Raw genomic sequence first — 230,145 nt, forward strand, 5'->3', positions numbered from 1 at the left:
CATGGCGGGCCTCGAGGGGTACGAAGTAAAAATCAAACTCCTGTAGGCGTTTCTTCCTGAAATGGTTGCTCAATTCTTGCCGCAATACAAAACCGGGCGTGATGCCCGGTTGTATTATGGATAATCATCGTCTTTATGAGCGAATAAATGTCAGTATATCGGCGTTTATGGTATCTGCATGTGTGGTATGCATCCCATGCGGGAAGCCTGGATAAATTTTGAGTTCGCTGTTTGCGAGCAGCTTATCCTGTAGAAGGGCGGCATATTTATAGGGGACGACCTGATCGTCATCACCCTGCAACACAAGGACGGGAACCGTAATGGCTTTAAGATCGTCCGTCTGGTCGGTCTCTGAAAACGCCTTAATGCCTTCATAGTGGGCTTTGGCGCTACCGATCATTCCCTGACGCCACCAGTTCTGAATTGTGCCCTGCGAAACCTCTGCTCCGTCTCGGTTAAATCCATAGAAAGGACCGCTGGCGACGTCGAGGTAAAACTGGGCGCGGTTAGCGGCCAGCGCCTGGCGGAAGCCGTCAAACACCTCAATGGGCGTTCCGCCGGGGTTAGCGTCTGATTTTACCATCAGCGGAGGAACGGCGCTGACCAGTACCGCTTTGGCCACTCGCCCCTGAGGTTGGCCGTACTTCGCAACGTACCTGGCGACCTGGCCCCCGCCGGTGGAGTGGCCGACGTGCACTGCATTACGCAAATCAAGGCTTTCGACCACGGCCGATGCGTCGGAGGCATAATGATCCATATCATGACCTTCACTTACCTGATCGGAACGACCATGACCACGACGGTCGAGGGCGATGACGCGGAAGCCTTCTGCAAGGAAAAAGAGCATCTGGTTATCCCAGTCATCGGCGCTCAGCGGCCAGCCGTGATGGAAAACGATCGGCTGCGCATCCTTCGGACCCCAGTCTTTGTAATAAATACTGACACCATCTTTCGTTGTTACGAATGCCATATTTCAGACTCCTCTGCTAATGGCAAAAACGTGTGAAGGCTAAGTAAATAGCCCAGCATTTAGGGACGTAATAAAACTGACTTATATTAATCTTATTACTGATATATCCGCTTAAAGTGTAGAAGGGTTCCTGAAAACCGTTATAGATTAAATTTGTATGGTCATTATTTATTTTTAAACGAAATATCCCCTAAACCAGCCGGGGCACTGTGTTATTTTTCTCGCGTGGTGAATCCCCCTGTGCGGAGGGGCTAAACAGCACGTGTAGCTTAGGCAATCAGTAGCGGGTCAAGGTGGCTGACCAACGACTCACCGGGAGGCACCCGGCACCACACATACGTTAAAGCTTGTATCTCGCTGAATTTATTAGGGAAGGTGTATGAAGTTGGGCTTTTTGGCTGGAGCAGTGCTGGCAACCTGGTTGTCTTTAACCTACCCGACGCAAATGAGAGCTGTTTTTGAACAACTGGTTACGATAGTGCAGCAAATCACGCAGCCTTCATCAGAGTCTCATTCTGATATGGTCACACCGGAACAGTCATATCCTTGATTGTTATATTTACGATGAACGTTACCCGTCTTAATAGTTAACCTGTGCTTATTTTTCTGATGGGCTTATTATTGGCCGGGCAGAGGTTACCGCCGCCCGGCCTGACGGTCTTAAACGATCGCGTTAGGGCACGCTTCGCCCTTATCAAGCTGCTGTAAATTCCCCAGCGTGGTTTCCGAAATACTGATCAGCGCTTCGGCGGTCAGAAACGCCTGGTGGCCGGTGAACAACACGTTGTGGCAGGCCGACAGGCGACGGAACACGTCATCCTGAATCACGTCGTTAGATTTATCCTCAAAGAACAGGTCGCGTTCGTTCTCATACACATCCATACCCAACGCGCCAATTTTTTGCGTTTTCAGCGCTTCGATAGCGGCCTGAGAGTCGATCAGTCCACCGCGGCTGGTATTGATGATCATCACGCCGTCTTTCATCTGGTCGAACGCCGACTGGTTAAGCAGGTGATAGTTTTCCGGGGTCAACGGACAGTGCAGGGAGATAACATCAGACTGCGAGAAGAGCGTTTTCAGATCGACATACTCCACGCCCAGTTCCAGCGCAGCGGCGCTAGGGTACGGATCAAACGCCAGCAGGCGCATGCCAAATCCTTTCAGGATGCGAAGGGCGGCCACACCAATTTTGCCGGTACCGATCACGCCTGCGGTTTTACCATACATGGTAAAGCCGGTCAGCCCTTCCAGAGAGAAGTTGGCATCACGGGTACGCTGATAGGCACGGTGAATACGACGGTTGAGCGACATCATCATCCCGACGGCATGTTCAGCCACGGCTTCCGGAGAATAGGCTGGGACGCGAACGACCTTCAGACCCAGCTCTTTGGCGGCATCGAGATCGACGTTGTTAAAGCCCGCGCAGCGCAGGGCAATGTATTTCACGCCCTGTTTTTTCAACTCTTCCAGCACCGGTCGGCTACCGTCGTCGTTAACGAAGATACACACGCCTTCGCAGCCGTGAGCGGTTTTAGCCGTCTTTTCAGTCAGCAGAAAGTCGAAAAATTCAAGATCGAAACCGTACGTCTCGTTAACATGTTGCAGATACTTTTTGTCGTACTGCTTTGTGCTATATACCGCGAGTTTCATAAGACTTTCTCCAGTGATTTTGGAACCACGTTAGCATGTTTAAAATTATCTTACAATTTTTCAAAATTCATTGAAATCAATAAGTTCTATGAATTATTGTAGAGCATCTACTCTTAAAAATGGCATTACCTTCAACTGACTGGCTAAACATGCGACAATGAGCGGCAAGAACGGCTTATTTTTTTCGCAAAATCAGGATATTAACTGCCCATGAAGGGTAAATACAAAGCCGCAATCGCGCTATTACTGCTGCTATTACTCGTGCCGCTGACGCTGCTGATGACGCTCGCCCAGTGGGTACCCACGCTCGCCGGGATCTGGCTCCCTGTTGGAACGCGCATCGCGTTTGAAGAAAGCCCACGGCTCACGCGCCACGCCCTGATCATCCCCGATCTCCGCTATCTGGTAGAAGAGTGCGAAATTGCCCGCGTGGAAAACGTGACCCTGTCACACCCCAGCCGTTGGGATCTGGATATTGGCGCACTTGAACTTAACTCTGTCTGCCTGAGCAAATTACCGCAGTCAGCGTCCTCAACGGTGGCGCCGAAAACGCTGGCGCAGTGGCAGGCCATCCTGCCCAACACCTGGCTGACCATCCACCGCTTTACCCTTTCTCCCTGGCAGCAGTGGGAGGGTGAGCTGCATGCTTCACTCACGCCAGCCCGCCAGGACATCACTTATAACGGCGAGCAGGTGAGCATTCAGGGGCAGTTGCGCGGCCAGACGCTCTCCATCAGCCAGTTCGATGTGCAACTGCCGGATCAGCCGCAGCCCGTGAAGCTGATCGGTGAATTTACCCTGCCGTTGGTACCGGACGGCGTGCCGGTGAAAGGGCATACGGTCGCGACCTTTAACGTGCCACAGTTATCCTCGCTGGTCGATGCCGATCTGGACTGGGAGGACAATCAGGGCCAGCTGGTGGTCATGGCGCGGGACAACCCCGATCCACTGCTCGATTTACCGTGGCAGATCACCGCTCAGCAGTTAACCGTCAGCGACGGACGCTGGAACTGGTCAGCCTCCGGTATGCCGATGAGCGGTCGCGTCGGGCTGAAAGTGGATAACTGGCAGCAGGGGCTAGAGAAAGCCACCTTCACAGGGCGGCTCAATGTGCTGACCCAGGGGGATGCGGGGAAGGGCAACGCGGTGCTGAATATCGGTCCCGGCTCGCTCAGTATGGAAAACAGCGCTATGCCGCTGCACCTGAGCGGGGAAGCCAAGCAAAACGATCTGATCCTGTATGCCAGACTCCCGGCGAAGCTGACCGGCAGCCTTTACGATCCGCAGCTTACGTTTGAACCCGGCGCATTATTGCGCTCGCGCGGGCGCATCATCGACTCGCTGGATATCGATGAGATCCGCTGGCCGCTGGCAGGCGTGAAGCTCACGCAGAAGGGCGTGGACGGCCGCCTGCAAGCCATTCTGCGGGCGCATGAAAACGAGATGGGCGATTTTGAGCTGCATCTGGACGGCCAGGCTAACGACTTTTTACCGGACAACGGTTTGTGGCAGTGGCGCTACTGGGGTAAAGGGAATTTCACGCCGATGAATGCGCGCTGGGATGTCCGGGGAACCGGGGAGTGGCGCGACAACGTTATCGAACTGACCGATCTTTCCACGGGGTTCGACAAATTGCAGTACGGTACGATGCTGGTCAGCAAGCCGCGCCTGGTGCTGGATCACCCGGTGCGCTGGTCGCGGGACCCGGATAACCCCACCTTTAGCGGCGCGCTCGCGCTCAATGCCGGGCAAACAAGCTTCTCGGGCGGAAGCGTGCTGCCGCCGTCCGTTTTGACCTTCAGCGTTGACGGGACAGACCCGACGGTGTTCCAGTTTAAAGGGAACCTGCATGCGGACGACATCGGCCCGGTCCAGGTGAATGGACGCTGGGATGGCGAACGCCTTCGCGGTCAGGCCTGGTGGCCAAAACAGTCTCTTACGGTGTTCCAGCCGCTGATCCCGCCAGACTGGAAACTGACCCTGCGCGGCGGCGAAATGTACGCACAGGTGGCTTTCTCAGCGGCCTCCGATCAGGGGTTTGAGGCCGGGGGGCACGGGGTGCTGAAAGCGGGCAGCGCGTGGATGCCGGATAACGAAATCAACGGCGTTGATTTTGTTCTGCCGTTCCGCTTAAGCCAGGGTACCTGGTCGCTGGGCACGCGCGGGCCGGTAACGTTACGAATCGACGAGGTAAAAAACCTGGTCACAGCCCGAAATATCACCGCGGATCTCCAGGGCGATTATCCCTGGACCGAAGCGAACCCGCTCCTGCTCACTAACGTGAAGGTGGAAGCGCTCGGCGGGAAAATCACCATGCAGCAGTTGAGAATGCCGCAGCACGATCCGGCTTTACTACGCGTGGATAATATTTCCTCCAGCGAACTGATAAGCGCGGTGAATCCGAAGCAGTTTGCCATGTCCGGCCCGGTGAGCGGCGCGCTGCCGTTCTGGCTGGACAATGAAAAATGGATCATTAAAGATGGCTGGCTGACCAACCCGGGGCCGATGACGCTGCGCATCGACCAGGACACGGCGGATGCCATTGTGAAAGACAACGTGGTTGCCGGGGCGGCGATCAACTGGCTCCGCTATATGGAAATTTCGCAGTCGTGGACAAAACTCAATGTGGATAATCTGGGTGTGTTAACCATGCAGGCGGCCATTAAAGGCACCAGCCGCGTCGAGGGCAAAAGCAGTTTCGTAAACCTGAATTACACCCATGAAGAGAACATTTTTACCCTCTGGCGCAGCCTGCGCTTTGGGGACAATCTGCAAACATGGTTTGAGCAACATGCGGCGATACCCCTTCTCCGCGGTTCGACAGGCAAGGAAAGTGAGGAACAACAATGAAAAAGAGGGCTGGTGTACTCACCGTGGCCGTCGTCGCGCTGCTGTCAGGCTGCACGCCGCGCATTGAAGTGGCGGCGCCCAAAGAGCCGATCACTATCAACATGAACGTGAAAATTGAGCATGAAATCCATATCAAGGTGGATAAAGACGTTGAAGCCCTGCTGAAATCCCGCAGCGATCTGTTCTGAGGATGCCATGAAACGATTAGCTCTGATGTTACTGGCGCTGGGGATGAACGTTCACGCCGCCACGCTTACGCTCAACGATGCACGTGCCCAGGGGCGCGTAGGGGAAACCCTGAGCGGCTATCTTGCGCCCGTTCAGCACGACGCTGAAACCCTGGCGCTGGTGAGCCGTATCAACGCCGCACGCACGGAAAGTTACCAGCAGTTAGCTGACAGCAATAATTTGCCCGTCGACGAGGTGGCGAAAATGGCGGGACAAAAGCTGGTGGCGCGCGCCCAGCCGGGTGAATACGTGAAGGGGATTAACGGCAAGTGGCTAAAAAAGTAACTAGCGGTAACGCTTACGGTATTCGCCCGGCGAAACCCCGAAACGCTGCTTAAAGGCGGTGGAAAAATGGCTATGGTCGGTAAAGCCCCAGCTGTAGCCAATGCCCGCGAGCTTTTCGTCATCGCTGATGGAACGCAGCGCCTGAGCGCATAAATCGAGGCGACGGTTCTTAATATACTGCGCCACCACCAGCCCTTTCCCGGCAAACATGCGGTACAAGCTCCGCACGGACATGCCGCTCTCTGAGGCTATCCACTCCGGTCTTAACGCCTCCGACTGAATATGATCATCAATCAGGGACAGAACGTGGCGGAACTGACGCTCCTTGCGCGGCAGCACCTCGTGTTGCTGCTGGAAGGCCGGACGCAGCAGACACACCATCGCCTCCAGCGCCGCTTCGCTTTCGCTGGCGCTGAGATCGGCATTGCCCATGCTCTCCTGTAGCAGTCGGTAGCTCAGCTGTACGGTAGGCAGACTGCGGGAGAGGGGCAGCGCGCACCTCACTTCCTGAAAACGCGCGTGTTGCTCAATGATTTGTCGCGGGAGCAGCAGCGAAATCTGGCGGGAACGCTCCTGCCAGTAAATGGAGCACGGGCGGGAGGCGTCAATCAGCGTGATATCCCCGGCTTTCAGCATCGCGCGCTGGTTGTCCTGTTCGATTCCGGCGCTGCCTTCCAGCTGAAACACGGTGTAGAACCAGGCGTCGTTGCCGTTTTTGATCTCCTGACGGGTGCGAAAAAGGTTAACGCCTGCGGCGGTCACCGTGCTCAGCTTCAGACTTTGGGTATAGCTGGTTTCCAGTTCGCCGAGAAACGCCCCCTCTAACGGACGTGCCGCAAAGCGCCCACAAACCTGGTTAATTTGCGCCAGCCACTGCTGAAAATTGTCCTGTTCGCTTGCACACGCCATTGATGTTCTCGCTGCACCGTCACTGTTTTCGCATTGTTGCATTTATGTTGCATTTTGTCAGGGCTACGAGGCTGACTATAGGAAAGAACACTCAACGGTTACAGCGATATAAGTGGGAATTATCACGATTTGCGGAGCCTGTCACAGCTGACAAAGCGAATGTCACACAGACAAAAGCAGGAATGCGATTCCCCTCTTAGACTGCATACACACCCTGCGAAGCATAACGAAGGAGTATCCTATGTCCGAATCACACGTCGCCATCCTGCCAGGCGTGCAGCAGTTTTTAGATCGCCAGCACGGCCTGTGGATTGAAGGGCGTCAGGCGGCATCCGACAGCGAAAAGCGTCTGAACGTCTACAACCCGGCGACCGGAGAGGTTATTGCCTCCACCGCCGATGCCAGCGTCGATGATGTCGATCGTGCGGTGATGTCTGGCTGGCGCGCCTTTGTCGCCCGAAGCTGGGCAGGGCGTCTGCCGGCAGAGCGGGAACGCATCCTGCTGCGGTTTGCCGATTTGGTGGAACAGCATGGCGAAGAGCTGGCACAGCTCGAAACCCTGGAGCAGGGGAAATCCATTAACATCTCCCGCGCCTTCGAGGTGGGATGCACCCTGAACTGGATGCGCTACACGGCAGGGCTGACCACCAAAATTGCCGGTAAAACCCTCGATCTCTCGATTCCACTGCCGCAGGGCGCGCGTTATCAGGCGTGGACGCGTAAAGAGCCGGTGGGAGTCGTGGCGGGGATTGTGCCGTGGAACTTCCCGCTGATGATTGGCATGTGGAAAGTAATGCCCGCGCTGGCGGCAGGTTGCTCCATCGTGATCAAACCCTCGGAAACCACGCCGCTCACCCTGTTACGGGTGGCGGAACTGGCGAGCGAGGCGGGGATCCCGGATGGCGTGTTCAACGTGGTGACCGGTAGTGGCGCCGTCTGTGGCGCGGCGCTAACCTCGCACCCGCGCATTGCCAAAGTAAGCTTTACCGGTTCGACGGCGACGGGCAAGCAGATTGCCCGCGTGGCTGCGGATACGCTAACGGGCGTGACGCTGGAGCTGGGCGGCAAAAACCCGGCCATCGTGCTGAAAGACGCCGATCCGGCGTGGGTAATTGAAGGGCTGATGACCGGCAGCTTCCTGAATCAGGGGCAGGTCTGCGCGGCCAGCTCGCGTATTTATATTGAGGCTCCGCTGTTCGACACGCTGGTCAGCGGCTTTGAACAGGCCGTGAAATCTCTGAGCGTCGGGCCGGGCATGTCGCCGGATGCGTTTATCAACCCGCTGGTGTCGCGCGCCCATTGCGATAAGGTTCAGGCGTTCCTGGATGAGGCGAAGGCGCACAATGCGGAGCTAATCGCCGGGAACCGGGGGCCAGACGGCAAAGGCTATTACGTTTCGCCAACGCTGGTGGTCAACCCGGATAATCATCTGCGACTGACGCGTGAAGAGGTCTTCGGGCCGGTGGTGAACCTGGTTCGTGTGGACGACGGGGAAGAGGCGCTTCAGCTGGCGAACGACACTGAATACGGCTTAACGGCCAGCGTCTGGACGCAGAATATCAGTAAAGCGCTAGCGTATACCGACAGGTTACAGGCAGGAACCGTGTGGGTGAACAGCCACACGCTGATAGACGCCAACCTGCCGTTCGGCGGCATGAAGCAGTCTGGCACCGGGCGCGATTTCGGCCCCGACTGGCTGGATGGCTGGTGTGAAACCAAGTCGGTGTGTGTGCGGTATTAATAAAACGCCGGGTAAGGCGAAGCCGGCACCCGGCATTATTTAACGCGACCACCTATCCCGCCCGGACTCCTTCGCCCGATACAACGCTGCATCGGCGCGGGCGATGATTTCCGGGCCGGCCAGTCCTGGGGTATAGCCGGCAATGCCCATACTCACCGTCACACATTCACTCACCTTCGACGCGCTGTGCGCAATGGCTGCGGTGCGCAGGCCAGCCTGGATCCGCGCGGCGACTTTCTCAGCAACGCTTTCTTCACAGTCAAAGAGGATCACGACGAACTCCTCACCACCGTAGCGCGAAACCACATCCTCTGGCGTGCGCACCGAGGTGTTCAGCACCTCTGCCACCCTCGCGAGACACGCGTCTCCTGCCTGGTGACCATAGGTGTCGTTATACAGTTTGAAGTAATCGACATCCAGCATCAGCACCGCGAAGCGTTTGCCTTGCTCCACGGCGTTTTCCAGCACCAGCTCCATCGCCCGCCGGTTGGCCGTTTTCGTCAGCGGATCCTGATGGGCCAGCGCATCCAGCCGCGAAATTAAACGCTGATTCTGCTGGTTGCGACGCCACGCCTCTTCAAACCAGCTCAACAGGATATAGCGCCCGCACACGAGAATGAAGGTGAACACCACCCACAGCCCGGCGAAGCGATAATTAATTTCCTGATTCAGCAGCATGCTGGCAACGGGCAGGCTTATCCATAGCGGAACGGTGAAGCAGAGCAGTGCCACCGGGTGAAAATAGAGCGCGGTCATACCGGCCATCAGCAGGGTAACGAATATCGGCCAGGGATGCGGAAGATGTAACACGTTGATAAACCAGTAACAACTTATCGACCACAGCAGACTGCACATAAACAAAACGGCGCTGACGCCGCGGATGTGGCGCCAGGCCATGATCACCAGCGCCACGGAAAGGATCACCACGCCCAGCATGGAGGCATCTATCATCTGCCGCAGAGGCGGGCTGATGTGCAGGAGGGCATCGATATGGCCGAACAGCGAATTGCGCAGCAGGACCATAAGGGCAAAGCTGGCATTCACAAAGGCGAGCCACGGCAGGTTCACGGCCAGCCCGTGAACAACCATTGATTTACGGGTAGGCCATGTCGCGGGTTCTGGCGTTGCGTTGTGTCTTTTTTCCATTATGGTTTTCTTCCCGTCCGGTGGATAGCTCGCTAAAGCCAGGTAGTATTAACTATAAGCAGGCTCGATTATTCCTCAAATGTTTGCACAAAAAAACCGGGCATTGCGCCCGGCGTTTGCTTATTTTTGCTCGGCTTTTTTCTTGCCGAGCGTTGGCGTCTCGTCAAAGAAATTCCACGGCTTGAGCAACGTGTGCACCCATTCCGTCGGCATTATTGGCCACTCCTCGGCACGGGCGACATGGGTGGTGCCGGTGGTCATCCAGATGACGTTATCCTGGTCGTTCAGCGACTCGTTATCTTTGCTGTACTGGCCGAGGCCGGTATCGTGCGTGGAACGGTTCGGGTATTTTCCCTCCGGGTACATCTCGTCGGGATGGTAACGCGTTACCCACAGTTGTTTATCCATAAAGCTCAGGCGGTGATAAATCCACTCGTCCGGGGCAAACTTCGCGCCGGACGCTACCGGGTGTGTACCGCCCGCGTAAGGGATGATCTGATATGAGACCGGGTTGCCCATGCGGTTCTCTTTGCTGGTATTGCTCAGCAGGCGGATGGTGCCCGGGTCAAACTTCTGCGCCGCCTGCTGTTCGGTATCAATATCATACTGATTAACCTGCATGGTGCTGGTGCGCGGTCCGCCAGCGGTGTTCGGTTTGACGTCGGGATCCATGGCCACCAGCTTGTTGTTGATGCCGTCCACGTCCATATCCAGACGGAAGTTGTAGATGTGCTGGTGGGTGGTACCGACAATATTATGGTCGATCAGCGTTCCGTATCGGGTGTCATCCTTCGCGGTGACATCATGCATGGTTTTCGTCTGCACGCCTTTCACCGCTTCAATGCCCGTAGCCCCTGCATCAATGCCGATAGTGCCGTTTTCGTGGAATACCCAGTCGAAGATGTAATCGTAGTTACCCACGGTGCTGACCCAGCGCACCACCAGCTCGCGGCGTTCGGTGCTGACGTTGGGTTTTCCTAATTCCTGATGCTTATATTCCGGCCCGGCGTAACGCTCGAAAATGGCGATCGCCCGGGGGATCTCCATTGGCGCGCCGGTGTAATCCGGGATGGTTTCGTTGAGCATCACGGCGTTAGACGGAACATCCTTGCCGCGCACGAGCGGGGAGGTCAGGGTACCCATGCCGTAATCGCCGGAGTCCAGGTAGGCTTTAAAGTACCAGCCGATATCCGGGTCGCCGTACGGCACAATCATGCCGCCGAGCGACCCCTGATACATCACCTGTCGCTTTTTGCCGTTGTCGTTATAGGTCACGGTGGAGATTATCGGGCCGACGCGTGAGTCCAGGCTCAGATGAAAATCCCAGTTCTGCCAGTGCACCCTATCCCCGGTGATGGTGTAGTTCTTGCCTTCCGGCTCGATAATCTCCAGCGGTTTTTTCACCGTTTCAACGCGGTCACGGCCATCATAAGGGCGCGGCGTGAGCGGCACCGGCACGACCGGGCCTTCCTCAATCTTCTGGATTTTCTTCTGCTCGAGATCCACCACCGCAACCAGGTTTTCGATCGGGTGCGCCCAGTAGTTACCGTCGCCCACGTCGAGATAGCTGATCACTTTCAGCAGGCGGTCTTCCTGTTTCAGCCCATCCTTGCCGTCAAAAAAGCCGACGGTAAGCGGGGTGGTGATCACTTTCTTCGGGTCGGTAATGCCGCGCTTTTTCAGCACGGCGGCAAATTCCGGGCTTTCATTGATGATCTGCTGCACGGTATTGAAGTCATCCAGCAGCACCATGCCGTGCGCGTCTTTTATCGGCTCCCAGCGGAGGATCTTTTTCTCCTTCAGATCCACCCGGCTTTCGATGATGTGTTTACCATCAAGCATGATGATATTGGCCTGACGGGGCGCATCCACCGCCGTGCCGTTAAGCACAAAGTCCCAGACTTTGGCCTTTTCTGGCTCCGCCAGCGCAATCTGGGTAAAGCGGGTATTGGGTTTAAAATCCGCTGAGGCTTTCACGATTGCTACGGCCTGGTTGATTTCATCAGCCGTCAGCGCGTTTAACGGGTGGGGGCTTTTTTCAACCTGGAATGTCTGATCAAGACCGGACTGAAAGACATCGTTGATAAAGGTCTCCGGGATAAACGCCTTATTGTTCTTCATCACCACGGGCACCTGGAGCGTCAGCGGTTTGCCGTTAACGATGGCGGTATTTGCGCCGGGTTTGACCTTCACAAAGGCACCGTCTTTGACGATGGTGAACATCTGGGCGTAATCATCCCACTGCACGTCCGCGCCAAACGCCTGAAGCGTTTTGTCCATCGGGACCATATGCGCCTCGCTGCCGTGAGCGTAAACAGGGGATTGCCAGGCGCAACAGAGCGCAACGGCCATGGCCAGTGCCGTTCTACGGGCAGAAAAAGAAGAATTGCTTCCCATCGCAGACCTCATCTTGTTGTGTTTATTGTGTTGTGTCAGCGTTATCCTGACAGGCGCGCACGAAAAGCGTTTGCCTGCATCTGCCAGGTTGTTTGTCAGTCTTGCCAGGTTAAAAAAAGAGCGGGGGTGCATCACACCCCCATGGCAGATAAATTGCGCTTCAGTAAGGCGAGCTATCGAGATGCGTGCGGACATCAAAACCTACCGTCGTGAACGAATAAACCGTACCGCGAACGCGAAGATAAATGTCTCCATTTTTAATTGCCACTGAAGCTTTATCATCATCGGTGATCATGACGGGATTGATATTCTTAATGTTAGACATGAATTCTTCCGGACTTTTTTTCGCATCAAAGAGATAAATATGATACCTGTTTTTAGACAGTGAGCCCGTCTCAACCTGGGTGATGTAAAGAGTTAAACGATCGTTAACCTTGATTTTTTCCTGCAAATTTTCATACACGGTAAAAAGATCGCGGAGAGGGTATGCAATGAATATGAGAAAAATAAAGATAATAATTCCAGCTCGCCAGTTAAAAACCCGAACGTCGCGCATAATCTATTCCTGCCCTTATCCATAACTGATCGACTGGATCATCACCGTAATTATTATTGTTCTGGAATTTTGCAAATTCGGCAGGATCAATTAGGAGGCGAAGATTGTGTGTAAAGCCGGTGACTTCAATGCTTCCCTCACGGTAACGAACATCCACCGAGCCTGTAATTTTTGACCCACCATCTTCAGTTAAGAAAAGGTAAACAGGAATTGCCATAGTTTGTTCATCATCCATGTAATTTAATGCGGGAATATTCCCGGCGCCAAACAATAACCATGCTAACTACATGGTCAATTTGCTTAGTGTTTCCGGTTGTAACTTATCCAAACCAGGCAGACTGGATGGTTCGATTAATCAAAGCCATCCAGTCCCTGTTTTACCTTCCGCTTATTTTGATGCGCTCAAACACTCGAGGCAGCAAGGTTAATGCCATTGCATTGATTAAAAGTCACCCTGCTGGCGCGCCACCAGCGTCAGGATGGAGTAGAGCGCCACGGCCTGCTGGTGCTGGTTGAAGATCTCCACAGCCCATTCCACCATGCCGGTGGGTTTTTCCTCGGCAGTGCGCTGTTTCTTCAGCGTTTTACGTTTACAGGTCAGGCGCACCTGAATGGTATCACCCGGCTTGACCGGCTCGATAAAGCGCAGGTTTTCCATGCCGTAGTTGGCAATAACCGGCCCAACTCCGGCATCGACAAACAGCCCCGCCGCGGCGGAAATCAGGAAATAACCGTGTACCACGCGCTCACCAAAAATCGACTCCGCCGCGCCAATTTTGTCCATATGGGCGTAGAAATGATCCCCGCTCAGGCAGGCAAAATTCACGATATCCGCTTCCGTCAGGGTACGACGCGGGGTCAGCAGGCTGTCGCCCGGCTGTAACTCCTCGAAGTATTTACGGAACGGATGAACGCGATCTTCCTGCACCTCCGCGCCACGGACCCACTGTTTACCGATCGCGGCGAGCATGGACGGGCTGCCCTGAATGGCTGTGCGCTGAAGATAGTGCTTCACAGCGCGCAGGCCGCCCAGCTCTTCGCCGCCGCCCGCACGTCCCGGACCACCGTGCACCAGCTGCGGCAACGGTGAACCGTGGCCGGTAGATTCTTTCGAGGATTCCTGGTTGAGGATCTGAATGCGTCCGTGGGCGCGCGCGGCACCAGCAATAAACTGCCGCGCCACGCGGGTATCTGCCGTAACCAGCGTTCCCGCCAGGCTGCCGCCGCCCGCCCGCGCCAGCTGCATGGCGTGCTCGGTGTTACGGCAGGGCATCAGGGTTGCGACGGGGCCAAAGGCTTCGGTGGCGTGAACGGCCGGGGTTTCGTCCGGCTGCGGGCAGAACAGCAGGGTGGGTGGGAAGAATGCGCCAGGCGCCTGCAAATCAGCTTTACCACCCAGACGGATCTGGCAGCCCGAGGCCAGCAGATGGTCGACTTTGTCCTGCACGTCAGCACGTTGCTCACTGTTGACGAGAGCCCCCATCTTCACCCCTTCCTGGGCCGGATCGCCGACGACCACGTTCTCCAGCCGCGCAATCAGCGCCTGGCTGACGGCTTCAACCTGCGCTTCCGGCACGATGATGCGGCGGATGGCGGTACATTTTTGCCCGGCTTTGGCGGTCATCTCGCGCACCACTTCGCGGATAAACAGCGTAAACTCCGGCTGTTCCGGCGTCACGTCCTCACCCAGCACGCAGCAGTTAAGAGAATCTGCTTCCATGGTAAACGGAATGGAATGTGCGACGATATTCGGGTGGACGCGCAGGCTCTGCCCGGTGCTGGCCGACCCGGTAAACGTCACCACGTCCTGGCTGTCGAGGTGGTTCAGCAGATCGCCCGCGCCACCGCAGATCAGGCTGATGGCGCCGTCCGGCACCAGTCCGCTCTCCACAATCGCTTTCACCATCGCCTGAGTCACCTGCGCGGTGGCGGTGGCGGGCTTGATGATGGCGGGCATCCCGGCAAGCCAGGTGGGCGCGAGCTTTTCCAGCATCCCCCAGCACGGGAAGTTGAACGCGTTGATATGCACCGCCACGCCGGATTTCGACGTTAACACGTGACGTGCCGCAAAGCCGCCTTCCTTCGACAGTGGGATCAGCTCATCCTCCGGCCACAGGGTATCGTCCGGCAGCTCACGGCTGCCGAGGCTTGCGTAGGTGAAGAGGGTGCCGATACCGCCTTCAATATCCACCCAGCTGTCAGCCTTCGTCGCGCCGGTCTGGGCTGACAGGGCATAAAACCGATCCTTCTGGCTCAGCAGATGTTTGGCCACCGCCTTCAGCATGGCGGCGCGCTCGATAAAGCTCATTGCGCGGAGCGCTTCTCCGCCGTGTTCAATGGCGTAACGGCGCGCGGCCGCCATATCCAGCCCTTCGCTGGTGACTTGATATAGCGTTTCCCCGCTGATGGCGTGGGTGATGGTGCGCTCGCGGCCCCGGCCTGATTGCCAGATGCCGGACAAGAAGCTGGCTAACTGCTGCATTTCTTCTCTCCAGATGTTTCGTGATTTCACTATAAATAGTTTGATCTCGAATCATAAAAATCAAGCTGAGTTTTAATGAATTGTTAACGTTGTGATCTGTATTGCTTGGCCTGACCAACAGAAAGCCTTGCGCCATCGGCCTTTCATGAAAAGGCTTGCGAGCGTCGTCACAAAATAAACAAACGCTTCTTGGGGTTATATTGAACCTTTGTGTAACTTTTAAGAAACAAAATGATTCACCATTTTGCTATTTGTGGTGATTTAACGAATCACAAAGGTGGTTATGTGACGCAAGAACAACGCTTTGAGCAACGCATCGCACAGGAGACGGCCATCGAGCCGCAGGACTGGATGCCGGAAGCCTACCGCAAGACGCTGATCCGCCAGATTGGACAGCACGCCCACTCTGAGATTGTCGGCATGCTGCCGGAAGGGAACTGGATCACCCGCGCACCGACGCTGCGCCGGAAAGCCATTCTGCTGGCGAAGGTGCAGGATGAAGCCGGACACGGCCTGTACCTTTACAGCGCGGCGGAAACGCTGGGCTGCGCCCGGGAGGACATCTATCAAAAGATGCTCGACGGCAAGATGAAATACTCCTCCATCTTCAACTATCCGACCCTGAGCTGGGCCGATATCGGGGTCATTGGCTGGCTGGTGGACGGGGCGGCCATTGTGAACCAGGTGGCACTGTGCCGTACGTCTTACGGCCCGTATGCCCGGGCGATGGTGAAAATCTGTAAAGAAGAGAGCTTTCACCAGCGTCAGGGTTTTGAGGCCTGCATGGCGCTGGCGCAGGGTAGCGAAGCCCAGCGGCAGATGTTGCAGGACGCCATCAACCGCTTCTGGTGGCCCGCGCTGATGATGTTCGGACCCAACGACGACAACTCCCCAAACAGCGCCCGCAGTCTGGCCTGGAAGATCAAACGCTTTGGCAACGATGAGCTTCGCCAGCGCTTCGTGGACAACACGGTGCCTCAGGTGGAGATGCTCGGCATGACCGTGCCGGATCCCGACCTGCGTTTCGATGAAGAGAGCGGCCACTACTGCTTCGGCGAAATCGACTGGCAGGAATTTGACGAGGTGATCAACGGGCGCGGGATCTGCAACCACGAACGTCTGGCCGCAAAACGTAAAGCCTGGGACGACGGCGCATGGGTGCGTGAAGCCGCTCTGGCCCACGCGGAAAAACAACGCGCCCGCCAGGCCGCATAAGAGGAATCAACCATGAGCAACGTTTACTGGCCGTTATACGAAGTTTTTGTCCGTTCGAAGCAGGGGCTGTCGCACCGGCATGTAGGCAGCCTTCACGCTGCCGACGACCGCATGGCGCTGGAAAACGCGCGCGATGCCTATACCCGCCGCAGCGAAGGCTGTTCTATCTGGGTGGTGAAGGCGAGTGAAATCGTCGCTTCCCAGCCGGAAGAGAGCGGGGAGTTTTTCGATCCGGCGGAAAGCAAGGTCTACCGCCATCCGACGTTTTACACCATCCCTGATGGTATCGAGCATATGTGAGGTTGGGGATGAACAACGTATCTGCTTATGCCCTGCGTCTGGGCGACAACGGTCTGGTGCTCTCGCAGCGTCTGGGCGCCTGGTGCGGCCACGCGCCGGAGCTGGAAATTGACCTGGCGCTCGCCAATATCGGCCTTGATCTGCTCGGGCAAGCGCGCAATTTCCTGACCTACGCCGCTGAACGGGAAGGTAAGGGTGATGAAGATACCCTGGCCTATGGCCGCGATGAGCGTCAGTTCCGCAATTTGCTGCTGGTGGAACAGCCAAACGGCAGCTTCGCCGACACCATTGCCCGTCAGTATCTGATGGATGCGTGGAACGTGGCGCTCTACGAGCGGCTGATCCACAGCAGCGACAGTCAGCTTGCCGCCATCGCGGCAAAAGCCATTAAGGAGGCGCGCTATCACCTGCGCTTTAGCCGCGGCTGGCTGGTGCGGCTGGGGGACGGAACAGAAACCTCCGCACAAAAAATGCAGCAGGCGGTGGATAGCCTGTGGCGCTTTACGGCTGAACTGTTCGACGCTGACGAGGTCGAGCTGGCGCTAATTGATGACGGCGTGGCGGTTGATCCGCGCGACCTGCGGGACCCGTGGGAGCGCGAAGTGTTTGCTGGCCTGGCGGAAGCCACCCTCCGCGTGCCCGAAGAGGTGGCGTATCGCACGGGCGGTAAGAAGGGGCTACATACCGAACACCTCGGGCCGATGCTGGCAGAGATGCAGTATCTCCAGCGCGTTTACCCCGGCCAGCAGTGGTAAAGGAGGACGCCATGCAACGCCTCGTCGACATCGCGCCTGCACAAATCCCGCAGATTTGGGCGCTGTTAAGCCAGATCCCCGACCCGGAAGTGCCGGTGCTGACCATCACCGACCTGGGCATGGTGCGCAGCGTGAAGGCACAGGGGGAAGGCTGGGTTATCGGCTTCACGCCAACCTATTCGGGCTGTCCGGCAACGGAGCATCTGCTGGGGGCGATCCGCGAAACCCTGACCGGAAACGGCTTTAGCCCGGTACATATTGTGCTGCAACTGGAGCCCGCCTGGACCACCGACTGGATGACCGACGATGCCCGCAGGCGCCTGCGTGAATATGGCATCAGCCCGCCTGTTGGTCATAGCTGCCATGCCCACGTTCCCGCGGAGGTGAGCTGCCCGCGCTGTGCGAGCACCGATACCTCGCTTATCAGTGAATTTGGATCCACGGCCTGCAAAGCGCTCTACCGCTGCAATACCTGCCGTGAGCCCTTCGACTATTTCAAATGTATTTGAGGCTGCCATGACAACGTTTCATTCATTAATAGTGGCAAAAGTGGAGCCCGAAACCCGCGACGCGGTGACCATTACCTTCGCGGTGCCGCAGGCGTTACAGGAGGCGTACCGCTTCCGTCCCGGTCAGCATCTGACCCTGAAAGCCAGTCCTGGCGGGGATGAACTGCGCCGCTGCTACTCCATCTGCCGAAGCACCGCGTGCGGTGAGATCAGCGTGGCGGTCAAAGCCATCGAGGGCGGACGTTTTTCCCGCTATGCCCGGGACGAGATCAAACCGGGCATGGCGCTGGAGGTGATGGTGCCCCAGGGGCATTTTGGCTACCAGCCGCAGGCCGAACGCGAAGGCCATTATCTGGCGATTGCCGCCGGGTCCGGGATCACCCCGATGCTGGCGATTATGTCCGCTACGCTGGCCACTGAAGCCCACAGCCACTTCACCCTGATTTACGGCAACCGCAGCAGCCAGAGCATGATGTTCCGCCGGGCGCTGGCGGACCTGAAAGATAAATACCCGCAGCGTTTGCAGCTGATCGCCATCTTCAGCCAGGAGACGCTCGACAGCGATCTGCTCCATGGCCGCATTGACGGGGAAAAGCTCCAGGCGCTGGCAAAAACGCTGGTGAATTTCCGTCAGTACGATGAAGCCTTCATCTGCGGCCCGTCGGCGATGATGGATGAGGCCGAAGCGGCGCTGCAAGCGCTGGGTATGCCGGAAAAAGCGATCCATCTTGAGCGCTTTAACACGCCGGGTACCGCCGTTAAACGGACTGCCAGCGTGCAGGCCGATGGCCAGAAGGTCACCGTCCGTCAGGACGGGCGCGACAGGGAGATCACCCTGACGGCGGACGACGAGAGCATTCTTGACGCGGCCCTGCGTCAGGGGGCGGATCTGCCTTACGCCTGCAAGGGCGGCGTATGCGCCACCTGCAAATGCAAAGTGCTGCGTGGGAAAGTCGATATGGCGACCAACTACAGCCTGGAGCCGGACGAGCTGGCCGCAGGCTATGTGCTGAGCTGTCAGGCGCTGCCGTTAACCGCCGACGTTATCGTCGATTTTGATGCGAAGGGGATGGCATGAGCGAACTGATTGTTACCCGTCATGGCCGCGTGTTGCAGCTAACGCTTAACCGTCCGGCGGCGCGCAACGCGCTCAACAATGCGCTGCTCCTGCAAATCGCGGAGCAGCTTGAGGCCGCCGCCGCGGATGCTGAGATCGCCGTCTGCGTGATGTACGGCAACGAACGCTGCTTTGCCGCCGGGGCCGATCTCAACGAAATGGCGGAGAAAGACCTGCCCGCCACCCTGAACGATATCCGTCCGCAGCTGTGGGCGCGGATCAATGCCTTCACCAAACCGCTGATTGCCGCCGTAAACGGCTTCGCGCTGGGGGCAGGCTGTGAGCTGGCGCTGCTCTGCGATGTCGTGATTGCTGGCGATAACGCCCGTTTTGGCCTGCCGGAAATCACCCTCGGGATCATGCCGGGCGCAGGCGGCACCCAGCGGCTGATCCGCAGCGTAGGCAAATCGCTGGCCAGCAAAATGGTGCTGACGGGCGAAAGCATCACGGCGGTGCAGGCGCACAGCGCCGGGCTGGTCAGCGACGTCTACCCGGCCTCGCTGACGCTGGAGTACGCCCTGAAGCAGGCGGCGCTGATGGCGCGCCATTCGCCGCTGGCGCTACAGGCGGCGAAGCAGGCGCTTCGCCAGTCGCAGGAAGTTCCGCTTCAGGCCGGGCTGGCGCAGGAGCGTCAGCTGTTTGCGCTGCTCGCGGCCACCGACGATCGCCGGGAAGGGATCAACGCCTTTTTACAAAAACGCACCCCAGACTTTAAAGGACGCTAATTGTGGAATCTATTCTGAGCCATGTTGAGCAGGGCGTAATGACCATTACGCTGAACCGCCCGGAGCGCCTGAACAGCTTTAACGACGTCATGCACCAGCAGCTTTCCGAATGCCTGAAGCAGGCCGAGCGCGATGACGCCATCCGCTGCCTGCTGATCACCGGGGCAGGACGCGGTTTCTGCGCCGGGCAGGATCTTAACGACCGTAACGTCGACCCGAACGGCCCGGCGCCCGATCTGGGCATGTCCGTTGAGACTTTTTACAACCCGCTGGTGCGCCGCCTGGCAAAACTGCCGAAGCCGGTGATTTGCGCGGTTAACGGCGTGGCGGCGGGCGCGGGGGCGACGCTGGCCCTCGGCTGCGACATGGTGATTGCGGCGCGCTCCGCCAGTTTTGTGATGGCCTTCAGCAAGCTCGGCCTCGTCCCGGACTGCGGCGGCACCTGGCTGCTGCCGCGCGTGGCCGGACGCGCCCGCGCCATGGGGCTGGCATTGCTGGGCGATAAGCTCAGCGCCGAGCAGGCACAGGCCTGGGGAATGATCTGGCAGGTGGTGGACGACGAGCAGCTCTCCGCCACCGCACAGCAGATGGCGCTGCATTTTGCCTCGCAGCCGACCTTTAGCCTGGGCTTGATCAAGCAGGCGATCAACGCCGCCGAAACCAACACCCTCGACGCCCAGCTTGATCTGGAGCGCGACTATCAACGCCTGGCCGGACGCAGCGACGACTACCGGGAAGGCGTCAGCGCGTTCCTGGCAAAACGCGCGCCGAACTTTACGGGGAAATAAGATGGTGAATATCCATACGGTCGCCGTCATTGGCAGCGGCACCATGGGCGCCGGGATTGCCGAAGTGGCAGCCAGTCACGGTCATCCGGTTCTGGTGTACGACATTGACGCAGCGGCGATTTCCCGCGCCGTCGACGGCATTCGCCAGCGGCTGTCCTCACGCGTTGCGCGTGGAAAACTCTCTGCCGACGCCGGGGAGCAGATCCTCGCCCGCCTGACGCCGGTGACGAATATCAGTGCTCTGGCGAAAGCCGATCTGGTGATCGAGGCGGCCTCCGAGCGGCTTGAAGTGAAAAAGGCGCTGTTTACCCAGCTGGCAGAGGTTTGCCCGCCGCAGACGCTGCTCGCCAGCAATACCTCGTCCATTTCCGTTACCGCGATTGCGGCGGAGATAAACCACCCTGAACGCGTCGCCGGGCTGCACTTCTTCAATCCTGCCCCGGTGATGAAGCTGGTGGAGGTGGTCAGCGGGCTGGCGACCTCACCAGAAGTGGCCGATGCGCTGTGCGAGCTGGCGCTGAGCTGGGGAAAGCAGCCGGTACGCTGCCAGTCCACGCCGGGGTTTATCGTCAACCGCGTGGCGCGCCCGTTCTACTCGGAAGCCTGGCGCGCGCTGGAAGAGCAGGTGGCAACGCCCGAGGTGATTGACGCCGCCCTGCGAGACGGCGGAGGCTTCCCGATGGGGCCGCTTGAGCTGACGGACATGATTGGTCAGGACGTCAACTTTGCCGTGACCTGCTCCGTGTTTAATGCCTTCTGGCAGGAGCGTCGTTTTCTGCCGTCGCTGGTGCAGCAGGAGCTGGTGCTGGCGGGGCGTCTGGGTAAGAAAAGCGGGCAGGGCGTTTACCGCTGGCTGGAGGACAAACCCGCCGTCAGATGGCTCGCCCCGGTCAGCGACAGCTTCAACCCCATGCGCGTACAGCGAAGAAGTGACGGTGTCACGGAAATTGACGATCTGTTGCTGATCGAAACGCAGGGTGAGACCGCGCAGTCGCTGGCGCTGCGCCATGGCTGCCCGGTGGTGGTGGTCGACCGCATCGAGCGGGATGTGGCCGTGATAGCCGCCGCACCCGGCAACCCGCACGCCGCCACGCAGAAAGCCATTTACTGGTTGCAGCACCAGGAGAAACGGGTGGTACAGATTGCCGATTACCCCGGCCTGCTGGTCTGGCGCACGGTAGCGATGATTGCCAACGAAGCGCTGGACGCCCTGCAAAAAGGGGTCGCCAGCGAGCAAGACATCGATACCGCCATGCGCTTAGGGGTCAACTATCCCTGCGGGCCCATCGCCTGGGGCGAGCGCCTTGGCTGGCAGCGTCTGTTAACGCTGCTGGAGAACCTGCAACGTCACTACGGCGAGGAACGCTATCGCCCCTGTTCACTGCTGCGCCAGCGTGCGCTTCTGGAGAGTAGCTATGAGTCATAACGCCTGGCATAACGCCCGCGCGATGTACGAACGGGACGCCTGCGCGCAGGCGATGGGGATGGACATTATCGACATGGGCGAGGGCTACGCGGTGGTGACCATGACCATCACCCCGCAGATGCTCAACGGGCATAAAACCTGCCACGGCGGACAGCTGTTCTCGCTGGCCGATACCGCCTTTGCCTACGCCTGCAACAGTCAGGGGCTGGCGGCGGTGGCCTCAGGCTGCGCCATCGATTTTCTGCGTCCGGGCTTTGCCGGCGATAAGCTGACCGCTACCGCGCGGGTGAAGCATCAGGGCAAACTGACCGGCGTATACGACATTGAAATTCAGAACCAACACCAGAAAACCGTCGCTCTTTTTCGCGGGAAATCGCACCGCACCGGCGGCAGTGTGACAGGAGAAGCCTGATGCGTGACGCATTTATTTGTGAGGGTGTGCGTACCCCGGTCGGTCGCTACGGTGGAGGATTATCCAGCGTGCGTGCCGATGACTTAGGGGCCGTGCCGCTGCGTGCGCTGCTGGCGCGTTACCCGCAGCTCGATCTGGAGCGCATAGATGATGTGATCTTCGGCTGCGCAAATCAGGCGGGAGAGGATAACCGCAACGTAGCGCGCATGTCGTCGCTGCTGGCCGGGCTGCCGCAGACCGTTTCCGGTACCACCATTAACCGCCTGTGCGGCTCCGGTCTGGATGCCCTTGGCTTCGCGGCGCGCGCCATCAGGGCCGGGGATGGCGATCTGCTGATCGCCGGTGGCGTCGAATCCATGTCCCGTGCGCCGTTCGTGATGGGCAAAGCCACCGCGGCGTTTCAGCGTCAGGCGGAGATCTTCGACACCACCATCGGCTGGCGATTTGTGAATCCGCTCATGCATCAGCAATACGGAACTGACAGCATGCCGGAAACGGCAGAGAATGTAGCGGAATTGTTAAATATAAGCCGTGCCGATCAGGATGCATTTGCCCTGCGCAGCCAGCAGCGCACCGCGCGGGCGCAGCAGAATGGCGTTCTGGCGCAGGAGATTATCCCGGTACAGGTGGCGGGGAAAAAAGGTGCCGTAACGGAAGTGAGCGTGGACGAGCATCCGCGCGCCGAAACCACCCTTGAACAGCTTGCCGCGCTGAAAGCTCCGTTCCGCAAGAACGGTGTGGTGACGGCGGGGAACGCCTCTGGCGTGAACGACGGGGCGGCGGCGCTGATTATCGCCAGCGAGCCGATGGCGCTTGCCCAGGGGTTAACCCCGCGCACCCGCATTGTGGCCATGGCGACCGCGGGCGTCGAGCCGCGTCTGATGGGATTAGGCCCGGTTCCCGCCACCCGTAAGGTGCTGGAACGTGCCGGACTCAGTATCACCGATATGGACGTCATTGAGCTTAACGAAGCCTTCGCCGCACAGGCGCTGGGCGTGCTGCGTCAGCTGGGTTTGCCGGATGACGCGGAGCATGTGAACCCGAATGGCGGGGCGATCGCGTTAGGTCATCCGCTGGGAATGAGCGGTGCCAGACTGGCGCTGGCCGCGAGCAATGAATTGCACCGACGCGGCGGGCGCTACGCGCTGTGTACGATGTGCATCGGTGTGGGTCAGGGCATTGCCATGATCCTTGAGCGTGTTTGAGCGAACAATAATGTGAGTACCCTGCGATGATAAATACAACAAAGCTTGATCCGATCGAAACCGCGTCCATTGATGAATTGCAGGCGTTGCAGACCGCGCGCCTGAAGTGGACGCTGAACCACGCCTACAACAACGTTCCGATGTACAAACGCAAGTTTGACGCCGCGGGCGTTCACCCTGACGATTTTAACGAGCTGGCGGACCTGCAAAAATTCCCGTGCACCACCAAGCAGGATCTGCGCGACAACTACCCGTTCGATACCTTTGCGGTGCCGATGGAGCAGGTGGTGCGCATCCACGCCTCGTCGGGCACCACCGGAAAGCCGACCGTGGTGGGATATACCCAGAATGATATCGACAACTGGGCCAATATCGTTGCCCGTTCCCTGCGCGCCGCCGGGGGCAGCGCGAAGGATAAAATTCACGTGGCCTACGGCTACGGGCTTTTCACGGGCGGGCTGGGGGCGCACTACGGTGCCGAGCGTCTGGGTGCGACGGTGATCCCGATGTCCGGCGGCCAGACGGAGAAGCAGGCGCAGCTGATCCGCGATTTTCAGCCGGATATGATCATGGTGACGCCCTCATACTGCCTGAATTTAATTGAAGAGCTGGAGCGTCAGATGGGCGGTGACGCCAGCGCCTGTTCCCTGCGCGTCGGCGTGTTTGGCGCCGAGCCGTGGACGCAGGCGATGCGCCGCGAAATTGAAAAACGGCTGGGCATTACCGCGCTGGATATCTATGGTCTCTCCGAAGTGATGGGGCCGGGCGTGGCGATGGAGTGTCTTGAAACCGCTGACGGCCCGACCATCTGGGAAGATCACTTCTACCCGGAGATCGTCAACCCGAATGACGGCACGCCGCTGGCCGACGGCGAGCAGGGCGAACTGCTGTTCACCACCCTGACCAAAGAGGCGCTGCCGGTGATCCGCTACCGCACCCGCGACCTGACGCGCCTGCTGCCGGGCACTGCACGCACCATGCGCCGGATGGATCGCATCAGCGGGCGCAGCGACGACATGCTCATCATTCGCGGCGTGAACGTCTTCCCGTCACAGCTGGAAGAGGAGATCGTTAAGTTCGAACATCTTTCGCCACACTATCAGCTGGAGGTGAACCGCCGCGGGCATCTTGATTCACTTTCGGTGAAGGTCGAGCTGAAACAGAGCAGCTTAACGCTGACCCATGAGCAGCGCTGTCAGGTCTGCCATCAGCTGCGTCATCGGATTAAATCGATGGTGGGGATCTCGACCGACGTGATGATCGTTAACTGTGGCAGCATACCGCGCTCCGAGGGTAAAGCTTGCCGGGTGTTTGATTTGCGTAAAGTGGCAGCCAACGGTTGAATTCTCCTCACCCCAGCCCTCTCCCAAAGGGAGAGGGTGTATTAAGTTCCCTCTCCCTTTGGGAGAGGGTACACCCCAGATTCGTATGCTATGATTCATCCAGGAAAAAAATAACAACAGAATGAATCACATGAATAAACTTGATGCCTTTATCCAGCATGCAGTCAGCTCTGTTCCCGTCAGCGGAACGTCGCTTATCTCCTCACTGTATGGCGACGCGCTTTCGCACCGCGGCGGAGAGATCTGGCTCGGCAGCCTGGCGGCCCTGCTGGAAGGGATGGGATTTGGCGAGCGCTTTGTGCGCACCGCGCTGTTTCGCCTCAACAAAGAGGGCTGGCTGGACGTGTCCCGCATTGGCCGCCGCAGCTTTTACCGTCTCAGCGACAAGGGGCTGCGTTTGACCCGCCGCGCGGAAAATAAAATCTACCTTGCGGAACTGCCGGCGTGGGATGGTAAATGGCTGCTGCTGCTCTCCGAGGGGCTGGATAAAACCACCCTCGCGGACGTGAAAAAACAGCTCATCTGGCAAGGGTTCGGCACGCTGGCGCCGAGCCTGATGGCCTCGCCGTCGCAGAACCTGGCGGACGTGCAGTCTCTGCTGCATGACGCGGGCGTGGCGGAAAACGTCATTTTCTTTGAGGCCCATTCACCGCTGGCCTTATCACGTGCGGCGTTACGAGCCCGCGTGGAAGAGTGCTGGCAGTTGACCGAACAAAACGCGATGTACGAAACGTTTATCAACTCGTTCCGTCCGCTGTTGCCGCTGCTGAAAGAAACGCCGCCTGAGGATTTGACCCCGGAACGCTGCTTCCAGATCCAGCTGTTACTCATTCATTTTTATCGTCGCGTGGTGCTGAAAGATCCGCTGTTGCCGGAGGAGTTACTTCCTGCGCACTGGGCGGGACAGAGCGCGCGACAGCTGTGCATTAATATCTACCAGCGCGTGGCGGCGGGAGCCCTGGCGTTTGTCAGTGAGAAGGGGGAAACCTCTGTGGGCGAGCTGCCCGCTCCCGGCACGCTTTATCACCAGCGTTTTGGTGGTCTGAATATCACATAAGGAGAGGGTATGCCTGTTTATCAAATTGATGGTCTGACGCCGGTCGTGCCTGAAGAGAGCTATGTTCACCCGACCGCGGTGCTGATTGGCGACGTGATCCTCGGCAAAGGCGTTTACGTGGGGCCCAACGCCAGCCTGCGCGGCGATTTTGGCCGGATCGTGGTGAAAGACGGCGCGAACATCCAGGATAACTGCGTGATGCACGGTTTTCCGGAGCAGGACACGGTGGTGGAAGAGGACGGGCATATCGGCCACAGCGCGATCCTGCACGGCTGCATTATCCGCCGTAATGCGCTGGTGGGGATGAATGCGGTCGTGATGGACGGGGCGACGATCGGCGAAAACAGCATCGTTGGGGCGGCGGCGTTTGTGAAGGCCAAAGCGGAAATGCCTGCGAATCACTTAATTCTTGGCAGTCCGGCGAAAGCGATTCGTGAGCTAAGTGCGCAGGAAATAGAGTGGAAAAAGCAGGGCACGCGGGAGTATCAGGTGCTGGTGGACCGTTGTAAGCAGACGCTGCACCAGGTGGAGCCGCTGCGTGAAGAAGAGCCAGGACGCAAACGGCTGGTCTTCGATGAGAATTTACGGCCTAAGTCGGCTGGCCGGGATAAATAAGGCTGTTCGCTCCCGCACGTTGATCAAGGCGTGAAAATGAGCTCAATACGCATCCGGCAGGGGCCGGTCAATCGACACCAGCTTTCCGCGCTTCATGGTGATATATCCCCCGGCTTTAAGATCTGCCAGCACGCGAAAGACATGCGTTCGTGACAGGTTAGTGCGCTTGATGATAAACAGCGCCAGGCCCTCATTCTCTCCCGTGTGGGTCTCCTGCCGATAGAGATAGCGGTACAGCATTGGTTTGATGGTCTGGTAGCTGGTGACCTGCCTGCGTTCATTGTGCAGGTCGATGGTAAATATGGACATGTAGGTCAGTATGGTGGCCAGCGCCTGCATGCGTTCAGGCCCGCCCTGGAAAAATATCTGGTCGAAGTCGACCCAGGATATTCTCACCAGCTTCACCTTCGCACTGCTGCGATATTCATACTTCGCCAGTGGACAATACCTTTCCATTAACCCTATCGGCATATACTCGATAGTATTGCCAATATTAAGGCCATCATCAGGCATTAATATCGTCAGCGACCCTTCAGTGCAAAAATAGATATAGCCAGGCTCGACGGTGAGTTTTTTATTTGCGGCAACGGTTAAGGCCTCGCCTTTACAAAGCATGTGCGGAAAAAATTGCCCAATATTGAGTTGCTGATAATAGGTATGGATATCCTGAAAATTCACGCTAAGCCTCTCCCCGCAACGTTTGCCGTGGTAGCGAGTATAGCAGCAATAGGCCCCGAATTACGAACCCATAAATAACCAGTCCCATATGGGACTATGATGGAAAGGTATTCTGTTTAGAATGGTCGTCAATGAGTTCGCATTAAAATTATCCGCCAACAGTAAATATCCAGGCGGCGCAATTAATCTATGAGGCCATTCAATGAAATTAACCCTAATTGCTAAACATCTGGCGCTTGCCGGTGTGTTGACGTCGCTGTCGCTTTCCGCGTTTGCGGAAGTGCAGCCGCAGGATGCCACTGCCACGACCCGGCAGGTAAATAACGCCCTGTATAACAAATTACCGTTTGCCGATAAAACCGACTTTGAGAACGCCCATAAAGGTTTTATCGCCCCGCTGCCACAAAACATGATTAAAGGCGAGCAGGGGAACGTTATCTGGAACCCGGCGAAATATGATTTCGTGAAAGAGGGTGAGAAAGCCCCGGATACGGTAAACCCGAGCCTGTGGCGTCAGTCACAGTTGATCAACATTGGCGGGCTGTTTAAGGTCACCGACGGCGTGTATCAGATCCGTAATCTCGATCTCTCCAACATGACCATCATTGAGGGCGAGAAGGGCATTACCGTTATCGACCCGCTGTTAAGCGCTGAACCGGCGAAAGAAGCGCTGGATCTCTACTATGCAAACCGCGGCAAGAAACCGGTCGTCGCTGTGGTGATCACCCACAGCCACGTTGACCACTATGGCGGCCTGCGCGGCGTGGTTGACGAAGCTGACGTCAAGTCTGGCAAAGTGAAAATCTACGCGCCGGATGGCTTTATGAAAGAGGCTGTTTCCGAAAACATTATGGCCGGAAACGCGATGAGCCGCCGTGCGAGCTATATGTACGGCAACCTGCTGAAGCCGAATGCAAAAGGCCAGGTGGGTGCAGGCCTTGGCACCACCACCTCTGCGGGTACTGTCACCCTCATCCCGCCGACCGACTACATTACCCATACCGGTCAGGAAGAAGTGATCGACGGTTTGACCTACGACTTTATGATGGCACCGGGTTCAGAAGCTCCGTCGGAGATGCTGTGGTATGTCAAAGAGAAGAAAATGATCGAGGCCGCAGAGGACGTGACCCATACTCTGCACAACACCTACTCCCTGCGCGGCGCGAAAATCCGCGACCCGCTGGCCTGGTCTAAGTACATCAACGCTGCCATTGAGCGCTGGGGGGCGGACGCGGAAGTGATTATTGCGCAGCACCACTGGCCGACCTGGGGCAACGAGAATATCGTCAAGCTGATGAAAGGCCAGCGCGATATGTATCGCTACATCAACGACCAGACCCTGCGTATGGCAAACAAGGGGCTCACCCGCGACGAGATCGCCGCCGAGTTTAAACTGCCGGAATCGCTGGAAAAACAGTGGGCGAGCCGCGGTTACTACGGCTCCGTTAGCCACGACGTCAAAGCCACCTACGTGTTTTATCTCGGATGGTTCGACGGCAACCCGGCAACCCTCGACGAGCTGCCGCCTGAACTGGCTGCGAAGAAGTTCGTGCAGTACATGGGCGGCGCTGATGCCATCATGCAGAAAGCCAAAGCGGATTATCAGCAGGGTAATTACCGTTGGGTTGCTCAGGTGGTCAGCAAAGTGGTCTTTGCCGATCCTAACAACCAGGCTGCCCGTAATCTGGAAGCCGACGCGCTGGAGCAGTTAGGTTACCAGGCGGAAGCGGGCACCTGGCGTAACTTCTACCTGACCGGCGCGCAAGAACTGCGTAATGGCGTGAAGAAGCTGCCGACGCCGAACACCGCCAGCCCGGATACCGTGCGGGCGATGACCCCGGAAATGTTCTTCGACTACCTGGGTGTGCACATCAACGGGGTACGGGCCGGTAACGCGAAGGCGATCTTCAATGTCGATCTCGGTAAGGATGGCGGCAAATACAAGCTGGAGCTGGAAAACGGCGTGCTGAACCATACCGCCAACGCGCAGGCGAAGGATGCTGACGCAACCATCACGCTGGACCGTACCACGCTGAACAACATCATCCTTAAGAAAGAGACGCTGAAGCAGGCGATGGATAAGGGTGACGTGAAGGTGAGCGGAAACGGGGCGAAGCTGGAAGAGATGCTGAGCTACATGGACACATTTGACTTCTGGTTCAATATTGTGACGCCATAAGTTTAGCGTTCATCCTGGTTAATCCTGGCGCCTTGTTGCGATAAGGCGCCATTTTTTTATTCACGCATTGCCAGCGCGCTGGCGCTTGCCGGATCGAACAGCGAAATACTCTCGATCTGATCCAGCATGATCACTTTGCGAAAATCCATGGCGCTTTTGGGCTCTGAATCGAGCGTAATGTCATGCTCGGCATACCATTTGCTGTAGTTATGTTCGATACAGAGCTGCATGTTTTTCCCGTCACGGTAGCCGCTCAGCATCGGAATAAGCACGATATTGGCCGTTTTTTCATACTCCAGCGTGGCGGTATGGATCATCCCAATATAGATCCGCCGCGATTTCAGCGTGACGTGCGCCAGTTCACCTTCCTCCATGCACTGATAGAGCAGCTGTTCAATCCCGCTCGATTGCGCCAGCCGCTTGTAGAGCTTTTTTCGGCCTTCGCCGTCCAGCCGCGCGCTCCCGGCCCAGTTCGAGCGGTAGAGACAGAACAGGATCGCGAAGGTCAGCATTACCACCACCGGGGCCTGAATCCCCAGGAAGCTCCAGTTCATAAAATCAATTTGCCAGTCGGCATATTTTGCAGACGTGAAATGGAACGTGTTATCGGCGGCGGAGAGGGCGAACAACAGCAGCCACAACAGGCCGGTGGCGATCACTCCCTGAAGAACAAAAATACAGCCATACAGCGCCACAAGAAAATAGACGTCCCAGCCAAAGGAGCGCTTGATTTTAAACCGTGTTGAGAGGTCGCGGCTGGTGTACCAGTACCCGCATACCATCAATACCATGAATATTGCCGTTCCCATTTCAGGCCCTCTTCAGCGCGTTGACATGGCGCAGAAAGTCCTGCCGCACCTCGTGGCTTTTGTAGTTAACCGAGGCGTTTCCATCCTGATCGATGATGATGTGGTCGCCATCCTCTACGGCTTCGATAATTTCCTGGTGACTCATGACCTGCAACAAGGATTCCGGGCTGGAAAAGAGCGTCATCAGTAAATGTTTCATCGCGTGACATCCTTATGAATTAAAAGGATAAGTCTGGAAGATAAATGGCACCTTTGCCTTAAGGTTATCCCTAAAAAAACGGCAGCCTGGCGGCGAAATTAAACTTTATGCACAAAATGGTTGCGCGAGGTAACATTTCAGGTCTTTGAAAAATAATAAGAATAAAAAATATATCTGCGCAAACTTGGACAAATAACGTTAATTGTGTAAGTTTAAATTATGCGATTTCGCTACGTTGTTTACACCCAGGATGTGACCCATGAGCACGTTGCCGTCCGTCATCAGTCGGTTCGTTGATTACTACGCCACGCTGGATACCCAGCCACCTTCGGCGCTGGCGGGGATTTATCGCGCCGATGCCACGCTTATCGATCCCTTTGGCGAACATAGCGGGGTGTTCGCGATCCAGCGCTATTTCACCCACTTGCTGGCTAACGTCCAGCACTGTCGCTTTACCGTTGATGCGCCGTTGCAGCAGGGCGATCGCTTTGTGGTCACCTGGATGATGCACTGGTCGCACCCGCGTATTACCCGGGGTGCAGTGCGACAGCTGCCGGGCTGCTCCGTGGTAGACATGCGCGACGATCGCATTGTTCGCCAGCGGGATTACTACGATGCCGGAGAGATGATTTACGAACATCTCCCGATACTCGGCTGGGCCGTACGCGGCGTGAAGCGGAGAGTGAAATCATGAAAACGGTTCTGATCACCGGCGCAAGCTCGGGCATCGGGGCGGGGCTGGCGAAATCTTTTGCCGACGATGGTTACCGGGTGATTGCCTGCGGGCGCGATGCGCAACGTCTGGCCGCTGTGCATCAGCACAGCCCCAACATCACGGTGCGCCTGTTCGATATGACAGACAGGGACGCCTGTCGCCAGGCGCTGGCGGACTGTGCTGCCGACACGGTGATTCTCTGCGCCGGAACCTGCGAGTATCTCGACCGCGGCGAGGTGGATGCCGAGCTGGTGGCGCGGGTCATGACCACCAATTTCATGGGGCCGGTAAACTGCCTTGCGGCGTTGCAGCCGCAACTGGTATCCGGCAACCGCGTGGTGCTGGTCAGTTCGATGGCGCACTGGCTTCACTTCCAGCGAGCCGAAGCCTATGGGGCCTCTAAAGCGGCGTTAACCTGGTTTGCCGACACGCTGCGCCTCGACTGGGAACCGAAAGGGATTGCCGTCACGGTCGTTTCACCCGGTTTTGTCGACACGCCGCTGACCCGCAAAAACGATTTCCCGATGCCGGGCCGGGTCAGCGTGGGGGACGCCGTCCACGCCATTCGTCGCGGTCTGGCAAAAGGGAAGGATCACATCGCGTTTCCCGCCGGGTTCAGCCTGGCGCTGCGCCTGCTTTCCGGCCTGCCCGATGTACTTCAGCGCGCACTGCTGCGCAGGATGGTGCGACCATGAAAATCGCAATTATCGGCAGCGGCATCGCCGGGTTAACCTGTGCCTGGCGGCTCGCCGGACATCATCAGATCACGGTGTTTGAGGCGCAGGCCACCCCGGGCGGCCATACTGCAACGGTAGATGTCGACACGCCCCAGGGTACCTTTGCCATCGATACCGGTTTTATCGTCTACAACGACCGCACCTATCCGCGCTTCATGGGGCTGCTCAGCGAACTGGGCATCAGCGGGCAAAAAACGCAGATGAGTTTTTCGGTACATAACCCGCAGAGCGGGCTGGAGTACAACGGCCACACGCTGACGTCGCTGTTCGCCCAGCGTCGTAATCTGCTGAACCCTGCCTTCTGGACGCTACTGAAGGAGATCGTGCGCTTTAACCGGCTGGCGAAACAGACGCTCCGGGGCGAAGTCGATGGATCCGCCACGCTGGAAACGTTCCTGCGCCAGCACCGCTTTACGCCCTTTTTTGCGCGCCACTACATCCTGCCAATGGGAGCGGCTATCTGGTCGTCGTCGCTACAGGAGATGAAACGCTTTCCGCTGCCGCTCTTTTTACGCTTTTTTGAAAACCACGGTCTGCTGGACATTACCCATCGTCCGCAGTGGTACGTCGTGCCAGGCGGCTCCCGGGAGTATATCCGCGCGATGATGGACAAGCTTGGCGATCGCCTGACGCTGCACCTCAACGCGCCGGTTCAGAAGGTTGTTCGCCACGATCGTGGCGTCGATATTGAGCGGGAAGGCGTCACTCATACCTTCGATCAGGTGATCTTCGCCTGTCACTCTGCTCAGGCGCTGGCGATGCTCGCCAGCCCAACGCAGGCTGAACGTGAGGTGCTGGGTGATATCGGCTGGCAGCGTAACGAGGTGGTGCTTCACCGCGATCCGCGCTGGCTGCCGGTGCGCGAACGCGCGTGGGCCAGCTGGAACTACCGCCTCAGCGAGCAGGATCGGGCCAGCGCCTGTGTCACCTACAACATGAATATCTTGCAGGGACTGCCGCCAGGTAGCCCGCTGTTTTGCGTCACCCTCAACCCGGAAACGCCGGTGGAAGAACGCTATGTGCTGCGCCGCTTTGTCTATGAGCATCCGCTTTTTAACCCGCAAAGCTGGCAAGCTCAGGCCCGGCGCGGAGAAATAAATGGTCGCCAGCGGAGCTGGTTCTGCGGCGCGTACTGGTACAACGGCTTCCACGAAGATGGCGTGCGCAGTGCGCTGGACGTGGTCAACGCTATCGCGGCCGGGGAGGGCAACTGAGATGAAGAGCTGCCTTTACCACGGTACATTACGCCATCGTCGGCTTGCGCCGAAAGCGCACCACTTTACCTACAGCGTCTTTATGGCGTGGCTCGATCTGGATGAGCTGGACGCGCTGCCCTCTGTCGGCGTGCGTCGTAACCGCGTTGCGCCCGCGGCATTTTATGATGCGGATTACCCGCTGGGCACGCCGCTCAAAGCGCGTGTCCTTGAGCGTCTGGAAAATCTGACCGGCGAACGTCCGGCGGGGCGGGTCATGCTTCTGACTCAGCTGCGCTATTTCGGTTTTCATTTTAACCCGGTCAATTTTTACTACTGCTATGACGGCGAAGACACTCTGCGCTGGGTTCTCGCCGAAGTGCGTAACACGCCGTGGAATGAACGACATTACTACGCGGTAGCGGGGCGGGACGCCCCGCCGACGCAGAAAGCGTTTCACGTCTCGCCCTTTAATCCGATTGATATGGTTTACCACTGGCGCTTCAACAGCCCGGACAGCACGCTGCGCATGCATATCGAAAACCATCAGGAGACGAAGGTGTTTGATGCCACCCTGACGCTGCGCCGGGCGCCGCTGACGCGCGCAGCGCTGCGTTCGCTGCTGGCGCGGATCCCGTTGATGACCCTCAAAACCGTTTTCGCCATTTACTGGCAGGCGCTCAGGCTGTGGCTGAAGCGCGTGCCGCTGCATAACCATCCCCTCAGCAGGAGTGAACGCTCATGACCGATCCCGTCTTTGCGCTTGAACCCGATATCCCGCGCAACGTCCGCGTCGCGCGATGGTTGCTCTTCCGCCTGCTGAACGGTCTGCGCGGTGGCTCGCTGACGCTGCGTGAAGGCGCGCAGACGTTCCAGTTCGGCGACGCCTCCGCCGCGCTTCATGCTGAGGTGCAGGTACTTGCTCCGGGCGTCTACTGGCGCATTTTAACCGGGGGCAGCCTCGCCGCGGCACAAGCGTGGATGGATGGCGACTGGGAGACGCCCCACCTGACGCCGCTGCTGGAGCTGATTGCACGTAATAGCCAAATCCTCGGGCAACTGGAAAAAGGGTTTCGCCTGCTCGGGAAACCGGTGGAGCGGCTACGGCACTGGATGCGGCGCAACTCCCGCGCTCAGGCGCGTGAAAATATTGCCGCCCATTACGATCTGGGCAACGCCTTCTACGCCCATTTCCTTGATGAAGACCTGCTGTACTCCAGCGCGCTGTTTAACGGGGACGAGCAGGATTTGAACGCGGCTCAGCAGGCGAAAATGGCCAGGCTGTGCGACCAGCTGGCGCTCACGGCAAACGATCATCTGCTGGAGATTGGCACCGGCTGGGGGGCGATGGCGGAATACGCCGCCCGTCACTACGGCTGTCGGGTGACCACCACCACGCTGTCGCAGGAGCAGTACCACTGGGCCACCGCGCGGATCGCCCGGGCAGGGTTGCAGGATCGCGTTGAGGTGCTGCTTTGCGACTACCGCGATCTGACCGGGGTTTACGACAAACTGGTCTCGGTTGAGATGATCGAAGCCGTCGGCCAACGCTACCTGCCAACGTTTTTCCGTACCTGTCAGGCGCGTCTGCGTCCAGGCGGGCGGATGGCGATTCAGGCCATCACCATTCAGGATCAGCGCTATCGCGACTACAGCAAAAGCGTCGATTTTATTCAGCGCTACATCTTCCCCGGCGGCTTTTTGCCCAGCATCACCGCCATGAATGAACTGATGACCCGCCATACCGATTTTGTGGTGCGTAATCTCTTCGATATGGGGCCGGACTACGCCCGCACGTTGGCGCACTGGCGTCAGCGTTTCGTTCACGCCTGGCAGGAGATTGAAAAGCTCGGGTTTGATGACCGTTTCCGGCGGATGTGGCTGTACTACCTCGGCTACTGTGAAGCCGGGTTTAATGCCCGCACCATCAGCGTGGTGCAGCTGACTGCGGAACGCGTATGAAGCGTTACGGGCAGGTATTTCTGTTGGCCATCGGTTTTGATCTCTACTGGACGCTGGTGGTGCTGTTTCGCGAGCAGGGGCTGGTCATCTGGATCGCGCTGGCGGTGCTTGCCTGGCTGTTATTACCGCCATCACACCGGGTATACGCCCTTGTGCTGGCGGCGTCGGGTGCGCTGCTGGACGCCCTCTGGGCGCTGACGGGGCTGATTGCGTTCACAGGCGCGTCCCTGATGCCGCTATGGATGGTGGCGCTGTGGCTAATGTTTGCCACCGTCTGGACGCACCTGACCCGCACGACCACCTTGCCAGGATGGTTGCTGACGGTGCTGGCGACTCTGGGCGGACCGGTAGCCTACCTGATCGGCGAGCATCTTGGGGCCATTACGTTTCAGGAGCCGACCTTTATCGTCGTCAGCTGGATGTTCCCCGGCTGGCTGGTGCTGATGCTGTTTTTCCACCTGTTGATGGGGAGACAACAATGAGAAATCTGGTACTGATGCTCGCGTTATCCGTCTTCACCTGTACCGTGCAGGCGGCAGACTGGCTGAGCTGGCGCAAGGTGGGTGACGCCACCCTCACCTGGGGGCCGTTTACCGTCTATACCTCTCAGCTTCTGACGCCCGACGGCAGCTATACAGGATTAGACGGCGATAATGCGCTGATTATCACCTATGCCCGGGACATCGATGGTGACGACCTGGTCGAGGCGACCCGCGACCAGTGGCAGGCGCAGGGCATTTTGCAGCAGGAGCCGCAGAGTGAAGCCTGGCTACGCATGCTGTCCACGCTCTGGCCCGACGTCACGCCCGGCACGCAGCTCGCGTTTGTGGTTAATAACGGCCAGGGACAATTCTGGTATCGCCCCACGGCGTCGCAGAAAAAATTTACGCCACTCGGGCCACGCCAGACGGCAGCGTTTAGCTCACGCTTTCTGGCGATATGGCTCGATCCCCGCACCGAATATCCTGAACTGCGTCAGCAGTTAACTGGAGGAGCACAATGAAACGTTTCCTGCTAGTGGCGCTTGCCCTGACGATGCTGGTGGCCGGATGTAGCACCGAGGTGACAGAGTATCGTCAGCAGCAGCCACGGCTTGATATTTTTACTTACTTCCAGGGGAAAACCGAGGCGTGGGGGATGGTGCAGGATCGCAGCGGTAAGCAGATCCGCCGTTTTCACGTCGAGATCGCCGGGGATGTTATCGGCGATACGCTGACCCTGAACGAGCATTTTGTCTACGATGACGGCGAAAAGCAGCAGCGCGTCTGGCATATCCGCCGCGTTGGGCAGAATCGCTATGAAGGCACGGCGGGTGACATAGAAGGTGTCGCGACAGGCCAGGCGGCGGGCAATGCCCTTAACTGGCGCTACAGCATGAACGTGAAGGCGGACGGCAAAACCTGGCTGCTGCACTTTGATGACTGGATGTATTTGCAGGACAGTACCCGTCTGTTCAATAAAACGGAGATGAAGAAATTTGGCGTCACCGTCGCCACGGTGACGCTGTTCTTTACCCGCAAAGAGGGCGGTTAATTCTCTTCGGGCTGAAGTTTACTGCTTGAGTAAATGAAGAAGAGCGCAATACTCAGGCAGACGACGGCCCCGAAACGGCTCACTGAAAACGGAATGGCTTCATTGTTCAGCCAGCCAAAGTTATCAATCAGCATGCTCATGGCCAGCTGGCCCAGGATAACCGCTACCGTGGCAACAGCGGTCCCGATGCGCTGCACCGCGAGCACCATAATCACGATATAGGGCACGCCGCACAGGGCGCCCAGAAGCTGCCATTTGGGTACATCCATCAGGCTGACCGCCTGTTTCGGCTCAAAAAAGAAGATCAGCAGGGCGGTCACCAGCGCGCCGACGGAAAACGTCAGAAACGCGCTTTTGAATACCCCCACGCTGCTGCCTAATTGCCCGTTAATGGCAGCCTGAATGCTCAGCGTTGCGCCGCCAATCACCGCCAGAATAATCATAATCACTGTCATAACGTTACCCCTGCGCCACGAGAATGAGCGCGGCGATGATAAATCCCAGCGCAATAATGCGTTTTGTATCGATCCTGCGGTGCGGCGTACCCAGCAGGCCATAGTGGTCGATAATCAGTCTTTTGAAAACCTGGCCTGCCAGAATGCCGATCATCGTCATGGCAATGCCGATCGCAGGCGTGGCAATGGTGAGAATGATGACGTAAACCGGGCCGAGCACGCCGCCCAACAGGTGCCATGAAGGCTGCGCAAAAAATGAGGGACTGTTGCGGGGGCTGAAAAACAGCATCAGCAGAAACGTTAGCCCCGTTCCCACGCTAAATATGCTGAACGCCGCCCACAGGTCGCCCACCTCTGCGCCCAGCGGCCCCAGCAGCCCGGCTTCCACGGACAGCCCCATGCCACCGGCAATCACCAGTAAAATTAAAATAATGTGCATAACGCTTTTTCTCCTTTTTCCAGGCGGAGAAGATTACGTCTGAACATCATTGAGAAAAATGCCATAATGCAGGAAACACCTGTGCAGGAAATGCATTTATAATGGATGCCGGACATATCAGCATTCGCGCGCTGCTGATCTTCATCGACGTTTATGAAACGCAGAATTTCTCCGTGGTGGCGAGGCGGGAAGGGATTTCTGCGTCGCAGGTCTCACGCGTGATCCACCAGCTTGAGGACGCCCTCGGGCAACAGCTTTTCTACCGCAACACGCGGGCGATTATGCCCACAGAGAGCGGGCATCTTTTTGTGCGCTATGCCAGGGCGATGGCCGGGAATATGGAGGACGCGCGACGCGAGTTGGATGAACGCGCCCGCGAGCCGTCGGGCACGCTGCGTATCAATGGCCCGGTCTTTTTCGGACAGAGGCACATCGCGCCTGGCCTGCCGGGGCTTCTGGCGCGTTACCCTCGTCTCTCCATTGAACTGACCCTCACCGACGATTTTATCGATCCGCACCGTGACGCCGCGGACGTTATCTTCCGCATCGGCGCGCTGACGGACTCCTCGTTTCACGCCCGGGTGTTCGGGCAGCAGTTCTACCATCTGGCGGCCTCGCCGGACTATCTGCAAAAACATGGCGCGCCCGAGGGGCCGGACGATCTCAGCCTTCACCACTGTCTGGTTTACCGCGGCTCGTCCGGGCCTAACCGCTGGCTGATCCGACAGCCGGGCGAGGCGTGGGTTCACTATCCCATCGTACCGCTGATGACTTCCAATAACGCGGAAACGCTCCTGATTGCGGCGCTGGGCGGTATGGGCGTTGTGCTTTTCCCGGACTGGATGGTGAGCGAACGACTCAAAAGCGGTGAGCTGGTGGCACTGCTGCCGGAAATGGAGTGTTCAATTAATACGGAGCCATTGACGATTGCGGCGATTTACCCGAACGCGCGTCATCCGCCCCTGAACGTCAGGGCGGTGATTGATTACTATATTGAGCGATTCGGTACGCCGCTGTACTGGCAAACCTGAAGGTTAGCGGGCAAGCTCGCGACGGATAATGTCAGCCCCGGCGCTTAACGCCTTCAGCTTACCGTTGGCGACCTGGCGGGAAAGGGGAGCCATACCGCAGTTGGTGGACGGATAGAGCTTATCTGCATCAACAAACTGCAACGCCTTGCGCAGCGTATCGGCGACCTCTTCAGGCGTTTCGATGGTCTGGGTGGCGACGTCAATTGCCCCGACCATCACTTTTTTACCACGGATAAGCTCCAGCAGATCCATTGGTACGCGCGAGTTGTGGCACTCCAGCGAGATAATATCGATCTTTGAGGTCTGCAACTTAGGAAACGCCTCTTCATACTGGCGCCACTCGGAGCCGAGCGTCTTTTTCCAGTCCGTATTGGCTTTGATGCCGTACCCGTAACAGATATGTACCGCGGTTTCGCATTTCAGTCCTTCAATGGCGCGCTCCAGCGCGGCAATGCCCCAGTCATTCACCTCGTCGAAAAAGACGTTAAAGGCAGGTTCATCGAACTGAATAATGTCGACACCGGCCGCATCCAGCTCGCGGGCTTCCTGATTAAGGATTTTTGCGAACTCCCAGGCCAGCTTTTCACGGCTTTTATAGTGAGCATCGTATAGCGTGTCGATCATGGTCATCGGGCCGGGCAGCGCCCACTTGATCGGCTTGTCCGTCAGCTGGCGCAGGTATTTCGCGTCGTCAACAAACACCGGTTTCTGACGCGCCACCGCGTCTACCACGGTCGGCACGCTCGCATCGTAACGGTTACGGATGCGTACCGTCTGACGGTTCTCAAAATCCACGCCGCTGAGATGTTCAATAAAGGTTGTGACGAAATGCTGGCGAGTTTGTTCCCCGTCGCTGACGATATCAATCCCGGCGCGAATCTGTTCATCCAGAGACAAACGTAGCGCATCCTGTTTCCCTGCAAGTAATTCCTCGTCCTGGAGTTTCCACGGCGACCAGAGCGTTTCCGGCTGCGCAAGCCAGGTGGGTTTCGGCAGGCTGCCAGCCGTCGATGTCGGGAGCAATGTTTTCATGAGAAGAACCTTTTATCCGTATTAAATGAAAGCGTGAAGTGATGAGACCACTGCTCAAGAAGGGTTTTGTAGGGTTTGATAAACCGCTCTTCGGTATATTTCCCCTGTTCAATGGCCAGCCGGCTGCGCTCTTCACGGTCATAGACGATTTTTGTTAATGAGTGATCCTGCTGATTCAGGTCGGGCTGATAGCACTGTCCCGCAGCGGAATTGGCATTGTAAATTTCCGGTCGATAGATCTTCTGGAACGTCTCCATGGTGCTGATGGTGCCGATCAGCTCCAGATTGGTGTAATCACGCAGTAAATCGCCGGTGAAGAAGAAGGCGAAAGGCGCGACGCTGTTTTCCGGCATGAAATAGCGAACCTTCAGGCCCATCTTCGCGAAGTACTGTTCCGTTAGCGACTCGCCGTCCGGCTGGTACTCATACCCCAGCACCGGGTGGTGGTTACCGGTACGACGATAGGTGTCTTTGCTGGAGACGCTCAGGCAGATCACCGGCGCTTTTTTGAAGTTCGCCTGATATTCCTCAGAATGAACGAAGCTTTTAAAGATATTGCCGTGCAGCTCGCCAAAATTCTCGGGGAGGGTAAAACGGGGTTGATCTTTATTATGCTCCAGCAGCAGGACGCTGAAATCATAGTCACGAACATACGATGAGAAGTTATTTCCGACGATGCCTTCGATGCGCTCGTGGGTTTTTTTATCCACGATTGTCGTTTGCAGAATTTCGATGGCCGGGAAGGTAAAATCGCCGCCGATATTCATATCGACTGAAATAATCTCCAGCTCGACGGCATAGCGGTCAGCTTTCGGGTTATCCCAGCTCGCCAGCGCGTTAAAGCGGTTGTTGATCATCACCAGCGTGTTGCGCAGGTTCTCCTGACGCTTCTCGCCACGCGCCAGGTTGGCGAAGTTGGTGGTGGTACGCGTGTTTTCTGACGGGTTATAATTTTCATCAAAGCAACTGCGCTTAAGGGTAAATGTGAAAGCCTGACTCATTTGGTTATGCATCCTAAGTTCATGTTGCCGGAACGTTATCAATGCATAATTTATGCCTGAGCCCCTGGCGCAGGGGAAGTGACTTAATTTCACTGCAACATGAGGGTTCTTCATGAACTGCGCGATTCAGGTATAATCCCCCGACATTTCCAACCGGTTTAAACGAACATGACAAAACTCACCCTACAAGAGCAGATGCTGAAAGCGGGCTTAGTCAGCAGTAAAAAGATGGCCAAGGTCCAGCGCACGGCGAAAAAATCCCGCGTCCAGGCTCGCGAGGCGAGAGAGGCTGTTGAAGAGAACAAGAAAGCCCAGCTGGAACGTGATAAGCAGCTGAGCGAACAGCAAAAACAGGCGGTGCTGGCAAAAGAGTTCAGGGCGCAGGTGAAGCAGCTGATTGAGATGAACCGCATCACCGTGGCGAAGGGCAACATTACCTTTAACTTTACCGACGGCAACCTGATCAAAAAAATCGAGGTCGATAAGCAGACGCAAACCCAGCTGATCAACGGCCGTCTGGCGATTGCCCGACTGGTGATTAATGCGAAGGGCGACTGTGATTACGCGATTATCCCGGCGGTGGTGGCGGATAAAATTGCCCAACGCGATGCGGACAGCATTGTGCTTAACAGCGCGCTGAGTCAGGAAGAGCAGGACGAAGACGATCCGTACGCAGACTTTAAAATCCCTGACGATTTAATGTGGTAATCCCCGCTCAGAATGGCGCGGCGTGACAGGCGTTTATCGTCTCGCCGCTCAGCGGATGAATAAAATTCAGAACGCTGGCATGCAGCATCAGCCGGGGCGTTTCTTCCGCGCCCGGCCATTCCAGACCACCATACAGATCGCACCCCAGAATCGGGTGGCCTAACTGCTGGCAGTGAATGCGCAGGTGGGGGGTGCGCCCGGTCTCCGGGGTAAGCTCTACCCGCGTCAATGGCATTGTCGTATCCTGATAAATACGTTCCATCACCCGATAGCGGGAGCGAGCGGGCTTACCTGTGCGGGCACAGATCGTCATCAGCGGAAACAGCGCCGGATCTTTGGCAATCGGGGCATCCACGGTCCCTTCGTCCTGTTCCACATGTCCGCACAACAGGGCGGTGTAAACCTTGCTCACGGCGCGCTGGCTGAACTGGTGGCAAAGCGCGGCGTTAATCGCCTTGTTACGCGCAATGACCATCAGGCCCGAGGTGCCAAAATCAAGGCGATGCACCAGCGTGCAGCCAGGAAAGGTTTGCACCAGACGATGGTGAACGGAATCACGGTTTTGCGGATTTTTTCCCGAGAGGCTAAGCAGGCCGGAAGGTTTGTTGATCAGCAGCAGATGCTCGTCCTGCCAGAGGATCTCAATGTCGTCGTGACAGGGTGGTGCAATAAACGTATCGATAATGACAGACATCAGGCCGCCGGGCTGGAGAGTGGGTGCGGATGATAACGAAATATGCAGGAAAAGAAAAACCCTCCCACCGGGCGGTGAGAGGGGGAGATCTTAGGCAGCGACCAGGCTGTCGATAGCGGCTTTCGCGTCGGACTGCGCTTTGGTAGCCACTTCCGGGCCGTAAGCGATACCTTCAGCGAACACAAAGTTCACGTCGGTAATGCCGATGAAGCCGAGGAACAGCGTCATGTACGGCGCCACCAGGTCGGTTGGGGTATCTTTGTGAATACCGCCGCGGCTGGTCAGTACAACCGCACGCTTGCCTTTTACCAGACCTTCCGGACCGTTCTCGGTGTAACGGAAGGTTACGCCAGCGCGCGCCACCAGGTCGAAGTAGTTCTTCAGCTGGGTAGGAATGTTGAAGTTGTACATTGGGGCGTTGATCACGATAACGTCGTGCGCCTGCAATTCAGCAATCAGCTCGTCGGAAAGCGCCAGGGCTTCCTGCTGACGCGGGGTAAGAGGCGCATCGCTCGGACGCAGCGCGCCAACCAGCTCGCCGTCCAGCACAGGAATTGGGTTTGCTGCCAGGTCACGCACGGTGATTTCATCCGCGCTGTGCTGTTCACGCCACTGTTCAACGAAATAGTCAGACAGCTGACCAGACTGTGAATACCCTGCCAGAATACTGGATTTCAACACTAATACTTTGCTCATGGGAAATTCCTGTTTTGTATTTGATTGAGGGGGTTGCCCCGTTGCTTGTTGACACTTTATTCACAATCCTGCCACAGGGATAGCGCAATATATCGAAGCCTATGTTCGAATTTTTTGAATAAGGCGCGCAAAGCGCTGATGTGGTACTCTATAGCAATCATTAAAAAGAGATTTTATCCGGCAGTGCACTGCCCGTTAACGCTATGACAGAACACCAAAAATTGACCTTCCCGATGCTGATGCAAAAGCTTGATTCGCTGATGCTGCGCGATAAACAGCGGTTTGCGCGCCGTCTGCACGGCGTTAAGAAGGTTAAAAATCCTGATGCACAACAGGCCATTTACCAGGAAATGGCCAAAGAGATTGAACAGGCGGCAGGGAAAGTTGTGCTGCGTGAAGCCGCACGCCCGGAGATTACCTATCCGGAAAACCTGCCCGTCAGCCAGAAGAAACAGGACATTCTTGAGGCCGTACGCGACCACCAGGTGGTGATCGTCGCGGGGGAAACCGGTTCAGGTAAAACCACTCAGCTGCCGAAAATCTGCATGGAGCTGGGCCGCGGGTTGAAAGGGCTGATCGGTCACACCCAGCCGCGTCGTCTGGCGGCGCGCACCGTGGCGAACCGTATTGCGGAAGAGCTGCAAACGGAGCCGGGCGGCTGCATCGGCTACAAGGTGCGATTCAGCGACCACGTCAGCGATAACACCATGGTTAAGCTGATGACAGACGGTATCCTGCTGGCGGAAATCCAGCAGGATCGTCTGCTGATGCAGTACGACACCATCATCATCGATGAAGCGCACGAGCGCAGCCTGAACATCGACTTCCTGCTCGGCTACCTGAAAGAGCTGCTGCCCCGGCGTCCGGATCTGAAAATCATCATCACCTCTGCGACCATTGACCCGGAGCGTTTCTCAAAACATTTCAACAATGCGCCGATCATTGAAGTCTCAGGCCGAACCTACCCGGTTGAAGTGCGCTATCGCCCGATTGTGGAAGAGGCGGACGATACCGAGCGCGACCAGCTTCAGGCCATCTTCGATGCCGTCGACGAGCTGGGCAACGAGAGTTCTGGCGACATTCTGATCTTCATGAGCGGCGAGCGCGAGATCCGCGATACCGCCGATGCGCTCAGCAAACGCGATCTGCGCCATACCGAGATCCTGCCGCTGTACGCGCGCCTGTCCAACAGTGAGCAGAACCGCGTGTTCCAGCCGCACAGCGGACGCCGCATCGTGCTGGCGACCAACGTGGCCGAAACCTCGCTCACCGTGCCGGGCATTAAATACGTGATCGACCCGGGTACGGCGCGCATCAGCCGCTACAGCTACCGAACCAAAGTTCAGCGCCTGCCGATTGAGCCGGTTTCCCAGGCGTCGGCTAATCAGCGTAAGGGCCGCTGCGGCCGCGTGTCGGAAGGGATCTGTATTCGTCTTTATTCGGAAGACGATTTCCTGTCGCGCCCGGAGTTTACCGATCCGGAAATTCTGCGGACCAACCTGGCATCCGTTATCCTGCAAATGACCGCGCTGGGGCTGGGCGATATCGCCGCCTTCCCGTTTGTGGAAGCGCCGGATAAACGCAATATTCAGGACGGGGTGCGCCTGCTGGAAGAGCTGGGGGCCATCACCACCGACGAGCAGGCGACGGCCTACAAGCTAACGCCATTGGGCCGCCAGCTTAGCCAGTTGCCGGTCGACCCGCGTCTGGCGCGCATGGTGCTGGAGGCGCAAAAACACGGCTGCGTGCGCGAGGCGATGATCATCACCTCGGCGCTCTCCATTCAGGATCCGCGCGAGCGCCCAATGGACAAGCAGCAGGCGTCGGATGAAAAACACCGTCGCTTCCACGATAAAGAGTCTGATTTCCTGGCCTTTGTGAATCTGTGGAACTACCTGGGCGAGCAGCAAAAAACGCTCTCTTCAAATCAGTTCCGCCGTCAGTGCCGGGTGGATTTCCTCAACTACCTGCGCGTGCGCGAGTGGCAGGATATCTACACCCAACTGCGCCAGGTGGTAAAAGAGCTGGGCATTCCGGTCAACAGTGAACCGGCGGAGTACCGCGAAATTCATATCGCCTTGCTGACCGGCCTGCTGTCCCATATCGGGATGAAGGATGCGGATAAACAGGAATTTACCGGCGCACGCAACGCGCGTTTCTCCATCTTCCCGGGCTCCGGGTTGTTTAAAAAGCCGCCGAAGTGGACCATGGTCGCCGAGCTGGTGGAAACCAGCCGTCTGTGGGGGCGTATCGCCGCGCGTATCGATCCGGAGTGGGTTGAGCCGGTGGCGCAGCACCTGCTGAAACGCTCATACAGCGAGCCGCACTGGGAGCGCGGGCAGGGCGCGGTGATGGCGACGGAAAAAGTCACCGTCTACGGCCTGCCGGTGGTGGCCGCGCGTAAGGTTAACTACAGCCAGATCGATCCGGCGCTGAGTCGCGAGCTGTTTATCCGCCATGCGCTGGTGGAGGGCGACTGGCAGACGCGTCATGCGTTCTTCCGCGAAAACCTGAAGCTGCGCGCCGAGGTGGAAGAGCTTGAGCACAAGTCCCGCCGCCGCGACATTCTGGTGGACGACGAGACGCTGTTTGAGTTTTACGACCAGCGCATCAGCCACGATGTGATCTCGGCGCGCCATTTCGACAGCTGGTGGAAGAAAGCCAGCAAAGAGACCCCGGACCTTCTCAACTTTGAAAAGAGCATGCTGATCAAAGAGGGCGCGGAGTCGGTCAGCAAGCTCGACTACCCGAACTTCTGGCATCAGGGCAACCTCAAGCTGCGTCTGACCTATCAGTTTGAGCCAGGGGCCGACGCGGACGGCGTGACCGTTCATATTCCGCTGCCGCTGTTAAACCAGGTCGACGAGAGCGGGTTTGAGTGGCAAATTCCCGGCCTGCGCCGCGAGCTGGTCATTGCGTTAATCAAATCCCTGCCTAAACCGGTGCGGCGTAACTTTGTGCCGGCGCCGAACTACGCCGAAGCGTTTTTGGGCCGCGTCACGCCGCTGGAGCTGCCGCTGCTGGACGCGCTGGAGCGTGAGTTCCGACGCATGACCGGGACCACCATCGACCGCGACGACTGGAACTGGGATCAGGTGCCCGATCACCTGAAAATCACCTTCCGCGTGGTGGACGATAAAAACAAAAAGCTGCTGGAAGGCCGCTCGCTTTCGGAACTGAAGGACGCCCTGAAGGGCAAAGTGCAGGAAACCCTGTCTGCCGTGGCGGACGACGGTATCGAGCAGAGCGGGCTGCACATCTGGAGCTTTGGTCAGCTTCCGGAAAGCTATGAGCAGAAGCGCGGGAACTATAAGGTCAAAGCCTGGCCCGCGCTGGTTGATGAGCGCGACAGCGTGGCGATTAAGCTCTTTGACAATCCGCAAGAACAACAGCAGATGATGTGGCGCGGGCTGCGTCGACTGCTTCTGCTTAACATCCCGTCGCCGATTAAGTATCTGCACGAGAAGCTGCCGAACAAAGCCAAGCTGGGGCTCTACTTTAACCCGTACGGTAAGGTGCTGGATCTGATCGACGACTGCATCTCCTGCGGTGTGGATAAGCTGATCCACGAGGCGGGCGGTCCGGTCTGGACGGAAGAGGGCTTTGCTCAGCTTCATGAAAAGGTGCGCGCGGAGCTGAAAGACACCGTGGTGGAGATTGCCAAACAGGTCGAGCAGATCCTTACCGCCGTGTTCAATATCAACAAGCGCCTGAAGGGTCGGGTGGATATGACCATGGCCCTGGGGCTGTCGGACGTGAAGGCGCAGATGGCGGGGCTGGTGTATCGCGGCTTTGTAACCGGCAACGGCTTTAAGCGTCTGGGCGATACGCTGCGTTATTTGCAGGCGATTGAGAAGCGTCTGGAGAAAATGGCGGTCGATCCGCATCGCGATCGCGCGCAGATGCTGAAAGTCGAAAACGTGCAGCAGGCGTGGCAGCAGTGGCTCAACAAACTGCCGCCAGCGCGTCGCGATGACGACGACGTGCGGGAGATCCGCTGGATGATCGAGGAGCTGCGCGTCAGCTTCTTCGCCCAGCAACTCGGTACGCCGTATCCGATTTCGGATAAGCGTATCTTGCAGGCGATGGAGCAGATCTCCGGCTAAAACCGTTGCCCGGTGGCGCTGCGCTTACCGGGCCTACGGGAGAGCATGTGGGCCGGGTAAGGCGCAGCGCCACCCGGCATGTTTTCACGCACTGCTCCAACCGCCGCCCAGCGCTTTATACAAATCAATTTGCGCCAGCAACAGGTTGTTTTTCACCTGTACCACGCTGGTCTGCACCGAGAACAGCGTGCGCTGCGCATCGAGCATATCCAGATAAGAAGAGTACCCGTTGCGGTAGCGGTTTTGCGCAATCCGCAGCGTTTCCTGCGCGACCGCCTGCTGTGCCAGCAGCTCGGTAAGCTGTTCCTGATAGCGGGTGATGGCATCAAGGCTGTCATTCACCTCAGCAAACGCGTTACGCACGGTTTTTTCGTAGCTATACAGAGCCTGATTCCGCTGGGACTGGGAGATATCCACCTGCGCATTCAGCGCCTGACGGTTCAGCAGCGGCGCAAGAATACTGCCGCCCACGCTCCAGAGCTGTAGGGGGTTATCCAGCAATCCCGACAGCGTGCGATCCTGCACCGATCCCGTGGCCGTGAGGTTGATCGACGGCAGCAGGCTGGCGCGCGATGCCGCCAGCGTCGCGTCTGCCGCAATCAGCTGACGTTCCGCCTGAACGATATCCGGGCGCCGGTTCAGTAGTGTCGACGGCAGCTGGGAGGGCAGTTTCAGCGGCGTCAGGGCATCAAAGCTTTCACCGCGCGCAACGTCACCCGGGTTGCTGCCCAGCAGCAGGCTAAGCGCATTTTCCTGCTGTGCAATCTGGTGCTGAAGCAGTGGAACCTGGGCGCGGGTGGCGCGCAGCTCAGAATCCGATTGCATCAGCTCAAGGCGAGAGCTGTATCCCGTCTCAAATTGTCGTTTGGCGAGATTGAACGCCTCTTCACGCGACTTCAGCGTGGATTGGGTAACGCGAAGCTGTTCATCCAGCGACAGCAGGGTGACATACCCGGAGGCCACCGATGATGCGACGGTAAGATCAGCCGCCGCTGCCGCCGCCTTTTGTGCCTCCAGCGATGCTTCAGCGGCACGGGAGGTGCTACGGTTTACGCCCCAGATATCCACGTCGTAGCTGGCGGTCAGGCTGCCTTTGTACAGCGTACCGTATACCGGAAGCCCCGTGGCGGCGGACTGCGAGCGTGCGCGCGTCCCGGTCACGCCCGCGTCAATCGACGGGAACAGACTGCCGTCGGCGGCGAACACCCGGGCCTGGTACTCGTTAATCCGCTCGCGTGCAATCAGCACGTCGCTGTTGTTCTTCAGCGCCTGATCCACATAGCGGTTCAGATTGCTGTCGTGAAAATTTCGCCACCAGAGCTGCTCTGTCGGGCTGGCTGGCCCCGACGTCGCGCGCCACTGGGCCGGTATGTGCAGGGACGATTTGGCGGGCTCAACGTCAACCGACTGGCATCCCGCCAGGATAGCCATCATCAGCAGGCAGGCTATCGGGCGAAGCGTCATTGTTTCGCCTCCCGCGTGTCGATGGTCACCTGCACCGACATGCCAGGGCGCAGCAGCCGGTACGCCTCCGGCTCACCGAGTACTTCAATGCGTACCGGGATGCGCTGGGCGATTTTAACAAAGTTGCCCGTGGCGTTATCCGGGGTGATAGCGCTGAACTCGACGCCTGTGGCCGGGGATATGCTCTCCACGCGGCCCTGATAGGCTTTATCGTTTAAGGCATCGACGGTGAATTTCACCGGCTGTCCGACGCGTAAATTCGCCAGCTGCGTCTCTTTGATATTGGCGATCACCCAGTGCTGCGGCGGGACCAGCGTGGTAAGGTGCGTCCCGGCGGCGACGTACGCCCCCAGACGCACTGCAATCTGCCCGAGCTGACCATCACGCGGCGCGACAATCCGGGTGTTTTGCAGATCGATCTGCGCCAGCTCCAGCGCGGCTTTCGCATTCTCAACGTCGGCCTCCAGCGAACCGCGATTGACGATAACCGTTTGTAAATCCTGACGCGACATCTCAAGCGTTGCTTTCGCCTGGTCGATATCGGCGCTCCCCTGGGCGGCACTGGCCAGTGCAGAATCGCGCTCGCGAATGGAAAGGGAGCCGTCCGCGGTCAGCTCTTTCACGCGTTTCAAATCCGCCTGGGTTTTCAGACTTTGGGCACGGGCGTTTTTCAGCGCCGCCTCGTTTTTGGCAATCACCGCTTCCGCGCTTCTGCGCTGTTGCAGGTTGTTATTAAGAGCTGCAATTTTCATTGCCAGCTGCGCCTCGGCCTGATGGACGCGCTGGCGATAGATACGGTCATCTATCTGCAACAGCAGCTCGCCTTTTTTAACCTGCGCGAAATCCTGAACATGGACCTCGGTAATGTAGCCGTTTACCTGAGGACTGATGAACGTGGTCTGGCCGCGCACGTAGGCGTTATCGGTAAACTGGGCATGACGCGTGAACGGGGGCAGCTGCCAGGCATAAAGGATCACCAGTACCCCGACAATGCCGATAGCCGCGGCGGTGAAAATGGACACGACGCGCACGTTTTTTCGGGTGTTGGCCTGCTCTTTGGCGGCATCCTGCTGACTCATAACCTCTCCTGAAAAATAGTCATTACTTGTTGCCAGTGGCGTTCTTAAGGGCCATACGGGCGGTGATGCGCAGGCGCAGCAAGCGCCATAAAATCCAGACCAGCGTGGCAGTGGCAATGCTCGCCGTCAGGAGATAAGTATCGTTGTAAGCCAGAATGTTTGCCTCAAGCGCCGTCACCGTCTGGAGCTGGGTAATGGCCTGGGTTCCCAGCAGGGAACTGTCGCCAATCAGGCTTTTGTACATCTGGGTGTAAAGCTGAATACGTTCGTTCACCAGCGGGTTAAGGGTGGTGAGCTGGTCAGCCAGCAGGCTGGAATGGTACTTCTCGCGCCAGGTCTGGAAGGTGCCGAGGATCGCGGAACCCAGCAGGCCCCCAAGGTTCTGACTCATGCCAAACATCACGGAAAAGCTGACCAGGTTGCGCGGGTCGGCGATCACCCCGCCAATGGCGGCCAGCATCGCAGGCGCGAGGAAGAAAGCGCTGCCGAAGCCCAGCAGGAACTGGCTGAAAATAAGCTGATCCGGCCGGGTCAGGTTGTTGGACTGGCTGTCCAGCAGCGAGGCGACGATCATCAGCACCAGCGAGGTGATTATCGGCCAGGCCAGTTTAGTGGGCTTAATCGTCAGACAGCTGGTGACGATACCGCAGACGATCCCGGCGAAAATAGCCCACGCCAGATGGGTCATCTGTTCATTCTGTAGGCCCACATATTGCAGCCAGCCGATGACGCCCGTGTTCTGCTCCGCCAGTACGATGCGGATCAGCAGCATAATCAGCCCCAGGCGTACGATGCTGCCGCTGGACAGCCAACGGGTATTAAGCAGCGGGTTGCTGCGGTTATGTTCAAACACGATCGCAGAGACAATCAGCACCAGCGAGAGGGCCAGCGCCCAGCCGATCCACGGCGCTTCAAACCACCAGTCCAGACGCCCTAACGACAGAACCGCGCACAGCAGCGCCATGCCGGGCGCAAGCAAAAAAAAGGTAATGAAATCTTTCTTCTCGAAGACTTTGCGCCGATCGCCCGGCGGCAGCTTTAGCACCATCACGCAGGCCAGGGAGATCAGGGCCAGACCCAGCTCGAAGAAGTACAGCCCGCGCCACTCATCAAGCTGTAACAGCTCGGTGGAGAACAGCCGCGCCAGCGGGATCGCCAGCGACGACCCGGTAATGCCAATGGTCAGCGCCTTCAGTCGATGCTTTGCGGGCCAGGCCTGGATCTGGTAATAAATGCCGAGCGAGCTGAGCGCGGCGGCGACCATCCCGTGTGCCGCCCTTACCATCAGCGCCGAGCTAAGATCGTTCACAAACAGGTGGAAAAAGGTGACCAGCACATACAGCACCAGGAAGCCTTCCGTAAAGGCGCGCAAACCGTACTGCTGGCGAAACTTTACCAGCAGCAGGTTGATGGAAACGTTGGTCATGACATAGACGGCAGGCAACCAGGCGATTTCAGTCGACCAGGCGCCAAAAGTGCCTTGCAGATTTTGCAGATTAGCGGTGACGACCGCGTTACCCAGCGCCCCGGTCAGACATACCAGCAGGCCGACCACGCCATAGGCGATCCGTTTTGGGGTTGGATGTTCCGGGGTGGAAGGGGAACCCAGCAGGGCGGGTTTCTCGTGTGGCTGCCACTCGCGAGGAGCATAAGGGTCGCGTTGGGGCAGGCGCATAACGTGGTTTACCTTTCAAAATGTTGAATTGTGAGCGGGCTAATGATTCTAAGGCTGACGCAAATCATAATTCAAGTGAATACGATTTTCTCAAGTTAATCAAATGTGAGTGCTTTTTGAGAACGTTCCAGCCCGTTTTTTCAGCATTCATGCCATAGCATGACGCGCAGAAAGGGGGATAATCGATGGCTCTGTATGCTGTAAGGAGGTAACGATGACAATGGCACTTTTCCCCTGTCTGCCTGGCCCAACCCTCGACGCCGTGAATACCGTTGGGGCGTGGCTTGCTCAGGACGACTATCAGGACAATCAGCCCGTTGATCTGGTGATTCTGGCGGGTAATGCGGTGGTCCCCGCGATTGATGCTGCCTGTAAAAACGCGGCTGAACAGGGTGTTCCTCTGATCATCAGCGGCGGGATCGGTCACTCGACGACCTTCCTCTACGCCGCGATTGCGAAACACCCCCGCTATAACAGGATACCCACCACCGGGCGGGCTGAGGCAGCTATTCTGGCCGACATCGCCCGTGAATTCTGGAACATTCCGGCTGAGCATCTTCACGTTGAGGATCAGTCGACCAACTGTGGTGAAAACGCCCGCTTCAGCCGGGCGTTGATGAAACAATCCGGACTGAACGCCGCCCGGGTGCTGGTGGTGCAGGACCCGACGATGCAGCGGCGCACAATGGCTACGTTTGCCCGCGTGTGCCGCGACGAGGCCGCAGCGCCCGCATGGGTGAGTCATCCCGGCCTGACGCCCGTGCTGCAAAACAGCGACGACGGTCTGGTGTTTAGCGGCCCGGCCGAGGGGTTATGGCCGGTAGAACGTTACCTGTCGCTGGTGCTGGGTGAATTTCCGCGACTCAGGGACGACATCAACGGCTACGGTCCGGCGGGACGTGATTTCATTGCCCATGTCGATATCCCTGCCGACGTGGACGCCGCGTGGCAGATCCTGCGAAACGACGTCATTCTCACCGACGCGCTGGTGAGCCGTTCTCTGCTGTAATGCTCTTGCCCGTTTGCGCCATCTTTTACGCAAACGGGCAGCCTTTGTTGCCGATTTGTGATTTTGGAAACGGGCTGACCCGTATCTTTTATGAGATATCTCACAAAAACAGATTCATAGAGTAGGCAATTGCCCCGGTAATTATAGTTTTTAACAATAAGTTTACTTGTTAAAAACAGTGTGATTACAGGAGCAGGTTATGACAGTACCCGTACAACATCCTATGTATATTGATGGACAGTTTGTTGCCTGGCAGGGTGATGCATGGATTGACGTGATCAATCCGGCCACGGAAGAGGTCATTTCCCGTATTCCCGACGGCACCGCCGAGGACGCCCGCAAAGCCATTGACGCGGCAGAGCGCGCGCAGGCTGGCTGGGAGGCGCTGCCAGCCATTGAACGCGCCAGCTGGCTACGCAAAATTTCCGCCGGGATCCGCGAGCGCGTCAGTGAAATCAGCGCGTTGATTGTGGCCGAAGGCGGCAAGATCCAGCAGCTGGCGGAAGTGGAAGTGAACTTTACCGCTGACTATATCGACTATATGGCCGAGTGGGCGCGCCGGTATGAAGGGGAAATCATTCAGAGCGACCGTCCGGGCGAGAATATTCTGGTGTTTAAGCGTGCCCTTGGCGTCACCACCGGCATTCTGCCGTGGAACTTTCCATTCTTCCTGATTGCCCGTAAGCTTGCTCCCGCGCTGATCACCGGCAACACCATCGTTATCAAACCGAGCGAATTTACCCCAAACAACGCCATTGCGTTTGCCAAAATCGTCGATGAGATTGGCCTGCCGAAAGGCGTCTTTAACCTGGTGCTGGGCCGGGGTGAAACCGTCGGACAGGAGCTGGCCGGGAATCCGAAAGTGGCGATGGTCAGCATGACCGGCAGCGTCGGGGCAGGTGAAAAGATCATGGCTGCGGCTGCGAAAAACATCACCAAAGTGGGGCTGGAGCTGGGCGGTAAAGCCCCGGCCATCGTGATGGACGATGCCGATTTTGAGCTGGCCGTGAAGGCCATTGTGGATTCACGCGTCATCAATACCGGGCAGGTGTGTAACTGCGCGGAACGTGTCTATGTCCAGAAGGGGATCTACGACCGCTTTGTGAATCGTCTGGGCGAGGCAATGAAAGCCGTCCAGTTTGGCAATCCGGCTGAGCGAACGGATATTGCCATGGGGCCGCTGATCAACGCCGCCGCGCTGGAGCGCGTGGAGCAGAAGGTGGCGCGCGCGGTGCAGGAGGGGGCCAAAGTGGTCCTTGGCGGTAAAGCGGCAGAAGGTAAAGGGTATTTTTATCCCCCAACGCTGCTGCTGGACGTGCGTCAGGATATGGCCATCATGCACGAAGAGACCTTTGGCCCGGTGCTGCCGGTGGTGGCTTTCGACACACTGGAAGAGGCCCTGAACATGGCCAACGACAGCGACTACGGTTTAACCTCGTCTGTTTATACGCAGGACCTGAACGTCGCCATGAAAGCCATTAAGGGGCTTAAGTTCGGCGAGACCTACATTAACCGTGAAAACTTTGAAGCGATGCAGGGCTTCCATGCGGGCTGGCGGAAATCCGGAATCGGCGGGGCAGATGGTAAACACGGTCTGAATGAGTATTTGCAGACGCAGGTGGTCTATTTACAGTCGTAATCAGGAGCCCCCTCCATGCGAGGGGGTTCACATTTTCAGGAAAGGTGGTTATGTTGGCGCGATAATGGTTATTTATCGGGAAACAACATGCGCACAAAATATACGGGTCTGCAAATCAGCATTCACTGGCTGGTTTTTCTGTTAGTTATTATGGCCTATTGCGCCATGGAGTTCAGGGGATGGTTCCCGCGAAGCGATCGTCCGCTCATTAATATGATCCACGTTTCCTGCGGGATCAGCATCCTGGTGCTGATGGTGGCGCGCCTGCTTATCCGCCTCAAATTCCCGGCTCCACCTATTCAACCGAAACCAAAAGCGATGATCACCGGGCTGTCCCATCTGGGGCATCTGGTTATCTACCTGCTGTTCATTGCGCTGCCGCTGATCGGCATGGTGATGATGTATAACCGGGGAAATGACTGGTTTGCGTTTGGCCTGACGATGCCGCATGCGGCGGAGGGGAATTTTGACCTGGTGGATACGCTAAAAGCGTGGCACGTGACGCTGGCGAATCTGGGATATTTCGTGATTGGTTTGCACGCCTTTGCCGCGCTGATGCATCACTATTTCTGGAAAGACAACACGCTGCTGCGGATGATGCCAAAAAAGCGTCAGTAACCGATAATGCCCTGCGAACCCGCAGGGCATTTTTTTGCGGCTTATTGCAGTTGCGCGCGCTCCTGCGCCGTTAAGTCCAGTTCCTGAGTTGTACCCGTTTCTGAAGATTTTACCGCCGCTTCCAGCACCGCCATCACCGCCAGGGCTTCCACCGGCGGGACCGGGTTGTCAATCTTGCCGTTCAGGGCATCGCGCACGTTTATATAGTACTGCCGCTGGTCGCCTTTTGGCGCAGGGATAGCGCTGGCTTCACCCTGGGCATTAAGCAGCACCATAGCGTCGCTGTCTTCACCCCAGCTTTCACTACCCGGAATGACGCCTGCCAGCAGCTGGGCTTCCTGCTGATCGATGCGCGCTTTCACCACGCTAGCCTTGTCACCGTGAATGGTAAAGCGGGATACGCCGCCCGCCACCAGCATGCTGCAATGGAGGACCACTTTGTGTTCCGGATAATTCAGCACCACGTGCGCCCAGTCGTTAATCTCCGCGCCGTCACGCAGGGTGGCGATGTTGCCCTGTACCGACTGCGGCAGACCAAAAAGCTGTAGCGTCTGGTCAATCATGTGCGGGCCTAAGTCGAACCACAGGCCGCTGCCGGGAACGTTTTGCTCTCTCCAGCGCACGCGAACCTCCGGGCGGAAACGATCGATATGCGACTCAAAATGTTTCACCTTGCCGATGCTGCCTTGCGCAATCACCTGCTTAATGCCGAGAAAATCGCTGTCCCAGCGGCGGTTATGGAAGACAGAAAGCAGCAGCTGTTTTTCTTCTGCCAGCGCAATCAGATCCCGCGCTTCCTGCATATCCAGCGTGAACGGCTTATCTACTACCACATGCTTGCCGGCATTGAGCGCCAGGGTGGCCAGCGGCGCATGGGTCGCGTTAGGGGAGGCGATAACCACCAGATCGATATCCGGGTGCTGAATGGCCTCTTCCGGCGTGGCGACAACGAGCACGTCCGGCAGATCGCGTTTCACTTTCTCTTCATCCCGGGATGAGATCACCGCCAGCTTCAGGCCGTCAACGGACTGGATCAGCGGGGCATGGAACGTCTTACCCACAAAACCATACCCGATCAGCGCAATATTCATTGTCTTCACTTTATTCATGACCTTCTCCACGTTAATGTGCGCAAACGGTAACCTGCACGGCGCTATGGTCCCCGAGCTCTGCCCAGGGACGATCTAAAAACAGTTGATGAATCTCGGATAACCCTGACACCAGATACGGTTCGCACTGGTTGAGTTTTAGATGGTCGGCGACTACCCAGTGCGCCTGGCTTGCGGCCAGCATGGCACGCTTCACTTCGGCATCCGCCTCCTGACTGGCGCTCAATCCGAGTTCGGCATGGATGGCGCATGCGCCAAGGATGGCAATATCCGCCCGGTAGCGAGAGAGCAGTGAAAGGGTGGCGCTTCCGGCAAACAGGCGCTGTTTCTGATCCCACTTTCCACCGAGCAGGATCAGGTCGATACCTTCCCGATCGCTCACCTGTTGGGCGATATCAAGAGAAGGGGTGATGATGGTCAGCGGCCCATGAAGGAAAGAGGCAACGGCCAGCAGTGTGCTTCCGGCATCCAGAAACAGCGTCGAGCCCGCAGGCACGCATTGCGCAACCTGTTTACCCAGCCGCTGCTTGATTTCAGGCAGCAAGGTATTCCTGCTAACCCGGTTCATCGTCGAGAGATTCAGCGCGATGGCGCCACCATGGTTTTTTTGTGCCAGTCCCTGTTTTTCCAGGTCGGTCAGATCGCGACGGATAGTGTCCGCTGAAACCTGCAATCGATCTGCCAGCTCGGTAATGCTGGCCTGGCCTTGTTCAGTAATGATATCAAGCACATATTTCTGTCTGGCGGTTTTATGCATGGGCGCAGTATCCTGCAAAATGTCGCAATACTTCGCATTTTACAGCATTTTGCAGAAAAGGGAATCGGGACAGGCGCGGGATGTTATCCAAAAACAGTTTGATGGTGTGATTATTGATATCGCATTAATCAGTCATCAAAAACATGTATGTATCTTTTAGGTATGTTGTTATCGCTATGTTTTACTTATAAATTTGGCTTAAGCTGCCACATTCCAGCGCCTAATTGATATTTATAACTAATTTGTAATTATAAATTAGTGCATATATCTAACAATCTGTGTTTATAAAGTAAAATAATCCAGTTTTATTCGGTGGATTACTTAAGTTGACATTTCTTTGAAAATCTTTGTGTCTGATTCGGGGTGAAATTAACGCAAAAATGTACACCGGGGTATTTTAGAATTTTCTTTATATTACAGGGGGTTTATTTGTTTCATCTGAAAGGTCTTTTATAACGTTTTGTCCAGAAACCCCATCTTTTTTCTTATTTGTAACAACACATTAACATTGCGGGTGTGGTTGCTTATATCACATTTTGTTATGCTGCGAATCAATAAATATTTAAGTAAATTCTTAAAAAAAAAGGATTGAACGGCTCTCGTCTCAATTGAAATGGGTTAGGGGAACTCTTGCCCGGAATTAATGGAGAAGGGGCAATGGATTTCTGGCGAATTATTTGTACCTCTTCCTGGGTATTTATTTGGCTATCACCTGGAGTCGGGGGATATTATGAAGATGAAATACAATAACAGGTTACTCAGATTATCTGCCTCCCTGACCTTAATTTCGTTGGTGGTGACTGCGGCTAATGCAAATAACGGCCAGGCGGGGATATCTCCCGTTGCGGCAATGACGATGAAAGAAAGTATTCTTTTCGCTCTCGATCGCGACCCCTCGGTGAGTCAGCAGGCGGCACAGCTGGGGATCGGCCAGGCACAAATAGACGAAGCGCGCAGTGGCTGGATGCCACAAATAGCCCTGAACGGGAGTACAGGTCACAGCCAGACCACCGATTCAAGCGGCTCGTTGCGAAATTCCGCAGCCTGGGGCCTGAGTCTGACGCAGCTGGTGTACGATTTTGGCAAGACCAACAACAGCATCAGCCAGTCTTCAGCTCAGCGTGACAGCTATCGCTACCAGCTGATGAGCACGATGTCTGCCGTCGCGGAAAAAACGGCCCTCAGCTATGTGGAAGTGAAACGCTACAGCGATCTGTTGCAGGCGGCAAAAGAGAACGTGCAGGCGCTTAAAAACGTTGAGCAGCTGGCAAAACTCCGCGCCGACGCTGGCGTAAGCTCCACCTCTGATGAGCTTCAGACCCGCACCCGTATTGCCGGGATGCAGGCGACGGTAGAGCAGTACAATGCGTCCCTGAACAGCGCCCGCGCGCGGCTGGCGGTATTAACTGGCATACAGGCTGAACGCTATTCACCGGTTCCGGGAGGTCTGGCCGTGGAGCCGGATTCTCTCAATCGGATTGATTATTCACTGATCCCAACGGTGATGGCCGCGCAGAACATGGAGCGTTCAGCCCAGTACGGCGTAGAAACCGCGAAGTCTCAGCACTGGCCGACCTTAAGCCTGAAAGGGGGCCGCACCCGCTATGAGTCGGATAATCGCGCGTACTGGGATGATCAGATCCAGCTCAATATTGACGCACCGCTTTATCAGGGCGGCGCGGTCTCGGCGCGCGTCCGTCAGGCCGAGGGCGCAAGGGCAATGGCATCGTCTCAGGTCGATCAGGCCCGTTTTGATGTCCTGCAAAAAGCCTCCGTCGCACAGGCCGACTGGACCGGGGCGCGTGGACGAATGGAAGCCGGGAAACGTCAGCTGGAAAATGCGTTGCGCGCCCGCGATGTCTACAAAAATGAATATACCCTGAGCAAGCGCAGCATTAACGATCTGCTCAGCGTGGAGCAGGATGTCTGGTCTGCCACCTCCGCGAAAATAATGGCTGAATACGATGGCTGGAGTGCGGCGATTAATTACGCCTCTGCGGTGGATAATCTCATGCCGCTTATCGGAATAGAGAAAAACGCTGCCGCGAAATTACCTGATTTAAGTTAAAAAAGGCGCGCCTTTCTGCGCGAAATAAGTCAGACAATAATGGGTGATTTTTCCCAAGGATAGCTACATCCCTCTGGTGGACATATCCACAGGAATACGCGCACCTGCAAGGAGAAGAATATGAGTACCGCAAAAGTTGTTGATGTCATCATTCGCAAAACGGCAGAGAAGACGAAATTAACCGGTGAAGGGAATCTCTCGGTTTCTATTTCCTCACCGAGCGTGATTGAAATTCAGGGTTCTGCTCAGGACGTGGTGCGTTATGTCCGCCAGGGGAATGACCTCCTCATTTATATGAAAGATGGCAGCGTGATCCGCTGCAATAATTATTTTGTCGAAGACACGGAAACCCATAATCATTCCGAACTGGTATTTAACGATAACCAGGCGTTGACGCATATTTCATTTGCCGATGCCGGCGAAGCATCAGGCGTTGCCGCCACCGAATTAACCGCCCAGGCTGCACCCATTAGCAGCATTGAACCTTTCCTGGAGCAGGGAAGCGTATTAAGCGATGCGCCGTGGGGCTGGATTGCCGGTGCGGCGTTAGGGGGCGGTGCGATCGGCGCACTGCTGGCTCACGGCGGCGATGGCGAAACCAAAACCAGGGTTATTGATAATACAAAAGAAGTCGAAAGCGCTACGCCGACATTTTTGCTGGCGGACAACGCGGGTGACAAGCAGGGCGTGCTGAGTGCAAAAGAGGTCACGGATGATAACACCCCCACCTTCAGCGGTACCGGGCAGCCGGGCGCGACCATTCAGGTTAAAGACGGCAGCGGCAGCACCATCGCCAGCACCATGGTCGCGAAGGACGGCACCTGGACGGTAACACTCCCGACCCAGGCGGACGGGGAACATACCTGGTCCGTCGTACAGATCGACGGCAGTAAAACGACCTCTGCGGGCAGTATTACCGTAACCGTTTCTACAGCGGATACCAGCGTGACGCTCGCCACCACGGCGGGCGATAACGTGATCAACGCCAGCGAACAGTCCGCGGGCTTTACGCTGTCCGGCACCAGCAAAAACCTGGCGCAGGGAACGGAGCTTACCGTCACGCTCAACGGTAAAACCTATACCGCAGAAGTGGGAGCAAACGGCGCATGGAGCGTGAAGGTGCCTGCTGCCGACGCACAGGCGCTGGGCGATGGTACCTGGACGGTCAACGTCAGCGGAAAAGACGCGGCGGGCAACACCGTGTCCGGCAGCCAGACGATTGGCGTGGATACCGCCTCGCCAGTGATCTCTGTCGACACGATCGCCCAGGACAACATCATCAACGCGGCTGAACATAATCAGCCGCTGACGCTGACGGGGAAAACCGATGCGGAAGCGGGCCAGATTGTGTCGGTCACGCTGAACGGCAAAAATCACACGGCGACCGTGGGCAGCGACGGCAGCTGGTTCGTTACGCTTCCGGCCAGTCAAGTACAGACGCTGGCTAACGGCGAGTACACCCTGACGGTAAACGTCAGCGACAAAGCGGGTAATGGGTCCTCCATCACCGCCGATTTCACGGTCGATACCGCAGCGCCAGTGGTCACTATCAACACCGTCGCGGGCGACGACATTCTGAACACCAGCGAGCAGGGGCAGGCGCAGATTATTTCCGGCCAGGCGAACGGCGCGGCGGAGGGCGACGTAGTCACCGTGACCGTTGGCGGCAAGACCTTTACCGGTGTCGTCCAGGCGGACGGCAGCTGGAGCGTCGGCGTGCCTGCCTCCGTCATTGGCGCGCTGGGGGAAGGTAGCCACAGCATTTCGGTCGCCGTGACCGATGCGGCGGGCAACACCGGCAGCGCGACGCACGGCATTACGCTGAGCGGCAACCCGCCGGAATTTACCCTTGATCCCATCAGCCAGGATAACGTCCTGAATGCGCAGGAGGCCATGCAGCCCCTGAGCCTGAGCGGGACCAGTAATCTGCCGAACGGCAGCGCTGTCACCGTGACGCTGAACAACGTTAACTATCAGGCCACCGTTGAGAACGGTCGCTGGTCCGTTCAGGTGCCGGTCTCCGACGTGCTGGATCTGGCGAATACCCTTTACACCGTCAGCGTCAGCGGCACCGACAGCGTGGGTAACAGCGGCTCCGCCGAGGCGAATCTGCTGGTAGACACCGTGCTGCCGCAGGTGATCGTCAACACCTTTGCCGGGGATAACCTGGTCAATAACGCCGAAGCGGCGGTTGACCAAACCCTCAGTGGACGCGTCACCGGCGCGGCGGCGGGCGATACCGTCTCAGTCACCGTGGGCGGCAAGAGCTACACCGCGACGGTTGGCAGCGACCTGAAATGGAGCGTGACGATCCCATCGGCCGACCTCCAGGCGTTTGGCGACGGCGATTTAACCTTCAGCGCCTCTGTCACCAATGCGCACGGCAATACCGGCACCGGCGAACGTGATATCAACATCAACGCCGAACTGCCGGGCCTGCGCGTGAACACGATCTCTGGCGATGACGTGATTAACGCCATCGAGCAGCAGCAGGATCTGGCCGTCACCGGCTCCAGCACTCATCTGGCCGAAGGCACACAGATCACCGTTACCATCAATAATGTCGAATACGTCACCACGGTTAACGCCAGCGGCAGCTGGCAGATTGGCGTGCCGGCGGCGGACCTTCAGGCATGGACGGCGGGAGGCATCACCGTCAGCGTCAGCGCGGAAGATGCCTGGGGCAACACCGTGGCGGCTGAACACCCGATCGAGCTTGACCTGAATGCGGTGGCTGTCACCATCAATACCGTAACCACTGACGATATGCTCAACGCGGCAGAAAAAGGCGCGGATGTCACGCTTTCTGGTCAGACGCAGGGCGTGGAGGCCGGGCAGACCGTGGTGGTGAAATTCGCGGATCAAACCTTTACTGCACAGGTGCAGCAGGACGGCTCCTGGCACCTGACCGTTCCGGCGAGCGCGATGGAAACGCTGATCGACGGGCGTGCGCAGGTGAGCGTCAGCGTGACTAACGTCAACGGCAACAGCGCGGACGCCTCACGCGTGGTGATCGTCGATACGCAGCCGCCAGCCATTACGCTTGATAACCTGACCGACGACAACATCATTAATGCGGCAGAAGCGCAGCAGGATCTGGTGCTCAGCGGCAGCACAACCGCTGAAACGGGCCAGACGGTCACCGTGACGCTGAACGGTAAATCTTACCAGACCACGGTACAGGCGGACGGTCGCTGGCAGCTGAACGTGCCTGCCGCCGACGTGGGCGCGCTGACCGATGGCAATGTCACCGTGACGGCCACCGTCAGTGACGTGGCGGGCAACAGCAGCAGCGCGGACCGCGTTGGGCTGGTGGATGCCACCGTACCGCAGGTGACCATCAACGATTTCGTCACCGACACCAACACCGTTAACCAGCTGGCCCATGCTCAGGCGCAGATCCTGAGCGGCTCCGTCACCGGCGCGGCGGCGGGCGATTTGGTCACCATCACCATCAATAACGTGGACTACACCACCGTGGTGGATGCGGCAGGAAACTGGAGTCTCGGCCTGCCTGCGTCCGTCATTCAGGGGCTGACGGACGGCACCTGGACTATTAACGTCTCCGTGACCGATCGGTCCGGCAACACCGGCAGCAGTTCAGCGGATGTGGTGGTCAATACTGTGACGCCCGTTATCGGTATTAACACGCTGGCAGCGGATGACGTGATCAATGCGGCAGAGAAGGGCGAAGATCTGCTGCTTTCCGGTACCAGCAACCAGCCGGAAGGAACCACCATCACTGTTAATCTGAACGGTATCAACTACACCGCCACCACCGACGTCAGCGGCAACTGGAGCGTTACCGTACCCGCCTCTGCGGTGAGCGCGCTGGGTGAAGCCAATTACACCGTAACGGCGAGCGTCACCGATAATGTGGGCAATAGCGCCGCTGCCACGCACGATGTGCTGGTGGACAGCTCGCTGCCGGTTGTTACCCTCAACAACTTCGCGGGCGACAATATCGTCAACGCGGCGGAAGTGGCCGCAGGGCAAACCCTGACCGGAAAGGTTTCTAACGCGGCATCGGGCGATACCGTCACGATTATCCTCGGCGGGCAGACATACACGGCTACCGTACAGGACGATCTCACCTGGAGCCTGCCGTTAACCCAGAGTCAGTTAACCGCGCTCGGCAACGGCGATCTGACCGTATCGGCCAGCGTGACGAACGCGCACGGCAATACCGGATCGTCTTCCCTGGATGTCACCATTGACGCCGAGCTGCCCGGCCTGCGCATTGATACCGTCGCCGGTGACGACGTCATTAACGTTATTGAACACGTGCAGAACCTGGTTATCTCCGGCACCAGCACCGACCTGGCGGCGGGTAGCACCGTCACCGTGACCATCAACGGCAAGAGTTATTCCGCATCGGTACTGGCGGACGGCACATGGCAGGCTGCGGTTCCGGCCGCAGACGTCTCCCGGTGGGCGGACGGGTCGCTCACCATCAGCGCCAGCGCGCAGGATACCTCCGGCAACCCGGTGAACATCGGTACCGTTGTGGATGTCGATCTCGCCCCGGTGGCGATAAGCATTAACAGCGTGACGGACGACAACGTGCTGAACGCGGCAGAAAAAGGCCAGGATCTGGTGCTGTCCGGCTCCTCCTCGAACGTTGAAGCGGGCCAGACCGTTACCATTATCTTTGCGGGTAAAACCTGGACCACGACGGTCGATGCCAACGGTGACTGGACCTGCACCGTACCGGCTGCCGATCTGAGCGGCCTGAAGGACGGCGAAGCCAGCGTACAGGTCAGCGTAACCAACGTGAACGGCAACGCGGCCTCTTCCTCGCTGGCATTCAGCGTCGCTACCGCCGCGCCAGCGGTCACCATCAACACCATCAGCGGCGACAACATGCTGAATGCGGCAGAGGCGGCGCAGGAGCTGACCCTGAGCGGGAGGTCTACTGCCGAAGCAGGCCAGACGGTCACCGTGACCTTCAACGGCAATCAGTACACCGCCCAGGTGCAGGCAAACGGCAGCTGGACGCTGGACGTACCGGCGGCGGATCTGGCGGGGATCGCCGACGGCAGCGCGGCGGTCACGGTGACCGTGTCCGATAAAGCGGGCAACCCGGCCAGTGCAGGGGCGTCCGTGCTGGTCGACACTACCGTGCCGCAGATTACCTTCGACATTGTGGCGGGCGACGACATTGTTAATATTGCCGAGCACGGCCAGGCGCTGATTGTCACCGGCAAGGTGACGGGCGCGCAGGCGGGCGATGTGATTACCTTGACCCTGAACGGCAAAGACTACACAGCGATGCTGGACGGTGCCGGTAACTGGAGCGTGGGCGTTCCGGCGACGGACGTGGGCGCGCTGGCTAACGGCGATCAGACGATCTCCGCCACGGTCACCGATAAAGCGGGCAACAGCACCAGCGCGACGCATGCGTTTGACGTTTCCCTGACCGCGCCGGTGATTGCCATCAATACCCTGGCGGTTGACGACGTGATCAACGCGACCGAAAAAGGCCAGGACCTGTTGATCTCCGGTACCAGCAACCAGCCGGACGGGACCCGCATCACCGTAACCCTGAACGGTATCAGTTACGCCGCCACCACCGATGCCAGCGGTAACTGGAGCGTCACCGTTCCGGCGGCAAACGTCTCGGCATTGGGCGAAGCGAGCTATAGCGTGACGGCCAGCGTGACCGATACTGCGGGTAATAGTGCGAACACCAGCCATAGCGTGCTGGTCGACAGCGCGCTGCCGCAGGTCACCATTAATGCGGTTGCCACCGACGACGTCATTAACGCGGCGGAAGTGGCTTCCGGACAAACCCTGAGCGGGAAAGTGAGCGGTGCCGCGAGTGGTGACACTGTCACAATTTCGGTGGGTGGCAATACCTACACGACAACCGTGCAGGACGATTTAAGCTGGTCGGTTAACGTCGCGTCTGACGTGTTAACCGCCATCGGCAACGGCGACCTGACCGTATCCGCCAGCGTCACTAACGGCCACGGTAATACCGGCTCCGGCGAGCGCGACATCACGATTGATGCCAACCTGCCTGGCCTGCGGGTCGATAAGGTGGCGGGTGACGACGTGATCAACAGCATCGAACACGGACAAAACCTGATTATCACCGGCTCCAGCGACGGTCTGGCAGCGGGTTCAGCATTGACGGTGACCGTTAACGGTAAAACCTACGCGGCCACCGTACTGGCAGACGGTACCTGGACGGCCGCCGTTCCGGCAGCAGACGTCGGCGCGCTGAGCGAAGGCACCGTCACCGTGACCGTTGAAGGCCAGAGCGCAGCGGGCAACCCGGTTTCTATCAGCCACGACGTGAAGGTCGACCTGGCGACGGTTGCTATCAGCATTGACGCTATCGCTACCGACGACGTAATCAATGCGGCAGAAAAAGGCGCAGATCTGGTGCTGTCGGGTGCCACCACCAACGTGGAAGAAAACCAGACCGTTACCATCACTTTCGGCGGTAAGACCTATAGCGCGACGGTGGATGCCAGCGGCAACTGGACGGCGACCGTACCGTCTGCCGATTTAGGTAGCCTGAAAGACGGCGACGCCAGCGTGCAGGTCAGCGTCACCAACGTGAACGGCAACAGCGCCTCGGCGGGCCGCGAGTACAGCGTGGACGCCACCGCGCCGACGGTGTCCATCGAGATCGTCAGCGACAACAACATCATCAACGCGGCCGAAGCGCAGCAGGATCTGGTCGTTAACGGTGTCTCCAACGCCGAAGCGGGCCAGACCGTCACCGTGACGCTGAACGGCGTGGACTACACCACCACCGTACAGGCGAACGGCAGCTGGAGCGTCACCGTACCGTCTGCGGATATCGGCGCGATTACCGACGGCAGTTACACCATCACGGCAGCCGTCGCGGATAAGGCGGGTAACCCGGCCTTGGCGGACCGCGATGTGCTGGTGGATACCACGGTGCCACAGCTGACCATTAACACCGTTTCCGACGACGACGTGATCAACAGCGCCGAGCATGCGCAGGCGCTGATTGTCACCGGTTCCGTGACCGGTGCGGCGGCGGGCGACGTGGTGACCGTCACCATCAATAACAAAGATTACACGGCGACCCTGGACGCTTCCGGCAGGTGGAGCGTGGGCGTGCCTGCGGCGGACGTGAGTGCCCTGACCGCCGGGGATCACACCATCACCGCGGCACTGACCGATAAAGCCGGAAACAGCAACAGCACAACGCACGAGGTTGAAGTCAACCTCACTGCGCCGGTGCTGACCATTGACACCGTGTCCGGCGACGATGTGATCAACAGCAGTGAGAAAACGCAGGATCTGACCATCACAGGTACGGCTTCCGGGCTGGCCGCGGGCGCGGTGGTCACCGTGATGCTCAACGGCAAAGCGTACAGCGCCACGGTGGATACCAATGGCCAATGGACCACAACCGTTCCGGCGAGCGAGGTGGGGCAACTGGGTGAAGCGCTTTACACCGTGTCGGCCTCCGCAACGGACAGCGTCGGCAACAGCACCAGCACCTCGCACACCGTGAACGTGGAATCCGTGCTGCCTGGCGTCATCATTAACGCCGTGGCGGGCGACGACGTGATCAACGCGGCGGAGCTGGCAACCGGCCAGACCATTAGCGGCACAGTGGTGAATGCCGAAGCGGGCAACACCGTGACTGTGTCTGTTGGCGGCCATAACTACACCGCAACGGTGCAGAGCGATCTGACCTGGTCCGTCAGCGTACCGGAATCTGTGCTCACCGCGCTGGGCAATGGCGATCTGACCGTGACCGCCAGCGTCACGAACGGCGTGGGCAACAGCGGCAGCGGAGAGCGCGATATCACTATCGACGCGAATCTGCCGGGCCTGCGCGTGGACACCGTAGCGGGCGATGACGTGATTAACAGCATCGAACACGGGCAGAATCTGATTATCACGGGTTCAAGCGACGGCCTGACGGCGGGCACAGCGCTGACCGTCACCGTAAACGGTAAAACCTATGCAGCCACGGTGCTGGCAGACGGCACCTGGAGCGCGGCGATCCCTTCTGCGGACGTGAGTGCCCTTGCCGCAGGCGCGGTCACCGTGAACGTTGAAGGCCAGAGCAGCGCGGGCAATCCGGTGACTATCAACCATGATGTGACGGTGGATCTGGCAAACGTCGCGATCAGCATTGACGCCATTGCTTCCGACGACGTTATCAACGCCGCCGAGAGGGGTGCGGATCTGGTGCTCTCCGGCACCACCGCGAATGTAGAGGAAAATCAAACCGTCACCATCACCTTCGGCGGCAAGAGCTACACCGCCACGGTGGACGCTGAGGGTAAATGGACCGCCACGGTGCCGTCTGCGGATCTGACTGGTCTGAAAGACGGTGATGCCAGCGTGCAGGTGAGCGTCACCAACGTGAACGGCAACAGCGCGTCTGCGGGCCGCGAGTACAGCGTGGATGCTACCGCGCCGTCCGTGACCATCAACACGATTGCCACCGACGATATCCTCAACGCCTCAGAAGCACAGTCCGACCTGGCAATCTCCGGCACCAGCACCGCCGAAGCAGGCCAGACGGTGATCGTATCGCTGAACGGCAAAGATTACACCACAACCGTCAGCGCGAACGGCAGCTGGACGCTGAACGTGCCGGCAGCTGACCTTGCAGGATTAACCGACGGCATCGTCACCGTAACCGCGAGCGTGAGCGACAAGGCGGGTAACCCGGCGTCGGTTGACCACGCCCTGACGGTGGACGTCACCGTACCTGCGGTGACCATCCACACCGTGGCAGGCGACGACGTGATTAACGTGGCTGAACACAATCAGGCGCAGATTATCAGCGGCTCCGCCACCGGCGCGGCGGCGGGCGATAAGGTCACCGTCACGATCGGCGGCCAGACTTATACCACCGTGCTGGATGCGGCGGGTAACTGGAGCGTGGGCGTTCCGGCGAATGTGATTTCAGGCCTCAGCGACGGCACCGTGACCGTCTCTGTGTCAGTCACCGACGCGGCGGGCAATACCGGCAGCGGCACGCATAATGTGACCGTCGATACCGGTCTGCCATCGGTCAGCTTCAACGCCATCAGTGATGACAACGTCCTGAACGCCGTTGAAAAAGGCCAGGATCTGAGCGTCAGCGGCACCAGCGCCAACCTGGCGGAAGGCACCCAGGTCACCGTGACCCTGAACGGTAAAAACTACACGGCGACAACTGCGGCAGACGGCACCTGGAGCCTGACGGTTCCGGCTGCGGATCTGACCGGTCTCGGTCAGGCCAGTTACACCCTGAACGCGACGGCCACCAACGGCGTGGGCAATAGCGTGAGCAGTTCTGCGAACCTGCTTGTCGACACCGCGCTGCCAACCGTCACCATCAACACCGTGGCGGGCGACAACGTCATCAACGCGGCGGAAGTGGCCGCGGGTCAGACCCTGAGCGGCACCGTGGCGAATGCCGAAGCGGGCAACACCGTGACCGTGACTATCGGCGGCTACAGCTACACCGCAACGGTGCAGAATAATTTGTCCTGGTCCGTCAACGTGCCGTCTGACGTGCTGACCGCACTCGGCAACGGCAGCCTGAGCGTAACCGCGACCGTCACCAACGGCCACGGCAACACCGGCACCGGCGAGCGCGAGATCGCTATCGACGCTAACCTGCCGGGGCTGCGCGTCGATACCGTGGCGGGTGACGACGTGGTCAACACCATCGAGCACGCGCAGAACCTGATTGTTTCAGGCACCAGCGACGGGCTGGCGCCGGGCACGGCGCTGACGGTTACCGTCAACGGTAAAGATTACGCGGCAACGGTGCTGGCAGACGGCACCTGGCGCGCTGCGATCCCGTCCACCGACGTGAGCGCGTGGCCGGAAGGCACCGTGAAAATCAGCGTTACCGGTGACAGCGCGGCGGGTAATCCGATCACCATCAGCCACGACGTGACCGTTGATCTGGCTACCGTTGCCATCAGCATCAATGCGCTTGCCACCGACGACGTGATTAACGCGGCGGAGAAGGGCGCGGATCTGGTGCTGTCCGGTGTGACCACCAACGTGGAAGCCGGGCAGACCGTGACCATTAGTCTGAACGGCAGGATCTACACCACCACCGTGGACGACAGCGGCAACTGGACTTACACCGTGCCGTCAGCGGATCTGGCTGGCCTGAAGGATGGTGACGCCAGCGTACAGGTGAGCGTCACCAATGTGAACGGCAACAGCGCCTCGGCGGGCCGTGAGTACAGCGTGGATGCTACCGCGCCGTCCGTGACCATCAACACCATTGCCACCGACGATATCCTCAACGCCTCAGAAGCGCAGTCCGACCTGGCAATCTCCGGCACCAGCACCGCCGAAGCGGGCCAGACGGTGACCGTATCGCTGAACGGCAAAGATTACACCACAACCGTCAGCGCGAACGGCAGCTGGACGCTGAACGTTCCGGCGGCGGATCTGGCAGGATTAAGCGACGGCAGCGTCACCGTGACCGCGAGCGTGAGCGACAAGGCGGGTAACCCGGCGTCGGCGGACCACAACCTTACGGTGGACGTCACCGTTCCGGCAGTGACCATCCACACCGTGGCAGGCGACGACGTGATTAACGTGGCTGAACACAATCAGGCGCAGATTATCAGCGGCTCCGCCACCGGCGCGGCGGCGGGCGATAAGGTCACCGTCACGATCGGCGGCCAGACTTATACCACCGTGCTGGACGCGGCGGGTAACTGGAGCGTGGGCGTTCCGGCGAATGTGATTTCAGGCCTCAGCGACGGCACCGCGACCGTCTCTGTGTCAGTCACCGACGCGGCGGGCAATACCGGCAGCGGCACGCATAATGTGACCGTCGATACCGGTCTGCCATCGGTCAGCTTCAACGCCATCAGCGATGACAACGTCCTGAACGCCGTTGAAAAAGGCCAGGATCTGAGCGTCAGCGGCACCAGCGCCAACCTGGCGGAAGGCACCCTGGTCACCGTGACCCTGAACGGTAAAAACTACACGGCGACAACTGCGGCAGACGGCACCTGGAGCCTGACGGTTCCGGCTGCGGATCTGACCGGTCTCGGTCAGGCCAGTTACACCCTGAACGCGACGGCCACCAACGGCGTGGGCAACAGCGTGAGCAACACCGCGAACCTGCTGGTAGATACCGCGTTGCCAACCGTCACCATCAACACCATTGCGGGCGATAACGTCATCAACGCGGCGGAAGTGGCCGCGGGTCAGACCCTCAGCGGCAAGGTAGCGAACGCGGAGGCGGGCAATACCGTCACCGTGACCATTGGCGGCAACACGTACACCGCGACAGTGCAGAGCGATCTGACCTGGTCCGTGAACGTGCCGGAATCCGTCCTGACGGCGCTGGGCAACGGCGACCTGACGGTGTCTGCGACTGTGACCAACGGCCACGGCAACATGGGAACGGGCGAGCGCGATGTCACCATCGACGCCAGCCTGCCGGGGCTGCGCGTGAATACCGTGGCGGGCGATGACGTGATCAACAGCATTGAGCATGGTCAAAACCTGATCGTCTCCGGCACCAGTGACGGGCTGGCGGCAGGCACAACGCTCACCGTGACCGTGAATGGCAAGACCTATGCCGCGTCGGTACTGGCAGACGGCTCCTGGACCGCGGCGATCCCGGCGGCAGACGTGGGCGCTCTGGCCGCAGGCACGATGACCGTCACCGTAGCGGGCCAGAGCACGGCGGGCAACCCGGTCTCCATCAGCCATGACGTGACCGTCGATCTGGCGGCGGTGGCTATCAGCATTGATGCGATTGCCACCGACGACGTTATTAACGCGGCGGAGAAAGGCGTGGATCTGGTGCTCTCCGGCAGCACCTCGAACGTTGAGGAAAACCAGACCGTTACCGTTACCTTCGGCGGCAAGACGTACACCGCGAAGGTGGATGCTGACGGTAACTGGACGGCCACCGTGCCTTCCGCCGATCTCGCGGGCCTGAAGGACGGTGACGCCAGCGTGCAGGTGAGCGTCACCAACGCGCACGGCAACAGCGCCTCGGCGGGCCGCGAATACAGCGTGGACGCGACTGCGCCAACCGTGACCATTGATACGGTAGCCGGCGACAACGTGATCAACGGCAGCGAAGCGGCTGCGGGCGTGGCCATTTCCGGCACCACCACGGCTGAAGTCGGTCAGACGGTCACCGTGACGCTGGGCGGAAACAGCTACACCGCACAGGTTCAGCAGGGCGGCGTCTGGAGCGTGAACGTGCCGGGCACAGACCTTTCCGCACTGGCGGATAACGGTTACACCGTGCAGGCCAGCGTGAGTGACGCCGCGGGTAATCCGGGCAGCGCGGGGAAAGCGATTACGCTTGATACCACGCCGCCGACCGTCAGCTTTAACGTTGTGGCGGGCGATGACGTCATCAACAGCGTGGAGCACGGGCAGGCGCAGATCGTCAGCGGCACCGCAACCGGCGCCAGCGTCGGCGATAAGGTGGTCATCACCATCGGTTCGAACCAGTACACCACCACCGTTGACGCCAGCGGCAAATGGAGCGTGGGTGTTCCGGCCAGCGTGATTTCCGCGCTGACCGACGGCACCGTAACCCTTAGCGCGACTATCACCGACAGCGCAGGCAATAGCAGCACTCAGACTCATGACGTGGTGGTAAATACCGCATCGGTCGCGCTGACCGTCAACACCCTCAGCGGTGATGACGTGATCAATGCGGCAGAAGCGGGCGCGTCGCTGGTCATCAACGGCTCCAGCGCGCAGTTCGCCAGCGGTACGCAGGTCACTATCACCCTGAATGGTAAGAGCTATACGGCCACTATCCAGAGCGATGGCTCCTGGACAACCACCGTACCGGCCGCCGACGTGGGCACCCTGGCCGACGGCGCGAGCTACCAGGTTTCTGTTTCGGCGCAGGACAGCGCCGGGAACAGCGCCTCGGCGACGCACACCATCAGCGTGGATACCACTGCGCCGGTGGTGAGCATTGGGAAGCTGTCGGTTGACGACATGCTGAACGCCGCGGAAGCGCAGCAGCCGCTGACCGTGCACGGATCTTCCAGCGCGGAGGCGGGTCAGACCGTTACCGTGACGCTGGGAGGAAAAACCTACACTGCGCTTGTCGGCAGCGACGGCACCTGGACGCTCGACGTGCCGGCAGCCGACCTGGCCGCCCTGAGCCAGGGCGCGCTGACGGTCACCGCTTCGGTCAACGATAAAGCCGGTAACAGCGGCCAGACGACGCATACCTTAACGGTCGATACCATCGCGCCAGCCGTCACCATTAGCACCGTGGCCGATGACGATATCGTCAACAACGCCGAGCAGCTGGCGGGGCAGACCATCAGCGGGACCACCACCGCGGAACAGGGCCAGACGGTGACCGTCTCCTTCAACGGCCACAGCTATCAGGCGACCGTGGCGGCTAACGGCTCCTGGTCGGTCTTCGTGCCGGGGCGTGATTTCCTTGGCCTGAGCGACGGGGATTACACCATTACGGCTACGGTGAGCGATAAGGCAGGTAACCCGGGCAGCGCAACGCACGACGTGACGCTTAACGGCGACGTGCCGACCATCGCCATTAACACCTTTGCGCAGGACGATATCGTAAATGCCGCCGAACATGGCACGCCACTGGTTATCAGCGGCACCACCGATGCGCCAGCGGGCCAGACGGTGACAATTACGCTTAACGGTAAAACCTACACGGCTACCGTTCAAAATGACGGCACCTGGAGCTATACGGTCGGCAGCGCAGACGTGACCGCGCTGGCGGACGGCGGTTCGTACGTGATTAACGCGCAGGTGAGCAACGCCATCGGCAACAGCGTCAGCGATAACCACACCGTAACCGTGGATCTCACCGCACCGTCGATGGGGATCAGCATTGATTCCCTGCAAAACGATACCGGCCTCAGCGCGAATGACTTCATCACCAACGACAGCCAGGTGGTGGTGAATGGTTCCCTGACCGCGCAGCTCGGCAATAACGAGAAGGCGCAGATCAGCCTTGACGGCGGCGTCACCTGGATCGACCTGACCGTCACCGGCACCACCTGGCGCTACACTGATGGCCGCACCCTGACGGACGGTACGTATCAGTACCAGGTACGCGTGATTGATAACGCGGGCAACGTTGGGGCAACGGACAGCCAGGACGTGGTAATCGATCTGACGAAGCCTGTGGCGGCGACCATTACCGTGGATTCCGTCTCGCAGGATACCGGCCTGTCCGACAGCGACTTCATTACCAGCGACAACCAGATCAGCCTGAAAGGTACGCTCGGCGCGGCCCTGGGCAGCGGCGACCACGCCCAGATCAGCCTGGACGGTGGCGCGACCTGGACTGACGTGAGCGTTAGCGGCCTGAGCTGGACGTATATTGATGGCCGTACGCTGACCGACGGGGATTACAACTACCAGCTGCGCGTGATTGACGACGCGGGGAATATCAGCGCCACCACCAGCCAGGTGGTGACCATTGATACCGTCGCGCCGGACGCCAGCAAAACGATCGCTATCGACAGCATCAGCGATGATACCGGCCTGAGCAGCAGCGACTTTATCACTCGCGACACGTCCCTGACCCTGCACGGCTCACTCGGCGCGACGCTGGCCGACGGCGAATATGCCCAGATCAGCATCGACGGCGGCGTCACCTGGCAGAACGTGATCGTCACCGGCAACAGTTGGTACTACGTGGACGGCCGCACGCTGGGTAACCAGACCTATGACTACTACGTTCGCGTAGTGGATGCGGCGGGCAACGTGGGTGCCAGCGCTCATCAGCAGGTGACGGTCGATACGGTCGCGCCGGATGCGGCGATTACGGTGACCGTGGATAACATCACCGTCGATAGCGGTTTCGATAACAATGACTTCCTGACCAGTTCGACCTCGTACACGCTCAACGGGACGCTCGGGGCCGAACTCGGGGCGGGTGAGTATGTGCAGGTGAGCATGGATGGCGGCACCACCTGGGTTTACGCCACGGTAAGCGGTACCCAGTGGCGCTATACCGACGCGCGCACCCTGGCCGACGGCGACTACCGCTATCAGGTGCGGGTTGTCGATCAGGCGGGCAACGTCGGGGCCACCACCACGCAGGACGGGACGGTGGATACCCAGGCGCCGCAGTACGGCATCACCATTGACAGCATCAGCGAAGATACCGGGCAGTCCGGAAGTGATTTCATCACCATGGACACCTCGCTGACAATCAACGGTTCGTTGGGCAGCGCGCTGGCCAGCGACGAGCGCGTACAGATTAGCCTCGACGGCGGCAATACCTGGATTGACGCTACCGTCACTAACCAGCGCTGGAGCTATACGGACACCCGCGATCTGGCGGACGGGGATTACAACTACCAGGTGCGGATCATCGACCAAGCGGGCAACGTCGGCTCAACCACTTCGCAGGTAGTAACGGTTGATACCACGCCGCCTGATACGGTGGGAACGGTGGTCAGCTATACCGACGGGGAAGGCGAACGTCAGGGCAGCTTCGGCGCTTCGGTGGCAACAGATGACAACTCTCCAGTGATTAACGGGACGCTTAACCGTGCGCCGGACAATGGCGAGATCGTGCAACTGTATCGTGACGGTGTGCTGCTGGGACAGGTGACGATGAACGGCGCCGCCAGCTGGTATTTCCAGGACAGTGGTCTGAATGACGGTAATCACGTCTATATGCTGCGTGTGACCGATCTGGCAGGTAACTTCACCGACTCAGATGATTTCGTGCTGAAAGTGGATACGAGTATCCCGACAACCACCGTGACCATTAACCCTCAGACGACGACAGATAGCACCCCGATTCTGAGTGGACTGGTATCGGCGGGACTGACCAACGGCGAGTACGTGGTTATCACCGTGAACGATAAAACCTACACCTCAGAGACTGGCGGTGCGGTCGTGGTCGATCCGGATAACAACACATGGTATTTGCAGCTCCCTGACGGCGATGCGCTGAGCGTGAAGAATTATGATGTTACGGCACAGGTGAAAAGCAGCGCCGGCAACGGTAATACCGCTGGGTTGACCACCGGTAGCCTGATTGTAGGGAGTGAAGAATCATTGACGCCGGCCTGGTCATTTACCGCCGCGAACTACTCCTATTCTGCCAGCTATATGCTGGATTCGGATGGGCTGTGGACGATTATGGCCAACCAGCAATTCGCATCCGCCAATACCAGTAGCCGTAACGCTTACACCGTTTCAGGCAATTTCTCAATGACGGGAAATTACACAACCGGTACTTACGCGGATATCAACCGCGACGGGCTGGCTGACGTGCTGGCGGAAGGGACAAGTTACTCGTACATGGTGCAGCTGATTAACAATGGAGACGGTACATACACCTCCAGTACGCTGACCAATATGGGGGCTGCGGTGTGGTATGGCGCGGTGGTCGCCATTGACATCAAGGGCGATGGTTACACTGACTTTGTCATCGGCGATGCTGGCGGGCCTGATTCCAGCACCGTCATGCTCAATAACAACGGCACGCTGACGGGCAGTTCGAAGTCCGGTACGTACTCCAGTTTCGTATCGGGATCAACGGTAGGTAACTACAACAGTCTGATTGAAACGTCCGGTGTGGATTTGAACAACGACGGGAAAGTGGATATTGCCCAGCATACGACCAACGGGGGCAACAACTATGCCCTGTCGACCATGTTTAACCAGGGCAATGGCTCATTTACGTGGGGGCAAAACTTCACCAATACCATGTACAGCGGCTATGGTTCCGCCGCAGCGTCCAATGCCGTGAGTATGACCTGGGCCGACTTTAACGGTGATGGTTACATGGACCTGTATATGAGCATGTCCCGTACCTCCAGCGGAACCAGTCAGGGCGGGGTGTTAATGCTGAACGACGGTAGCGGCAACCTTCTGGCCGGCACCGCGGTTGGAACGGCGACCACGGATAAGTTTGTGGGTAACGTCAGCGTGGCGGTGGACTGGAACCTAGACGGTCACATGGACATCATCAAGCTGGCGAATAGCGGGCAGTCTTATCTTTACACCAATGATGGACTGGCAGGTACTGCAAGCTTTACTGCTTCGAAATTCAGTACCGCTACGTCAACTCAGGTATCCGGCGCGGCTCTGCTTGATTACGACTGGGATGGCGCACAGGATCTGCTCATTTTCCGTCAAAACGGTACGGTTTTACTGGAGCGGAATACCAATACGGTCGCACCAGGTACGGCCTTGCATCTGAAGATTGTCGACAGCGAAGGGATTAACGCCTTCTTTGGCAACACTGTCCAGCTGTACAACGCGGCAGGCCAGCTGGTCGCCAGTGAAATCATCAATGCCCAGTCCGGGATTGGCATTAACGATTCCTCGTCGCTCATCAGTTTTTACGGCCTGGATCCCAGCGAGACGTATCACGCGGTGCTGGTTCGTGCCGTTAACGGTGTTTCGAGTAACGTAACCTGGGACGGGCTGACGGCAGGAGACGGTAAAGAAAGTTACGCCCTGACGGCTGAAGCTGCTACGGGCGGTCACCAGGGCACCCTGACAGGAACCGGCTACAACGATACCTTTATCGCTGAAGCAGGGACGTATACCTACAACGGTTCCGGTGGCTGGACGACGACCTCTGAACACGACACGTGGAGCAGTACGGGCGGCATGGATGTCGTGGATTATCGCAACGCCACTTCCGGCGTCACCGTCGATTTAGGACGCTCTACGGCGCAGAGTACCGGATTCGATACCGCGACACTGGTGAATATTGAAGGCATCAACGGCTCCGACTATGACGACGTGATCACCGGCAACAGCGGTGATAACCAGTTCGAAGGCAGGGGCGGGAACGACACCTTCAACATCGGCAGCGGCGGTCACGATACGTTGCTCTATAAGCTGATCAACGCGTCTGACGCGACGGGCGGCAACGGCAGCGATGTGGTAAACGGCTTTACCGTCGGCACCTGGGAAGGGACGGCGGATACGGACCGTATCGACCTGCGCGACCTGCTTTCCGACAGCGGTTATACCGGCACCGGCTCGGCGAGCTACGTCAACGGCGTGGCGACGCTGGACAGCAGCGCGGGCAACATCGCCGACTACATCCGCGTGGTGCAGAACGGCAGCAACACCGAGATCCAGGTTGACCTGGATGGCACCGGCGGTCAGTTCTCGCCCACCACGCTGGTGACGCTGAACGGGGTGCAGACAGATCTGGCGACGCTGCTGGCGAACCACCAGCTGTTAATTGCGTAAAACACTGCCGCGGGGAGCGATCCTCGCGGCTTTTTGCGTTTCTTTACACGAATAGCCATAACCCTATATTTCACAAGATTATTTTGCGGGCTCGTTTAGACAGTGTTCGATTTCTAATCATCCCGGAAAGGTATCATTTCAGTGCGAAATCATCGCCCTGAACAGGACGTAGCATTATGAAGACACATCCACAGTACGAACCCTGGTTGCAGGGCATGCTCATCATCGCGAAATATTATCGGCTGGATTTTTCGGCGGAGCATGTTCGGGTCACGATTAACCATGAAAGCCAGTCGCCACGCCAGCTGGTGCTGGAGGAGATGGCGCGCCAGCTTGGGCTGGGGATGCGGTGGGTGGCGGCGGAAGCCCTATCGCTCGATCCCTGGCGTTTACCGCTGCTGGCGGAGTTTACCGGCGGGCAAATTGCGGTCATCAACCGTATGGACAACGATGGGAACGTCAGCGTGCAGTTTAGCGGCGACGGCGGCCTGGAGACAACGCTGACGCGGGACGATCTCGGTTCGCGGTTAAAGGGGCTGATGGTGCTGCGTCCCCTAGAGTCCACGCCGGATGCGCGCGTGGATGATTACATCAAACCCTATGAGAAAAACTGGTTCTGGCAGCTGGCGCTGAAAGACTGGCGTCGTTACAGCGATATTATGCTGGTGGCGCTGGTCGCCAACGTGCTGGCGCTTTCCGGCATGGTCTTCTCCATGCAGGTCTACGACAGGGTGGTACCGTCGCAGTCAGAAGCCACGCTGTGGGTGCTGTTTGGCGGCGTGATGATTGCCATCGTGTTCGAATTCATCATGCGCATGCTGCGCGTGCACATTTCTGACGTGGTGGGGAAGCGCGCCGATCTGCGCATCTCTGAACGCGTCTTTGCCCACGCGCTGCGGATTAAAAACGGCGCACGCTCGAAATCAACCGGATCGTTTATCGCGCAGATCCGCGAGCTGGAGTCGGTGCGCGAGCTGATCACCTCGACGACCATTGCGGCCCTCTCCGATCTGCCGTTCTTCCTGCTGTTCGTCTTCATTCTGTGGATGATTGGTGGTCCGCTGGTGCTGGTGGTCCTGCTCGCCGTGCCGCTGTTGCTTATTCCTGGCCTGCTGGTGCAGCGCCCGCTGGGGAAACTCTCCAGCGAAGGGATGCGTGAATCGGCGATTCGCAACGCCACGCTGGTGGAAGCGGTGCAGGGGCTTGAGGACATCAAGCTGATGCGCGCTGAGCAGCGGTTCCAGAACCAGTGGAATAACACCAATGACGTTGCCGCCAGCGTCGGCATGAAGCAGCGCTGGCTGACGGGGCTGCTGCTAACCTGGACCCAGGAGGTGCAATCTATCGTCTACGCCGTGGTGCTGCTGGTGGGGTGTTACCTGGTCATCAGCGGTGACATGACCACCGGTGCGCTGGTGGGCACCTCGATTCTGGCGTCCCGGACCATTGCGCCGCTGTCGCAAATTTCTGGCGTGCTTTCCCGCTGGCAGTCAGCAAAGGTGGCCCGCAAGGGACTGGATGACCTGATGCAGCGCCCGATTGACGATCCCCAGCACGGAAAGAAGGTGCATAAAGCCCACCTGCGCGGTGATTATCTGCTGGACGACGTGGGGTTTTATTACGACGAAGAAGAGAAGCTCACCGTGCTGAATATCAGCAAACTACGCATTCGCGCCGGGGAGCGCGTGGCGGTGCTCGGGCGGAATGGTTCGGGGAAAAGCACCTTGCTGCACCTCCTCGCGGGAATGCAGGAGCCGCAGCAGGGCAGCATTTTGCTGGACGATATTGCTCTCAATCATCTTGACCCGGCCGACGTGCGCCGCGATATGCAGTTGCTCAGCCAGCAGGCGCGGCTGTTCTTCGGCTCCGTACGCGACAACATCCTGATGGGTAATCCGCTGGCGACAGACGAGGAAATCCATCAGGCGCTGGTCAACAGCGGCGCGCTGGAGTTTGTGCGCAAGCAGAAAATGGGGCTAAACACCATCATCAACGAGGGCGGAACGGGGCTTTCCGGCGGGCAACGTCAGGCGCTGCTGCTGGCGCGCGCGCTGATCACCTCGCCGAATATTCTGCTGCTGGATGAACCCACCGCCTGGCTGGATGAGGTCAGCGAGAAGCAGTTTATCCAGCATCTGCACCAGTGGCTCGGTAAGCGCCGGACGCTGGTGGTGGCGACGCATCGCCTGCCGATTCTGGACCTGGTTGACCGCATCATCGTCCTGGAAAACGGCAAAGTGGTGATGGATGGCCCTCGTGATGCCATTTTACGCCAGCACGGAATGGCCCCGCAGCAGGCGCCGCAGCGTACGGTTAAACTGAAAACGGAGGGCGTGGCATGAATGATTTCTCCCGCTTTAATAGCCGACTGAAGGAGCCCCGCCTGCCGCGTTCGTCGCTGGTGGCATGGTCGCTGTTTGCCCTGCTGGTGGTGTTTATTACCTGGGCCAGCCTGTTCCAGCTGGATGAGGTCACGACGGGCAGTGGCAAGGTGATCCCGTCCTCCCACGAGCAGGTGATCCAGTCCCTGGAAGGGGGGATTATTCACAGTCTGATGGTGCGCGAAGGCGACATCGTCGAGCGTGGTCAACAGCTTGCCCAACTGGACCGGACGAAAACCGAGTCCAGCGTGCTGGAGAGCGAGTCTCGATTAAACGCTGCAATGGCGACGGCCGCGCGTCTGAATGCTGAGGTGAACGACACCGGGCTGACATTCCCGGCAGAGCTGGATGACGACGTTGAGCTGGTCAAACAGGAAACGGCGCTTTATCAGTCACGTCGCGAAAGCCTTGAAAAAGGGCTGGCGGGTTTACGCCAGGGAGCGGATCTCGTGCAGCGTGAACTGGCATTAACGCGCCCGCTGGTGACGCAGGGGGCGGCCAGTAAGGTCGAAGTCTTACGCCTTGAACGCCAAAAAAATGAGCTGGAGAGCAAAATCACCGAGATGAAAAACCAGTACTACGTTCGCGCCCGCGAAGAACTGGCGAAAGCGAACGCAGAAATAGAGGCGCAGCGTTCGGTCATGAAAGGACGCGAAGATTCACTCACCCGCTTAACGTTTAATGCGCCGGTGCGTGGCATCGTGAAGGATATTGACGTGACGACGGTGGGCGGGGTGATCCCGCCGAACGGCAAACTGATGAGCCTGGTACCGCTTGATGACCAGATGGTGATAGAAGCGAAAATCTCGCCGCGCGATGTCGCGTTTATCCATCCCGGGCAAAAAGCGCTGGTGAAAATCACCGCCTATGATTACTCGATCTACGGCGGGCTGGAAGGGGAGGTGACGATGATTTCCCCGGATACCCTTCAGGACGAGGTGAAACGGGATGTTTATTATTATCGCGTTTATATTCGTACAGACAGTAACCATCTGACCAACAGGCAGGGCAAGGCGTTCCCGGTGTTCCCGGGCATGATAGCCACAGTTGATATCAAAACCGGCAGTAAATCCGTCATTGATTATCTGCTGAAACCGTTGAATAAGGCAAAAGAGGCGCTGCGCGAGCGGTAAGAAAGGCGTTCAGCAAACCGAACGCCCGTCAGATCAGAGTGTAGGCGTCATGTTGACAGCATGGCGTCGTTCTTTTGGTACCACATTGATGTAATGTGTGACATACGCAAAATATAATCCGGCATAATTTTCGACAAGCTCGATAAAGGCCGGATAAATTGACATCCGGCCATCGCCGCGATCTTTAAGATAACCTGCCTCCTGCGCCGATTTGATAATGCGGTTGACGTGAATACGCGAGACGAAAAATTCTTTTGCCAGCGTGCTGGCTGAATACGCTATTATGGCACCGTGTGCTGTTTTGTTTTTAATGGCCTGCAAATAGAGATAGAGCATAATCATTCGTCCACCATCCTTATCAATAAATAAACCCACCTCCGGAAGCACTTTCCTGAATGTTAATCCGCGGAAAAGGTACTCTGCGGCGCGCCGGAAAAAGTTGTGCCTCAGAATGTCATTGTCCAGAAGGTTAACATTAATGTTGAATGCCGGATAAAGAATGCTGACAGGCGTAAACGCCCCGGACATATAGCGTTTAAGCTCATCGAGTCCTTTTTCCGTCGGCGCAATTTTTGTTTTTCGGCGATCTTCACTACAGCGCCAGGTCTTAATTCGCCCGGTAGTTTTAAGTATGGTAATGATCGCGATAACACTGTTAGGGCTGGCGATATTATAACGGGTGCATAGCGCCTTAATCTCTGAAACTGACTCAGCCTGATTGCCAAAAACAAAACAACACATGGACAGTATTATGTTGAAGCGTGATTCCTGAAGCATCGTTTTGTAGAACAAGGGTTGTTTTTTATAAATGGCATCATTAATTCTGTAGTGTTCTGTTATAGCTTCACCAAATCGCGGGTTGTTTTTAATGACATCCCTTCGATGTAGCAAAGCCCTGGATGAGATGTGATTATCCATAGCATTTTCTCTTTTTGTCTGGGCCGATAAGATGAAGTGTCCGGTCTTCTTTTTCGGAATTTTCATTATACCTCGAGAAATGCATATTTACTGTCGTTATATGAAAAGAAAGTAATATTTATGCTGCATATGGATGAGTCGGTTGATTAACGCAAAAATGTTCCTGTGCATAACATTGATAACGGTTTATTAACCAAACAGGGTGCGGTAAAATTATTCAATGCGACAAAGAGTATTGGCTTTAATTACAGATGGGAATACTATTTGCATTCTCAGGAGCAGGTTATGTCTCAAAATTTACCTTTTATACAAGGTACGTGCTACAAGCAACGGTTTGTTATTTCAGCCTGCGGTTTCACCTTCGAGGGGTATAGCCTGCTTCTGAAGTCACGTGGCGTAAACGCCACGCGGCTCCATTTTGAAGAGGATGAGGTTTGCTCAGGTGATGTTCAGAAAATGATGCAAAATCAACCACCTGAAGTTGCTGTTTTTCTTGGTCGCGACGTCGCTGCCTTTCTTGAAAGCCTGAAGCAGTTGGTATCGGTGCTGAATGCGCTGCCGGTTATTTGTAGCGTGACGCTGTATGGCGCAATACCAGAGAGATGGCTTTATGCCACGTTGTGTAGTCTCGTTAATAATACCAAATCGTTATCGATGATCAGGATAGCGAATATTTCAGACGTAATGGACTGTGCAGACAACATTTATGACGTGCATACCGATTCGTCACGCATATTGCGTGATGGACCCGAGAAAGAAGGTAAAGAAAGTCTGAATGGTTTAACAAAGCGCGAATTAACCGTATTGCTGAGTTTTTATCGGGGTATTTCGATAAAAGAGCAGTCTGCGAGGTTAGGGTTGTCAGATAAAACCATTTATACCCATAGAAAAGTGGGGTTGGATAAATTATATCTTATCAGGGTGTGGTTTAGCGATGCACGTGTTTTCAGAGATGAAGTCTGTGCAGTAAAAAATAATCCGCAGGGGTTTTCGGATGCGGAAATTGATATTTTGCAGGCGTTACATAAGCGGGAAATCTTTGCGGCTTATCAAATTATTACCGATGGCGATAAAAAAGGAGTAGGCTTTGAAATTCTGCTGCGCTGGCATAAAAACGGTCAGGTTCTGAAGGCTGCCCAATTTCTGGGTGGGGTGAAAAATGGCGAAATATGGCTCAAGCTGACGGCGTTAGTCATCCACGCGGCCGTGTCAGGTATCAACAGATACAATGGGAAATATTATTTTTCGGTTAATATTCCGCCTCCACTGGCTACCGGGAACGCGCTGCCGGGAATGGCGAAAAAAGCCGTTGAGATGTTACTGAAGCCGCAGTGGGCCGGGAAACTTGTCTTTGAATTAGCTGAAGCGATTGATGTGACAAAGGATCCAAATATTCCTGTCACTCTTCAGCGTTTACGCGCCGAGGGGTGTCGGCTGTTTCTGGATGATTGCTTTTCCAGAGATTACGCTATGTTACCCATCCGACAGATTAATGTTGATGGATTGAAGCTTGACCGCGATATAGTTGAGCACTTTGTTGCTAACGACAATGACTATAGCATTATTAAAGCGATACAGATATATAGCGACATGACGGGAAGGGAATGCGTTGCGGAAGGCGTCGATAGCGAAGAAAAATTTGAAAAACTTGTCGCGTTAGGTGTTAAACGCTTTCAAGGATATTATCTTTCCCGGGCGGTTAAAGAAGAAGAGCTTGATCGAATGGTACGGCTATTTAGTTAATGGGTTCACTATGCTGGTGGTACGACAGAGAAACTTTTCTACCACCAGCAAAAACAGTCACTCACCAGCGCAATAATCTGTTATCAGATATCATCGCGCGTAAAACCGACAACAATTTCAAGCGTATTTCGAATGACATCGCAGGCTTCGGGCTCCTCGGTAATTTCGAGGGCGTGAATCAGTTGCAGGATAATCTCTTTATTAGAGAGATTGTCACCGGTCAGCATAATACAGCGTATTGCCGAGCCCAACACTTCAACCTCACCACTGAGATGTTTTCCTGCATTAAGAAAATGTTCCGCCAGTCCTTTATCGTGCAAGGCTTCAAAATTATACGTCTGCTGCATAATCGCTTTACTCATGGTGGTCACCGTTTCGGTTAAAATTAGTGTTTCTTGTCTGGGGTCAAAAGCGTGTTGTGAGTAAAGAGAGATCGCATGCGACCCATGTCATAATTGCCCATCACTCTTCCCCGGTCGTGCGAGACGCCGGTTACACGCTGGCGCACTTCATCTTCAGCGGCAATCAATGCATTTTTACGTTCATCATTTGATTCAACGTTAGCCATCGCCCGCAGGCGATTAGCAAGAGACACAAAGGTAATAGGTCCGTTCTCTTTCAGTATGGATAATACGGCCTCACCGATAAGGTCATCCTTAAGTCGTTCAAATTTAGTTCTATGCATACCTTCAATCTCACTCTGCTACACGCGGCAGGCTGTAGCATGGGGTTAGTCATCGCATTCAGAAGCTCTATTCTCACTCAGCATGACTAACTTAGTAAGTTAAAAAACAGTGTTCAGGTTAACGCTCGAAGAAGAGGGCTATCAAACCGTTGTAGTGCGCTTTCTCAACGTCAGACGTGGATTCTTCAATTCTGCGCAACAGCTTTGTACAAATTGTCATTCTGCTCAGTTGTACATTTTCTTTGATGATCTCACTGACGATGGCACCAAGGGTTTCCTGCTGTGTTGGGACGTTATCCTTGTTAAAATACAAGGTTATAGCGCTTTCTGCTGTAGAGGGAGCATGGTTGCGACGCATAATTTTCCACCGTTAACAAACAATTTTGTAACATCACTGGGATCGAATTTATACTATATGGTCAAATCTGTACATCAAAATTGTACAACTTTTTCGTATGGATTGAGCTTTTATCAGGAGAACTATCAAGATTAGGGGGGGAAGAGAAGGAAAGAGGGGGAAAAGAAAAGGCCCCGGAGGGCCTGAAATTATTTACGTCCCAGCAGAAGTCCCAGAACGATACCTACCGCACCCGCAGCGATTAAGCCCGTTAACGGGTTATTTCTGACGGCTTCAGTAACATCCGAGACGGCATCACTGGCCTGGGCAGCATATTTTTTCGCTGCACCTTTCACCTGGTGTTTAGGGGAGTCAACGAATTCACCAAACTGCTGCTGCGCAGAGCCGGATAATTCATCAAGTTTGTTTTTGGCTTTATCGCCAGCGTATTGTGCATTTTTATCAGTGTCGAAATCAGACATTCCAGCCTCCTTTTGTTGATAGTCTAAGGATAGACGCTGATTTCAGGCGTGAGCGAGAATTCGCTGAAATCGACGCCTGATTGCCCCTTTTTAGGATATGTCTTTCTTACATGACAACCCTAACGTCCTTAGGATGTTGTTGATCACTATTTCCCTCGCCGTCTCTCTACGCAGTGCGAAGAGATTATTTTTGTCGTGCGCGAGCGGGAAAGGTAACGTAATAACCAAGGGATGCGGCCAGGCACAGCATATAACCGAACGATTCCGAACCTTCCTCCACGGCGTTTTTCACGACACGCATATAGCCATGCTCCAGGATGGCGTGCCACAGCACCTGCATTCCAAAGAGGCGGGAGAAGACCAGTACAGCCAGCAGGCCGCTCAACAGAATACCGTACCAGGGGGATTGGGTATATTTTGCCAGCTGTTCCAGGGTAGCACGAAAATGCATAACGGGGCGAATTAACGCCAGCACAGCGGTAATCAGCGCGAACCACACCCAACTCCCATGAGAAATGAGATCAAAAAGCGCGTCCAGCTCACGAATTAACATTGTCAGGAAAAATCCGCCCACCAGAATATTACAGTAACGCATGGATTCGTACATTTTCGCCAGACGAAAATGGAGAAAGACAATACTCGCTAATACCGTTTCCTGCATAATTTCGGTCAGTGATAATTCCGGAATATCATGGCCGACAAACCGCATATCAACCCAAAGACAAAGTACAATAAGTGCGCAAGCGGCCGCCGCGCCAACGAAGAATAAAAAGCTCTTTAGTACAATCATTAACACCACCATTTTGTTTGTAGCGAGTATGTTAGGTGACGAGAATGTTATTTCTGTTCACAATGTGCCATATAAGTGCGGATTTTTAACATTTTGAGCTAAATAGGGTTGGTCGAGGTGGGGGTAAACCCTAAATATGGTTGCACCATCTCTGAGAGAGACGTTAAGGGTAAACCCCAACCGCTCGTTAAACAGCTGTAGCTGCTCAACATAGAACTCGTTGAAGCAGGTCGAATATTCCAGATACAGCATTTCCGCTTCTCCACACCCGAGCTGGCAGGCGAAGAAAGAGTGGCTAAGTCAGCAGCTGGTGACCAGCATGTGTTTAAGTGCTAAATGCCGCAAGGCCAATAACACCGCGGCCGCAGTTGTACAGACAGGCTATAGTGATCTCCTTTGCCTGCTCAATACGGATCTTAACTTGAGTTTAAAACTGGCCGCAATTTTTAGGTATGGCCATCTGGTTTTGAATTCATTGATAGCTACTTCATACAATGTAGAAATACACTGCGGGTATTATAATTACTATTATTAGCAATAAAATATTTGTTGTTTTTTTACTGACGTTTGATGGCAGGCCATTTTTACTAACATACAATATCGCTTCAAAAAGAAACCAGTACATAGAAATACAAACAATGAAAAATAAAGGCATTATTGTTTTTGATATACCTTCAGAGAAGGATAATATTAAGGTTAACCCTGTCATCATGCCGACCATCGTAGAAGCATACGCTTTCCCTACTTTGATAACAGGGAAAATAATGAGTGTATATATGAGTTTATTATATTTTTTCTTGACATTTATGCTGCCGACAAATCGAAGTGTCAGAGACGTAATAGACGTTGCTATTACAAGCATTGCTGCAAGAGAATGAGGGGCCATATGTTCTTCAATGATAGTTTCTATCTCCTGAGTATATTTATCACTAAGGAAATTGAAAGGTATCAATACAACCAAACTAAGAAGAAAGAAAAATAAACTATCTTTGCATAATGCATATATACTTCGTCTTAAGAAAATGCTCATTAAAAGCCCTTAATAAAAGTTTTCAATCATAAAAAGCATTTGACATTTAAAAATGTTAACTATCGCCTATTAGTCTATTCCTCATTGTATTCTTAAGAAACCTACAGTCTTTGGTGGGGACGGGAATTTGCGTGAATGCAGAAACCTTCAAAAATGCGGATACGACGGTATTTATTACAACTATGTTTTTACAGAATGTGTCATAGCTTAGTTCAGATGTTCGAGTTAAGAAAAGAAACACACTATAAATTACATGATACCTGATACCCTCATAAAACTTAATGTTTACATTAACTTCCCATGAAGGATACAATACCCCCCTATAGTATCAGGAGGGCGTATGCCGCATTCACCCGAAGATAAAAAACGTATTCTGACCCGCGTCCGCCGCATTCGGGGCCAGGTTGATGCCCTTGAACGCGCCCTGGAATCGGGCGATCCCTGTCTCGCCATTTTGCAGCAAATCGCCGCCGTGCGCGGCGCTGCCAATGGCCTGATGGGGGAAATGGTTGAAATTCACCTCAAAGATGAGCTGGTGACGGGGGAGACCACCCCGGATCAGCGGGCTGTGCGGATGGCGGAAGTCGGCCATTTACTGCGCTCTTATCTAAAATAAATCCACACACCTCACAACAAGGGAAAGACATCATGAAATCTCGCGCAGCTGTCGCGTTCGGCCCAGGCCAGCCGCTGAAAATCGTTGAAATTGATGTTGCTCCGCCGAAGAAAGGCGAAGTGCTGATCAAAATTACCCACACCGGCGTTTGCCATACCGATGCGTTTACCCTGTCCGGTGACGATCCGGAAGGCGTATTCCCGGCGGTGCTCGGCCACGAAGGGGGCGGTGTGGTGGTGGAAGTGGGTGAAGGCGTCACCAGCCTGAAGCCCGGCGACCATGTGATCCCGCTCTACACCGCAGAGTGCGGCGAGTGTAAGTTCTGCAAATCCGGCAAAACTAACCTCTGCCAGGCCGTGCGCGCCACGCAGGGTAAAGGTCTTATGCCGGACGGCACCACCCGTTTCTCCTATAACGGCGAGCCCATTTATCACTACATGGGGACCAGCACCTTCAGCGAATACACGGTGTGCGCCGAGATCTCACTGGCGAAAGTGAATCCGCAGGCCCCGCTGGATAAAGTCTGTCTGCTCGGCTGCGGTGTCACCACCGGTATCGGCGCGGTGCATAACACGGCGAAAGTGAAAGAGGGTGACACCGTGGCGGTGTTCGGCCTCGGCGGGATCGGTCTGGCAGTCATCCAGGGCGCGGTACAGGCGAAAGCTGGCCGCATCATTGCTGTGGATACCAACCCGGAAAAATTTAAGCTCGCAGGTGAGATGGGCGCGACCGATTTCATCAACCCGAAAGACTACGACAAACCGGTTCAGGAGGTGATCGTTGAGCTGACCGACGGCGGCGTGGACTTCAGCTTCGAATGTATCGGCAACGTCGATGTGATGCGCTCAGCGCTTGAGTGCTGCCACAAAGGCTGGGGCGAGAGCATCATTATCGGTGTGGCCGGCGCGGGTCAGGAGATCAAAACCCGTCCCTTCCAGCTGGTGACAGGGCGCGTATGGCGCGGGTCGGCATTTGGCGGCGTGAAAGGCCGTACCCAGCTGCCGGGCATGGTTGAAGATGCGATGGTCGGTAAAATTCAGCTCGACCCGTTCATTACGCACCGCCTGCCGCTGGAGCAGATCAACGAAGCCTTCGATCTGATGCACGAAGGAAAATCTATTCGTACCGTTATCCATTTCGGCGACAACTGATTATTCTGCCAGCGGTTTTTTCCGCTGGCATTTCTTCCCTGATCTTTTCTAAAGTGTGACCTGTCTGGCGCTTTTAACCGTAATCTAATTCTACGCCGTGCCGATGACTCTTTTACAGGCGTGTTTTTACGCATCTTACCTATAAGAGAGTCGACGGTCATGGACAACACAACATCGATGCAGGCGCAGCATAAGCTGAGTTTCTTGCACCACATCCGGCTGGTTCCGCTGTTTTCCTCCATTCTCGGTGGCATTATTCTCCTGTTTGCATTGAGCTCGGGTCTGGCAGGCTATTTCCTGCTCCAGGCCGATAACGATCAGCAGGATGTTACGGCAGAAATCCAGGTGCGCACCGGGCTGTCAAACAGTTCCAACCATTTACGCACCGCCCGTATCAACATGATCCACGCGGGGGCGGCGAGCCGTATCGCGGAGATGGAGGCGATGAAACAAAACATCGCTGAGGCTGAGACCCGCATCAGGCAGTCGCAGGATGGATTTGCCGCCTATATGAAGCGCACTATTCGCACACCGGCTGATGAAGCGCTGGACGGCGATCTGAAAGCCCGCTATGACGCCTACATCGCCGGTATGCAGCCGATGCTGAAATATGCCAAAAACGGCATGTTTGAAGCCATTATTAACCACGAAAATGAGACCGCGCGTCCGCTGGACGATGCCTATAACGCGGTGCTGTTGAAGGCGATAAAAATCCGCACCGAACGCGCCAACGCGCTGACGGCGCAGGCTCACACCCGCACCCGGCTGGGGCTGATGTTTATGTTCGGCGCGTTTGGCCTGGCGCTGGCGCTGGCGGTGATCACCTTTGTGGTGCTGCGCCGTACGGTGATAAACCCGCTCCAGCGAGCCGCTACGCGTATCGAAAATATCGCGAAAGGCGATTTGACCATGCCGGACGAACCGACCGGGCGCAGTGAAATTGGCCGCCTTACGCGCGATCTGCAAACGATGCAGCACGCGCTGGTGACCACCGTAGGCACCGTGCGGCAAGGGGCGGAGGAGATCTACCGGGGAACCAGCGAGATCTCCGCGGGTAACACCGATCTCTCTTCCCGTACTGAGCAGCAGGCGGCGGCGATTGAACAGACGGCGGCCAGCATGGAGCAGCTCACCGCGACGGTGAAACAGAACGCCGATAACGCGCATCATGCAAGTAAACTGGCAGAAGATGCCTCCGGGAAGGCCAGCCGCGGGGGGCAGATGGTCTCCGGCGTGGTGAAAACCATGGGTAATATTTCCACTAGCTCGAAGAAGATCTCTGAAATTACCGCCGTGATTAACAGCATCGCGTTCCAGACCAATATTCTGGCGCTCAACGCGGCGGTCGAGGCGGCGCGTGCGGGTGAACAGGGACGCGGCTTTGCGGTCGTGGCGAGTGAAGTTCGCACCCTGGCAAGCCGCAGCGCAAACGCGGCGAAAGAGATTGAAAGCCTGATTAATGAATCGGTGTCGCTTATCGATCAGGGTTCCGGGGAGGTGGTTGCAGCGGGCAATACCATGAATGAAATCGTCGAGGCGGTTAAACGCGTCACCGATATCATGCTGGAGATTGCAGCGGCGTCCGATGAGCAGAGCCGCGGCATCGTTCAGGTGAGCCAGGCGATTTCCGAGATGGATAAGGTGACGCAGCAGAATGCCTCGCTGGTGGAAGAAGCTTCTGCGGCAGCGGCTTCGCTGGAGGAGCAGGGCGCACGTCTGACGGAAGCCGTTGGCGCGTTTCGTCTCAACGGGGCGCGTGCAGGACGGGCTCCAGCCGCTGCAAACGCAGCGAAACCCGCGCCTTTAACCCCGGCGGCGGTCGTCTCAGGTGATAACTGGGAAACGTTCTGAGTAAGACAGACCCGCCCTCGCGGCGGGTTCTGCGTTTATGGTCAGAGAGGCATTGATTTACGAATGGCGCTTAACAGCGTTTGGGCACCTTCAGAGAGCGGGGCATCTACCCGCGTCAGGATCCCAATCGGTTCTCCCGCGCCGGGCGATGTTACCGGCAGCGCCGTAAGCACGCCGCGTCGCAGATCGTCCTTCACCGCGCCGGACGGCACAAACCATACGTAGTCATAATCCACCGTAAGCTGGCGCGACAGCGACGCCGAGAGCGTTTCAATACACCCGGAAGGCAGCGTGCAGCCCTGCATTTGCAGCAACGCTTCCGCATTCTGACGCGGAACGGTTCCTTTTGGTGAGACCACCACCGGCCACTCCATCACACGGCTCAGGGTCACGGTGTCCTGCAACAGGGGATGATTCGGACGCACGACCAGCTTCAGCGATTCCAGGAACAGCAGCTCGTAGTTCAGGCCGCTCATCAGTTCCGGATCGGACATCCGCCCAATGCCCAGATCCAGCTCGCCTGACTTCAGGCCCGCCAGCAGCATGGTGTTATTCATGGTCGCGACCTGAAGCGTGGCGTGCTTTTGCTGACGGTGGAACTGGCCGATCGCCGCAGGCAGTATGCCCAGCGCCGCCGTTGGCAGCGCGCCCACGCGCACGATGTCGCTGGCCGGCTCCTCTTTACGGTTTAACGCCTGACCGGCGGTATTGAGGGCATCGAGAACTTTAACGGCATGCGTCAGGAACTGTTCGCCCACGAGCGTAAGCTGAGCCCCCAGACGGCCGCGATCGAACAGGCGGGTTCCGGTAAGCTGTTCCAGTTCGTTCAGCGTTTTGGAGAGTGCAGGCTGACTGAGGTTAAGGGTTTCAGCCGCTCGCCCCAGCGTTCCCTGTTGAGCGACGGCCACAAAAGTATGCAAATGGCGCAAGCGTATGCGCTGACTGAACAGACCATTTTTTTCCATAGGCGATGTTAAAAACAGAGCGACGCGGGTGACAAGTTAAGATGTTTGAATTTGATAACCTGATAGCAAAATATTTTTAACATTTGATCTGTTTGAGTTACAACCGTTTTTCGAAAATGCCCACGCTTTGACCACTCGTCTGCCTGGATCACAATTCGTAAATTCTTCCCAACGAAAGGAACGGGCTTCTCTACACTCCAGGTAGTATTCACTGGAGGCATGACATCATGGCGAACACCATCACGGCTGATGATATTCGGGAACACTTTTCGCAGGCTATGTCGGCGATGTACCAGCAGGAAGTTCCGCAGTACGGCACCTTGCTGGAACTGGTGGCGGACGTTAACCTGGCGGTTCTGGAAAATAACCCACTTTTACATGAACAACTGGCGAACGCAGACGAACTGGCGCGCCTGAATGTTGAACGTCACGGTGCGATCCGCGTTGGCACCGCGCAGGAGCTTTCCACCCTGCGCCGGATCTTCGCCATTATGGGCATGTACCCGGTCAGCTACTACGATCTCTCCCAGGCGGGCGTGCCCGTCCACTCGACGGCGTTTCGTCCGACAGACGATGCGGCGCTCTGCCGTAATCCGTTTCGCATTTTTACCTCGCTGCTGCGCCTGGAGCTGATTGAAAACGTTGCGCTGCGCGAAAGGGCGGCGGAGATCCTCTCCCGGCGCAACATCTTTACGCCGCGCTGTCTGGAACTGATCGACCTGCATGATGCGCAGGGACACTTTACCGAGGCACAGGCGCGCGAATTTGTGCAGGAAGCCTTAGAAACCTTCCGCTGGCATCGCCATGCGACGGTCGATCAGGAAACCTATCTGGCGCTGAGCAACGAACATCGCCTGATTGCCGACGTGGTCTGTTTCCCGGGGTGCCACATCAACCATCTCACGCCGCGCACGCTGGATATCGACCGGGTGCAGGAGCTAATGCCGAAGTACGGCATCGAGCCGAAAATCCTGATTGAAGGCCCGCCGCGCCGCGAGGTGCCGATCCTCCTGCGTCAGACCAGCTTTAAGGCGCTGGAGGAGCCGGTGCTGTTCGCGGGGGAACACAAGGGCACACATACCGCGCGTTTCGGTGAGATTGAGCAGCGCGGCGTGGCGCTTACGCCGAAAGGGCGCGAGCTGTACGACAGCCTGTTAAACCAGGCCGGGACCGGCAAAGACAACCTGACCCACCAGCTTCACCTGCGCGAAATCTTCAGCGCCTTCCCGGACAGTGAAATGTTCCTGCGCCGTCAGGGGCTGGCTTATTTCCGCTACCGTCTGACCCCGACAGGTGAGGCGCATCGTCATGCATTTCGTCCCGGCGACGATCCGCAGCCGCTGATCGAACGCGGCTGGGTTGTGGCACAGCCCATCACCTACGAGGATTTTCTGCCCGTCAGCGCGGCGGGGATCTTCCAGTCGAATCTTGGCAATGAAACGCAGGCGCGCAGCCACGGCAATGCCAGCCGCAATGCCTTCGAAGCCGCGCTCGGCTGTGCGGTGTATGACGAGTTTTCGCTTTACGAGGAGGCGGAAGTGCGCAGCAAACAGCGTTGCGGTTTGCTCTGAAACCGTTACTCTGCAAGGGTGTGATGGAAAAAGAAGGTTGGTATGGAAAATCCCTCTGCCCCTGTGGTTGAAACGCGCCAGGGCGCACTGATTGGTTTTACTGAAGGCGATACCCATGTGTGGTGTGGCATTCCCTATGCGGCACCCCCTGTTGGCCCGTGGCGCTGGCGCTCCCCGCGTCCCCCTGCACGCTGGGATGGCGTGCGTCCGGCGACGGCGTTCTCCGCCTCCAGCTGGCAGAGCAGCGAAAGCTGCCAGGAGCTGGGCGGCGGCGATCCCGGCCAGTTCTCTGAAGACTGCCTGTACCTTAACGTCTGGTCGCCAGTGGCACGCGCCGATCCGCTTCCGGTGATGGTCTGGCTGCACGGCGGAGGATTTACCCTCGGCGCTGGCGGGCTGCCTCCGTATAACGGCAGGGCGCTGGCGAAGCGTGGCACGGTGGTGGTGACGATCAATTACCGTCTCGGCCACCTCGGCTTTTTTGCTCATCCGGCGCTGGAGGGGGAGGAAGAGCGCGTGGTGCATAACTTCGCACTGCTCGATCAGATCCAGGCCCTGGAATGGGTGCGCGATAACATTGCCGCGTTCGGCGGCGATCCTGAGAACATCACCGTATTTGGCGAGTCGGCCGGTGCGCGCAGCGTGCTGTCGCTGATGGCTTCCCCGCTTGCAGGAGGACTGTTCCATAAAGCCATTGTGCAAAGCGGGTACACGCTGCCCGACACCCCGCGCGAGCAGGCCCTGCATAAAGGCGAAGCGATTGCCGCCCATTTCGGCCTGCACAATGCTACCGCGGAACAGCTTCGCGCGATCCCGCCTGAGGCGTTCTGGCCGCTGACCTCGCCGTTGAATATCGCCCCTGCGCCCATCGTGGGGGATTGCGTTTTGCCTGAGGCCATGCTCGACGTTTTCTTCGCGGCCCGCCAGCATCCTGTACCGGTGATGATTGGGTCGAACAGCGACGAAGCCAGCGTGATGTCGGTATTCGGGGTCGATCTGGCCGGGCAGATCCAGAAGCTCCGCCGTGAGCGGCGCTTTGGCCTGGGGCTGATAAAGCTGCTTTATCCTGGCGTGAAGGGCGATGAGGAACTTGGCAGGCAGGTATGCCGCGACATGGCCTTCACCACCATGGGATACGTGGTAATGCAGGCCCAGCAGCGGGCGGGCGGCCTGTGCTGGCGATACTGGTTTGATTATGTGGCCGAAGCAGAGCACGCGACGTACATCAACGGCGCCTGGCACGGCAACGAAGTGCCCTACGTCTTCGATACCCTTGGACAGGTGGAACCTTCGCGGCAGTATGTGAATGAACGCGATCTGGCCTTCGCCGCTCAGGTGGCGGACTACTGGGTGAGCTTCGCCCGGGATGCGGGGGCACGCGATAGCCTGGCAGGGCCCACGCGCTGGCCCGCCTGCCGGAAAGGGCGGGACGTGCTGTTACGTATTGGTGTGAATAAACATGCAGGTTTTCGGCTTGAAAACCGCTTCATGCGTGCCCGTATGAGCCTCTTCAAACGGGTGATGAAACACCACGTCAGCCTCGACTGAGCAGACAGGCGCGAAACGCATCCAGCCCGTTTTCCGGGCCGGGTGCGTCGCGTAATACCAGCCGGTAGCTCGCCCCCGTTTTTATGCTCGTGTCAAAAGGGCGCATCAGCCGTCCGGCGCGCACGTCCTCCTCCACCAGCGTTTCATCCGCGATGGCGATGCCCAGTCCCTGAATGGCGGCGGTAATGGCGAGATCCATGGTTTCGAAGTGTTGATTTTTGAGCATAGCTGGCGGCGGACCCGGCTGTTTCGCCAGCCACAGCGTCCAGTCCGTTTTGTCCCGCGTGGGGTGAAGGAAGGTGAGTGCTTCCAGCGCAGAGCCGGCCCGTAGCGGGCTCATCACCGGGGTTAAGGCCTCTTCGAACAGCAGATCGCCGGCGCTCATGTGCGTCCCAAACACAATCGCCGCGTCACAGGATTCGGTTTTGAAATTGACGTTGTGATCGGTGGTGGTGGTCAGCGCAATCTGGAGTTCCGGCTGTTCGCGCTCCACCTGTAGCAGACGCGGCACCAGCCAGCGCATCGCGCAGGTAGGCGCTTTCAGACGGATTACGGTCTGGTGCGTTCGCGCCTGTTCAGCAACGTTCAGCAGGTGCTCAAAGGCAGATTGCAGCTCCGGCAGCAGGGCGCTTCCCTGTGAGGAGAGACGCAGGCCGCGGGCATGGCGCTCGAACAGCGGGAAGCCGAACCAGCTTTCCAGCGAGGCGATTTTACGGCTTACCGCCCCCTGCGTCAGACAAAGCTCCTTCGCGGCATGGGTAAGATTCAGGTGACGCGCGGTCACGATGAACGTCTCTACGGCATTAAGCGGAAATGAACGACGCGACATATCTCACCTTAGCTATGCATTTTTGTCATGGCTATTATGACAACAATTCGATTGTCCCGGCAATGAAGTTGTTGTTTGAATAGTTATGCATTCACCACGAGAAGGGACAGAGGATGACTTTGAAAACGCCGGTGCAGACACGATCCAAATTGCCCGATGTAGGAACCACCATTTTTACCGTTATCGGCCAGCTTTCAGCCCGGCATAACGCCATCAACCTTTCTCAGGGTGCGCCGAATTTTTCCTGCGACCCAAAACTTATCTCCGGCGTGACCCGCGCCATGGAGGCAGGGTATAACCAGTACGCCTCCATGACCGGTCTGCAACCGCTCAGAGAGCGCATCGCGGACAAAATTGCCACGCTCTATGGCACACACTATGACCCGGCGAGTGAGGTGCTGGTGACCGCCAGCGCCAGCGAAGGGCTTTACTCAGCCATCAGCGGGCTGGTTCATCCTGGAGACGAGGTGATCTATTTCGAGCCCTCCTTTGACAGCTATGCGCCGATTGTCCGTCTGCAAGGAGCGACGCCGATTGCCATTAAACTGACGGTACCGGATTTTGCCGTGAACTGGGATGAAGTACGGGCGGCTATAACCCCACGCACGCGGATGATCATCGTCAATACGCCGCACAACCCGAGCGGACAGGTGTTTTCAGCCGCCGATCTGCACCAGCTGGCAGCGCTGACGCGCCACACCGACATCATCATTTTGTCTGACGAAGTGTATGAGCACGTCGTTTTTGATGGCGAACCGCACCACGGAATGGCGACGCACCCGCAGCTGGCGGAGCGCAGCGTGATTATTTCTTCTTTCGGAAAAACCTATCACGTCACCGGCTGGCGCGTGGGTTATTGTGTGGCACCCGCGGAACTGATGGATGAGATATGTAAAGTCCATCAATTTTTAATGTTCTCGGCCGATACGCCGATGCAGTACGCGTTTGCCGAACACATGACCGATCCGCAAACCTGGCTGTCGCTGGCGGCGTTTTATCAGCGCAAGCGCGATCTGCTGCAAAGTTTGCTCGCCGACTCACCGTTCAGGCTGCTACCAAGTGCCGGTTCGTTCTTCCTGCTGGCGGATTACAGCGGCTTTAGCGACGAGCGCGACAGCGAGATGGTGAAAAGGCTGATTGTCGAGTACGGGGTTGCCACCATTCCGCTGTCGGCGTTTTATGCCGATGGCACGGACAATAAGTTAATCCGTCTCTCTTTTGCGAAAGATGAGGCGACGTTACGGGCAGGTGCCCAGGCCCTTTGTCGGGTTACACCACGTTAAGGAATTTGAGATGAAATTACACGCGTTAGTTGTCGGCATGGGACTGTTGTGTTCATTCTCGTCGTTTGCCGCCACCGAGTTGCGATACGGGCTGGAAGCGGAATATCCACCGTTTGAAAGCCGCAATGCGTCAGGGGAGCTGGAAGGGTTTGACGTAGAGCTGGGAAATGCCATCTGTAAAGCCGCCGCGCTGAAGTGCAGCTGGGTTGAAACCTCGTTTGATGCGCTGATCCCCGGTCTGGTGGCGAAAAAGTTCGACGCCATAAACTCGGCGATGAACATCACCGAACAGCGTCGCAAAAGCATTGATTTCACCCAGCCCATCTATCGCATTCCCTCCCAGCTGGTGGGCAAAGCCGGTTCTGCGGTAGAGGCTACCCCCGAAGGGCTGAAGGGCAAAACCATCGGCGTTCTTCAGGGTTCAATTCAGGAAACTTACGCCAAAGAGCACTGGGAAAAGCACGGTGTCACCGTGGTGTCTTATAAAGATCAGAATATGGCCTGGGGAGATCTGCTGAATGGCCGCATCGATGCCTCGCTGGTCATGTCAGCGGCCGGGCAGGCAGGTTTCCTCAGTAAGCCGCAGGGTAAAGGGTTTGGCTTTATCGGCAAACCGGTGTCCGACGACACCATCCTCGGCAGTGGGATCGGCTTTGGGCTGCGTAAGGGGGATGAGGCCACCAAAAAGCAGCTTGATGCCGCAATTGATAAAGTACGTGCCGACGGCACGATCGCTAAACTGGCTGATAAGTACTTCCCGGGTATCGATGTCAGCGTAAAATAACCGCCTCGTTGGTCCCGGCTGTCGATGTCCAGCCGGGACATTTTTATACATAACTTTACCCCTTTTTCAGGCCGTTCTGGTCGACAGAAAATATTTCTCGGTTTGTTCAGATAATCACCCGCCAACAATTGGATTCTTAACCGTTTTTGTTTAGGCTGTGCGTTCTTTCTTGCCGTCATTTCGCTGCGCGCGAAACTCATTCACACGACCATAAGGACGTTTTCTCAGGCATGAATCGCAGACGTTTTCTCAAAGGTTCCCTGGCAATGGCTGCCCTGAGCGGCACTTCTGGCCTTGCTTCTCTGTTTTCCCAGGCGGCGTATGCTGCTGACTCCGACATTGCCGACGGTCAGAGCCGTCGCTTTGACTTCTCTGTTCTGCAATCCATGGCGCACGATCTGGCGAAAACCCCGTGGGGCGGTGCGCCGCGTCCACTGCCGGAAACGCTGGCCACCATGACGCCGCAGGCGTACAACGCCATCCGTTACGATGAGAAGCAGTCGCTGTGGAATAACATTGAAGGCCGTCAGCTGGACGCCCAGTTCTTCCATATGGGGATGGGATTCCGCCGCCGCGTGCGCATGTTCTCGCTGGATCAAACCACCTCTCAGGCGCGTGAGATCCACTTCCGGCCTGAGCTGTTCAGCTATGGCGATACGGGCGTGGATACCAAACAGCTTGAAGGGCAGAGTGACCTCGGCTTCGCCGGATTCCGCGTCTTTAAAGCGCCGGAACTGGCGCGACGCGATATCGTTTCGTTCCTGGGCGCGAGCTACTTCCGCGCAGTGGATGATACCTACCAGTACGGCCTTTCCGCGCGCGGGCTGGCGGTAGATACCTTTACCGACACCCCGGAAGAGTTCCCGGATTTCACCTCCTTCTGGTTTGAAACCGTTAAGCCGGGTGATACCACCTTTACCGTCTATGCGCTGCTGGACAGCCCGAGCATTACTGGTGCCTATAAGTTTGTGATCCACTGCGAGAAGAGCCAGGTGATCATGGACGTCGAAAACCATCTCTATGCGCGCAAAGACATCAAGCAGCTTGGCATCGCGCCAATGACCAGCATGTTTAGCTGCGGTAACAACGAACGCCGCATGTGCGACACCATTCATCCGCAGATCCACGATTCAGACCGCCTGGCGATGTGGCGCGGTAACGGGGAGTGGATCTGCCGACCGCTGAACAACCCGCAAAAGCTGCAATTTAACGCCTACCTGGATAAAAACCCGAAAGGCTTTGGTTTGTTGCAGCTTGACCGTGACTTCTCCCATTACCAGGACGTCATGGGCTGGTATAACAAGCGGCCAAGCCTGTGGGTCGAGCCGCGCAACAACTGGGGGAAAGGTTCCATTGCTCTGATGGAGATCCCGACAACCGGCGAGACACTCGATAACGTGGTCTGCTTCTGGCAGCCAGAGAAACCGGTGCAGGCGGGTGATGAGCTGGACTTCAAATACCGTCTTTACTGGAGCGCGCAGCCGCCGGTGCGTTCCCCGCTGGCAAATGTCTACGCCACCCGTACCGGTATGGGCGGCTTCCCGGAGGGCTGGGCGCCGGGTGAAAATTACCCGAAAGTGTGGGCCCGTCGCTTTGCCATTGATTTCGTCGGGGGCGATCTGAAGGCCGCCGCACCGAAGGGCATTGAGTCGGTGATCACCCTGTCCAGCGGTGAAGCGAAGCAGGTGGAGATCCTCTACGTCGAGCCGTTCGACGGATATCGCATTCTGTTTGACTGGTATCCAACCTCTGACTCCACCGAGCCGGTGGATATGCGCCTATTTCTGCGCTGTCAGGGCGATGCCATCAGCGAGACCTGGCTGTACCAGTACTTCCCGCCCGCGCCGGACAAACGTAACTACGTTGACGACCGGATCATGCGCTAGTCTTTATGGGTTTGTGCCGGGTGGCGGCTTCGCCTTACTCGGCCTGCTCTGGACGCATTTGTAGGCCGGGTAAGCGTTAGCGCCACCCGGCAATTAAGAGGCACCATGTCTTCAGAAATCATCCCCGTTAACCAGGAAATCGAGCTTCGCGCCGTTGAAGAGCGCTATACCACCGATCTGCATAACCTCGTAATCAAAAACAAAACCTGGCTGCAAACCGCCTTCGACTGGGCGCAGCATGTCGGCAGCGAAGAGGACACGCGCCGCAACGTGCAGAGCAACCAGATGCTGCACCAGCGCGGTTACGCCAAAATGTTCCTGATTTTCATGAAGGACGAGCTGGTGGGCGTGCTGTCCTTCAACGCGATCGAGCCTGCGAATAAGACCGGGTACATTGGCTACTGGCTTGACGAGGCGCATCAGGGGCAGGGTATTCATTCTCAGGCGCTCCAGACGTTTATGCGCTATTACGTTGAGCGCGGCGAGATCCGCCGCTTTGTGATCAAGTGTCGCGTGGATAACCAGAGCAGTAACCGGGTGGCGCAGCGCAACGGTTTCACGCTCGAAGGTTGTTTGCGGGAAGCGGAAATGCTCAACGGTCGCTACGATGACGTGAACCTGTACGCCAGAATCTTCCCGCTATAGCGCCCCCAGCAGCGGCGTCCGGGTGATCCGCGTGTCGCCGTTGATCACTTTGGCTCCCCGGACGTGAATGCGGTCACCCTCCAGCGCCTCGATAACCGCATCGTCCGTTATTTCCACCTGATGCTCAATCAGGACATCGCCGCTGATATGCGCCCGCCCCTGAATAACCACTTTGTCGTCAATCAGGATCGGCCCGCCGCGTAACCACGCCTCGCCGCCTATTAATACGTGGTGTTTAATAACGCAGTTGCCTTCGACGAGAGCGTTTTCCGCGACCTGTGAACTGTAGCGCACGGTCGGGATGGCATCCTCCTCCAGACCGGCCAGCAGACGGGCGTTGCCGTACACTTTGGCGCAGTCGCACACCCAGACGTTATTCACCGCGTTGCCCTCAAGAATGGCGCGATCGAACACCTCGGCGCGGTGCTCAACAAAGGCCCAGGTCACCATGGCATCACCGTAGATTTGTGCCTGATGCACAATACGCGACTGGCTGACCGTGGCTCGGTCATAGATTTGCAGGATCTGCTCACGGTCGGGTGTTAGCCCTTTGGCTGCAATCACCAGGCTGTTATGCAGCACCCGCGCGTGACCCGCGATACGGCATTCCCCGCGTACGGTGGAGTGCTGAATGGTGACGTTGTCACTTATTACCGCCCCGTGACTCACCTCTGCGGCGTCAAGCCAGCTGTTGCCGCCAACGTGTGCGCGGTGGCTTACGATGCAGGGTTGGGTGAGGCGGGCGTTACCGGATATCCTGGCCCCGGCAAACACCACGCTGTTTTCATCGTAAACCCAGCAATCCCCGTCCTGGGCGAGCGCGTGTTCATCCTCAACCCAACCGCCTTTAGTCCCGCTGGACACATCGTTAAAATCCTTCACGGCAATAATTTGTCTGAGAGGCGTGGTGCACGGCGTTGATCCGTCCTGCCAGCGCCAGAGACGCGTTTCATTGCCAAGTCGATATTTTGTCATCGTGTTATCCCTGAAAAGCCTTTCAATAAACGTAGCAAACTTTTGGTTTTTCGAAGTGCTGGCGTCCGCTCAGGAAACCCCTTAAAATGGCATTTAAAATACATTTTAAAGTTTAAAAAAAATGCATAACCAAAACCAACGCGTTCTTAACTTGCCCGCCGGGTATTTCGGTATGGTCCTCGGAACCATAGGCATGGGGTTCGCCTGGCGTTATGCCAGCACCATCTGGCCAGTGACGCGCTGGCCGGGCGAGATCCTGGTGGCGCTGGCGGTGACGATCTGGTTCCTTCTGAGCGTGGCGTTTCTTACCCGTGCGGTACGGTTTCCACATAGCGTGCTGGCCGAGATGCGGCATCCGGTAATGAGCAGTTTTGTCAGCCTGTTTCCTGCCACCACGCTGCTGGTGGCCATCGGCTTTGTGCCGTGGTATCGCCCGGTGGCGCTGGGGTTGTTTGGTGTGGGCGTGATGATCCAGCTTGCGTATGCCGCCTGGCAAAGCGCCGGGCTGTGGCGCGGCAAGCATCCGGAAGAGGCCACGACGCCGGGACTGTATCTGCCGACGGTGGCGAACAATTTTATCAGCGCGATGGCCTGCGGTGCGCTGGGTTTCCACGATGCGGGGCTGGTGTTCCTTGGCGCCGGGGTCTTTTCCTGGCTGAGCCTGGAGCCGGTCATTTTGCAACGCCTGCGCAGCGCGGGCGAACTGCCCGCGGCGCTTCGTACCTCGCTTGGGATCCAGCTTGCGCCTGCCCTGGTAGCCTGTAGCGCCTGGTTTAGCGTCAACGGCGGCGAAGCGGACACCTTCGCCAAAATGCTTTTCGGCTATGGTCTGTTGCAACTCCTGTTTATGCTGCGTCTGATGCCGTGGTATCTGTCGCAGCCGTTCAACGCGTCGTTCTGGAGCTTCTCGTTCGGGGTGTCGGCGCTGGCGACCACCGGTTTGCATCTTGGGCAAAGTAGCCCGTCAGGGTTCTTTCACGCCCTTGCTGTTCCCCTGTTTATTTTCACCAACGTCATCATCGCGATGCTGCTGGTCCGTACTTTTATCTTGCTGATGCAGGGCAAACTTCTGGTGCGCGCTGATAAGGCACTGCTTATGCAATCTGAGGAAAAATAATGACTGTCGATGAAAACTACTTTACTGAGAAATATGGGCTGACCCGCACGCACTCAGAGGTGCTGCTCAGCGCGGACATTGTTAAGCCGGGTAAAACGCTCGATCTGGGTTGCGGGAATGGCCGCAACAGCCTCTACCTCGCTGCCAACGGCTATGACGTGACGGCGTGGGATAAAAACCCGATGAGCATCGATAACATCGAGCGCATTAAGGCGGCGGAAGGGATCGCGAATCTGCAAACGGCGATTAAGGATCTGAACAACCTGACCTTTGACGGCGAATATGACTTTATTCTTTCCACCGTCGTGTTGATGTTCCTCGAAGCGAATACCATCCCTGGTCTTATCGCCAATATGCAGCGTTGCACCAGACCAGGCGGCTATAACCTGATCGTTGCCGCCATGGATACGGAGGATTATCCGTGCACCGTCGGCTTCCCGTTTGCCTTCAAACCCGGTGAACTGAGCAACTACTACGAAGGCTGGGAGCTGATCAAGTACAACGAAGAGGTAGGGGAACTCCACCGTACCGATGCCAACGGGAACCGTATCAAGCTGCGCTTCGCTACCATGCTCGCACGCAAGCCCGCTTAACGCGCCGCCAGCAGACAGAGTTGCAGGGCCGTGCGACAGGAGGCCTCGAACGACGACAGCGGTAAAAACTCAAACTTCGAGTGGAAGTTATGGGCGCCGGTGAAGAAGTTCGGGGTGAGCAAGCCTTTAGCTGACAGGGCCGCCCCATCCGTGCCACCGCGCATGGGGATCGGTTTTGGGGTGATGCCGAGCGACTCCATCGCCTCGAACATCAGGTCGATCGCGCGGCGGTCTTCGCCAATCGCATTGCTGATATTGCTGTAGGTATCTTCAATGCGATAGTCCACGTTTGCCGTGGGATGCTGCGCGGCTATTTGCGCCGCCACATCGGCAATTCGCTGCTTGCGGGCGGCAAAACCGTCTTTGTCAAAATCACGAATGTTGGCTTTCAGTACCGCTTCGTTTTGCCCGGCCTGGATGCCGTTAAACCAGATATAACCTTCGCGCCCCTCGGTGCATTCCGGGGTTTGCTGGCGATCGAAATGGCTGATGAAATCCGTTGCCATCAGCAGCGGATTGACCAGCACCCCTTTGGCGGACATCGGGTGCGCCGTGACGCCGGTAAAGCGAATTTCAGCCGCCGCCGCGTTAAAGTTCTCGTAAACAATTTCGCCCAGCTCGCAGCAGTCGATGGTCCAGGCAAAATCGACGTCGAAGCGCTTTAAATCCAGCGCTTTCGCGCCGCACAGGCCAATCTCTTCATCGGGCACAAACGCCACCACAATATCGCCATGGTTGTGCTCAGCGGTGAGGTTTTCCAGCACCGTCATGACCACGGTGACGGCCGCTTTATTATCTGCGCCTAATACGCTGGTTCCGTCGCTGAAAATAATCTCCTCATCAGGATAAGCCAGAATTTCCGGGTGCTCTTTTACGCGCAGCCAAATATCTTTCTCTTTATTCAGGCAGAGATCATCCCCCGTAAAGGTTAATATTTGTGGATGAATATCCGGGGATAAACCGACGTCGACGGTGTCGATATGGGTAATAAAACCAATACGCGGCGCGCCGGGAACATTGCCTTTTTTCACGGCGGTAACGGTGGCGAACTCATCAATCACAATATCGTCTAACCCCAGCGTTTCCAGCTCCTTCGCCAGCTCCCGCGCCATGTCGTGCTGGCCCGGGGTGGAGGGCAGGGTTTTGACTTTCGGGTCGCTCTGGCTGGTGATGGCGAGATAGCGGAAAAAGCGTTGGGTTAATTGTCTGGAGAGTTCCGAGCCCATAGTGTTTCCTTCTGTATTTATTTTTCATGTGTTTGCGCCATCACTTTAATGTTATTTATGAAATGGCAAAAGAAGTAATTAGCCGTCGAATTAAAAAGACAGGAATAAATGATGAAAAGCACATTCACAATGATAACGCTGGCGCTTGCTGCACTGACGGTCAGTTCCACCGTCGCGGCAAAAACGCTGGTGTATTGCTCCGAAGGATCGCCGGAAAATTTCAATCCTCAGCTCTATACGTCGGGGACCAGCGTGGACGCCAGCGCCGTACCGGTTTATAACCGTCTGGTCGATTTCAAACCGGGCACTACCGAACTGGTACCGAGCCTGGCGGAAAGCTGGGAGGTAAGCGAGGATGGCAAGGTCTACACCTTCCACCTGCGCAAAGGGGTGAAATTCCACAGTAATAAGCTGTTCACGCCGACGCGCGACTTCAACGCGGACGACGTGATTTTCTCGTTTATGCGCCAGAAGGATGTCAATCATCCCTACCATAACGTCTCCAACGGCAGTTATTCCAACTTCGAAAGTCTGGAGTTCGGCAGCCTGATTACCGCCATTGATAAAGTTGACGATCACACCGTGCGCTTCACCCTGGCGCATCCGGAAGCGCCGTTTGTCGCTGACCTGGCGTGGTACTTTGCCTCCATTCTGTCGGCGGAGTATGCCGATGCCATGCTGAAAGCGGGCACGCCAGAAAAGGTCGATATGCAGCCGATTGGCACCGGGCCGTTTAAGCTGTCGCAATATCAGAAGGATTCCCGCATCCTCTTTACCGCTTTCCCTGACTACTGGCAGGGAAAATCGAAGCTGGATCGTCTGGTGTTCACCATCACGCCGGACGCCTCGGTACGTTTTGCCAAAGTCGAGAAGAATGAGTGTCAGGTGATGCCGTTCCCGAACCCGGCGGACCTGCCGCGTATGAAGGCTAACAAAGACATCAACCTGATGAGCAAGGCCGGTCTGAATACCGGTTTCCTGGCGTTTAACACGCAAAAGTCGCCGCTGGATAACGTAAAAGTGCGTCAGGCGCTGGCGATGGCGATTAACAAACCGGCCATCATTGAGGCGGTCTTCCACGGCACCGGCACGGCGGCAAAAAACCTGCTGCCGCCTGGCGTCTGGAGTGCCGACAGCGAGCTGAAAGACTACGATTACGATCCAGAAAAAGCGAAAGCGCTGTTAAAGGAGGCGGGGTTTGCCAACGGCGTAAGCATCGATCTGTGGGCCATGCCCGTGCAGCGGCCGTATAACCCGAACGCGAAGCGTATGGCGGAGATGATCCAGGCGGACTGGGCGAAAGTTGGCGTGCAGACCAAAATCGTGACCTACGAATGGGGCGAATACCTGAAGCGCGTGAAGGGCGGGGAGCATCAGGCTGCGCTGATGGGCTGGACAACGGCGACGGGGGATCCGGATAACTTCTTCGGCCCGCTGTTTACCTGTACGTCCGCCAACGGCGGGTCGAATTCGGCGAAATGGTGTTATAAGCCGTTTGATAACCTGATTGCCGAAGCAAAATCGATAACCGATCGCGAAAAACGCGTGGCGCTGTACAAGCAGGCGCAGCAGATGATGCACGATCAAATGCCGGCGGTAATGATTGCTCATTCAACGATTTTTGAGCCAGTCCGTAAAGAGGTCACGGGCTATGAAATTGATCCCTTCGGCAAACACCTGTTCTGGCAAGTGGACCTGAAAGAGTAATTTTCACTGCCCGGTTTCGGTCGGGCAGTTTTTTCGCTATTTGTGCTGTCTTCGTCATTTTTTGCCACAACACATCGCCCCATTTTTTGTTATAACTTCAAGTGCATACTTGCAGATAACATGGAATACCATCATGCGTACTCACACTTTTTTTAAAGTTGCAGTGCTTTCTGGTCTGTTGGCCCTCTCAGGCTGTGCGTCAAAAGTCGCAGCCCCCGATCAATATTCAGGCTTTTTAAAAGATTACTCAGGCTTGCAGGAGATGAAATCTGCAACCGGGAAGCCAACCCTGCGTTGGGTTGATCCTTCTTATAATGAGGCGAATTATGACAGCATTATCTGGACGCCGATAACCTATTACCCGACGCCAAAACCGACCACTCAGCTTGGGCAAAAAACGCTTGATGAGCTGTTGAATTATACCAATACCAAACTGAAAACCGCGATTGGCCAGCGTAAGCCGATTGTGACGACGCCGGGCAAACATAGCCTGATCTTCCGCGGCGCCATCACGGGTGTGAGCTCAGACAAAGAAGGTTTGCAGTTCTATGAAGTGGTGCCTGTCGCGCTGCTGGTTGCGGGTACGCAGATGGCCACGGGCCATCGTACCATGGATACGCATCTGTTCTTCGAAGGTGAGTTAATCGACGCGGCTACGAACAAACCGGTGATTAAGGTTGTTCGTAAGGGGGAAGGGAAAGAGCTGGCGAACGAGAATACGCCAATGGGCTTCGGCACCCTGAAGCAGGTTGTGGATGACATGGCAACGGATGCCACTATGTTTGATGTTCATCAGACAGCAAATTAATAAAAAAAGGCCTGCATTTTCGCAGGCCGTTTTTTTATGCCGTCCGCAGGCGGCGGAACCAGGTTTCCGGCTTCGTAAACATCACCATATTCCCCCCCAGTATCAACAACAGGCCGACGATCCCGTTGAGATGCCACACGTAACCCTCGTACACCGTTGAAATCGACAGCGCCACCAGCGGGAACAGCAGGGTGCTGTAGGCGGCTTTACCGGGACCAATGCGGCCTACCAGCGTAAAGTAGGCGCCGAAGGCAATCACCGAGCCAAACAGCGCAAGATAGAGCAGCGCCCCCATATAGCTCACCGTCCATTCCGGCATAAAGTTATCGCCTCTGAAGAGGGCGATAAGTCCCATCACGACGGTGCCATACAGCATCGCCCAGGCGTTGGTGGTCATGGTTTCCAGCCCGTTTCGCTGATGACGCATGCTGATCATATTCCCCAGCGAGAAGCCGTAGGTGCCGAGGGCGGAAAGCCCGATGCCCGTAAGCAACGACGCGCTCCAGCCGCTGGCGAGCAGATCGTTCCAGAACAGGGTAATGATCCCGATAAGCCCCAGCGCTGCCGCCGTCCAGAAGCGTGCGGGTGGACGCTGGCCGAAGAAGATAAAGCTGTTGATGGCGTTATACAGCACGGCCATCGAGAAAATCACCGACTCAAGGCCGGTATTAATATGGGCGGCGGCGGTGTAAAAGCACCAGAAGTTGAAACAGAAAACGCAGCAGCCCTGTAGCATGCAGTAGAGATGATCCCGCAGCGCCAGCCTGCGCAGGCGGCGAAGGGCGACCAGGACGATCATCATCGTGGCGCTGGCCACGGCGAAGCGCCAGAAAATGGAGACCGGCGCTGCAACCGGCCCCTGTTGCAAAAAAATGGCGATCCAGGTCGTGCCCCAGATAACAACAACCAGCCCATAGAGTAATGCGTTCATGGTTTCTCTCTTCTCATACCGCGAAAAACAACAGTGTGGCGAAAGAAGATGGGCCCTGCTTTCATCGCCTTGCGCCGGACTTGCAAATTCTTGCGCTTTTTTCTCGCACAATGGCTGGTAACAGGCTGCAACACTTCTTAGACTGACAGTCTGATTAATCACCTGTTTACGGCCATGTCTCTCGTTTACGACACCTTTGAAACGTTACGCCAACAAAATGCGGTGCTGCGGGAAACCGTCGCGCTCAATACTGGCATTCAACTGGCGGCGTGGTACAACAAGCACGACACGATCACCGTGAAAAGCAACCATCACACCCTTAGCCTGTACGTGGCAGATGGCTATGAAAGCTATCAAAAAACGCCGGGTGGCTGGAAAAATGGCGGTGGGCCGGATCGTTTTTGTCTGATGCCGGAAGAGAGCGAATCCACGTGGGATATTCGTGACGACCTGTCGTTCGTGCACCTCTACTGCACCGATGAACACCTGCGGGACGTGGGGGAGAAAATCTGGGATAAACGACCGCTATCGCTGACGCTGGAGGAAAAAATATTCGGCAGCGATCCGAAAATCACCGCCCTTTATCGCCAGTTTTTGCTCGGCTGCGACTGGCAGCAAAACGCCAATCAGCTCACCCTGAGCACCGCGTCGACCTTATTGCTGACGCATTTAGTCCAGCACTATTCCAGCGTACAGTGGAAGCTGCCGGTAGTGACCGGCGGGTTATCGCCGTTTGTGCTGCGCAACGTGCTGGCCTTTATCGAGGAAAACCTGGCGCAACCCTTAACGCTGGCGGAACTGGCGGGCCAGGCCGCACTCAGTGAGTATCACTTTGCGCGGATGTTCCGCCAGTCGATGGGCCTGGCGCCGCATCAGTACGTCATGCAGCGCCGCATGGAGAAGGCCAAAGCGATGGTGCAGCACACGACCACGCCGCTCACCGACATCGCGCTGGCCTGCGGATTTAACTCCGCCAGCCATTTCAGTAACCGTTTTCGCAGCATGACCGGCATTACGCCGTCACAGCTACGCGCGGCGAAGGCGTGAGAAGACGGCGTAACAGATCCCTCCCAACACCAACCCCCAGAAGGCGGAGCCAATCCCCAGGAGCGTGACGCCGCTGGCGGTCATCAGGAAGGTGACGATCGCCGCGTCGCGCTCTGCTTCATGATTCAGTGCCTGATACAAACTCCCGCTGATAGTGCCGAGCAGGGCCAGCCCGGCCAGCGTCTGGATGCCGCTCAGCGGCAGGGCGGCCATCAGCCCCGAAATCGACCCGCCGAACACCCCCGCCAGCAGATAAAACCCACCTGCGGCCGCCGCAGCCAGCCAGCGTTTACTGGCATCCGGGTGGGCGTCCGGGCTCTGGCAGATGGCGGCGGTGATGGCGGCGATGCATATAGAATAGACGCCGAACGGGGACAACAGCAGCGCCAGCCCGCCTGTGGCAACGATCAGCGGTGAGACCGCCAGCGGATAGCCCGATGCCTGCATGGTGGCGAAGCCGGGCGCATTCTGCGACGCCATGGTCACCAGGAAGAAGGGTAAGCCGATGCTGATCAGGCTGGTGAAGGTGAACGCAGGGGCAATGAATTCCGGCATGATGACCGATAACGTCATTCTGTTCGTGACAACGTCACCTCCAGCCCAGGCAACGAACACGCCCACCAGCAGCGTGGCGACAATGGCGTACCGGGGCGCTACGGCTTTGGCCACCAGCCAGGCGGCCAGCATACTGCCGCAAAGAAAAATGTGTCCCTCAAGATTGCTGAATGCCTTCAGGCCAAACTGTAACAGCACGCCCGCCAGCATAGCGGCGGCAAGCGAGTGCGGGATCAGTTTCATCAACCGGGCAAACAGGCCGGTGACGCCGCACAGCAGAATCAGCGTATTCGCGAATATAAATACCCCGATGGTTTCCGCCAGCGTCACGCCATGCAGGCTGGTGGCGAGCAACGCCGCGCCAGGAGTCGACCAGGCGGTCAGCACGGGGGCTTTATACCACCACGACAATGCCAGCGTGCTGATCCCCATCCCGAGCCCTAGCGCGGTCATCCATCCGGCGATTTGCTGTGTACTGGCGCCAGCCGCCGCAGCCGCCTGCCAGATAATGGCGGCAGAGCTGGCATAGCCCACCAGAACGGCAACAAAACCGGCCAGCACGGCAGGAAAGAGAGAGGCAGTCGATCGCATGGAAACTCCGTTGTGCGTTATAACGTCCGGGATAAGGTATCACTGTGCGCTATAGCGTACAAGTGGTATGCTTTACCGCAACGGGAGGAACTATGGATATCACTCAACACCTGGCAATCACACTGAAAGCGCTGCGTCAGGCGCGGGGCTGGAGCCTGTCAAAACTGGCGGAAGAGACGGGCGTGTCGAAAGCAATGCTTGGGCAAATCGAACGCAATGAGTCCAGCCCGACGGTCTCTACCTTGTGGAAAATCGCCACCGGGCTGAACGTACCTTTTTCGGCGTTTATCACTCCAGAAAGCGAACCGCAGGCGGTATTCGATCCGCAGCAGCAGGCGATGGTGGTGAAACCGCTTTTCCCCTGGGATGAACAGCTTAAGTTCGACCATTTCTCCATCACCCTGTCGCCCGGCGCGCTGAGCGAGTCCACGCCGCACGAAGCCGGGGTGATCGAACATGTGGTGGTGATAAGCGGTGAGCTGGATATGCAGATCGACGGTGTCTGGCGCACAATATACGCTGATTCCGGCGTGCGTTTTGCCGGCGATAAACTGCACGCGTACCGCAACAGCAGCGCCTGTACGGTGCATTTTCACTCCCTGATCCATTATCCCCGCTAAAGCGTCGCAAAACGGTTTCACTGACACAGACTTCTGACTACAATAGCCGCCATTTTGACCATAACGGATAACGACGAAGTATGCGCCTGCACTCCCATCATCTTGAACTGCTAAGCCCGGCCCGCGACGCCGCCATTGCCCGTGAAGCCATTCTTCACGGTGCGGATGCCGTCTACATTGGCGGCCCTGGCTTCGGTGCCCGGCATAACGCCAGCAACAGCCTGCGCGACATTGCCGAGCTGGTACCGTTCGCTCACCGTTTCGAGGCGAAGGTGTTTGTGACCCTGAACACCATTCTTCATGATGATGAGCTGGAGCCCGCGCAGCGTCTGATCACCGATCTCTACCAGACCGGTGTTGACGCCCTGATCGTTCAGGATATGGGTGTTCTGGAACTGGATATCCCGCCGATTGAGCTGCACGCCAGCACTCAGTGCGATATCCGCACCGTCGAGAAGGCGAAGTTTCTTTCGGACGTCGGGTTTACGCAGATTGTGCTGGCGCGCGAGCTGAACCTGAACCAGATCCGCGATATCCATCAGGCGACCGACGCGACCATTGAATTCTTTATCCACGGTGCGCTGTGTGTGGCCTATTCCGGGCAGTGTAATATCTCTCACGCCCAGACGGGGCGCAGCGCTAACCGGGGCGACTGCTCTCAGGCCTGCCGTCTGCCGTATACCCTGAAAGACGATCAGGGCCGCGTGGTGGCATTCGAAAAACACCTGCTGTCGATGAAAGATAACGACCAGACGGCGAACCTCGGTGCGCTGATCGATGCTGGCGTACGCTCCTTCAAAATTGAAGGGCGCTACAAGGACATGAGCTACGTGAAAAATATCACCGCCCATTATCGTCAGATGCTGGATGCCATCATCGACGATCGCGGTGATCTGGCGCGCGCCTCCGCCGGGCGTACAGAGCATTTCTTTATTCCGTCTACGGACAAAACCTTCCACCGCGGCAGCACGGACTATTTCGTGAATGCCCGTAAAGGGGATATTGGCGCGTTCGACTCACCGAAGTTTATCGGCCTGCCGGTGGGTGAAGTGCTGAAAGTGGCGAAAGATCATCTTGACGTTCAGGTGACAGAGCCGCTGGCGAACGGCGATGGTCTCAACGTGATGATCAAACGTGAAGTAGTGGGTTTCCGCGCCAATACGGTGGAGAAAACCGGCGAAAATCGCTATCGCGTCTGGCCGAACGAAATGCCTGCCGATCTCTACAAAGCCCGTCCTAATGCGGCGCTTAACCGTAACCTGGATCACAACTGGCAGCAGGCCTTGCTCAAGACCTCCAGCGAGCGCCGCATTGCGGTGGATATCGCGCTGGGGGGCTGGGAAGAGCAGCTGATCCTGACCATGACCTGCGAAGACGGCATCAGCGTGACGCATACGCTCGACGGCCTGTTCGAGGTGGCGAACAATGCGGAGAAAGCGCTCAACAACCTCAAGGATGGCGTGGCGAAGCTGGGGCAGACCATTTATTACGCGCGCAATATTGAGGTGAATCTGCCGGACGCGCTGTTCGTGCCGAACAGCCTGCTGAACCAGTTCCGCCGTGAAACGGCCGAGATGCTGGATGAAGTACGCCTGGCAAACTATTCGCGCGGCAGCCGTAAGGCCGAAGCGGTGCCTGCGCCGGTCTACCCGGACACGCATCTTTCTTTCCTCGCGAACGTATACAACCACAAAGCGCGTGCGTTTTATCATCGTCACGGCGTGCAGCTGATTGACGCCGCGTATGAAGCGCATGAAGAGAAGGGCGATGTGCCGGTGATGATCACCAAACACTGCCTGCGGTTTGCTTTTAACCTTTGTCCGAAACAGGCGAAAGGCAATATTAAAAGCTGGAAAGCGACGCCGATGCAGCTGGTGAATGGCGATGAAGTGCTGACGCTGAAGTTTGACTGCCGTCCGTGTGAAATGCACGTTATCGGCAAGATGAAGAATCACATCTTCAAAACGCCGCCGCCGGGAAGCATTGTGGCCTCCGTCAGCCCTGACGATTTGATGAAGACCCTGCCGAAGCGTAAAGGCAGCTAACCCGCAGAGTGGGTATCCGGTTTGCGCGATTTCTGCCAGGCATGGTGCTCGCGCAACCCCTCCGCAGACTCCTCAGCCGCGCTGCGTAACTCGTCGCTGTCAGCTTCATGACGAAGCTGATGGTCGGCGTTTTTCACATACACAAATTCATGCCCTTTGTGCTCCGCCATAATCTGTCCTGAGAACAGGGCGCTAATCACCAGCAGTAGCGAAAATTCTTTTCTGAACATCATTTATCCCCTGAAAATACGCTACGGTCATCGTAGGGATAATTTCATAGAGTAATTATTCGACTCTTTAAATTTGAGAAAATAGAGTGTCAAAAATTGTGGTCGCAATAAAATGCGCTTAAGACTATTCTTAAAAGCGATATCGACGTTGTAAACTCCCATTTCTGGTATGCAAAGAGCAACTAGATTTATTGGGAAATCATTTACAATAAGATTTTTCTGGCTAAGGATTGGATCGAATAAATGAAAAAAATAATCGTGCTATCACTTCTGGGCGTAGTGGTTGCGGTGGGTGCTGCGGCCAGCATCTATTCAAATGAAGAACCAGAATATATTCAGTCAGCAAAAAGCCGTGTCGGATCGTATTTAACCAGCGATTACGGACGTGTCGAATGTAATAGCACCCAGGTAAGTGAAGATCGCTGGGAGCTGGGCTGTACCAATAAGGCGAGAGGCAAAACCTTCCAGTTCGCCGTTTACCCACCCGAGCAGGCACCGTATGGGGTCTCTCGTGCGTTTTATCTCGAAGCGATTAATGATGATGCCCGCCAGAGTGCAGATCAGGGGCTGATGCGTTATCTGCAAATTAATACCAAAGCGGGTTAATCGATTCGTTTATGCTTCGTTGAGGCTCACAGTGGTAGATTGCTGGTGATCCACATCCCGGTAGGGAATACCGGAGCGTAGATACCAAAATACAAATCTATCCATGCAAGCATTTACCGCCAGATTATGGCGGTTTTTTTTGCCCGTTTATCGTACCGGCTGTAAAAATTGTTTGCGATATTGCGCGGGCGAAAGCGCAAATTGCTGCCGGAAATGGTGGCGCAGCGTGGCGCTTTGTCCAAATCCGGTTTGTTCCGCAATATTATCAATGCTGAGCCGACTGTTTTCGAGATAATCTTTTGCCCGCTGCAATCGCGCAGTCAATAACCAGCGCGCGGGCGTTGTCCCGGTCGCGTCCTGGAAACGGCGCAGAAAGGTGCGTTGACTCATACCCACCCGCAGGGCCAGCGATTCGACGGTATGGGAAACGGCCAGATGCTGGTGAAGATAATCGAACAGCTGGCCCAGGCGCTGGCTCTCCCGCAACTGAGCCACCGGTCGGCTAAGTTGCTGGGTTTGCGAGCCGTCCCGATGGGGCGGGATCACCAGTCGACGCGCCACGCGGTTTGCTGCCTCCATACCGTAATTCCGGCGCACCACGTGCAGACACAGATCAATCCCCGCGGCGCTGCCGGCGGAAGTGAGAATATCGCCTTCGTCCTGGTAGAGCACATCTTCGACCACGGTGATGGCGGGAAAGCGTGTTTTCAGAGCTTGCGTGTAGCGCCAGTGGGTGGTTGCCTTCCGCCCGTTAAGCAGGCCTGAGGCTGCCAGAACGAAAACGCCAGAACAGATCGAGAGTAGCTGGCAGCCGCGGGCATGCGCCGCGCGGAGCGCCTGGCAGAGCGCTTCGGGTACGGGTTCATCCAGCCCTCGCCAGCCGGGTACAACAACCAGATCCGCCGTTTCAAGCAGACGCAGATCGCCGTCGGCCAGAATACGGATCCCGCCCGTTGCCCGGAGCTCGCCGCCATCCACGCTCGCCACGGCGAACTGATACCAGTCATCGCCCATCTCCGGGCGCGGCAAGCCAAAGATTTCTACCGCCACGCCAAACTCAAAGGTACATAAACCGTCATATGCCAGCACGACCGCGCGCGGCGAGGGATGTCTTAAGTTTGTCATCTTTTTGCTGTTTTCTGGCATAGGCGGACGCATTCATGTTCTGAATTAAGGGATAGAGTAGTGTTAACACAAACACCACAAATGAGGAAGATTCATGAGCTATGTTACTGAATTTCCGGCTGCTGAGCCGCAGGAAGCCGTGGGGCATTTTCTGCGTCGTCTGAGCGTCGAGACGGACTGCGCCGATGTCCATCACGCGGTATCCAGCGGTGAGCAGGACTTTGTTCTGCTGCACGTTGTCGGGAAGCCTGAACATTTTGCCCGGCGGCATCTGCCCGGCGCGCTGCATTTACCCTGGAGCCAGATCACCGCCGAGCGGATGACAGCGTGGCCAGAGGGCACGCTGTTTGTCGTCTATTGTGCAGGCCCGCACTGCAACGGGGCGGACAGGGCGGCGCTGAAGCTGGCGCGTCTGGGTCTGCCGGTTAAGATTATGCTCGGGGGCATGACCGGCTGGGAAGATGAGCGGTTCGCGTTTGCAGGATCTTCATCGCCCGCCCTGTGAACATGAATTTATTTCATCACAGATGAAATTTTCTCGTTTGTCGGCGGCGAGCCGGTATGACATCTTTTTAGGACGTTTAGACATCCAGAAGTCTAAATGTTCAAGAGATGAATTATCACTGTGGGCAATTAACGCCGACAGACAGAGGAGATTTCCATGCAGCGACACCACGCCCCGTACCGCGCCGATGTAGTCGGCAGTTTTTTACGCCCGGACTCTGTTAAACAGGCCCGTCTGCAATTTGCCAGCGGTGAGATCGATGCCGGTCAGCTTCGCGCGGTTGAGGACGAGGCCATTCGCCATGTTGTCGAACAGCAGTGCGCCTGCGGTCTGCATGTGGTAACGGACGGTGAATTCCGCCGCGCCTGGTGGCACTTTGACTTCTTTGACGGGCTACAGGGCGTAGAGCGTTATGATTCGCAGCAGGGCATTCAGTTCAACGGGGTGCAGACCAAAGCCCACGGCGTGCGCGTAACGGGCAAACTGGGCTTCGGCGATCATCCTATGCTGGAAGATTTTCGCTACCTCAAAAGCATCAGCGGTAACGCACAGCCGAAGATGACCATTCCGAGCCCGAGCGTGCTGCACTTCCGCGGTGGCCGCAAGGATATTGATGCCACGGTCTACCCGGATCTGAAGGATTACTTTGACGATCTGGCGACAACCTGGCGCGATGCCATTCGGGCCTTTTACGATGCAGGCTGCCGCTATCTGCAACTGGATGATACCGTCTGGGCCTACCTTTGTTCAGAAGACCAGCGCCGCCAGATCCGCGAGCGCGGTGACGATGCAGACGAACTTGCCCGAACCTATGCCCGGGTGCTGAATAAGGCGCTGGAGGGCAAACCGGACGACCTGACCATCGGGCTGCACGTCTGCCGCGGCAACTTCCGCTCAACCTGGATTTCCGAAGGCGGCTATGAGCCGGTGGCGGAGGTGCTGTTCGGCACGGTGAACGTCGACGCGTTCTTCCTGGAGTACGACAACGACCGTAGCGGCGACTTTGCGCCACTGCGTTTTGTGCGCCCGGGTAAACAGCAGGTGGTGCTGGGGCTGATCACCACCAAGCACGGTGAACTGGAGAACCCGGAAGGGGTGAAAGCGCGTCTGGAAGAGGCTGCGCGCTACGTGGCGAAAGAGCAGATTTGCCTCAGCCCGCAGTGCGGATTTGCCTCCACGGAAGAGGGTAACAGCCTGAGCGAAGCCCAGCAGTGGGATAAAATTCGCCTGGTGACGCAAATCGCCAGCGACGTCTGGTAACGCCGTTCACAGCGCTGCATTATTACAGTGCAGCGCTGTACCATTCTGAGTCGTTTACCGTAAATCCTCTCTTCGAACCCGTTTAAATCCTGCCTCTGCAACCTGGCACCCTTTTTGCTCTCCTGAAACTGACGTTACTTTTTCTGCGTCCGGGCGGTAACGGACGTCTTCGCACAGCTTTCTTTTTCAGGAGTGAAAATATGCACCGTCGTACCTTTATAAAAGCGTTCGCCTTGTCCGCCTCCGTGGTCGCCATGGGGGTCAGTTTTGGCGTCCAGGCCGCAGAGACCATTAAAGTCGGGATCATGCACTCACTCTCCGGCACGATGGCCATTTCAGAAACGCCCCTGAAAGATGTCGCCCTGATGACCATCGATGAAATTAACGCCAAAGGCGGCGTGCTCGGGAAAAAGCTGGAGCCGGTGGTGGTTGACCCGGCCTCCAACTGGCCGCTGTTTGCCGAAAAGGCCCGCCAGCTTCTGAGCCAGGATAAGGTCGCCGTGGTGTTTGGCTGCTGGACCTCCGTATCGCGTAAATCGGTTCTGCCGATTTTTGAGGAGCTGAACGGTTTGCTGTTCTATCCGGTGCAGTACGAAGGTGAAGAGATGTCACCTAACGTCTTCTATACCGGCGCGGCGCCTAACCAGCAGGCGATCCCGGCGGTGGAGTACCTGATGAGCGAGGACGGCGGCAGCGCGAAACGCTTCTTCCTGCTGGGAACGGACTACGTTTACCCGCGCACCACGAACAAGATCCTGCGCGCCTTCCTGCACTCGAAAGGCGTGGAAGATAAAGATATTGAAGAGGTCTACACCCCGTTTGGTCATAGCGATTACCAGACCATCGTCGCCAGTATCAAGAAATTCTCTGCGGGCGGTAAAACGGCGGTGGTCTCCACCATCAACGGTGATTCCAACGTGCCTTTCTATAAAGAGCTGGCGAACCAGGGGCTGAAAGCCACGGACGTGCCGGTTGTGGCGTTCTCGGTGGGCGAGGAGGAACTGCGCGGCATTGATACCAAACCGCTGGTGGGTAACCTGGCGGCGTGGAACTACTTTGAATCCGTCGATAACCCGACCAACCAGACCTTTGTCGCGGCCTACAAAGCTTACGCGAAAGCCCATAAGCTGCCGAATGCCGATACCGTCGTCACCAACGATCCGATGGAAGCGACCTATGTCGGCCTGCATATGTGGGCGCAGGCGGTTGAAAAAGCGGGGACAACCAACGTGGACAAAGTGCGCGCGGCAATGGCGGGCCAGTCGTTCAACGCGCCATCCGGCTTTACGCTGACCATGGATGCCACCAACCACCACCTGCATAAGCCCGTCATGATTGGTGAAATCGAAGGCAACGGCCAGTTCAACGTCGTCTGGCAAACCGAACAGCCGGTACGCGCTCAGCCGTGGAGCCCGTTTATCGCCGGGAATGACAAAAAGCCTGACCAGCCGATGAAAACCGCCAGCAACTAAGCCACCACCAGGGAGAGACGTCATGAACGCCATGCGCATGATGATTGCGATTGTGTGGCTTACCGGACTGCTGCCAGGGATGGCGCAGGCATCGGATGCCGATGATTTCGTTGCCGCTAGCCGCAGCCAGCAAACCTCCATGCTGACCCGCTGGGCAGCCACGCCGGAACCTGCACGCTTGCCGCTGCTTAAAGCGCTGCAACAAGAGAACCTCTACACCGACAGCCAGAAGAAGGCTTTTACCCGCATCGACGGTGAAATGGTGGCCCTGGGCGCGGCAAAGAGCGCCGAAGGAACGACCAAAGCCGTGCGACTGACCAACCGGCTGCGCGTGTTAACCGTCACGGCGCTGGCGACGCATCAGCTTGTCAGTGACAGTGTCACCGAAAGACGTCATGCCGCGCGGCAGCTTCAGCGTGACGCCCAGCCGGATATGCTCGGGTTTCTGCAACAGCGGGCTAATCGCGAAACGGACGACGTCACCCGACAGTCGCTGAGGCTGGCGCTGGCAAATCTTCAGCTGGCGAGTCCGCAGGCGGAAACGCGCCTTAACGCGGTTGAACTGCTGGGACAGTCTGACGATCCGGACGTGCAGGCCACGCTGACGCCATTCACCCGGGCGCAAACCGAGCCGGACGCACGGGTACGTGCCGCCGCCGCTGAGAGCCTGGACCGTATTCAGCACCGGCTGATGTGGGGCGAACTGCTGGGGCAGGCCTTCATGGGCCTGTCGTTGGGATCGGTACTCTTGCTGGCCGCGCTCGGGCTGGCTATCACCTATGGTCTGCTGGGGGTGATTAACATGGCCCACGGCGAAATGCTGATGCTCGGGGCGTATGCCACCTGGATGGTGCAGCAGGTTATGGCGCAGTGGATGCCTCAGTGGCTGGCGTTCTATCCGGTGGTGGCGCTGCCGGTGGCGTTTTGCCTGACGGCAGGTATCGGGATGGTGCTGGAGCGCACGGTGATCCGCCATCTGTATGGCCGCCCGCTGGAAACCCTGCTCGCCACCTGGGGGATCAGCCTGATGCTTATCCAGCTGGTCCGCATGACCTTTGGCGCCCAGAACCTTGAGGTCGCTAACCCGGCCTGGCTGTCCGGCGGGGTGCAGGTTTTCGCCAACCTGACGCTGCCCTGGAACCGTATTGTGGTGCTCGGCTTTGTACTGCTGGTGCTGTTCTTCACCTGGCTCATTCTGAACAAAACGGGTCTGGGTCTGAACGTGCGGGCGGTGACGCAAAACCGCAGCATGGCGGCCTGCTGCGGCGTTCCCACCGGACGGGTAGATATGCTGGCGTTTGGCCTCGGGTCCGGCATTGCCGGGCTGGGCGGCGTGGCGTTATCCCAACTGGGGAACGTGGGACCGGAGCTGGGCCAGGGTTACATCATCGATTCATTCCTGGTGGTGGTGCTCGGCGGCGTCGGCCAGCTGGCCGGTAGCGTCGCGGCGGCCTTTGGTCTGGGGATCTTCAATAAAATTCTTGAACCGCAGATGGGTGCCGTGCTGGGCAAGATACTGATTCTGGTGGCGATCATTCTGTTTATCCAGAAACGTCCGCAGGGGTTATTCGCACTTAAAGGGAGGGTGACAGACTGATGAGCCAGCCATTGACCTTAACACTGGCGCGCAGGGCACCGCGCACCACGCAAATCTTCGGCAGTCTGCTGGTTGCGGCGCTGCTGGTGCTGCCTTTTCTCGCGCTGTTACCCGCAACGCATCCGCTGGCCGTTTCTACGTGGATGTTGACGCTCATCGGCAAGATCCTCTGCTACGCAGTTGTCGCCGTGGCACTCGATCTGGTCTGGGGCTATGCCGGTATGCTCTCGCTGGGGCACGGCATATTCTTCGCCCTGGGCGGCTATGCGATGGGCATGTACCTGATGCGCCAGGCGGCCGGGGATGGGCTGCCCGCGTTTATGTCGTTTCTCTCGTGGAGCGAACTGCCCTGGTTCTGGTGGGGAACGCAGCATTTTGCCTGGGCTCTGGTGTTAATTGTGACGATCCCCGGCCTGCTGGCGCTGGTCTTCGGCTGGTTTGCTTTCCGCTCGAAGATCAAAGGGGTCTATTTCTCCATCATGACCCAGGCGCTGACCTATGCGGGCATGCTGCTGTTCTTTCGCAACGAAACCGGCTTTGGCGGCAATAACGGCTTTACCGGCTTTACCACGCTGCTCGGGTTTTCCGTCACGGCGACTACCACGCGGATCGCGCTGTTTCTCGCAACGGTCATGCTGCTGCTGCTGGCCCTGGGCACAGGCTACGCGCTGGCGAAGAGTAAATTTGGCCGCATTTTAACGGCGGTGCGCGATGCGGAAAACCGTCTGACGTTCTGCGGCTACGATCCGCGCGGTTTCAAGCTGCTGGTCTGGACGCTTTCCGCCGTGCTGTGTGGCCTGGCGGGGGCGCTGTACGTTCCGCAGGTGGGTATTATCAACCCGGGTGAAATGTCGCCGACCAACTCGATTGAAGCGGCCATCTGGGTGGCGCTGGGCGGCCGCGGCACGCTGGTGGGCCCGGTGATGGGCGCGGCGCTCGTCAACGGTGCGAAGAGCTTTTTCACCGTGGCGATGCCGGAGTACTGGCAGCTGTTTCTGGGGCTGATTTTCATCGCCGTGACGCTGTTTTTACCACGCGGCGTGTTCGGTCTGTTTCGTAAGGGAGAGAATTAATGCAGCCCTCTGAAGGACTCTTTACCCGCCAGCTACCGGGCGATCGTTACCGTGAGCAGACCGATCCGGTGTTGCAGCTCGAGGCCATTAACGTCAGTTTCGACGGTTTTCAGGCGTTGACCGATCTTTCGCTGAATATCGGCGTCGGAGAATTGCGCTGCATCATTGGCCCTAACGGCGCCGGTAAAACCACGCTGATGGACGTGATCACCGGCAAAACCCGGCCAAAAAGCGGGAAAGCTATTTACGATCAGTCCATCGATCTGACAGCCCTGGAACCGGCGGCCATCGCCCGTCAGGGCATTGGCCGTAAGTTCCAGAAGCCGACCGTGTTTGAAGCGCTGACCGTAGGGGAAAACCTCGAAATCGCCATGAAAGCCGACAGGTCCGTCTGGGCGAGCCTGCGGGCCACGCTCAGCGGCGAGCAGCGCGACCGCATTGACGAGATGCTGGTTTTGCTGCGGCTTGGCAGTGAGCGCGATCGCCGTGCCGGACTGCTTTCCCACGGACAGAAGCAGTTTCTGGAGATCGGCATGCTGCTGGTGCAGGACCCGCACCTGTTGCTGCTGGACGAACCCGCCGCCGGTATGACCGACGCAGAGACGGAATACACAGCCGAGCTGTTCCGAACCCTGGCAGGCAAGCATTCGCTGATGGTGGTTGAGCACGATATGGGCTTCGTCGAGACCATCGCCGACCACGTCACGGTGCTGCATCAGGGGCGGGTACTGGCGGAAGGTTCGCTTCGCGAGGTACAGGCCAATGAACAGGTAATTGACGTCTATCTGGGACGTTAAGGAGAGGGGATGTTACAGGTTTGCGAACTGAATCAGTACTACGGCGGAAGTCATATTCTGCGCGGGGTGAGCTTTGAGGCGGTCGTCGGGGAAGTTACCTGCCTGCTGGGGCGCAACGGGGTGGGCAAAACCACGCTGCTGAGGTGCCTGATGGGGCTGATCCCGGTGAAAGCCGGGGAGGTCGTCTGGCAGGGAAAGACCATCACTCACAGTAAACCGCACCAGCGAGTGCAGTCCGGCGTGGCGTATGTTCCGCAGGGGCGGGAGATTTTTCCGCGTCTGACCGTAGAAGAAAACCTGCTGATGGGGCTGTCGCGCTTCTCAGCGGGAAACGCAAGAAGCGTACCGGAGGAGATTTGGCAGCTTTTCCCGGTGCTGAAGGAGATGAAGCACCGAGGCGGAGGCGATCTTTCCGGTGGTCAGCAACAGCAGCTGGCGATTGGTCGCGCGCTGGCGAGCCGTCCACAGTTACTGATTCTGGATGAACCCACGGAAGGTATTCAGCCGTCGGTGATTAAAGAGATTGGGCAGGTGATCCGCAGCCTGGCGAACCGGGGGGATATGGCGATCCTGCTGGTGGAGCAATTTTATGATTTTGCGGCAGAGCTGGCCGACAGCTATCTGGTGATGTCGCGCGGCAGCATCGTCCAGCAGGGGCGCGGGGAGAATATGGAGCAGGAGGGCGTTCGCGGGCTGGTTGCGATCTGAAATGTTATAATATAACATCCCTGTTCTTATAAAACGGAATGAGGATTTTGCTGTGGCTGCACAACCTGGAAAAATTGCGCTGACTTTGGGAACGCTGCTGGTAAGCGGCTCGCTTTTTGCCCATTCGCACGGTCATCAGATGACGGAGGCGGAACAGAAGGCGGCAAACGGCGTCTTTGAGGATAAAGACGTCAGGGACAGGAAGCTGTCTGACTGGGACGGAACCTGGCAGTCTGTTTACCCGTTCCTGCTTGATGGTTCGCTGGATCCGGTTTTCGAAAAGAAAGCGCAGAAGGGAGAAAAATCTGCTGCCGAGGTGAAGGCCTACTACCGCAAGGGTTACGCGACGGACGTGGACGCCATCGGCATTGAAAACAACGTGATGGAATTCCACCGAGGCAAAACGGTGAGCAGCTGCCGCTACGACTACAGCGGCTACAAAATTCTGACCTATGCGTCGGGGAAAAAAGGTGTGCGCTACCTGTTTGAATGCAAGGATAACGCGAGCGAGGCGCCTAAGTTTGTGCAGTTCAGCGACCATATCATCGGGCCGAAAGCCTCTTCACACTTCCATATCTTTATGGGCAACACCTCCCACGAGGCGCTGCTGAAAGAGATGGATAACTGGCCGACCTACTACCCGAATGAGATGTACAAAGAGCAGGTGGTGGAGGAGATGTTGCACCACTAAGGTGTTGGTTTTGCCGGGGGGCGGCTTCGCCTTACCCGGCCTGGGATTAGGGTTTTCCAGGTCGGGTAAGCGCAGCGCTACTCGACACGCTATCTTCACTTTTCACGCGCATCCCGCGCAATATCATCAGCCAGGCCGCAATGATGGCGGCCATCATAATGATAAATAATGACCAGTGCGGCAGATGGGTCAGGATGAGCCCGGTGATCATCGGGTTCGCCGCCGCGCCCAGCCAGCCCAGCGCTTGTGCGGAGAAGTAGCTCGCCTTCATGCCCGGCGGGGCGATATTGTCGATCAGCATGTATTCACCCGGTGCATAAATAACCTCACCCAGGGTGAAAATCGCTGCCGCGATCCCCCAGTAAATCAGGTTCTCGCCGGAAAGCATAAACCCCCCCAGCCCGAGGATGAAAAAAAGCGTCGCGGCGGTCATTAGCGGACGGATATTGCTGGCGGTGATCTTCCGTCCAAGCGCATATTGCAGGGTGACGACCACCGCCGCGTTGACGGGCAGCACAACGGCCACCACCTTTTCTGCGAAATCACTGTCCGCATGTGCGGCGAGGACATACTGGGAAATGCAGGTGGCGAACGATCCACCCACATACGACGCCAGCAGCCCGGAGAGCGTGTACCAGAACAGCGCCCGGTCTTTCAGCAGCACCGAGGGTTGCCATGGCATTTTCTCCTCAGGGCTGTCCGAGGCTATGCTTTTCTGCACAAAGAAATGGATAAACCCGAGCGGCAGTGCGGCGCAGAAGGCCGCCAGCCAGAACGGCAGTTGCAGGCTGTACATCACAAGCAGGGTGCCGATCGGCGGCCCGATCGTCCAGCCGATGTTCAGGAAACTGTAGTTGAGTGAGAAAACGCGCGCCTTTTCGCTGGAGGTCAGCACGTCGGCAAACCATGCTTTCAGCACCGTTGAGAAGACGGAATAGGCGCAGTTAATCAGGGCAAAGAACAGCACTACCAGCGTCACGTTATTCACCAGCGGAATGGCCACAAACCCGGCGATAAAGGCGACGATGGCGATCAGCATATAGCGTTTTTTGTCGAATTTATCCGCCAGGATGCCAAACCCCAGGCTAAACACCACGCCAATGGTCAACGCCACGGTAAGGGCATAGCCAATATTCTCCACGCTCATATCGTACACGCGTGTGAGATATATGGTCATAAAGGGCAGCGTTGCCCCGCGGCCAATTGTTAATAACAATGACGATGCCAGCAGCGCTGCGGTTGAGCGCCTGATTGATGGTTTCATTTTCCTGCCCGACAAATGCTTATGCTTTTTTTGTTGTGTTATTACAGGATTATCATGGGATCGGCAGCTTGTATAGCACCCAATTTATCCGCAAGTGCTTCTCTTCAGTACCAGAATTAATGATCTTCTCGCGGGGCTATTTTTTCTGTTACCTTGTGGTGTTTACAAAATTTTAATATTTCAGGGGCGGAAAATGACGCGGAAAGACGGGCTGTTAGCGTTGCTGGTTGTCGTGGTGTGGGGACTCAATTTTGTGGTCATCAAAATGGGGTTGCACAACATGCCTCCACTGATGCTGGCGGGTCTGCGCTTCCTGCTGGTGGCGTTTCCGGCGCTGCTGTTCGTCGCCCGCCCGAAAATTCCCCTCAAGCTGCTGCTGGGCTACGGCCTCACCATCAGCTTTGGTCAGTTTGCGTTTCTTTTTTGCGCTATTAAATTCGGTATGCCTGCGGGCCTGGCTTCGCTGGTGCTTCAGGTGCAGGCGTTCTTTACCATCATTCTCGGCGCGTTTGTCTTTGGCGAACGCTTGCAGGGCAAGCAGCTGGCGGGCATTAGCCTTGCGGTCTTTGGCGTGCTGGTGCTGATTGAAGGCAGCCTCAACGGTCAGCATGTCGCGCTGCTGGGCTTTATGCTCACCCTGGCGGCGGGGCTGAGCTGGGCGTGCGGCAATATCTTTAACAAGCTGATAATGCAGCACGAGGCGCGTCCGGCGGTCTTATCGCTGGTGGTCTGGAGCGCGTTGATCCCCATCGTGCCGTTTATGGCCGCGTCATTTATTCTGGAGGGGCCGCAGGCGATGCTGAAAAGCCTGGTGGAGATCGACCTGACGACTATTTTGTCGCTGATCTACCTGGCGTTCGTTGCCTCAATCATTGGCTATGGTATCTGGGGATCGCTGCTCGGACGCTATGAAACCTGGCGCGTGGCGCCGTTATCGCTGCTGGTACCGGTGGTCGGGCTTGCCAGCGCCGCACTGTTGCTGGATGAAACGCTCAGCGCGCTGCAATTGTGTGGCGCAGGGCTGATTATGGCCGGGCTGTATATCAACGTCTTTGGCTTGCGGGTGCGTCGGGCGACGCGGGTGCAGAGTTAAGGCAGAAAAAAGCCCCGCATTAGCGGGGCAAAAACGAATTACAGGTCGTGGTTGTAATACGGCACGCCTAATTCGTCGGATTTGTCGCTGCCAGCGCCCATGTGATTGAAGTCCCAGGGCGACTGGTTTTGCGTGGACGGCATAATCATGGTGTCGCGATTATTTTGCTGACCCGCACTGGGGGTTTGCTCCGCGAAGCTCTGGCCGGAAACCAGCACCAGCAAGGTGAGGGCGGCGGAGGCGATAAATTTCATGATTTCCTCGGTTACGTCTTAACAGGCGATGATTAACTGCAATGTTTTAGTGGATACAGATAACGGGATTCACCCGGCATACTGGTAATACGGTACTTATGAGGCGGCACGTCAAAGTAGTTCTTGAACGTACGCGTCAGGGTTTGTTGCGATTCAAATCCGTAACGTTCCGCCAGATAGAGGATCGGCTCATTGCTTTCTTTCAGTTTTTGGGCAATCTCCGTCAGCTTGCGGCTGCGAATATATTGTCCTAATGAATGGCCGGTCTCTTTTTTAAACATCCGTTGCAGGTGCCATTTTGAGTAACCTGAACGCTCAGACACTTTCTCAAGGGAGAGCGGAGATTCCAGGTTATCTTCGATCCAGTCCAAAATGCTATGAATGGTGATAGCGTCAGTATTGCGTCTGGACATCGTCATACCTCTTTTTCTGTTTACGGCAGGATTTTCTTGAGTAAGAGCTCAAGCGTTGCCACTTCATCTGCCGATAAGTTTTTTGTCAGTTCCTGGTGCAGTGTTTGTCCTACTAATTGATGACATTGCTCACACATGGCCGCGCCATCGCTGGTCAGTTTCACCAGTACGCCACGTTTGTCATTTGGGTTAGGGCTTCGTTCTACCCATCCTTTACAGACGAGACGATCCAGCATGCGGGTTAACGCACCCAGATCGACAGAGAGCACCTTTTTCAGCTCAACCGGCGTGATACACACTTCGCAGCGAATGGAACACAGCACTTTAAACTGTGTTGCGGTGATATCCAGCGGTGACAGATAGTCATTGAGCAGGCGATCTTTTTTCTGATTAACCATATGAATAAGACGACCCAGTGGGATTATGTCGTTAAAGAGGTCACTGGTGCTTTTCACAATGGTTGCCCTGGCAAGTAGTTTAGTCACGGCAGATATTATTGCTCAGGCAAGTATAAGTCAACTGAATGAATCGGCCGATGCCACGAAATGCTAAAACGCTTCAGGAACTCATTCTGTACGCTTTTAAATCATACAGATAATCTGGGGTTATGAATTACGCGAGACAATTATGGTTACGCTGCGCGGATGGCTACGGACGAGGATTTGCCCCTATAATTGCGATGTTGAATAAGGATAAGGACTGCGGTGCATTATGTTGGATTTGATTAAAGCAGTGGGGCTTGGGCTGGTGGTGTTGCTGCCGCTGGCGAACCCGTTAACGACGGTGGCGCTTTTTCTGGGGCTGGCGGGGAACATGAACAGCGCGGAGCGCAATCAGCAGTCGATGATGGCCTCTGTGTACGTCTTTGCCATAATGATGGTGGCTTATTACGCCGGGCAACTGGTGATGAATACCTTTGGTATTTCGATTCCCGGTCTGCGTATCGCTGGCGGGCTGATCGTGGCCTTTATTGGTTTCCGGATGCTGTTCCCGGCGCACAAAGCGCACGAATCCCCGGAAGCCAAAAGCAAATCGGAGGAGCTTGAAAGCGAACCGAGCGCCAACATCGCGTTTGTGCCGTTAGCCATGCCGAGCACGGCAGGGCCGGGAACGATTGCGATGATCATCAGTTCCGCCTCAACGGTGCGTGATGGGTCGACATTTCCGCACTGGGTTATCACCGTTGCGCCGCCGATCATTTTTGCGCTTATTGCCATTATTGTCTGGGGGTCATTGCGCAGTTCCGGGGCGATTATGCGCTGGGTGGGCAAGGGGGGGATTGAAGCTATCTCCCGTCTGATGGGCTTCCTGCTGGTCTGTATGGGCGTGCAGTTTATTATTAACGGCGTGCTGGAGATTGTTAAGACGTATCATTGAGAACGTTGCCGGGTAAGCGCAGAGCCACCCGGCACAACAAACGTCAACCGTGGCTGGTCTGTTCTTCCATCGCGACCGGCCATTTACGGAAGATAAGCACCGACCAGATCAGCGCGATCAGCGCCGGAATCGCCCCGAGATAGCCAATGGCCGACATCGATACATGCAGGCTGATCTGATTGCCCACCAGCGCACCGGCGCCAATCCCCAGATTAAAAATCCCGGAGAAGAGCGACATCGCTACGTCCGTGGCGTCCGGGGCCAGCGCCAGCACTTTGACCTGCATTCCCAGACCAATAATCATGATCGCCACGCCCCAGAACAGACTGAGGATCGCCAGATAACTCTCGCTGCCTGCCGCAGGCATCAGCAACAGCAGACATGCCAGCAGCAGGCCAATCGCACTGCTTACAAGCGCAGACGCATGCTGATTGCCCAGCTTCCCGAACAGGATGCTGCCGATAATCCCCGCGCCGCCCAGGATCAGCAGCAGAACGGTGGCAAAGTTAGCGCTAAAGCCCGCCACAACCTGAACAAACGGCTCAATATAGCTGTAGGCCGTGTAATGGGCGGTCACCACAATCACGGTCAGCAAATAGATGCTCATCAGCGCCGGTCGACGCATCAGCAGCGGAAGACTTTTCAGCGAGCCGGAGTGTTCGCTGGGCAGTTTTGGCAGCAGTTTGATCAGACACACCAGGGTGATCAGCGCCCCCATGCCGATGGCAAAGAAGGTGGTGCGCCAGCCGAAGTATTGACCCACAATGCGCCCGATCGGCAGGCCTAACACCATCGCCAGCGCCGTTCCGGTGGCAATCAGGCTCAGCGCCTGGGCGCGTTTCCCCGCCGGGGCCAGACGAATGGCGAGCGATGCGGTGATCGACCAGAAAACGGCATGGGCAAACGCGATGCCGACGCGGCTGATGACCAGCACGGTGAAGTTCCATGCCATAAATGACAGCACATGGCTGGCAATGAACACCACAAACAGCCCAATCAGCAGCTTACGACGTTCCATCTGGCTGGTCAGCAGCATAAACGGCAGCGACATCAGCGCTACCACCCATGCATAGATGGTCAGCATAATGCCAACCTGTGCCGTTTCCATATGGAAGCTGGCTGCAATGTCGGACAGCAGCCCAACCGGAACAAATTCCGTGGTGTTGAAAATAAACGCTGCGATGGCGAGCGTGACCACGCGTAGCCACGCGACCCTGCGGGAAACCGTGTGTGTTGTCATAGGGATATCTGGGATTCGTTGCCTGAAAGATGAGGAGACGATCTTAAAGCCTTAAACGGCGAAAACTCAACCGTTATGTGATATGAATCACAAAATTTACCTTCATGCAGCGGTAGCGAACGCGGTTGTTTTCATTGAAGATAAAGAACAACACAACAAAAACAGGCGGTAACACAATGCAGGAGATTGATTTTTATCTGGTAGATGCGTTCAGCGCGTCCTCTTTTGGCGGCAACCCGGCGGCGGTGTGCCCCCTCGACGCGTGGCTACCGGATGAGACGTTACTGCGGATGGCACAACAGCATAACCAGTCGGAAACCGCGTTTTTTGTGTGTACCAAAGGGGGGATCGAGTTGCGCTGGTTCACCACGCTAACCGAGGTTAATCTGTGTGGTCACGCGACGCTTGCCGCGGCGTATGTTCTGTTTAACGAACTGGATTATCCGGACTCACGCCTTCATTTTGACACTGCCTCTGGTCGCCTGACCGTCAGCCGTGAAGGTGACTGGATGACGCTGGACTTCCCGGCCTGCCCGACGCAGGCACAGACGCCGCCACCGGAGTTGCTCACCGCACTCGGTATCACCCGCTACGTCGAGGCGCGAAAAGGCCGCGCCTGGGTGCTGGTACTGGAGAGCCGCGAGCAGGTGGAAGCCATTAATCCGGATTTCTCCGCCATGACGCCGGGGGAGCATAAAGTGGCCGTCACCGCCCGGGACGAAGGAGAATACGACTTTATCAGTCGTTTCTTCTCGCCGGGCGTGGCCGTGCCGGAAGATCCTGTCACCGGCTCCGCGCACACCATGCTGATCCCTTACTGGAGTGAACGGCTTGGCAAAACACAGATGTTTGCCCGCCAGGTTTCCGCCCGTGGAGGAGACGTACGCTGCGAACTCAAGGGCGACCGCGTGCGGATGGGCGGGCAGGCGGCGCTGTATCTGAAGGGCACAGTATTTCTGCGCTGAATAAATCTAAGAGGAACAAATGATGCAGGAAATTGATTTTTATCTGGTAGATGCCTTCAGCGACAGGGCGTTCGGCGGCAATGCGGCGGCGGTGTGTCCGCTGGAAGCGTGGCTATCGGATGAGACGCTGCTGAAGATGGCGAAGCAGCATAATCAGTCAGAGACGGCGTTTTTTGTCCGAACGGATAACGGGTTTGAGCTGCGCTGGTTTACCACGCAGGATGAAATTAACCTCTGCGGCCACGCAACCCTCGCGGCTTCTCACGTTATTTTTGAATACCTGGATTATCCGCATACGGAAATCACCTTCACCACGCGCTTTGTCGGCGAACTGACGGTACAACGCAGCGGCGACTGGCTGACGCTTAATTTCCCGGCGTGGTCAACCGAGGTTGTCGATACTCCACCCCCAGTGCTGTTCAGCGCGCTGGGCATTAACGCGGCAAACGAGGTGCGTGTAGGGCGTGACTACATAGTGGTGCTCGACAGCCAGCGGCAGGTGGAGGCGCTGACGCCGGATATCACTGCCATGCTCCCGCTGGGGAAAATGGTCTGCGTTACAGCGCCGGGAGATGAGTATGATTTCGTCAGCCGCTTCTTCTGTCCGGGGGAAGGGGTGCCGGAGGATCCGGTGACGGGATCAGCGCACAGCATGCTGATCCCGTACTGGAGTGAAAAGCTCGGAAAAACGCAGATGTCGGCCCGCCAGGTCTCCTTGCGCGGCGGGGATCTGCGCTGCGAGCTGAAAGGCGACCGCGTGCTGATTGGAGGGCAGGCCACGCTGTATATGAAGGGAAAAATTTTCCTTCGACTCCAGGACTACGTTCAACTTTAACAACTGGGCGCAGGTGGCTGACGCTCGTTCAGCAGCGCGATAAATGCCTCCAGCTGGCGGGTCATCGCCCCGCGTCGCCACACCAGCCAGGTGGTGAGCCAGCGCCAGTTTTCCGCCAGCGGCCACGCCGCCACCTGATGATGCCCCGGCATGCTCTCCAGCATGGAGCGGGGCATCAGCGCAATGCCTGCCCCGGCAATCACACAGGCGAGCATCCCGTGGTAGGACTCCATCTCATGGATCCTTCCCGGCGTTACGCGGTCGGCATGGAACCAGCTCTCCAGATGACGCCGGTAAGAACAGTTGGCGCGAAAGGCATACACGTCGCTGCCGCTCACCTGCGTGGCTTTTGACACTTCCGCGTGGCCCGCAGGGGTGACCAGCATCATCTCTTCCCGGTAAACCGGCATCCCTTCCAGTTCCGGGTGCGAGAGCGGCCCGTCGACAAAGGCGGCGCTAAGCGTCCCTTCAAGCACGCCGTCAATCATCGTACCGGAAGGCCCGGTGGATAACGCAAACTGAATGCGCGGATAGCGCTGGTTAAACCGCGCCAGACTTTCCGGAATGCGTACGGCGGCGGTACTTTCCAGCGCGCCGAGCGAGAATAATCCCTGCGGTTCATCCCCGGCGACGACCATTCGCGCTTCGTCGACCAGCGCCAGGATCTGTTTGCTGTAGCGCAAAAAATTGTGCCCGGCGGGGGAAAGCCGCAGGCGCTGATTCTCGCGAATAAACAGCTCCACGCCGAGATCCGCTTCTAGCTGTCGGATGCGGGTGGTGAGGTTTGAGGGCACCCGGTGTACCTTCTGCGCCGCCTGGGTAATGCTGCCGGTCAGTGCGACGGCGTTAAACATCTCAAGCTGAGTTAAGTCCATACCGTTCTCGATTCGTGAATAAGGTGGTGAGTATTATTCATTTTTAAGAAATAGCAGAGTAGGCCACAATCAATCAACTGTTATTACGTGGAGAACATCATGACCTATTCATCTGCTACCCATGCCCACTCTGTCAACCCGGCTACCGGCGAAACGCTGGCTGCTTACCCGTGGGCAACGTCCCGTGACGTTGAGCGTGCCATTGCACAGGCGGATACTGGTTTTCGTCAATGGCGACGCGAAAGCGTGGCGCACCGGGCGCAAAAACTTCGCGATCTGGGTGCGGCACTGCGTAGCCGTGCGGAAGAGATGGCGCAGACTATCTCCCGGGAGATGGGCAAGCCCATTGTGCAGGCGCGTGCGGAGGTGGCTAAGTCCGCCAGCCTTTGCGACTGGTACGCTGAACACGGCCCGTCGATGCTGCACCCGGAATCAACCCAGGTCGAAAATGCGGTGATTGAGTACCGTCCGCTGGGACCTATTCTTGCGGTGATGCCGTGGAACTTCCCGCTCTGGCAGGTGCTGCGCGGTGCGGTGCCGATCCTGCTGGCAGGGAACAGCTATCTGCTTAAACATGCGCCTAATGTGCTCGGCTCGGCGGAGCTGATCGGGAAGGTATTCGCGGATGCCGGTTTCCCGGAGGGGGTCTTTGGCTGGGTGAACGCGACGAATGACGGCGTCAGCCAGGCGATTAACGATCGGCGTATCGCGGCGGTGACCGTAACCGGCAGCGTTCGGGCTGGTGCGGCAATTGGCGCGCAGGCGGGCGCGGCGCTGAAGAAATGCGTGCTGGAGCTGGGCGGTTCCGATCCGTTTATCGTTCTGAACGATGCGGATCTTGATCTGGCCGTCAACGCGGCGGTGGCCGGACGTTATCAGAATACCGGACAGGTTTGTGCGGCGGCAAAACGCTTTATTGTGGAAGCGGGCGTAGCGGACGCCTTTACCCAACGCTTTGTTGACGCGGTCAAGGCGCTGAAGATGGGCGCACCGGATGAGGAAGATAACTATATTGGCCCGATGGCGCGATTTGATCTTCGCGATGAACTACATCAGCAGGTGCAGGCTACGCTGGCGGAAGGGGCGACCCTGCTGCTCGGCGGAGAGAAGCTTGCCGGGAGCGGTAACTATTATGCGCCAACCGTACTCGGCGGCGTCACCCCACAGATGACGGCCTTCCGTCAGGAGCTGTTTGGCCCGGTGGCCGCGATTACCGTCGCCAATGATGCGGCGCACGCGTTGCAGCTGGCTAACGACAGCGATTTTGGCTTATCGGCGACGGTCTTTACCGCGAACGATGCGCTGGCTGAAACCTTCTCTCGCGAGCTGGAGTGCGGCGGAGTCTTTATCAACGGCTATAGCGCAAGCGATGCGCGCGTTGCCTTTGGCGGAGTGAAGAAGAGCGGCTTCGGGCGAGAGCTATCTCATTTCGGTCTGCATGAGTTCTGTAATGTGCAGACGGTGTGGAAGGATCGCGTCTAGTCTTGTTGCCGGGTAAGGCCAGGCCGCTACCCGGCAGTTCACGTTTCCTGTCATTTTTGCGTAATGGTTCTGTCATTTTCGTTTCGTAGACTCGCCGCGTCTAACGTATTGTTACAGAAGAAAATTATGAACCTAACGCAAATTTTTCGCCGTCTTGCGCCGCGCTTTATTCCTCGTCAGTTTAGCCTGCTGACCGGCATCTTTTGTATTATTGGCCTTTTCTCCGCCCTGCAACTCTCTTCCTCCTTCCTGCTGACCGCCTCCCTGAATCAAGCCCAGCGTAACGAACAGCGCAATCAGCTGGCCTGGCAGCAACAGAGCAGGCTGGATCAGGCCCGTATTTCGCTGCTTGCGGCGAGCGATCTGCTCAACCGCTCCGGCGTGTACTTTATGCAGGATAAAGAGACCGGTTCGGAAGGGAGCTGGCATAGCCTGATGGACGAGGCGCAAAAATCCCTGGCGACGTCTCAACAGGCATGGCAAGCATGGCTCGCGCTTAATCCTCCGCAGGACGAGGGGCTTGTTAACAGCTATCAGCTATTCTTCGGTGCCATTAGCGAGCAGGCGGAAGGGCTGGTGAAAACCAACAGCATCGACCTCTTTTTTGCCGTACCCGCCCAGGCCTTTCAGACCGATTTTAATGACAACTTTGCACGCTATCAGCAACGGAGTGAGAAGCAGGCGATACAGGGGCGTCAGTCGCTCATGGAACAACTCTCAGGCCTGCAACGGCTGTTCCTGTTTGCGCCGCTGGTGCTGCTGGCCATTGCCATAGCCGTCTGGTTTGGAATGGCGAAGTGGGTGATATCCCCGCTACGCCGTCTGATTATCCATATTAACCAGCTTGCGGCAGGGGATTTATCAGGCACGCCGCCTGACGTTGTGCGCTTTAACCGTGAAATCAGCCAGCTCTGCGGCAGTATTACCGCCATGCAGCTTGGGCTACAGCAGCTGGTGACTCAGGTCAGCGAGGCCACTACCGCCATGGTTGAAAATATTGGGTCACTTGCGCAGGGGAATCAGAAGCTTTATCAGCAGTCTACGCGACAAGCCAAAGAGCTGGAGGAAGTGACCGCGCATATCGCCGATCTCGAAACCCACGTTGAGGGGAACACAGGTTATGCAAAACTCGCCCGCTCGCGCGCGGATGAAGCCCGACAGGCTGCCGTAGGCGGGGAGCAAATGATGACGGCGGTGAATGGCTCGATGCAGACGATCGTCGACCGATCCTCAGAGATGCGCGGGATCGTCGCGATGATCGACAGCGTGGCGTTTCAGACCAACATTCTCGCCCTCAATGCTGCCATTGAAGCCGCCCATGCAGGAGAGCAGGGGCGCGGATTTGCGGTGGTCGCCCGGGAAGTGGGGTTGCTGGCCAGAAAAAGCAGTCACTCTACGCAAACCATCCAGGCGCTGATTAACCACTCGCTTCAGGGCATTGAGGAAGGATCTCAGGTGGTAAACCGTCTGGAAGAGAATTTGCAACAGGTCACCGGGCTGGTGGCGAATCTGAGCAGCCTGCTGAATGATATTTCCTTGGCCACCCTGAATCAGGGGGATAGCATCCATCAGATGACCCGTCAGCTTCAGGCGCTGAATCAGGTATCACGTCAGACTGATGTGCTGGTTAGCGAAGCGTCAAATGCCTCTGAGCGCCTGCATCAACAGTCCGATCTTTTGTTGCAGGCCGTCTCGCGTTTTCGTCTCCCTGCCTGACGTGACGTATAAGCCTCTGTTATACTCGCAGCCCGTTTTAGCCTGAGGGCAAGGAGCAAAGTGTGGCTGCGGTCATCCATAATGAGATGCTGGACGAGATTCTGGCGCAGGTTCGTCCGTTACTGGGGCAGGGTAAGGTTGCCGATTACATTCCCGCGCTGGCCTCGATCAGCGGTAATAAGCTCGGCATCGCCATTTGTACTGTCGACGGGCAGCGTTTTCAGGCGGGAGACGCGCTGGAGCGATTTTCCATTCAGTCGATCTCAAAAGTGCTTAGCCTCGTTGCCGCCATGCGCCAGTATGACGAGCAGGAGATCTGGCAGCGGGTGGGCAAAGATCCGTCCGGTCAGCCGTTTAACTCCCTTCTTCAGCTGGAAATCGAACAGGGTAAGCCGCGTAACCCATTTATTAACGCCGGGGCGCTGGTGGTGTGCGATATGCTGCAAAGCCGGCTGAGCGCGCCGCGCCAGCGGATGCTCCAGATTGTGCGGCAGCTTTCCGGCGTGCAGGACATCGCCTACGATCCGGTGGTAGCGCGCTCTGAGTTTGAACACTCTGCACGTAACGCCGCCATCGCCTGGCTGATGAAGTCCTTCGGCAACTTTCATAATGACGTTGCCACGGTGCTGCAAAACTATTTTCATTACTGCGCGCTGAAGATGAACTGCGTTGAACTGGCGCAGACTTTTCTGTTTCTGGCGCATCAGGGCCATGCCCCTCATCTGGGCGAGGACGTTGTCTCCCCGATGCAGGCCCGGCAGATCAACGCCTTAATGGCAACCAGCGGAATGTATCAGAATGCCGGGGAGTTTGCCTGGCGCGTGGGGCTGCCGGCTAAATCCGGCGTTGGCGGTGGGGTCGTGGCGATTGTCCCCCACGAGATGGCGATTGCCGTCTGGAGCCCGGAACTGGACGAGACCGGAAATTCACTGGCGGGCGTAGCGGCGCTGGAACAGCTGACCAAACGTCTTGGACGGTCCGTATACTGATGTCCACGTTAGATCCTCTGTTCGCGCGCCTGGCTCGCTCCACGTTTCGTTCACGATTTCATTTAGGGACGAAAGAGCGGCAATACTGCTGGGATAAGGGCGCAGAGACTATCGATAAGCATGCCGCCGATTTTGTCGCCGCGCGGCTGGCGCCTGCACACCCGGTGAATGACGGTAAGCAGACGCCGATGCGCGGCCATCCGGTTTTTATCGCCCAGCATGCCACGGCAACCTGCTGTCGGGGCTGTCTGGCTAAGTGGCACGCTATTCCGCAGGGCGTGCCGCTGAGTGCGCAGCAACAACAGTATATCGTCAACGTAATCCATCATTGGCTGGTCATAGAGGTAAATCGTGCCTCCTGAACTGACAATGTCTCTGTTTAAGCTACGCTTTTACTAATGCTCAGCGTCAGGAGACGTTATGAAGGCACCTCAAATTCCCGTTAATGAAGCGGAGCGCATGAATGCGCTGTGCGAATCCGGTCTGCTTGAGATCGATAATTATCCCGCGTTTGATCGTCTTACGCGGCTGGCAACACGCTTTTTCAGGGTGCCGCTGGCGATGATTACGCTGGTGGATGACCACGCCGCGATCGTGAAATCTGCTGACGGCCGGGCACTCGCCAGCCAGCCTCGCGACCTCTCGTTTTGCGGTCATACGATCCTGGGTGACGCGCCGCTGGTGGTGAGTGACACGCTGCTGGACGAACGCTTCGCGGATAATCCGCAGGTGGCGGGAGATCCGGGCGTGCGCTTTTATGCCGGTTTCCCGCTGCGTTTACGCGACGGGGCGTGCGTAGGATCGTTGTGTCTCATTGATTACGCGCCGCGGGAGTTTACCGCGGCGGATGCCGCCGTACTGGCCGATCTCAGCGCGCTGGCGGAGGATGAATTTGCAGCCGTTAGCGCCGCCACGACCGATGAACTCACGGGATTGTTTAACCGTCGCGGGTTTAACCAGTTTGCGCAGTTTGCACTGTCGGTTTCGCAGCGTCGGGCAGAACCGTTAACCCTTGGCTGGCTGGATCTGGACCATTTCAAAACCATTAACGATCGCTTCGGACATCAGGAGGGTGACAAAGCTCTGAAAGCGATGGCCGCCCTGATGCGTTCCTCGTTCCGCGAGGCCGATCTACTGGTACGTTTCGGGGGAGATGAGTTCGCGGTGCTGTTTGCGGATACCGATGAGCCTGGCGCCTGGATCGCCATGCAGTATCTCGTCGAACAAACGGAAAAGTATAACGCGCGTCAGCTACATCCCTGGTCGTTACAGTTCTCCTGGGGGCTGAGCGAGTTCGATCATCACCGCAACGATATTCAGGCATGGTTAAAACACGCGGATGCGCAAATGTACGCCATGAAGCGGCAACACCACGGCGAAAAATGACATAACGAAATCCTATGTCATCGCTTATTGCGTTACAAAAATGTTAATAGCAAAGTGGAGAGATTCAACCTAAGGACGCGCAATGAACTCTCCCATGCTGATTAAACCTCTCTCCCGACAGGACATCCTCACCCACATTGATGCCCTGAACGATATTCTCGTCAACTGTGTCAACGGCGGCGCCTCCGTCAGCTTTATGCTGCCTTTTTCTGCCGGGAAAGCCCGAACCTTCTGGCTCGGCGTCGCAGACAGCGTCGGGCGCGACGAGCGTACCGTCCTGGGCTGTTTTGATGCGGAGCAGGGGCTGGTTGGCACGGTCCAGCTGATCACCGATCAGCCTGAAAACCAGCCGCACCGTGCAGATGTCGCGAAACTGCTGGTTCATGGGAAGGCGCGCCGTAAAGGGGCGGCAATGGCGCTGATGGAATCCCTGGAGGCGGTTGCGCGTGAAAAAGCGCTTACGGTGCTGGTGCTTGATACCTCGACCGGCAGCGGCGCGGAGACGTTTTATCAGAGAGCGGGCTGGCAAAAGGCGGGGGAGATCCCACGCTACGCCCTGATGCCGAACGGGGACATGACGGCGACCTCGATGTTCTATAAATTTCTTTGATATTTTTCACCATCGCGTCCTGAGTTGATCCAGACAGGGGTTCTGGTCCTGAAGTTTTGATAAGTTATCACACCAATCTTATCAGGCTGTATGACTAATCATAAAGGACCTCCATTGTGAACACTCTCAACCGTCGTGATTTCCCCGGTGCGTGCTACCCTGAACGTATCATCCAGTTTGGCGAAGGTAACTTCCTGCGCGCGTTCGTTGACTGGCAAATCGACCTCTTAAACGAGCATACCGATCTCAATGCCGGTGTGGTGATTGTGCGGCCGATCCAGAGCGATTTTCCGCCGTCGCTGAGCACCCAGGATGGTCTGTATACCACGATTATTCGTGGTCTGAATGAGCAGGGAGAAGCGGTAAGCGATGCGCGTCTTATTCGTTCCGTAAATCGTGAAATCAGCGTCTACAGCCAGTACGATGAATTTCTGGCGCTCGCCCATAACCCGGACATGCGGTTTGTCTTCTCCAATACCACGGAGGCGGGCATCAGCTATCACGCGGGGGATAAGTTTGACGATGCGCCAGCTGTCAGCTATCCGGCCAAACTGACGCGTCTGCTGTTCGAGCGCTTTACCCACTTTAACGGGGCAGCGGATAAAGGCTGCATTATCATTCCTTGCGAACTCATCGACTACAACGGCGATGCCCTGCGTGAACTGGTGCTGCGCTATGCACAGGAGTGGGCGCTGCCGGCGGCATTCATTGCGTGGCTGAATGATGCTAACACTTTCTGTTCGACGCTGGTTGACCGCATTGTTACCGGCTATCCACGTGATGAGGTGGCAGAGCTGGAAGCTGGTCTGGGCTATCAAGACAGCTTCCTCGACACGGCAGAACATTTCTATCTTTTTGTTATTCAGGGGCCAAAATCACTTGCAGCAGAACTGCGCCTGGATAAATACTCGCTTAACATCCTGATTGTTGACGATATTAAACCGTATAAAGAGCGTAAGGTGGCGATCCTCAACGGCGCGCACACGGCGCTGGTTCCGGTCGCTTTTCAGGCCGGCCTGGATACGGTTGGGGAAGCCATGAACGACGCGGAAATTTGCGCGTTCGTAGAGAAGGCTATTTATGAGGAGATTATTCCGGTCCTGGATCTGCCGCGCGACGAGCTGCACTCCTTCGCCAGTGCCGTAACGGGGCGTTTCCGTAATCCGTACATTAAGCATCAGCTGCTGTCGATTGCACTGAACGGGATGACCAAGTACCGCACCCGCATTCTGCCGCAACTGCTGGCAGGGCAGAAGGCGACCGGCAAACTGCCAGCACGTCTGACCTTTGCTCTGGCGGCGCTGATTGCATTTTACCGTGCCGAGCGCAACGGTGAGCGCTATCCGGTGCAGGACGATGCGCACTGGCTTGAACGTTACCAGCAGCTGTGGACGCAACATCACGACAAACAGGTCACTACCCGTGAACTGGTATCGTCGGTGTTAAGCGTGAGCGAGCACTGGGAACAGGATCTCACTCTGGTGAACGGACTGGTAGAACAGGTTGCGCTGGATCTGGATGCAATTTTAAGCAAAGGCATGCGCGATGCGGTAAAACCGCTCTGCTAATCATAATGCCCGGCGTTGGCCGGGTTTTTTAAAGACCCTATTTAGTTACAACATACTATCCGTTCTTTTTTTAGAAAGCACTTGCGGCACCGTGCGGTTCAGGCTTAACCGGTCAGAAAATGCAATGAGCTATTAACATGCTTGCAACCGTGAGGGGGATCACGTTTAATAGCCGCGCTCTTTACTTTTCTGAAGCTGATTATGATTGTTCGTCCTCAACAGCACTGGCTGCAACTGATTTTTGTCTGGCATGGTTCGGTACTTCCCAAAATTTATACCCGACTGCTGCTTAACTTCCTGCTTTCCATCGCCGTGATTGTCATGCTGCCGTGGTACACCTCGCTGGGTATCCGGTTTACCGTCGCGCCGTTCAGCATTCTGGGTGTGGCTATCGCCATCTTCCTGGGGTTTCGCAATAACGCCTGTTATTCGCGCTACGTTGAGGCGCGTCTGCTTTGGGGGCAGTTGATGATAGCGGCGCGCTCGCTGTTTCGCGAGGTAAAAAACACCTTGCCGGATGATAAACATCTTGGAGAGTTTGTCCGCCTGCAAATCGCGTTTGCTAACTGTCTGCGAATGACTCTACGCAGAGAAACCAATGCCGATCAGCTGTCCCGCTATCTGGCTCCAGACGATTTACGTAAAGTGATGGACGCCAACTCGCCGGCGAACCGTATCCTGCTGATCATGGGGGAGTGGCTGGCCGTGCGGCGGCGTAGCGGGCACCTTTCAGACATTCTGTTTCACAGCCTCAACAACCGCCTGAATGATATGTCCATCGTGCTGGCTGGCTGTGAGCGTATCGCCAATACGCCAGTCCCGTTTGCCTATACGCTGATCCTGCACCGGACGGTGTATCTGTTCTGCATCATGCTGCCGTTTGCGCTGGTCGTTGACCTGCATTACATGACGCCCTTTGTCTCTGCACTGATTTCCTACACCTTTATCTCGCTGGACACGCTGGCGGAAGAGCTGGAAGATCCGTTTGGGACGGAAGATAACGATCTGCCGCTGGACGCCATCTGCAACATGATGGAGCGCGATCTGTTGCAGATGAACGATGAAGAGAACATACCTGAAAGACTGATGCCGGATAAGCATTATCAGCTGACCTGACGGGCATTCCACTCGTCGCGGGTGATTTCCCACAGCTCCGAATCCAGCAGACCGCTGACATAGGCTTTCTTCTCCGTCCTGATGAGCCGCATGCCGCTGCTGTCTGAAATACATCGGGAGCGGCTGTTTGCAGCCGCTTTCGGCGCGCGCAACACCGGTTTATTGAGCGTATTGAACCAGTAATCCGTGGCCGCAATACTCGCCTCGCGCATATATCCCTGGCCCTGAAATTCCGGCGCGAGCCAGAAGCCCCGATTGTTGTCCTCCACGTCATACAGGCAAATCAACCCCATCAGTTCGTCAGGCGCTTCGCGACGGCGAATCGTCCAGAACCACGCAATCCCTTTGGCCATATCGGGCAGTGCAACGTTGTTGACATAATTTTCTGCACCGTTTTCCGGGTAGGGCCAGGGGACTGAAGCCACCATATAGCGGACAATCTCCCAGCGCGGATAGTGTTGCTGGATCTGGACGGCATCTTCTGCAATCAGGGGGCGTAATATCAGGCGCTCGGTGGTAAGCGTGGGTATGGTCATCCGCTGATCTCCATAATTAAGCGTTATGCTTTTGTTTGGGTTCTGGTATTTTCATCAATATCACATTCTATTTGGTCGTGCTTTTGTTATTCAGGTTTATCCATAAAAGGGGTTATATGATGCTGAGAAAAGCCAGGCCCGAAGAAGCCGAAACACTCTGGCACGTCCGTAACGAAGCGATTCGCCATGGCTGCAAAATCTAGTGGGTTTTGCCATGCTGGGTGAAAATACGCATTACTCGCGTATGGCCGACGCGCATTTACGCTGTATTGAAATGGCAATTGATTTGTAAGGTCAGAACAGATGACGCTAACCGTACGTCCTTTATGCACAGAAGATTACCCACAATGGCGACCGCTGTGGGATGGCTATACCCATTTTTATGAGTGCTACCTTGACGAGTCCGTTACCGCGGCCACCTGGGACAGGGCGCTCACAGATTCATCACCCCTGTTTTGCCGGGTCGTGGAGAAAGACGGCAGCGTCATCGGCTTCGCCATGTGCGTCCTGCATGAAGGGACCTGGTCAACCGCGCCCGTTTGCTATCTGGAAGATCTGTTTGTTGACGCTGCCGAACGTGGCGCAGGGGCGGGTAAAGCGCTTATCGACGCCCTGATCGATGAAGGCAAGCGGGAAGGGTGGTCAAAACTCTACTGGGTAACCCGCATGAACAATCCGGCGCGTAAGCTGTATGATCACTATGGTGAAGCCGACGATTACGTCCGGTACCGAATCTCGCTTTAGTCGTTTAATACCTGGGTTTGTATCACACTGTATCTGCCTCTGTGATACATACACAGGTATGCAATAAAACCGCATCCGCACACATCTCCTGTACAAACGCATGGTGTTATATCTCCGTCAACTGAACTTACCCGGAGATAACATCATGTTTAATAAACTCGCATACTCAGCCGTCGCCCTGACCGTATCACTTGGCACCGTGATGTCCTGCCAGGCAGAAGCGACGGGTAAGGATTACGCGTCGGCCTTTAACCAGGTTAAACAGATTAACGCTGGCGATTTGAACGTCGGTTACGTCGATATCGGGCCAAAAGAGGGGCAACCGGTGATCCTGCTGCATGGCTGGCCGTACGACATTCACAGTTATGCAGAAGTGGCCCCCGCGCTGGCCGCGAAGGGGTATCGTGTCATTGTGCCGTCCCTGCGCGGGTACGGCACCACACGCTTTATTTCTGATAAAACGCCGCGAAACGGCCAGCCTTCGGCAATGGCAAAAGACATCGTCAACCTGATGGACGCCCTGAATATCAAACAGGCGGTGTTTGCCGGTTATGACTGGGGGGCGCGTACGGCAGATATCGTTGCAGCGCTCTGGCCGGAACGGGTGAAATCGCTGGTCTCGGTAAGTGGCTACCTGATCAGCAGCCAGGCGATTGGCAAACAGCCTTTACCGCCGAAGGCAGAGGTTCAGTGGTGGTATCAGTTCTATTTCGCCACGCCGCGCGGGGCGGAGGGCTATGCTAAAAATACGCACGATTTTGCCCGGTTGATCTGGTCCCAGGCTTCGCCTGACTGGAAATTCAGCGATGCCACCTTCAATGCCAGCGCCAAATCCCTCGATAACCCGGACCACGTTGCCGTCACGCTCAGTAATTACCGCTGGCGTCTGGGGCTGGAGAAGGGTGAGCAGAAATATGACGCCTACGAACAAAAGCTAGCTACGCTGCCGAATATTACGGTGCCGACCATCACCATCGAGGGTGGTAACAACGGAGCACCACATCCTGCACCCGCAGCCTATGCGGGGAAATTCACCGGAAAATATGAGCACCGTACTTTCGGCGCAACGGTTGGCCACAACCCGCCGCAGGAAGATCCGCAGGACTTTGTTAAAGCCGTTGTCGACGCGGATAAGCTCTGATATGTGCTATTTTCAATCCGTTACCTCTTAATCAGGAGCCTGCGGTGGAGCATATTGATCACATCCTTGTCGTCGATGACGACAGGGATATTCGTGAACTGATTGTCGATTACCTCGTGAAATCCGGTTACCACGCCTCTGGCGCGGCGAACGGGAAAGAGATGCGCGTAGTGCTCGACAAACAGCATATCGACCTGGTGGTGCTGGACGTGATGATGCCCGGCGATGATGGCCTGACGCTGTGTCGACAGCTGCGCGGCAGCAGGCATAAGGATCTGCCGATCCTGATGCTCACCGCGCGCAACGAGGACACGGACCGGATCCTGGGACTGGAGATGGGCGCCGACGATTATGTGGTGAAACCGTTTGTGGCCCGCGAACTGCTGGCGCGTATCAAAGCTATCCTGCGTCGTTTTCGTACTATGCCGCCTAATCTTCAGGTGACCGAGGCAGGGCGCCTGGTGGTGTTCGGTGAATGGCAACTGGATACCGTGGCGCGTCATCTGATTGATAACGAGGGGATGGTTGTGGCGCTCAGCGGGGCGGAATATCGCCTTTTGCGCGTATTCCTCGATCATCCTCAACGGGTGCTGACCCGCGATCAGCTGCTGAATTTGACGCAGGGACGTGATGCCGAGCTGTTTGAGCGTTCGATTGATCTCCTGGTGAGCCGCGTGCGACAGCGCCTGAATGAAGATGCCCGCACGCCGGCCTACATTAAAACCGTTCGCAGCGAAGGCTACGTTTTTACCATGCCGGTGACCATCGTCGAGGCCAATGAATGACGCTGTGGCCCCGCACCTTACTGGCCCGGCTGCTGATCATTGTGCTGCTTGGACTCTTACTGGCTAACGCGCTCAGCCTGACGCTGGTCATGGTTGAGCGAATGCACAGCGCGCGCACGGTTATGCTGGGCAATCTTGAGAATGACGTGGCGACCAGCGTGGCCATTCTCGACCGGCTTCCGGCCAAAGAGCGGCCAGAGTGGCTGGAACGGCTCAGTCGCGGTAATTATCGTTATATCCTTGGCCCCGGCGAGGCAGGCGCCGCACCAACGGACAAGCGCTCGCGGGATGCAATTCGCACCCTGAAAGAGACGCTTTCAGCCCAATATCCGCTCCAGTTTACGGCGGTGCCAGGGCCGATCTCCCATATTCAGGCCCATCTGACGCTCCGCGACGGCGCACCGCTCACTATCGATCTGATCCCGCGCATGCCGCCTGTCGCCAGCTGGTTACCCGTGGTGCTAGTTCTTCAGCTGTTACTTGTCGCGCTCTGCTCCTGGATTGCCGTACGCCAGGTTGTCCGGCCTTTCCTGCAATTCACGCGTGCGGTTGATTCCCTCGATCCTGCGGCCCATTCACCGATGACTGAAAAAGGACCGGTTGAAGTGCGCCAGGCTGCACACGCTTTTAATGAGATGCAGTCGCGGATACAAACGTATCTGCGTGAACGCGCGCAGATTCTGGCGTCCATTTCTCACGATCTCCAGACGCCCATCACGCGAATGAAGCTGCGGATCGAAATGGCAGATCAGCCCGAACTCCGCGATAAGCTGCTGAGCGACCTGGATAATATGTCGCGCCTGGTACGGGAGGGGATTGCCTATGCCCGGTCATCAGAATCACTGGAAGAGACCACGCTGAAGCTGGAGCTGAACGCGTGGGTTAACAGCATCGCCAGTGATTATCAGGACATTGGTAAAAACGTGCAGTTTCATGCACGCAATGCGCGTCTGCCGATCGTTACTCGTCCACAGGCATTGCGCAGGGTAATGACCAATCTGCTGGATAATGCGCTCAAGTTTGGCGATAGCGCGGTTATAGAGATTGATGAAGATGAAAGGCAGGTAGCGATCCGCATTATGGATAACGGCCCCGGCATCCCGGAGGCAGAACTGGAGGCGGTGTTACAGCCGTTCTACCGGGTTGAAACGTCGCGCAACCGCGAAACGGGCGGCACCGGGTTAGGCCTCGCCATTGCCGCGCAGCTCACCGCCCAGCTTGACGGGAAATTGCATATTGCAAACCGGGCAGAGGGCGGGTTGGCCGTAAGCGTGACTCTTCCGCGCGGTTAATTGTACGCCTGTGTATCTGCACCCCGTGCCGATACGCAGGCAGACAAAATTCAGCTTTTCGCACACGGCCTGAACACATTCGTACGGTCAAATAACCTCACTGCACCTTCGCAGCAACCGTATCGTGAGGTCGTTATGTTTCTGATAATCGCTTTTTTGGGCGGCATGATTAGCCTGCTCAGTCCGTGCACGCTTCCCGTCATTCCTCTGCTGTTCGCTGGCTTTCAGGGGCAGCGCAAACACATTCTGGCGCTTCTGGCGGGAATGATTGTGATGTTCACGTTGGTGGCGATGGTAGTAACGGTTGCCAGCGAGTGGATCGCTGACGCCACCGTTATCGGTCGCTGGATTGCGCTGCTGATACTGAGCATTGCTGCCCTGGCTCTGATCTTCCCGCAGTTTGCTCAGCGCATTGCCCGTCCGGCGGTCAGTGCGGGAAACGTTCTCAACACCCACAGCGTTCAGCGACGCGGCCTGGTTTCGGCTTTTCTGGCAGGACTGGCCGTTGGACTTATGTGGTCCCCCTGTGCCGGACCGATTCTCGGGGCGATCTTCAGCATTAATATTGCGGGCCACTCGGCCATCGCAACCGGAGCGCTGTTAGCCGCTTACGGCAGTGGATGCGCGTTGATGCTGGGGCTGCTTGTCGCGGGGGGCCGTAAGCTGATAGCCCCTCTGAGAGCCAAATCCGCATTGATGGCGCGTTTGCGTCAGGGAGCGGGAGTGATGATGTTAGCTGCCGTTGCGTTCAACGCCAGCGGGATGACCTCAGCCCTGAAAGGTGCCAACGGTATTGCCGACCAGCTGGAAAACGCTCTGTTGAGCCTTGCGCAACCATCCTCCACGCAGGTGAAACTGCAACCAGTCGCTGACGCAACGCCGAGCAGCCAGCTACCATCATTAAGCGGCGGTACGGGCTGGATAAACGGTGACCCTGTCACGTCTGAGGCCTTGCGGGGGAAAGTTGTGCTTATCGATTTCTGGACCTGGGACTGTATCAACTGCCAGCATACCCTTCCGCATGTTCGAGACTGGGCGAAGAAATATGAGTCACAAGGTCTGGTGGTGATTGGCGTCCATACCCCGGAATACCTCTGGGAAAAGCCGTTATCATCGGTGAAAAACGCGGTCAATAAATGGCAGCTGCCGTACCGCGTAGTGACGGATAATAACTACAAAATCTGGAGCGCGTTCGGAAATCAGTACTGGCCAGCGCATTACTATTTCGATGCGAAAGGGCAACTGCGTTACACCGCGTTTGGCGAAGGTAACTACGACAAGCAGGAGGCCGTGATTCAGCAGTTGCTCAAGGAAGCGCGTTCCTGATCCGGCTTACGGAACCCGCTGAGCCACCATAAACAGGCGCGGAAAAGCCAGCAGTATCTGCCCGTTCTCCTGGAGTGGATACTGCTCTTCCAGTAGCTCAAGGTAGCGTTTCAGATAGTTTTTCTGCTCGCTTTCGTTGAGTTCCTGTAACCACGGCCGTAACCCCGTCGCGCTGACCCAGTCAATAATCGCCTGATGAGAGCTCATCTGATGGAAGTAGGTGGTGCGCCAGATATCCACGTCACATCCCGCTTCCGTCAGAATATCGTAGTAGGCATGGATACCCGGCAATGGCTCGCGGCCACGATCGGGGTAGCCCTGTTCCCAGGCAACTTCACGCATCAGGGCGTGCGTCGGCTCAAGCCAGTTGTCAGGCATTTGCACCGCCAGCACGCCGTTTAACTGGAGCAGTGAAACCAGGTGTGGCAGAAGGTGGTAATGGTCCGGGATCCATTGCAATGAGGCGTTGGCGTAGATCAGGCTGAGCGGCTGGTCAGGTTTGTAGTGCCGGATATCTGCCTCAACAAAGTGGCAGTCTGGCAGGGCCTGTCGGGCTTCCTCCAGCATGGCCGGGGAGTTATCCACGCCGGCGATCTGCGCAGAAGGCCAGCGCTGTTTCAGCAGCGCGGTGCTGTTGCCTGGCCCGCAGCCCAAATCCACGGCTGAGGTTATGTCAGCAAGCGGCACCCGGGCCAGTAACTCAGCGGCGGGACGTGTGCGTTCTGCGCTGTACTGTAGATAAAGAGAGGGATCCCAGTCGGCCATTTTCGCATCTCCATGTTGAGGTGTTCAGCAAGAATAGCACAGGCAAATACCTGCGCCGGGGCAGGTATCTGCCTAATGGTGAGATTATAAAATGCCTTTGAGGGCCAGGTGATAGAGCAGCATGATGGTTTTTCCGTCGACGATCTGCCCATTTTCAATGCCCCGAAGCGCGTCGTCCAGCGTCATTTCCAGCACGTCGATATCTTCCCCCTCAGCTTTAACGCCGCCGCCCGCGCTGGTCCGATCCTGCGGATGATATTCCGCCAGATAGAAGTAGAGTTTCTCGGTGACCGAGCCCGGGCTCATATAGGCCTCAAAAATTTTCTCTACGCGCGTCACCTTAAACCCGGTTTCTTCTTCCGCTTCGGCCTTAATCCGGCTTTCCGGGTCAAGGTTATCGAGCAACCCGGCGGCCGCCTCAATGAGATCCTCTTCGTGACCATTGATAAACACCGGGAAACGGAACTGACGCGTCAGAATGACGGTTTTGCTGTCGCGATTATAGAGCAGGATCGTCGCGCCATTCCCCCGGTCATACACTTCACGCTCTTGCCGCTGCCAGTCGCCATCGCTGCGCTGGAGGTCAAAAGTGTATTTTTTCAGGTTATACCAGTTGTCGGACAACGTTTCGCTGTTGATGATGCGTATATCTGCACGTTTTGATTGCACGTTTGTCTCTCCTCTCGTAGAGTAAGCATCATAAACAGCACTATCGTGCAAATACAAGACATATCGTGCAACATCAGGAATAAATCATGCTTACAAGCCAGCGTAAACAGTTGATTCTGGAAAAACTGGAGGCGGAAGGCCAGGTCCAGTCAACTGCGCTCAGCCTCTTTTTCTCGGTGTCTGAGGACACTATCCGCCGGGATTTACGTGAACTGGCGGCAGAAGGGCGTTTGCAGCGTGTTCACGGCGGTGCACTGCCAGCATCTTCAGCGATTGCGCCTTTTGCCGAGCGTCAGTCCGTCAAAATGGATGCAAAAAAACGCGTGGCACGGCGAGGCGCGCAGCTCATTTCACCGGGGCAGGTGGTGATCATTGATGGCGGGACGACCACCTCCGAACTTATTACATTCTTGCCACCCGATTTACCGATAACCGTGGTGACGCACAGCCCGGGTATCGCATTGGGTCTGGTCGGCCATCCGAGCATAGAGGTGATCCTGATCGGTGGTCGTTTGTATAAACACTCCATCGTCACGGTCGGCGCGGCCGCAATTGAAGGCATTAATAATATTCATGCGGATCTGTTTTTCATGGGTGTCACCGGCGTGCATCCTGAGGCCGGGCTGACCACCGGAGATTATGAAGAAGCGTGCATCAAACGTGCATTTTCCGGCAGAGCGGCGGAAACGGTGGTACTGGCCTCGCCGGAAAAGATCAACACGGCCTCGGCGTTCGTGATTGGCGACCTGTCGCTGGTGAATACGCTGGTTGTTGAAAACACAACGGATGAACGCTGGGTGAGCGCCATGAAAGAAAAGGGCGTTACGGTGATCGCAAGCCAGTAAATAACCGCTTTTTTGCCAGCCTGACCGCCAGGCTGTCAAACAGACAAAGGTTATCCTTCACGCGGATTTCTAGACTAAGGCTTTCATCTGTTTAAGGACAAGCCATGAAAGCGATCTCCATTCTGGCGTGTGGCGCGGACCCAACCGCGCAACGCATGTCAACGTCTGCCATTCAGCAGGCCATAAACAGTGCTCAACAGAACGATGTCATTGTTATTCCGCAAGGCCGTTTTCTGACCGGCGCACTGTTTCTGAAAAGCGGTGTTTCGCTTCGCCTGGATGCTGGCGCACAGCTCGTTGGAAGCCAGGATCTGGCTGATTATCCCCTGATAAACACCCGGGTGGCCGGCATTGATATGCGCTGGCCGGCAGGGATTATTAATATCATCGATTGTGAAAACGTCAGCATTACCGGTACAGGTACGATAGACGGGCAGGGTGTCATCTGGTGGCAACGCTTCTGGGGCGATGACGAACGCAGCGGCATGGTTGGCGATTACAGCGCCAGAGGATTACGCTGGGTGGTTGATTACGACTGTCAGCGCCCGCGCAATATCCTGGTCTTTGAAAGCCAGAACATTCTGCTGCGTGATTTTACCAGTCGGGAGTCCGGATTCTGGAACATACACCTCTGTTATTCGCGCCGTATCGCGGTTGAGGGTGTGCAAATCAGCAATTCTGCGGGGCCGAGCACCGACGGGATTGACGTCGACTCCTGCGAACAGGCGCGGATTGAACGCTGCATTGTGTCCTGCAATGACGACAATATTTGCATCAAATCTGGACGAGGACGCGAAGCGGCGCAAAAAGCACGTACCGCGCGGGATATAGTGATTCGAGGATGTACGCTGAATAAGGGATCCGGGATCACGCTGGGGAGTGAAACTTCAGGTGGCATTGAACGCGTCCTGATAGAAGATAACGCGTTTAACGGAACGGGCGTCGGGTTCCGCATTAAGTCGGCCCGCAACCGTGGCGGGTTTATCCGTGATATCACCGTCCAAAATTTACGTCTTACGGACGTACGTTTTCCGGTGCTGATCCAGCTGAACTGGTTTCCGCAGTACAGCTATGGCGACCAGAGCAATTTATCTGATAAACCAGAACACTGGCGCAAGCTGGCTGAAGGTGTTGAGGGCGAAGCCGGTCTTACTGAGGTCAGCGGACTGACGATTAAAAATATGACGGCGCGTCGCTCAGACAAAAAATATTTCTCGCGGGCATTTTTCATTGCGGGGTATCCGGAGCGTCCTGTGGCCGGGTTAACGCTGGAGGGGATTTTTATTGACGCGACAGAGTTTGGGAAAATTTCCGGTGTGGATGGGTTGGGCTTTCAGGATGTGCAGGTGACTGCCGTAGAGAACACGCAAGACTGTAACGACAGTTATGAACGTTGATGGCATAGAATCTATGGGCATAATTCGCTGAATGAGCAGAACAAGGCTGGGCCCGAAACGGCTGGATTGGTTCTTAATTAATCTTAGTGCGCATAATGTATATTATGTTAAATGATATATTATGAATCCTGTCACTCATCAGATAAGCCCATCGCATCCCACCCTTTCCTTTGCCTCTACTGAGGAAGCCGGAGAAACAGTGTCCGTTCCTGAGTCTGCGATGCTTTAAAACCATGGTGGATATAAAACGCTTTGGCTTCCTCAGTGAGTGCATGAACCATGATCGCCCGCACCCCGATATTCTCAGCTACCCGATAACAGCGTAAAACCGCATCGTGGAGTAAATCGGCTCCCAGCCCGTTTCCGCGTAACGAGACATCAACAGCCAGACGGGCAAGTATAATCACGGGAATGGGATCCGGCATGTTACGCCGCAGATTACCTGTCGCTTGCGTATGGTTAACGCTGCCGGTAGCCAGAGAGTAAAATCCCGCGACCTGCTTCGTGCCCGTTTTACAAACGACAAACGTTCGGGCTGCGCCGAGAGCCTGGTTTTTCAGACCTCTTTGTTTTAGCCATTCGTCAAGCACGGCCTCTCCGCTGACGAACTCCGCCAGTTGATGGACGCTGGATAAGGGCTCTGGCGCTGTTACACGTCCCACTGCGGTTTCCTTGCCAGCAGTTTTTCTATGGCAGGATCGTCCGCGACCGGGGCATCGAGCATGTCAATGAACTCTGCGTACTGTTCATCGTTAAAATTGAATACACGTCGATCGAGGATAACATTCTCGGCTGCCTGACAGGCCATCTCCAGAATGAAGTCTGTACGTGATTTATGGAGGATCTCTGCGGCGGCATCGATAAGCGCCCGCTGGGATTCTTTGGCTCTGAGATTGAGTTGAACATCTGATTTCATGGGTATACCTCTTGCATAGCAATTGCTTTACAAGCATAGCATAAGCGGCGTGTATAGCAATCGCTATACAGAGCCCTAAATCATGTCTGACCTCTCCACACCACATATCGCAAGAATTTGCTCTCTCAACCAGCGGTGACCAGGATCGCGTTCCATTCTTGGGTGCCACATCTGTGAAATCGTAATACGACGGCTTTTGAACGGCAGCTCGAAAACGTGTAACTGCTCCGTTACCTGCTGATTGAGTAAATAGAGCGCGGGTATCATGGCAATAAGATCTGATGCCAGCGCCACGGACAGCGCCGTCGGAAATCCCGGAACGACGCTGGCGATTTTACGTTTTGTCCCCAGTTCGGCCAGCGCATCGTCAACGGAACCGTGCAACGCGCCCTCAGGTGACGTTACCACATGGCCCCAGGCGACATAATCCTTCACCCCTATTTCTGCCTGATTAGCCAGCGGATGCCCCTTACGCACGACGCCCACAAACCGATCCTCAAACAGTCGTTGCAGCCGTATTTCAGGCCCCATATTGCTCTGGACGCCAATCTCCAGATCAACCAGCCCTTCCCGAAGATAGCGCGACGTTTTTTCCGGCTTCGGCGCGAAGCGTATACAGACGTCCGGCGCGGCGTCGGCCACAGCCGCTATAAGCGCAGGCCCAAACGCCACCACAAAACCATCGTTTGCCCTGATGGTAAAAAGACGCGCCAGACTTCGCGCGCTGAACGTTTCAGTTGAGGGCTGCAATACCGCCCTGGCCTCGTGCACTGCACGCCTGGCGCGATCCCGGGTCGCTTCGGCCCACGGGGTCAGTACCATGTTACGTCCGGCGCGCACCAGGATCGGGTCGCCTGTAACGTCGCGTAACCTGCTTAATGTCCGGCTCATGGCCGAGGTGCTGAGGTTCAGACGGCGTGCCGCACCTGCGACACTCGCTTCGCTCAGCAATATGTCGAGTGCAATCAGTAAATTAAAATCAGGATCGGTCATAGCGCTCATTCCTGTACATTCAGATAAGGCGTTTCATGCAACGATAAAGTGCAAATGGTGCGCCTTCCGCCCTGTAAAAGCCATCTTTATAGTTTTGTCATCCATACACTCTTCTCAGAGGACAACCTGATGACGCTCTTTTCCAGTCAACCCGGCGACGAAGGACTGCCTGGCCCGGCGCGCGCACGGGTGATGGCCGCAATTATGACCACCACCTTAATGGGCGTGTTTGATGGCACCATGATCAACATTGCCCTGCCCTCCATGGCCCAGGAGATGCAGGTACCTGCCAGTATTGCCGTCTGGTTCGCCAACGGGTATCTGCTGGCGGCCGCGATGTCGCTGGCAATATTCGCGGCGCTTGCGGCCCGCCTGGGTTATCGCCCCGTTTTTCTGGCAGGTTTGACAACCTTTACCCTGACATCGCTGGGTTGCGCGCTGGCGAAGACGCCCGAAGTGCTCATCGGTATGCGCGTGCTTCAGGGGATCGGCGGCGCGGCGACGCTGAGTATTGCCCCCGCAATCCTGCGATCCGTATTTCCCGGGCGATTACTTGGCCGCATTCTGGGGTTACACGCTCTGCTCATCGCCTCCAGCTCCGCTATCGGGCCGGTATTGGGTGGTACGATCCTTCACACCCTGAGCTGGCAATGGCTGTTTGCGATAAACGTGGTTCCCGGCACCCTCGCCTTACTGCTGGCGGTCAAAGCGCTGCCGCGGGATGCGGTTCGAAAGCAAGCGCCCTTCGACACCCCAGGCGCCATATTGTCGGCGCTGCTGCTGGGGTCGACGATCATGGCGGCGAACAGCCTCCAGGAGGCTACTTATCACCCCGGCAGTCTTTGCTGGACGGTGCTCGCTGCGCTGAGCGGCATGGCGTTTATCTGGCAGATACGCCGCACGGATAACCCCTTACTGCCGCCGACGATGTTTAAAAATGAACGTTTTACCCTCGCGGCCTTCACGTCAATGATTGCTTTTGTCAGCCAGGGGATCACTTTTATTGCATTGCCTTTCCTGTTTCAGAGCGAATACGGCTACAGTCCGGTGTTGTCTGCCCTGCTGTTTACGCCGTGGCCGCTAGGGATCGTACTGATTGCGCCGCATGCAGGCCGGTGGGCGGACACGATTTCAGCCCCGGCGATATCCACCCTGGGGCTGGTGATTTTTGTCGTGGGTTTGATCCTTCTTGCGACATTACCCGACCGCCCTACAATGTGGGATATCTGCCTGCGGAGTCTGGTATGCGGCATGGGGTTTGGCTGCTTTCAGAGTCCCAATAACCGGGAAATGCTCTCCAACGTTATTCGTGAGCATGCGAGCTATGCATCCGGTGTTTTATCCATTATGCGCACGTTCGGGCAGTGTCTGGGCGCCGCCGCCGTGGCCGTTCTGCTGGCCGCAGATGAAAGGTCAATTCATGTTGCGCTATGGGTCGCAGCCGCAGCTTCTGCGGTAGCGGTCGTCGTCAGCGCGAGTCGGTTGCGTAAAATCACTCATCCTGCGGAAACAGGATGAGCACGAAAATATAACTAAGCGCTACTCCAGCGCCAGCAGCGCAAAACTCGCCAGCCAGTGGCCGCCGCTGTAGTGGCTGCCGACAACATGCTCCACGCTTGCCGAGAGATGGCGCGCAACGGCATCGTGTAATGGCTTCCGGGCGTGATGATTTTCCGGCAGAGCACGGGCAATGTGCTTCATACACCAGGCGCGGCTGAGGTTGAGACCGTCCAGATGCGCGATTTTCGGGTCGGTGCGGTCGCTCACCTCTGCCGGGTTCATCAGCGCAGAAACGGCGCCCACTTCAGGCAGAAACGCATCGAACCAGGCCGGGAAATCCTCCACCACCTTACTCATCAGCAGGGCCTCGGTCAGCGCTCCGGAGATATACTCGTCGCCACCCGGCTCATAATGCGCAGGATATTGCGTGTCCGCGAGGTAAAACCGCGTTGCCGCGTCCAGGATGGCGCGCTCAAGCGTGTCATCGTTCACCGCCCGGGCATAATCCAGCCCCAGCGCGAGCGCAAACGCCGTGTTGTAGTGCGTCCCGACGCGGATCGGATAGGTAAGCTTGCTGAGGTAATCCACCAGCCGCTGGCGAATATCCCGCGTTAACGGTTGCAGCGTCTGGTACCAGCGCTCCGCCTGCGGCAGTGACGATTGCTTCAGCTCCTGCGCCAGCGCCAGCAGCCAGCCGTAGCCATAAGGCCGCTCAAACGACGCGCGGAACGGCGCGGTAAAATAGGCCAACTCCTTCGCCACCTTCTCGTCGGTCAGGTGTTCTTCGAACAGAGTGATGATCTCTTCCCGGCACGGCAGTTCGGGCCAGAGACGCAGGCAGCGCAGCAGCAGCCAGTAGCCGTGCACCGCAGAGTGCCAGTCAAAACAGCCGTAAAAGATCGGGTGCAGCTCGCGAGGCGGCAGAACGTCGCCGTCATCGTTGAGCAGATGCATAATGTGGTTCGGGTATTCCTGACGTAAATAGGTCAACGGCATTCTGGCGAAGGCGTCAGCCTGATGTTGCGTTAATTCCATTGCAGCTCCTTAGCGAAACACGAGGAAATACATTAAGAACACGTTCACCACCAGCAGGGTTAACGCGGTCGGGATCTGGATCTTGATAACCTGATATTTGTCTTTTAGCTCCAGTAGCGCGGCGGGCACAATGTTGAAGTTGGCGGCCATCGGCGTCATCAGCGTGCCGCAATAGCCAGCGTACATACCGATAGCCAGCAGCGGCGCCGGGTTACCGTGATGGACGTTAATCAGGAATGGCAGAGCGATACCGGCGCTTAACACCGGGAAGGCTGCGAAGGCGTTACCCATGATCATGGTAAACAGCGCCATCCCCACGCAATAAATGACCACCAGCATGAAGCGGCTGTCCGGGTTCACAAACAGGCTGACCACCTTTTGTACCGATTCGCCGGTATTCGCCACCACAAACACCCCGCCGAGCATGGCGAGCATCTGCGGCAGGATCACTGCCCAGCCAATGGTATCGACCAGCCGACGCGACTGACGAACCGCATGCAGCGGCGTACCTTTTGTCAGCCACCAGCCGGTGAGGATAGCTGCCACACAGGCTACGCACAGTGCCGCCAGCGTAAGCTGTTTCTGGTCGAGCAGATAGACACCGCCAATCGACACGCCTTTCAGAAATAGCGTCCCGATGACCGTTACCACGGGGATCATCAGTGCCGGTAAAAACAGCCAGTTTTTCAGCCGGTTCGACGAGGCAACGCGCTCCTCCTCGGTGGACATTTTATAACGCCCCTTCCCGACCAGCCCGAAACCGGCCAGCAGCGCAATCACGATAACGGCGCCGCCAATAATGCGATACGCCAGGGACTTACCCAGCTCCTGCACCATCAGATCGCCAAACAGGAAGATCCCGCCAAACAGAAACCAGAACAGCGCCGTGGTATAGCGTTTCGGGTTAGCGCGATCGCGAAGGGTCATCACAACCAGCAGCATCACGACGAAGCCGATCAGGTAGTACACACGGTTAATGGTGATGAGGGTCATCATGGTGCGATCTCCTGCGTACCCTGCTCTGCTTTCCAGGCCATCACGTCGCGACGAATGCTGGCATCGAGGCGTAGCAGACGCGTCATATGGATGATCAGTGCCGCAATGGCGGTCGGAATGGCCCACAGGCCGATATGCAGCGGTTCGATCCCCTCGATCCCGTTCTCTTTCAGGAACGCATCAATCAGCAGTACCGCGCCAAAGGCGATAAAAATATCTTCCCCAAAGAAAACCGCGATATTGTCACACGCGGCGGCATGGGCTTTGATTTTGTCGCGGATAGTCTGCGGCAGTTCCCCGTATTCATTCAGAGCTGCCCCTTCCGCCATCGGCGCCAGCAGCGGACGCACCGTTTGCGCGTGGCCGCCAAGCGACATCAGGCCCAGCGCAGCCGTCCCTTCGCGGGCAACAAAGTAGAGCATCAGGATACGCGCCGAGGTGGCGCTGGCGATCTTCGCGACCCAGGCCTGGGCGCGTTCTTTCAGCCCGTAATACTCCAATAGGCCAATCACCGGCAGGATCAGAATGAAGGTGGCAAGCGAGCGGCTATTCACGAACTTTTCGCCAAAGGTTTCCAGCAGCATACCGAAATCCATGCCAACCAGCAGGCCCGTCGCCAGGCCCGCCACCACGACAACCAGCAGCGGGTTGAAACGCAGTGCAAAACCAATAACCACCACCGGAATCCCGATAAGTGGCAACAGTGTAGAACTGTCCATAAACGTTACCCTATCCAAAGTGAGCGTTGCGCGCCGACGGCTATTTTTTATACTTCGCAGCAGAGCGAAGCCGGTGCATTACGGCGCGCGATGTTGTTTTTTGCGTGAGGCTCCACAGAACCTGCACTAAAAAGCTATATCTGAACGTCAAAAACATGTAAACAATTTATCAATAAAATGTTCTTATTTTATCGACGGGTTTACATTTCGGGGGAAGGATCGTTATGACAGTAAAGAAAAAGACGACAGCGTTAAACCACGACGATATTGCGGACGGGCGAATCGTCTCCTCCCGTCATCTCGTCTCAGAGCGGTGTGCTGAATTATCAGAGCTGGAATATGCGCTGATCATGACCAGCAATGCGTTTAACAAATGGATGGTGCGCTGCATGACCGCAGCGGGTGAACCGGATATGGGGGCCTTTGATGTTTCGCTTCTGCACCACGTGAATCACCGCAACCGTAAGAAAAAGCTGGCTGACATCTGCTTTGTGCTGAACGTGGAAGATACCCACGTGGTGACGTATGCGCTGAAAAAGCTGGTCAAGGCGGGCTACGTCACCAGCGAGAAAGCGGGAAAAGAGCTTTTTTTCTCCACTACGGAGGAGGGAAAAGCGCTGTGCATGAAGTACCGGGAGGTGCGGGAGGCCTGCCTAATCAACATTCATGCGGAAAGCGGTATTCCGGGCGCGTCGATTGGCGAGACCGCGCAGTTACTCCGCGCGATCTCCTCCCTGTATGATACCGCCGCACGCGCGGCGGCCTCGCTTTAAGGACGGCGGAACAGGGTGATACTCCGCCCGGCCAGCTCGTAATCGACAGATTCAGTGATGATTTCCCCCGTGGGGGCATCCTCCGACGTCGAGAGTTCGAGCACCCAACCCCCTTCGCCAAACTGCGGGATCTGGAATGGCACCGTACCTTCAAACGGGTTAAACAGCATCAGCACGTCTTGCCAGACGCCCTCTTCCTGCTCAAGATCAGGACGGCTGATGGCAAGACCAAGGGTGGAACCCTCGTCCCACTGTTCCGACTGCTGCGGTCCGCCACCGGCGTTAAACCAGCGGATCTCCAGCCCGTCGCGCCAGTTCTCACGTCGCAGCAGCGGCTGCGTCGCGCGCAGGGCAATCAACCGACGGGTAAAGTCGCGCAGCTTCTCGTCGTTTTCAGTGAGTCCTTCCCAGTTTACCCAGGAGATCTCGCTGTCCTGACAATAGCCGTTATTATTGCCCTTTTGCGTCCGGCCAAACTCATCGCCTGCCAGCAGCATCGGCGTGCCGTGCGAGAAGAAGAGCGTGGTGAGGAAGTTGCGCTTTTGCCGCTCGCGGGTGGCAATGATATCCGGGTTTTCCGTCGGCCCCTCTTCGCCGTAGTTATACGACCGGTTATCGTTATGTCCGTCGTTATTATCTTCCCCGTTATCGGCGTTATGTTTCTCGTTGTACGATACCAGGTCGTTCAGCGTGAAGCCGTCATGCGCGGTGATAAAATTGACGCTGGCCCATGGACGACGCCCGCGCAGATCGTACAAATCACCGGACCCTAACAGACGGGCGGCAAAATCGTTAGAAACGTTATCCCCCTTCCAGTATTCACGTACCGTATCGCGGTATTTGTCGTTCCACTCACCCCAGCCAGGTGGGAAGCCCCCCACCTGATACCCGCCGGGGCCGATATCCCACGGCTCACCGATGAGCTTCAGCTTCGACAGCACCGGATCCTGGGTCACGGCATCAAAGAAGCCGCCGCGCGGATCGAACCCCTCTGGCTCACGTCCGAGAATGGTCCCGAGGTCAAAGCGGAAACCGTCAATCTGCATCGACTCCGCCCAGTAGCGCAGGGAGTCCATGACCATCTGTAACACGCGCGGGTGCGAAGTATTAACGGTGTTCCCGGTGCCGGTGTCGTTGATGTAATACCGGTGCTGATCCGGCATGGTGCGGTAATAACAGAAGTTATCAATCCCCTTAAACGACAGGGTTGGTCCCAGCTCGTTGCCCTCCGCCGTGTGGTTATAGACCACGTCGAGGATCACCTCGATGCCCGCGTCATGATAGGCACGCACCATGTCGCGGAAACCCTGGATGCCCGCCGGGCCGTAATAGCGGGACGCTGGCGCAAAGAAACCGAGCGAGTTATAGCCCCAGAAGTTTTTCAGGCCGCGATCGAGCAGGTGCTGATCGTCAGGGAACCAGTGAACCGGTAGCAGCTCGACCGAGGTAATGCCGAGGCTTTTGATGTACTCCACCGAGGCTTTATGCCCCATCCCCTCAAACGTACCGCGCAGTTCAGGCGGAATAGCCGGGTTAAGCTGGGTAAAGCCTTTTACGTGGCTTTCATAGACCACGGTATGCGGCCACGGGATATCGGGCCGGCGTGAGTCCTGCCAGTCAACGGCATTGGGGTCGATGACCTTACATTTGGGCGTAAATGGCGCGCTGTCTCGCGTGTCAAAACTGAGATCCAGCTCATCGTGTCCCAGCTCATAGCCGAAGTGGGCATCGTTCCACTCAATGTCACCCACCAGTTCACGGGCATAGGGGTCAATAAGCAGCTTATTGGGGTTAAAACGGTGACCGTTCTCCGGATCGTAGGGGCCATACACACGGTAGCCATACAGCGCCCCCGGTTTCAGATCCGGCACATAGCCGTGCCAGACCTCATGGGTATATTCCGGCAGTTCCAGTCGGGCGATTTCTGTTTTTCCCGAAGGATCAAACAGACACAGCTCCACCCGCTCCGCGTGGGCGGAAAACAGGGCGAAGTTTACCCCTTTCCCGTCATAATTTGCGCCCAACTGCTGGCCATGACCGGCCCGAATTTCAAACGTTGTATCCTTTGGCATTTTTGTTCTCCTCGATTAGTCGCAGGTAAGCAGAACCAACAAACATCCCTTTTCAGACGTTAAATCCAGCGTCTCTGGCAGAAGGCGACGCTCACCGGTAAACAGATCCCGGTAGTGCTTCCCGGCCAACTCCTGGGGTATGGCCACGATAGTGTTGGCCCACAGCAACGCATTGTCGGTGACGTCAAACACCAGACGCGGCACGGCGACGATCAGCGCCTCGTCATCTTTTATGCGGGCATAAACGATCAGATTCTCCTCCCGCTCACCGGTTACCTTCAGCGGCAGCCAGTCGCCGTAGCGGAAAAGTGCGGGGTAATGTGGCCGAAGCCGTAACAGCGTGGCGGTAACGTACTGCTTCACGCTGCCGTCTCGCCAGCGTTGCGCATCGTTAAAAACGGTGCCATCCGCTACGCTGAGGTTTTCCGCCAGTGCGGCGAAATCCGGTTCGCGGCGGTTATCCGGGTCGACGAGGCTGAAGTTAAGCCCCTCGCTGCCCTGGTAGATGTCTGGTACGCCAGGCGCAGTCAGCTTGATCACCGTCTGGCTCAGGCTGTTCATTAACCCAGCCCGAATAAACGGCTGGAGTGCGGCACTGAAATCACGCAGGAACAGGGTGTTATCCGGGGAAAGCAGATGGCGCACGTAGTCCAGGACCACGCTCTCGTAACCTTCGTTGCTGTCGATCCAGTCGGTACGCTGCTTGGCCTCGCGCAGGGCTTTCTCGATAAAGCCGAGGAAACGCTCTTCCAGTGACTTAAGGCCATCACGATCCTCAGGCGACAGGGTTGCTGGCCAGACGCCCGCCAGCGCCTGGAAGATCATCCAGGTGTCGGCGGCGTTCGGCGCGGTGCCATCGTTGAGGAATCGGACCTGCGTCTGGTTCATCTGCCGCCAGCGCGCCAGATTTTCTCCCCACAGATCTGGCGCTTCCGTCAGCGTATAGAGACGAGCTCGTGCATCCTCGCCGCGTTTGGTGTCGTGGGTGGAGGTTCCCAGCAGCGCATCGGGCTGGCGGGCAAGACGAATGCGCATTTCCTGATGAAAACGGGAAAGTGAAAACGCGCGCGGCGTCGGGTCGGCGCCGACTTCGTTCAGGGCCAGCTCCAGGTTATGGCGGAAGAACAGCGTATCCTCTACCGATTTTGCCATCAGCGGCCCGGTCAGTTGCTGAAAACGGGTGCGGAAAAGCGAGGCCAGCGCGTGGTCATGCTCCGGCAGATCGCCGGTAAGAATACGCACGATCAGGCTCAGAGCGGGTTCAGAGGCGTTGACGCTGGCGACCACACGGCTGAGCAGCGCCACATCCGGTGGCGTCAGTCCCTCAGCGGTGCCGTAGGTGCGATACACCGGAAACGCGATAAGCAGCTCACGCAGGGCATGGCGGATATCATCATGCTCCACTTCGGCGCCGTTATGCCCGGCCAGCTCGCTGGCTATTTTGAGCAACGTGGTAAATTCACCCTCAAAATTACGATCGGTCATCAGCCCTTTGGCGTTGCGAAGTTCCGCCTGCCTGTCCACGGTCGTACCCAGCGTCTCGTCGTAGAGCATCTCCAGCCGCGAGAGGTTGGTATCATCCACCAGCACTTCCGCCAGGGAGGCGATAAACTCATAACCCGTAGTACCTGAGATGGGCCACTCCGGAGGAAGCTGTTCCCCTTTGGCGAGGATTTTTTCCACCGTGATGTAGCAATCCGGTCCGGTAGCCGCACGCAGTCGCTGCAAATAGCCCAGCGGATCGGCAAGCCCGTCCACATGGTCAATGCGCAGGCCGTCGACAACCCCGGCGTGGACAAGCTCAAGGATCAGGTGGTGCGTATCTGCGAATACCGCCTCATCCTCTACCCGCACGCCGACCAGCCCGGTGATTTCAAAAAAGCGACGCCATGAAAGCTGTTTCGGCGCTTCACGCCAGGACATCAGCCGCCAGCTTTGCGCCTCGTGGATCTCAGCGATGCTCTTGCCTTCGGCATACGTGCCGGGATTAAGCGGATAGGCGGTATCATAGTAAACCAGCGCTGCGCTGTTTGTGACACTGTCACGTTTTAAGGTGATAGTCCCCCGCTCCAGCTCGGCTTCAAAGGTGTCGCCAAGAAACGGCAACGTCAGCGGTCGGGACCAGTCGATATCAAAATACGCCGCATAGCGGCTCTGCCCGCCATGTTCGATAACATCGCGCCACCAGCGGTTTTCCAGCGAGGTCGACATATGGTTAGGAACGATATCCAGAATCAGCCCCATCCCCGCCTGTTTCAGCGCCGCCGCCATGCGGTCAAACCCTTCCCGCCCGCCAATCGCCGGGTCAATTTCGTTGGGGTCGGTCACGTCATAGCCGTGGGTGGAATTCGTGGTTGCGGTGAAAACAGGCGACGCGTAAAGATGGCTGATACCGAGGTCTTTCATATACGGAATCAGGTCTGCCACGCGGTCAAAGGTCATGCCGTTGCGAAACTGAATTCGGTAAGTAGAGGAAGGGATCATAGCGCTGCTTCTCCATCAGCAAAGCGAACAACAATGCTGTTCGACGGCAGGTTTTCGACTGCCTCCGGCCAGCTAAAGATCGTTTTTCCGGGCAGGTCCGGTAAGGCGAGCGGCTTTTTGCCGATATTCAGCGCCAGCAACAACGTGCCGGACGGAAAACGCCAGCTCACGGCAACCATGCCGAGCGCCGTTTGCAGGACGTTACCCTCCACGGTGCCCCGCTGTTTCAGTAACGGGACGATAAAGCGCTGACGCAGCACAATCAGCCCGCGCGTGACGTGCAGCCACGCCCTGCCTTCCTCCGTGTCTGCCTTGTTCCAGTCAAGCTTCGACCGCATAAAGGTATTTACGTCATTGGGGTCCGGTACGGTTTCATCGTGCCCGGCATGGCCGATAAACTCTTTCGCGCGTCCTTCCCGCACCGCTTTCGCCAGGTCGCCGTGGAAGTCGGTGAAAAAGAGGAACGGATGCGTTTCGCCATACTCCTCGCCCATAAACAGCAGCGGAATATGGGGCGACAGGAGCAGCGCCGCGAACAGCACGCGCGTTTTATCCGCCCCAGCCAGAGAGATAAGCCTCTCCCCCTGGGCACGGTTGCCGACCTGGTCGTGATTTTGAATAAAATCGACAAAAAACTGTGGGGGTTGCTCGCGACACTCTACCCCGCGCGATTTTCCGGTCTGAAGCGAGATTTCCCCCTGGTAGACAAAGCCTTCTGCCAGCGCCCGCGCCAGTTTTTTCTCCGGCTCAAAGGCAAAATCCTGATAGTAGGCGTGTGATTCTCCCGTCGCGAAGACATGCGCGGCGTTGTGAAAATCATCATTCCATTCGGCGGTGAAAAGCGGCGTCTGACCATGCTCATCACGCGGATGCAGGAAAATCACGTTGCGACTGTCTTCGGTGGTCAGATGGATATGCCGATCCGGAAAGGCGTCGCGGATCCGTTGCGCTATCTCGGGAAGAATATGGGTCTCAGCGTCGTCATGGATCTGGTCGATGGCGTCGAAGCGCAGACCGTCAAGATGATACTCCGAGAGCCAGAATAACGGCGCCTCAGCGATGTATTGCCGGACAGCTTCAACCTCATAGGCAATACCGTTGCCCCACGGGGTCATACGATCCTGATGGAAAAACGCCGGCGAGAGCAACGGCAGGTAATTCCCTTCCGGGCCAAAGTGGTTGAGTACGATATCCAGCACCACGGAAAGCCCGAGCGCGTGGGCGGCATCAATGAAGGCATGAAAATCATCCGGTGTACCATAAGCCGAGTGCGGGGCATACAGCAGTACACCGTCATACCCCCATCCGCGCGCGCCCCCGAACTGGGACACGGGCATCACTTCCAGTTGCGTAATACCCAGTTCGGCCAGATAAGGCAGTTTGTCTATGGCCGACCTGAAGGTTCCTTCCCCGGTGAAGGTGCCAATATGCAGCTCGTAGATCACCGTCTCCTCCCACGGTCGTCCTTGCCATTCGCGCTGAGCGGGCAGGCTGCGACGCGGGTCGATCACCACCGACGGGCCATTGACGTCAGCCTGCTGCGCGCGCGAGGCCGGGTCCGGCACCGCCATTCCATCCTGTAAAACAAACTGATACGTCGTACCGTGCCTGACGCCGGGCACGTCAATCTGAAACCAGCCGTCGCCCACCGCCGCCATGGGAATGTCGGTATCGGTTAAACGCAACGTGAGATCTTTTTGCCCTTCTGCCCAGACGCGAAAACGTACAACGTCATCGGAAATAAACTCAGCACCCCAGTGCCTGCGACATGTTCTGAATTCCATTCATTGTCCTCGAATGACCACATTTTACGCGGAACGAAATACAAGCTTAGACCAGGATCTACAGAGTGTTATGCCAGCAGGGTATGCCGCTTCGTCTATTATCTATATATAACTCCCACTTAAGGAATACTATGCATATTCGAAAAGGATTAAGCACCGACCTCGCCCGTCTTGAATGCTGTGATTTTTCTTTTACGGTCGATGAGATTGCCAGAGAGCCTTTTCTCAATGGTGATTTGCATATCGAGGCGCTGACCGAACCTTATCTTAAAACCTATGAACTGGATCTCCAGACGCTGGAAAATCATTGCGTTAATCCGGATTCAATATTTCTTATCGCCGAAACGGATGACGGTGAAATCGCCGGTTTTATTACCGCGTCCTGCAACTGGAATAAATTTATATCGGTGGATTACATTGCCGTGGAGCGTTCAAAGCGTCGTACGGGCGCGGCGCACAAGCTGATGTCCGCCACCCACGTCTGGGCGCGAAGCCTCAATGCGCCCGGGTTACGGCTGGAGACGCAGAACGTTAATGTTTCTGCCTGTCTTTTTTATCGTCACTATGGGTTTATTCTCGGCGGTTACGATCGCTACCTTTACAACGCCCTGCCGGAAAAAGATGAGGTCGCCCTTTTCTGGTATTACATGCTGGCTTGAGAAAATATTTTATATCCGCTACCGGAAGATAGATTTGTCTGAATTTGTCAATTTTGCCCGCTTACGTTTAATTAACGACTAATCTTGGAATTCACTATTAAGGAGGCCGGTATGTCTACAGGAAATAATCACACGCTGCATTACCCTCGTCCACCGTTTGCTGAACAACCGCAAAGGGCCCCCGGGCTGGCATCGGAAATGAAGCCAATACCGGATCATGGTGAAACAAGTTATATCGGGTCAGGAAAACTGGCAGGAAAAAAAGCGCTGATTACCGGCGGTGATTCCGGAATTGGTCGCGCGGTAGCGATCGCCTATGCCCGTGAAGGCGCAGATGTCGCTATTGGCTATCTGCCGGAAGAGGAGTCCGATGCGGCATCGGTCATTGCGCTGATTCAGGCTGAAGGCCGTAAAGCGGTCGCCATTCCGGGCGACATTCGCGTGGAGTCGTTCTGCGACACGCTGGTGGAAAAAGCCGTTGCCGAACTGGGCGGCCTGGATATTCTGGTGAATAACGCCGGACGCCAGCAGTACTGTGAATCTATCGACGATCTCACCACGGCAGATTTTGACGCGACGTTTAAGACCAACGTCTATGCCCCCTTCTGGATCACCAAAGCTGCGCTACGCCATTTGCAGGAAGGCGCCGTGATCATTAACACCACTTCCGTTCAGGCGTTTAAACCGAGCGCGATCCTGGTGGACTATGCGCAGACCAAAGCCTGTAACGTAGCCTTTACCAAGTCTCTGGCCCAGCAGCTGGGACCGCGTGGAATTCGGGTGAATGCCGTCGCGCCAGGTCCATACTGGACGCCTCTTCAGTCCAGCGGCGGCCAGCCGCAGTCCAAAGTTCAGAAGTTCGGGGAAGATACGCCCCTGGGCAGACCGGGCCAGCCGGTTGAAATCGCACCGCTGTATGTATTGTTTGCCTCCGATACCTGCTCATACGCCTCCGGGCAAGTGTGGTGCTCTGACGGCGGTACCGGCGTGCTGTAAAGCATCCTCTCAGACCTATCCATTCCATGGATAGGTCACATTCACTTCCCGGCGGTTCTCAAAAATCGCAGTTGAACTATGATGAACTTACTATTGAGGAGCCCATCATGTTTACTGTGAAAAAACTTGCGATATCAACCCTGTTGACCGGTTCGGTTTTATTCTTTCCCGCTATCCACGCGGTGGCCAGCGTTCCGCAGCATGTGGTGAAACAGCAGGCTGGCGGCTACAGCGTTCAGGTTGGCGATACGATTGTCACCGCCTTTACGGACGGGAGCGTGCCGCAGGATCTGCACGCCTTACTGCGCCGGACGACGGCGGAAAATACCGATGCGTTACTGGCTAAAAACTTCCAGGCCAATCCGGTGGAAGCGTCGATTAACGCGTTCTATATCGCCATCCCCGGCCACAAAATTCTGGTGGATACCGGTTCTGGTCAGCTGTTTGGCCCCGGCAAAGGCGGGCGGCTGATTGAGAGCCTGGCGACCCAGGGCATCAAACCCGAAGATATTACCGATATTCTGATCACCCATGCTCACTCCGATCACGCTGGCGGTCTGGTTAAAGACGGTCAGCGCGTGTTTACCCGCGCGCAGGTGTATGTCGGCAAACCGGATATCGATTTCTTCTTTAACGACGAGAACCAGAAAAAGTCTGGCTATGACCAGAACTACTTCGACGTCGCGCACAAGACCTTAAAGCCCTATCTGGATGCCGGAAAAGTGACGACCTTCTCCGGCACGGAACAGCTTCTGCCGGGCATCAGCGGTACGGTTCACCCGGGTCACACTCCAGGCTCCGCGTTCTACACGCTGGAGAGCAAAGGTGAAAAAATGACTTTTGTCGGCGACATCATTCACGTTGCCGCGGTTCAGTTCCCACAGCCCAACGTGACGATTGCTTACGATGAGGATCAGGACGGCGCCGCCCGGGTGCGCAACGCTGCTTTCGCTGAGTTTGTGAAAAATAAAGCGCTGATTGCGGCGCCACATCTGCCTTTCCCCGGGATCGGCTATGTGACGAAAGGTGAGCGGGACGGCTACGCGTGGGTTCCGGTGACCTATACCAACCGTGACGCAAAATAAGATGTCCCCCTCCGATATAGATATGGACCTGATCCTGACGCTGGATGCGTTACTCAGGGACCAGAATATCACCCATGCCGCCGCGCGGCTGGGCATCAGCCAGCCGGCGATGTCTGCCCGCCTTGCGCGCCTGCGCGTGTTGTTTGGTGAGCCGCTGTTTGTCCCTTCCCCACACGGACGTGGGGTGTTACCGACGCCGCGCGCCGAGGCGTTAAGGCCGCAGGTCGCGACGGTTTTGCAGGGTATATCGGCGATGCTTGAACCCACCACGTTTAACGCGCAGAACAGCAACCGCACCTTTGTGATTGCCCTGCACGAGAACCCGGCGCTGATGCTGGGGGCAGAGTTGCAGAATCAGATTAGCAGTGCGGCGCCAGGTATCCGCCTGCGTTTTGCGCTCCCGGAAACCCAACTGCTGCCAGCGCAGATGGAAAATGGCGATGTGGATATTTATGTCGGCGTTAACGCGGTGGCGCACGATGCATGGGTCAGACGCAAGCTGTTTGACGATGAATATGCCACCGCCCAGCGTAAAGGCCATCCACGCGGTACGGGGCCGATGGATCTGGAAAGCTATTGCAGCCTTTCCCATCTGGTGGTTTCATCCGAGGGCGACCCGTTCGCGGGCTTTGTCGATCAGCATCTGGCGGGGCTTGGTCACCAGCGTAACGTAGTGATGTCGACGCAAAGCTATGCGATGGCGCCTGCGATTGTTGCCGGTACCGATTTGCTCTGCACCCTACCCAGACGCATGTTGCTACGGTTCACACAAACGCTTGATATTTTTCCGCCGCCGCTGGATCTGCCGCCGATCGTCATCGGTATGTACTGGCATCCGAAAAACAGCCAGGATCCGGCTAACCGCTGGCTACGTGAACAGCTTCTTCAGGCCGCCGGACGTCAGGTGTGATCGAGGATACTCATCAATTTTTTCAGCACCTCAGAGCGAATAATCCGGTGGCAAACCAGCGTTAGCTCGCTCTCCCGGAGTCGGTCAAGAATATCCACAAAGACGACGTTTTGTACGCATATCGCCTTCGCTGAGGCGGGCAGCATGGCGATGCCAAACCCTGCCGAGACGAGGCTTATCACCGTGGGGACATCGGTGGCATTTTGCACAACGTCAGGCTGTATGCCCGCGCTGTGGCAGGCATCATAGAAATATTGCTCCAGCCCCATCCCCTCCGGGTCGCGCAGGGCGATCCACTTCTCCTCTTTCACCGACGCAAGCGTCAGCGCGGCGGAGCCCGCCAGGCTGTGTTGACGAGGTAAGGCCAGCACGGCTTTTTCCGTTGTGAAAGGACGGCTTTGCAGATCGTCAGGCAATAGCGGTAACGGGGCACGAATAATGGCCACATCCAGCTGGTTGCTTTGCACGCCGGTATAAAGGGTTTGCACGTTTCCCGTCATCATGGAAAGGCTGATGGCGGGCCATTTCTCATGTAAAAGCCGCAGCGCGGCGGGCAGCTTACTGTCGAATATCGCACTTGAAACACATCCGAGATTCAGCACGCCCTGTTCCCCTCTGGCCGTCTGTCTGGCATCCAGAATCGCCTGATCGGTCATTAAAATCGCGACTCTGGCTTTACTGAGAAACGCCTCACCGGCTGGCGTCAGCGTCAGGCGACGATTCGCCCGGCTAAAGAGCATTACCCCCAGACGATCTTCAAGCGTTTTTATCTGCTGACTCAGCGCGGGCTGCGCCATGTTAAGGCGCTCCGCCGCTCGATGCATGTGAAGCTCTTCCGCCACCACGATAAAATTGCGCATCAGTCGAAACTGCATACCATGCCTTTATTATTGATAATAAAATTCATATTAAAATAGCATAAATGATGCAATTGATAGCCCTCTTCGTCCGGTTAAGAATGGATGCATTCATCCGAGGGGGGAAAAATATGGAAAACCACATCAACGATCTCAGAAGTGCTATCGAACTGCTCAAACGCCATGAAGGTCAATACCTTGAAACCAGCCATCCGGTCGATCCTGACGCGGAGCTGGCGGGTGTGTACCGGCATATTGGTGCTGGCGGCACGGTAAAACGTCCGACGCGCATTGGCCCGGCGATGATGTTTAACGCTATTAAGGGATACCCCGACTCCCGTATTCTGGTCGGAATGCACGCCAGCCGCGAGCGGGCAGCGCTCCTGTTGGGCTGCGAACCCTCTGAACTGGCAAAACATGTCGGCCAGGCCGTGAAAAACCCGATTGCTCCCGTTGTGGTTCCGGCGGCACAGGCGCCGTGTCAGGAACAGGTGTTTTATGCCGACAATCCGGACTTCGATCTGCGTAAATTGCTTCCGGCACCGACCAACACGCCGATAGATGCCGGTCCGTTCTTCTGTCTGGGGCTGGTGCTGGCAAGCGATCCGGAAGATGCCTCACTGACCGATGTCACTATTCACCGTCTCTGCGTGCAGGAGCGCGATGAGCTCTCCATGTTTCTTGCCGCGGGCCGCCATATTGAAGTGTTCCGTAAGAAAGCCGAGGAGGCGGGCAAACCGTTGCCGGTCACGATCAATATGGGTCTCGATCCCGCTATCTATATTGGCGCCTGTTTCGAAGCCCCTACCACGCCCTTCGGCTACAACGAGCTGGGTGTCGCCGGCGCGTTACGTCAGACCCCCGTCGAGCTGGTGCAGGGTGTGGCCGTAAATGAAAAAGCGATTGCGCGTGCGGAAATTATCATCGAAGGCGAACTGCTGCCGGGCGTGCGCGTAGAAGAAGATCAGCATACCCACACCGGGCACGCGATGCCGGAATTTCCCGGCTACTGCGGGGAGGCTAACCCCTCCTTACCGGTAATCAAAGTGAAGGCCGTCACGATGCGTCATCAGGCGATCCTGCAAACCCTGGTAGGACCGGGCGAAGAGCACACCACGCTGGCCGGTTTGCCAACGGAGGCCAGCATCCGTAATGCGGTGGAAGAAGCCATCCCCGGTTTTCTGCAAAACGTCTATGCGCATACCGCTGGCGGCGGCAAGTTCCTTGGCGTATTGCAGGTGAAAAAACGCCAGCCCTCTGACGAAGGGCGTCAGGGTCAGGCGGCTCTCATTGCGTTAGCCACCTATTCCGAGCTTAAAAACATTATTCTCGTCGACGAAGATGTGGATATTTTCGACAGCGACGACATCTTGTGGGCGATGACGACCCGTATGCAGGGCGATGTCAGCATCACCCATCTGCCGGGGATCCGCGGACACCAGCTCGATCCGTCTCAGGCGCCGGACTACAGCCCCTCCATTCGTGGCAACGGGATCACCTGCAAAACGATTTTCGACTGTACGGTGCCCTGGGCGCTGAAGTCCCGCTTTGAGCGTGCGCCCTTTATGGAGGTAGACCCAACGCCGTGGGCACCTGAACTGTTTAAAAAATAGCGTTAACCGGAAAATCTTCTTCACCCTTCACGGGTGAAGAACCTCACGCTGAAATTGCCGCGTCCCCTGCTTTCTTGTAACCTTTGAGCGTTTATCACATCCCCATAAAAAATGAGACTACCGGACGCCTATGACAGCACATGTTTCCAACGATCCTTTGCATGGCGTAACCCTCGAAATGCAGGTTAACGCGCTGGTTGCGCGATATGGCTGGAATGAACTGGGCAACCGAATCAAAATCAACTGTTTTCGCAAGGACCCGAGTGTTAAATCGAGTCTGAAGTTCCTGCGCCGCACCCCATGGGCGCGGGCGGAAGTTGAAGCCCTCTACCTCGACTCCCTTCACGATGACGGTAACGGGGAACAGGACGAACCGGCGTTTAATCCCTGGACGGATAGCCGGACACCCAGGAGCTAACACGCAAATGATGCGACACGTAAAACGGACTGGCGCGCTGCTTGGCTGCGCGCTTTTACTGGTAAGTTGCACTTCCAAACCACCTAAATCACTCGTAACCCCGCTGCCGCAGGCGAAACCTGTACAGCAGACTAAAGAACCCATGCGCGGGATCTGGCTGGCGACCGTCTCCCGTCTCGACTGGCCTCCCGTTTCATCGGTGAATGGCCGTAGCGCGGACCAGCGCATCGCCCAGCAACAGCGGGCGCTGACGGACAAGCTCGATAAGCTGAAAAATCTTGGGATCAACACCGTCTTCTTTCAGGTAAAACCGGACAGTACGGCGCTGTGGGCTTCTAAAATACTGCCCTGGTCAGATACCCTGACGGGGACTATCGGGGAAGATCCCGGTTACGATCCGCTTCAGTTTATGCTGGATGAAGCGCACAAGCGTGGGATGAAGGTTCATGCCTGGTTTAACCCATACCGCGTTTCCACCAACACGAAGCCGTCGACCATCGCCGCGCTTAACCGCACCTCGTCGCTTCATCCTTCGAGCGTGTACGTCCTGCATCCGGAGTGGATCCGCACCTCGGGGGATCGTTTTGTTCTCGACCCGGGCATTCCCGAGGTGCGGGACTGGATAACCCAGGTGGTGATGGAAGTGGTAAATCATTACCCTGTCGACGGCGTTCAGTTCGATGACTATTTTTACACCGAGACGCCGGGCTCCCCCCTGAATGATGCCTGGACCTTCAGGCGCTATGGCGAAGGATTTGCGTCAAAAGCGGACTGGCGTCGACACAATACGCAGCAGTTGATTGTGCAGGTCTCCAGGGCGATCAAGCAGGCTAAACCTGAGGTCGAATTTGGCGTCAGCCCGGCGGGGGTCTGGCGCAATCGCTCCTTCGACCCGGCAGGCTCGGACACGCGCGGCGCCGCAGCCTATGATGAATCCTACGCTGACACGCGCAAATGGGTACAGCAGGGATTACTGGATTACATTGCGCCGCAGATCTACTGGCCCTTCGCCCGCGACGCGGCACGTTACGATGTGCTGACAAAATGGTGGGCTGACGTGGTGAAACCAACCCATACCCGTCTGTATATCGGGATCGCGTTCTACAAAGTGGGCGCGCCTTCCAGAAACGAACCGGACTGGACGGTGAACGGCGGCGTACCGGAGCTGAAAAAACAGCTCGACCTCAATGATTCACTGCCAGACGTTAAGGGCACCATCCTGTTCCGTGAAGACTATCTTAACCAGCCGCAGACGCAGGAAGCAGTAAATTACCTCCGGGGACGCTGGGGTAGTTGACTGAAAAAAGGCAGAAACGTCCTGTTTCTGCCTTTCTTTTTACGGCTTCGGTCCGAACATTGCCTCAAGCTGTTTTGCATCTGGCATACCCACGACCTGTTGCAGTTCGTTTTGCTCATTCAGGTAATAAATAGCCGGTGTGGCATTCGCGCCGAGACTGTCCATGAGCGTCTGGTGATTTTGCAGGATCTCAACGGTTTCCCGGGACGCCGCTCCTTCAGGTTTCGGCAGCTTTTTACCGCCGGACAGCTCGTACGCTTTCCAGGCCGACACCGGATCTTTCGCATTCAGGATCGCGGAGGCGTTACGCCCGCTGTTCGGGTTAAGAAACGCAACCAGCAGCGTGTTGAGCTGGACCTTGCCAGCCTTCACCCACGGCTGCGCTTCAGCCCAGAACTGCTTGCAGTACGGGCAGAACGGGTCGGCAAAGACGAAGACTTTGCGCTGGGCACTCTCCGCGCCCTCCTTCAGGGGATGCGCCGCATTGAGCTTTTTCCACATCTCGCGGCCCATCGGGGCGTAGATCTCTTTGTGGAAAAAGGCCTCGCTGAGGTTGGTTCCCTTCTCATCATACAGATAGCCAGACACGACGTGCTTTCCGTCAGGGGTCAGAAAGAGCGTCACGCCCATGTCCTGATATTGCCCCAGCCACGCTGGCGCGCCGCCGGGGGCGTCAATTTTCTTAATGATCTTGATGTCCTGCTGTTCACTGAAGTGCTTCACCACATCCGGAAGCGACTCCTCTGCCCTGACCAGCCCCGAAACCATCAGAGCAGAGAGTAACAGCACCTTTTTCTTTGCTAACCGTTGAAGCATAACGACCCCTCTAAAATATTGTTTTTCAGAGTGGTCGAAGTTTATTGCCCTGTCAACGCTTCATAAATATCCTTGAGGCGACTACGCAAAAATCGCACGGCTTTGTGTTTGCGGGATAATAACGCCTGCACACTGTCGCCTGTTTCCTCTGCCAGCACCTTCATGCTGTAGCCCTCAAATTCCGTTTTTTCAAACACCTCGCGCTGAGGTGGCGGCAGTTCCGACAGGGCTTGCCCCAACTCTTCCCATAGCAGCATGTTGAGATACTCCTCCTCCGGCGTTTGCGGTACGCCGAATAACGTTTCTGCAATCTCCTGCTCCGGAAAGTCCTCGTCATCTGCTGTCAGGTACCCCGGCAGTGAAACCTCGTGCTTTTTTCGCGCCCGGTCGATCATCTCATTTCGTGCGGCGCGAAACAGCCAGGCGGCGACGTTCTCGACCGGTTGTTCCACTTTCATCAACTGCCAGGTCACTTCCTGAAGAATATCATCGACATCATCACGAACCGCAGTCCTTCCGCGAATGAAGGCTTTTAGCCGCGTGCGGCAGGCATTGAGTGCCGAGATCAGTAATGATTCCCCCGCCTCACCGGCTTTCATATCGCTCACTCGGCTTCCGGCGCTTTCGCACCGTTATCATCTCGTTTTTCATCCCGGCCATCGTGCCATCGGCAATGACCATGGCGCCCAAATCCCGCCCGACGCTGCTGAATGAAGGCCTCACGTTGTTCGGGGCTCATATTCATCCATTGTTCGTGCATACGGCGGTGCGCACCGAACATACCGGGACGGAAACCCAGCCCACCGAAAAGAATGCGGCTCAGCAGCAGGATCCCCAACGCCTGCCAGAAGCCAATGGCTTTAACCCCCAGGATGGCCGGGAGCAACGCGTTCCACAGGGACATGACCAGCAGGCCAAGCACCACGAACAGGACTGCGCCAATCACGATGCCCTTACCCATACGATGGCGGCCCAAGCCACGCCCGTGACCTTTTCCGTGCATATCAAAATTTCTCATGTGTGCCTCGTTTATGTTGAATGATTATGGTCTCTGATGAGGTAGACGGATGAGAAACAGAAATATTGCCGGGGAAAGAGAAAATTTATGTGATAGCGGCGCTGTATGGATAACAGTATTGGCTGAAGGAGATTGTGCAGCGGCTGAATACAAACATTAAAAAGGCTCCCTCGGGAGCCTCTCTGAACATCACGCCGTAGCAGGCAAACTAAAGCGTGAGATACTCTGGGAAAGCTGCTGCGCCTGCTCCTCCAGCGAGGCGGCGGCGGCGGCGGATTGCTGCACCAGCGCCGCGTTCTGCTGGGTCACACCGTCCATCTCCGTTACGGCCTGCCCAACCTGACCAATCCCGCGGCTCTGCTCTTCTGAGGCAACCGAAATCTGTTCCATCAGCGCATGCACTTTATTCACAGAGCTGATAATAGAATCAATCACCTCTCCCGAACGATTCACCAGTTCCGCACCGTTTTTCACGCTGGAAACAGACTGGGCGATCAGGCTTTCGATATCCTTCGCCGCCACCGCGCTTTTCTGGGCCAGTGTGCGCACTTCACTTGCTACCACGGCAAATCCTCGCCCCTGCGCGCCAGCACGCGCCGCTTCAACGGCCGCGTTTAGCGCCAGAATATTAGTCTGGAAAGCAATGCTGTTGATGACGCTGGTGATGTCCTCAATACGCTTCGAATTGGACGCGATAGTATTCATCGTTTCGATGACTTCACGGGTTACCGCTTCACCGGTATGGGCATTTTTCACGGCATCCTGCACCAGCTTACCGGCCTGGAAAACGTTGTCGGTGTTATTCGCCACCGTCGCGCTCAGCTCTTCCATGCTGGCGGCCGTCTGGGTCAGGGCCGAAGCCTGTTGCTCGGTACGGGAGGCCAGGTCGATATTGCCGGAGGCAATTTCCTGCGCTGCATGCGTCACGGTTTGGCTGGCATCGCGCACCTGAGAAATGGTGGAGAGCAGCGCCTGGCGCATCTGCTCCATCGAGGACATCAGGTGATCGATTTCATTCCCGGAATCACGCTTGATCGGTACCGGTACGTCCAGCTTCCCGGCCGCAATCTGGCGACAGTGCTCGCGCGCCAGGTTCACCGGCGCAAAGACCACGCGTTTCATCAGCAGGCTGACGGCGAAGATCACCACCACGAACAGCACCGCAATGCAGGCGATAATAACCAGACCCGACACAAAATTATGGCTCGCATCCTCGTTCAGCGTTTTGGCGTACTTCTGGTGAACGGAGAGAACCTGATCAAGCACAATTTCATATTGGCGATCGAGTCGAGACACCACGGGAATAAGAGCGTTGAACCGCGACACATCGTGAGCGGCGGCAGCGGCGATGAGAGGCGCCAGTCCCTGGTTACGGTAGTTTTGCCACGCCTCCTGGTAGGCAGTGACCAGCGGGGCTTCTTCCTGCAAACGCGGCGAGGCCATAAACGCCGAAAATGCACTATCGGCTTTGGTCAGCGCCTCTTTAACCGAGGCCAGTTTCGCAGACGGGTCGGTAGCGTCCCCCGCTTCCACCATTTTCACATACTCCATAACCCTGACGCGCAGGGTTCGGCTGTGGTTAATGGGATCAATAATGGACAGGACAACCTGAATTTCTTTGTTCACATTATCCAGCGAAGTATTACTTTTAATGATGAGCCCAACGCTGGTGATAGTGCTGGCCACAAAGAAGAAAAGCAGGGAAAACAGGATAATCAGGGATGATTTTTTCAACGACATAACACACCTCAGGGATATAATTTCCCTTTGGTTATCGGCTGAATCCAATCTTTAATTAATTAAAGTTATAGATGTACCCCTCATACGTTACCCTGTCACTCCACGGCCTTGTATCGCCGTTGCAGGGTGGCATCCAGCTTACACTGGATCGGCTCCGGCGTTTCCCCTTCAATCAGTTTGCCAATCAGATCAAAGCAGTGCCAGGCGAGCTGGCGGTTATCCTGACGAACGGTATCGACAGGAATGGTCAGAGAATCATAGAGATAGTGATCGTCAAAGCTGGCCAGACGCATATCGCTTTGCAGCAGATTATGTTGCCCCATATAGCGCAACACCCCTTCCAGCAGACCGCAGGCGGCGGTAAAAAGGGCTTTTGGCGGGCGGCCCAGGCGTGCGCAAAGCTCGGCAAACATTTCGTAGCCGGAGCTCGGATGGTAATTACCATGAATGATCCACTCCGGACGTAACTCGACGCCAGCATCACGCAGCCCCTGCTTAAACCCTTCCAGACGGTCACGCGTCGGGGAAAGCCGCGGCTGGCCGCCGAGGAAGTAGAACTCATCCGGATGCTGGCGCGCGATGTCGGCCACCAGTGTGGCGGTTGGGGTAATTGAATCGGTGAGGACCAGCGGCAGAGTACTGTCGTTCATATGACGGTCAAAAAGCACAACGGGCAACTGTTCGCTCAGCTTTTGATAGTCCGCGTCGTTGAGCATGCTGGAGGCGACAATCAGCCCGTCCACCTGGCGGGCCACCATGTTATTGACCACCACCGTCTCCTGGCCCGGATTTTCATCGCTACAGGAGATCAGCAGCTGAACACCCGCCTCGCGGCAGAGGGTCTCCAGCTCATGAGAAAAAACGGCAAACCCGTAGTTGGTGATTTCCGGCACCACCAGACCAATGGTGTGGCTGCGGTTGTCCCGCAGCGAACGGGCGTGAATACTGGGCTGATAATGATGTTCTTTGGCAATCGCCAGCACGCGCTCGCGTGTCTCCTCCGCCACCCGAAGCTCTTTGCTGCGGCCGTTCAGCACCAGGCTGGCGGTGGCTTTTGATACCCCCGCGAGCTCCGCGATATCTTTAATGGTGACGCGTTTTGTTTTTCTCACAACGACTTAGATCCGGCTGCCAAAACCTCTATTCTATCATGCAGCTGCGCAGCGACCAGTAGCGTAATGTGATGTCGGACGCACCTTCGAAGCGTACCTGGGCCGGATGGTCAGGAAAATAGCGGCTGCTCATGACGCCTTCACCGTGATTGATGAAAATTTCGACGCTGGAACGGTCACACAGCACGCGTAAATGATGAACAGTGCCCTGCCAGTAGCGGGTCAGCGTGTCTGCGGTTTTCAGACTGGCGCGTTCCAGACGGATCCCCGCATCATCCACAATCAGTCGCAACGCGCCGGCAAAATCCACGTTCACGCACGAGGCGCTCAGTTCGAACTCAAGACGCGCTCCCACCAGCACCGGGGCATCGCTGGCGCGTCCCTGCCAGTGGTGTTCATCCTCGCGCAGCGTTTCCAGCTCACGGACCGGGGTCTGCCAGAGCTTACCGTCGCGGTAGCGCAGCTCGCGAGGACAGGTCATCTGGTGGATCCAGCCGTGCGCCCGCGTAGGCTGGAGCATCTCTTCGCCGTCCGGCACGCCCATCCAGCCGATGAGGAGGCGGCGGCCATCTTCTGCCACCGTGGTTTGCGGCGCGTAAAATTCGAATCCGGCGTCAAGCTCATGCAGCTCGCCGTGCGTAAATGCAGGGGTTTGATAATCAAATGCCCCGCTCATCCAGACGGCCGGATAGGTGTTGAGATAGCGATGCGGTTCGCGCGCCAGCCCCTGCGGGCAGCAGATCAAGACGTGTGTGCCATCAAGCTCAAACAGATCCGGGCACTCCCACATATAGCCCGCGTCCGTGAGTCCGTTGACGCCGTGACCGGCGATTTCGCCGCAGGACGCCCAGATGTGTAAGTCGGCTGACGTAAACAGCAGCACCTTGCCGCGCTTATGCCGATCCTGCGCCCCGAGCACCATGTACCACTGCCCGTCATGGCGCCACACTTTCGGATCGCGGACGTGCCCGGTATACCCGTCCGGCAGAGGCAACACCGGTCCCAGTTTGGCAAACGTGCCGTCGTCATTTTGCACCGCCAGACACTGCCAGGCGGTGCGGCCGCCATCGTCAAACTTAACGTTGCCGGTATAGCACAGGGTCAGCACGCCGTTGTTATCCACGGCGCTGCCGGAGTAACAGCCGTTGCGGTCATACTCTTCGTCAGGCATCAGCGCCATTGGCTCGTGCTGCCAGTGCACCAGATCTGCTGAGCTCCAGTGTCCCCAGCACTTGTAGCGATGATCGCAGCCCAGCGGGTTCCACTGATAAAACAGATGATAGCGTCCGGCAAACCAGATAAAGCCGTTCGGATCGTTCATCAGCCCCGTCACCGGCGCGGGATGCCACTGCGGATAGTGGCTGTCCGCCAGCGCACGCGGCTGGCCTTGCATCACGGCCTGCAACACGGCAGGCCAGCGGGAAGGTAAGGTCATTATTCAGAGTCCGTCTTATATTTCAGCAGCAGAGAGACGGTGAACGCCACGCCAAATGCAATCACCATGCCGATAATATAGTTGAGCAGCGAGCTGGCCTGAACGATAGCCATACCGGGAATCGCCGTCAGCCCAACGGCGGTCATGTAGACATGCACCGACACCACCCAGGCACCGCCCGCCGCACCACCGATCAGCGCCGCAATAAACGGCTTCACAAAACGCAGGTTGATGCCAAAAATTGCCGCTTCGGTGATGCCCAGCATCGCGGAAAACGCCGACGGTAAGGTAATGGCTTTGATTTTAGCATCGCGGGTTTTGAACCACACCGCCAGACACGCCCCGCCCTGCGCCACGTTCGCCATCGCCCAGATCGGCAGCAGGAAGTTAACGCCAATCGACGGATTACCCAGTAGTCCGGCTTCAATAGCGTGGAAGCTGTGGTGAATGCCGGTAATGACAATCACCGAATAGAGCCCACCAAACAACAGCCCGGCCAGCCAGCCCGCGTGGGCAATCAGGGTGCTAAGAATGAAGGAGATCCCGTCGCCCAGCGCGCGTCCCGCCGGACCAATAATCAACAGCGCGATAAAGCCGGAGATAATGACGGTCAGGAACGGCGTCAGGATCAGATCTAACGCATCCGGTATTGCCCGGCGCAGCTGTTTTTCCACAATGCTCATAAACCACACCGCCAGCAGCACCGGGAAGACGGTTCCCTGATAGCCAATCATGGCGATTTCAAGACCGAAGAAGTTCATGGTGTGGAAGCCGGACGCTACGCCCCAGGCGTTGGTCAGCGCCGGATGAGTCAGGATGCCGCCGAGCGTTGCCCCCAGATACGGGTTGCCGCCAAACTCCCGCGCGGCGGTGAAGCCAATCAGGATCGGCAGAATAATAAACGCCGCCGAGCTGCACATATCCAGCATGATATAGAGCGCGTTATACGGATTAACCCAGCCGTAGGTTTTAACCATCCCCAGCAGGCCCATCAGCAGACCCGAGGCCACGATCGCCGGGATAATCGGCACGAAGATGTTGGAGAGCAGACGCGCGATACGCTGGAACGGGTTCAGCTTGCGGGCCGCAATATCCGCCGCTTCCGATTTACTGGACTCGCTAATTCCTGCCGCCTGAATAAACGCGGCGTAAACCTTATTCACCACCCCGGTGCCGAAGATCACCTGCATCTGCCCGGCGTTGCGAAAACAGCCTTTCACGCCTTCAACCTTGCCGATAGCCTGCTGGTCGGCAAGCGCATCATCGACCAGCACCAGACGAAGGCGCGTGGCGCAATGTGCCGCGCTGGCAATGTTCTCTTTGCCACCGAGCAGCGGAATCAGCTCGCGCGCAATATGATTAAAATCCATAGATACCTCTTCCTGACCTCTTTTTATTGTGTTTGAAACGCCCCCGCGATGCGGGAGCGTGAAGGGTTAAAACCAGGTTTCCATCTGCACCCCAAAGTTCCATTCCCCGCCCGCGTTAAAGCCGCTGCTGCCAAAGGCGTCATCGCTGGCGTAGTTATCCAGCTTGCTGCTCCATTCCATCCAGGTGGCGAACAGGCGCAGCTCCGGACGGCTGAAGAAATCGCCAATCTTGCCCGCCTTTAACGTCGGGGCGAAGGTCAGCTTGTAGAAGCTACCGTTAACCGCATTGCGATCCTTGTAGCCTTCCGGGCTTAAATCCATGTACTGATAGCTGCCCTCGAACGCGAGGGCGAAATTCTGGGTCACCTCTTTGATCAGACGCGTGTTGAGCGTGACCCACTCATAGCTGTCGCCCTTCACGTAGCGGTCCTTACTGCTTTGAGCCAGCACGGCGGGCGCAATGTGCCAGCCACCGCCCAGAGGCGTGACACCGTAACTAGCAAAACGCCAGGTATCGGCTTCTGACAGCAGCGCGCCGTCTGAACCAATGCTTTTCACCTCGGCGCCCAGACCGTGGCCGTAAAGGAGCGCCGTTTTGGCGGAACCTTCCCGCAGGCCGTAGAGGCTCTCGTTATGCAGACCAACCAGCGCATGTACTCCGTTATTGGCCGCGTCGGTTTTAATCGGATCGCCGTTGCTGTCCTTACGGTCGTCGTTATCTTTTGCCCGTAAGCCGCTGACCATCATCTGCACCGGCCCGGCGAAGTGATTCATGCTGAGGATGTAGTTCTGAACGTTGTTGTCGATCTCCTCTTCGCTGCCGAAGTTACGGCCATAAAGGGAGAAGTTACTGCGCAGCGTATCGTTCCACTTCACGTCGTAGACGCCGCCACCGGTCCCGGCGAGAAATACCACGTCGGAATCCAGCCAGTGAATGTCGAAGTTGTCGCGGTCAAAACGCTTACCCGCCCAGAAGGTGCTGCCCTTCAGCGCGCCGGTAAAGTCCGGCAAATTGCCCAGCTCGGCAAAGGCCTGACGAATGTTCAGGTCGCTGCTGTCTGCCGACCAGTCGTTATAGGTTTTCTGACCGTCGGCCAGCATCGCCTTAAAGCGTGTCGTCGCGCCATTCTCCAGCGTCTGTTTGTGCTCAACATTCAGCTCAACGTAGGTATCCGCTTCGTTCCCCAGACGCCCGATGGCCCCGCCCGTTTCCCCGGCGGGCGTCAGATAAGGGCCGCTTTTGCTGCTGGAGGCCGCGTCGTTCATCAGCAGGCCGGAACGGGCGTAACCGTGAAATTCAAAACCGCCTGTCCGGTCGGCTTTTTCTTCCAGCACCGTGGTGCGTTGCGCCACCGCCTGTGTGGAGGTTTGCGCTTCCTGCTGCGCAGCCACCAGCAGCTGTGTTTTATGTTCCGCTGCCGTGGCGCGCTTTTCAGCAACCTGCGCGCGAGTTTCCGCCTCCTGCAAACGCTGCTCCAGCGCCGCCAGGCGCGCTTCGATACGGGTCATATCCGTCTGGGCAAAAACAGAGGTACTGCCGGCCAGCATGCCTATCATCACGGCAAGTCTGCGTTTTTTATACATTTTGTCGCATCCCTAATAACTATCGGTGAAAGTGCTAAATTGCTAAACCGGTTTAGGTTGGTGATACTAAACCGTTGAATTTTAGATCGGCAATGTTTTTTGCTAAACCGTTTTAGTAAGTGTGATCGAGGCGACAATTCAGGCCGCCGAATGGTGGCCTTGAGAGGTGAATTACAGTTCGTGATGATAAGGCAGCGCGGTCATTGCCCCTTTTGCGGTTGTCGCCAGCGCCCCACAGCGCTGCGCCAGCGTGATGACCTCTGAGAGACGGGCCTGGCCATAACGTGCCAGACCGAACAGCAGCCCGGCGACGAAAGCATCCCCCGCGCCAGTGGTATCAATGCATTCCACGGGTGATGCAGCATAGTGTGTCAACGCGCCTTCCTGCCAGGCGGTGACGCCCTCTTTTCCCTGCGTTACCAGCACCAGCCTGGCCGGACAGGTGCGCATCAGCGCCGCCAGCCCCTCATGGACCTGCGCATTTCCGGTTAAGAACGCCAGCTCTTCCACCGAGATTTTCACCACATCTGCACAGGCTAATGCCCGCTCAAGACACTGACGCAGCTCGACTTCATCGTGCCAGAGATCGGCGCGAATATTGGGATCAAAGCTGACGAATCCCCCCGCCTGTCTGATCGCGGCCATCGCCAGAAACGTCGCGGAACGGCTGGGTTCGGCGCTGAGCGCGATAGAGCAGACGTGCAGCCACTCCCCGGCGCGGAATGGCGGGAGATCGGCAGAGTCGAGGAATAAATCAGCGCTCGGGCGAACCATAAAGGTAAAGGAACGTTCACCGTCGTTATCGAGATCCACCACCACCGTGGAGGTGCGATGCTGCGGATCCAGCCGCAGCCATTCTGTATTAACCTGCTCATCCGCAAGCGTTTTTTGCATAAAATGCCCGAAGGGGTCGTCGCCCACCCGGCCTATAAAGGCGCTTCTGCCGCCCAGACGCGCTACCCCTACCGCGACGTTGGCCGGTGCGCCGCCAGGACATTGCAGCAGTTTGCCCTCTCCGTCGGGCAACAGATCCACCACTGCATCGCCAAGTACCCAGATCGTCTCCATATCACCTTCTTAGCTAAATCATGTTAAACCGGTTTAGCTATTTAAGCACAGGCAGGGTGTCGGGGAAATATGGCGAGGGAAAATTTGCTTAACCCACCCGATGGGGCCAGTGGATATCACCCACGCCATTGAGCTGCGGGCGGGCGAACAAAAAGCCCTGGAAGCGCCGAATACCGGCGTATTCAAGCCAGCACCACTCTTCTATCTTCTCAATGCCTTCTGCGACCAGCGTAATCTCCAGATCGGTGCAGCAGCTGATTATCGACTTCACAATCGCCTGCTTGGGCCCGCTCAGGTGGATATCGCTGACGATCTCTCTGTCGATTTTGAGTTTATCCGGCTGGAACCGCGTGAGCAGCGAAAGACCAGCATAGCCGGAACCAAAATCATCTATCGCCAGCCCAACCCCTTCCGCCCGCAGCTGTTTAATCGCGCTGTTAAACTGGTTGAAGCCTGAGATCATCTCGTTCTCAGTGACTTCAATGATCACCTGCTCCGGCTGTAGATTGTGCTTTTTGATCTGCGTTACCAGGAACTCTACCGCGCCCGGCACGTTAACCAGCGACATTGGCAGCAGGTTCACCGCCAGTTTGTGGCTGCCGATGCCGAGCTTTTGCGCCAGCGCAAAGGTCCAGGCTTTGGTTTGCAGGTCGACTTCGTAAATCAGTTCACGATCGAGACTACGGAAGAAATGCTCCGGGCTGCCGCCGTCGTTTCCGCGTATAAGCGCTTCGAGAGAACTGATTTTGCCTTCGGACGGCTCGACAATGGGTTGCAGCGCAAACTGGCAGGGCTGTCCCGCCAGCAGACCTAACCCTTTACCAAACGGCGCGAGCTCTCGCGAAAGCGTCCATTTATCAGGCTCATAGTCCGAAGCGGGTGGGATAGCGGTTTTACCGGTGATAAAGGTCTGAATAAATTTGAAGACCCGATCCTCAGAAGTCAGATAGCTTTCCAGCTTGCTGTAATGCAGAACCGACGCCAGAACCGCTTTCGGGGTCTGAACGTCCAGGTCAAACAGCAGCATTCCCACGTCTTCGAAACGTCTGCGCGGGCCGTAATCGCGCATCAGTTCCACTACGCCGGTATGCCGGTCATCCGCACGGATGGAGTTAAAAAGCGCGACGACGCGCTGTTCCGTGCCTTCGAGAATTTGCAGAACGTCACGTCCACGGGAGAGAAGAATGCCTGAGATGCCCTGCTCCGTGTTACGGATCCTGGCCTGTTCAACCAGCGCGCTTAACGCTGCGGAGGTGCAGGTTAAGCTCAGCTGGCTTCGATAAATGAGAGTTGTCAGCACAGAAACGGGGTCCGGTATGGGGTATACGCCTGAACGGTACTGTTTAACACAGTTCCCCGGTGTGACCTAATCTATTCCACGTCGGGCTTAATTCTCCCCGATACGGCTGTCGATCCTCGTCTGCATATAGTCGTAGAACGGATTCGACGTCACGCGCATCAGCGCATCTTTGCCGACGCTCAGAACCGATGTTTCTCCCCACAGGGCTATCGTCCCGAGGCTGATACCGTAGCGGTTTTTCACCGCAGGATGGCGGCCATAAAGATCGTCATCAGGCGGGAACGGAATAGCAACATGCGACAGGGAATAAACCTCCTGCGGATACGCGACCGACAGCGGCATCACCGTTTCCCGGGTGCTGCCCGCTGGCGTTGTCTTTGCCACCATATCAAACCTGTCGGGGCTGGCATTGGTCACAATTGTGACACTGTAACGTCTTTTTGCCTCCGGTAGCAGGTCAGCCACCGCCGTCCAGGATGATGGCCTGAACAGTGGACGGAAACTCCCGGCCTGGTTGATATCAAAAACCACCAGTTCGCTGCCGTTTGCCGGAAGCTGGTCAAACAGCCCGCTGACCACGGCGCGGGTACTGACCGTTGAATCCATGACCGACTGGAAAGCAAGTATCGGCGGAAGCTGCGCCAGTTTGTGATCATGAACACCGCGATTTATCTGCTCATGCAGCGCCTGGGTAAGCAGCCAGGACTGACGTGCCGCATTCACCGGGAACGAATTGTATTTATAAGGATTATATTCTGGCGAAATGTTGAGCCACGCGGCTTTGGCAAACGCCGGTAACATAGCCGGTAGCCCGGCGAATCCGGCAAAGCGCGCAAACGCCGTGACGCCAATCATCGGTGAGAGCAAAACGATCTGCTCAGGTTGACGCAGTGCAGGCGCATCAAGGGCGTCGAGGGCATATTTCATCGCCAGCGCCCCGCCGTTGGAGTAGCCCACCAGATGCAGGGGGAGATCGTTCCCCGTCAGGCGTGTCGCTTCACGAACCGCGAGGCGCGTTGCCGCCAGCCACGCCTCCCAGTCAACGTCTGTCAGCGCGCCCGGTGCCGTGCCGTGTCCGGGCAAACGAGGCACTACGGCCACAAAGCCGTGCTTTTGATAATTCTCTGCCAGATGCCTGACGCTGTAGGGCGAATCCGTCAGACCGTGCAGCAATACCACCCCCCCGCGCGGCTTTCCGGCAGGCATCAGCACGAACGACCGGTTTGCATCCGGGGAAAAGTGTCCTGGCCACACCAGGCTCTGGCGGTAATAACGGTTCAGCGGCGTGCGCTCTGCGGGGGTGACTTTCGCCGTCACCTCAGCGTCGAGAGCGGTGAAGATGGCGTTTTCCCGCGCGACATACGCTACGAAGGTCGCGTTATCCATCTCCTGCACGGACATTTCATCAGCCCGCCAGGTGTGCCAGTGATGCAGGGCTGGCCCCTGCTGCGAAAGATAAACCCGCACCGAAAGCAGAACGAGCACAATGATCCCGATGACCATCGCTATTTTTTTTGCGAGAGCCATCAGGCGCACGCTGACCCGCCAGGGCAAATTCGCCATGTAAGGCTCCCTCTTTTTTCCCAGAGCTTTCATCTTACCAAAAAATGTGAAGAGGCTGACGTATTCACCAAATAGATACCCTTCAGCCTGCACACTGCACCAAAAGTGAACTACGCTGCACAAATGTTGATCACCTGTTAAACAAATATTGCATTAACTTTGCTGCACAGCGCGTTTTCGCCGCAATGTGAACATGGCACGCGTCCTGCATTGTTAATCCGGTAACAGAAACCCGGCCTTTGACAGCCAGTTAACAGCGAGGCGGTATGACGACCAAACCTGAGGTGTTGAGCCGTATCGAAGCGACCTTTAGCCAGCTCACCCCAAGCGAAAAGCGGGTGGCAAGCTGGATGCTGGCGCACGTCGGGCAGATCCCCTTTGAAACGGCAGAGAGCGTGGCGCTGGCCACGGCCACCAGCGGGATCACCGTCGGACGCTTTCTGCGCAAGCTGGGCTACCGCAACCTGGACGACGCCAAAAAAAGCCTGCGCGATCCCCACCAGCCCTGGGGCATTAACGAGCGTCTCGACTCCTGGAAGCAGCAACAGCCGCTGTCGGATCGCCTTCAGCACTCCCTGTCGCTGGAGGTGGACGCCATTGCCCATGTCTACCAGCTGGCGCAAAGCGAAACGTTCAGGCAGGTGGTCCAGCAACTTACCCATGCCGACGCCGTTTTCGTGCTGGGGATCCAGTCCACGCGCGGGATCGCCAATGCGTTCTTCAGCCATCTGGAGTATCTGCGCCCGCGGGTGAGCTATTCAGAAGGGCTCTCCGGTAGCTGGGTGGAGTCGCTTAACTCCGGCTTTGCGAACCCGTATATCGTGCTGACGGATACCCGCGCCTACTCCGCCATTGCCCGCCAGTACTGCCGCGTGGCGAGCGAAAAAGGCCTGGCGATGGCGCTGATCACCGATATCTGGTGCCCGTGGGCGCGGGATTACCCGATTGATTTACTCCAGGTGAAGACCGATACCGGCCATTTCTGGGATTCGCTGGCGCCGGTGAGCTGTCTGTTCAACCTGCTGCTGTCGGGCGTTGTGGAGGCGCTGGGGGATGCGCTGCCGGAACGTCTGGCAATCAACCGACAACTACAACAAGAGTTTGGTCAATTTGAACGCTAAAGGAGCGGAGCTATGCCTGAAGAGAGTCAACTGATTGATGTGGCGAAAACCTTTCCCACGCTGCATATCGATCTGAAATACGCGACCGCCGATAACATCACTGGCCGCCCGATCTACCAGCACGCCGCGTGCCTGTTGCATACGGATGCCGCCACCGCGCTGGCGAAAGCGATCGGCATCGCCGCGCTGGCCGGTCTGAAGCTGGTGGTTTACGACGCCTACCGCCCCCAGCAGGCGCAGTCGCAACTCTGGGATGCCTGCCCCAATCCGGAATACGTGGTGGATGTCGCAATTGGCTCTAACCACAGCCGGGGCACCGCCATTGACGTCACGCTGATGGATGAACACGACAACGTGCTGGATATGGGTGCCGGGTTTGACGAAATGCACGACCGTTCTCATGCCTGGCACCCTTCCGTTCCGCCTGAGGCGCAGCGAAATCGTCTGCTCCTGAACGCCGTTATGTACGGCGGCGGTTTTGTGGGCATCAGCAGCGAATGGTGGCATTTCGAACTGCCGAATGCCGCCAGCTACCCGCTGTTAGATGACCAGTTCGCCTGTTATCCGACCACACACTCACTGTAATTCTGGAGCCCCGCCATGAAAACAACGCTGCTTACAACCCTGATTGCCGCTACGCTCGCCCTGAGCGCCCCTCTCGCGCTGGCGGCGGTGCCAAAAGATATGCTGGTGATTGGGAAAGCTGCCGATCCGCAAACGCTGGATCCGGCGGTCACTATCGATAACAACGACTGGACGGTGACCTACCCCTCGTACCAGCGTCTGGTGAAATACAAGCCTGGCACCACGGAGGTGGAAGGCGATCTGTCGACGGGCTGGAAGGCGTCTGACGACCAGAAAGAGTGGACGTTCACCCTGGCAGATAATGCAAAATTCTCCGACGGCACGCCGGTGACCGCCGAAGCGGTCAAGCTGTCGTTTGAACGTCTGCTGAAAATTAACCAGGGACCTTCCGAAGCGTTCCCGAAAGATTTGAAAGTGGACGCGGTGGATGAGCATACGGTGAAATTCACCCTCAGCCAGCCGTTCGCCCCGTTCCTCTACACGCTGGCCAATGACGGCGCGTCGATCGTCAACCCGGCGGTGCTGAAAGCCAATGCCGCCGACGACGCACGCGGTTTCCTGGCGCAAAACACCGCGGGTTCCGGACCGTTTATGCTGAAAAGCTGGCGGAAAGGTCAGCAGCTGGTGATGGTGCCCAACCCACACTGGCCGGGTGAAAAGCCGCACTTCAAGCGTGTCTCGGTCAAGATTATCGGTGAAAGCGCCTCGCGTCGCCTGCAACTTTCCCGTGGCGATCTGGATATCGCCGACGCCCTGCCGGTGGATCAGCTTGCCGCTCTGAAGCAGGAAGGCAAAGTGGCCGTGGCGGAATACCCGTCCCTGCGGGTGACCTACCTCTATCTGAACAACAGTAAGCCTCCGATGAATCAGGTGGATTTGCGCCGCGCGGTCTCCTGGGCGACCGATTATCAGGGGATGGTGAAAGGCATTCTCAGCGGGAACGGCAAGCAGATGCGCGGCCCGATCCCGGAGGGCATGTGGGGCTTTGATGCGAACGCCATGCAGTACAGCTTTGACGAGGCCAAAGCCAAAGCGGCGCTGGAGAAAGTCAACGATAAACCCGCCAGCCTGACGTTCCTCTACTCCGATAACGACCCGAACTGGGAGCCTATCGCCCTCTCCACGCAGGCGAGCCTGGGCAAGCTGGGGATTAACGTCAAGCTCGAGAAACTGGCGAACGCCACCATGCGCGACCGCGTCGGCAAAGGTGATTATGACATTGCGATTGGTAACTGGAGCCCGGACTTCGCTGACCCGTACATGTTCATGAACTACTGGTTCGAATCGGACAAAAAAGGGCTGCCGGGTAACCGCTCATTCTATGAGAACAAAGAGGTCGATGCGCTGTTGCAGGCGGCACTGAAAACCACCGATCAGGCGGAGCGCACCAAAGATTACCAGCAGGCGCAGAAAGTGGTGATTGACGAGGCGGCTTACGTTTATCTGTTCCAGAAGAACTATCAGCTGGCGATGAACAAAGAGGTCAAAGGCTTCACCTTTAATCCGATGCTTGAGCAGGTCTTTAACATCGCCACCATGAGTAAGTAACGGCCCACGCCGGGGGGAAGTGTATGACGTTCTGGAGCATTGTGCGCCAGCGCTGCTGGGGGTTAATCCTGGTGGTGGCCGGTGTCTGTATTATTACTTTTATTATTTCACACCTGATCCCCGGCGATCCGGCCCGCCTGCTGGCCGGTGACCGCGCCAGCGATGAAATCGTGCAGGGCATCCGCCAGCAGCTGGGGCTGGATCAACCGCTCTATATTCAGTTTGGCCGCTATGTAGAGGCGCTGGCGCATGGCGATCTGGGCACATCCATTCGCACCGGTCGCCCCGTTGCGGAAGATTTGAAAGCCTTTTTCCCCGCCACGCTGGAACTGGCCTTCTGCTCTTTGCTGCTGGCCCTGGTGATTGGCGTGCCGCTGGGCATTTTATCGGCGGTGTACCGTAACCGCTGGCTGGATCACCTGGTGCGACTGATGGCGATGACGGGCATCTCGACGCCTGCCTTCTGGCTGGGACTGGGTGTTATCGTTCTGTTCTACGGGCAACTGCAAATTCTGCCCGGCGGCGGCAGGCTGGACGACTGGCTCGATCCGCCCGCCCACGTTACCGGTTTTTATCTGCTGGACGCTCTGCTGGAAGGCAACGGCGAGGTGTTTTTCAACGCCCTACAGCACCTGATTCTACCCTCCCTGACCCTGGCCTTTGTGCATCTGGGTATTGTGGCGCGTCAGGTACGTTCCGCGATGCTGGAGCAACTGAGCGAGGATTATATTCGTACCGCCCGCGCGAGCGGGTTGCCGGGGTGGTACATCGTGCTGCGCTACGCCTTACCCAACGCCATGATCCCCTCCATTACCGTGCTCGGGCTGGCGCTGGGCGATCTGCTGTACGGGGCAGTCCTTACCGAAACCGTGTTTGCCTGGCCGGGAATGGGAGCCTGGGTGGTGACCTCCATTCAGGCGCTGGACTTCCCTGCCGTCATGGGCTTCGCGGTCGTGGTATCGCTGGCCTATGTCTTCGTCAATCTGGTGGTGGATCTGCTGTATCTGTGGATCGACCCGCGAATCGGGCGCGGAGGTGCCGAATGATGTTAACTCAGGAAACGCCCGTCCCTGTCAGCACCGCTAAACAGCGCATTAACTGGGCAAAGCTATTCTGGATGTTACGCAAAAGCCCGCTCACGCTGATCGGCGGGGTGATTATGATCGTGATGCTGCTGATGATGATGGTCTCGCCGTGGATAGTCCCGCACGATCCGAATGCGCTGGATCTGACCGCGCGATTGCAGGCGCCTTCAGCCCAGCACTGGTTTGGCACCGATGAGGTGGGCCGGGATCTGTTCAGCCGCGTGCTGGTGGGCAGCCAGCAGTCCATCACGGCGGGGCTGGCGGTGGTGGTGATTGCGGGCGGCATCGGTTCTCTGCTCGGCTGTTTGTCCGGCGTACTCGGCGGACGCGGCGACGCCATCATTATGCGTATCATGGACATTATGCTCTCCATCCCCTCGCTGGTGTTGACGATGGCGCTGGCCGCCGCGCTCGGCCCAAGCCTGTTTAACGCGATGCTGGCGATTGCGATTGTACGCATTCCGTTTTACGTGCGGCTGGCACGCGGGCAAACGCTGTTGGTGCGCCAGTTCACCTACGTGCAGGCCGCCCGCACCTTTGGCGCATCGCGCTGGCACCTGATCAGCTGGCATATCCTGCGTAACGCCCTTCCGCCGCTGATCGTACAGGCGTCGCTGGATATCGGCAGCGCCATTCTGATGGCCGCCACGCTGGGCTTTATTGGATTAGGCGCGCAGCAGCCGACCGCCGAATGGGGCGCGATGGTGGCCGTGGGGCGTAACTACGTGCTTGACCAGTGGTGGTACTGCGCGTTTCCGGGGGCGGCAATTCTGATCACGGCGGTTGGGTTTAATCTGTTTGGCGATGGTCTTCGCGACCTGCTGGATCCCAAATCAGGAGGGAAGCAGTCATGAGTGATTCCGTATTATCGATTGAAGATTTGCATCTGAGCTTCCCCATTTTTCGCGGTGACGTCCACGCGCTCAACCACGTCTCGCTGGAGATTGGCCGGGGTGAAATTGTCGGCGTGGTGGGCGAATCCGGCTCGGGAAAATCGGTCACCGCGATGCTGGCGATGCGCCTGCTGCCGGAAGGCAGTTACCATGTTCACCATGGCCGGGTCACCCTGCTCGGGGAAGATGTCCTGAACGCGTCGGAAAAACAGCTTCGTCAGTGGCGCGGCGCCAGGGTGGCGATGATTTTTCAGGAGCCGATGACGGCGCTTAACCCTACGCGCCGGATTGGCAGGCAAATGGTGGAGGTGATCCGCCAGCATCAGTCGCTTTCCCGCCGCGACGCGCAGCAGAAGGCGATCGCCCTGCTGGGCGAGATGCAAATCCCGGATGCGGCACAGGTGATGGAACGCTATCCGTTTGAGCTTTCCGGCGGCATGCGCCAGCGGGTGATGATCGCCCTTGCCTTCTCCTGCGAGCCGGAGCTGATCATTGCCGATGAGCCGACCACCGCGCTGGACGTGACCGTTCAGCGTCAGGTGCTGCGGCTACTGAAACACAAAGCGCGCGCCAGCGGGACGTCGGTGCTGTTTATCAGTCACGATATGGCGGTGGTGTCGCAGCTTTGTGACCGGATGTACGTTATGTACGCGGGCAGCGTGATCGAAAGCGGCAGCACGCAGACTTTGATCCACCATCCTGTACACCCCTATTCGATTGGCCTGCTGCGGTGTGCCCCGGAAAATGGTGAACCGCGCGAGATCCTCCCGGCCATTCCCGGCACGGTACCCAACCTCAGCCACCTCCCGCGCGGATGTGCCTTTCGCGAACGCTGTTTTGCTGCCGGGGCGAAATGCAGCGAAACGCCGCGCTTAATTTCCACGGGCGCAGAAGGCCAACAGGCTGCCTGCTGGTACCCACAACAGGAGAGACGCCATGTCTGAGGTACTGCTGGAACTGGATAGCGTGCATGTGAATTTTCCTGCGCGCAAAAACTGGCTGGGGCGCGTGACGGAGCAGGTACACGCCCTCAACGGCATGGATCTCCGGATCCATCGCGGCGAAACGCTGGGCGTTGTGGGGGAATCCGGCTGTGGAAAGAGCACGCTGGCGCAACTGCTGATGGGCATGCTCAAACCGAGTACAGGTGCCTGTCAGCGCGCAAATGCGGCAGGCGGTATGCAGATGGTATTTCAGGACCCGCTCTCGTCCCTCGATCCGCGTTTACCCGTCTGGCGCATCATCACCGAGCCGGTGTGGATACAGCAACGCCGCAGCGAACGGGAGCGTCGTCAGCTGGCTGAGACGCTGGCGCAGCAGGTGGGCATTCGAGCAGAATATCTTGACCGCCTGCCGCATGCGTTTTCGGGCGGACAGCGCCAGCGCATCGCTATCGCCCGGGCGCTCTCTTCAGATCCTGACATCATCGTGCTGGATGAACCCACCAGCGCGCTGGATATTTCTGTCCAGGCGCAGATCCTCAATTTGCTGGTTGCCCTGCAACAGCAGCGAAATCTGACCTACGTACTGATCTCGCACAACGTCTCGGTGGTCCGGCACATGAGCGATCGTGTGGCAGTGATGTATCTGGGGCAGATCGTGGAGCTGGGTCCGGCGGACCAGGTGCTGAGTCAGCCGCGGCATCCGTATACGCAGCTGCTGCTTGACTCCGTTCCCCGTACCGGAGAACCGCTGGACGAAGATCTGGCATTACGCAAAACCGATCTTCCCGGTAATCGCCACCTGCCCGTTGACTGCTACTTCCGCGACCGCTGCCCGCTGGCGATGCAGGGATGTGAACGGCCGCAGCCGCTTCAGCCCGCAGCCGAAGGCCGAAGCGTACGCTGCTGGCGTAACCGCTAGATTTGCGCCATCCCGCCATCGACAAACAGCTCCGTGGCGTTAATAAAGCTGGCGGCATCGGACGCCAGAAACGCCACGGCTTTCCCGACTTCGCCCGGCGCGCCCAGGCGACCCAGCGGTACCTGGGCCGCCAGCGCATCGTATAATCCCTGACGCTGTTCTTCGGGAACCAGATCGCCAAGACCGGGCGTTTTCACGGGGCCAGGGCTGACGACGTTGACGCGTATCCCGCGGCCCTGTAAGTCCAGCGCCCAGGAGCGGGCAAAGTTACGCACGGCGGCTTTACTGGCGCTGTAGACGCTAAAATTCGCCGTCCCCTTAATCGAAACCGTCGATCCGGTGAGGATAATGGATGAACCAGATGAGAGCAGCGGCAGCGCTTTCTGGACGGTGAACAGCACGCCGCGCACGTTGGTGGCAAAAATCCGGTCAAACTGCTCTTCGGTGATAGCGCCCAGCGGCAGCATGTCGCCGCCCCCGGCGTTGGCGAACAGAATATCGAGTCGTCCTTCTTCTTTAGCAATCTGCGCGTAAACCGCATCCAGATCGGCCATTCTGGAGACGTCCGCGCGGATAGCTACCGCCGCGGCGCCAATGTCTGCCCGGGCAGCATCCAGTTCGGCCTGACGACGTCCGGTGATATAGACCTTCGCTCCCTGCGCCGCCAGCTCCTGTGCCGTTGCGAGACCAATACCGGTGCTGCCACCGGTCACCAGAGCGATTTTTCCTGCAAGCGTTGTATTCATACTCATAACCTTTGTTGTGATGTAAAAGAGGAGCGTTTGCCCGCGTCAGGCAGACTTTAGACCTTGCGGGATTAGCGATAAACGGGCAAAAATGAAAATGAATTTTCACAGCAGGAAATAATCAGAGGAGATCTATGTGGATCAGCTAATGGCAATGCGTGCCTTTACGCGGGTGGTTGAATCCGGAAGCTTTACCCGAGCGGCAGACTCCCTGAACATGCCGATAGCCACGCTGAGCAAGCTGGTAAAATCACTTGAAGCGCACCTGGAAACACGGCTGCTGCATCGCACGACGCGCCGGGTGGTCACGACGGCAGAAGGCATGGAATACTACGAGAAAGCGCTACGGGTATTAATTGATATAGAGGACATTGATACCGCCTTTCGCGCATCGTGCTGCACGCCCAAAGGCCATTTGCGTATTGACGTGGGGGGCTCAACCGCCCGGGACGTGCTGATCGCCCTGCTGCCGGATTTTTTTCAGCGCTACCCGGATCTGCGCATTAACCTGGGGGTAGCCGATCGTCCGGTAGATTTAATCAGCGGAAACGTGGACTGCGTGATCCGCGGCGGCCCGCTGGATGACTCTTCGCTTATCGCGCGGCATATCGGTGATGCCGGGATGATCGCCTGCGCGGCGCCGGGCTATCTTAAAGCTCACGGCATCCCTGCCTATCCGCAGGAGCTGCGCAACGGCCATAAGCTGATTAGCTACCTTTCCCCGGTTACCGGACGCGCATTTCCGTTCCGCTTCCTTGACCGGGGTGAGCCCCTGGAGATCAGCGTTCCGCACCACCTTGGGGTCAATGAAAGCAACGCACATCTGGCCGCGGCGCTGGCGGGTTTAGGGATTATTCAGACGTTTGGCTATGCTGCGAGAGCGCATCTGGAAACGGGCGCGCTGGTAGAGATCCTGAGCGACTGGCGTCCTAAGGCGTATCCTTTTCACGTGGTCTATCCCCAGAGTCGGCATTTAACGCATCGCCTGAGAGTGTTTATTGCGTGGCTTGCCGAGGTTTTCCCTGCGGCAGTGAAAGGTTAGCCGGGCATTTGCCCGGCCTGATATCAGTTCAGTTTGTAATCCAGCGTGATTTCGGCTTTCAGCAGCTGCGATACCGGACAACCCGCCTTCGCTTTCTGAATAATGCCGTCGAACTGCTGCGGATCGATACCCGGTACCGTCACCTTGCTTTGTAGCGCCACTTTGCTGATGGCAAAACCGCTGTCGGTTTTATCCAGCGAGACATCCGCCGTGGTATCGATGGAATCGGCGGTATAACCCGCTTCGCCCAGCATTAGCGACAGGGCCATAGAGAAACAGGCCGCGTGCGCTGCGCCAATCAGCTCTTCCGGGTTAGTCCCTTTTTCGCCCTCGAAGCGGGTGTTAAAGCCGTAAGGTTGCTGGTTAAGGACGCCACTCTCTGTGGAGACCGTCCCTTTGCCGCGTTTGATGTCGCCAGACCAGTGTGCTGAACCGTGCTTATGAATCGTCATTCTTGCTCTCCTTTTGGCTTACAAAGGGATAAGTATAGGACGCATAATCCATTTTGCAGGGAAGACAGACTAGTCCGAGCGCGTGGCAAGGTGGTTTGCAAGTGCATCCAGGAACACACGCTGCGCCGCAGACTGGTAGTCTCGCGACTGATAAATACCAAAAATACCGATCGGTTTTGGCGTAAAGGCGCCGAGCACCGGCACCAGGCTGCCCTGCCGTAGCGCCGCGTCGGCCTCGCGCTCGGGCAGCATGGCAATACCACAGTGGTTTATCGCCGCCTCCATCAGCAATGACGAGATACTGGCGCTGAGATTGCCGCTGACCGCCGTCGTGACCGACTCCCCTTCTGGCGTCAAAAAACGCCACGACTGACCGGCAAAAAAGCTGTAATGCAGGCAGTTGTGCCGGGATAAATCCTCCAGCTGCTCTGGAACGCCCCGACTGGCAAGGTAGTGCGGCGAGGCGCAAAGTACGGACCGACACTCTCCCAGTCGGCGGGCGATCATGCCCGGTTCAGGGTTATCGGTGATGCGGATCGCCACGTCAATTCGCTCGCCCACCAGACTTACCGGATGATTGTTAACATCCAGCTCAATGCGCAGCTGAGGGTAACGCTGCAACAGATCGGGCAGCACCGGAACGATAATATGCATCGCCGTAAAGTGCGCGCAGGCGACACGAAGCGTGCCTGAGGGTAAATCCTTCACTGACTGATCTTCAATTTCCTGAGAAATTTGCGAGAGCGTGCGGGTCTTTTGCAGGACCTTCTCCCCCGCCGCCGTCAGCGTCAGCTTGCGGGTGGAGCGGTTCACCAGCCGCGCCCCGGCCCACTTCTCCATCTGCTCCAGATAACGGCTCACCATCGGACGGGAGATCCCCAGCGCCCGCGCCGCCGCGCTTAAACTCCCCAGCTCACAGATGCGGTTGTACACCTGGGCGGCAATAACGCGATCCATTTTGACCTCCATTTGCTCGATTTATGAAACTAAGCATCTCCTGTTTCAGGAATTCTGGCAAATGAAGAGATCCGTACAATAGAGACTTTCCTGAAGAACAGAGACATGACCATGACTATCGCCCGCCTTGCTTTGCTGACAACCCTTTTCACTCCGGCCGTCTTTGCCGCGCCGTTGACCGTTGATACGTACAACCCGCAGGAAAAAGGCATTTTTGCCGTTTCTTCCACCCTGGTGTCTGGCCCGAAAGAGGCGGTACTGTTTGACGCCCAGTTCAGCGTGAAAGATGGCGAAGCGCTGGTAGAAAAAATTCGCCACAGCGGTAAAACGCTGAACAAAATCGTGATCACCTCCGGCGATCCGGATTTCTATTTCGGCCTGCAACCGCTGGTGAAAGCCTTCCCTAATGCCAAAGTTGTCGCCACGCAACAGGTGGTGGACCATATCAGGGCCACAAAAGACGCGAAGCTCGCCTTCTGGGGGCCACAGATGAAAGACGGCGCGCCGACGCAGCTCTACGTGCCGCAAGTGCTTGCCTCAACCACCTTTATGATTGATGGTGAAAGAGTGAATATTGAAGAGCCTGAGAGCTATGCGGCGTATGTCTGGATCCCATCCGCAAAAACCATCCTCGGCGGCACGGGCGTCTCGTGGGGTATTCACGTCTGGACGGCGGATACCCAAACGCCGGAAAGCCGCAAACAGTGGCAGCAGACGCTGGATAGCATGGCAGCCCTTAAGCCCGAACACGTTATTCCGGGCCACTACCTTGGGACACCGCCAGCGGGTACCGGCGCTATCGACTTTACCCATCGCTATCTACATCAGTTTGAACAGGCCCTCATGACACATAAAGCGTCAACCGGCGTCATTAGCACGATGAAAAAACAGTGGCCGAATCTGGCGGAAGCCAGTTCGCTGGAATTGAGTGCCAAAGTGAATACCGGCGAAATGAAGTGGTAATATCCTGATTATCTCCTGCTATATTTAAATTTTTTATAGCAGGAGTTTACTATGCCATCGTCAGTAAGGGGCATCGACCATATCGGTATTACGGTGCCCGACATTGAAAAAGCCACCCTATTTTTTAAACGCGCTTTCGGCGCACAGGTTTTATATCATTCTGTCGATGCGGAAACCGATAATATTGATCAGGCCGCCCAACAGCACACCTTAAAATTATTTCCCGGCACAAAAATTCACGCCATTCGCATGCTTGTTATGCGCCATGGACCCGGCATTGAACTTTTCGAAATGCATGGCCCTGAACAGGGAATGCCCGCCCGCGCCAGCGACTTTGGCCTCCAGCATTTTGCTGTTTATGTTGATGATTTTGATAAGGCGATAGCCGCTTTCACCGCTGCCGGCGGGGAGATGTTTACCGCGCCAAAGCCGCTCACGTTTCCGGATGAGCAAGGTGAAGGGAATGCTTTCTGCTATGGGCAGACCCCCTGGGGCAGCATTGTGGAATTGATCTCCTGGCCGACGCCCATGCCTTATGAAAAAACGACAAATTTACGCCGCTGGAAACCCTGAATTTTATTTGTGTGCCAGGAGAGATGATATTTTTATTTCCAGGACGAATCTGAACCACAACGACGAAAATATTTGCCAATCTGAATGTGAATTACGATTTTGCACGCCGTAACATTAAACAGACAACGACACGGAGGCAGCATGTTTACTTATTACCCGGCACATACCACAGCAGCACAACCCGAACTCGTTAACGCGATTGCGCAGGGTCTTCAGGCAGAGCACGGTGTTGTTACCGAAGATGACATTTTGATGGAACTGACCAAGTGGGTGGAAGCCACAGACAATGACATCCTCAGTGACATCTACCAGCAAACCATCAACTATGTGGTCAGCGGGCAAAATGCACCTTTGTAAAAACCTGCTAAGCTGGATCAGCAACCTAAGGGGTTACATTTCGTTTGCGTGAGCAAACTTGTCCTTAAAACTATCAACGGGATTGAGGAGTTAAAATGAAATCGAACCGTCAGGCACGCCACATTCTGGGACTGAACTACAAGCTCTCTAACAAGCGTAAAGTGGTTATTGAGGAGGGTAGCGAAACGCAGGTTACCCACGCTACCGGCAGAAAACGCCCTTCCGGCAAGTAAGTTCCGGCACGATATTCACAACACCATCGGTAATCCCGATGGTGTTTTTGTTTATGTGTTGCGGTAATTAATATTCAGCTCCTTTATAATACCAACCGACCGCACCCCGTAGCACAGGCCAGAAAGATGACAAACAGCAGTGTCAGGGACGGATCTTCTTAAAAAGAGTGAGTGACATGGACAACAAACTGAAAAAACATCGTTCCCTTTATATTCCTTACGCCGGTCCGGTTTTACTGGAGTTTCCCCTTCTGAACAAAGGCAGCGCCTTTAGCATGGAAGAGCGCAGCAGCTTTAACCTGCTGGGCCTGCTGCCTGAAGTGGTTGAAACCATTGAAGAACAGGCGGAACGCGCCTGGATCCAGTATCAGGGTTTTAAAACCGAAATCGATAAGCACATCTACCTGCGTAATATCCAGGACACCAACGAAACCCTCTTCTACCGCCTGGTGCAGAACCATCTCGAAGAGATGATGCCCGTCATTTACACCCCAACCGTCGGCGCGGCATGTGAACGCTTCTCGGAGATCTACCGTCGTTCCCGCGGCGTGTTCATCTCTTATCAGAACCGTCACAACATGGATGACATTCTGCAAAACGTGCCGAACCACAACATCAAGGTGATCGTGGTAACCGATGGCGAACGTATTCTGGGCCTTGGCGACCAGGGCATTGGCGGGATGGGTATTCCCATCGGTAAGCTCTCGCTGTACACCGCCTGCGGCGGGATCAGCCCGGCCTACACCCTGCCGGTGGTCCTGGACGTGGGGACCAACAACCAGCAACTGCTGAACGATCCGCTGTACATGGGGTGGCGTCACCCGCGCATTACCGACGACGAGTACTATCAGTTTGTGGATGATTTCATCCAGGCCGTGAAGCACCGCTGGCCGGACGTGCTGTTGCAGTTCGAAGACTTCGCACAGAAAAACGCCATGCCGCTGCTGAACCGCTACCGCGATGAGATCTGCTCGTTCAACGATGACATTCAGGGCACTGCGGCAGTGACCGTCGGTACGCTGATTGCTGCGAGCCGTGCGGCAGGCAGCCAGCTCAGCTATCAGAAAATTGTCTTCCTGGGTGCAGGCTCCGCGGGCTGCGGCATCGCCGAGCAAATTATTGCCCAGACCCAGCGCGAAGGCTTAAGCGAAGAGCTCGCCCGCTCCCGCGTCTTTATGGTGGACCGTTTTGGCCTGCTGACCGACGGTATGCCTAACCTGCTCCCGTTCCAGACCAAACTGGTGCAGAAGCGCGAGAACCTGAAAAACTGGGATACGGATAACGAGGTGCTCTCGCTTCTTGACGTGGTGCGCAACGTGAAACCGGATATTTTGATCGGCGTATCCGGGCAGACCGGCCTCTTCACGGAGGAGATCATTCGCGAGATGCATAAGCACTGCGAACGCCCTATCGTGATGCCGCTATCGAACCCGACCTCACGCGTGGAGGCGACGCCGCAGGATATCATCGCCTGGACCGAAGGCAATGCGCTGGTCGCGACCGGCAGTCCGTTCGATCCGGTGGTGTGGAAGGACAAGCTCTACCCCATTGCGCAGTGCAATAACTCCTATATCTTCCCGGGTATTGGTCTGGGAGTGATCGCTTCCGGCGCGTCCCGCATCACCGACGAAATGCTGATGTCCGCGAGCGAAACGCTGGCAGGTCACTCACCACTGGTGAATAACGGTGAAGGCCTGGTACTGCCGGAGCTGAAAGACATTCATAAAGTGTCCCGCGCAATTGCCTTCGCGGTAGGCAAAATGGCGCAGCAGCAAGGCGTCGCGGTGAAAACCTCTGCCGATGCGTTGCAGCAAGCGATTGATGATAATTTCTGGATGCCGGAATACCGTAGCTATCGTCGTACTTCGATTTAAGCATCGCCCCTCACCCAGCCCTCTCCCCAAAGGGGAGAGGGTAAAACCGCACCGGACAGTCCCCTCGCCCCTTTGGGGAGAGGGTTAGGGTGAGGGGAATATACGGCACTTCCCACTAGCCAAACCCATTTTCCCCCGCTACACTCCCTTCATCCATTAACCTACTGAATATATAAGGAGGCCAATTATGCTGTACTGTGAAATTTTCAATGTTTCACATACATTTGGTGATCGCACCAGCTCAAGCGTTATCGGTATCGTGCTGCGATAACTACCGCTTGAGCGAAGACACTAACCCCTGAAATCCCTTCTCTCGGGCTTACTGAGTTATCGTCAGCGATGTTTGACGAGGCATAAACATGCCTGTAACTCCTGGGTAAGCAACAATGAGCACTCTACTCACTGCACATTCTTTACGTGTTGATACCGCGTTTGGCACGCTCTTCGACTCTCTCTCCTTTACGTTGAAAAAAGGCGACCGCATTGGCCTGCTGGGTGATAACGGCTGCGGAAAAAGTACGCTGCTGAAAATCCTCGACGGGACGCAGTCCCCTGCTGCCGGAACCGTTTCACTGGCGGGACATTGCCTGCTGGCGCGCGTGGAACAACATCTGCCGGAGACCCTTTATCCCCTGACCATGCTGGATGCGGTGCTGGCGCAGCTGCCGACCGGTGAGCGCGACAGTCTTCGCTGGAAGGCCGAGACGCTGCTGGCCGGAATGGGCTTTACGACGCAGGAAACGGCGCTGCAATCCGCCACGCTGAGCGGCGGTCAGCATACGCGGTTGCTGCTGGCGCGGGCGTTGATAAGCGATCCGGATCTGCTGCTTCTGGACGAACCGAGCAACCACCTCGACCTGCCGACACTGCTGTGGCTGGAGCAGTTTTTAAAGAGCTGGTCCGGCAGCTTTGTGCTGGTTTCACACGACAGGCAACTGCTGGACGCGGTAACCAACGGCAGCTGGATCCTGCGCGATAAAACATTGCACTACTTCGCCCTTCCCTGCACTGCCGGCCGTCAGTCGCTGAAGGCGAAAGACGAAAGCGATGCGCTGCGGCATAAGGCAGAGCAAAAAGAGATCGACCGCGTCACGGCCAGCGCCAAACGCCTCGCGACCTGGGGCAAGGTCTACGACAACGAAGATCTCTCCCGCAAGGCTAAGCAGATGGAAAAACAGGTCGAACGGCTTAAAGAAAACCAGACGGAACTGACGGCGGGAAGCCCGTGGACCTTAACCCTGCGCGGGGACGCGCTTCGGGCCGACCGCCTGCTGGAAATAACCGACCTCGGCGTCCCCCCGGCGCCGGGTCTGCCAGACCTGTTTACCCTCGTCAGCGCGCGGCTGAAGAGCGGCGATCGCGTGGCAATTGTGGGTCGTAACGGCTGCGGAAAATCGTCGCTGCTGAAGCTTATCTGGCGACATTTTTGCGACGAGATCTCGGACGAGCGGCTTAAGCGTCATCCGCGCGTCTCACCCGGCTACTACGACCAGACGCTGCATCAGTTGCCAGACGATACGGCGCTGCTGGATGCGCTGGAACCTTTCGCGCCAGATCCGCAAACCCGTAAAATGGCGCTCATCAGTGCCGGCTTCTCGTGGGCGCGGCACGGGCAAAAAGTCAGTACGCTCAGCGGCGGGGAACGTTCGCGCCTGCTGTTCGTCGGCCTGACCCTTGCCCGTTATAGCCTGCTGATCCTGGATGAACCGACCAACCACCTGGATATGGAGGGCAAAGAGGCGCTGGCGGAAACGCTGCAACAGTTTGAAGGCGGAGTGCTGCTGGTCAGCCACGATCGTCAGTTAATTAGCCAGTGCTGTAACCGCTTCTGGCTGATTGAGGACGGCAGGCTGAGCGAATGGCACGATGCGGAGGCGGTCTTTGAGCGCCTGCGTGAGGACGCCGGTCCGGTTGTACCTGAGGCATCGAACGCCGCATTGAAGGCACCCTCTTCAGCGTCAGACGATCTGCTCGAACGCCTTGTCGCCCTGGAAACGTTGCTGGAAGAAGATTTGGCGCGTAAGCCCAAACATCAAAAACCGCAGTTGCAGGCGCAATGGCGAAAAGAGATTGAGGAGATAGAAGCCCAACTGTAAGTCTGTACCCGGCGGTCATTACGCCGGGTCTTTTTTACGTCAGTGTTTTTCCCTACTGATTATTAGAGGATCGCCGTATTCTTAATCTGAAACTGAGCTAAATGATGACATTATGTTGCGGTTGCCTTGCATTACAGCGTCAAAGTATTAATCCTTAATGGGTATTACACCTGCTATGCAGATACTCATCATGAAAGGAGAAACACATGAAGGCTGCTGTTGTCACTCAGGATCATCAGGTTAATGTTACAGAGAAAACCTTACGCGCGCTTAAACATGGTGAAGCGCTGCTGAAGATGGAGTGCTGTGGCGTGTGCCATACCGATCTCCATGTTAAGAATGGTGATTTTGGCGACAAAACCGGGGTGATCCTCGGCCACGAAGGGATTGGTATCGTCAAAGAGATTGGTCCTGGCGTCACGTCGCTAAAAGTAGGCGACCGTGCAAGCGTGGCGTGGTTCTTTGAAGGCTGTGGCCACTGTGAATATTGTAATACCGGCAACGAAACGCTGTGCCGTGACGTGAAAAACGCGGGTTACTCCGTTGACGGCGGCATGGCGGAAGAGTGCATCGTAACCGCGGATTACGCGGTTAAAGTCCCGGACGGGCTGGACTCCGCGGCGGCCAGCAGCATCACCTGCGCCGGGGTCACCACCTACAAAGCGGTAAAAGTCTCTGACATCAAACCCGGCCAGTGGATTGCGATCTATGGCCTGGGCGGTCTGGGCAACCTCGCGCTGCAATACGCCAAAAATGTCTTCAATGCGAAGGTTATCGCCATTGACGTGAATGACGAGCAGCTGAAGCTCGCTGCCAGCATGGGCGCAGACTTAACCGTGAACTCTCGCAGTGAAGATGCGGCAAAAGTGATTCAGGAGAAAACCGGCGGTGCGCATGCGGCGGTGGTGACGGCAGTAGCGAAAGCGGCCTTCAACTCTGCCGTTGACGCAGTTCGCGCCGGAGGCCGCGTGGTGGCTGTTGGCCTGCCGCCGGAAGCGATGAGCCTGGATATTCCACGTCTGGTCCTGGATGGGATTCAGGTGGTGGGCTCTCTGGTGGGTACCCGTCAGGATCTGCTCGAAGCCTTCCAGTTTGCGGCTGAAGGTAAGGTGGTTCCGAAAGTCACGATGCGCCCATTGGAAGATATCAACGCTATCTTTAAAGAGATGGAACAGGGCCAGATCCGTGGCCGTATGGTGATTGATTTACGTTCTTAACCGCGGCGGCCGGGTAGCGGCTTTGCCCTGCCCGGCTTTTCACGTGGACGAACGGCGATCGGAAATCCACTCCTGAACCTCGATCTGGAACGTGTCAGGCGCTTTTCGATACATCTTCCGCGCCAGATCCAGGATGGTATGGCGCCCTAACTCCTCTTCCATCCGCTGCTGCGCGCTGTCCATGACCGAGCGCACCCCACACGGGCCGTCACAGACCCAGGCAGGTGGCGTTTCATCAAACACCGCCAGGCGCTGACGCACTTCCCGACACTCAAACATATTCTTCTCGCCGTCGATGGCGTGCGCCACGTCCAGCACGCTGATCAGCTCTGCCGGACGCGCCAGCCGGAAGCCTCCCCCTTTACCCTCGGTGCTGATGACCAGCCCCGCGCGTGATAAACGGGTGAAGATTTTTCCAAGATAGTCGTACGGCACGCCCTGCAAGGCCGCCATCTCCCGGACGCTCATCTCACGTTCATTGCCTTTTGCATCCACCATACACATCAGGCTATGAATGCCATATTCCACACCAGAACTGTAAAACGCCATGGCTCACTCCGGGTCATTGTTCGCTGCATTATAACGATTTTTAACTCAGAAAGAAGTTGTCGCAGTTAACTCCGACAAGTATAGTGGCAGTTATGTCAGACATACAGCCTGACGCACTAAAGGATCGAGTATGAAAAAGCAGATTTTAATTGTGGGTAGTGGGTTTTCCGGTATGTGGGCTGCGGTCAGCGCCGCGCGCCTTTCTGCTCTGGAGGGTAACAATAGCCTCAGCATTGCCGTGCTGGCCCCTGTTGCGGAATTGCGCGTTCGCCCACGCTTTTATGAAGAGAACGTGTCGATGATGGTCGCGCCGCTGACCGAACTGTTTGCTGAGCTGGGTATCGCCTTTATTGCGGGCGAAGCACAACGTATTGATACCTCGTCTAAAACCGTTTTGTATCGCGATTCAAACGGCGCGATTGCTGACGTCGCCTGGGAACGTCTGATCCTCGCAACCGGTAGCCAGACTAAACGTCCTCCTGTTGCCGGTCTGGCTGAATACGCCTTTGATATCGACCAACTCGACTCCGCCAGGTTATTCGAGCAACATCTTGATTCGCTGGTTTCGCGCCCCTCCACCCCGGAGCGTAATACCGTGGTCGTGTGTGGCGGCGGCTTTACCGGCATCGAGCTGGCAACGGAACTCCCTGCCCGGCTCCGCACTCGCTTCGGCGCCAATACAAAGACTAAAATAATCGTAGTTGAAAGGGGTGCAACCATTGGCGGGCGTTACAGCGAGGCGCTGAGAAACACCATTGAAGAAGCAAGCAGCGCGCTGGGCGTTGAATGGCGTTTAAACAGTGAAGTTGAAGCCATCGATGCCAGCGGCGTAACGCTGAAAAACGGAGAACGCATTGCCAGCGCCACTGTAGTGTGGACGGCAGGGGTAGAAGCTAACCCCCTCAGCCTGCAAATTGACGGGGAACGCGACACTCAGGGACGCCTTATCGTCACCGACACATTGCAGGTTCCTGCGCATCCGGAGGTTTACGCGACGGGTGATATGGCGCATGCCAAAACGGACGATGTGGGCAACACGGCGCTGATGACCTGCCAGCACGCGATCCAGTTGGGGAAATTCGCCGGACACAACGCGGCGGCCAGCCTGTTAAATGTGGAGCCGTATCCTTACCGTCAGGTGAACTACGTTACCTGTCTGGATTTGGGTAGCTGGGGCGCGGTATACACCGAGGGCTGGGACCAGCGCATTAAATCTGTGCGCGAGGAAGGCAAAAAGATCAAAGTTGCCATCACCAACGAACTGATTTACCCGCCAGCAGCAGACAAAGCGGTTGCTTTTGCCGCCGCTGACCCGCTGGCGAAATTCGTGTAGTCCACTCCAGCACCCGCGACCAGCGGGCAACACGTGGAATCAGGCCAGCGCTCCTGCGTTGGCCTGACGCTTTTTGGCACATAAATAACCATACATCAACAGAGAGGTCATCGCCGAGAAGGATAAGATCGCTGCCGGCAGCGTGACATAACTCCAGCTAAAGCCGAGCGTAATCATCATTCCACCGAAATACGCGCCAATTGCGCTGCCGAGGTTAAACGCCATTTGTCCGCCTGCGGCCCCCAGCATCTCGCCGCCTTTCGCATTTTGCAGCAGCAGAATTTGCAGCGGCGCAGAGAGCGCAAACAGCCCGGCGCAGCACACGAATCCCATTACCAGTGAAGCTGTTTTAAGCTCGCCAAAGGCGAACAACGCCAGCAGCGAAGCCACAATCACCAGGTCGGTGGTGGCAGCAATGCGCAGCGGGCTAAAGCGCGACGACAGCTTGCCGCTGAAGACATTTCCCAGCACCATTCCCAGCCCCATCAGCATCATGATCGCGGTCATCACGCCCTCGGAAAAGCCTGACACGTTGACCATAAACGGCTTCACGAAGCTAAACCAGGCAAACACCCCGGCATTGCCAAACATCGTAGCGGCAAAAATCAACCACGGTTCCGGTTTCTTCAGGAAATGGAATTGTTCTGTCAGCCGGGTAGTTGTCGTGTCGTGAATGTCTGGCACCCACAGCAGAACAGACAGGATCACCAGCGCGTCAAAGACCGCAATCAAAAAGAAGGTGTAACGCCAGTTAAATTCATGTCCCAGCCACGTCCCGAGTGGTACGCCAAGCAGGTTGGCAACGGTCATCCCGGCAATCATCCCGGCCACAGCGACCGTCACTTTACCCGGCGGTGCGATTTTTGACAGGATTATCGCCCCCACGCCGAAAATCGCGCCATGCGGAAAACCAGAGATTAAGCGCCCCGCCGCCAGCCCCACGTAGGAGTCAGAGAAGGTAAAGAGTGTGTTACCAACGACGCACATCGCCACCAGAAACAGCAGCGTTGTTTTCAGCGAAAATTTGCTGGAGAACAGCGCCACAATCGGCGCGCCGATCACCACGCCAAAAGCGTAAAACGAAATCATATTTCCGGCAGAGGGAATCGAAATGCCCGTATCATGGGCCAGTTCTGTCAGCACGCCCATGATGCCAAATTCAGCCATCCCCAGACCAAAGGTAGCCAGTGCTAACGAAAAAATTGTCTTTTTCATACCGCGACCACTGTTAAAAAATACGCAGCGTGCATTATTGATTAAACTTGTATGGTGAACCAGTTCAAATCAGCTTTCTGACACATTAATCCATTCATTCAGGCCGATTACACGCTTAGTACGGCCTCGATCCCGCGACCGGACCCATAGGGAGACCCGCCATGGTCAGTAAGAAGAAAACCCGTGTTGTTGATGATGTCGTTAAAAACGCGCCGCTCAAAACCAAAACGTACGAGCAAGAGCTGCGCCGCCTCCATGTTGAACTGGTTAAGCTCCAGCAATGGGTGGTCGCCAAAGGGTTAAAAGTCTGTATTGTTTTTGAAGGGCGAGACGGCGCCGGTAAAGGCGGCGTCATCAAAGCCATCACCGAACGCGTCAGCCCCCGGGTGTTTCGCGTTGTTGCGTTACCGGCCCCCACCGATAAAGAGAAAAGTCAGCTCTATTTTCAGCGTTACGTTCCTCATCTGCCCTCTGCCGGGGAAATCGTTATTTTTGACCGCAGCTGGTACAACCGCGCGGGGGTGGAAAAAGTAATGGGTTTCTGTACTGAAGAGCAGACCGAAAAATTTCTTGATGGAACGCCGGTAATGGAAAAAGCGATGGTCGATGCCGGGATCATATTGTTGAAATACTGGCTTGAAGTAACGCCAAAAGAGCAGGAACGCCGCCTGCGCGATCGCATTAATGATGGTCGCAAGATCTGGAAGCTTTCTCCAATGGACATAAAATCTTTTAATCTGTGGGATGAATATACCCTCGCCCGTGACGCGATGTTTAAAGCGACCGACACCGCCTGGGCGCCGTGGTTTGTGGCGCGCTCAGAAGATAAAAAACGGGTGCGGCTGAATATTATTTCGCATCTGCTTTCACAGATCCCCTATAAAGAAATTCACGTAGACAAAGTGGATTTACCGAAACGCAAGATCGGCAAAGTGAAGCCTACAAAATATCCCTTCCGGTATATTGCAGAGCGATTTTGATACGGGGAAGCAGGCCAGCACAAGCGCAGCGCCGCCGGACAATGCCGACGGCGCAAGGTTTACTTCAACCCTTCCGAACTCTCTTTTTGCGCTTCAAGACGCTCAACGTCGCGGTACCAGCGCGGATGGTGCTTCTGCGCCCAGCGGCGGCTCACCTTCCCTTCAATCATGCCTTTAATCGATCCTTTCACCCAGAAGGCCATATACATATGGATCAGAATGGCGTGGATCAGAATAATGGCCGAGGTCGCGTGGATCAGCAGCGCATAACGCACCACCTGAATTGGGAAATAGTGCGCAAAATACGGACGCCAGATAATCACTCCGGTCACCAGCAGCACGAAAATCATGCTCATGATGGTCCAGAACATCATCTTCTGTCCGGCGTTGTATTTCCCCACCTTCGCGACTTTATGCTCGTTGCCTTTCAGAACCTCAACAATCCCTTTTAGCCACGGAATATCCTGCTTGTCAGGGATGTTGTGATGAACAAAACGTACAAACATAAACATCAGCACCACGAAAATCAGCACGCCGAAGAACGGATGTAGAATGCGCCCCATCTGCGGTGTCCCGAAGGTTTCCGTGAGCCACTGTAGCGTCGGGAAGAAGAACGATATGCCGGATACCGCCACCAGGAAGAAGCAGATGACTACCGTCCAGTGACAGGCGCGATCGACAAATTTTGTGCGCACTATCATTTTCGACTTACTCATGATGCTCCTCCTCGTCGTCATCCACCTCTTTATTCGGCCCGATACCGATGTAGTGATAAATCAGCCCGGCAAAGGTGGCGATAAAGCCCGCCGCTGAAAGCGGTTTAAGCGCCCCTTTCCACAGGTTGATTGATGTATCGATCGCCGGATCTTTCGGCAGATTATGATACAGCTCCGGCTGGTCATTGTGGTGCAGAACATACATGACGTGCGTGCCGCCCACGCCCTGCGGGTTATAAATCCCGGCCTTGTCATAGCCGCGCGCTTTGAGCTTATCCACCCGCTGCTGCGCCACTTCCAGCATCTCTTTTTTGGTGCCGAAGTGGATCGCCCCGGTAGGACAGGTCTTCACGCAGGCAGGCTCCTGGCCGACGCTGACGCGATCGACGCACAGGGTGCATTTATAGACCCGGTTATCCTCTTTATTGAGGCGCGGGATATTAAACGGACAGCCTGCGATGCAGTAGCCGCAGCCGATGCAGTTATCCTGCTGGAAGTCGACGATCCCGTTGGCGTACTGAATGATTGCCCCGGCAGACGGGCACGCCTTCAGGCAGCCCGGATCTTCACAGTGCATACAGCCGTCTTTACGGATCAGCCACTCCAGCTTGCCGTTCTGGTCGGTTTCGCTAAAGCGCATCACCGTCCAGGACTTGGCGCTCAGATCAGCAGGATTGTCATAGACCCCTACGCAGTGCCCCACCTCGTCGCGGATATCGTTCCACTCCGAGCAGGCCACCTGGCAGGCCTTACAGCCCACGCAGGAAGAGACATCGATCAGCTTGGCGACTTCTGCCTTGTAGTCCCGCGCACGAGGCGCGGGCGTTATCGGGTTGGTCGCGGAGCGTTTAATAATGTCTTGTGTTTCCATCGCCATTTAATCGCTCCTTACGCTTTCTCGATGTTGACCAGAAACGCTTTATACTCCGGCGTTTGCGAGTTGGAATCGCCGACGTTTGGCGTCAGGGTATTGGCGATGTAGCCTTTCTGCGCTACCCCTTCAAAGCCCCAGTGCAGTGGTATGCCCACCGTTTCCACCTGCTGGCCGTGCACGTTCAGCGTTTGCAGACGACGGGTGACCACCGCCACCGCGCGAATAAAGCCGCGCTTGCTGCTGACCTTCACGCGATCGCCATTGGCAATGCCTTTCGCCTTCGCCAGGGTTTCGCTTATCTCCACAAACTGTTCCGGCTGCGCGATGGCGTTAAGCCGCGCGTGCTTGGTCCAGGTATGGAAATGCTCGGTCAGGCGGTAAGTAGTGCCGACATACGGGAACTTGTCTTTTTTACCTAAACGCAGCACGTCGTCTTCGTAGATGCGTACCACCGGGCTTGACACCACGTTCGGGTGCAACGGGTTAGTGCCGAGCGGCGTTTCCATCGGCTCGTAGTGTTCAGGGAACGGCCCTTCCGCCAGTTTGTCGATAGCAAACAGACGTCCCAGCCCTTCCGGCTGCATGATAAACGGCCCGGTGTTGCTACCCGGCGCGGCGGTGTTGAAGTCCGGGATATCGTTCCCCGTCCACTTCGTGCCGTTCCACTCGATCAGCATGCGTTTCGGATCCCACGGCTTACCGTTCACGTCTGCGGAGGCACGGTTGTACAGTACGCGGCGGTTTAACGGCCACGCCCATGCCCAGCCCAGGGTGTTACCCAGGCCTGACGGATCGGCGTTATCGCGGTTGGCCATCTGGTTACCCTGCTCAGTCCAGCTGCCGGTGTAGATCCAGCAGGACGAGGCGGTGGTACCGTCGTCACGCAACAGCGCGAAGCTATTGAGCAACTGGCCTTTCTTCGCCACCAGATTGCCGTTGGCATCGTACAGGTCGGCCAGCGCCACACCGTTGTTCTCTTTTGCCACCTCTTCGGACTCAGGATGATCCGGCTGCTTGTAGTTCCAGCTCATCTTCAGCAGCGGCTCAGCGCCTTTGCCGCCTTCTGTGCGGTACATCTCGCGCAGACGATGGTAAATCCCGGCCAGAATTTCGCCGTCATTACGCGCTTCACCCGGCGCATCCTGACCTTTCCAGTGCCACTGTAGCCAGCGGCCAGAGTTGGCAATAGAACCGTCCTCTTCCGCAAAGCAGGTCGATGGCAGGCGGAACACCTCCGTCTGAATGGATGCCGGATCGACATCGTTTGATTCACCGTGGTTCTGCCAGAACGTAGACGTTTCGGTGACCAGCGGATCGATAACCACCATGTACTTCAGCTTGCTCAGGCTGCGAACGACTTTGTTTTTATCCGGGAATGACGCCACCGGGTTAAAGCCCTGGCAGATATACCCCGTGACGTCGCCCTTATCCATCATATTGAAATACTTGATGACATCGTAAGCCTGGTCCCATTTCGGCAACCACTCAAAGCCCCAGTCATTCTCTTTCTGCGCCGCGTCGCCGTAGAACGATTTCATCAGACTGACGGCAAACTTCGGATAGTTACTCCAGTAGTTCACCTGGTCCGGACGCGTCGCTTTTGGCGTGTTGGCGTCAAGCCAGCTTTGCCAGTCGGTCTGCTTCTCGGACGGCAGGGTCAGGTAACCCGGCAGGCTGGTTGACAGCAGGCCGAGGTCGGTTAAGCCCTGAATGTTAGAGTGCCCGCGCAGGGCGTTCACGCCGCCACCGGCCATCCCCATGTTGCCGAGCAGCAGCTGGATCATCGCCATGGTGCGAATGTTCTGCGCGCCCACGGTATGCTGCGTCCAGCCCAGCGCGTACAGGAAAGTAGTGGTTCTGTCGGCGGCACTGGTGGAGGCCAGCACTTCACACACTTTCAGGAAGTCCGCTTTCGGCGTACCGCAGATGTTTTCCACCACGTCCGGCGTATAGCGGGAAACGTGCTGTTTCAGCAAGTTCCACACGCAGCGCGGATCGCTCAGGGTCTCATCGCGTTTCGCGTAGCCGTTTTCGTCGAACTGATAGTTCCAGGATGATTTATCGTACTGACGTTTCTCGGCGTCATAGCCGCTGAACAGACCATCTTCGAAAGCGAAATCTTCCCGCACCAGCAGGCTGGCATTGGTGTAATGCTTAACGTATTCCGCGTTAATCTTATTGTTTTCGATCAGGTACAACAGTACGCCGGAAAGGAACGTAATATCCGTACCGGAGCGGATCGGCGCATAGATATCAGCCACCGATGCCGTACGCGTAAAGCGTGGATCGACGACAATCAGCGTCGCATCGTTGTTGTTTTTCGCTTCCATCGCCCAGCGGAACCCCACCGGATGGGCTTCAGCGGCGTTACCGCCCATAACCACCACGACGTTTGCGTTTTTGATATCAACCCAGTGGTTGGTCATCGCACCGCGACCAAATGTTGGAGCAAGACTTGCTACCGTTGGTCCGTGTCAGACGCGCGCCTGGTTATCAACCGCCAGCATGCCGAGGGAGCGCACAAATTTTTGCGTCAGCATGCCGGTCTCATTACTTGCCGCAGAGGCACACAGCATCCCGGTGGAGGTCCAGCGGTTTACCGTGATGCCCTGCTCGTTCTTCTCAATAAAATTGGCGTCGCGATCCGCTTTCATCAGTTTTGCAATTCGGGAGAAAGCGTCGTCCCAGGAAATACGCTGCCATTTGTCAGACCCCGGCGCACGATATTCCGGGTAGCGCAGACGGTTTTCACTGTGGACGTAGTCCAGCAGCCCCGCCCCTTTCGGGCAAAGCGCCCCGCGGCTCACCGGATGGTCCGGGTCCCCTTCAATATGATAAATCGCTTCTTTGGCGTTCTTCGCGCCATCACCCAGGCTATACATTAATAGCCCACAACCCACGGAGCAGTATGTGCAGGTGTTACGGATCTCTTTCGCGCGCAGCAGTTTATAGTTGCGTGCCTGAGCCAGCGCCATTTTGGGAGCGAATCCCAGCATCGCGGCTGTTGTTCCGGCCATACCGCCCGCGCAGATTTTAAAAAATTGTCTGCGGCTGACGTCCATTGTTGTCCTCGTTATCTGATAAGACTTCGCGCGGCAAACTAACAGCAAAGCCCCTTTTTTTATTGCGTCAAATCAAGGTCGCTATACTTAGCCCCCCAAATAGTCACCGCTGGTACGATTTGCTACTCTTTTCGGGGTATCTACCCCGTAGAAAATTCGCCAGGTGTAGCGGATAGATGCTATAAGTTTTCCCTTTGATTTTTTGAAGACTGGCAGGGTAATGGACAGAAAAAGATCAACGCTGACAGGCCTGGCGGCCATATTGCTGTGGAGCACCATGGTGGGTCTCATCCGCAGCGTCAGTGAAGGACTGGGCCCGGTGGGCGGCGCGGCGATGATTTACACCGTCAGCGGGCTGCTGTGTCTGGTAACGGTGGGTTTTCCCGATCTTCGGCGTTTTTCCAGGCGCTATCTTCTTGCGGGCAGCATCCTGTTTGTCAGCTATGAGATGTGCCTGGCCCTGTCGCTGGGATATGCCGCGACGCGCTCACAGGCGATTGAAGTCGGTATGGTCAATTATCTGTGGCCAAGCCTGACGATTGCCTTCGCGATTTTGTTCAACGGGCAAAAATCCACCCTGTGGGTCATCCCTGGGCTTCTCATCTCGCTGTTGGGGGTGTGCTGGGTTTTAGGTGGCGAAAACGGTCTGCAACTGAATGACATCATGCAGAACGTCGTTTCAAGTCCGCTGAGTTATGGGCTGGCGTTTGCTGGCGCTTTTATCTGGGCCGCCTACTGCACCGTCACCAGCAAGTATGCCAAAGGGCAAAATGGCATTACCCTTTTCGTCCTGCTGACCGCCCTGAGCCTGTGGGTCAAATATGCCGTCAGCGATCAGCCCGAAATGGTGTTCAGCGTCCCGGTTGTGGTGAAGCTATTGATGTGTGGGGTTGCGCTTGGCTTTGGCTACGCCGCCTGGAATATCGGTATTCTTCACGGTAACGTCACGGTGCTTGCGGCTGTCTCTTATTTCACGCCCGTTCTTTCCGCCGCGCTGGCGGCTATTGTGCTGAGCTCTCCGCTTTCATTCTCATTCTGGCAAGGGGCATTGATGGTGTGCGCCGGATCGTTACTGTGCTGGTATGCCACGCGCAAATAGTATTTTTATTTTTTGCCGGGTACCCAATATGCCCGGCACAAAATTAACAATTATTTAATGTGTGATCACACCCTCGAATATAATTGGTAACATTCGAGACAACTAAAATTTCTGTATAGAATGCCCACGGATAGCCAGAGCCGTTGTGGAAGTTGACATAAACTGACAACACAGGTAATTAGTTCAGCGCCAATATTACCGCGCTATATAGCACGAAGTGCAATAGTTTATTTCTGAATATTTCACTTAGAAAACAGACACTGGCTCACCGAAAAATTCATAATCCGCTGTTTTAAAAGATGTTATCGCGCCCCACACGTTGATACTCTCTGTCAAATTCCTTTAATTCCCCAGAAAAACTAAAACGTCCGGAAATTACTTACAGCCATATTATCGTGCTTTGTTAATAATCAATTTATGTCTATATATTAACCTGATTGAGCGATTTAAGGGCAATTTACCCGATCAGGATCACACTAATTGAAATTATCTTTAATATTTTGAAACTTATTATTGAAAGCAGTCTACGGAATTTTAAAAATAGTCTGCCATTGACGATAAGCCTCGTTTAAAAATCGCTCAGATGGCTTAGGAAATACCCAAATAAAATTATAAGGATTATTTAAGATGAAACTTAAATTAGTTGCAGTGGCAGTAACTTCCATGTTGGCAGCTGGCGTTGTTAACGCGGCTGAAGTTTTTAACAAAGACGGTAACAAACTGGATCTGTACGGCAAAGTTACTGGTCTGCACTATTTTTCTGATGATGCTGGTAGCGACGGCGACAAAACGTATGTTCGTCTGGGCTTCAAAGGTGAAACTCAGATCAACGATCAGCTGACCGGATACGGCCAGTGGGAATATGAGTTCAAGGGCAATCGCTCCGAAGCTCAAGGTTCCGACGGCAACAAAACCCGTCTGGCGTACGCTGGTCTGAAATTCGATGAATTCGGTTCCTTCGACTACGGTCGTAACTACGGTGTGGCTTATGACATCGGCGCGTGGACTGACGTTCTGCCAGAGTTCGGTGGCGATACCTGGACGCAGACTGACGGCTTCATGACCGGCCGTACCACTGGCGTTGCAACCTACCGTAACACCGACTTCTTTGGTCTGGTTGACGGCCTGAACGTGGCTGCTCAGTACCAGGGTAAAAACGACCGTTCAGAGATCACCGAATCCAACGGTGACGGCTGGGGTCTCTCTTCTACCTATGAATTCGACGGCTTCGGTGTGGGTGCGACCTACGCGAAATCTGACCGTACCGACCGTCAGGTTCGTGCTGCAAGCGACCTGAACGCCGGTGGCGAAAACGCAGAAGTCTGGGCTGCTGGCCTGAAGTACGATGCGAACAACATCTACCTGGCAACCACCTACTCTGAAACCCGCAACATGACGGCGTTCGGTAACGGTCACGTTGCCAACAAAGCGCAGAACTTCGAAGTTGTGGCGCAGTACCAGTTCGACTTCGGTCTGCGTCCATCCATCGCTTACCTGAAATCCAAAGGTAAAGACATCGGTTCTTATGGCGACCAGGATCTGGTTGAATACGTTGACGTTGGCGCGAGCTACTACTTCAACAAAAACATGTCCACCTACGTTGATTACAAAATCAACCTCGTGGATGACAGCCAGTTCACCAAAGATGCCAAAGTGGCTACCGACAACATCGTGGCTGTAGGTCTGACCTACCAGTTCTAAGATCTGTTAGTTCAAAAGGCCAGCCCTCCCGGCTGGCCTTTTTTATTACTGCTGCCCTCCGACCTTCGCCAGACTAAACCAGATCCCGACCGCCAGAATCAGCAGCATGCCTCCCGCACTGCCCAGGGCCACGCTGTGCGAGGTGATGAACGCAGTTTTCGCCGCCGTCATCACCGGCTCGGCCAGTGACGGCGTCAGCTCCTGCGCCACCTTCATCGCTTCACCGATGGACGACGAGGCTTTATCGGTCAGCGACGCGCTCAGCCCCTGCGGCAGTACAATAGACGCCGAAAAGCTGCGGGTTAACAGCAAACCGAAAATGGCGATCCCCAGACCAGCGCCCAGCTCGTAGTACATGGTTTCGATCGCGCCTGCGGCGGCCGCTTTCTCTTTCGGCGCGGCAGCCATGATCGCTGACGTCGATGCCAGCAGTGCGCTGGCGGCACTGAAGCCCAACAGCACCATCAGGCTCCACGCCTGCCACTGTTGGGTGCTGAAATCAAGCATCGACAGGCCGATAAAACTGACTGCGCTTAGCCCCATGCCTCCGGCCGCGACAATGCGCAGCCCCAGACGCCCGACCAGCACGCCCGCGATCGGCCCGCTAAATCCGCTCGCCACCATCACCGGCAGCATAAATATCCCTGCTTCAAACGGCGTAAAACCATGCACGAACTGCAACTCCTGCGCCATCAGCAGTTCAAAGCCCACCAGCGCAATCATGGCGGTCATCGCCATGACCACGCCGCTTAAAATAATGCGATGGCAAAACAGACGCATGTCGATCATCGGTACGCGCGCGCGCAGCTGGATACGGACGAAGATAAACAGCATCACCGCCCCGGTAAGCAGCGTAATGGTCACCATCCACGGCGACAGCACCCCTTTCAGGGCGGTTTTGGCGCTATAGACCAGCAGTAAAATCGCCACAATCAGCATAATGGCATGGCTGATATTGAGCGGCTGCTCGGGCCGACCCTGCTGAGCAGGCACAAAGCGCGCAGCAAGCGAAACCACCATCAGCACGATCGGCACATTAATCAGGAAGACCGAACCCCAGTAAAAGTGCTCCAGCAGCATGCCGCCAATCAACGGGCCAAACGCCGCGCCGCCCGACCCAACGGCAGCCCAGACGCCGAGGGCGATATTACGGTGCCGCGCATCAATAAACAGCGTGCGGATCCCTGCAAGCGTAGCCGGAATAATCATCGCCGCGCCAATCGCCAGCGACGCGCGGGCGGCAATCAGCCAGCCCGCGGACGGCGCAAAAGCCGCCGCTAACGATGACAGGCCAAACAGCACGCTGCCGATCATCAGCAGGCGCTTAAAACCTATGCGATCGCCCAGCGCGCCCATCGGCAGCACCATCCCCGCCATCACCAGCGAGTAAATATCAATAATCCACAACAATTCGTTGCCGCTGGCACCCAGCGTCATACTCAATGTTGGCGCCGCCACGTGCAGCACCGTCGCGTCAATCGCCACCGGGATATATACCAGCACGATAATCACTAACGCTAACCACTGACGAAACATAAATTTCCTTTTCAGTTAAAAATTGGACACATGTCCAGATTGCGATCCTACGTAAAGTTGAACACTTGTCCAGCTCTTTGTTACACTCGTTTCGTTGCCATTGAGAGTGAGAAATTATGCGTTATCTGAGCAAGGACGAGCGGCGGGAAGAGATCCTCCAGGCCGCGATGCGCGTGGCGCTGACCGAAGGATTCGCTGCAATGACCGTGCGCCGCATCGCCACCGAAGCGGGCGTCGCCACCGGGCAGTTGCATCACCACTTTGCGTCGGCGGGCGAGCTTAAGTCGCTGGCGTTTGTCCGGCTAATCCGCGATTTGCTGGATGCTGAAATCGTTGGCGAAAACGCTGGCTGGCGCGAGCGCCTGCATGCCATGCTCGGCAGCGATGACGGCGGGTTTGAGCCCTACATTCGGCTGTGGCGAGAGGCGCAAATTCTCGCCAGCCGGGATAGCGATATTAAAGGCGCCTACGTTTTGACTATGGAGATGTGGCACCAGGAAACGGTTGCGATTATCAGGGCCGGGGCGGAGGCCAACGCCTTTACGCTTGCTGACCAGCCGGAAAATATCGCCTGGCGTTTAATTGGTCTGGTATGTGGCCTGGATGGCATATACGTATTAAATATGCCTGAAATGGACGACGCGGCCTTTAATAAGCATCTGGATAAACTTATCTCCCTCGAATTGTTTTAATACTCCCATCGGGGTATTAATTTCCGCAAAAAGTTACAATTAGTAACACATAAAGCGAACCCAGATTCCCATTCCAAACTCAGGGATTCGCTTTTTTATCTATCCTTTCAGATGTATCCCATAACATCCAATAATTCCTACAAGCTATCGGCAGGTATCTTTCTGTTTTTATTTAATTTTTTCTCTCCACTTGGGTAAGCAAGAGGGTGATATGTCACATCAAAGCGAGAAGAGTAACCAGCATCTGTTGAGTAACTGGAAACCGGAAAATGCGCAATTTTGGGAGAATAAAGGGAAACATATCGCACGAAGAAACCTGTGGATTTCCGTGGCGTGTTTGCTTCTCGCGTTTTGTGTCTGGATGTTGTTTAGCGCTATTGCGGTAAACCTTAATAAGGTCGGATTTAATTTCAGCACCGATCAGCTTTTTATGCTAACGGCATTACCTTCTCTCTCCGGCGCGATATTGCGTGTCCCCTACTCTTTTATGGTGCCGATATTTGGCGGGCGTTACTGGACCGTGTTAAGCACCGTTATCCTGGTCGTACCCTGTGTCTGGCTTGGGATCGCCATCCAGAATACCGCCACGCCTTACTGGGTCTTTATCATCATCGCACTGCTGTGCGGTTTTGCCGGCGCCAACTTCGCTTCCAGCATGGGAAACATCAGTTTCTTCTTCCCGAAAGCCAGACAGGGCAGCGCGCTGGGCATTAACGGCGGGCTGGGTAACCTGGGTGTGAGCGTGATGCAGCTGGTTGCGCCGCTGGTGATTTTCCTGCCGATGTTTACCTTTCTCGGCGTTCATGGCGTCCCCCAGGAGGATGGCTCGACGATGTGGCTGGCGAACGCGGCGTGGATCTGGGCGCCGCTGCTGATTCTGGCCACCCTTGCGGCGTTTTTTGGCATGAACGACATCGCCAGCTCGAAAGCATCCATTGCCAGCCAGCTTCCGGTACTTAAGCGCTTTCACCTTTGGCTGCTGAGCCTGCTTTATCTGGCAACCTTCGGCTCGTTTATCGGTTTCTCGGCAGGCTTTGCCATGCTGTCGAAAACCCAGTTTCCGGACGTAAATATCCTCCACCTCGCCTTCTTTGGTCCGCTGATTGGCGCCCTGGCGCGTTCGGCTGGCGGGATGATTTCAGACAGGCTGGGCGGCGTACGGGTGACGCTGATCAACTTCGTCTTTATGGCCATCTTTAGCGCCCTGATTTTCCTGACACTCCCCGGGTCTGGTTCAGGCAGTTTTATCGCCTTCTATCTGGTCTTTATGGGCCTGTTTCTGACCGCAGGCTTGGGCAGCGGCTCGACCTTCCAGATGATCGCGATTATCTTTCGCCAAATCACCCTCGACCGCGTAAAAAAACAGGGCGGGAGCGACGAACAGGCACAGCATGAAGCGGTGACCGAAACGGCTGCCGCGCTGGGCTTTATCTCTGCCATCGGTGCGGTAGGCGGGTTCTTTATTCCCAAAGCCTTTGGCACATCCCTGGCGATGACCGGATCCCCGGTGGGCGCCATGAAAGTCTTCCTCGTGTTTTACATCGTCTGCGTACTCGTCACCTGGCTGGTGTACGGCCGCAAATCCTCACAAAAATAATAACTACATCTTCGCCGGAGCGTGATGCCTCACCCTCCGGCCATGCTATCGAAGCAGGAGAAATGTCATGAGCAAACTGTTGGACCGCTTCCGTTACTTCAAAACAAAAGGCGACAGTTTCGCCGATGGGCACGGGCAGGTGTACCACACCAACCGCGACTGGGAGGACAGCTACCGTCAACGCTGGCAGTTCGATAAAATTGTGCGATCCACCCACGGCGTTAACTGCACCGGCTCCTGTAGCTGGAAGATTTATGTCAAAAATGGCCTGGTGACCTGGGAAACCCAGCAGACCGACTACCCGCGTACCCGCCCTGACCTGCCTAACCACGAACCACGCGGCTGCCCGCGCGGCGCAAGCTACTCCTGGTATCTCTACAGCGCCAACCGCCTGAAATACCCGCTGGTGCGCCGTCGGCTGATCGAACTCTGGCGCGAGGCGCTGGCGCAGCATACCGATCCGGTGCTGGCCTGGGACGCCATTCAGAACGATACGCAGAAAGCGCAGAGCTACAGGAAGGCGCGCGGTAAAGGCGGTTTTATCCGCTCAAACTGGAAAGAGCTTAACCAGCTGATTGCTGCCGCCAACGTCTGGACCATCAAAAACTACGGCCCGGATCGGGTAGCCGGTTTTTCCCCCATCCCGGCCATGTCGATGGTCTCTTATGCCGCCGGTACGCGCTATCTCTCCCTGCTCGGCGGCACCTGCCTGAGCTTCTATGACTGGTATTGCGATCTGCCTCCGGCGTCGCCGATGACCTGGGGCGAACAGACCGACGTGCCGGAATCGGCGGACTGGTACAACTCCAGCTATATCATTGCCTGGGGCTCGAACGTGCCGCAGACGCGCACCCCGGACGCCCACTTCTTTACCGAAGTGCGTTACAAAGGCACCAAGACCGTCGCCATTACGCCGGACTTCTCGGAGGTGGCAAAGCTCAGCGACGAATGGCTGGCCCCCAAACAGGGTACCGACAGCGCCCTTGCCATGGCGATGGGGCATGTGATCCTCAAAGAGTTCCATCTTGATAACCCGAGCGATTACTTCCTCAACTATTGCCGCCGCTACACCGACATGCCTATGCTGGTTCTGCTGGATGAACAGGCTGACGGTCGCGTGGTGCCGGGCCGCATGCTGCGTGCATCGGATCTGGCCGACGGGCTGGGTGAAACCAATAATCCGGAGTGGAAAACCATCGCCTTTGACGTGGCCGGAAATCTGGTGGCGCCGAATGGTTCCATCGGCTTCCGCTGGGGTGAAAAAGGCAAATGGAACCTGGAGTCGCTGGCCGCGGGACAGGAAACCGAGCTGACGCTTTCCCTGCTCATCACCCACGACAGCGTGGCAGACGTGGCCTTCCCTTACTTCGGGGGCAACGAGAACCCGCATTTCCGCAGCGTGAAGCAGGAGCCGGTGCTGACGCGCCGAGTACCGAGTAAAACCCTGACGCTGGCCGACGGCAGCCAGAGACGCGTGGTTAGCGTGTACGATCTGGTGCTCGCAAACTACGGCCTCGATCGCGGTCTGGAAGACAGTAACGCGGCGACAAACTACGCCGAGATAAAAGCCTACACCCCGGCCTGGGGCGAACAAATTACCGGCGTCCCCGCTTATCTGATAGAAAAAATCGCCCGTGAATTTGCCGACACGGCGCATAAGACCCACGGACGGTCGATGATCATTCTCGGGGCCGGTGTGAACCACTGGTACCACATGGACATGAACTACCGCGGGATGATTAACATGCTGGTCTTCTGCGGCTGCGTCGGGCAGAGCGGCGGCGGCTGGTCGCACTATGTCGGCCAGGAAAAGCTGCGCCCGCAAACCGGCTGGCTGCCGCTGGCCTTCGCGCTGGACTGGAACCGTCCGCCGCGCCAGATGAACAGCACATCGTACTTTTACAACCACGCCAGCCAGTGGCGCTATGAGAAGCTCACCGCAAGGGAGTTGCTTTCTCCCCTTGCAGACGCATCGAAGTTTACCGGTCACCTGATTGATTTCAACGTCCGCGCCGAGCGTATGGGCTGGCTCCCTTCCGCGCCGCAGCTCAACCTCAACCCGCTGCACGTTAAAGCTCGCGCCAACGCCGCCGGGATGTCGCCGCAGGATTACACCGTGCAGGCGTTAAAATCGGGTGATATTCGCTTCGCCTGCGAACAGCCGGACAACGGCAAGAACCACCCGCGCAACCTGTTCGTCTGGCGTTCTAACCTGCTCGGTTCGTCCGGGAAAGGCCATGAATACATGCTGAAATACCTGCTTGGCACCGAGAGCGGTATTCAGGGTGAGGATTTAGGTTCAACGGACGACGTGAAGCCTGAGGAAGTAGAATGGCAAACCGCCGCCATTGAGGGCAAGCTGGATCTGCTGGTGACGCTTGATTTCCGTATGTCCAGCACCTGCCTGTTCTCGGATATCGTCCTGCCCACCGCCACCTGGTATGAAAAAGACGATATGAATACCTCGGACATGCATCCGTTTATTCACCCGCTCTCCGCCGCCGTTGACCCGGCGTGGGAGTCCCGCAGCGACTGGGAGATTTACAAGGGCATCGCCAAAGTCTTCTCTGAAGTGTGCGTCGGGCATCTTGGCACCGAAACTGACGTGGTGCTACAGCCGCTACAGCATGACTCCCCGGGGGAGCTGTCGCAGCCTTTTGATATTCTGGACTGGCGCAAAGGCGAGTGCGATCTGATCCCCGGCAAAACCGCGCCAAACATTGCAGTCGTCGAGCGCAACTATCCGGAAACCTACGAGCGCTTTACGGCGCTTGGCCCGCTGCTGGACACGCTCGGCAACGGCGGAAAAGGCATATCGTGGAACACCCAGAATGAGGTCGATTTCCTCGGCAAGCTCAACTACGTCAAGCCCGACGGCCCGGCGAAAGGCCGTCCGCGCATCGAGACCGCCATTGATGCTTCAGAGGTGATCCTCGCCCTTGCCCCGGAAACTAACGGTCAGGTCGCGGTCAAAGCCTGGGAAGCCCTCGGCGAACTGACCGGGCGCGATCACACCCATCTGGCGCTGAACAAAGAAGACGAGAAAATCCGCTTCCGCGATATTCAGGCGCAGCCGCGCAAAATTATCTCCAGCCCAACGTGGTCCGGCCTTGAGAGCGAGCACGTGTCGTATAACGCAGGCTATACCAACGTTCACGAGCTGATCCCGTGGCGCACGATTTCCGGCCGCCAGCAGCTGTATCAGGATCATGCCTGGATGCGCGCCTTCGGTGAAAGTCTGGTGGCCTATCGTCCACCGATTGATACCCGCAGCGTCACCCATATGCGCGAGATCCCGCCGAACGGCTTCCCTGAAAAAGCGCTTAACTTTCTGACGCCGCACCAGAAATGGGGCATTCATTCCACCTACAGCGAAAACCTGCTGATGCAGACCCTGTCGCGCGGCGGGCCCATCGTCTGGATCAGCGAAACCGACGCGCGCGAGCTGGGCATTGAGGACAACGACTGGATTGAAGCCTTCAACGCCAACGGCGCCCTCACCGCCCGCGCGGTGGTCAGCCAGCGCGTGCCGCCGGGCATGACCATGATGTACCACGCTCAGGAGCGAATCCTGAACATTCCGGGTTCAGAAGTAACCGGACGGCGCGGCGGGATCCACAACTCGGTTACCCGTGTCTGCCCGAAACCGACCCACATGATCGGCGGCTACGCGCAGCTGGCGTACAGCTTCAACTATTACGGCACCGTCGGCTCGAACCGCGACGAGTTCATCATGATCCGCAAAATGAAAAACATTAACTGGCTGGACGGCGAAGGTCGGGATCAAGTACAGGAGGCGAAAAAATGAAAATACGCTCACAGGTTGGCATGGTACTGAATCTCGATAAATGCATTGGCTGCCACACCTGCTCGGTCACCTGTAAGAACGTCTGGACCGGGCGCGAAGGGATGGAGTACGCGTGGTTTAATAACGTCGAAACCAAACCCGGCATCGGCTATCCGAAAAACTGGGAAGATCAGGATGAGTGGCAAGGCGGCTGGATCCGCGGTATTCACGGCAAGCTGACCCCACGCCTCGGCGGGAAAATGGGCGTCCTGTCGAAAATTTTCGCCAACCCCGTGTTGCCGCAGATTGACGATTACTATGAACCTTTCACCTTCGATTACCAGGATCTGCACCGCGCCCCGGAGGGGGATCACCTCCCTACCGCCCGCCCACGTTCGCTGATCGACGGTAAGCGGATGGATAAGATCGTCTGGGGACCAAACTGGGAGGAGCTGCTGGGCGGCGAGTTCGAAAAACGCGCCCGCGATCGAAATTTTCAGAAGATCCAGAAAGAGATGTACGGCCAGTTCGAAAACACCTTCATGATGTACCTGCCGCGCCTGTGCGAGCACTGCCTGAACCCGAGCTGCGTCGCCACCTGCCCGAGCGGTGCGATTTACAAACGCGAAGAGGACGGCATTGTGCTGATCGACCAGGACAAATGCCGCGGCTGGCGTCTGTGCATTAGCGGCTGTCCGTACAAAAAAATCTACTTCAACTGGAAAAGCGGCAAGTCAGAGAAGTGCATCTTCTGCTATCCGCGCATCGAGTCCGGCCAGCCGACTGTCTGCTCGGAAACCTGCGTCGGACGCATCCGCTATCTCGGGGTGCTGCTGTATGACGCAGACCGCATTGAAGAGGCGGCCAGCACCGAGCATGAAACCGATCTGTATGAGCGCCAGTGCGACGTGTTCCTTAACCCGAACGATCCGGCGGTGATTGAAGAAGCCCTGAAGCAGGGCATCCCGCAGAACGTCATCGACGCAGCGCAGCGTTCCCCGGTTTACAAAATGGCGATGGACTGGAAGCTCGCCCTGCCGCTACACCCGGAATACCGCACCCTGCCGATGGTCTGGTATGTGCCGCCGCTGTCACCGATTCAGTCCTACGCGGACGCGGGTGGTCTGCCGCAGAGCGACGGCGTACTGCCTGCGGTAGAAAGCCTGCGCATCCCGGTGCAGTACCTGGCAAATATGCTCAGCGCGGGCGATACCGGCCCGGTGCTGCGCGCCCTGAAGCGCATGATGGCAATGCGTCACTACAAGCGCTCCCAGACCGTGGAAGGCGTGACCGATACCCGCGCCATTGAAGAGGTCGGCCTGACCGAAGCGCAGGTTGAAGAGATGTACCGCTATCTGGCGATTGCCAACTACGAAGACCGCTTCGTGATCCCCACCAGCCACCGCGAAATGGCACGCGACGCTTTCCCGGAGAAAAACGGCTGCGGCTTCACCTTCGGCGACGGCTGTCACGGCTCCGACACAAAATTCAACCTCTTCAACAGCAGCCGCATCGACGCGATCAACATCACCGAAGTGCGCGATCACGGGGAGGGAGAGTAATGCAAATCCTCAAAATCATCGCGCTGCTCATTGAGTATCCCGATGAGCTGCTGTGGGAAAACCGTGACGAAGCGCTTTCCCTGGTGGAACAGGATGCGCCCATGCTGCTGCCGTTTGCGCAGCAGCACCTGAGCGCCCCGCTGCTGGATAAGCAGGCCGAATGGTGTGAAGTCTTCGAGCGGGGACGCGCAACGTCGCTGCTGCTGTTCGAGCACGTTCACGCCGAGTCGCGCGATCGCGGTCAGGCGATGGTCGACCTGATGAGCCAGTATGAGAAAGCCGGGCTGGAGCTGGATTGCCGCGAGCTGCCGGACTATCTGCCGCTCTATCTGGAATATCTCAGTATCGTCAGCGACGACGAGGCACGTGAAGGGCTGCAAAACGTCGCGCCTATACTGGCGCTGATTGGAGGCCGCCTGAAACAGCGCGAGGTCGCGCATTACCAGCTGTTTGACGCCCTGCTGTCGCTGGCGGAAACACGGCTTTCCAGCGACAGCGTGGCGAAACAGGTATCCGGTGAAAAACGGGATGATACCCGTCAGGCGCTGGACGCCGTGTGGGAAGAGGAACAGGTCAAGTTTATCGAAGACAACGCCACATCGTGCGACAGTTCGCCGATGCAGCAATATCAACGACGCTTTAGCCAGGACGTCGCGCCGCAGTACGTGGACGTCAGCGCCGGAGGCCCAAAATGACTCATTACCTGAACGTGTTTTTCTATGACATTTATCCGTACATCTGCGCCACCGTCTTTTTCCTTGGCAGCTGGCTGCGCTACGACTACGGGCAGTACACCTGGCGCGCCTCGTCGAGCCAGATGCTCAGCAAGCGCGGGATGAACTGGGCTTCGAACCTGTTTCATATCGGCATTCTGGGGATCTTCTTCGGGCACCTGTTCGGCATGTTAACCCCGCACTGGATGTACGCCTGGTTTTTACCCATCGCGGTTAAACAGCAGTTAGCCATGATTGCGGGGGGCATTTGCGGGGTGCTAACGCTGATTGGCGGCTCTATGCTGCTGATCCGCCGCCTGTTCAACCAGCGGGTACGTGCCACGTCCACCACGCCGGATATTATCATCATGAGTATCCTGCTGCTTCAGTGCATCCTTGGGCTGTCGACCATTCCTTTCTCCGCCCAGTATCCTGACGGAAGCGAGATGATGAAGCTGGTCGGCTGGGCGCAGGGGATCGTGACGTTCAAGGGAGGCTCGTCGGAAATGCTGAGCGGCGTCGCGCCGATCTTCCGCGTGCATCTGGTGCTGGGGATGACGATCTTCCTTATCTTCCCGTTCACCCGCCTGGTGCACGTGTGGAGCGCGCCGTTTGAGTATTTTACCCGTCGCTATCAGGTTGTGAGATCGCGCCGTTAATTTTGTCGGGTGGCGGCTACGCCTTATTCCACCTACGTTCACACTCCCGTAGGCCCGGTAAGGCGTAGCCGCCACCGGGCTATTTCCCCGCCTGCGGATGCGTATCAAACCCCGCCATCACGGCCGTCAGCTCTGCCAGGGTAAAGCCGTGCTTCGGGTCATCAACGCCCAGGCCAAACCGCGCCTGCATCAGCTGATACAGCGCCTCCGCATCCGGCAAATGGATCTGCTCTTCCACATGACCGTTCTGCCAGTGGGTAAAATTAAAGTTGGTCAGCGTTAGCTTGCCCCCGTCCGGCAGGTGGCGACACATCAGCAGGTGATGACGGAAATGGGACTGCGGCCAGTGCGCCGACCAGAAGTTTCCCATCACGTAATCGTTGAAGTACTGGGTCGCCAGGTCAAAATGGTACATCGACTGCCAGTGGTCGTGATGGCGGAATTGCAGTATCCAGTCGTTACCCTCGCTCAGCAAACGATAACGCCCGTGCGGGGTTTCCTGTTCCTCGTTGGCGATCAAACGAATCGGCGCCGTCAGCGTTTGTCCGCCAAATCCCACATCGGCGATCCAGCGCTCGCCGTTCAGCTCAACCAGCAGCAACCGGTGCGTACGCGGCGGCATCTGCGACGGATTGGCCAGCACAACCCGCCCCAGCACGCTGCGCACCGTAAACCCGACTTCGCGCAATACCCGCTCAAACAAGCCGTTTTGCTCGAAGCAATACCCCCCTCGACGTGCGGTGACCAGTTTATCCACCAGGCACCCGTCGTCCAGATGGATTTCCCGCGGCAAAACGACGTCGATATTTTCGAAGGGGATCGCGCAGTTATGGTGTAAATGCAGCCCCCGCAGGGTATCGATATTAACCTGTACGGGCTGCTGCCAGCCCGTGCGGGCAAAATAAGCACTCAGAAATGGGGACATGATTTGCTCCAGGAGGTGATATCCCCTGTTTATAAACTATTTTCCCTTTTGCATATGCGTAAAAGTGCTTTTTCGTCATACTCATCGTGTACACGAGGAGATCCTATGAGCCACTTTCGCCCTGTTGAATTACGTCACGCCAGCCGCCTTCTGAATCACGGTCCAACCGTGCTCATCACCAGCCGGGATGAGACCATCGATCGTCGCAATGTCATGGCCGCCGCATGGTCTATGCCGGTGGAATTTGAACCCCCGCGTATCGCGATTGTGGTAGACAAAAGCGCGTGGTCACGGGAGTTGATCGAACGCAGCGGGAAATTCGGCATTGTGATCCCCGGCGTGGCGGCAGCCAACTGGACCTGGGCGGTCGGCAGCGTCAGCGGGCGCGACGAGGATAAATTTAACTGCTACGGGATCCCGGTTATTTATGGCCCTGAGCTTGACCTGCCGGTTATAGAAGAGAAATGTCTGGCTTGGATGGAGTGCCGGTTATTACCTGTCACCTCTGCGGCAGAGAAATATGACACTCTGTTTGGCGAAGTGGTTTCCGCCGCGGCGGATGAACGCGCATTTGTCGCCGGACGCTGGCAGTTTGACGGGGATAAGCTGAATACGCTGCATCATCTGGGAGCGGGTACGTTTGTCGCGAGCGGGAAAATGGTGAAGGCGCTGGAATGATATTTTAATTATACCCATATGAATTATATAAAATTTCTATGGCATTTTATGTTTATCATGACGATGTTAAACGGAGGATATTTCAGAAGCTGTTGTATAAACAATCTTTCGTAAAGGAAATATCCATGTCATGGAACAAAGATGGCGCAATATCATATGCGAAATCACACGCGCAGCCCAGCAGCACGGGTAATTGTGCTCGTTACGTAACAGAAGCGATCAGAGCGGGTGGTCGATTAAAACTCCCCAACACGCGTCTGGCAAAAGATATGGGGCGCACATTAGTCAATGCAGGCTTTCACCTGGTATATGATCAACCCCATGCTGGTGACGTCGCAGTTATCCAAAATATAGTTGGTCATGATAGCGGTCACGTTTGTATATACGATGGTCAACAGTGGATCAGCGATTTTGTGCAACGCACCATGTATCCTGGGCAGGCTTACCGCAACATACAACCTCATTACGAACTGTTCAGGCATGATTAATGAAACCACTCTACTTTTTACTTTTCGCCCTGTCTCCGCTCGCGGCCGCAGAAAATATTTATGCACCGGGTCAGGCGGCACTTAAATTCAATCAATGGTATATAGCGCAGTTAGATCAGAACAAACCACCCGTACTCAATCCAGACATTATGAACGAGTACGTAGCCTCAGGGACCATTGCAGCAATTAAAGAAATGTACTCTGGCGACAGTAACGATAAAGATATGCCCGATGCGGATATGTTTATCAAAGCGCAGGACTGGGATGATGACTGGAATCAGATAACCGTCTTACATTCTGATTTTGACGCCGTATGCACAAACGTCTATGTCGCATTTGGTAAGAAGCAAGATCATGTTATTGCAGATTGTCTCGTTGAAGAGCAAGGAAAATGGAAAGTGCGATCGGCGACGCTAATTAAGTAACAGGCATAAACTCCCTGTCGCGATAATAAAGACACATGGTAGCCAAATGACTACCATGTGCAATTAATTAACTCTTCACACGCTTCGCAATAATCTCATCCGCCACATTCCGCGGAGCTTCCGCAAAATGATGGAATTCCATCGTATACGTCGCGCGCCCCTGGGACATCGAGCGCAGCGTGGTGGCATAACCAAACATCTCAGCCAGCGGGACGTCAGCGCGAATAATCTGGCTGCCGTACTGCTCTGCCATCCCCTGCACCAGGCCGCGACGGGAGGAGAGATCGCCCATAATGTTCCCGGCATACTCTTCCGGCGTTTCCACCTCAACGTGCATGACCGGCTCAAGAATAACCGGGTCCGCCCGCCGTGCGCCCTCTTTGAAGCCGAGGATCGCCGCCATGCGGAAGGCCATCTCCGAGGAGTCAACGTCATGGTAAGAACCAAACGTCAGGGTCGCTTTCACATCCACCACCGGATAGCCCGCCAGCACACCCGTATTCATGGCTTCTCGCAACCCTTTTTCCACCGACGGGATGTACTCCCGCGGCACCACCCCGCCTTTGGTGGCATCTTCAAACACAAAACCACTCCCGGCTGCTAACGGCTCAAGGCTCAGGACCACATGACCGTACTGCCCTTTCCCGCCGGACTGTCGGACAAATTTACCTTCTATATCTTTCACCGCTTTACGCAGGGTTTCACGGTAGGTGACCTGCGGACGACCAATGTTCGCCTCAACGCCAAACTCGCGCTTCATGCGGTCGACGATGATCTCCAGATGCAGCTCGCCCATCCCGGAGATAATCGTCTGACCGGACTCTTCGTCCGTGTGCAGGCGGAACGACGGATCTTCCGCCGCCAGGCGCTGTAGAGCGATCCCCATTTTCTCCTGATCGGCCTTGGTTTTCGGCTCAATCGCCAGCGAGATCACCGGGTCCGGGAACTCCATGCGCTCAAGCGTAATGACGGCGTTCGGATCGGTGAGCGTGTCGCCGGTGGTTACGTCTTTCAGCCCCACGCAGGCCGCGATATCCCCGGCGCGCAGTTCGTCCACCTCGTGGCGATCGTTGGCATGCATCAGTACGATTCGCCCGATGCGCTCTTTCTTCCCTTTCACCGGGTTATACACCGCGTCGCCTTTACGCAGCACGCCAGAGTAGACGCGGATAAAGGTTAGCTGCCCGACGTACGGATCGCTCATCAGCTTGAACGCCAGCGCCGAGAACGGCTCATCATCGCTCGGGTGGCGCTCGGCGTGCTGTCCGTCTTCGTCTACCCCATCAATAGCGGGCACGTCCAGTGGAGACGGCATCAATTCAATCACCGCGTCGAGCATGCGCTGCACGCCCTTGTTCTTGAAAGCGCTGCCGCACAGCATGGGCTGTATTTCACCGGACATAGTCCGGATCCGCAGTCCTTTGATGATTTCCGCTTCATCCAGTTCGCCCGTCTCAAGATACTTATCCATAAGCTCATCGCTGGCTTCTGCCGCAGACGAGACCATTTTTTCTCGCCACGTCTGGGCGGTACTCAGCAGATAGTCAGGCACCGGCGCGTAGCTAAATGCCATGCCCTGCGTCGCATCGTCCCACAGAATGGTGCGCATCTTGATGAGATCCACCACGCCGGTGAAGTGTTCTTCTGCCCCCACGGGGATCACAATCGGGACAGGATTGGCTTTCAGCCGCTCCTGCATCATCCGCACCACGCGGAAGAAATCTGCGCCCGGGCGGTCCATTTTGTTGACGAATGCCAGACGCGGAACATGATATTTATTCGCCTGACGCCAGACGGTTTCCGACTGCGGCTGCACGCCACCGACGGAGTCATAGACCATTACCGCGCCGTCGAGCACACGCATGGAACGTTCCACCTCAATGGTGAAATCCACGTGCCCGGGGGTGTCGATAATATTGATGCGGTGCGGTTCAAAGCCTCTGTCCATACCAGGCCAGAAACAGCTTACCGCCGCCGACGTAATGGTGATCCCGCGCTCCTGCTCCTGCGCCATCCAGTCGGTGGTTGCCGCGCCATCGTGTACTTCACCCAGCTTGTGGCTCATCCCGGTGTAAAACAGGATGCGCTCAGTGGTGGTTGTTTTGCCGGCATCGATATGCGCGGAGATACCGATGTTGCGATAACGTTCGAGTGGAATGGGTCGGGGCATGATATTTCCTTAAGTCTTCAAGACTGGTTTGTGACGACCGGGATGGTCGCGTATACGTTCGTTTGTTATAATAGTCCTATTGTACGAGTATTATCGAACTATTTTTTAACGGTTGACCTATTGTTGATATAGCTCAATCTCACGCGAGACGCAGGAAAACGATGATCCCAAACCACCCGGAACCTGAACAAATAGTGTTGGAAAATGTGCTGTTCGCCCTCGGCAACCCGCTGCGATTAGCGATTATTCGCAGGCTGGCCGACGGCAGCGAACTGAGCTGTAACGCGCTGCGCCCGGAAGAGGTGGTGAAATCCACTATGACTCACCACTGGCGCGTGCTGCGCGACAGCGGCGTGATCTGGCAGCGCCCGCAGGGGCGCGAGAATATGATTTCACTGAGAAGAGAGGATCTGGACGCCCGCTTTCCGGGACTGCTGGCGATCCTGCTCCAGGCTAAGTAGCGGCAGCGTCCTCAAGACGATAAACCGGAATGCGCCGTGTTGTTCCGGTAAGGGTGTCGAACACCTCCGTATTGGACGTCACTATTCTCATCCCGGTCTTCCTTAACCGCTGCACGTCGGCGGCTATGCGCTGGAGGCCAAACCAGAAAAGCCCGTCAAGCGCGGTGACCGCAAGCCCCTGTTCCAGCGCCAGCTGGAGGCGCTCGCGGGGGGCTTTCACCTGCTGAGCGATTTGCCGGTAAGGCACTTCCGAACCGCCGGAGGCATCGATCCGCTGAATACGGGTCTTCAGGTGGTAGGTAAATTCATCTGGAATGCCGTTCAAATCCTGTTTAAGGCTGTAAACGCAGCCAAACCGCTTGCCGTTGAACAGGACATTTTTTTGACTGAGCTGGAACTCATTTCTGATGCCATCAATCAGCTGCGGTGCACGGGTAAGAAGTAACCGGAAGGGAAGCTCAAAGCTGGTCACATAATCCACGTTAAGCAGCGCGAGACGCAGCCGCTCTTCTGCCCCGGATTTCTGGTCATGACACTCGCGCATCACCTCGGCCCACTGGCGCGTCAGCCGTTCCGGCTCGCCGGCTTCGGTGAGGAGGTATTTTTCTAGATGATAATCGACTCTTCCGGTCATGTGGGGCATCCCGTCAATGTGGATGCGGTAATTCTATCCAGCGCGGCAGGATTTATAAAGGGCGGAGCGCACCGGCATCCGCCCTGACCGACTACTGCTGGATACTCGACCGGTCCGAAATATCGCTGGCAGATAAGGTTCTTGCAGTAGACGCGACCTGTTTTTTGCGTTTATACCGGTCCGGCTGGCCTTCAGGGCGGGTTTTGAACCGGCGATGCAGCCACATATATTGCTCAGGCGCCATCATCACGGCGCGCTCAATCGCTCTGTTCATTTGCGTGGCCACCGACGCTTTATCGCCTCCCTGCAACGTATCGCTGATATCTTCCAGAATAAGCAGTTCATATCCTGTGCCATCTGCTTTTCGGCGCGGTACAAACGGGATCACGGCCGGTCTGGCACTTTTCACCAGCATGTAGCTCCCGGCAGTTGTCGCGGCGTCCGGGACGGCAAAAAACGGCACAAACACGCTATTCGTTTTGCCATAGTCGTGGTCCGGGGCATACCACAGGATCTCGTTTTGCTTCAGTGCGCGGATCATGCCCTTCAGGTCATAGCGGTCAAGCATGGTTTTATTGGAACGCAGACGACCGCGCGTTTGCAGCCAGTCGAGCAACGCATTATTGTTGGGACGATACACACCAATACCCGCGTTGAGCATGCCAAAGATGCGTGCGCCTAATTCCAGCGTGAGAAAATGCATGCCAATGAGCACCACGCCCCTACCTTGCGCCCGCGCCTGTTCCATATGTTCGTAGCCGGTCACGCTGAAGTGTTTCCGCACGCGCCAGTTAGGCCAGAACCACGCTATCCCGGTTTCGATGACGCCCATTCCAACCGATTCAAAATTACGCTCAAGTAAACGCTCGCGCTCGTCCTCTTTCATATCAGGAAAGCAAAGCTCAAGATTTCGTCTGGCGATCTCCACGCGGCGTGGAAGCAGGCGCATAGCCAGACGCCCAAGCCTGTGACCTGTTTTCAACAGCAGCGGGTACGGAAGCTGAACCGTGCACCAGAGCGCGGCAATGCCTGCCCAGCTGAGCCAGTAACGAGGATGAATAAAGGCGAGTGAAAACTGAGGTAATTTTGTCATGGAAAAATTATCCTTTTACTAATTTATACTTAATCTGGTGCAGTTGCAGTGCTTACCTGCTGATTTAACGAATATTGTTCGGAAGGATGAATTGTAGCGGAATCGTTATGGTTTTTATTATCGATTTTTGCGAAAGGGAATAAAAATGGGGATCGCCGGGTGATATTGCACCACCCGGCAGGCAAGTTACATCGAATAGCCGGGCTTCTTAATCAGTTCATCCAGTTTCGGGCCGATCTCGGTATCCCAGACCTGCACCTTCCAGTCAGCTTCCTGAATCTCCTGAAGCGCCACGGAGATTGAGCGATCTTTGCTGTTCAGATGACGGGCGATCGCTTCGGCGATATCCGCCGCCAGGGCCGTTTTTTGTTCGTCAGTCAGATCGCGTGGAAAACATTTGATATCAACATGTGGCATGGGCAGGGCTCCTTTTATAGGTGAGCGTTCCACGTTATCAGATTATATCGTTAGCTTTTAGCACCTTGTGCAGTTCCGGCAGCGCGCAGACGGCATCCGCGACGGCGGTAATATTAGGCGTGTTGGTGGCAAACCACTCATGGCGTGGACCCCAGGTACGCGCAACGGCAATATAGACGTCAAGCAGCGTCAGCTGTTTGCCAAACGCAAACGGCGAGGCGCTGAGCTGGCTGTCGAACCACAGATAAAGCGATTTTCGGTACTCAATGCAGTTTTTCTTCAACTGTTCCGGGGCATCAGGCACCCAGCGTTCCGGGTAATCTGCATACGTAAAGGTGGGATAGACGTTCGCCACAAACCAGATGAGCAGACGCTGAAACTGCTGGCGCTCGGCCTGCCCAACGGGCGGCGCGAGGTCGGGACGTCTGTCGAGCACCATCAGGGCGATCGCCGCGGTTTCCGTCACGATCGCCCCGTTTTCCAGCTCCAGCGTCGGCACCTGGCACAGCGGGTTCAGTTTCAACAGCAATTCGCGCTGCGGGCCGGGCTGGTCAAACCCGTCCACGTTGACGAACTGATACGGGATGTCTGCCAGAGTCAGCATCACTTCACTGATTGCCGATCCCCAGCCAGGTACGCCATAGAGTTTGATCATGTTGCCCCCTCAGGGATGAAAACCCTAAGTGTATACCCGTCATACTTCAAGTTGCAGGTGCGTTGGCTGCATTCACTCACCCCAGTCACGTACTTATGTACGCTCCCGGGGATTCGTTCCCTTGCCGCCTTCCTGCAACTCGAATTATTTAGGGTATAGAGCACCATTAGTAGGTTATCCCGGGCGGATTAACGTCTGAAGACGTCACCGCTTCGCCCGCTTCCCCCCAGCGCGCCAGCACCTTTTGATACTCCCCGCGCTTAATCGCACCGTCCAGCGCAGCCTGCAACGCATACACCAGCCCATTACCTTTTTTGGTTGTGGTGGCGACATAGGCTTTCTTCGGGCCTAAACCCACGACGCGGGTTTTGCCGGT

At 56.7% G+C, this 230,145-nt stretch carries 202 protein-coding genes and 2 pseudogenes (2 of these 204 only partly in view); 121 read left to right on the plus strand and 83 right to left on the minus strand.

Features of this window, described 5'->3' with window-relative positions; translation table 11 throughout:
• Positions 1–46, plus strand: partial view of a GnsA/GnsB family addiction module toxin gene (locus ACOTX1_RS07780; RefSeq protein WP_023314081.1) — the end only. Its footprint begins 128 nt before the window's first position; 46 of the gene's 174 nt are visible here — the last part of the coding sequence; the start codon falls outside the window, past its left edge; the stop codon is at positions 44–46.
• Between the two features lie 87 nt (positions 47–133).
• Here the strand turns inward: ACOTX1_RS07780 and ACOTX1_RS07785 are convergent, their stop codons facing one another.
• Both ACOTX1_RS07785 and ACOTX1_RS07790 read right to left on the minus strand, forming a co-directional pair.
• The gene (locus tag ACOTX1_RS07785; RefSeq protein ID WP_023314082.1) at positions 134–970 is read right to left on the minus strand and encodes an alpha/beta fold hydrolase; all 837 of its coding nucleotides are present in this window, start codon (positions 968–970) and stop codon (positions 134–136) included.
• A gap of 660 nt (positions 971–1,630) precedes the next feature.
• On the minus strand, positions 1,631–2,620 hold the full coding sequence (locus ACOTX1_RS07790) for a 2-hydroxyacid dehydrogenase (RefSeq protein WP_003857375.1): 990 nt from the start codon (positions 2,618–2,620) through the stop codon (positions 1,631–1,633).
• Between the two features lie 210 nt (positions 2,621–2,830).
• Here ACOTX1_RS07790 and ACOTX1_RS07795 point away from each other — a divergent pair, with 210 nt between their 5' ends.
• Genes ACOTX1_RS07795 through ACOTX1_RS07805 form a run of 3 tightly spaced genes read left to right on the plus strand, consistent with a single transcriptional unit; the run spans position 2,831 to position 5,983 of the window.
• Positions 2,831–5,470: a YdbH family protein gene (locus tag ACOTX1_RS07795; protein ID WP_023314083.1), complete on the plus strand. Its 2,640-nt coding sequence runs from the start codon at positions 2,831–2,833 to the stop codon at positions 5,468–5,470.
• Positions 5,467–5,658: a YnbE family lipoprotein gene (locus ACOTX1_RS07800; protein ID WP_003857369.1), complete on the plus strand. Its 192-nt coding sequence runs from the start codon at positions 5,467–5,469 to the stop codon at positions 5,656–5,658. The genes ACOTX1_RS07795 and ACOTX1_RS07800 overlap by 4 nt, the downstream gene beginning before the upstream one ends.
• A 7-nt stretch (positions 5,659–5,665) precedes the next feature.
• Positions 5,666–5,983: a YdbL family protein gene (locus tag ACOTX1_RS07805; RefSeq protein WP_022651144.1), complete on the plus strand. Its 318-nt coding sequence runs from the start codon at positions 5,666–5,668 to the stop codon at positions 5,981–5,983.
• Here ACOTX1_RS07805 and feaR read toward each other — a convergent pair whose 3' ends face one another.
• On the minus strand, positions 5,984–6,892 hold the full coding sequence (gene feaR, locus ACOTX1_RS07810; protein WP_023314084.1) for a transcriptional regulator FeaR: 909 nt from the start codon (positions 6,890–6,892) through the stop codon (positions 5,984–5,986).
• Between the two features lie 241 nt (positions 6,893–7,133).
• Between feaR and ACOTX1_RS07815 the strand changes: the two genes are divergently transcribed.
• A complete protein-coding gene (locus ACOTX1_RS07815) occupies positions 7,134–8,633 on the plus strand; it encodes an aldehyde dehydrogenase family protein (RefSeq protein WP_022651146.1) in 1,500 nt (499 codons plus the stop codon).
• 39 nt (positions 8,634–8,672) lie between these two features.
• Here the strand turns inward: ACOTX1_RS07815 and ACOTX1_RS07820 are convergent, their stop codons facing one another.
• The 5 genes and pseudogenes from ACOTX1_RS07820 to paaZ form a co-directional block, all read right to left on the minus strand.
• A complete protein-coding gene (locus tag ACOTX1_RS07820; protein ID WP_023314085.1) occupies positions 8,673–9,779 on the minus strand; it encodes a GGDEF domain-containing protein in 1,107 nt (368 codons plus the stop codon).
• A 120-nt stretch (positions 9,780–9,899) separates the two neighbouring features.
• Positions 9,900–12,176, minus strand: a complete 2,277-nt coding sequence (gene tynA, locus ACOTX1_RS07825) for a primary-amine oxidase (RefSeq protein WP_023314086.1) — start codon at positions 12,174–12,176, stop codon at positions 9,900–9,902.
• Between the two features lie 160 nt (positions 12,177–12,336).
• A complete protein-coding gene (locus ACOTX1_RS07830; RefSeq protein ID WP_263521977.1) occupies positions 12,337–12,732 on the minus strand; it encodes a hypothetical protein in 396 nt (131 codons plus the stop codon).
• An 85-nt stretch (positions 12,733–12,817) separates the two neighbouring features.
• Positions 12,818–12,949: pseudogene (locus ACOTX1_RS07835) on the minus strand (type VI secretion system tube protein Hcp); the annotation flags it as partial.
• Positions 12,950–13,174: 225 nt separating this feature from the next.
• The gene (gene paaZ / locus ACOTX1_RS07840) at positions 13,175–15,214 is read right to left on the minus strand and encodes a phenylacetic acid degradation bifunctional protein PaaZ (RefSeq protein WP_023314087.1); all 2,040 of its coding nucleotides are present in this window, start codon (positions 15,212–15,214) and stop codon (positions 13,175–13,177) included.
• 285 nt (positions 15,215–15,499) lie between these two features.
• On the opposite strand from paaZ, the gene paaA reads away from it, so the two are divergent.
• The 13 genes from paaA (at position 15,500) to paaY (ending at position 26,681) form a co-directional block, all read left to right on the plus strand.
• Positions 15,500–16,429, plus strand: coding sequence for a 1,2-phenylacetyl-CoA epoxidase subunit PaaA (gene paaA / locus ACOTX1_RS07845; RefSeq protein ID WP_045325625.1), 930 nt, complete (start codon positions 15,500–15,502; stop codon positions 16,427–16,429).
• A 12-nt stretch (positions 16,430–16,441) separates the two neighbouring features.
• The gene (gene paaB / locus ACOTX1_RS07850) at positions 16,442–16,729 is read left to right on the plus strand and encodes a 1,2-phenylacetyl-CoA epoxidase subunit PaaB (RefSeq protein WP_003857353.1); all 288 of its coding nucleotides are present in this window, start codon (positions 16,442–16,444) and stop codon (positions 16,727–16,729) included.
• 8 nt (positions 16,730–16,737) lie between these two features.
• A complete protein-coding gene (gene paaC / locus ACOTX1_RS07855) occupies positions 16,738–17,484 on the plus strand; it encodes a 1,2-phenylacetyl-CoA epoxidase subunit PaaC (protein WP_023314089.1) in 747 nt (248 codons plus the stop codon).
• Between the two features lie 11 nt (positions 17,485–17,495).
• Positions 17,496–17,993, plus strand: coding sequence for a 1,2-phenylacetyl-CoA epoxidase subunit PaaD (gene paaD / locus ACOTX1_RS07860; RefSeq protein WP_003857347.1), 498 nt, complete (start codon positions 17,496–17,498; stop codon positions 17,991–17,993).
• Between the two features lie 7 nt (positions 17,994–18,000).
• Positions 18,001–19,071, plus strand: a complete 1,071-nt coding sequence (paaE, locus tag ACOTX1_RS07865) for a 1,2-phenylacetyl-CoA epoxidase subunit PaaE (RefSeq protein WP_023314090.1) — start codon at positions 18,001–18,003, stop codon at positions 19,069–19,071.
• On the plus strand, positions 19,068–19,835 hold the full coding sequence (paaF, locus tag ACOTX1_RS07870; RefSeq protein ID WP_003857343.1) for a 2,3-dehydroadipyl-CoA hydratase PaaF: 768 nt from the start codon (positions 19,068–19,070) through the stop codon (positions 19,833–19,835). The genes paaE and paaF overlap by 4 nt, the downstream gene beginning before the upstream one ends.
• The gene (gene paaG, locus ACOTX1_RS07875) at positions 19,835–20,623 is read left to right on the plus strand and encodes a 2-(1,2-epoxy-1,2-dihydrophenyl)acetyl-CoA isomerase PaaG (protein ID WP_113706006.1); all 789 of its coding nucleotides are present in this window, start codon (positions 19,835–19,837) and stop codon (positions 20,621–20,623) included. The genes paaF and paaG overlap by 1 nt, the downstream gene beginning before the upstream one ends.
• Before the next feature lies 1 nt (position 20,624).
• Positions 20,625–22,049, plus strand: a complete 1,425-nt coding sequence (gene paaH, locus ACOTX1_RS07880) for a 3-hydroxyacyl-CoA dehydrogenase PaaH (RefSeq protein WP_023314092.1) — start codon at positions 20,625–20,627, stop codon at positions 22,047–22,049.
• Positions 22,039–22,461 carry a hydroxyphenylacetyl-CoA thioesterase PaaI gene (paaI, locus tag ACOTX1_RS07885; RefSeq protein WP_017693477.1) on the plus strand — a complete coding sequence of 141 codons (423 nt, stop codon included), beginning with the start codon at positions 22,039–22,041 and terminating at the stop codon, positions 22,459–22,461. Before paaH ends, paaI begins: the two co-directional genes overlap by 11 nt.
• Positions 22,461–23,666 (plus strand): 3-oxoadipyl-CoA thiolase, encoded by a 1,206-nt coding sequence (gene pcaF / locus ACOTX1_RS07890; protein ID WP_023314093.1) that lies wholly within the window; start codon positions 22,461–22,463, stop codon positions 23,664–23,666. The genes paaI and pcaF overlap by 1 nt, the downstream gene beginning before the upstream one ends.
• A gap of 26 nt (positions 23,667–23,692) precedes the next feature.
• The gene (gene paaK / locus ACOTX1_RS07895) at positions 23,693–25,009 is read left to right on the plus strand and encodes a phenylacetate--CoA ligase PaaK (RefSeq protein WP_022648028.1); all 1,317 of its coding nucleotides are present in this window, start codon (positions 23,693–23,695) and stop codon (positions 25,007–25,009) included.
• Positions 25,010–25,130: 121 nt separating this feature from the next.
• Positions 25,131–26,066: a phenylacetic acid degradation operon negative regulatory protein PaaX gene (gene paaX / locus ACOTX1_RS07900; protein ID WP_032634165.1), complete on the plus strand. Its 936-nt coding sequence runs from the start codon at positions 25,131–25,133 to the stop codon at positions 26,064–26,066.
• Between the two features lie 9 nt (positions 26,067–26,075).
• On the plus strand, positions 26,076–26,681 hold the full coding sequence (gene paaY, locus ACOTX1_RS07905; protein WP_006810541.1) for a phenylacetic acid degradation protein PaaY: 606 nt from the start codon (positions 26,076–26,078) through the stop codon (positions 26,679–26,681).
• Between the two features lie 42 nt (positions 26,682–26,723).
• Here paaY and ACOTX1_RS07910 read toward each other — a convergent pair whose 3' ends face one another.
• A complete protein-coding gene (locus tag ACOTX1_RS07910) occupies positions 26,724–27,359 on the minus strand; it encodes a helix-turn-helix domain-containing protein (RefSeq protein WP_003857323.1) in 636 nt (211 codons plus the stop codon).
• Positions 27,360–27,561: 202 nt separating this feature from the next.
• Here ACOTX1_RS07910 and ACOTX1_RS07915 point away from each other — a divergent pair, with 202 nt between their 5' ends.
• On the plus strand, positions 27,562–29,538 hold the full coding sequence (locus ACOTX1_RS07915) for an alkyl/aryl-sulfatase (RefSeq protein ID WP_023314095.1): 1,977 nt from the start codon (positions 27,562–27,564) through the stop codon (positions 29,536–29,538).
• 56 nt (positions 29,539–29,594) lie between these two features.
• Here ACOTX1_RS07915 and ACOTX1_RS07920 read toward each other — a convergent pair whose 3' ends face one another.
• On the minus strand, positions 29,595–30,347 hold the full coding sequence (locus tag ACOTX1_RS07920) for a hypothetical protein (protein ID WP_022651152.1): 753 nt from the start codon (positions 30,345–30,347) through the stop codon (positions 29,595–29,597).
• Position 30,348: 1 nt separating this feature from the next.
• The gene (locus tag ACOTX1_RS07925; RefSeq protein ID WP_023314096.1) at positions 30,349–30,546 is read right to left on the minus strand and encodes a hypothetical protein; all 198 of its coding nucleotides are present in this window, start codon (positions 30,544–30,546) and stop codon (positions 30,349–30,351) included.
• A gap of 259 nt (positions 30,547–30,805) precedes the next feature.
• On the opposite strand from ACOTX1_RS07925, the gene ACOTX1_RS07930 reads away from it, so the two are divergent.
• The 8 genes from ACOTX1_RS07930 to ACOTX1_RS07965 are packed head-to-tail and all read left to right on the plus strand — an operon-like array spanning position 30,806 to position 36,686.
• The gene (locus tag ACOTX1_RS07930) at positions 30,806–31,240 is read left to right on the plus strand and encodes a nuclear transport factor 2 family protein (protein ID WP_023314097.1); all 435 of its coding nucleotides are present in this window, start codon (positions 30,806–30,808) and stop codon (positions 31,238–31,240) included.
• Positions 31,237–31,956 carry an SDR family NAD(P)-dependent oxidoreductase gene (locus ACOTX1_RS07935; protein ID WP_023314098.1) on the plus strand — a complete coding sequence of 240 codons (720 nt, stop codon included), beginning with the start codon at positions 31,237–31,239 and terminating at the stop codon, positions 31,954–31,956. Before ACOTX1_RS07930 ends, ACOTX1_RS07935 begins: the two co-directional genes overlap by 4 nt.
• Entirely contained in the window at positions 31,953–33,212 is a 1,260-nt protein-coding gene (locus ACOTX1_RS07940; RefSeq protein WP_023314099.1) for an NAD(P)/FAD-dependent oxidoreductase, read from the plus strand. Before ACOTX1_RS07935 ends, ACOTX1_RS07940 begins: the two co-directional genes overlap by 4 nt.
• A gap of 1 nt (position 33,213) precedes the next feature.
• Positions 33,214–33,936, plus strand: a complete 723-nt coding sequence (locus tag ACOTX1_RS07945; RefSeq protein ID WP_023314100.1) for a DUF1365 domain-containing protein — start codon at positions 33,214–33,216, stop codon at positions 33,934–33,936.
• On the plus strand, positions 33,933–35,153 hold the full coding sequence (locus ACOTX1_RS07950) for an SAM-dependent methyltransferase (RefSeq protein WP_003857310.1): 1,221 nt from the start codon (positions 33,933–33,935) through the stop codon (positions 35,151–35,153). Before ACOTX1_RS07945 ends, ACOTX1_RS07950 begins: the two co-directional genes overlap by 4 nt.
• Positions 35,150–35,635, plus strand: a complete 486-nt coding sequence (locus tag ACOTX1_RS07955; protein ID WP_003857308.1) for a DUF2878 domain-containing protein — start codon at positions 35,150–35,152, stop codon at positions 35,633–35,635. Before ACOTX1_RS07950 ends, ACOTX1_RS07955 begins: the two co-directional genes overlap by 4 nt.
• The gene (locus tag ACOTX1_RS07960; protein WP_023314102.1) at positions 35,632–36,156 is read left to right on the plus strand and encodes a hypothetical protein; all 525 of its coding nucleotides are present in this window, start codon (positions 35,632–35,634) and stop codon (positions 36,154–36,156) included. Before ACOTX1_RS07955 ends, ACOTX1_RS07960 begins: the two co-directional genes overlap by 4 nt.
• Complete coding sequence (locus ACOTX1_RS07965; RefSeq protein ID WP_023314103.1) at positions 36,153–36,686, plus strand: DUF3833 domain-containing protein; 534 nt, start codon at positions 36,153–36,155, stop codon at positions 36,684–36,686. Before ACOTX1_RS07960 ends, ACOTX1_RS07965 begins: the two co-directional genes overlap by 4 nt.
• Here ACOTX1_RS07965 and ACOTX1_RS07970 read toward each other — a convergent pair.
• Positions 36,683–37,141 carry a DMT family transporter gene (locus ACOTX1_RS07970; protein ID WP_023314104.1) on the minus strand — a complete coding sequence of 153 codons (459 nt, stop codon included), beginning with the start codon at positions 37,139–37,141 and terminating at the stop codon, positions 36,683–36,685. The genes ACOTX1_RS07965 and ACOTX1_RS07970 overlap by 4 nt on opposite strands.
• A 4-nt stretch (positions 37,142–37,145) precedes the next feature.
• Complete coding sequence (locus tag ACOTX1_RS07975) at positions 37,146–37,580, minus strand: DMT family transporter (protein ID WP_263521975.1); 435 nt, start codon at positions 37,578–37,580, stop codon at positions 37,146–37,148.
• Between the two features lie 98 nt (positions 37,581–37,678).
• Here ACOTX1_RS07975 and ACOTX1_RS07980 point away from each other — a divergent pair, with 98 nt between their 5' ends.
• Complete coding sequence (locus tag ACOTX1_RS07980; RefSeq protein ID WP_032634166.1) at positions 37,679–38,611, plus strand: LysR family transcriptional regulator; 933 nt, start codon at positions 37,679–37,681, stop codon at positions 38,609–38,611.
• Between the two features lie 3 nt (positions 38,612–38,614).
• Here ACOTX1_RS07980 and ACOTX1_RS07985 read toward each other — a convergent pair whose 3' ends face one another.
• Both ACOTX1_RS07985 and ACOTX1_RS07990 read right to left on the minus strand, forming a co-directional pair.
• Positions 38,615–39,643, minus strand: coding sequence for a methionine synthase (locus ACOTX1_RS07985; RefSeq protein WP_023314106.1), 1,029 nt, complete (start codon positions 39,641–39,643; stop codon positions 38,615–38,617).
• Positions 39,640–40,644, minus strand: a complete 1,005-nt coding sequence (locus ACOTX1_RS07990) for a DUF1852 domain-containing protein (protein WP_022651153.1) — start codon at positions 40,642–40,644, stop codon at positions 39,640–39,642. The genes ACOTX1_RS07985 and ACOTX1_RS07990 overlap by 4 nt, the downstream gene beginning before the upstream one ends.
• Before the next feature lie 168 nt (positions 40,645–40,812).
• Here ACOTX1_RS07990 and ACOTX1_RS07995 point away from each other — a divergent pair, with 168 nt between their 5' ends.
• Positions 40,813–41,352 carry a DUF2058 domain-containing protein gene (locus tag ACOTX1_RS07995; protein ID WP_003857300.1) on the plus strand — a complete coding sequence of 180 codons (540 nt, stop codon included), beginning with the start codon at positions 40,813–40,815 and terminating at the stop codon, positions 41,350–41,352.
• A 7-nt stretch (positions 41,353–41,359) separates the two neighbouring features.
• On the opposite strand, the gene ACOTX1_RS08000 is transcribed toward ACOTX1_RS07995, so the two are convergent.
• Positions 41,360–42,046 (minus strand): RluA family pseudouridine synthase, encoded by a 687-nt coding sequence (locus tag ACOTX1_RS08000; protein ID WP_023314107.1) that lies wholly within the window; start codon positions 42,044–42,046, stop codon positions 41,360–41,362.
• A gap of 90 nt (positions 42,047–42,136) precedes the next feature.
• Positions 42,137–42,742 carry an FMN-dependent NADH-azoreductase gene (azoR, locus tag ACOTX1_RS08005; protein ID WP_003857298.1) on the minus strand — a complete coding sequence of 202 codons (606 nt, stop codon included), beginning with the start codon at positions 42,740–42,742 and terminating at the stop codon, positions 42,137–42,139.
• Positions 42,743–42,945: 203 nt separating this feature from the next.
• Here azoR and hrpA point away from each other — a divergent pair, with 203 nt between their 5' ends.
• Complete coding sequence (gene hrpA, locus ACOTX1_RS08010; protein WP_126497799.1) at positions 42,946–46,848, plus strand: ATP-dependent RNA helicase HrpA; 3,903 nt, start codon at positions 42,946–42,948, stop codon at positions 46,846–46,848.
• A gap of 84 nt (positions 46,849–46,932) precedes the next feature.
• On the opposite strand, the gene ACOTX1_RS08015 is transcribed toward hrpA, so the two are convergent.
• From ACOTX1_RS08015 to ACOTX1_RS08025, 3 genes are read right to left on the minus strand one after another with little or no spacing between them, the layout of a single operon-like run.
• A complete protein-coding gene (locus ACOTX1_RS08015) occupies positions 46,933–48,312 on the minus strand; it encodes an efflux transporter outer membrane subunit (protein WP_023314109.1) in 1,380 nt (459 codons plus the stop codon).
• Positions 48,309–49,391, minus strand: a complete 1,083-nt coding sequence (locus ACOTX1_RS08020) for an HlyD family secretion protein (protein WP_003857294.1) — start codon at positions 49,389–49,391, stop codon at positions 48,309–48,311. Before ACOTX1_RS08020 ends, ACOTX1_RS08015 begins: the two co-directional genes overlap by 4 nt.
• A 22-nt stretch (positions 49,392–49,413) precedes the next feature.
• Entirely contained in the window at positions 49,414–51,066 is a 1,653-nt protein-coding gene (locus ACOTX1_RS08025) for an MFS transporter (protein ID WP_003857293.1), read from the minus strand.
• A gap of 214 nt (positions 51,067–51,280) precedes the next feature.
• Here ACOTX1_RS08025 and ACOTX1_RS08030 point away from each other — a divergent pair, with 214 nt between their 5' ends.
• From ACOTX1_RS08030 to cybB, 3 genes are all read left to right on the plus strand, one after another.
• Positions 51,281–52,075 (plus strand): YdcF family protein, encoded by a 795-nt coding sequence (locus ACOTX1_RS08030; RefSeq protein WP_023314110.1) that lies wholly within the window; start codon positions 51,281–51,283, stop codon positions 52,073–52,075.
• A gap of 199 nt (positions 52,076–52,274) precedes the next feature.
• Positions 52,275–53,714: an aldehyde dehydrogenase gene (gene aldA, locus ACOTX1_RS08035; RefSeq protein WP_023314111.1), complete on the plus strand. Its 1,440-nt coding sequence runs from the start codon at positions 52,275–52,277 to the stop codon at positions 53,712–53,714.
• An 87-nt stretch (positions 53,715–53,801) separates the two neighbouring features.
• Positions 53,802–54,332, plus strand: a complete 531-nt coding sequence (gene cybB, locus ACOTX1_RS08040) for a cytochrome b561 (RefSeq protein ID WP_003857288.1) — start codon at positions 53,802–53,804, stop codon at positions 54,330–54,332.
• 41 nt (positions 54,333–54,373) lie between these two features.
• On the opposite strand, the gene ACOTX1_RS08045 is transcribed toward cybB, so the two are convergent.
• Together ACOTX1_RS08045 and ACOTX1_RS08050 are read right to left on the minus strand one after the other, a co-directional pair.
• Positions 54,374–55,441 (minus strand): oxidoreductase, encoded by a 1,068-nt coding sequence (locus tag ACOTX1_RS08045; RefSeq protein ID WP_023314112.1) that lies wholly within the window; start codon positions 55,439–55,441, stop codon positions 54,374–54,376.
• Positions 55,442–55,454: 13 nt separating this feature from the next.
• Complete coding sequence (locus tag ACOTX1_RS08050) at positions 55,455–56,198, minus strand: DeoR/GlpR family DNA-binding transcription regulator (protein WP_022651161.1); 744 nt, start codon at positions 56,196–56,198, stop codon at positions 55,455–55,457.
• Positions 56,199–56,928: 730 nt separating this feature from the next.
• Between ACOTX1_RS08050 and ACOTX1_RS08055 the strand changes: the two genes are divergently transcribed.
• The 4 genes from ACOTX1_RS08055 (at position 56,929) to ACOTX1_RS08070 (ending at position 79,954) form a co-directional block, all read left to right on the plus strand.
• Positions 56,929–58,266 (plus strand): TolC family outer membrane protein, encoded by a 1,338-nt coding sequence (locus ACOTX1_RS08055; RefSeq protein ID WP_023314113.1) that lies wholly within the window; start codon positions 56,929–56,931, stop codon positions 58,264–58,266.
• Positions 58,267–58,386: 120 nt separating this feature from the next.
• Positions 58,387–76,440: an Ig-like domain-containing protein gene (locus tag ACOTX1_RS08060; protein WP_263521974.1), complete on the plus strand. Its 18,054-nt coding sequence runs from the start codon at positions 58,387–58,389 to the stop codon at positions 76,438–76,440.
• Between the two features lie 176 nt (positions 76,441–76,616).
• On the plus strand, positions 76,617–78,782 hold the full coding sequence (locus ACOTX1_RS08065) for a type I secretion system permease/ATPase (protein ID WP_023314117.1): 2,166 nt from the start codon (positions 76,617–76,619) through the stop codon (positions 78,780–78,782).
• Positions 78,779–79,954, plus strand: coding sequence for an HlyD family type I secretion periplasmic adaptor subunit (locus ACOTX1_RS08070; RefSeq protein WP_022651165.1), 1,176 nt, complete (start codon positions 78,779–78,781; stop codon positions 79,952–79,954). Before ACOTX1_RS08065 ends, ACOTX1_RS08070 begins: the two co-directional genes overlap by 4 nt.
• 33 nt (positions 79,955–79,987) lie before the next feature.
• Here ACOTX1_RS08070 and ACOTX1_RS08075 read toward each other — a convergent pair whose 3' ends face one another.
• Entirely contained in the window at positions 79,988–80,872 is an 885-nt protein-coding gene (locus ACOTX1_RS08075) for a hypothetical protein (RefSeq protein WP_032634546.1), read from the minus strand.
• 285 nt (positions 80,873–81,157) lie between these two features.
• Here ACOTX1_RS08075 and ACOTX1_RS08080 point away from each other — a divergent pair, with 285 nt between their 5' ends.
• Entirely contained in the window at positions 81,158–82,615 is a 1,458-nt protein-coding gene (locus tag ACOTX1_RS08080; RefSeq protein WP_023314118.1) for an EAL domain-containing protein, read from the plus strand.
• An 83-nt stretch (positions 82,616–82,698) separates the two neighbouring features.
• Here ACOTX1_RS08080 and ACOTX1_RS08085 read toward each other — a convergent pair whose 3' ends face one another.
• The 6 genes from ACOTX1_RS08085 to ACOTX1_RS08110 all read right to left on the minus strand — a co-directional run bounded on the left by ACOTX1_RS08085 (position 82,699) and on the right by ACOTX1_RS08110 (position 85,939).
• Entirely contained in the window at positions 82,699–82,977 is a 279-nt protein-coding gene (locus ACOTX1_RS08085) for a biofilm development regulator YmgB/AriR family protein (protein WP_044596271.1), read from the minus strand.
• Between the two features lie 23 nt (positions 82,978–83,000).
• Positions 83,001–83,300: a hypothetical protein gene (locus ACOTX1_RS08090; RefSeq protein WP_003857266.1), complete on the minus strand. Its 300-nt coding sequence runs from the start codon at positions 83,298–83,300 to the stop codon at positions 83,001–83,003.
• A gap of 118 nt (positions 83,301–83,418) precedes the next feature.
• Positions 83,419–83,658: a regulatory protein YcgZ gene (ycgZ, locus tag ACOTX1_RS08095; protein WP_003857265.1), complete on the minus strand. Its 240-nt coding sequence runs from the start codon at positions 83,656–83,658 to the stop codon at positions 83,419–83,421.
• A gap of 188 nt (positions 83,659–83,846) precedes the next feature.
• A complete protein-coding gene (locus tag ACOTX1_RS08100; protein WP_003857263.1) occupies positions 83,847–84,119 on the minus strand; it encodes a DUF883 family protein in 273 nt (90 codons plus the stop codon).
• A 184-nt stretch (positions 84,120–84,303) separates the two neighbouring features.
• A complete protein-coding gene (locus ACOTX1_RS08105; protein WP_023314119.1) occupies positions 84,304–84,909 on the minus strand; it encodes a hypothetical protein in 606 nt (201 codons plus the stop codon).
• 487 nt (positions 84,910–85,396) lie between these two features.
• Positions 85,397–85,939, minus strand: coding sequence for a hypothetical protein (locus tag ACOTX1_RS08110; protein WP_023314121.1), 543 nt, complete (start codon positions 85,937–85,939; stop codon positions 85,397–85,399).
• Between the two features lie 340 nt (positions 85,940–86,279).
• On the opposite strand from ACOTX1_RS08110, the gene ACOTX1_RS08115 reads away from it, so the two are divergent.
• The 3 genes from ACOTX1_RS08115 (at position 86,280) to ACOTX1_RS08125 (ending at position 89,557) form a co-directional block, all read left to right on the plus strand.
• Positions 86,280–86,555 (plus strand): metal/formaldehyde-sensitive transcriptional repressor, encoded by a 276-nt coding sequence (locus tag ACOTX1_RS08115; protein ID WP_003857256.1) that lies wholly within the window; start codon positions 86,280–86,282, stop codon positions 86,553–86,555.
• 32 nt (positions 86,556–86,587) lie between these two features.
• Entirely contained in the window at positions 86,588–87,706 is a 1,119-nt protein-coding gene (locus ACOTX1_RS08120) for an S-(hydroxymethyl)glutathione dehydrogenase/class III alcohol dehydrogenase (RefSeq protein ID WP_003857251.1), read from the plus strand.
• A 159-nt stretch (positions 87,707–87,865) separates the two neighbouring features.
• Positions 87,866–89,557: a methyl-accepting chemotaxis protein gene (locus tag ACOTX1_RS08125; RefSeq protein WP_023314123.1), complete on the plus strand. Its 1,692-nt coding sequence runs from the start codon at positions 87,866–87,868 to the stop codon at positions 89,555–89,557.
• 41 nt (positions 89,558–89,598) lie between these two features.
• Here the strand turns inward: ACOTX1_RS08125 and ACOTX1_RS08130 are convergent, their stop codons facing one another.
• Positions 89,599–90,522, minus strand: coding sequence for a LysR substrate-binding domain-containing protein (locus ACOTX1_RS08130; RefSeq protein WP_003857247.1), 924 nt, complete (start codon positions 90,520–90,522; stop codon positions 89,599–89,601).
• A gap of 227 nt (positions 90,523–90,749) precedes the next feature.
• On the opposite strand from ACOTX1_RS08130, the gene hglS reads away from it, so the two are divergent.
• Positions 90,750–92,093, plus strand: a complete 1,344-nt coding sequence (hglS, locus tag ACOTX1_RS08135) for a 2-oxoadipate dioxygenase/decarboxylase HglS (RefSeq protein ID WP_023314124.1) — start codon at positions 90,750–90,752, stop codon at positions 92,091–92,093.
• 42 nt (positions 92,094–92,135) lie between these two features.
• Positions 92,136–93,641 (plus strand): carboxylesterase/lipase family protein, encoded by a 1,506-nt coding sequence (locus tag ACOTX1_RS08140; protein WP_023314125.1) that lies wholly within the window; start codon positions 92,136–92,138, stop codon positions 93,639–93,641.
• On the opposite strand, the gene ACOTX1_RS08145 is transcribed toward ACOTX1_RS08140, so the two are convergent.
• A complete protein-coding gene (locus tag ACOTX1_RS08145) occupies positions 93,628–94,470 on the minus strand; it encodes a LysR family transcriptional regulator (protein WP_022651173.1) in 843 nt (280 codons plus the stop codon). The genes ACOTX1_RS08140 and ACOTX1_RS08145 overlap by 14 nt on opposite strands.
• Positions 94,471–94,583: 113 nt before the next feature.
• On the opposite strand from ACOTX1_RS08145, the gene ACOTX1_RS08150 reads away from it, so the two are divergent.
• The 4 genes from ACOTX1_RS08150 (at position 94,584) to rimL (ending at position 99,068) form a co-directional block, all read left to right on the plus strand.
• Positions 94,584–95,753, plus strand: coding sequence for a pyridoxal phosphate-dependent aminotransferase (locus tag ACOTX1_RS08150; RefSeq protein ID WP_023314126.1), 1,170 nt, complete (start codon positions 94,584–94,586; stop codon positions 95,751–95,753).
• Positions 95,754–95,763: 10 nt separating this feature from the next.
• Positions 95,764–96,537: an ABC transporter substrate-binding protein gene (locus tag ACOTX1_RS08155; protein ID WP_023314127.1), complete on the plus strand. Its 774-nt coding sequence runs from the start codon at positions 95,764–95,766 to the stop codon at positions 96,535–96,537.
• Positions 96,538–96,767: 230 nt separating this feature from the next.
• The gene (locus tag ACOTX1_RS08160; RefSeq protein ID WP_032634169.1) at positions 96,768–98,423 is read left to right on the plus strand and encodes a glucan biosynthesis protein D; all 1,656 of its coding nucleotides are present in this window, start codon (positions 96,768–96,770) and stop codon (positions 98,421–98,423) included.
• A gap of 105 nt (positions 98,424–98,528) precedes the next feature.
• Positions 98,529–99,068, plus strand: a complete 540-nt coding sequence (gene rimL, locus ACOTX1_RS08165; RefSeq protein ID WP_023314129.1) for a 50S ribosomal protein L7/L12-serine acetyltransferase — start codon at positions 98,529–98,531, stop codon at positions 99,066–99,068.
• Here rimL and ydcK read toward each other — a convergent pair.
• Positions 99,063–100,043, minus strand: coding sequence for a YdcK family protein (gene ydcK / locus ACOTX1_RS08170; RefSeq protein WP_023314130.1), 981 nt, complete (start codon positions 100,041–100,043; stop codon positions 99,063–99,065). The two genes, rimL and ydcK, sit on opposite strands and share 6 nt — an antisense overlap.
• Before the next feature lie 121 nt (positions 100,044–100,164).
• On the opposite strand from ydcK, the gene tehA reads away from it, so the two are divergent.
• Both tehA and tehB read left to right on the plus strand, forming a co-directional pair.
• Positions 100,165–101,160 carry a dicarboxylate transporter/tellurite-resistance protein TehA gene (gene tehA, locus ACOTX1_RS08175; RefSeq protein WP_023314131.1) on the plus strand — a complete coding sequence of 332 codons (996 nt, stop codon included), beginning with the start codon at positions 100,165–100,167 and terminating at the stop codon, positions 101,158–101,160.
• Positions 101,160–101,753 carry a tellurite resistance methyltransferase TehB gene (gene tehB, locus ACOTX1_RS08180; RefSeq protein WP_023314132.1) on the plus strand — a complete coding sequence of 198 codons (594 nt, stop codon included), beginning with the start codon at positions 101,160–101,162 and terminating at the stop codon, positions 101,751–101,753. Before tehA ends, tehB begins: the two co-directional genes overlap by 1 nt.
• Here the strand turns inward: tehB and pepT are convergent.
• Positions 101,750–102,979: a peptidase T gene (gene pepT / locus ACOTX1_RS08185; protein WP_263521971.1), complete on the minus strand. Its 1,230-nt coding sequence runs from the start codon at positions 102,977–102,979 to the stop codon at positions 101,750–101,752. The two genes, tehB and pepT, sit on opposite strands and share 4 nt — an antisense overlap.
• 111 nt (positions 102,980–103,090) lie before the next feature.
• Between pepT and ACOTX1_RS08190 the strand changes: the two genes are divergently transcribed.
• Both ACOTX1_RS08190 and ACOTX1_RS08195 read left to right on the plus strand, forming a co-directional pair.
• On the plus strand, positions 103,091–104,686 hold the full coding sequence (locus ACOTX1_RS08190) for an ABC transporter substrate-binding protein (protein WP_023314134.1): 1,596 nt from the start codon (positions 103,091–103,093) through the stop codon (positions 104,684–104,686).
• Between the two features lie 133 nt (positions 104,687–104,819).
• On the plus strand, positions 104,820–105,494 hold the full coding sequence (locus ACOTX1_RS08195) for a DUF3313 domain-containing protein (protein ID WP_003857221.1): 675 nt from the start codon (positions 104,820–104,822) through the stop codon (positions 105,492–105,494).
• Positions 105,495–105,528: 34 nt separating this feature from the next.
• On the opposite strand, the gene ACOTX1_RS08200 is transcribed toward ACOTX1_RS08195, so the two are convergent.
• Entirely contained in the window at positions 105,529–106,425 is an 897-nt protein-coding gene (locus ACOTX1_RS08200; protein WP_003857219.1) for a DMT family transporter, read from the minus strand.
• 174 nt (positions 106,426–106,599) lie between these two features.
• Between ACOTX1_RS08200 and ACOTX1_RS08205 the strand changes: the two genes are divergently transcribed.
• Complete coding sequence (locus ACOTX1_RS08205) at positions 106,600–107,472, plus strand: helix-turn-helix domain-containing protein (protein WP_003857218.1); 873 nt, start codon at positions 106,600–106,602, stop codon at positions 107,470–107,472.
• On the opposite strand, the gene ACOTX1_RS08210 is transcribed toward ACOTX1_RS08205, so the two are convergent.
• On the minus strand, positions 107,452–108,618 hold the full coding sequence (locus ACOTX1_RS08210; protein ID WP_023314135.1) for a benzoate/H(+) symporter BenE family transporter: 1,167 nt from the start codon (positions 108,616–108,618) through the stop codon (positions 107,452–107,454). The genes ACOTX1_RS08205 and ACOTX1_RS08210 overlap by 21 nt on opposite strands.
• A gap of 92 nt (positions 108,619–108,710) precedes the next feature.
• On the opposite strand from ACOTX1_RS08210, the gene ACOTX1_RS08215 reads away from it, so the two are divergent.
• Both ACOTX1_RS08215 and ACOTX1_RS08220 read left to right on the plus strand, forming a co-directional pair.
• On the plus strand, positions 108,711–109,238 hold the full coding sequence (locus ACOTX1_RS08215; RefSeq protein ID WP_023314136.1) for a helix-turn-helix domain-containing protein: 528 nt from the start codon (positions 108,711–108,713) through the stop codon (positions 109,236–109,238).
• A gap of 80 nt (positions 109,239–109,318) precedes the next feature.
• Positions 109,319–111,283 (plus strand): peptidase U32 family protein, encoded by a 1,965-nt coding sequence (locus ACOTX1_RS08220; RefSeq protein WP_023314137.1) that lies wholly within the window; start codon positions 109,319–109,321, stop codon positions 111,281–111,283.
• On the opposite strand, the gene ACOTX1_RS08225 is transcribed toward ACOTX1_RS08220, so the two are convergent.
• Positions 111,280–111,513, minus strand: a complete 234-nt coding sequence (locus ACOTX1_RS08225) for a DUF2554 family protein (RefSeq protein WP_015570548.1) — start codon at positions 111,511–111,513, stop codon at positions 111,280–111,282. The two genes, ACOTX1_RS08220 and ACOTX1_RS08225, sit on opposite strands and share 4 nt — an antisense overlap.
• A gap of 243 nt (positions 111,514–111,756) precedes the next feature.
• On the opposite strand from ACOTX1_RS08225, the gene ACOTX1_RS08230 reads away from it, so the two are divergent.
• Entirely contained in the window at positions 111,757–112,119 is a 363-nt protein-coding gene (locus ACOTX1_RS08230) for a hypothetical protein (RefSeq protein WP_003857209.1), read from the plus strand.
• A 147-nt stretch (positions 112,120–112,266) separates the two neighbouring features.
• Here the strand turns inward: ACOTX1_RS08230 and ftrA are convergent, their stop codons facing one another.
• Complete coding sequence (gene ftrA, locus ACOTX1_RS08235; protein WP_263522015.1) at positions 112,267–113,265, minus strand: transcriptional regulator FtrA; 999 nt, start codon at positions 113,263–113,265, stop codon at positions 112,267–112,269.
• Between the two features lie 73 nt (positions 113,266–113,338).
• Here ftrA and ACOTX1_RS08240 point away from each other — a divergent pair, with 73 nt between their 5' ends.
• From ACOTX1_RS08240 to zinT, 8 genes are all read left to right on the plus strand, one after another.
• Entirely contained in the window at positions 113,339–113,749 is a 411-nt protein-coding gene (locus tag ACOTX1_RS08240) for a rhodanese-like domain-containing protein (protein WP_003857206.1), read from the plus strand.
• 156 nt (positions 113,750–113,905) lie between these two features.
• Positions 113,906–115,009 (plus strand): cobalamin-independent methionine synthase II family protein, encoded by a 1,104-nt coding sequence (locus ACOTX1_RS08245; protein ID WP_023314139.1) that lies wholly within the window; start codon positions 113,906–113,908, stop codon positions 115,007–115,009.
• Positions 115,010–115,209: 200 nt separating this feature from the next.
• Positions 115,210–116,481: an urea ABC transporter substrate-binding protein gene (gene urtA / locus ACOTX1_RS08250; RefSeq protein WP_023314140.1), complete on the plus strand. Its 1,272-nt coding sequence runs from the start codon at positions 115,210–115,212 to the stop codon at positions 116,479–116,481.
• Positions 116,482–116,503: 22 nt separating this feature from the next.
• Positions 116,504–118,078, plus strand: coding sequence for an urea ABC transporter permease subunit UrtB (gene urtB / locus ACOTX1_RS08255; protein WP_032667483.1), 1,575 nt, complete (start codon positions 116,504–116,506; stop codon positions 118,076–118,078).
• The gene (gene urtC, locus ACOTX1_RS08260) at positions 118,078–119,151 is read left to right on the plus strand and encodes an urea ABC transporter permease subunit UrtC (protein WP_023314142.1); all 1,074 of its coding nucleotides are present in this window, start codon (positions 118,078–118,080) and stop codon (positions 119,149–119,151) included. Before urtB ends, urtC begins: the two co-directional genes overlap by 1 nt.
• Positions 119,151–119,948, plus strand: coding sequence for an urea ABC transporter ATP-binding protein UrtD (gene urtD, locus ACOTX1_RS08265; RefSeq protein WP_015570541.1), 798 nt, complete (start codon positions 119,151–119,153; stop codon positions 119,946–119,948). The genes urtC and urtD overlap by 1 nt, the downstream gene beginning before the upstream one ends.
• 9 nt (positions 119,949–119,957) lie before the next feature.
• On the plus strand, positions 119,958–120,656 hold the full coding sequence (urtE, locus tag ACOTX1_RS08270) for an urea ABC transporter ATP-binding subunit UrtE (RefSeq protein ID WP_023314143.1): 699 nt from the start codon (positions 119,958–119,960) through the stop codon (positions 120,654–120,656).
• A 52-nt stretch (positions 120,657–120,708) separates the two neighbouring features.
• Positions 120,709–121,347, plus strand: a complete 639-nt coding sequence (gene zinT, locus ACOTX1_RS08275) for a metal-binding protein ZinT (RefSeq protein ID WP_003857190.1) — start codon at positions 120,709–120,711, stop codon at positions 121,345–121,347.
• A 46-nt stretch (positions 121,348–121,393) separates the two neighbouring features.
• Here the strand turns inward: zinT and ydeE are convergent, their stop codons facing one another.
• Positions 121,394–122,611 carry an efflux MFS transporter YdeE gene (ydeE, locus tag ACOTX1_RS08280; protein ID WP_003857189.1) on the minus strand — a complete coding sequence of 406 codons (1,218 nt, stop codon included), beginning with the start codon at positions 122,609–122,611 and terminating at the stop codon, positions 121,394–121,396.
• 193 nt (positions 122,612–122,804) lie between these two features.
• Here ydeE and eamA point away from each other — a divergent pair, with 193 nt between their 5' ends.
• Entirely contained in the window at positions 122,805–123,704 is a 900-nt protein-coding gene (gene eamA, locus ACOTX1_RS08285) for an O-acetylserine/cysteine exporter (protein ID WP_023314144.1), read from the plus strand.
• A gap of 38 nt (positions 123,705–123,742) precedes the next feature.
• On the opposite strand, the gene marB is transcribed toward eamA, so the two are convergent.
• The 3 genes from marB to marR are packed head-to-tail and all read right to left on the minus strand — an operon-like array spanning position 123,743 to position 124,826.
• Positions 123,743–123,958: a multiple antibiotic resistance protein MarB gene (gene marB, locus ACOTX1_RS08290; protein WP_003857184.1), complete on the minus strand. Its 216-nt coding sequence runs from the start codon at positions 123,956–123,958 to the stop codon at positions 123,743–123,745.
• Positions 123,959–123,990: 32 nt separating this feature from the next.
• Entirely contained in the window at positions 123,991–124,371 is a 381-nt protein-coding gene (gene marA / locus ACOTX1_RS08295; protein ID WP_001303241.1) for an MDR efflux pump AcrAB transcriptional activator MarA, read from the minus strand.
• 20 nt (positions 124,372–124,391) lie between these two features.
• Positions 124,392–124,826, minus strand: a complete 435-nt coding sequence (gene marR, locus ACOTX1_RS08300) for a multiple antibiotic resistance transcriptional regulator MarR (RefSeq protein WP_023314145.1) — start codon at positions 124,824–124,826, stop codon at positions 124,392–124,394.
• Between the two features lie 256 nt (positions 124,827–125,082).
• On the opposite strand from marR, the gene ACOTX1_RS08305 reads away from it, so the two are divergent.
• Positions 125,083–125,748, plus strand: coding sequence for a MarC family NAAT transporter (locus tag ACOTX1_RS08305; RefSeq protein ID WP_003857180.1), 666 nt, complete (start codon positions 125,083–125,085; stop codon positions 125,746–125,748).
• Positions 125,749–125,791: 43 nt separating this feature from the next.
• Here ACOTX1_RS08305 and ACOTX1_RS08310 read toward each other — a convergent pair whose 3' ends face one another.
• The gene (locus ACOTX1_RS08310) at positions 125,792–126,988 is read right to left on the minus strand and encodes a sugar transporter (RefSeq protein WP_023314146.1); all 1,197 of its coding nucleotides are present in this window, start codon (positions 126,986–126,988) and stop codon (positions 125,792–125,794) included.
• A gap of 176 nt (positions 126,989–127,164) precedes the next feature.
• Here ACOTX1_RS08310 and ACOTX1_RS08315 point away from each other — a divergent pair, with 176 nt between their 5' ends.
• The gene (locus ACOTX1_RS08315; protein ID WP_023314147.1) at positions 127,165–127,953 is read left to right on the plus strand and encodes a PhzF family phenazine biosynthesis protein; all 789 of its coding nucleotides are present in this window, start codon (positions 127,165–127,167) and stop codon (positions 127,951–127,953) included.
• A 22-nt stretch (positions 127,954–127,975) separates the two neighbouring features.
• Complete coding sequence (locus ACOTX1_RS08320) at positions 127,976–128,788, plus strand: PhzF family phenazine biosynthesis protein (protein WP_032634172.1); 813 nt, start codon at positions 127,976–127,978, stop codon at positions 128,786–128,788.
• On the opposite strand, the gene ptrR is transcribed toward ACOTX1_RS08320, so the two are convergent.
• Entirely contained in the window at positions 128,785–129,663 is an 879-nt protein-coding gene (gene ptrR / locus ACOTX1_RS08325; RefSeq protein ID WP_017382364.1) for a putrescine utilization regulator PtrR, read from the minus strand. The two genes, ACOTX1_RS08320 and ptrR, sit on opposite strands and share 4 nt — an antisense overlap.
• A gap of 99 nt (positions 129,664–129,762) precedes the next feature.
• Between ptrR and sad the strand changes: the two genes are divergently transcribed.
• The 8 genes from sad to ACOTX1_RS08365 all read left to right on the plus strand — a co-directional run bounded on the left by sad (position 129,763) and on the right by ACOTX1_RS08365 (position 138,530).
• On the plus strand, positions 129,763–131,145 hold the full coding sequence (gene sad, locus ACOTX1_RS08330; protein WP_023314149.1) for a succinate-semialdehyde dehydrogenase: 1,383 nt from the start codon (positions 129,763–129,765) through the stop codon (positions 131,143–131,145).
• Positions 131,146–131,271: 126 nt separating this feature from the next.
• Positions 131,272–132,861, plus strand: a complete 1,590-nt coding sequence (locus ACOTX1_RS08335) for a methyl-accepting chemotaxis protein (RefSeq protein ID WP_032667481.1) — start codon at positions 131,272–131,274, stop codon at positions 132,859–132,861.
• Positions 132,862–132,923: 62 nt separating this feature from the next.
• Positions 132,924–133,850 carry a glutaminase B gene (gene glsB, locus ACOTX1_RS08340; protein ID WP_003857165.1) on the plus strand — a complete coding sequence of 309 codons (927 nt, stop codon included), beginning with the start codon at positions 132,924–132,926 and terminating at the stop codon, positions 133,848–133,850.
• Complete coding sequence (locus ACOTX1_RS08345; protein ID WP_003857163.1) at positions 133,850–134,212, plus strand: DUF4186 domain-containing protein; 363 nt, start codon at positions 133,850–133,852, stop codon at positions 134,210–134,212. Before glsB ends, ACOTX1_RS08345 begins: the two co-directional genes overlap by 1 nt.
• Before the next feature lie 58 nt (positions 134,213–134,270).
• A complete protein-coding gene (locus ACOTX1_RS08350; protein WP_023314152.1) occupies positions 134,271–135,236 on the plus strand; it encodes a sensor domain-containing diguanylate cyclase in 966 nt (321 codons plus the stop codon).
• Between the two features lie 82 nt (positions 135,237–135,318).
• Entirely contained in the window at positions 135,319–135,846 is a 528-nt protein-coding gene (locus tag ACOTX1_RS08355; RefSeq protein WP_023314153.1) for a GNAT family N-acetyltransferase, read from the plus strand.
• A gap of 116 nt (positions 135,847–135,962) precedes the next feature.
• Positions 135,963–137,414 (plus strand): tagaturonate reductase, encoded by a 1,452-nt coding sequence (locus tag ACOTX1_RS08360; protein WP_023314154.1) that lies wholly within the window; start codon positions 135,963–135,965, stop codon positions 137,412–137,414.
• Between the two features lie 201 nt (positions 137,415–137,615).
• Positions 137,616–138,530, plus strand: coding sequence for a bestrophin family protein (locus ACOTX1_RS08365; protein WP_003857155.1), 915 nt, complete (start codon positions 137,616–137,618; stop codon positions 138,528–138,530).
• On the opposite strand, the gene ACOTX1_RS08370 is transcribed toward ACOTX1_RS08365, so the two are convergent.
• On the minus strand, positions 138,518–139,066 hold the full coding sequence (locus tag ACOTX1_RS08370; RefSeq protein WP_023314155.1) for a GNAT family N-acetyltransferase: 549 nt from the start codon (positions 139,064–139,066) through the stop codon (positions 138,518–138,520). The genes ACOTX1_RS08365 and ACOTX1_RS08370 overlap by 13 nt on opposite strands.
• 303 nt (positions 139,067–139,369) lie before the next feature.
• Here ACOTX1_RS08370 and ACOTX1_RS08375 point away from each other — a divergent pair, with 303 nt between their 5' ends.
• The 5 genes from ACOTX1_RS08375 (at position 139,370) to ACOTX1_RS08395 (ending at position 144,354) form a co-directional block, all read left to right on the plus strand.
• Positions 139,370–139,810 (plus strand): GNAT family N-acetyltransferase, encoded by a 441-nt coding sequence (locus ACOTX1_RS08375; RefSeq protein WP_023314156.1) that lies wholly within the window; start codon positions 139,370–139,372, stop codon positions 139,808–139,810.
• Positions 139,811–139,955: 145 nt separating this feature from the next.
• Positions 139,956–140,951: an alpha/beta fold hydrolase gene (locus ACOTX1_RS08380; RefSeq protein WP_003857149.1), complete on the plus strand. Its 996-nt coding sequence runs from the start codon at positions 139,956–139,958 to the stop codon at positions 140,949–140,951.
• Between the two features lie 44 nt (positions 140,952–140,995).
• Positions 140,996–141,736, plus strand: coding sequence for a response regulator (locus ACOTX1_RS08385; RefSeq protein ID WP_003857146.1), 741 nt, complete (start codon positions 140,996–140,998; stop codon positions 141,734–141,736).
• Positions 141,733–143,028 carry an ATP-binding protein gene (locus tag ACOTX1_RS08390; RefSeq protein ID WP_023324654.1) on the plus strand — a complete coding sequence of 432 codons (1,296 nt, stop codon included), beginning with the start codon at positions 141,733–141,735 and terminating at the stop codon, positions 143,026–143,028. The genes ACOTX1_RS08385 and ACOTX1_RS08390 overlap by 4 nt, the downstream gene beginning before the upstream one ends.
• 135 nt (positions 143,029–143,163) lie before the next feature.
• A complete protein-coding gene (locus tag ACOTX1_RS08395) occupies positions 143,164–144,354 on the plus strand; it encodes a cytochrome c biogenesis protein/redoxin (protein WP_126497786.1) in 1,191 nt (396 codons plus the stop codon).
• A gap of 6 nt (positions 144,355–144,360) precedes the next feature.
• On the opposite strand, the gene tam is transcribed toward ACOTX1_RS08395, so the two are convergent.
• A complete protein-coding gene (gene tam / locus ACOTX1_RS08400; RefSeq protein ID WP_023314159.1) occupies positions 144,361–145,119 on the minus strand; it encodes a trans-aconitate 2-methyltransferase in 759 nt (252 codons plus the stop codon).
• 84 nt (positions 145,120–145,203) lie between these two features.
• Positions 145,204–145,788: a GDP-mannose pyrophosphatase nudK gene (locus ACOTX1_RS08405; RefSeq protein ID WP_001190898.1), complete on the minus strand. Its 585-nt coding sequence runs from the start codon at positions 145,786–145,788 to the stop codon at positions 145,204–145,206.
• Between the two features lie 86 nt (positions 145,789–145,874).
• Here ACOTX1_RS08405 and ACOTX1_RS08410 point away from each other — a divergent pair, with 86 nt between their 5' ends.
• Both ACOTX1_RS08410 and ACOTX1_RS08415 read left to right on the plus strand, forming a co-directional pair.
• Entirely contained in the window at positions 145,875–146,633 is a 759-nt protein-coding gene (locus ACOTX1_RS08410; RefSeq protein WP_003857136.1) for a DeoR/GlpR family DNA-binding transcription regulator, read from the plus strand.
• A gap of 104 nt (positions 146,634–146,737) precedes the next feature.
• A complete protein-coding gene (locus ACOTX1_RS08415; protein ID WP_023314160.1) occupies positions 146,738–148,030 on the plus strand; it encodes a glycoside hydrolase family 28 protein in 1,293 nt (430 codons plus the stop codon).
• A 176-nt stretch (positions 148,031–148,206) separates the two neighbouring features.
• On the opposite strand, the gene ACOTX1_RS08420 is transcribed toward ACOTX1_RS08415, so the two are convergent.
• From ACOTX1_RS08420 to ACOTX1_RS08430, 3 genes are all read right to left on the minus strand, one after another.
• A complete protein-coding gene (locus ACOTX1_RS08420; RefSeq protein WP_003857133.1) occupies positions 148,207–148,692 on the minus strand; it encodes a GNAT family N-acetyltransferase in 486 nt (161 codons plus the stop codon).
• Positions 148,680–148,946: a DUF1778 domain-containing protein gene (locus ACOTX1_RS08425; protein ID WP_003857131.1), complete on the minus strand. Its 267-nt coding sequence runs from the start codon at positions 148,944–148,946 to the stop codon at positions 148,680–148,682. The genes ACOTX1_RS08420 and ACOTX1_RS08425 overlap by 13 nt, the downstream gene beginning before the upstream one ends.
• A gap of 75 nt (positions 148,947–149,021) precedes the next feature.
• Positions 149,022–149,939, minus strand: coding sequence for a LysR family transcriptional regulator (locus tag ACOTX1_RS08430; protein ID WP_023314161.1), 918 nt, complete (start codon positions 149,937–149,939; stop codon positions 149,022–149,024).
• A gap of 129 nt (positions 149,940–150,068) precedes the next feature.
• Here ACOTX1_RS08430 and ACOTX1_RS08435 point away from each other — a divergent pair, with 129 nt between their 5' ends.
• Complete coding sequence (locus ACOTX1_RS08435; protein WP_023314162.1) at positions 150,069–151,457, plus strand: MFS transporter; 1,389 nt, start codon at positions 150,069–150,071, stop codon at positions 151,455–151,457.
• 21 nt (positions 151,458–151,478) lie between these two features.
• Here the strand turns inward: ACOTX1_RS08435 and ACOTX1_RS08440 are convergent, their stop codons facing one another.
• The 3 genes from ACOTX1_RS08440 to ACOTX1_RS08450 are packed head-to-tail and all read right to left on the minus strand — an operon-like array spanning position 151,479 to position 154,189.
• Complete coding sequence (locus tag ACOTX1_RS08440; RefSeq protein WP_023314163.1) at positions 151,479–152,474, minus strand: DUF2891 domain-containing protein; 996 nt, start codon at positions 152,472–152,474, stop codon at positions 151,479–151,481.
• Positions 152,475–152,483: 9 nt separating this feature from the next.
• Entirely contained in the window at positions 152,484–153,470 is a 987-nt protein-coding gene (locus ACOTX1_RS08445; protein ID WP_003857123.1) for a DUF979 domain-containing protein, read from the minus strand.
• Entirely contained in the window at positions 153,467–154,189 is a 723-nt protein-coding gene (locus ACOTX1_RS08450; RefSeq protein ID WP_003857121.1) for a DUF969 domain-containing protein, read from the minus strand. Before ACOTX1_RS08450 ends, ACOTX1_RS08445 begins: the two co-directional genes overlap by 4 nt.
• A 224-nt stretch (positions 154,190–154,413) precedes the next feature.
• On the opposite strand from ACOTX1_RS08450, the gene ACOTX1_RS08455 reads away from it, so the two are divergent.
• On the plus strand, positions 154,414–154,962 hold the full coding sequence (locus tag ACOTX1_RS08455; protein ID WP_003857118.1) for a winged helix DNA-binding protein: 549 nt from the start codon (positions 154,414–154,416) through the stop codon (positions 154,960–154,962).
• Here the strand turns inward: ACOTX1_RS08455 and glgX are convergent.
• The 3 genes from glgX to treZ are packed head-to-tail and all read right to left on the minus strand — an operon-like array spanning position 154,959 to position 161,302.
• Positions 154,959–157,034, minus strand: coding sequence for a glycogen debranching protein GlgX (gene glgX / locus ACOTX1_RS08460; RefSeq protein WP_003857116.1), 2,076 nt, complete (start codon positions 157,032–157,034; stop codon positions 154,959–154,961). The two genes, ACOTX1_RS08455 and glgX, sit on opposite strands and share 4 nt — an antisense overlap.
• Before the next feature lie 15 nt (positions 157,035–157,049).
• Positions 157,050–159,518, minus strand: coding sequence for a malto-oligosyltrehalose synthase (treY, locus tag ACOTX1_RS08465; RefSeq protein WP_023314164.1), 2,469 nt, complete (start codon positions 159,516–159,518; stop codon positions 157,050–157,052).
• Positions 159,515–161,302 (minus strand): malto-oligosyltrehalose trehalohydrolase, encoded by a 1,788-nt coding sequence (treZ, locus tag ACOTX1_RS08470; protein ID WP_126497787.1) that lies wholly within the window; start codon positions 161,300–161,302, stop codon positions 159,515–159,517. The genes treY and treZ overlap by 4 nt, the downstream gene beginning before the upstream one ends.
• A gap of 131 nt (positions 161,303–161,433) precedes the next feature.
• Here treZ and ACOTX1_RS08475 point away from each other — a divergent pair, with 131 nt between their 5' ends.
• The 4 genes from ACOTX1_RS08475 to ACOTX1_RS08490 all read left to right on the plus strand — a co-directional run bounded on the left by ACOTX1_RS08475 (position 161,434) and on the right by ACOTX1_RS08490 (position 164,952).
• Positions 161,434–161,961: a GNAT family N-acetyltransferase gene (locus ACOTX1_RS08475; protein WP_003857109.1), complete on the plus strand. Its 528-nt coding sequence runs from the start codon at positions 161,434–161,436 to the stop codon at positions 161,959–161,961.
• A 111-nt stretch (positions 161,962–162,072) separates the two neighbouring features.
• On the plus strand, positions 162,073–162,957 hold the full coding sequence (locus ACOTX1_RS08480) for an SDR family oxidoreductase (protein WP_022651207.1): 885 nt from the start codon (positions 162,073–162,075) through the stop codon (positions 162,955–162,957).
• Positions 162,958–163,064: 107 nt separating this feature from the next.
• The gene (locus ACOTX1_RS08485) at positions 163,065–164,042 is read left to right on the plus strand and encodes an MBL fold metallo-hydrolase (RefSeq protein WP_022651208.1); all 978 of its coding nucleotides are present in this window, start codon (positions 163,065–163,067) and stop codon (positions 164,040–164,042) included.
• A gap of 1 nt (position 164,043) precedes the next feature.
• The gene (locus ACOTX1_RS08490; protein WP_023314166.1) at positions 164,044–164,952 is read left to right on the plus strand and encodes a LysR family transcriptional regulator; all 909 of its coding nucleotides are present in this window, start codon (positions 164,044–164,046) and stop codon (positions 164,950–164,952) included.
• Here ACOTX1_RS08490 and ACOTX1_RS08495 read toward each other — a convergent pair.
• The gene (locus ACOTX1_RS08495; RefSeq protein WP_003857101.1) at positions 164,943–165,827 is read right to left on the minus strand and encodes a LysR substrate-binding domain-containing protein; all 885 of its coding nucleotides are present in this window, start codon (positions 165,825–165,827) and stop codon (positions 164,943–164,945) included. The genes ACOTX1_RS08490 and ACOTX1_RS08495 overlap by 10 nt on opposite strands.
• A 113-nt stretch (positions 165,828–165,940) precedes the next feature.
• Between ACOTX1_RS08495 and ACOTX1_RS08500 the strand changes: the two genes are divergently transcribed.
• The 3 genes from ACOTX1_RS08500 to ACOTX1_RS08510 all read left to right on the plus strand — a co-directional run bounded on the left by ACOTX1_RS08500 (position 165,941) and on the right by ACOTX1_RS08510 (position 169,137).
• Positions 165,941–167,422, plus strand: coding sequence for a UbiD family decarboxylase (locus tag ACOTX1_RS08500; protein ID WP_023314167.1), 1,482 nt, complete (start codon positions 165,941–165,943; stop codon positions 167,420–167,422).
• Positions 167,423–167,552: 130 nt separating this feature from the next.
• On the plus strand, positions 167,553–167,840 hold the full coding sequence (locus ACOTX1_RS08505) for a VF530 family DNA-binding protein (RefSeq protein ID WP_003857097.1): 288 nt from the start codon (positions 167,553–167,555) through the stop codon (positions 167,838–167,840).
• A gap of 7 nt (positions 167,841–167,847) precedes the next feature.
• Positions 167,848–169,137 carry a glycoside hydrolase family 10 protein gene (locus ACOTX1_RS08510; protein WP_023314168.1) on the plus strand — a complete coding sequence of 430 codons (1,290 nt, stop codon included), beginning with the start codon at positions 167,848–167,850 and terminating at the stop codon, positions 169,135–169,137.
• A gap of 39 nt (positions 169,138–169,176) precedes the next feature.
• Here ACOTX1_RS08510 and dsbG read toward each other — a convergent pair whose 3' ends face one another.
• From dsbG to ACOTX1_RS08565, 11 genes are all read right to left on the minus strand, one after another.
• Positions 169,177–169,953 (minus strand): thiol:disulfide interchange protein DsbG, encoded by a 777-nt coding sequence (gene dsbG / locus ACOTX1_RS08515; protein ID WP_059288213.1) that lies wholly within the window; start codon positions 169,951–169,953, stop codon positions 169,177–169,179.
• A 41-nt stretch (positions 169,954–169,994) separates the two neighbouring features.
• On the minus strand, positions 169,995–170,552 hold the full coding sequence (locus ACOTX1_RS08520; protein ID WP_022651213.1) for an RNA polymerase sigma factor: 558 nt from the start codon (positions 170,550–170,552) through the stop codon (positions 169,995–169,997).
• A gap of 5 nt (positions 170,553–170,557) precedes the next feature.
• Positions 170,558–170,971: a hypothetical protein gene (locus ACOTX1_RS08525; RefSeq protein ID WP_015570500.1), complete on the minus strand. Its 414-nt coding sequence runs from the start codon at positions 170,969–170,971 to the stop codon at positions 170,558–170,560.
• A gap of 189 nt (positions 170,972–171,160) precedes the next feature.
• Positions 171,161–172,711, minus strand: a complete 1,551-nt coding sequence (locus ACOTX1_RS08530) for a methyl-accepting chemotaxis protein (protein ID WP_023314170.1) — start codon at positions 172,709–172,711, stop codon at positions 171,161–171,163.
• A 95-nt stretch (positions 172,712–172,806) separates the two neighbouring features.
• Positions 172,807–173,823, minus strand: coding sequence for a LacI family DNA-binding transcriptional regulator (locus ACOTX1_RS08535; protein WP_023314171.1), 1,017 nt, complete (start codon positions 173,821–173,823; stop codon positions 172,807–172,809).
• Between the two features lie 28 nt (positions 173,824–173,851).
• A complete protein-coding gene (locus ACOTX1_RS08540) occupies positions 173,852–175,258 on the minus strand; it encodes a sucrose-6-phosphate hydrolase (RefSeq protein ID WP_023314172.1) in 1,407 nt (468 codons plus the stop codon).
• Positions 175,258–176,628: a sucrose-specific PTS transporter subunit IIBC gene (locus ACOTX1_RS08545; RefSeq protein WP_023314173.1), complete on the minus strand. Its 1,371-nt coding sequence runs from the start codon at positions 176,626–176,628 to the stop codon at positions 175,258–175,260. Before ACOTX1_RS08545 ends, ACOTX1_RS08540 begins: the two co-directional genes overlap by 1 nt.
• A gap of 66 nt (positions 176,629–176,694) precedes the next feature.
• The gene (locus ACOTX1_RS08550; RefSeq protein WP_023314174.1) at positions 176,695–178,212 is read right to left on the minus strand and encodes a carbohydrate porin; all 1,518 of its coding nucleotides are present in this window, start codon (positions 178,210–178,212) and stop codon (positions 176,695–176,697) included.
• 171 nt (positions 178,213–178,383) lie between these two features.
• A complete protein-coding gene (locus ACOTX1_RS08555; protein ID WP_023314175.1) occupies positions 178,384–179,280 on the minus strand; it encodes an aminoimidazole riboside kinase in 897 nt (298 codons plus the stop codon).
• An 88-nt stretch (positions 179,281–179,368) separates the two neighbouring features.
• On the minus strand, positions 179,369–180,580 hold the full coding sequence (locus tag ACOTX1_RS08560) for a diguanylate phosphodiesterase (RefSeq protein ID WP_023314176.1): 1,212 nt from the start codon (positions 180,578–180,580) through the stop codon (positions 179,369–179,371).
• Between the two features lie 87 nt (positions 180,581–180,667).
• Positions 180,668–182,143: an alpha/beta hydrolase gene (locus ACOTX1_RS08565; protein WP_023314177.1), complete on the minus strand. Its 1,476-nt coding sequence runs from the start codon at positions 182,141–182,143 to the stop codon at positions 180,668–180,670.
• 266 nt (positions 182,144–182,409) lie between these two features.
• Between ACOTX1_RS08565 and ACOTX1_RS08570 the strand changes: the two genes are divergently transcribed.
• The 8 genes and pseudogenes from ACOTX1_RS08570 (at position 182,410) to ACOTX1_RS08605 (ending at position 189,281) form a co-directional block, all read left to right on the plus strand.
• A complete protein-coding gene (locus ACOTX1_RS08570; RefSeq protein WP_003857080.1) occupies positions 182,410–183,264 on the plus strand; it encodes a MurR/RpiR family transcriptional regulator in 855 nt (284 codons plus the stop codon).
• A 12-nt stretch (positions 183,265–183,276) separates the two neighbouring features.
• A complete protein-coding gene (gene ddpX / locus ACOTX1_RS08575) occupies positions 183,277–183,849 on the plus strand; it encodes a D-alanyl-D-alanine dipeptidase (protein ID WP_003857079.1) in 573 nt (190 codons plus the stop codon).
• Positions 183,850–183,864: 15 nt separating this feature from the next.
• Positions 183,865–185,397, plus strand: coding sequence for an ABC transporter substrate-binding protein (locus ACOTX1_RS08580; RefSeq protein WP_003857078.1), 1,533 nt, complete (start codon positions 183,865–183,867; stop codon positions 185,395–185,397).
• Between the two features lie 23 nt (positions 185,398–185,420).
• Positions 185,421–186,443 (plus strand): ABC transporter permease, encoded by a 1,023-nt coding sequence (locus ACOTX1_RS08585; RefSeq protein ID WP_003857077.1) that lies wholly within the window; start codon positions 185,421–185,423, stop codon positions 186,441–186,443.
• Positions 186,440–187,336 carry a D,D-dipeptide ABC transporter permease gene (gene ddpC / locus ACOTX1_RS08590; RefSeq protein WP_003857076.1) on the plus strand — a complete coding sequence of 299 codons (897 nt, stop codon included), beginning with the start codon at positions 186,440–186,442 and terminating at the stop codon, positions 187,334–187,336. The genes ACOTX1_RS08585 and ddpC overlap by 4 nt, the downstream gene beginning before the upstream one ends.
• On the plus strand, positions 187,333–188,319 hold the full coding sequence (locus tag ACOTX1_RS08595) for an ABC transporter ATP-binding protein (RefSeq protein WP_003857075.1): 987 nt from the start codon (positions 187,333–187,335) through the stop codon (positions 188,317–188,319). Before ddpC ends, ACOTX1_RS08595 begins: the two co-directional genes overlap by 4 nt.
• 94 nt (positions 188,320–188,413) lie before the next feature.
• Positions 188,414–189,214: pseudogene (locus ACOTX1_RS08600) on the plus strand (ABC transporter ATP-binding protein); the annotation flags it as partial.
• Complete coding sequence (locus ACOTX1_RS08605) at positions 189,171–189,281, plus strand: hypothetical protein (protein ID WP_349861263.1); 111 nt, start codon at positions 189,171–189,173, stop codon at positions 189,279–189,281. The pseudogene ACOTX1_RS08600 and the gene ACOTX1_RS08605, both read left to right, overlap by 44 nt.
• Here ACOTX1_RS08605 and ACOTX1_RS08610 read toward each other — a convergent pair.
• Positions 189,235–189,984 carry an SDR family oxidoreductase gene (locus tag ACOTX1_RS08610; RefSeq protein ID WP_003857073.1) on the minus strand — a complete coding sequence of 250 codons (750 nt, stop codon included), beginning with the start codon at positions 189,982–189,984 and terminating at the stop codon, positions 189,235–189,237. The genes ACOTX1_RS08605 and ACOTX1_RS08610 overlap by 47 nt on opposite strands.
• A 136-nt stretch (positions 189,985–190,120) precedes the next feature.
• Between ACOTX1_RS08610 and ACOTX1_RS08615 the strand changes: the two genes are divergently transcribed.
• Positions 190,121–191,026: a LysR family transcriptional regulator gene (locus tag ACOTX1_RS08615; protein ID WP_023314179.1), complete on the plus strand. Its 906-nt coding sequence runs from the start codon at positions 190,121–190,123 to the stop codon at positions 191,024–191,026.
• A 23-nt stretch (positions 191,027–191,049) separates the two neighbouring features.
• Here ACOTX1_RS08615 and ACOTX1_RS08620 read toward each other — a convergent pair whose 3' ends face one another.
• Positions 191,050–191,478: an OsmC family protein gene (locus tag ACOTX1_RS08620; protein ID WP_003857069.1), complete on the minus strand. Its 429-nt coding sequence runs from the start codon at positions 191,476–191,478 to the stop codon at positions 191,050–191,052.
• Positions 191,479–191,547: 69 nt separating this feature from the next.
• Positions 191,548–192,435 carry a LysR family transcriptional regulator gene (locus tag ACOTX1_RS08625; protein WP_263521955.1) on the minus strand — a complete coding sequence of 296 codons (888 nt, stop codon included), beginning with the start codon at positions 192,433–192,435 and terminating at the stop codon, positions 191,548–191,550.
• A 111-nt stretch (positions 192,436–192,546) separates the two neighbouring features.
• Between ACOTX1_RS08625 and ACOTX1_RS08630 the strand changes: the two genes are divergently transcribed.
• The 7 genes from ACOTX1_RS08630 (at position 192,547) to adhP (ending at position 199,748) form a co-directional block, all read left to right on the plus strand.
• Positions 192,547–193,398: a Vmh family MBL fold metallo-hydrolase gene (locus ACOTX1_RS08630; protein WP_032672313.1), complete on the plus strand. Its 852-nt coding sequence runs from the start codon at positions 192,547–192,549 to the stop codon at positions 193,396–193,398.
• Positions 193,399–193,449: 51 nt separating this feature from the next.
• On the plus strand, positions 193,450–193,971 hold the full coding sequence (locus ACOTX1_RS08635) for a VOC family protein (protein ID WP_023314182.1): 522 nt from the start codon (positions 193,450–193,452) through the stop codon (positions 193,969–193,971).
• A gap of 141 nt (positions 193,972–194,112) precedes the next feature.
• Positions 194,113–194,328, plus strand: a complete 216-nt coding sequence (gene bdm / locus ACOTX1_RS08640) for a biofilm-dependent modulation protein (protein WP_003857061.1) — start codon at positions 194,113–194,115, stop codon at positions 194,326–194,328.
• A 95-nt stretch (positions 194,329–194,423) separates the two neighbouring features.
• Entirely contained in the window at positions 194,424–194,561 is a 138-nt protein-coding gene (sra, locus tag ACOTX1_RS08645) for a stationary-phase-induced ribosome-associated protein (RefSeq protein WP_003857059.1), read from the plus strand.
• A gap of 176 nt (positions 194,562–194,737) precedes the next feature.
• The gene (locus tag ACOTX1_RS08650) at positions 194,738–196,435 is read left to right on the plus strand and encodes an NAD-dependent malic enzyme (protein ID WP_003857058.1); all 1,698 of its coding nucleotides are present in this window, start codon (positions 194,738–194,740) and stop codon (positions 196,433–196,435) included.
• Positions 196,436–196,821: 386 nt separating this feature from the next.
• Positions 196,822–198,531 carry an ABC-F family ATP-binding cassette domain-containing protein gene (locus ACOTX1_RS08655; protein WP_023314183.1) on the plus strand — a complete coding sequence of 570 codons (1,710 nt, stop codon included), beginning with the start codon at positions 196,822–196,824 and terminating at the stop codon, positions 198,529–198,531.
• A gap of 206 nt (positions 198,532–198,737) precedes the next feature.
• Positions 198,738–199,748, plus strand: a complete 1,011-nt coding sequence (adhP, locus tag ACOTX1_RS08660) for an alcohol dehydrogenase AdhP (RefSeq protein ID WP_023314184.1) — start codon at positions 198,738–198,740, stop codon at positions 199,746–199,748.
• Between the two features lie 39 nt (positions 199,749–199,787).
• Here adhP and ACOTX1_RS08665 read toward each other — a convergent pair whose 3' ends face one another.
• On the minus strand, positions 199,788–200,297 hold the full coding sequence (locus ACOTX1_RS08665) for an RrF2 family transcriptional regulator (RefSeq protein ID WP_015570482.1): 510 nt from the start codon (positions 200,295–200,297) through the stop codon (positions 199,788–199,790).
• A 130-nt stretch (positions 200,298–200,427) separates the two neighbouring features.
• Here ACOTX1_RS08665 and ACOTX1_RS08670 point away from each other — a divergent pair, with 130 nt between their 5' ends.
• Complete coding sequence (locus tag ACOTX1_RS08670) at positions 200,428–201,630, plus strand: NAD(P)/FAD-dependent oxidoreductase (protein WP_023314185.1); 1,203 nt, start codon at positions 200,428–200,430, stop codon at positions 201,628–201,630.
• A 39-nt stretch (positions 201,631–201,669) separates the two neighbouring features.
• On the opposite strand, the gene araJ is transcribed toward ACOTX1_RS08670, so the two are convergent.
• A complete protein-coding gene (araJ, locus tag ACOTX1_RS08675) occupies positions 201,670–202,845 on the minus strand; it encodes an MFS transporter AraJ (protein WP_003857053.1) in 1,176 nt (391 codons plus the stop codon).
• Positions 202,846–203,006: 161 nt separating this feature from the next.
• On the opposite strand from araJ, the gene ppk2 reads away from it, so the two are divergent.
• Entirely contained in the window at positions 203,007–203,825 is an 819-nt protein-coding gene (gene ppk2, locus ACOTX1_RS08680) for a polyphosphate kinase 2 (RefSeq protein ID WP_023314186.1), read from the plus strand.
• Positions 203,826–203,884: 59 nt separating this feature from the next.
• Here ppk2 and fdnI read toward each other — a convergent pair whose 3' ends face one another.
• The 3 genes from fdnI to fdnG are packed head-to-tail and all read right to left on the minus strand — an operon-like array spanning position 203,885 to position 208,477.
• Complete coding sequence (fdnI, locus tag ACOTX1_RS08685) at positions 203,885–204,541, minus strand: formate dehydrogenase-N subunit gamma (protein ID WP_003857050.1); 657 nt, start codon at positions 204,539–204,541, stop codon at positions 203,885–203,887.
• Positions 204,534–205,418 carry a formate dehydrogenase subunit beta gene (fdxH, locus tag ACOTX1_RS08690; protein ID WP_003857048.1) on the minus strand — a complete coding sequence of 295 codons (885 nt, stop codon included), beginning with the start codon at positions 205,416–205,418 and terminating at the stop codon, positions 204,534–204,536. The genes fdnI and fdxH overlap by 8 nt, the downstream gene beginning before the upstream one ends.
• Positions 205,419–205,429: 11 nt before the next feature.
• Positions 205,430–208,477: a formate dehydrogenase-N subunit alpha gene (gene fdnG, locus ACOTX1_RS08695; RefSeq protein WP_086528405.1), complete on the minus strand. Its 3,048-nt coding sequence runs from the start codon at positions 208,475–208,477 to the stop codon at positions 205,430–205,432.
• Positions 208,478–208,697: 220 nt separating this feature from the next.
• Here fdnG and yddG point away from each other — a divergent pair, with 220 nt between their 5' ends.
• The gene (gene yddG / locus ACOTX1_RS08700; RefSeq protein ID WP_126497811.1) at positions 208,698–209,576 is read left to right on the plus strand and encodes an aromatic amino acid DMT transporter YddG; all 879 of its coding nucleotides are present in this window, start codon (positions 208,698–208,700) and stop codon (positions 209,574–209,576) included.
• A gap of 627 nt (positions 209,577–210,203) precedes the next feature.
• On the plus strand, positions 210,204–211,277 hold the full coding sequence (gene ompC / locus ACOTX1_RS08705; protein ID WP_023314189.1) for a porin OmpC: 1,074 nt from the start codon (positions 210,204–210,206) through the stop codon (positions 211,275–211,277).
• Positions 211,278–211,322: 45 nt separating this feature from the next.
• Here ompC and ACOTX1_RS08710 read toward each other — a convergent pair whose 3' ends face one another.
• Positions 211,323–212,813 (minus strand): MFS transporter, encoded by a 1,491-nt coding sequence (locus ACOTX1_RS08710; protein ID WP_023314190.1) that lies wholly within the window; start codon positions 212,811–212,813, stop codon positions 211,323–211,325.
• Between the two features lie 116 nt (positions 212,814–212,929).
• On the opposite strand from ACOTX1_RS08710, the gene ACOTX1_RS08715 reads away from it, so the two are divergent.
• The 6 genes from ACOTX1_RS08715 to narI all read left to right on the plus strand — a co-directional run bounded on the left by ACOTX1_RS08715 (position 212,930) and on the right by narI (position 221,823).
• Positions 212,930–213,505 carry a TetR family transcriptional regulator gene (locus ACOTX1_RS08715; protein WP_003857036.1) on the plus strand — a complete coding sequence of 192 codons (576 nt, stop codon included), beginning with the start codon at positions 212,930–212,932 and terminating at the stop codon, positions 213,503–213,505.
• Positions 213,506–213,716: 211 nt separating this feature from the next.
• Positions 213,717–215,102, plus strand: coding sequence for a NarK family nitrate/nitrite MFS transporter (locus tag ACOTX1_RS08720; protein WP_003857034.1), 1,386 nt, complete (start codon positions 213,717–213,719; stop codon positions 215,100–215,102).
• Between the two features lie 67 nt (positions 215,103–215,169).
• On the plus strand, positions 215,170–218,910 hold the full coding sequence (locus tag ACOTX1_RS08725) for a nitrate reductase subunit alpha (RefSeq protein WP_023314191.1): 3,741 nt from the start codon (positions 215,170–215,172) through the stop codon (positions 218,908–218,910).
• Positions 218,907–220,451, plus strand: a complete 1,545-nt coding sequence (gene narH / locus ACOTX1_RS08730) for a nitrate reductase subunit beta (protein WP_003857031.1) — start codon at positions 218,907–218,909, stop codon at positions 220,449–220,451. The genes ACOTX1_RS08725 and narH overlap by 4 nt, the downstream gene beginning before the upstream one ends.
• Positions 220,451–221,146: a nitrate reductase molybdenum cofactor assembly chaperone gene (narW, locus tag ACOTX1_RS08735; RefSeq protein ID WP_022651230.1), complete on the plus strand. Its 696-nt coding sequence runs from the start codon at positions 220,451–220,453 to the stop codon at positions 221,144–221,146. Before narH ends, narW begins: the two co-directional genes overlap by 1 nt.
• A complete protein-coding gene (gene narI / locus ACOTX1_RS08740) occupies positions 221,143–221,823 on the plus strand; it encodes a respiratory nitrate reductase subunit gamma (RefSeq protein WP_003857027.1) in 681 nt (226 codons plus the stop codon). The genes narW and narI overlap by 4 nt, the downstream gene beginning before the upstream one ends.
• A gap of 79 nt (positions 221,824–221,902) precedes the next feature.
• On the opposite strand, the gene nhoA is transcribed toward narI, so the two are convergent.
• Positions 221,903–222,748: an N-hydroxyarylamine O-acetyltransferase gene (nhoA, locus tag ACOTX1_RS08745; RefSeq protein ID WP_003857025.1), complete on the minus strand. Its 846-nt coding sequence runs from the start codon at positions 222,746–222,748 to the stop codon at positions 221,903–221,905.
• Positions 222,749–222,853: 105 nt separating this feature from the next.
• On the opposite strand from nhoA, the gene ACOTX1_RS08750 reads away from it, so the two are divergent.
• The 3 genes from ACOTX1_RS08750 to ACOTX1_RS08760 all read left to right on the plus strand — a co-directional run bounded on the left by ACOTX1_RS08750 (position 222,854) and on the right by ACOTX1_RS08760 (position 224,339).
• Positions 222,854–223,426, plus strand: coding sequence for a flavin reductase family protein (locus ACOTX1_RS08750; protein WP_003857024.1), 573 nt, complete (start codon positions 222,854–222,856; stop codon positions 223,424–223,426).
• A 125-nt stretch (positions 223,427–223,551) separates the two neighbouring features.
• Entirely contained in the window at positions 223,552–223,914 is a 363-nt protein-coding gene (locus ACOTX1_RS08755; protein WP_022651231.1) for a hypothetical protein, read from the plus strand.
• A complete protein-coding gene (locus tag ACOTX1_RS08760) occupies positions 223,914–224,339 on the plus strand; it encodes a DUF3828 domain-containing protein (protein ID WP_003857021.1) in 426 nt (141 codons plus the stop codon). Before ACOTX1_RS08755 ends, ACOTX1_RS08760 begins: the two co-directional genes overlap by 1 nt.
• A gap of 67 nt (positions 224,340–224,406) precedes the next feature.
• Here the strand turns inward: ACOTX1_RS08760 and fusA are convergent, their stop codons facing one another.
• Positions 224,407–226,509 (minus strand): elongation factor G, encoded by a 2,103-nt coding sequence (gene fusA / locus ACOTX1_RS08765; protein ID WP_023314192.1) that lies wholly within the window; start codon positions 226,507–226,509, stop codon positions 224,407–224,409.
• A gap of 161 nt (positions 226,510–226,670) precedes the next feature.
• Here fusA and ACOTX1_RS08770 point away from each other — a divergent pair, with 161 nt between their 5' ends.
• Positions 226,671–226,970 (plus strand): ArsR/SmtB family transcription factor, encoded by a 300-nt coding sequence (locus ACOTX1_RS08770; protein ID WP_000612740.1) that lies wholly within the window; start codon positions 226,671–226,673, stop codon positions 226,968–226,970.
• On the opposite strand, the gene ACOTX1_RS08775 is transcribed toward ACOTX1_RS08770, so the two are convergent.
• From ACOTX1_RS08775 to ACOTX1_RS08795, 5 genes are all read right to left on the minus strand, one after another.
• Positions 226,963–227,604, minus strand: a complete 642-nt coding sequence (locus ACOTX1_RS08775) for a hypothetical protein (RefSeq protein ID WP_023314193.1) — start codon at positions 227,602–227,604, stop codon at positions 226,963–226,965. The two genes, ACOTX1_RS08770 and ACOTX1_RS08775, sit on opposite strands and share 8 nt — an antisense overlap.
• A 91-nt stretch (positions 227,605–227,695) precedes the next feature.
• Complete coding sequence (locus ACOTX1_RS08780; RefSeq protein WP_023314194.1) at positions 227,696–228,697, minus strand: Kdo(2)-lipid IV(A) acyltransferase; 1,002 nt, start codon at positions 228,695–228,697, stop codon at positions 227,696–227,698.
• A 186-nt stretch (positions 228,698–228,883) separates the two neighbouring features.
• The gene (gene pptA, locus ACOTX1_RS08785; protein WP_023314195.1) at positions 228,884–229,114 is read right to left on the minus strand and encodes a tautomerase PptA; all 231 of its coding nucleotides are present in this window, start codon (positions 229,112–229,114) and stop codon (positions 228,884–228,886) included.
• 37 nt (positions 229,115–229,151) lie between these two features.
• Positions 229,152–229,769 carry a glutathione S-transferase family protein gene (locus ACOTX1_RS08790; protein ID WP_006810732.1) on the minus strand — a complete coding sequence of 206 codons (618 nt, stop codon included), beginning with the start codon at positions 229,767–229,769 and terminating at the stop codon, positions 229,152–229,154.
• Positions 229,770–229,935: 166 nt separating this feature from the next.
• Positions 229,936–230,145, minus strand: the final stretch of a protein-coding gene (locus ACOTX1_RS08795; protein WP_023314196.1) for an ABC transporter substrate-binding protein. It continues 678 nt past the right edge of the window; only the last 210 of its 888 coding nucleotides appear in the window; its start codon lies beyond the right edge, outside the window; its stop codon occupies positions 229,936–229,938.

The organism is Enterobacter cloacae complex sp. IR5401 (assembly GCF_049238425.1).
GTDB lineage: Bacteria > Pseudomonadota > Gammaproteobacteria > Enterobacterales > Enterobacteriaceae > Enterobacter > Enterobacter hormaechei_C.

Excerpts from the sequence above, each read along its gene's own strand:
- ptrR (WP_017382364.1), bottom strand. The coding sequence starts at position 129,663 with ATGGACTTAACTCAGCTTGAGATGTTTAACGCCGTCGCACTGACCGGC.
- ACOTX1_RS08630 (WP_032672313.1), top strand. The coding sequence starts at position 192,547 with ATGACTATCGCCCGCCTTGCTTTGCTGACAACCCTTTTCACTCCGGCC.
- ydeE (WP_003857189.1), bottom strand. The coding sequence starts at position 122,611 with ATGAAACCATCAATCAGGCGCTCAACCGCAGCGCTGCTGGCATCGTCA.
- ACOTX1_RS08085 (WP_044596271.1), bottom strand. The coding sequence starts at position 82,977 with ATGAGTAAAGCGATTATGCAGCAGACGTATAATTTTGAAGCCTTGCAC.
- ACOTX1_RS07790 (WP_003857375.1), bottom strand. The coding sequence starts at position 2,620 with ATGAAACTCGCGGTATATAGCACAAAGCAGTACGACAAAAAGTATCTG.
- ACOTX1_RS07940 (WP_023314099.1), top strand. The coding sequence starts at position 31,953 with ATGAAAATCGCAATTATCGGCAGCGGCATCGCCGGGTTAACCTGTGCC.
- paaY (WP_006810541.1), top strand. The coding sequence starts at position 26,076 with ATGCCTGTTTATCAAATTGATGGTCTGACGCCGGTCGTGCCTGAAGAG.
- paaB (WP_003857353.1), top strand. The coding sequence starts at position 16,442 with ATGAGCAACGTTTACTGGCCGTTATACGAAGTTTTTGTCCGTTCGAAG.
- fdnI (WP_003857050.1), bottom strand. The coding sequence starts at position 204,541 with ATGAGTAAGTCGAAAATGATAGTGCGCACAAAATTTGTCGATCGCGCC.
- ACOTX1_RS08540 (WP_023314172.1), bottom strand. The coding sequence starts at position 175,258 with ATGACCTTACCTTCCCGCTGGCCTGCCGTGTTGCAGGCCGTGATGCAA.
- tynA (WP_023314086.1), bottom strand. The coding sequence starts at position 12,176 with ATGGGAAGCAATTCTTCTTTTTCTGCCCGTAGAACGGCACTGGCCATG.
- ycgZ (WP_003857265.1), bottom strand. The coding sequence starts at position 83,658 with ATGCGTCGCAACCATGCTCCCTCTACAGCAGAAAGCGCTATAACCTTG.
- ACOTX1_RS07960 (WP_023314102.1), top strand. The coding sequence starts at position 35,632 with ATGAGAAATCTGGTACTGATGCTCGCGTTATCCGTCTTCACCTGTACC.
- ddpC (WP_003857076.1), top strand. The coding sequence starts at position 186,440 with ATGATGTTAACTCAGGAAACGCCCGTCCCTGTCAGCACCGCTAAACAG.
- ACOTX1_RS07915 (WP_023314095.1), top strand. The coding sequence starts at position 27,562 with ATGAAATTAACCCTAATTGCTAAACATCTGGCGCTTGCCGGTGTGTTG.
- ACOTX1_RS08450 (WP_003857121.1), bottom strand. The coding sequence starts at position 154,189 with ATGGACAGTTCTACACTGTTGCCACTTATCGGGATTCCGGTGGTGGTT.
- narW (WP_022651230.1), top strand. The coding sequence starts at position 220,451 with ATGCAAATCCTCAAAATCATCGCGCTGCTCATTGAGTATCCCGATGAG.
- ACOTX1_RS08200 (WP_003857219.1), bottom strand. The coding sequence starts at position 106,425 with ATGAACGCATTACTCTATGGGCTGGTTGTTGTTATCTGGGGCACGACC.
- narH (WP_003857031.1), top strand. The coding sequence starts at position 218,907 with ATGAAAATACGCTCACAGGTTGGCATGGTACTGAATCTCGATAAATGC.
- ACOTX1_RS08710 (WP_023314190.1), bottom strand. The coding sequence starts at position 212,813 with ATGTTTCGTCAGTGGTTAGCGTTAGTGATTATCGTGCTGGTATATATC.
- paaK (WP_022648028.1), top strand. The coding sequence starts at position 23,693 with ATGATAAATACAACAAAGCTTGATCCGATCGAAACCGCGTCCATTGAT.
- hrpA (WP_126497799.1), top strand. The coding sequence starts at position 42,946 with ATGACAGAACACCAAAAATTGACCTTCCCGATGCTGATGCAAAAGCTT.
- ddpX (WP_003857079.1), top strand. The coding sequence starts at position 183,277 with ATGCCTGAAGAGAGTCAACTGATTGATGTGGCGAAAACCTTTCCCACG.
- ACOTX1_RS07995 (WP_003857300.1), top strand. The coding sequence starts at position 40,813 with ATGACAAAACTCACCCTACAAGAGCAGATGCTGAAAGCGGGCTTAGTC.
- ACOTX1_RS08155 (WP_023314127.1), top strand. The coding sequence starts at position 95,764 with ATGAAATTACACGCGTTAGTTGTCGGCATGGGACTGTTGTGTTCATTC.
- ACOTX1_RS08395 (WP_126497786.1), top strand. The coding sequence starts at position 143,164 with ATGTTTCTGATAATCGCTTTTTTGGGCGGCATGATTAGCCTGCTCAGT.
- ACOTX1_RS08020 (WP_003857294.1), bottom strand. The coding sequence starts at position 49,391 with ATGAGTCAGCAGGATGCCGCCAAAGAGCAGGCCAACACCCGAAAAAAC.
- araJ (WP_003857053.1), bottom strand. The coding sequence starts at position 202,845 with ATGAAAAAGACAATTTTTTCGTTAGCACTGGCTACCTTTGGTCTGGGG.
- ACOTX1_RS07945 (WP_023314100.1), top strand. The coding sequence starts at position 33,214 with ATGAAGAGCTGCCTTTACCACGGTACATTACGCCATCGTCGGCTTGCG.
- ACOTX1_RS08335 (WP_032667481.1), top strand. The coding sequence starts at position 131,272 with ATGAACCTAACGCAAATTTTTCGCCGTCTTGCGCCGCGCTTTATTCCT.
- ACOTX1_RS08495 (WP_003857101.1), bottom strand. The coding sequence starts at position 165,827 with ATGCAGTTTCGACTGATGCGCAATTTTATCGTGGTGGCGGAAGAGCTT.
- ACOTX1_RS08130 (WP_003857247.1), bottom strand. The coding sequence starts at position 90,522 with ATGGAAAAAAATGGTCTGTTCAGTCAGCGCATACGCTTGCGCCATTTG.
- ACOTX1_RS08410 (WP_003857136.1), top strand. The coding sequence starts at position 145,875 with ATGCTTACAAGCCAGCGTAAACAGTTGATTCTGGAAAAACTGGAGGCG.
- paaD (WP_003857347.1), top strand. The coding sequence starts at position 17,496 with ATGCAACGCCTCGTCGACATCGCGCCTGCACAAATCCCGCAGATTTGG.
- aldA (WP_023314111.1), top strand. The coding sequence starts at position 52,275 with ATGACAGTACCCGTACAACATCCTATGTATATTGATGGACAGTTTGTT.
- ACOTX1_RS08475 (WP_003857109.1), top strand. The coding sequence starts at position 161,434 with ATGCATATTCGAAAAGGATTAAGCACCGACCTCGCCCGTCTTGAATGC.
- ACOTX1_RS07950 (WP_003857310.1), top strand. The coding sequence starts at position 33,933 with ATGACCGATCCCGTCTTTGCGCTTGAACCCGATATCCCGCGCAACGTC.
- ACOTX1_RS08655 (WP_023314183.1), top strand. The coding sequence starts at position 196,822 with ATGAGCACTCTACTCACTGCACATTCTTTACGTGTTGATACCGCGTTT.
- ACOTX1_RS08315 (WP_023314147.1), top strand. The coding sequence starts at position 127,165 with ATGCAGGAGATTGATTTTTATCTGGTAGATGCGTTCAGCGCGTCCTCT.
- ACOTX1_RS08160 (WP_032634169.1), top strand. The coding sequence starts at position 96,768 with ATGAATCGCAGACGTTTTCTCAAAGGTTCCCTGGCAATGGCTGCCCTG.
- cybB (WP_003857288.1), top strand. The coding sequence starts at position 53,802 with ATGCGCACAAAATATACGGGTCTGCAAATCAGCATTCACTGGCTGGTT.
- ACOTX1_RS08530 (WP_023314170.1), bottom strand. The coding sequence starts at position 172,711 with ATGTCGTTGAAAAAATCATCCCTGATTATCCTGTTTTCCCTGCTTTTC.
- narI (WP_003857027.1), top strand. The coding sequence starts at position 221,143 with ATGACTCATTACCTGAACGTGTTTTTCTATGACATTTATCCGTACATC.
- ACOTX1_RS08245 (WP_023314139.1), top strand. The coding sequence starts at position 113,906 with ATGCAGCGACACCACGCCCCGTACCGCGCCGATGTAGTCGGCAGTTTT.
- rimL (WP_023314129.1), top strand. The coding sequence starts at position 98,529 with ATGTCTTCAGAAATCATCCCCGTTAACCAGGAAATCGAGCTTCGCGCC.
- ACOTX1_RS08490 (WP_023314166.1), top strand. The coding sequence starts at position 164,044 with ATGTCCCCCTCCGATATAGATATGGACCTGATCCTGACGCTGGATGCG.
- ACOTX1_RS08075 (WP_032634546.1), bottom strand. The coding sequence starts at position 80,872 with ATGGATAATCACATCTCATCCAGGGCTTTGCTACATCGAAGGGATGTC.
- ACOTX1_RS08090 (WP_003857266.1), bottom strand. The coding sequence starts at position 83,300 with ATGCATAGAACTAAATTTGAACGACTTAAGGATGACCTTATCGGTGAG.
- ACOTX1_RS07820 (WP_023314085.1), bottom strand. The coding sequence starts at position 9,779 with ATGGAAAAAAGACACAACGCAACGCCAGAACCCGCGACATGGCCTACC.
- ACOTX1_RS08055 (WP_023314113.1), top strand. The coding sequence starts at position 56,929 with ATGAAGATGAAATACAATAACAGGTTACTCAGATTATCTGCCTCCCTG.
- ACOTX1_RS08320 (WP_032634172.1), top strand. The coding sequence starts at position 127,976 with ATGCAGGAAATTGATTTTTATCTGGTAGATGCCTTCAGCGACAGGGCG.
- ACOTX1_RS08105 (WP_023314119.1), bottom strand. The coding sequence starts at position 84,909 with ATGATTGTACTAAAGAGCTTTTTATTCTTCGTTGGCGCGGCGGCCGCT.
- ppk2 (WP_023314186.1), top strand. The coding sequence starts at position 203,007 with ATGGTCAGTAAGAAGAAAACCCGTGTTGTTGATGATGTCGTTAAAAAC.
- paaI (WP_017693477.1), top strand. The coding sequence starts at position 22,039 with ATGAGTCATAACGCCTGGCATAACGCCCGCGCGATGTACGAACGGGAC.
- ACOTX1_RS08015 (WP_023314109.1), bottom strand. The coding sequence starts at position 48,312 with ATGACGCTTCGCCCGATAGCCTGCCTGCTGATGATGGCTATCCTGGCG.
- marA (WP_001303241.1), bottom strand. The coding sequence starts at position 124,371 with ATGTCCAGACGCAATACTGACGCTATCACCATTCATAGCATTTTGGAC.
- ACOTX1_RS08025 (WP_003857293.1), bottom strand. The coding sequence starts at position 51,066 with ATGCGCCTGCCCCAACGCGACCCTTATGCTCCTCGCGAGTGGCAGCCA.
- ACOTX1_RS08110 (WP_023314121.1), bottom strand. The coding sequence starts at position 85,939 with ATGAGCATTTTCTTAAGACGAAGTATATATGCATTATGCAAAGATAGT.
- ACOTX1_RS08225 (WP_015570548.1), bottom strand. The coding sequence starts at position 111,513 with ATGTTCAGAAAAGAATTTTCGCTACTGCTGGTGATTAGCGCCCTGTTC.
- ACOTX1_RS07935 (WP_023314098.1), top strand. The coding sequence starts at position 31,237 with ATGAAAACGGTTCTGATCACCGGCGCAAGCTCGGGCATCGGGGCGGGG.
- ACOTX1_RS07965 (WP_023314103.1), top strand. The coding sequence starts at position 36,153 with ATGAAACGTTTCCTGCTAGTGGCGCTTGCCCTGACGATGCTGGTGGCC.
- pptA (WP_023314195.1), bottom strand. The coding sequence starts at position 229,114 with ATGCCACATGTTGATATCAAATGTTTTCCACGCGATCTGACTGACGAA.
- ACOTX1_RS08620 (WP_003857069.1), bottom strand. The coding sequence starts at position 191,478 with ATGACGATTCATAAGCACGGTTCAGCACACTGGTCTGGCGACATCAAA.
- ACOTX1_RS07985 (WP_023314106.1), bottom strand. The coding sequence starts at position 39,643 with ATGAAAACATTGCTCCCGACATCGACGGCTGGCAGCCTGCCGAAACCC.
- ftrA (WP_263522015.1), bottom strand. The coding sequence starts at position 113,265 with ATGCCAGAAAACAGCAAAAAGATGACAAACTTAAGACATCCCTCGCCG.
- tehB (WP_023314132.1), top strand. The coding sequence starts at position 101,160 with ATGACTGTCGATGAAAACTACTTTACTGAGAAATATGGGCTGACCCGC.
- ACOTX1_RS08210 (WP_023314135.1), bottom strand. The coding sequence starts at position 108,618 with ATGCGATCGACTGCCTCTCTCTTTCCTGCCGTGCTGGCCGGTTTTGTT.
- ACOTX1_RS08775 (WP_023314193.1), bottom strand. The coding sequence starts at position 227,604 with ATGACCGGAAGAGTCGATTATCATCTAGAAAAATACCTCCTCACCGAA.
- pepT (WP_263521971.1), bottom strand. The coding sequence starts at position 102,979 with ATGGGCTCGGAACTCTCCAGACAATTAACCCAACGCTTTTTCCGCTAT.
- ACOTX1_RS08375 (WP_023314156.1), top strand. The coding sequence starts at position 139,370 with ATGACGCTAACCGTACGTCCTTTATGCACAGAAGATTACCCACAATGG.
- yddG (WP_126497811.1), top strand. The coding sequence starts at position 208,698 with ATGGACAGAAAAAGATCAACGCTGACAGGCCTGGCGGCCATATTGCTG.
- ACOTX1_RS08555 (WP_023314175.1), bottom strand. The coding sequence starts at position 179,280 with ATGGAGACGATCTGGGTACTTGGCGATGCAGTGGTGGATCTGTTGCCC.
- fusA (WP_023314192.1), bottom strand. The coding sequence starts at position 226,509 with ATGCCCCGACCCATTCCACTCGAACGTTATCGCAACATCGGTATCTCC.
- ACOTX1_RS08760 (WP_003857021.1), top strand. The coding sequence starts at position 223,914 with ATGAAACCACTCTACTTTTTACTTTTCGCCCTGTCTCCGCTCGCGGCC.
- sad (WP_023314149.1), top strand. The coding sequence starts at position 129,763 with ATGACCTATTCATCTGCTACCCATGCCCACTCTGTCAACCCGGCTACC.
- ACOTX1_RS08750 (WP_003857024.1), top strand. The coding sequence starts at position 222,854 with ATGAGCCACTTTCGCCCTGTTGAATTACGTCACGCCAGCCGCCTTCTG.
- ACOTX1_RS08570 (WP_003857080.1), top strand. The coding sequence starts at position 182,410 with ATGACGACCAAACCTGAGGTGTTGAGCCGTATCGAAGCGACCTTTAGC.
- ACOTX1_RS08520 (WP_022651213.1), bottom strand. The coding sequence starts at position 170,552 with ATGAAAGCCGGTGAGGCGGGGGAATCATTACTGATCTCGGCACTCAAT.
- ACOTX1_RS08650 (WP_003857058.1), top strand. The coding sequence starts at position 194,738 with ATGGACAACAAACTGAAAAAACATCGTTCCCTTTATATTCCTTACGCC.
- ACOTX1_RS08125 (WP_023314123.1), top strand. The coding sequence starts at position 87,866 with ATGGACAACACAACATCGATGCAGGCGCAGCATAAGCTGAGTTTCTTG.
- adhP (WP_023314184.1), top strand. The coding sequence starts at position 198,738 with ATGAAGGCTGCTGTTGTCACTCAGGATCATCAGGTTAATGTTACAGAG.
- ACOTX1_RS08080 (WP_023314118.1), top strand. The coding sequence starts at position 81,158 with ATGTCTCAAAATTTACCTTTTATACAAGGTACGTGCTACAAGCAACGG.
- bdm (WP_003857061.1), top strand. The coding sequence starts at position 194,113 with ATGTTTACTTATTACCCGGCACATACCACAGCAGCACAACCCGAACTC.
- paaF (WP_003857343.1), top strand. The coding sequence starts at position 19,068 with ATGAGCGAACTGATTGTTACCCGTCATGGCCGCGTGTTGCAGCTAACG.
- ACOTX1_RS08665 (WP_015570482.1), bottom strand. The coding sequence starts at position 200,297 with ATGGCGTTTTACAGTTCTGGTGTGGAATATGGCATTCATAGCCTGATG.
- ACOTX1_RS07800 (WP_003857369.1), top strand. The coding sequence starts at position 5,467 with ATGAAAAAGAGGGCTGGTGTACTCACCGTGGCCGTCGTCGCGCTGCTG.
- ACOTX1_RS08780 (WP_023314194.1), bottom strand. The coding sequence starts at position 228,697 with ATGACAAAATTACCTCAGTTTTCACTCGCCTTTATTCATCCTCGTTAC.
- ACOTX1_RS08305 (WP_003857180.1), top strand. The coding sequence starts at position 125,083 with ATGTTGGATTTGATTAAAGCAGTGGGGCTTGGGCTGGTGGTGTTGCTG.
- tehA (WP_023314131.1), top strand. The coding sequence starts at position 100,165 with ATGCATAACCAAAACCAACGCGTTCTTAACTTGCCCGCCGGGTATTTC.
- ydcK (WP_023314130.1), bottom strand. The coding sequence starts at position 100,043 with ATGACAAAATATCGACTTGGCAATGAAACGCGTCTCTGGCGCTGGCAG.
- ACOTX1_RS08380 (WP_003857149.1), top strand. The coding sequence starts at position 139,956 with ATGTTTAATAAACTCGCATACTCAGCCGTCGCCCTGACCGTATCACTT.
- ACOTX1_RS07815 (WP_022651146.1), top strand. The coding sequence starts at position 7,134 with ATGTCCGAATCACACGTCGCCATCCTGCCAGGCGTGCAGCAGTTTTTA.
- ACOTX1_RS08595 (WP_003857075.1), top strand. The coding sequence starts at position 187,333 with ATGAGTGATTCCGTATTATCGATTGAAGATTTGCATCTGAGCTTCCCC.
- ACOTX1_RS08725 (WP_023314191.1), top strand. The coding sequence starts at position 215,170 with ATGAGCAAACTGTTGGACCGCTTCCGTTACTTCAAAACAAAAGGCGAC.
- ACOTX1_RS08585 (WP_003857077.1), top strand. The coding sequence starts at position 185,421 with ATGACGTTCTGGAGCATTGTGCGCCAGCGCTGCTGGGGGTTAATCCTG.
- ACOTX1_RS08065 (WP_023314117.1), top strand. The coding sequence starts at position 76,617 with ATGAAGACACATCCACAGTACGAACCCTGGTTGCAGGGCATGCTCATC.
- treZ (WP_126497787.1), bottom strand. The coding sequence starts at position 161,302 with ATGGAATTCAGAACATGTCGCAGGCACTGGGGTGCTGAGTTTATTTCC.
- ACOTX1_RS07805 (WP_022651144.1), top strand. The coding sequence starts at position 5,666 with ATGAAACGATTAGCTCTGATGTTACTGGCGCTGGGGATGAACGTTCAC.
- ACOTX1_RS08510 (WP_023314168.1), top strand. The coding sequence starts at position 167,848 with ATGATGCGACACGTAAAACGGACTGGCGCGCTGCTTGGCTGCGCGCTT.
- ACOTX1_RS08345 (WP_003857163.1), top strand. The coding sequence starts at position 133,850 with ATGTCCACGTTAGATCCTCTGTTCGCGCGCCTGGCTCGCTCCACGTTT.
- ACOTX1_RS08045 (WP_023314112.1), bottom strand. The coding sequence starts at position 55,441 with ATGAATAAAGTGAAGACAATGAATATTGCGCTGATCGGGTATGGTTTT.
- dsbG (WP_059288213.1), bottom strand. The coding sequence starts at position 169,953 with ATGCTTCAACGGTTAGCAAAGAAAAAGGTGCTGTTACTCTCTGCTCTG.
- ACOTX1_RS07930 (WP_023314097.1), top strand. The coding sequence starts at position 30,806 with ATGAGCACGTTGCCGTCCGTCATCAGTCGGTTCGTTGATTACTACGCC.
- ACOTX1_RS07990 (WP_022651153.1), bottom strand. The coding sequence starts at position 40,644 with ATGAGTCAGGCTTTCACATTTACCCTTAAGCGCAGTTGCTTTGATGAA.
- ACOTX1_RS08140 (WP_023314125.1), top strand. The coding sequence starts at position 92,136 with ATGGAAAATCCCTCTGCCCCTGTGGTTGAAACGCGCCAGGGCGCACTG.
- paaE (WP_023314090.1), top strand. The coding sequence starts at position 18,001 with ATGACAACGTTTCATTCATTAATAGTGGCAAAAGTGGAGCCCGAAACC.
- ACOTX1_RS07925 (WP_023314096.1), bottom strand. The coding sequence starts at position 30,546 with ATGAAACATTTACTGATGACGCTCTTTTCCAGCCCGGAATCCTTGTTG.
- urtE (WP_023314143.1), top strand. The coding sequence starts at position 119,958 with ATGTTACAGGTTTGCGAACTGAATCAGTACTACGGCGGAAGTCATATT.
- ACOTX1_RS07920 (WP_022651152.1), bottom strand. The coding sequence starts at position 30,347 with ATGGGAACGGCAATATTCATGGTATTGATGGTATGCGGGTACTGGTAC.
- nhoA (WP_003857025.1), bottom strand. The coding sequence starts at position 222,748 with ATGTCCCCATTTCTGAGTGCTTATTTTGCCCGCACGGGCTGGCAGCAG.
- ACOTX1_RS08440 (WP_023314163.1), bottom strand. The coding sequence starts at position 152,474 with ATGGAATTAACGCAACATCAGGCTGACGCCTTCGCCAGAATGCCGTTG.
- ACOTX1_RS08205 (WP_003857218.1), top strand. The coding sequence starts at position 106,600 with ATGTCTCTCGTTTACGACACCTTTGAAACGTTACGCCAACAAAATGCG.
- treY (WP_023314164.1), bottom strand. The coding sequence starts at position 159,518 with ATGATCCCTTCCTCTACTTACCGAATTCAGTTTCGCAACGGCATGACC.
- ACOTX1_RS07970 (WP_023314104.1), bottom strand. The coding sequence starts at position 37,141 with ATGACAGTGATTATGATTATTCTGGCGGTGATTGGCGGCGCAACGCTG.
- ACOTX1_RS08545 (WP_023314173.1), bottom strand. The coding sequence starts at position 176,628 with ATGGATTTTAATCATATTGCGCGCGAGCTGATTCCGCTGCTCGGTGGC.
- ACOTX1_RS08120 (WP_003857251.1), top strand. The coding sequence starts at position 86,588 with ATGAAATCTCGCGCAGCTGTCGCGTTCGGCCCAGGCCAGCCGCTGAAA.
- feaR (WP_023314084.1), bottom strand. The coding sequence starts at position 6,892 with ATGGCGTGTGCAAGCGAACAGGACAATTTTCAGCAGTGGCTGGCGCAA.
- azoR (WP_003857298.1), bottom strand. The coding sequence starts at position 42,742 with ATGAGCAAAGTATTAGTGTTGAAATCCAGTATTCTGGCAGGGTATTCA.
- ACOTX1_RS08425 (WP_003857131.1), bottom strand. The coding sequence starts at position 148,946 with ATGAAATCAGATGTTCAACTCAATCTCAGAGCCAAAGAATCCCAGCGG.
- ACOTX1_RS08625 (WP_263521955.1), bottom strand. The coding sequence starts at position 192,435 with ATGGATCGCGTTATTGCCGCCCAGGTGTACAACCGCATCTGTGAGCTG.
- ACOTX1_RS08415 (WP_023314160.1), top strand. The coding sequence starts at position 146,738 with ATGAAAGCGATCTCCATTCTGGCGTGTGGCGCGGACCCAACCGCGCAA.
- ACOTX1_RS07955 (WP_003857308.1), top strand. The coding sequence starts at position 35,150 with ATGAAGCGTTACGGGCAGGTATTTCTGTTGGCCATCGGTTTTGATCTC.
- urtA (WP_023314140.1), top strand. The coding sequence starts at position 115,210 with ATGCACCGTCGTACCTTTATAAAAGCGTTCGCCTTGTCCGCCTCCGTG.
- pcaF (WP_023314093.1), top strand. The coding sequence starts at position 22,461 with ATGCGTGACGCATTTATTTGTGAGGGTGTGCGTACCCCGGTCGGTCGC.
- eamA (WP_023314144.1), top strand. The coding sequence starts at position 122,805 with ATGACGCGGAAAGACGGGCTGTTAGCGTTGCTGGTTGTCGTGGTGTGG.
- ACOTX1_RS08215 (WP_023314136.1), top strand. The coding sequence starts at position 108,711 with ATGGATATCACTCAACACCTGGCAATCACACTGAAAGCGCTGCGTCAG.
- ACOTX1_RS08715 (WP_003857036.1), top strand. The coding sequence starts at position 212,930 with ATGCGTTATCTGAGCAAGGACGAGCGGCGGGAAGAGATCCTCCAGGCC.
- sra (WP_003857059.1), top strand. The coding sequence starts at position 194,424 with ATGAAATCGAACCGTCAGGCACGCCACATTCTGGGACTGAACTACAAG.
- ACOTX1_RS08240 (WP_003857206.1), top strand. The coding sequence starts at position 113,339 with ATGAGCTATGTTACTGAATTTCCGGCTGCTGAGCCGCAGGAAGCCGTG.
- ACOTX1_RS08365 (WP_003857155.1), top strand. The coding sequence starts at position 137,616 with ATGATTGTTCGTCCTCAACAGCACTGGCTGCAACTGATTTTTGTCTGG.
- ACOTX1_RS08355 (WP_023314153.1), top strand. The coding sequence starts at position 135,319 with ATGAACTCTCCCATGCTGATTAAACCTCTCTCCCGACAGGACATCCTC.
- ACOTX1_RS08230 (WP_003857209.1), top strand. The coding sequence starts at position 111,757 with ATGAAAAAAATAATCGTGCTATCACTTCTGGGCGTAGTGGTTGCGGTG.
- ACOTX1_RS08670 (WP_023314185.1), top strand. The coding sequence starts at position 200,428 with ATGAAAAAGCAGATTTTAATTGTGGGTAGTGGGTTTTCCGGTATGTGG.
- ACOTX1_RS08505 (WP_003857097.1), top strand. The coding sequence starts at position 167,553 with ATGACAGCACATGTTTCCAACGATCCTTTGCATGGCGTAACCCTCGAA.
- ACOTX1_RS08145 (WP_022651173.1), bottom strand. The coding sequence starts at position 94,470 with ATGTCGCGTCGTTCATTTCCGCTTAATGCCGTAGAGACGTTCATCGTG.
- ACOTX1_RS08525 (WP_015570500.1), bottom strand. The coding sequence starts at position 170,971 with ATGAGAAATTTTGATATGCACGGAAAAGGTCACGGGCGTGGCTTGGGC.
- ompC (WP_023314189.1), top strand. The coding sequence starts at position 210,204 with ATGAAACTTAAATTAGTTGCAGTGGCAGTAACTTCCATGTTGGCAGCT.
- urtB (WP_032667483.1), top strand. The coding sequence starts at position 116,504 with ATGAACGCCATGCGCATGATGATTGCGATTGTGTGGCTTACCGGACTG.
- ACOTX1_RS08455 (WP_003857118.1), top strand. The coding sequence starts at position 154,414 with ATGACAGTAAAGAAAAAGACGACAGCGTTAAACCACGACGATATTGCG.
- ACOTX1_RS08770 (WP_000612740.1), top strand. The coding sequence starts at position 226,671 with ATGATCCCAAACCACCCGGAACCTGAACAAATAGTGTTGGAAAATGTG.
- urtD (WP_015570541.1), top strand. The coding sequence starts at position 119,151 with ATGCAGCCCTCTGAAGGACTCTTTACCCGCCAGCTACCGGGCGATCGT.
- tam (WP_023314159.1), bottom strand. The coding sequence starts at position 145,119 with ATGGCCGACTGGGATCCCTCTCTTTATCTACAGTACAGCGCAGAACGC.
- hglS (WP_023314124.1), top strand. The coding sequence starts at position 90,750 with ATGGCGAACACCATCACGGCTGATGATATTCGGGAACACTTTTCGCAG.
- ACOTX1_RS08000 (WP_023314107.1), bottom strand. The coding sequence starts at position 42,046 with ATGTCTGTCATTATCGATACGTTTATTGCACCACCCTGTCACGACGAC.
- ACOTX1_RS08030 (WP_023314110.1), top strand. The coding sequence starts at position 51,281 with ATGACAATGGCACTTTTCCCCTGTCTGCCTGGCCCAACCCTCGACGCC.
- ACOTX1_RS08115 (WP_003857256.1), top strand. The coding sequence starts at position 86,280 with ATGCCGCATTCACCCGAAGATAAAAAACGTATTCTGACCCGCGTCCGC.
- paaH (WP_023314092.1), top strand. The coding sequence starts at position 20,625 with ATGGTGAATATCCATACGGTCGCCGTCATTGGCAGCGGCACCATGGGC.
- ACOTX1_RS08565 (WP_023314177.1), bottom strand. The coding sequence starts at position 182,143 with ATGGCGAATTTGCCCTGGCGGGTCAGCGTGCGCCTGATGGCTCTCGCA.
- ACOTX1_RS07785 (WP_023314082.1), bottom strand. The coding sequence starts at position 970 with ATGGCATTCGTAACAACGAAAGATGGTGTCAGTATTTATTACAAAGAC.
- ACOTX1_RS08060 (WP_263521974.1), top strand. The coding sequence starts at position 58,387 with ATGAGTACCGCAAAAGTTGTTGATGTCATCATTCGCAAAACGGCAGAG.
- ACOTX1_RS08310 (WP_023314146.1), bottom strand. The coding sequence starts at position 126,988 with ATGACAACACACACGGTTTCCCGCAGGGTCGCGTGGCTACGCGTGGTC.
- marB (WP_003857184.1), bottom strand. The coding sequence starts at position 123,958 with ATGAAATTTATCGCCTCCGCCGCCCTCACCTTGCTGGTGCTGGTTTCC.
- ACOTX1_RS08150 (WP_023314126.1), top strand. The coding sequence starts at position 94,584 with ATGACTTTGAAAACGCCGGTGCAGACACGATCCAAATTGCCCGATGTA.
- ACOTX1_RS08500 (WP_023314167.1), top strand. The coding sequence starts at position 165,941 with ATGGAAAACCACATCAACGATCTCAGAAGTGCTATCGAACTGCTCAAA.
- ACOTX1_RS08635 (WP_023314182.1), top strand. The coding sequence starts at position 193,450 with ATGCCATCGTCAGTAAGGGGCATCGACCATATCGGTATTACGGTGCCC.
- ACOTX1_RS08720 (WP_003857034.1), top strand. The coding sequence starts at position 213,717 with ATGTCACATCAAAGCGAGAAGAGTAACCAGCATCTGTTGAGTAACTGG.
- ACOTX1_RS08430 (WP_023314161.1), bottom strand. The coding sequence starts at position 149,939 with ATGACCGATCCTGATTTTAATTTACTGATTGCACTCGACATATTGCTG.
- ACOTX1_RS08050 (WP_022651161.1), bottom strand. The coding sequence starts at position 56,198 with ATGCATAAAACCGCCAGACAGAAATATGTGCTTGATATCATTACTGAA.
- ACOTX1_RS08370 (WP_023314155.1), bottom strand. The coding sequence starts at position 139,066 with ATGACCATACCCACGCTTACCACCGAGCGCCTGATATTACGCCCCCTG.
- urtC (WP_023314142.1), top strand. The coding sequence starts at position 118,078 with ATGAGCCAGCCATTGACCTTAACACTGGCGCGCAGGGCACCGCGCACC.
- ACOTX1_RS07975 (WP_263521975.1), bottom strand. The coding sequence starts at position 37,580 with ATGCACATTATTTTAATTTTACTGGTGATTGCCGGTGGCATGGGGCTG.
- ACOTX1_RS08350 (WP_023314152.1), top strand. The coding sequence starts at position 134,271 with ATGAAGGCACCTCAAATTCCCGTTAATGAAGCGGAGCGCATGAATGCG.
- ACOTX1_RS08070 (WP_022651165.1), top strand. The coding sequence starts at position 78,779 with ATGAATGATTTCTCCCGCTTTAATAGCCGACTGAAGGAGCCCCGCCTG.
- ACOTX1_RS08390 (WP_023324654.1), top strand. The coding sequence starts at position 141,733 with ATGACGCTGTGGCCCCGCACCTTACTGGCCCGGCTGCTGATCATTGTG.
- ACOTX1_RS08445 (WP_003857123.1), bottom strand. The coding sequence starts at position 153,470 with ATGATGACCCTCATCACCATTAACCGTGTGTACTACCTGATCGGCTTC.
- ACOTX1_RS08790 (WP_006810732.1), bottom strand. The coding sequence starts at position 229,769 with ATGATCAAACTCTATGGCGTACCTGGCTGGGGATCGGCAATCAGTGAA.
- ACOTX1_RS08610 (WP_003857073.1), bottom strand. The coding sequence starts at position 189,984 with ATGAATACAACGCTTGCAGGAAAAATCGCTCTGGTGACCGGTGGCAGC.
- ACOTX1_RS08580 (WP_003857078.1), top strand. The coding sequence starts at position 183,865 with ATGAAAACAACGCTGCTTACAACCCTGATTGCCGCTACGCTCGCCCTG.
- paaC (WP_023314089.1), top strand. The coding sequence starts at position 16,738 with ATGAACAACGTATCTGCTTATGCCCTGCGTCTGGGCGACAACGGTCTG.
- ACOTX1_RS08435 (WP_023314162.1), top strand. The coding sequence starts at position 150,069 with ATGACGCTCTTTTCCAGTCAACCCGGCGACGAAGGACTGCCTGGCCCG.
- ACOTX1_RS08485 (WP_022651208.1), top strand. The coding sequence starts at position 163,065 with ATGTTTACTGTGAAAAAACTTGCGATATCAACCCTGTTGACCGGTTCG.
- paaZ (WP_023314087.1), bottom strand. The coding sequence starts at position 15,214 with ATGCAGCAGTTAGCCAGCTTCTTGTCCGGCATCTGGCAATCAGGCCGG.
- ACOTX1_RS08195 (WP_003857221.1), top strand. The coding sequence starts at position 104,820 with ATGCGTACTCACACTTTTTTTAAAGTTGCAGTGCTTTCTGGTCTGTTG.
- ACOTX1_RS08190 (WP_023314134.1), top strand. The coding sequence starts at position 103,091 with ATGAAAAGCACATTCACAATGATAACGCTGGCGCTTGCTGCACTGACG.
- ACOTX1_RS08220 (WP_023314137.1), top strand. The coding sequence starts at position 109,319 with ATGCGCCTGCACTCCCATCATCTTGAACTGCTAAGCCCGGCCCGCGAC.
- ACOTX1_RS08100 (WP_003857263.1), bottom strand. The coding sequence starts at position 84,119 with ATGTCTGATTTCGACACTGATAAAAATGCACAATACGCTGGCGATAAA.
- ACOTX1_RS08755 (WP_022651231.1), top strand. The coding sequence starts at position 223,552 with ATGTCATGGAACAAAGATGGCGCAATATCATATGCGAAATCACACGCG.
- ACOTX1_RS07795 (WP_023314083.1), top strand. The coding sequence starts at position 2,831 with ATGAAGGGTAAATACAAAGCCGCAATCGCGCTATTACTGCTGCTATTA.
- ACOTX1_RS07830 (WP_263521977.1), bottom strand. The coding sequence starts at position 12,732 with ATGCGCGACGTTCGGGTTTTTAACTGGCGAGCTGGAATTATTATCTTT.
- ACOTX1_RS08480 (WP_022651207.1), top strand. The coding sequence starts at position 162,073 with ATGTCTACAGGAAATAATCACACGCTGCATTACCCTCGTCCACCGTTT.
- glgX (WP_003857116.1), bottom strand. The coding sequence starts at position 157,034 with ATGCCAAAGGATACAACGTTTGAAATTCGGGCCGGTCATGGCCAGCAG.
- fdxH (WP_003857048.1), bottom strand. The coding sequence starts at position 205,418 with ATGGCGATGGAAACACAAGACATTATTAAACGCTCCGCGACCAACCCG.
- ACOTX1_RS08550 (WP_023314174.1), bottom strand. The coding sequence starts at position 178,212 with ATGTATAAAAAACGCAGACTTGCCGTGATGATAGGCATGCTGGCCGGC.
- paaX (WP_032634165.1), top strand. The coding sequence starts at position 25,131 with ATGAATCACATGAATAAACTTGATGCCTTTATCCAGCATGCAGTCAGC.